At 53.6% G+C, this 230686-nt stretch carries 195 protein-coding genes and 3 pseudogenes (2 of these 198 cut by a window edge); 115 read left to right on the top strand and 83 right to left on the bottom strand.

What is annotated here, in order from left to right:
- The 29 genes from ACEPPP_RS06540 to ACEPPP_RS06400 form a co-directional block, all read left to right on the top strand.
- Window positions 1–441, top strand: the 3' portion of a protein-coding gene (locus ACEPPP_RS06540; protein ID WP_374090233.1) for an outer membrane beta-barrel protein. 858 nt of this gene lie to the left of the window's left edge; 441 of the gene's 1299 nt are visible here — the last part of the coding sequence; its start codon lies off the left edge, out of view; it ends in the stop codon at window positions 439–441.
- 103 nt (window positions 442–544) lie between these two features.
- Window positions 545–1006, top strand: a complete 462-nt coding sequence (locus tag ACEPPP_RS06535; protein ID WP_374090232.1) for a polysaccharide biosynthesis/export family protein — start codon at window positions 545–547, stop codon at window positions 1004–1006.
- A gap of 59 nt (window positions 1007–1065) precedes the next feature.
- On the top strand, window positions 1066–3288 hold the full coding sequence (locus tag ACEPPP_RS06530; RefSeq protein WP_374090231.1) for a GumC family protein: 2223 nt from the start codon (window positions 1066–1068) through the stop codon (window positions 3286–3288).
- Window positions 3289–3599: 311 nt separating this feature from the next.
- A complete protein-coding gene (locus ACEPPP_RS06525) occupies window positions 3600–4022 on the top strand; it encodes a nucleotidyltransferase family protein (protein WP_374090230.1) in 423 nt (140 codons plus the stop codon).
- Window positions 4023–4059: 37 nt separating this feature from the next.
- Window positions 4060–4170 (top strand): hypothetical protein, encoded by a 111-nt coding sequence (locus tag ACEPPP_RS06520; RefSeq protein WP_374090229.1) that lies wholly within the window; start codon window positions 4060–4062, stop codon window positions 4168–4170.
- Between the two features lie 328 nt (window positions 4171–4498).
- Window positions 4499–5212 (top strand): tyrosine-protein phosphatase, encoded by a 714-nt coding sequence (locus ACEPPP_RS06515; RefSeq protein ID WP_374090228.1) that lies wholly within the window; start codon window positions 4499–4501, stop codon window positions 5210–5212.
- On the top strand, window positions 5209–5943 hold the full coding sequence (locus tag ACEPPP_RS06510) for a hypothetical protein (protein WP_374090227.1): 735 nt from the start codon (window positions 5209–5211) through the stop codon (window positions 5941–5943). The genes ACEPPP_RS06515 and ACEPPP_RS06510 overlap by 4 nt, the downstream gene beginning before the upstream one ends.
- Before the next feature lie 235 nt (window positions 5944–6178).
- Complete coding sequence (gene wecB, locus ACEPPP_RS06505) at window positions 6179–7303, top strand: non-hydrolyzing UDP-N-acetylglucosamine 2-epimerase (RefSeq protein WP_374090226.1); 1125 nt, start codon at window positions 6179–6181, stop codon at window positions 7301–7303.
- 47 nt (window positions 7304–7350) lie between these two features.
- Window positions 7351–8595: a UDP-N-acetyl-D-mannosamine dehydrogenase gene (gene wecC, locus ACEPPP_RS06500; protein ID WP_374090225.1), complete on the top strand. Its 1245-nt coding sequence runs from the start codon at window positions 7351–7353 to the stop codon at window positions 8593–8595.
- A 204-nt stretch (window positions 8596–8799) separates the two neighbouring features.
- Entirely contained in the window at window positions 8800–10005 is a 1206-nt protein-coding gene (vioA, locus tag ACEPPP_RS06495) for a dTDP-4-amino-4,6-dideoxy-D-glucose aminotransferase VioA (RefSeq protein ID WP_374090224.1), read from the top strand.
- Window positions 10005–10589, top strand: coding sequence for a hypothetical protein (locus tag ACEPPP_RS06490; protein ID WP_374090223.1), 585 nt, complete (start codon window positions 10005–10007; stop codon window positions 10587–10589). The genes vioA and ACEPPP_RS06490 overlap by 1 nt, the downstream gene beginning before the upstream one ends.
- A 3-nt stretch (window positions 10590–10592) precedes the next feature.
- Window positions 10593–11780 (top strand): TDP-N-acetylfucosamine:lipid II N-acetylfucosaminyltransferase, encoded by a 1188-nt coding sequence (locus ACEPPP_RS06485; RefSeq protein WP_374090222.1) that lies wholly within the window; start codon window positions 10593–10595, stop codon window positions 11778–11780.
- A 302-nt stretch (window positions 11781–12082) separates the two neighbouring features.
- Window positions 12083–13579 carry an MOP flippase family protein gene (locus ACEPPP_RS06480; RefSeq protein WP_374090221.1) on the top strand — a complete coding sequence of 499 codons (1497 nt, stop codon included), beginning with the start codon at window positions 12083–12085 and terminating at the stop codon, window positions 13577–13579.
- Between the two features lie 2 nt (window positions 13580–13581).
- Entirely contained in the window at window positions 13582–15321 is a 1740-nt protein-coding gene (locus tag ACEPPP_RS06475) for a hypothetical protein (RefSeq protein ID WP_374090220.1), read from the top strand.
- A 211-nt stretch (window positions 15322–15532) separates the two neighbouring features.
- A complete protein-coding gene (locus ACEPPP_RS06470; RefSeq protein ID WP_374090219.1) occupies window positions 15533–15868 on the top strand; it encodes a helix-turn-helix domain-containing protein in 336 nt (111 codons plus the stop codon).
- Window positions 15796–16389, top strand: a complete 594-nt coding sequence (locus ACEPPP_RS06465; RefSeq protein ID WP_374090901.1) for an IS630 family transposase — start codon at window positions 15796–15798, stop codon at window positions 16387–16389. The genes ACEPPP_RS06470 and ACEPPP_RS06465 overlap by 73 nt, the downstream gene beginning before the upstream one ends.
- 728 nt (window positions 16390–17117) lie before the next feature.
- Window positions 17118–18383: a hypothetical protein gene (locus ACEPPP_RS06460; protein WP_374090218.1), complete on the top strand. Its 1266-nt coding sequence runs from the start codon at window positions 17118–17120 to the stop codon at window positions 18381–18383.
- A gap of 27 nt (window positions 18384–18410) precedes the next feature.
- Window positions 18411–19574, top strand: a complete 1164-nt coding sequence (locus ACEPPP_RS06455; RefSeq protein ID WP_374090217.1) for a glycosyltransferase — start codon at window positions 18411–18413, stop codon at window positions 19572–19574.
- A 50-nt stretch (window positions 19575–19624) separates the two neighbouring features.
- Window positions 19625–21235, top strand: coding sequence for a hypothetical protein (locus ACEPPP_RS06450; protein WP_374090216.1), 1611 nt, complete (start codon window positions 19625–19627; stop codon window positions 21233–21235).
- A 37-nt stretch (window positions 21236–21272) separates the two neighbouring features.
- Window positions 21273–22481: a glycosyltransferase family 4 protein gene (locus ACEPPP_RS06445; RefSeq protein WP_374090215.1), complete on the top strand. Its 1209-nt coding sequence runs from the start codon at window positions 21273–21275 to the stop codon at window positions 22479–22481.
- Window position 22482: 1 nt separating this feature from the next.
- The gene (locus ACEPPP_RS06440; RefSeq protein ID WP_374090214.1) at window positions 22483–23637 is read left to right on the top strand and encodes a radical SAM protein; all 1155 of its coding nucleotides are present in this window, start codon (window positions 22483–22485) and stop codon (window positions 23635–23637) included.
- A 13-nt stretch (window positions 23638–23650) separates the two neighbouring features.
- The gene (locus ACEPPP_RS06435) at window positions 23651–24775 is read left to right on the top strand and encodes a glycosyltransferase family 4 protein (protein ID WP_374090213.1); all 1125 of its coding nucleotides are present in this window, start codon (window positions 23651–23653) and stop codon (window positions 24773–24775) included.
- A 211-nt stretch (window positions 24776–24986) separates the two neighbouring features.
- Window positions 24987–26054 (top strand): dTDP-glucose 4,6-dehydratase, encoded by a 1068-nt coding sequence (rfbB, locus tag ACEPPP_RS06430; RefSeq protein ID WP_374090212.1) that lies wholly within the window; start codon window positions 24987–24989, stop codon window positions 26052–26054.
- Window positions 26051–26923: a glucose-1-phosphate thymidylyltransferase RfbA gene (gene rfbA / locus ACEPPP_RS06425; protein WP_374090900.1), complete on the top strand. Its 873-nt coding sequence runs from the start codon at window positions 26051–26053 to the stop codon at window positions 26921–26923. Before rfbB ends, rfbA begins: the two co-directional genes overlap by 4 nt.
- Window positions 26924–26980: 57 nt before the next feature.
- Window positions 26981–27211 (top strand): hypothetical protein, encoded by a 231-nt coding sequence (locus ACEPPP_RS06420; RefSeq protein WP_374090211.1) that lies wholly within the window; start codon window positions 26981–26983, stop codon window positions 27209–27211.
- Between the two features lie 2 nt (window positions 27212–27213).
- Entirely contained in the window at window positions 27214–27762 is a 549-nt protein-coding gene (gene rfbC / locus ACEPPP_RS06415) for a dTDP-4-dehydrorhamnose 3,5-epimerase (RefSeq protein ID WP_374090210.1), read from the top strand.
- Window positions 27759–28682, top strand: coding sequence for a dTDP-4-dehydrorhamnose reductase (rfbD, locus tag ACEPPP_RS06410; protein WP_374090209.1), 924 nt, complete (start codon window positions 27759–27761; stop codon window positions 28680–28682). The genes rfbC and rfbD overlap by 4 nt, the downstream gene beginning before the upstream one ends.
- A 257-nt stretch (window positions 28683–28939) precedes the next feature.
- A complete protein-coding gene (gene galE / locus ACEPPP_RS06405; RefSeq protein WP_374090208.1) occupies window positions 28940–29965 on the top strand; it encodes a UDP-glucose 4-epimerase GalE in 1026 nt (341 codons plus the stop codon).
- 164 nt (window positions 29966–30129) lie between these two features.
- Window positions 30130–30603 (top strand): VanZ family protein, encoded by a 474-nt coding sequence (locus tag ACEPPP_RS06400; RefSeq protein ID WP_374090207.1) that lies wholly within the window; start codon window positions 30130–30132, stop codon window positions 30601–30603.
- A 139-nt stretch (window positions 30604–30742) separates the two neighbouring features.
- Here ACEPPP_RS06400 and ACEPPP_RS06395 read toward each other — a convergent pair whose 3' ends face one another.
- Both ACEPPP_RS06395 and ACEPPP_RS06390 read right to left on the bottom strand, forming a co-directional pair.
- Window positions 30743–31831, bottom strand: coding sequence for a hypothetical protein (locus ACEPPP_RS06395; protein WP_374090206.1), 1089 nt, complete (start codon window positions 31829–31831; stop codon window positions 30743–30745).
- A 560-nt stretch (window positions 31832–32391) separates the two neighbouring features.
- Window positions 32392–34494, bottom strand: a complete 2103-nt coding sequence (locus ACEPPP_RS06390) for a V-type H(+)-translocating pyrophosphatase (protein ID WP_374090899.1) — start codon at window positions 34492–34494, stop codon at window positions 32392–32394.
- Between the two features lie 380 nt (window positions 34495–34874).
- On the opposite strand from ACEPPP_RS06390, the gene ACEPPP_RS06385 reads away from it, so the two are divergent.
- Window positions 34875–35615 carry a PEP-CTERM/exosortase system-associated acyltransferase gene (locus tag ACEPPP_RS06385; RefSeq protein ID WP_374090205.1) on the top strand — a complete coding sequence of 247 codons (741 nt, stop codon included), beginning with the start codon at window positions 34875–34877 and terminating at the stop codon, window positions 35613–35615.
- 72 nt (window positions 35616–35687) lie between these two features.
- Complete coding sequence (locus ACEPPP_RS06380; protein WP_374090204.1) at window positions 35688–38489, top strand: EAL domain-containing protein; 2802 nt, start codon at window positions 35688–35690, stop codon at window positions 38487–38489.
- 34 nt (window positions 38490–38523) lie between these two features.
- Here the strand turns inward: ACEPPP_RS06380 and ACEPPP_RS06375 are convergent, their stop codons facing one another.
- The 3 genes from ACEPPP_RS06375 to ACEPPP_RS06365 form a co-directional block, all read right to left on the bottom strand.
- On the bottom strand, window positions 38524–39729 hold the full coding sequence (locus tag ACEPPP_RS06375; RefSeq protein WP_374090203.1) for a hypothetical protein: 1206 nt from the start codon (window positions 39727–39729) through the stop codon (window positions 38524–38526).
- 13 nt (window positions 39730–39742) lie between these two features.
- Entirely contained in the window at window positions 39743–40123 is a 381-nt protein-coding gene (locus tag ACEPPP_RS06370; protein ID WP_374090202.1) for a substrate-binding domain-containing protein, read from the bottom strand.
- Window positions 40124–40568: 445 nt separating this feature from the next.
- Window positions 40569–41864, bottom strand: coding sequence for an O-antigen ligase family protein (locus ACEPPP_RS06365; protein ID WP_374090201.1), 1296 nt, complete (start codon window positions 41862–41864; stop codon window positions 40569–40571).
- Window positions 41865–42380: 516 nt separating this feature from the next.
- On the opposite strand from ACEPPP_RS06365, the gene ACEPPP_RS06360 reads away from it, so the two are divergent.
- Window positions 42381–44441: a sulfatase-like hydrolase/transferase gene (locus ACEPPP_RS06360; protein WP_374090200.1), complete on the top strand. Its 2061-nt coding sequence runs from the start codon at window positions 42381–42383 to the stop codon at window positions 44439–44441.
- Window positions 44442–44460: 19 nt separating this feature from the next.
- Here ACEPPP_RS06360 and ACEPPP_RS06355 read toward each other — a convergent pair whose 3' ends face one another.
- On the bottom strand, window positions 44461–45960 hold the full coding sequence (locus ACEPPP_RS06355; protein WP_374090199.1) for a hypothetical protein: 1500 nt from the start codon (window positions 45958–45960) through the stop codon (window positions 44461–44463).
- A gap of 364 nt (window positions 45961–46324) precedes the next feature.
- On the opposite strand from ACEPPP_RS06355, the gene ACEPPP_RS06350 reads away from it, so the two are divergent.
- Entirely contained in the window at window positions 46325–46807 is a 483-nt protein-coding gene (locus ACEPPP_RS06350) for a pilin (RefSeq protein WP_374090198.1), read from the top strand.
- Window positions 46808–47184: 377 nt separating this feature from the next.
- Window positions 47185–47436, top strand: a complete 252-nt coding sequence (locus ACEPPP_RS06345) for an AbrB/MazE/SpoVT family DNA-binding domain-containing protein (protein WP_374090197.1) — start codon at window positions 47185–47187, stop codon at window positions 47434–47436.
- A gap of 27 nt (window positions 47437–47463) precedes the next feature.
- Here the strand turns inward: ACEPPP_RS06345 and ACEPPP_RS06340 are convergent, their stop codons facing one another.
- The 13 genes from ACEPPP_RS06340 to ACEPPP_RS06280 all read right to left on the bottom strand — a co-directional run bounded on the left by ACEPPP_RS06340 (window position 47464) and on the right by ACEPPP_RS06280 (window position 58160).
- Window positions 47464–48039, bottom strand: a complete 576-nt coding sequence (locus ACEPPP_RS06340) for a Uma2 family endonuclease (RefSeq protein ID WP_374090196.1) — start codon at window positions 48037–48039, stop codon at window positions 47464–47466.
- A 37-nt stretch (window positions 48040–48076) separates the two neighbouring features.
- Window positions 48077–48463, bottom strand: coding sequence for a VOC family protein (locus tag ACEPPP_RS06335; RefSeq protein WP_374090195.1), 387 nt, complete (start codon window positions 48461–48463; stop codon window positions 48077–48079).
- A 128-nt stretch (window positions 48464–48591) separates the two neighbouring features.
- A complete protein-coding gene (locus ACEPPP_RS06330; protein WP_374090194.1) occupies window positions 48592–48822 on the bottom strand; it encodes a DUF4926 domain-containing protein in 231 nt (76 codons plus the stop codon).
- Window positions 48823–48824: 2 nt separating this feature from the next.
- A complete protein-coding gene (locus tag ACEPPP_RS06325) occupies window positions 48825–49160 on the bottom strand; it encodes a DUF6883 domain-containing protein (RefSeq protein ID WP_374090193.1) in 336 nt (111 codons plus the stop codon).
- A gap of 47 nt (window positions 49161–49207) precedes the next feature.
- On the bottom strand, window positions 49208–50389 hold the full coding sequence (locus ACEPPP_RS06320) for an O-succinylhomoserine sulfhydrylase (protein ID WP_374090192.1): 1182 nt from the start codon (window positions 50387–50389) through the stop codon (window positions 49208–49210).
- 3 nt (window positions 50390–50392) lie between these two features.
- Window positions 50393–51901 carry an amidophosphoribosyltransferase gene (gene purF / locus ACEPPP_RS06315; RefSeq protein WP_374090191.1) on the bottom strand — a complete coding sequence of 503 codons (1509 nt, stop codon included), beginning with the start codon at window positions 51899–51901 and terminating at the stop codon, window positions 50393–50395.
- A 27-nt stretch (window positions 51902–51928) separates the two neighbouring features.
- On the bottom strand, window positions 51929–52441 hold the full coding sequence (locus ACEPPP_RS06310; RefSeq protein ID WP_374090190.1) for a CvpA family protein: 513 nt from the start codon (window positions 52439–52441) through the stop codon (window positions 51929–51931).
- Between the two features lie 17 nt (window positions 52442–52458).
- Window positions 52459–53241 (bottom strand): SPOR domain-containing protein, encoded by a 783-nt coding sequence (locus tag ACEPPP_RS06305; protein WP_374090189.1) that lies wholly within the window; start codon window positions 53239–53241, stop codon window positions 52459–52461.
- Between the two features lie 4 nt (window positions 53242–53245).
- Window positions 53246–54520, bottom strand: coding sequence for a bifunctional tetrahydrofolate synthase/dihydrofolate synthase (gene folC / locus ACEPPP_RS06300; RefSeq protein ID WP_374090188.1), 1275 nt, complete (start codon window positions 54518–54520; stop codon window positions 53246–53248).
- Window positions 54521–54541: 21 nt separating this feature from the next.
- The gene (accD, locus tag ACEPPP_RS06295) at window positions 54542–55495 is read right to left on the bottom strand and encodes an acetyl-CoA carboxylase, carboxyltransferase subunit beta (RefSeq protein WP_374090187.1); all 954 of its coding nucleotides are present in this window, start codon (window positions 55493–55495) and stop codon (window positions 54542–54544) included.
- Window positions 55496–55529: 34 nt separating this feature from the next.
- Entirely contained in the window at window positions 55530–56333 is an 804-nt protein-coding gene (gene trpA / locus ACEPPP_RS06290; RefSeq protein ID WP_374090186.1) for a tryptophan synthase subunit alpha, read from the bottom strand.
- Window positions 56330–57532, bottom strand: coding sequence for a tryptophan synthase subunit beta (gene trpB / locus ACEPPP_RS06285; protein WP_374090185.1), 1203 nt, complete (start codon window positions 57530–57532; stop codon window positions 56330–56332). The genes trpA and trpB overlap by 4 nt, the downstream gene beginning before the upstream one ends.
- Entirely contained in the window at window positions 57522–58160 is a 639-nt protein-coding gene (locus ACEPPP_RS06280; protein ID WP_374090184.1) for a phosphoribosylanthranilate isomerase, read from the bottom strand. Before ACEPPP_RS06280 ends, trpB begins: the two co-directional genes overlap by 11 nt.
- Before the next feature lie 283 nt (window positions 58161–58443).
- Here ACEPPP_RS06280 and ACEPPP_RS06275 point away from each other — a divergent pair, with 283 nt between their 5' ends.
- Together ACEPPP_RS06275 and ACEPPP_RS06270 are read left to right on the top strand one after the other, a co-directional pair.
- The gene (locus ACEPPP_RS06275; RefSeq protein WP_374090183.1) at window positions 58444–59373 is read left to right on the top strand and encodes a Gfo/Idh/MocA family oxidoreductase; all 930 of its coding nucleotides are present in this window, start codon (window positions 58444–58446) and stop codon (window positions 59371–59373) included.
- A gap of 28 nt (window positions 59374–59401) precedes the next feature.
- Entirely contained in the window at window positions 59402–60499 is a 1098-nt protein-coding gene (locus tag ACEPPP_RS06270; protein WP_374090182.1) for a DegT/DnrJ/EryC1/StrS family aminotransferase, read from the top strand.
- Window positions 60500–60551: 52 nt separating this feature from the next.
- Here the strand turns inward: ACEPPP_RS06270 and ACEPPP_RS06265 are convergent, their stop codons facing one another.
- Both ACEPPP_RS06265 and ACEPPP_RS06260 read right to left on the bottom strand, forming a co-directional pair.
- Window positions 60552–61073 carry an NUDIX domain-containing protein gene (locus ACEPPP_RS06265; protein WP_374090181.1) on the bottom strand — a complete coding sequence of 174 codons (522 nt, stop codon included), beginning with the start codon at window positions 61071–61073 and terminating at the stop codon, window positions 60552–60554.
- A 189-nt stretch (window positions 61074–61262) separates the two neighbouring features.
- Window positions 61263–61847: a beta-class carbonic anhydrase gene (locus tag ACEPPP_RS06260; protein ID WP_374090180.1), complete on the bottom strand. Its 585-nt coding sequence runs from the start codon at window positions 61845–61847 to the stop codon at window positions 61263–61265.
- Between the two features lie 190 nt (window positions 61848–62037).
- On the opposite strand from ACEPPP_RS06260, the gene ACEPPP_RS06255 reads away from it, so the two are divergent.
- The 5 genes from ACEPPP_RS06255 to ACEPPP_RS06235 all read left to right on the top strand — a co-directional run bounded on the left by ACEPPP_RS06255 (window position 62038) and on the right by ACEPPP_RS06235 (window position 66387).
- Window positions 62038–62952 (top strand): LysR family transcriptional regulator, encoded by a 915-nt coding sequence (locus ACEPPP_RS06255; protein ID WP_374090179.1) that lies wholly within the window; start codon window positions 62038–62040, stop codon window positions 62950–62952.
- A 49-nt stretch (window positions 62953–63001) separates the two neighbouring features.
- The gene (locus tag ACEPPP_RS06250; protein ID WP_374090178.1) at window positions 63002–63607 is read left to right on the top strand and encodes a TetR/AcrR family transcriptional regulator; all 606 of its coding nucleotides are present in this window, start codon (window positions 63002–63004) and stop codon (window positions 63605–63607) included.
- 110 nt (window positions 63608–63717) lie between these two features.
- On the top strand, window positions 63718–64896 hold the full coding sequence (locus ACEPPP_RS06245) for a cytochrome-c peroxidase (RefSeq protein ID WP_374090177.1): 1179 nt from the start codon (window positions 63718–63720) through the stop codon (window positions 64894–64896).
- A complete protein-coding gene (locus ACEPPP_RS06240) occupies window positions 64883–65959 on the top strand; it encodes a metallophosphoesterase (protein ID WP_374090176.1) in 1077 nt (358 codons plus the stop codon). The genes ACEPPP_RS06245 and ACEPPP_RS06240 overlap by 14 nt, the downstream gene beginning before the upstream one ends.
- Window positions 65960–65979: 20 nt before the next feature.
- Entirely contained in the window at window positions 65980–66387 is a 408-nt protein-coding gene (locus tag ACEPPP_RS06235; protein ID WP_374090175.1) for a cytochrome C, read from the top strand.
- A gap of 627 nt (window positions 66388–67014) precedes the next feature.
- Here the strand turns inward: ACEPPP_RS06235 and ACEPPP_RS06230 are convergent.
- From ACEPPP_RS06230 to ACEPPP_RS06215, 4 genes are all read right to left on the bottom strand, one after another.
- A complete protein-coding gene (locus ACEPPP_RS06230) occupies window positions 67015–67893 on the bottom strand; it encodes a GyrI-like domain-containing protein (RefSeq protein WP_374090174.1) in 879 nt (292 codons plus the stop codon).
- A 57-nt stretch (window positions 67894–67950) separates the two neighbouring features.
- Window positions 67951–68433: a VOC family protein gene (locus ACEPPP_RS06225; RefSeq protein ID WP_374090173.1), complete on the bottom strand. Its 483-nt coding sequence runs from the start codon at window positions 68431–68433 to the stop codon at window positions 67951–67953.
- 311 nt (window positions 68434–68744) lie between these two features.
- Window positions 68745–71468: a cation-transporting P-type ATPase gene (locus tag ACEPPP_RS06220; RefSeq protein ID WP_374090172.1), complete on the bottom strand. Its 2724-nt coding sequence runs from the start codon at window positions 71466–71468 to the stop codon at window positions 68745–68747.
- Window positions 71469–71477: 9 nt separating this feature from the next.
- Window positions 71478–72068 carry a DUF502 domain-containing protein gene (locus ACEPPP_RS06215; protein WP_374090171.1) on the bottom strand — a complete coding sequence of 197 codons (591 nt, stop codon included), beginning with the start codon at window positions 72066–72068 and terminating at the stop codon, window positions 71478–71480.
- A gap of 463 nt (window positions 72069–72531) precedes the next feature.
- On the opposite strand from ACEPPP_RS06215, the gene ACEPPP_RS06210 reads away from it, so the two are divergent.
- From ACEPPP_RS06210 to ACEPPP_RS06175, 8 genes and pseudogenes are all read left to right on the top strand, one after another.
- Entirely contained in the window at window positions 72532–73359 is an 828-nt protein-coding gene (locus ACEPPP_RS06210; protein ID WP_374090170.1) for a winged helix-turn-helix domain-containing protein, read from the top strand.
- A 256-nt stretch (window positions 73360–73615) separates the two neighbouring features.
- Window positions 73616–74755 (top strand): hypothetical protein, encoded by a 1140-nt coding sequence (locus ACEPPP_RS06205; RefSeq protein WP_374090169.1) that lies wholly within the window; start codon window positions 73616–73618, stop codon window positions 74753–74755.
- Window positions 74756–74863: 108 nt separating this feature from the next.
- Entirely contained in the window at window positions 74864–75226 is a 363-nt protein-coding gene (locus ACEPPP_RS06200; protein ID WP_374090168.1) for a hypothetical protein, read from the top strand.
- 24 nt (window positions 75227–75250) lie between these two features.
- Complete coding sequence (locus tag ACEPPP_RS06195) at window positions 75251–75943, top strand: C39 family peptidase (protein ID WP_374090167.1); 693 nt, start codon at window positions 75251–75253, stop codon at window positions 75941–75943.
- A 17-nt stretch (window positions 75944–75960) separates the two neighbouring features.
- On the top strand, window positions 75961–76449 hold the full coding sequence (locus tag ACEPPP_RS06190) for a hypothetical protein (protein WP_374090166.1): 489 nt from the start codon (window positions 75961–75963) through the stop codon (window positions 76447–76449).
- A 306-nt stretch (window positions 76450–76755) separates the two neighbouring features.
- Window positions 76756–78069, top strand: a complete 1314-nt coding sequence (locus ACEPPP_RS06185) for a transporter (protein ID WP_374090165.1) — start codon at window positions 76756–76758, stop codon at window positions 78067–78069.
- Window positions 78070–78200: 131 nt separating this feature from the next.
- Window positions 78201–79315, top strand: a pseudogene (locus ACEPPP_RS06180) (IS110 family transposase).
- Window positions 79316–79646: 331 nt separating this feature from the next.
- Window positions 79647–80987, top strand: a complete 1341-nt coding sequence (locus ACEPPP_RS06175; protein WP_374090164.1) for an MFS transporter — start codon at window positions 79647–79649, stop codon at window positions 80985–80987.
- Here the strand turns inward: ACEPPP_RS06175 and lplT are convergent.
- The gene (gene lplT / locus ACEPPP_RS06170; protein ID WP_374090163.1) at window positions 80971–82149 is read right to left on the bottom strand and encodes a lysophospholipid transporter LplT; all 1179 of its coding nucleotides are present in this window, start codon (window positions 82147–82149) and stop codon (window positions 80971–80973) included. The genes ACEPPP_RS06175 and lplT overlap by 17 nt on opposite strands.
- Window positions 82150–82464: 315 nt before the next feature.
- On the opposite strand from lplT, the gene ACEPPP_RS06165 reads away from it, so the two are divergent.
- Together ACEPPP_RS06165 and ACEPPP_RS06160 are read left to right on the top strand one after the other, a co-directional pair.
- Window positions 82465–82665, top strand: coding sequence for a hypothetical protein (locus tag ACEPPP_RS06165; RefSeq protein ID WP_374090162.1), 201 nt, complete (start codon window positions 82465–82467; stop codon window positions 82663–82665).
- Between the two features lie 84 nt (window positions 82666–82749).
- Complete coding sequence (locus ACEPPP_RS06160) at window positions 82750–83586, top strand: carbonic anhydrase (protein WP_374090161.1); 837 nt, start codon at window positions 82750–82752, stop codon at window positions 83584–83586.
- Window positions 83587–83775: 189 nt separating this feature from the next.
- On the opposite strand, the gene ACEPPP_RS06155 is transcribed toward ACEPPP_RS06160, so the two are convergent.
- A complete protein-coding gene (locus ACEPPP_RS06155; RefSeq protein ID WP_374090160.1) occupies window positions 83776–85947 on the bottom strand; it encodes an AMP-binding protein in 2172 nt (723 codons plus the stop codon).
- A gap of 289 nt (window positions 85948–86236) precedes the next feature.
- On the opposite strand from ACEPPP_RS06155, the gene ACEPPP_RS06150 reads away from it, so the two are divergent.
- Window positions 86237–88132 (top strand): transketolase C-terminal domain-containing protein, encoded by a 1896-nt coding sequence (locus tag ACEPPP_RS06150; RefSeq protein WP_374090159.1) that lies wholly within the window; start codon window positions 86237–86239, stop codon window positions 88130–88132.
- Window positions 88133–88594: 462 nt separating this feature from the next.
- On the opposite strand, the gene ACEPPP_RS06145 is transcribed toward ACEPPP_RS06150, so the two are convergent.
- Complete coding sequence (locus ACEPPP_RS06145; protein WP_374090158.1) at window positions 88595–88765, bottom strand: hypothetical protein; 171 nt, start codon at window positions 88763–88765, stop codon at window positions 88595–88597.
- Window positions 88766–89963: 1198 nt separating this feature from the next.
- Here ACEPPP_RS06145 and ltrA (ACEPPP_RS06140) point away from each other — a divergent pair.
- From ltrA (ACEPPP_RS06140) to ACEPPP_RS06125, 4 genes are all read left to right on the top strand, one after another.
- Window positions 89964–91445 (top strand): group II intron reverse transcriptase/maturase, encoded by a 1482-nt coding sequence (ltrA, locus tag ACEPPP_RS06140; RefSeq protein WP_374089592.1) that lies wholly within the window; start codon window positions 89964–89966, stop codon window positions 91443–91445.
- A gap of 833 nt (window positions 91446–92278) precedes the next feature.
- Window positions 92279–97120 carry an RHS repeat-associated core domain-containing protein gene (locus tag ACEPPP_RS06135; RefSeq protein ID WP_374090157.1) on the top strand — a complete coding sequence of 1614 codons (4842 nt, stop codon included), beginning with the start codon at window positions 92279–92281 and terminating at the stop codon, window positions 97118–97120.
- On the top strand, window positions 97117–97872 hold the full coding sequence (locus ACEPPP_RS06130) for a DUF4262 domain-containing protein (RefSeq protein ID WP_374090156.1): 756 nt from the start codon (window positions 97117–97119) through the stop codon (window positions 97870–97872). Before ACEPPP_RS06135 ends, ACEPPP_RS06130 begins: the two co-directional genes overlap by 4 nt.
- A gap of 399 nt (window positions 97873–98271) precedes the next feature.
- Window positions 98272–98715: a hypothetical protein gene (locus ACEPPP_RS06125; RefSeq protein WP_374090155.1), complete on the top strand. Its 444-nt coding sequence runs from the start codon at window positions 98272–98274 to the stop codon at window positions 98713–98715.
- A gap of 421 nt (window positions 98716–99136) precedes the next feature.
- Here the strand turns inward: ACEPPP_RS06125 and ACEPPP_RS06120 are convergent, their stop codons facing one another.
- The 3 genes from ACEPPP_RS06120 to ACEPPP_RS06110 form a co-directional block, all read right to left on the bottom strand.
- On the bottom strand, window positions 99137–99394 hold the full coding sequence (locus ACEPPP_RS06120) for a hypothetical protein (RefSeq protein ID WP_374090154.1): 258 nt from the start codon (window positions 99392–99394) through the stop codon (window positions 99137–99139).
- Window positions 99395–99593: 199 nt separating this feature from the next.
- Window positions 99594–100760, bottom strand: a complete 1167-nt coding sequence (locus tag ACEPPP_RS06115) for a YncE family protein (protein ID WP_374090153.1) — start codon at window positions 100758–100760, stop codon at window positions 99594–99596.
- 347 nt (window positions 100761–101107) lie between these two features.
- Complete coding sequence (locus ACEPPP_RS06110) at window positions 101108–101704, bottom strand: TetR family transcriptional regulator C-terminal domain-containing protein (protein WP_374090152.1); 597 nt, start codon at window positions 101702–101704, stop codon at window positions 101108–101110.
- A 226-nt stretch (window positions 101705–101930) separates the two neighbouring features.
- Between ACEPPP_RS06110 and ACEPPP_RS06105 the strand changes: the two genes are divergently transcribed.
- From ACEPPP_RS06105 to ACEPPP_RS06085, 5 genes are all read left to right on the top strand, one after another.
- A complete protein-coding gene (locus tag ACEPPP_RS06105) occupies window positions 101931–102512 on the top strand; it encodes a recombinase family protein (RefSeq protein WP_374090151.1) in 582 nt (193 codons plus the stop codon).
- Complete coding sequence (locus ACEPPP_RS06100; RefSeq protein WP_374090150.1) at window positions 102506–102781, top strand: WGR domain-containing protein; 276 nt, start codon at window positions 102506–102508, stop codon at window positions 102779–102781. The genes ACEPPP_RS06105 and ACEPPP_RS06100 overlap by 7 nt, the downstream gene beginning before the upstream one ends.
- Window positions 102782–102821: 40 nt before the next feature.
- Window positions 102822–103907, top strand: a complete 1086-nt coding sequence (locus tag ACEPPP_RS06095; RefSeq protein WP_374090149.1) for a YhcG family protein — start codon at window positions 102822–102824, stop codon at window positions 103905–103907.
- A gap of 302 nt (window positions 103908–104209) precedes the next feature.
- Window positions 104210–106402 carry a Piwi domain-containing protein gene (locus ACEPPP_RS06090; RefSeq protein ID WP_374090148.1) on the top strand — a complete coding sequence of 731 codons (2193 nt, stop codon included), beginning with the start codon at window positions 104210–104212 and terminating at the stop codon, window positions 106400–106402.
- The gene (locus tag ACEPPP_RS06085; protein WP_374090147.1) at window positions 106327–107562 is read left to right on the top strand and encodes a hypothetical protein; all 1236 of its coding nucleotides are present in this window, start codon (window positions 106327–106329) and stop codon (window positions 107560–107562) included. The genes ACEPPP_RS06090 and ACEPPP_RS06085 overlap by 76 nt, the downstream gene beginning before the upstream one ends.
- 245 nt (window positions 107563–107807) lie before the next feature.
- Here the strand turns inward: ACEPPP_RS06085 and ACEPPP_RS06080 are convergent, their stop codons facing one another.
- From ACEPPP_RS06080 to ACEPPP_RS06060, 5 genes are all read right to left on the bottom strand, one after another.
- Window positions 107808–108410 (bottom strand): cold shock domain-containing protein, encoded by a 603-nt coding sequence (locus ACEPPP_RS06080; protein WP_374090146.1) that lies wholly within the window; start codon window positions 108408–108410, stop codon window positions 107808–107810.
- Window positions 108411–108853: 443 nt separating this feature from the next.
- Window positions 108854–109972, bottom strand: a complete 1119-nt coding sequence (locus tag ACEPPP_RS06075) for an IS4 family transposase (protein WP_374090145.1) — start codon at window positions 109970–109972, stop codon at window positions 108854–108856.
- Window positions 109973–110059: 87 nt separating this feature from the next.
- A complete protein-coding gene (locus ACEPPP_RS06070; protein ID WP_374090144.1) occupies window positions 110060–110218 on the bottom strand; it encodes a tyrosine-type recombinase/integrase in 159 nt (52 codons plus the stop codon).
- Between the two features lie 143 nt (window positions 110219–110361).
- Window positions 110362–110826, bottom strand: a complete 465-nt coding sequence (locus ACEPPP_RS06065) for a tyrosine-type recombinase/integrase (protein ID WP_374090143.1) — start codon at window positions 110824–110826, stop codon at window positions 110362–110364.
- Window positions 110804–111445: a phage integrase N-terminal SAM-like domain-containing protein gene (locus tag ACEPPP_RS06060; protein ID WP_374090142.1), complete on the bottom strand. Its 642-nt coding sequence runs from the start codon at window positions 111443–111445 to the stop codon at window positions 110804–110806. Before ACEPPP_RS06060 ends, ACEPPP_RS06065 begins: the two co-directional genes overlap by 23 nt.
- Window positions 111446–112573: 1128 nt before the next feature.
- Here ACEPPP_RS06060 and ACEPPP_RS06055 point away from each other — a divergent pair.
- Entirely contained in the window at window positions 112574–114283 is a 1710-nt protein-coding gene (locus tag ACEPPP_RS06055) for a lipase family alpha/beta hydrolase (protein ID WP_374090141.1), read from the top strand.
- Window positions 114284–114601: 318 nt separating this feature from the next.
- Here ACEPPP_RS06055 and ACEPPP_RS06050 read toward each other — a convergent pair whose 3' ends face one another.
- The 3 genes from ACEPPP_RS06050 to ACEPPP_RS06040 all read right to left on the bottom strand — a co-directional run bounded on the left by ACEPPP_RS06050 (window position 114602) and on the right by ACEPPP_RS06040 (window position 115965).
- On the bottom strand, window positions 114602–115027 hold the full coding sequence (locus tag ACEPPP_RS06050) for a DUF6763 family protein (RefSeq protein ID WP_374090140.1): 426 nt from the start codon (window positions 115025–115027) through the stop codon (window positions 114602–114604).
- Window positions 115028–115405: 378 nt separating this feature from the next.
- Window positions 115406–115645 carry a type II toxin-antitoxin system RelE/ParE family toxin gene (locus tag ACEPPP_RS06045; RefSeq protein ID WP_374090898.1) on the bottom strand — a complete coding sequence of 80 codons (240 nt, stop codon included), beginning with the start codon at window positions 115643–115645 and terminating at the stop codon, window positions 115406–115408.
- A gap of 38 nt (window positions 115646–115683) precedes the next feature.
- Window positions 115684–115965: a type II toxin-antitoxin system ParD family antitoxin gene (locus ACEPPP_RS06040; RefSeq protein WP_374090139.1), complete on the bottom strand. Its 282-nt coding sequence runs from the start codon at window positions 115963–115965 to the stop codon at window positions 115684–115686.
- Window positions 115966–116190: 225 nt separating this feature from the next.
- Here ACEPPP_RS06040 and ACEPPP_RS06035 point away from each other — a divergent pair, with 225 nt between their 5' ends.
- The gene (locus tag ACEPPP_RS06035; RefSeq protein ID WP_374090138.1) at window positions 116191–117033 is read left to right on the top strand and encodes a restriction endonuclease; all 843 of its coding nucleotides are present in this window, start codon (window positions 116191–116193) and stop codon (window positions 117031–117033) included.
- 170 nt (window positions 117034–117203) lie between these two features.
- On the opposite strand, the gene ACEPPP_RS06030 is transcribed toward ACEPPP_RS06035, so the two are convergent.
- Both ACEPPP_RS06030 and ACEPPP_RS06025 read right to left on the bottom strand, forming a co-directional pair.
- Window positions 117204–118067 (bottom strand): ImmA/IrrE family metallo-endopeptidase, encoded by an 864-nt coding sequence (locus ACEPPP_RS06030; protein WP_374090137.1) that lies wholly within the window; start codon window positions 118065–118067, stop codon window positions 117204–117206.
- Window positions 118067–118384 (bottom strand): helix-turn-helix domain-containing protein, encoded by a 318-nt coding sequence (locus ACEPPP_RS06025; RefSeq protein ID WP_374090136.1) that lies wholly within the window; start codon window positions 118382–118384, stop codon window positions 118067–118069. The genes ACEPPP_RS06030 and ACEPPP_RS06025 overlap by 1 nt, the downstream gene beginning before the upstream one ends.
- Before the next feature lie 237 nt (window positions 118385–118621).
- Between ACEPPP_RS06025 and ACEPPP_RS06020 the strand changes: the two genes are divergently transcribed.
- The 4 genes from ACEPPP_RS06020 to ltrA (ACEPPP_RS06005) all read left to right on the top strand — a co-directional run bounded on the left by ACEPPP_RS06020 (window position 118622) and on the right by ltrA (ACEPPP_RS06005) (window position 122948).
- Window positions 118622–118873 (top strand): multiubiquitin domain-containing protein, encoded by a 252-nt coding sequence (locus ACEPPP_RS06020; protein WP_374090135.1) that lies wholly within the window; start codon window positions 118622–118624, stop codon window positions 118871–118873.
- Window positions 118848–120041 (top strand): ThiF family adenylyltransferase, encoded by a 1194-nt coding sequence (locus tag ACEPPP_RS06015; RefSeq protein ID WP_374090134.1) that lies wholly within the window; start codon window positions 118848–118850, stop codon window positions 120039–120041. Before ACEPPP_RS06020 ends, ACEPPP_RS06015 begins: the two co-directional genes overlap by 26 nt.
- Entirely contained in the window at window positions 120031–120429 is a 399-nt protein-coding gene (locus ACEPPP_RS06010; RefSeq protein ID WP_374090133.1) for a DUF6527 family protein, read from the top strand. The genes ACEPPP_RS06015 and ACEPPP_RS06010 overlap by 11 nt, the downstream gene beginning before the upstream one ends.
- A gap of 1037 nt (window positions 120430–121466) precedes the next feature.
- Complete coding sequence (ltrA, locus tag ACEPPP_RS06005; protein WP_374089592.1) at window positions 121467–122948, top strand: group II intron reverse transcriptase/maturase; 1482 nt, start codon at window positions 121467–121469, stop codon at window positions 122946–122948.
- Between the two features lie 688 nt (window positions 122949–123636).
- Here the strand turns inward: ltrA (ACEPPP_RS06005) and ACEPPP_RS06000 are convergent.
- The 8 genes from ACEPPP_RS06000 to ACEPPP_RS05965 form a co-directional block, all read right to left on the bottom strand.
- Entirely contained in the window at window positions 123637–123993 is a 357-nt protein-coding gene (locus ACEPPP_RS06000) for a hypothetical protein (RefSeq protein ID WP_374090132.1), read from the bottom strand.
- Between the two features lie 148 nt (window positions 123994–124141).
- Window positions 124142–124642, bottom strand: coding sequence for a hypothetical protein (locus tag ACEPPP_RS05995; RefSeq protein ID WP_374090131.1), 501 nt, complete (start codon window positions 124640–124642; stop codon window positions 124142–124144).
- A 130-nt stretch (window positions 124643–124772) separates the two neighbouring features.
- On the bottom strand, window positions 124773–125153 hold the full coding sequence (locus ACEPPP_RS05990) for a VOC family protein (RefSeq protein ID WP_374090130.1): 381 nt from the start codon (window positions 125151–125153) through the stop codon (window positions 124773–124775).
- A gap of 646 nt (window positions 125154–125799) precedes the next feature.
- Entirely contained in the window at window positions 125800–126564 is a 765-nt protein-coding gene (locus ACEPPP_RS05985) for a GIY-YIG nuclease family protein (RefSeq protein WP_374090129.1), read from the bottom strand.
- Entirely contained in the window at window positions 126561–127745 is a 1185-nt protein-coding gene (locus ACEPPP_RS05980) for a DNA cytosine methyltransferase (RefSeq protein ID WP_374090128.1), read from the bottom strand. The genes ACEPPP_RS05985 and ACEPPP_RS05980 overlap by 4 nt, the downstream gene beginning before the upstream one ends.
- 3 nt (window positions 127746–127748) lie before the next feature.
- The gene (locus ACEPPP_RS05975) at window positions 127749–128174 is read right to left on the bottom strand and encodes a very short patch repair endonuclease (protein ID WP_374090127.1); all 426 of its coding nucleotides are present in this window, start codon (window positions 128172–128174) and stop codon (window positions 127749–127751) included.
- 6 nt (window positions 128175–128180) lie between these two features.
- Window positions 128181–128858, bottom strand: coding sequence for an SOS response-associated peptidase (locus ACEPPP_RS05970; protein WP_374090126.1), 678 nt, complete (start codon window positions 128856–128858; stop codon window positions 128181–128183).
- Window positions 128859–128928: 70 nt separating this feature from the next.
- Entirely contained in the window at window positions 128929–129123 is a 195-nt protein-coding gene (locus tag ACEPPP_RS05965; RefSeq protein ID WP_374090125.1) for a hypothetical protein, read from the bottom strand.
- Window positions 129124–129408: 285 nt separating this feature from the next.
- On the opposite strand from ACEPPP_RS05965, the gene ACEPPP_RS05960 reads away from it, so the two are divergent.
- Together ACEPPP_RS05960 and ACEPPP_RS05955 are read left to right on the top strand one after the other, a co-directional pair.
- Window positions 129409–129822, top strand: a complete 414-nt coding sequence (locus ACEPPP_RS05960) for a LexA family protein (RefSeq protein ID WP_374090897.1) — start codon at window positions 129409–129411, stop codon at window positions 129820–129822.
- A pseudogene (locus ACEPPP_RS05955) lies at window positions 129822–129988 on the top strand (DNA polymerase V subunit UmuC); the annotation flags it as partial. The gene ACEPPP_RS05960 and the pseudogene ACEPPP_RS05955, both read left to right, overlap by 1 nt.
- 49 nt (window positions 129989–130037) lie before the next feature.
- Here the strand turns inward: ACEPPP_RS05955 and ACEPPP_RS05950 are convergent.
- From ACEPPP_RS05950 to ACEPPP_RS05935, 4 genes are all read right to left on the bottom strand, one after another.
- Complete coding sequence (locus tag ACEPPP_RS05950; RefSeq protein WP_374090124.1) at window positions 130038–132977, bottom strand: UvrD-helicase domain-containing protein; 2940 nt, start codon at window positions 132975–132977, stop codon at window positions 130038–130040.
- A gap of 95 nt (window positions 132978–133072) precedes the next feature.
- Window positions 133073–133252 (bottom strand): ATP-binding domain-containing protein, encoded by a 180-nt coding sequence (locus ACEPPP_RS05945; RefSeq protein WP_374090123.1) that lies wholly within the window; start codon window positions 133250–133252, stop codon window positions 133073–133075.
- A 745-nt stretch (window positions 133253–133997) separates the two neighbouring features.
- Window positions 133998–134960, bottom strand: coding sequence for a tyrosine-type recombinase/integrase (locus ACEPPP_RS05940; RefSeq protein ID WP_374090122.1), 963 nt, complete (start codon window positions 134958–134960; stop codon window positions 133998–134000).
- A 370-nt stretch (window positions 134961–135330) separates the two neighbouring features.
- The gene (locus ACEPPP_RS05935; RefSeq protein ID WP_374090121.1) at window positions 135331–136203 is read right to left on the bottom strand and encodes a LysR family transcriptional regulator; all 873 of its coding nucleotides are present in this window, start codon (window positions 136201–136203) and stop codon (window positions 135331–135333) included.
- Between the two features lie 123 nt (window positions 136204–136326).
- Here ACEPPP_RS05935 and ACEPPP_RS05930 point away from each other — a divergent pair, with 123 nt between their 5' ends.
- Together ACEPPP_RS05930 and ACEPPP_RS05925 are read left to right on the top strand one after the other, a co-directional pair.
- Entirely contained in the window at window positions 136327–136653 is a 327-nt protein-coding gene (locus ACEPPP_RS05930) for an EthD family reductase (RefSeq protein ID WP_374090120.1), read from the top strand.
- Between the two features lie 59 nt (window positions 136654–136712).
- A complete protein-coding gene (locus ACEPPP_RS05925; RefSeq protein WP_374090119.1) occupies window positions 136713–136934 on the top strand; it encodes a hypothetical protein in 222 nt (73 codons plus the stop codon).
- A 72-nt stretch (window positions 136935–137006) separates the two neighbouring features.
- On the opposite strand, the gene ACEPPP_RS05920 is transcribed toward ACEPPP_RS05925, so the two are convergent.
- The gene (locus ACEPPP_RS05920; protein ID WP_374090118.1) at window positions 137007–137213 is read right to left on the bottom strand and encodes a hypothetical protein; all 207 of its coding nucleotides are present in this window, start codon (window positions 137211–137213) and stop codon (window positions 137007–137009) included.
- A gap of 42 nt (window positions 137214–137255) precedes the next feature.
- On the opposite strand from ACEPPP_RS05920, the gene ACEPPP_RS05915 reads away from it, so the two are divergent.
- The 6 genes from ACEPPP_RS05915 to ACEPPP_RS05890 all read left to right on the top strand — a co-directional run bounded on the left by ACEPPP_RS05915 (window position 137256) and on the right by ACEPPP_RS05890 (window position 143182).
- Window positions 137256–138365, top strand: coding sequence for a PHB depolymerase family esterase (locus ACEPPP_RS05915; protein WP_374090117.1), 1110 nt, complete (start codon window positions 137256–137258; stop codon window positions 138363–138365).
- A gap of 391 nt (window positions 138366–138756) precedes the next feature.
- Window positions 138757–140232 carry a Mu transposase C-terminal domain-containing protein gene (locus tag ACEPPP_RS05910; protein ID WP_374090116.1) on the top strand — a complete coding sequence of 492 codons (1476 nt, stop codon included), beginning with the start codon at window positions 138757–138759 and terminating at the stop codon, window positions 140230–140232.
- On the top strand, window positions 140225–141163 hold the full coding sequence (locus ACEPPP_RS05905) for an AAA family ATPase (RefSeq protein WP_374090115.1): 939 nt from the start codon (window positions 140225–140227) through the stop codon (window positions 141161–141163). Before ACEPPP_RS05910 ends, ACEPPP_RS05905 begins: the two co-directional genes overlap by 8 nt.
- Before the next feature lie 155 nt (window positions 141164–141318).
- A complete protein-coding gene (locus ACEPPP_RS05900; protein WP_374090114.1) occupies window positions 141319–141882 on the top strand; it encodes a recombinase family protein in 564 nt (187 codons plus the stop codon).
- 298 nt (window positions 141883–142180) lie between these two features.
- Window positions 142181–142558: a hypothetical protein gene (locus ACEPPP_RS05895; protein WP_374090113.1), complete on the top strand. Its 378-nt coding sequence runs from the start codon at window positions 142181–142183 to the stop codon at window positions 142556–142558.
- A gap of 90 nt (window positions 142559–142648) precedes the next feature.
- Entirely contained in the window at window positions 142649–143182 is a 534-nt protein-coding gene (locus ACEPPP_RS05890; protein ID WP_374090112.1) for a hypothetical protein, read from the top strand.
- Window positions 143183–143624: 442 nt separating this feature from the next.
- Here ACEPPP_RS05890 and ACEPPP_RS05885 read toward each other — a convergent pair whose 3' ends face one another.
- A complete protein-coding gene (locus ACEPPP_RS05885; protein WP_374090111.1) occupies window positions 143625–143819 on the bottom strand; it encodes a hypothetical protein in 195 nt (64 codons plus the stop codon).
- A gap of 252 nt (window positions 143820–144071) precedes the next feature.
- The gene (locus ACEPPP_RS05880) at window positions 144072–144392 is read right to left on the bottom strand and encodes an ATP-binding domain-containing protein (RefSeq protein WP_374090110.1); all 321 of its coding nucleotides are present in this window, start codon (window positions 144390–144392) and stop codon (window positions 144072–144074) included.
- A gap of 148 nt (window positions 144393–144540) precedes the next feature.
- Between ACEPPP_RS05880 and ACEPPP_RS05875 the strand changes: the two genes are divergently transcribed.
- A complete protein-coding gene (locus ACEPPP_RS05875) occupies window positions 144541–145014 on the top strand; it encodes a PepSY-like domain-containing protein (protein WP_374090109.1) in 474 nt (157 codons plus the stop codon).
- A 182-nt stretch (window positions 145015–145196) separates the two neighbouring features.
- Here the strand turns inward: ACEPPP_RS05875 and ACEPPP_RS05870 are convergent, their stop codons facing one another.
- Complete coding sequence (locus tag ACEPPP_RS05870; RefSeq protein ID WP_374090108.1) at window positions 145197–145580, bottom strand: pyridoxamine 5'-phosphate oxidase family protein; 384 nt, start codon at window positions 145578–145580, stop codon at window positions 145197–145199.
- 303 nt (window positions 145581–145883) lie between these two features.
- On the opposite strand from ACEPPP_RS05870, the gene ACEPPP_RS05865 reads away from it, so the two are divergent.
- Both ACEPPP_RS05865 and ACEPPP_RS05860 read left to right on the top strand, forming a co-directional pair.
- Complete coding sequence (locus ACEPPP_RS05865) at window positions 145884–146174, top strand: type II toxin-antitoxin system RelE/ParE family toxin (protein WP_374090107.1); 291 nt, start codon at window positions 145884–145886, stop codon at window positions 146172–146174.
- A gap of 9 nt (window positions 146175–146183) precedes the next feature.
- Window positions 146184–146477 carry an addiction module antidote protein gene (locus ACEPPP_RS05860; RefSeq protein WP_374090106.1) on the top strand — a complete coding sequence of 98 codons (294 nt, stop codon included), beginning with the start codon at window positions 146184–146186 and terminating at the stop codon, window positions 146475–146477.
- A gap of 301 nt (window positions 146478–146778) precedes the next feature.
- On the opposite strand, the gene ACEPPP_RS05855 is transcribed toward ACEPPP_RS05860, so the two are convergent.
- Window positions 146779–147549 carry a hypothetical protein gene (locus ACEPPP_RS05855; protein WP_374090105.1) on the bottom strand — a complete coding sequence of 257 codons (771 nt, stop codon included), beginning with the start codon at window positions 147547–147549 and terminating at the stop codon, window positions 146779–146781.
- A gap of 318 nt (window positions 147550–147867) precedes the next feature.
- The gene (locus tag ACEPPP_RS05850; protein WP_374090104.1) at window positions 147868–148464 is read right to left on the bottom strand and encodes a recombinase family protein; all 597 of its coding nucleotides are present in this window, start codon (window positions 148462–148464) and stop codon (window positions 147868–147870) included.
- A 152-nt stretch (window positions 148465–148616) separates the two neighbouring features.
- Between ACEPPP_RS05850 and ACEPPP_RS05845 the strand changes: the two genes are divergently transcribed.
- The gene (locus tag ACEPPP_RS05845) at window positions 148617–151694 is read left to right on the top strand and encodes a Tn3 family transposase (protein ID WP_374090103.1); all 3078 of its coding nucleotides are present in this window, start codon (window positions 148617–148619) and stop codon (window positions 151692–151694) included.
- Window positions 151695–151698: 4 nt separating this feature from the next.
- On the opposite strand, the gene ACEPPP_RS05840 is transcribed toward ACEPPP_RS05845, so the two are convergent.
- Together ACEPPP_RS05840 and ACEPPP_RS05835 are read right to left on the bottom strand one after the other, a co-directional pair.
- On the bottom strand, window positions 151699–152364 hold the full coding sequence (locus ACEPPP_RS05840; RefSeq protein WP_374090102.1) for a hypothetical protein: 666 nt from the start codon (window positions 152362–152364) through the stop codon (window positions 151699–151701).
- A gap of 245 nt (window positions 152365–152609) precedes the next feature.
- Window positions 152610–154472 carry an SMP-30/gluconolactonase/LRE family protein gene (locus tag ACEPPP_RS05835; protein WP_374090101.1) on the bottom strand — a complete coding sequence of 621 codons (1863 nt, stop codon included), beginning with the start codon at window positions 154470–154472 and terminating at the stop codon, window positions 152610–152612.
- A 529-nt stretch (window positions 154473–155001) separates the two neighbouring features.
- On the opposite strand from ACEPPP_RS05835, the gene ACEPPP_RS05830 reads away from it, so the two are divergent.
- Window positions 155002–155979 carry a FecR domain-containing protein gene (locus tag ACEPPP_RS05830; RefSeq protein WP_374090100.1) on the top strand — a complete coding sequence of 326 codons (978 nt, stop codon included), beginning with the start codon at window positions 155002–155004 and terminating at the stop codon, window positions 155977–155979.
- A gap of 305 nt (window positions 155980–156284) precedes the next feature.
- On the opposite strand, the gene ACEPPP_RS05825 is transcribed toward ACEPPP_RS05830, so the two are convergent.
- Entirely contained in the window at window positions 156285–156875 is a 591-nt protein-coding gene (locus tag ACEPPP_RS05825) for a transposase (RefSeq protein ID WP_374090099.1), read from the bottom strand.
- 313 nt (window positions 156876–157188) lie between these two features.
- On the opposite strand from ACEPPP_RS05825, the pseudogene ACEPPP_RS05820 reads away from it, so the two are divergent.
- A pseudogene (locus ACEPPP_RS05820) lies at window positions 157189–157467 on the top strand (PepSY domain-containing protein); the annotation flags it as partial.
- Here ACEPPP_RS05820 and ACEPPP_RS05815 read toward each other — a convergent pair.
- Both ACEPPP_RS05815 and ACEPPP_RS05810 read right to left on the bottom strand, forming a co-directional pair.
- Window positions 157456–158778, bottom strand: coding sequence for a PepSY-associated TM helix domain-containing protein (locus tag ACEPPP_RS05815; protein WP_374090098.1), 1323 nt, complete (start codon window positions 158776–158778; stop codon window positions 157456–157458). The pseudogene ACEPPP_RS05820 and the gene ACEPPP_RS05815 sit on opposite strands and share 12 nt — an antisense overlap.
- A 189-nt stretch (window positions 158779–158967) precedes the next feature.
- Window positions 158968–159921 (bottom strand): FecR domain-containing protein, encoded by a 954-nt coding sequence (locus ACEPPP_RS05810; RefSeq protein ID WP_374090097.1) that lies wholly within the window; start codon window positions 159919–159921, stop codon window positions 158968–158970.
- Between the two features lie 65 nt (window positions 159922–159986).
- Here ACEPPP_RS05810 and ACEPPP_RS05805 point away from each other — a divergent pair, with 65 nt between their 5' ends.
- On the top strand, window positions 159987–160289 hold the full coding sequence (locus ACEPPP_RS05805) for a hypothetical protein (RefSeq protein WP_374090096.1): 303 nt from the start codon (window positions 159987–159989) through the stop codon (window positions 160287–160289).
- Here ACEPPP_RS05805 and ACEPPP_RS05800 read toward each other — a convergent pair whose 3' ends face one another.
- Window positions 160290–162821 (bottom strand): TonB-dependent siderophore receptor, encoded by a 2532-nt coding sequence (locus tag ACEPPP_RS05800; RefSeq protein ID WP_374090095.1) that lies wholly within the window; start codon window positions 162819–162821, stop codon window positions 160290–160292.
- A gap of 498 nt (window positions 162822–163319) precedes the next feature.
- On the opposite strand from ACEPPP_RS05800, the gene ACEPPP_RS05795 reads away from it, so the two are divergent.
- Together ACEPPP_RS05795 and ACEPPP_RS05790 are read left to right on the top strand one after the other, a co-directional pair.
- The gene (locus ACEPPP_RS05795; protein ID WP_374090094.1) at window positions 163320–163877 is read left to right on the top strand and encodes an RNA polymerase sigma factor; all 558 of its coding nucleotides are present in this window, start codon (window positions 163320–163322) and stop codon (window positions 163875–163877) included.
- The gene (locus tag ACEPPP_RS05790; RefSeq protein WP_374090093.1) at window positions 163855–164820 is read left to right on the top strand and encodes a FecR domain-containing protein; all 966 of its coding nucleotides are present in this window, start codon (window positions 163855–163857) and stop codon (window positions 164818–164820) included. The genes ACEPPP_RS05795 and ACEPPP_RS05790 overlap by 23 nt, the downstream gene beginning before the upstream one ends.
- 210 nt (window positions 164821–165030) lie before the next feature.
- Here ACEPPP_RS05790 and ACEPPP_RS05785 read toward each other — a convergent pair whose 3' ends face one another.
- Both ACEPPP_RS05785 and ACEPPP_RS05780 read right to left on the bottom strand, forming a co-directional pair.
- Window positions 165031–167445: a TonB-dependent siderophore receptor gene (locus ACEPPP_RS05785; protein ID WP_374090092.1), complete on the bottom strand. Its 2415-nt coding sequence runs from the start codon at window positions 167443–167445 to the stop codon at window positions 165031–165033.
- An 88-nt stretch (window positions 167446–167533) separates the two neighbouring features.
- Window positions 167534–168505 carry a FecR domain-containing protein gene (locus ACEPPP_RS05780; protein WP_374090091.1) on the bottom strand — a complete coding sequence of 324 codons (972 nt, stop codon included), beginning with the start codon at window positions 168503–168505 and terminating at the stop codon, window positions 167534–167536.
- Window positions 168506–168976: 471 nt separating this feature from the next.
- Between ACEPPP_RS05780 and ACEPPP_RS05775 the strand changes: the two genes are divergently transcribed.
- The 6 genes from ACEPPP_RS05775 (at window position 168977) to ACEPPP_RS05750 (ending at window position 177537) form a co-directional block, all read left to right on the top strand.
- Window positions 168977–169489 carry an RNA polymerase sigma factor gene (locus tag ACEPPP_RS05775; RefSeq protein WP_374090090.1) on the top strand — a complete coding sequence of 171 codons (513 nt, stop codon included), beginning with the start codon at window positions 168977–168979 and terminating at the stop codon, window positions 169487–169489.
- Window positions 169490–169597: 108 nt separating this feature from the next.
- Window positions 169598–170590 carry a FecR domain-containing protein gene (locus ACEPPP_RS05770; RefSeq protein ID WP_374090089.1) on the top strand — a complete coding sequence of 331 codons (993 nt, stop codon included), beginning with the start codon at window positions 169598–169600 and terminating at the stop codon, window positions 170588–170590.
- A gap of 86 nt (window positions 170591–170676) precedes the next feature.
- Entirely contained in the window at window positions 170677–173085 is a 2409-nt protein-coding gene (locus tag ACEPPP_RS05765; protein WP_374090088.1) for a TonB-dependent siderophore receptor, read from the top strand.
- Window positions 173086–173386: 301 nt separating this feature from the next.
- Window positions 173387–173902, top strand: coding sequence for an RNA polymerase sigma factor (locus ACEPPP_RS05760; protein ID WP_374090087.1), 516 nt, complete (start codon window positions 173387–173389; stop codon window positions 173900–173902).
- 50 nt (window positions 173903–173952) lie between these two features.
- Window positions 173953–174933: a FecR domain-containing protein gene (locus ACEPPP_RS05755; protein WP_374090086.1), complete on the top strand. Its 981-nt coding sequence runs from the start codon at window positions 173953–173955 to the stop codon at window positions 174931–174933.
- A gap of 120 nt (window positions 174934–175053) precedes the next feature.
- Entirely contained in the window at window positions 175054–177537 is a 2484-nt protein-coding gene (locus tag ACEPPP_RS05750) for a TonB-dependent siderophore receptor (RefSeq protein ID WP_374090085.1), read from the top strand.
- A gap of 501 nt (window positions 177538–178038) precedes the next feature.
- Here ACEPPP_RS05750 and ACEPPP_RS05745 read toward each other — a convergent pair.
- The 7 genes from ACEPPP_RS05745 to ACEPPP_RS05715 all read right to left on the bottom strand — a co-directional run bounded on the left by ACEPPP_RS05745 (window position 178039) and on the right by ACEPPP_RS05715 (window position 182955).
- Window positions 178039–178518 (bottom strand): DUF1348 family protein, encoded by a 480-nt coding sequence (locus ACEPPP_RS05745; protein ID WP_374090084.1) that lies wholly within the window; start codon window positions 178516–178518, stop codon window positions 178039–178041.
- Between the two features lie 183 nt (window positions 178519–178701).
- Window positions 178702–179112 (bottom strand): ExbD/TolR family protein, encoded by a 411-nt coding sequence (locus tag ACEPPP_RS05740; protein ID WP_374090083.1) that lies wholly within the window; start codon window positions 179110–179112, stop codon window positions 178702–178704.
- A 6-nt stretch (window positions 179113–179118) separates the two neighbouring features.
- Window positions 179119–179781, bottom strand: a complete 663-nt coding sequence (locus ACEPPP_RS05735) for a MotA/TolQ/ExbB proton channel family protein (RefSeq protein ID WP_374090082.1) — start codon at window positions 179779–179781, stop codon at window positions 179119–179121.
- Window positions 179782–179796: 15 nt separating this feature from the next.
- Window positions 179797–180591, bottom strand: a complete 795-nt coding sequence (locus ACEPPP_RS05730) for an energy transducer TonB (RefSeq protein ID WP_374090081.1) — start codon at window positions 180589–180591, stop codon at window positions 179797–179799.
- A gap of 246 nt (window positions 180592–180837) precedes the next feature.
- Complete coding sequence (locus ACEPPP_RS05725) at window positions 180838–181191, bottom strand: hypothetical protein (protein ID WP_374090080.1); 354 nt, start codon at window positions 181189–181191, stop codon at window positions 180838–180840.
- Between the two features lie 62 nt (window positions 181192–181253).
- Window positions 181254–182561, bottom strand: a complete 1308-nt coding sequence (locus ACEPPP_RS05720) for an efflux transporter outer membrane subunit (protein WP_374090079.1) — start codon at window positions 182559–182561, stop codon at window positions 181254–181256.
- 148 nt (window positions 182562–182709) lie between these two features.
- Window positions 182710–182955 (bottom strand): hypothetical protein, encoded by a 246-nt coding sequence (locus tag ACEPPP_RS05715; protein ID WP_374090078.1) that lies wholly within the window; start codon window positions 182953–182955, stop codon window positions 182710–182712.
- A gap of 484 nt (window positions 182956–183439) precedes the next feature.
- On the opposite strand from ACEPPP_RS05715, the gene ACEPPP_RS05710 reads away from it, so the two are divergent.
- Window positions 183440–184033: a DedA family protein gene (locus tag ACEPPP_RS05710; RefSeq protein WP_374090077.1), complete on the top strand. Its 594-nt coding sequence runs from the start codon at window positions 183440–183442 to the stop codon at window positions 184031–184033.
- A gap of 91 nt (window positions 184034–184124) precedes the next feature.
- Here the strand turns inward: ACEPPP_RS05710 and ACEPPP_RS05705 are convergent, their stop codons facing one another.
- On the bottom strand, window positions 184125–185732 hold the full coding sequence (locus ACEPPP_RS05705; RefSeq protein WP_374090076.1) for a DNRLRE domain-containing protein: 1608 nt from the start codon (window positions 185730–185732) through the stop codon (window positions 184125–184127).
- Window positions 185733–186172: 440 nt separating this feature from the next.
- Between ACEPPP_RS05705 and ACEPPP_RS05700 the strand changes: the two genes are divergently transcribed.
- From ACEPPP_RS05700 to ACEPPP_RS05690, 3 genes are read left to right on the top strand one after another with little or no spacing between them, the layout of a single operon-like run.
- Window positions 186173–187063: a phosphoribosylaminoimidazolesuccinocarboxamide synthase gene (locus ACEPPP_RS05700; protein ID WP_374090075.1), complete on the top strand. Its 891-nt coding sequence runs from the start codon at window positions 186173–186175 to the stop codon at window positions 187061–187063.
- Window positions 187064–187075: 12 nt separating this feature from the next.
- The gene (locus ACEPPP_RS05695) at window positions 187076–187840 is read left to right on the top strand and encodes an exodeoxyribonuclease III (RefSeq protein WP_374090074.1); all 765 of its coding nucleotides are present in this window, start codon (window positions 187076–187078) and stop codon (window positions 187838–187840) included.
- A 23-nt stretch (window positions 187841–187863) separates the two neighbouring features.
- A complete protein-coding gene (locus ACEPPP_RS05690; protein ID WP_374090896.1) occupies window positions 187864–188460 on the top strand; it encodes a uracil-DNA glycosylase family protein in 597 nt (198 codons plus the stop codon).
- A 24-nt stretch (window positions 188461–188484) separates the two neighbouring features.
- Here the strand turns inward: ACEPPP_RS05690 and ACEPPP_RS05685 are convergent, their stop codons facing one another.
- Together ACEPPP_RS05685 and radC are read right to left on the bottom strand one after the other, a co-directional pair.
- On the bottom strand, window positions 188485–191076 hold the full coding sequence (locus ACEPPP_RS05685) for a TonB-dependent receptor domain-containing protein (protein WP_374090073.1): 2592 nt from the start codon (window positions 191074–191076) through the stop codon (window positions 188485–188487).
- A 117-nt stretch (window positions 191077–191193) separates the two neighbouring features.
- The gene (gene radC / locus ACEPPP_RS05680) at window positions 191194–191868 is read right to left on the bottom strand and encodes a DNA repair protein RadC (RefSeq protein WP_374090072.1); all 675 of its coding nucleotides are present in this window, start codon (window positions 191866–191868) and stop codon (window positions 191194–191196) included.
- A gap of 103 nt (window positions 191869–191971) precedes the next feature.
- Between radC and coaBC the strand changes: the two genes are divergently transcribed.
- Window positions 191972–193177: a bifunctional phosphopantothenoylcysteine decarboxylase/phosphopantothenate--cysteine ligase CoaBC gene (coaBC, locus tag ACEPPP_RS05675; protein ID WP_374090071.1), complete on the top strand. Its 1206-nt coding sequence runs from the start codon at window positions 191972–191974 to the stop codon at window positions 193175–193177.
- A 31-nt stretch (window positions 193178–193208) separates the two neighbouring features.
- On the opposite strand, the gene ACEPPP_RS05670 is transcribed toward coaBC, so the two are convergent.
- The gene (locus ACEPPP_RS05670) at window positions 193209–194093 is read right to left on the bottom strand and encodes a diguanylate cyclase domain-containing protein (protein WP_374090070.1); all 885 of its coding nucleotides are present in this window, start codon (window positions 194091–194093) and stop codon (window positions 193209–193211) included.
- Window positions 194094–194346: 253 nt separating this feature from the next.
- On the opposite strand from ACEPPP_RS05670, the gene ACEPPP_RS05665 reads away from it, so the two are divergent.
- The 14 genes from ACEPPP_RS05665 (at window position 194347) to ACEPPP_RS05600 (ending at window position 215494) form a co-directional block, all read left to right on the top strand.
- Window positions 194347–195918 carry a Re/Si-specific NAD(P)(+) transhydrogenase subunit alpha gene (locus ACEPPP_RS05665; protein ID WP_374090069.1) on the top strand — a complete coding sequence of 524 codons (1572 nt, stop codon included), beginning with the start codon at window positions 194347–194349 and terminating at the stop codon, window positions 195916–195918.
- A 15-nt stretch (window positions 195919–195933) separates the two neighbouring features.
- Window positions 195934–197325 carry a Re/Si-specific NAD(P)(+) transhydrogenase subunit beta gene (pntB, locus tag ACEPPP_RS05660; protein WP_374090068.1) on the top strand — a complete coding sequence of 464 codons (1392 nt, stop codon included), beginning with the start codon at window positions 195934–195936 and terminating at the stop codon, window positions 197323–197325.
- Window positions 197326–197500: 175 nt separating this feature from the next.
- The gene (locus ACEPPP_RS05655; protein ID WP_374090067.1) at window positions 197501–198091 is read left to right on the top strand and encodes a hypothetical protein; all 591 of its coding nucleotides are present in this window, start codon (window positions 197501–197503) and stop codon (window positions 198089–198091) included.
- A gap of 15 nt (window positions 198092–198106) precedes the next feature.
- On the top strand, window positions 198107–198400 hold the full coding sequence (locus tag ACEPPP_RS05650; RefSeq protein ID WP_374090066.1) for a PAAR domain-containing protein: 294 nt from the start codon (window positions 198107–198109) through the stop codon (window positions 198398–198400).
- Between the two features lie 100 nt (window positions 198401–198500).
- The gene (locus ACEPPP_RS05645) at window positions 198501–200510 is read left to right on the top strand and encodes a type VI secretion system Vgr family protein (RefSeq protein WP_374090065.1); all 2010 of its coding nucleotides are present in this window, start codon (window positions 198501–198503) and stop codon (window positions 200508–200510) included.
- A 68-nt stretch (window positions 200511–200578) separates the two neighbouring features.
- Window positions 200579–201070 (top strand): type VI secretion system lipoprotein TssJ, encoded by a 492-nt coding sequence (tssJ, locus tag ACEPPP_RS05640; protein WP_374090064.1) that lies wholly within the window; start codon window positions 200579–200581, stop codon window positions 201068–201070.
- 161 nt (window positions 201071–201231) lie between these two features.
- Complete coding sequence (gene tagH, locus ACEPPP_RS05635) at window positions 201232–202785, top strand: type VI secretion system-associated FHA domain protein TagH (RefSeq protein ID WP_374090063.1); 1554 nt, start codon at window positions 201232–201234, stop codon at window positions 202783–202785.
- A 34-nt stretch (window positions 202786–202819) separates the two neighbouring features.
- On the top strand, window positions 202820–204157 hold the full coding sequence (tssK, locus tag ACEPPP_RS05630) for a type VI secretion system baseplate subunit TssK (RefSeq protein WP_374090062.1): 1338 nt from the start codon (window positions 202820–202822) through the stop codon (window positions 204155–204157).
- A gap of 5 nt (window positions 204158–204162) precedes the next feature.
- Window positions 204163–205479: a type IVB secretion system protein IcmH/DotU gene (icmH, locus tag ACEPPP_RS05625; protein WP_374090061.1), complete on the top strand. Its 1317-nt coding sequence runs from the start codon at window positions 204163–204165 to the stop codon at window positions 205477–205479.
- Window positions 205480–205487: 8 nt separating this feature from the next.
- Window positions 205488–209033, top strand: a complete 3546-nt coding sequence (gene tssM, locus ACEPPP_RS05620; RefSeq protein WP_374090060.1) for a type VI secretion system membrane subunit TssM — start codon at window positions 205488–205490, stop codon at window positions 209031–209033.
- Window positions 209030–210649, top strand: a complete 1620-nt coding sequence (tagF, locus tag ACEPPP_RS05615) for a type VI secretion system-associated protein TagF (protein ID WP_374090059.1) — start codon at window positions 209030–209032, stop codon at window positions 210647–210649. Before tssM ends, tagF begins: the two co-directional genes overlap by 4 nt.
- Window positions 210650–211109: 460 nt before the next feature.
- The gene (locus ACEPPP_RS05610; protein ID WP_374090058.1) at window positions 211110–212198 is read left to right on the top strand and encodes an autotransporter outer membrane beta-barrel domain-containing protein; all 1089 of its coding nucleotides are present in this window, start codon (window positions 211110–211112) and stop codon (window positions 212196–212198) included.
- An 89-nt stretch (window positions 212199–212287) separates the two neighbouring features.
- Entirely contained in the window at window positions 212288–213718 is a 1431-nt protein-coding gene (locus ACEPPP_RS05605; RefSeq protein ID WP_374090057.1) for a type VI secretion system contractile sheath domain-containing protein, read from the top strand.
- A gap of 108 nt (window positions 213719–213826) precedes the next feature.
- The gene (locus tag ACEPPP_RS05600) at window positions 213827–215494 is read left to right on the top strand and encodes an FHA domain-containing protein (protein WP_374090056.1); all 1668 of its coding nucleotides are present in this window, start codon (window positions 213827–213829) and stop codon (window positions 215492–215494) included.
- Window positions 215495–215564: 70 nt separating this feature from the next.
- On the opposite strand, the gene ACEPPP_RS05595 is transcribed toward ACEPPP_RS05600, so the two are convergent.
- The 3 genes from ACEPPP_RS05595 to ACEPPP_RS05585 are packed head-to-tail and all read right to left on the bottom strand — an operon-like array spanning window position 215565 to window position 220379.
- Window positions 215565–216374 carry an alpha/beta fold hydrolase gene (locus ACEPPP_RS05595; protein WP_374090055.1) on the bottom strand — a complete coding sequence of 270 codons (810 nt, stop codon included), beginning with the start codon at window positions 216372–216374 and terminating at the stop codon, window positions 215565–215567.
- Between the two features lie 13 nt (window positions 216375–216387).
- Window positions 216388–217983 carry a protein kinase gene (locus ACEPPP_RS05590; protein WP_374090054.1) on the bottom strand — a complete coding sequence of 532 codons (1596 nt, stop codon included), beginning with the start codon at window positions 217981–217983 and terminating at the stop codon, window positions 216388–216390.
- Between the two features lie 17 nt (window positions 217984–218000).
- Window positions 218001–220379, bottom strand: a complete 2379-nt coding sequence (locus ACEPPP_RS05585) for a caspase family protein (RefSeq protein WP_374090053.1) — start codon at window positions 220377–220379, stop codon at window positions 218001–218003.
- A gap of 398 nt (window positions 220380–220777) precedes the next feature.
- On the opposite strand from ACEPPP_RS05585, the gene ACEPPP_RS05580 reads away from it, so the two are divergent.
- A complete protein-coding gene (locus tag ACEPPP_RS05580) occupies window positions 220778–222682 on the top strand; it encodes a DCC1-like thiol-disulfide oxidoreductase family protein (protein WP_374090052.1) in 1905 nt (634 codons plus the stop codon).
- Window positions 222683–223351: 669 nt separating this feature from the next.
- Here ACEPPP_RS05580 and ACEPPP_RS05575 read toward each other — a convergent pair.
- Together ACEPPP_RS05575 and ACEPPP_RS05570 are read right to left on the bottom strand one after the other, a co-directional pair.
- On the bottom strand, window positions 223352–225817 hold the full coding sequence (locus ACEPPP_RS05575; RefSeq protein WP_374090051.1) for a heavy metal translocating P-type ATPase: 2466 nt from the start codon (window positions 225815–225817) through the stop codon (window positions 223352–223354).
- 166 nt (window positions 225818–225983) lie between these two features.
- Window positions 225984–226346 carry a hypothetical protein gene (locus ACEPPP_RS05570; protein WP_374090050.1) on the bottom strand — a complete coding sequence of 121 codons (363 nt, stop codon included), beginning with the start codon at window positions 226344–226346 and terminating at the stop codon, window positions 225984–225986.
- Window positions 226347–226645: 299 nt separating this feature from the next.
- On the opposite strand from ACEPPP_RS05570, the gene ACEPPP_RS05565 reads away from it, so the two are divergent.
- The 3 genes from ACEPPP_RS05565 to ACEPPP_RS05555 all read left to right on the top strand — a co-directional run.
- Window positions 226646–227944, top strand: coding sequence for a sulfite exporter TauE/SafE family protein (locus tag ACEPPP_RS05565; RefSeq protein ID WP_374090049.1), 1299 nt, complete (start codon window positions 226646–226648; stop codon window positions 227942–227944).
- A 309-nt stretch (window positions 227945–228253) separates the two neighbouring features.
- On the top strand, window positions 228254–230161 hold the full coding sequence (locus tag ACEPPP_RS05560; protein WP_374090048.1) for a putative Ig domain-containing protein: 1908 nt from the start codon (window positions 228254–228256) through the stop codon (window positions 230159–230161).
- Between the two features lie 508 nt (window positions 230162–230669).
- Window positions 230670–230686, top strand: the 5' end (the start) of a protein-coding gene (locus ACEPPP_RS05555) for a hypothetical protein (protein WP_374090047.1). The gene runs 280 nt beyond the window's last position; 17 of the gene's 297 nt are visible here — the first part of the coding sequence; its start codon is at window positions 230670–230672; the stop codon falls past the right edge of the window.

The following is a 230686-nucleotide window of genomic DNA, read 5'->3' as shown; positions in this document are numbered from 1 at the left end:
GACAACTCAAAATCCGAGAAATATGACGATGTGACATGGGATCTTTCCGCCAGTTGGTCTCCTTTGACTTATTCGCGTTTGAACTTGAGCATCGCTCGCGACGTGAGCCCATCGGTTGCGAGTGACAACTTGCGTGCATCGGATCGCTATCGGGTGGACTGGACGCACGACTGGACTCCGCGCGTAAAGACCCAACTGTTCGGTTCGCGCGAAAACGCGGACAACCTGGGGATCAAACGGCAGGATGATTATACGTCTTTTGGCGTCGACTTGAACTATGGCCTTCGGCGCTGGCTGGGCATCGGCATCAATTACAGCTACAGGAGCCTAAAGTCGGAGGACGCGAGGTACGATTTTAATCAAAATGTGGTGATGCTTTATATCACCGGCAACCCGCGCATTTCCGACGACGCCAGAACCCCTTGGACTTCATGGTATTGAAGCGACAAAAACATTCATGAACAAAATTTTATTTTTATATTTTGCGTTACTCCTATCGGCTGTCGCGAATGCGGCTGAGGAGACGCCTGTTGAAAACGGATTAATGTCCAACTACGAGCTGGGCGCGGGCGACAAAATCGTGATTACGGTGTTTCGCGAGCCCGATCTGACCTTGGAGGCCAAGTTGACCGACGCCGGCACCATCATCTTCCCTTTTCTGGGTGAAATGAACGTGAAGGGCTTAACGGTGGGCAAACTCAAGGACAAAATCACGCAAGGCCTCAGCGGACGCTATCTGAAAGATCCGCATGTCAACGTGTCGGTTCTGGAGTATCGCGAGTTTTTCGTAAACGGCGAAGTCAATAAACCGGGGGCGTTTCCCTATATGCCGGGGCTGACCGTGCAAAAAGCCATCTCGATAGCCGGCGGTTTTACCGAGCGCGCTTCGCAATCCAGCGTTCAGCTCGAACGGGAAAAAGACGTGAAACGCCAGGGCATCGAAGTCGAGTTGGATGCGCCTATCGCTCCGGGCGACATCGTGATCGTCGAGGAGAGCTTTTTCTGATGAATGATTTAAAACTGAGAGCGACAGCGCGCACCGCCATGCCTGAGCAAAGCTTGAGAATGGATAGATTCTCGCAGGATGAAGATTTTCTTGAAGAAGACAGCATAGATCTGCGCCATTATTGGAACGTCGTGCGTCAATACCAATGGCGGATAGTGCTGTTGGCTTTGGTGGCGACGGTACTGGCGGGGCTTTTCGTTTTTACGATGAAGCCGGTCTATCGGTCCTCCGCAACGCTGCTGGTGGAGAGCAAGCAGGCCAGTTTGCTTTCGATCGAAGACGTTTATTCGATGGATACGAGCCGTGCCGAATATTTTCAAACCCAGTTTGAAATTATCAAATCCCCCGATTTGGCGCGCAAAGTCATCCAACGCATGAAACTTGCCATCCATCCCGAATTCAACGAGGAGAAGCCGGAAGACGAGAGTCCGCCGTTTTGGCAGGAATGGCTGGCGATGCTGCCTGCCCTGGCTCCGGGCAAACCGGATAGCGCCGAGGCCGATGAGGCGTTAAAGGCCGAGGAGCAGTTGCTTAAGGAGTTTCTTGAACGGCTGACCGTGAAACCGCGCCCAAAAACGCAGTTGGTCGACGTCAGCTTCGACGCCAAGGACCCGAAGCTGGCGCGCGATGTGGTGAATACGCTCGGCGAGGCTTTCATCGAAAGCGGCCTGGAAGCGCGCATGGAGGCGACACGCAAATCCGCGGAATGGCTTTCCGACCGTTTGCAAACGTTAAAGGACAAACTGACCGAATCCGAAAACCGCTTGCAGGCCTATCTGGCCAAGGAGCATCTGGTCGATTTGGAGGGCGTGCTGACGTTGAGCGCCAAGGAAATAGAAAAAAATACCGAAACCCTCGCTACTGTGCGCCAGGCGCGTATCGAAGCGGAGAGCACCTATAACAAAATCAAGGCGGGCAATCGGATCGATCAAATTCCCGAAGTCCTGCAGGATCGGGTGATCCAGGATCTAAAGAACAAGGAAGCCGAACTGGCCGGCAAGGAATCGGATTTCGCCGAACGCTATGGGCCGGAACACCCGGCGATGGTGGCCGTTCGCTCCGAGCACGAGGCCATTCGCGCGCTGCTCGAAAAACAACTGGCGAGTATCGTATCCAGCATCAAGAGCCGTTATGAAATCACCAGGGCCAATGAGCAAGCGATTCTCTCCAGCATAGAAAACAACAAGGCGCAGGTGCAGAAAATTGGCAGCAAGCAAGGCCGCTTGAGCGAATTGCAGCGCGAAGTGGACTCCAACAAGAAGCTGTACGAGACCTTTATCGACCGTTTCAAGGAAGCGAATGAAGCCGCCGAACTCGGCTCGGCCAATATCCGTTTTATCGATAAGGCCAGCATTCCGATCGATCCGGTCAAGCCCAAGAAGAAGCTGATTGTGGCATTGACCTTTGTGGGGATGCTGTTTCTGGGCGTGCTGATCGCCCTCCTGCTGGACTTTCTGGATTCGACCTTCAAATCGCCGGACGATATCGAAAGAAAACTTGGCCAGCCGTTCCTCGGCGCGATTCCGTTGCTCGACCGCCTGCGCAACAAACCGGAAGAATTGGGGCAAATAGTTGTGCATGAACCGCGCGGTGTGTTTGCCGAAGCCGTGCGCACGGTAAGGACGGGGTTGGTGTTGTCCGCGTTGGATAGCCCGCATAACATCTGGATGATCACATCATCATTTCCGGGGGAAGGTAAGTCCACGCTGTCGATGAATTTGGCTCAATCGCTTGCGCAACTGGATAATGGCGACAAACGGGTCTTGCTGATTGAAGCCGATTTGCGCAAACCGCAGTTGGCAAAGCGCTTTCAACTGCCTCCCAGAGCGCCAGGTCTTACGCATGCGTTGGCGCTCCATGCCAAGCTGGATGAGTGCTTACACTCCGTGCCGGGATTGGCGTTGGATGTGTTGCCGGCCGGTATGCCGCCGCCTAATCCCCTGGAGCTCTTGGCTTCCAGGTCGTTTGCCGAATTATTGGATGAACTGGAAAAACGCTACAGCCTGATTCTGATCGACTCGCCGCCGGTACATGCGGTCAGCGATGCGCAATGGCTGGCGCAACACGTGCGCTCGGTCATCTATGCGATCAAAGCCGATTCGACATCGATAAAGGCGGTAAAGGACGGACTCAGAACGCTCGAACGGTTTGGCGCGCCGTTGGCGGGTGTCGTGCTGACCCAAATGGATGTCGAAAAGAGCAAGCGTTATGGACGCGGCGAATACAGCGGTTATTACTATTACCAAACGGCGTATGGCGCCGATGAGACCGGCACCTCTTGATGCTGCAGTTTTGATGGTTGGTTAGCACCCTCTCCCGGAGGGAGAAGGGCATACCTTTATACACAACTTCGTCATTCCGGCAGGGATTGCCGGAATCCAGGCTACAGGGACGTATCGGACTTGCCATCCCTGGCCCTGGATACCCGCTTCCCGGCGGGTATGACGACACTGGTGTATAACGATGAGCGCGATTGCCCTTGTATTGAAGCTGCGGATACGATGTTAATGTCATATAGGGCATGGATAATAATGATTTCCCTGCATGGAAAATGTAGAATCCGACTGAAACACCATATCGTCATTAAGATAACATGAATAATAAGTTGCGTCAGGCATCGCAGAGCTTGGAGCTCAAGCAAGCCCTCCAGGCCGTCCTTGCCAAACAGGAGGGGGTTAGGCTAGCCATTTTGTTCGGTTCGTTGGCGTCCGGCACTGCACGCGCAGAGAGTGATCTTGACGTGGCGGTGGATGCGGGGCACCCGCTCGACGCCGCCGAAAAAATGCAGTTGATCGGCGATTTGGCGGCAGCCACCGGCCGACCTATCGACTTGGTGGATCTGCAGTTCGTCGGTGAGCCGCTTCTGGGGCAGATTCTTCGGCACGGCAAAAGGCTTATCGGTAACGATACCCGTTACGGTGATCTGATCCGCAAACATCTTTTCGAGCAAGCAGATTTTATGCCTTATCGCAACCGAATCCTGGCCGATAGGAGAAAAGCTTGGATCGGGAAGTAATCGAACAAAAACTGGAATCCTTTTTCGGAATATTGCCGTGCATAACTATGAGGCCATCGATTGGATTATCGTGCATGCGATTGCTAGCCAGCACCTCGATGATTTCACGGAATTCGCTAAAGTCATTGCCGCCGAACTCGAGAAGTGAACTTCTCATAGGCCAATTGTAAAAAGGGAAGCGATGCCCTTCCCCCTTTGAAAAAGGGGGGCTAAGGCATACCGTTATACACAATTGTCGTCATACCCGCCGGGAAGCGGGTATTCAGGGCCATGGATGGTAAGTTCGACACGTCCCTGTAGCCTGGATTCCGGCAATCCATGCCGGAATGACGGACTTGTGTATAAGGGTATGGGACTAAGGGGGATTTTATAAAGATTTTCTACCCTAACTTGATAGCAGTAAAGCCGGAGTTTGGAAGCGAGAAAAATAACATGTACCCGATAAATTTATCCACCGGACAATTAAAACCTAACCCATGATCGATCTGCACTGCCACATGTTACCCGGCATCGACGACGGCCCCAAAACCATGGAGCAATCGCTGGAGATGGCGCGTTTTGCGGTTGAACAAGGAACAAGCCGCTGTGTGCTCACCCCGCATATCCAACCGGGGTGTTACGACAACGACATAGATAATATTCGGGGAACATTCGAAGCATTCCAGGAACAATTGGCGACCGAGAATATCCCGTTGCAGGTCGGCATGGCGGCCGAAGTCAGGGTGTGCGCCGAGTTGCCTAACATGATTAATCAAGGAAAAATTCCTTTTCTCGGCCGTTGGCAGGGCATGCGGCTGATATTGTTGGAGTTCCCACACGACCAGATCCCGATCGGCGCGGACAAACTGATCGACTGGCTGATCGGGCGCGATATACTTCCGGTCATTGCCCATCCGGAGCGCAACCAGAGCGTTATGCGCCAGCCGGAAAAAATCGCCCCCTTTGTCAATAAAGGCTGTCTGCTGCAAATCACCGCGGATTCGGTGACCGGATTGTTCGGCGAAATCCCGCAAAAAGTGGCGCATTTTTTCATCCGCAATGACATGGCCACCTTGATTGCGACCGATGCCCATAATATGCATAGGCGCCGGCCAACCCTGAAAGCCGCATATGGTATGTTATTGCCTATCATCGGCGCTGATAAGGTACATGCTCTGTTCAGTGGAAATGCCGAGGCGATGTTGTCATGACCCTTGCCCGCCATTTCGGCTCGATGCCTGCGTTACAGGCCCTTTTGTACCTGCCTGCGATTCTGGCATTGCTCATCCTGGCCAATATCGCCCTGCGCTGGTCTTTGGCGGACGTATACGCAACACAAGTTAGCCATCACCTGGACGCCGGGAAAAAAAATGCGTCCAACCAAAACGCAAAACAGTGGCGTCAGGCCCGTCAGCACCTGGAACGGACTCTGGAGTTGCGCCCCGCTTATGCGCGATACTTCGAGTTGGCGGAAGCTTTTTACCAGAGGTTGGATTCCTTGGAGTTTCGCAGAAATCCCCTTATCCAGGAGCTAGCTTGGCATGATAATGCGCTTGAAGCCCTAAACTATGCCCGCCGCGGCTTGCGCTTAACGCCTTCCTGGCCTTATCTCTGGAATAAATTGGTGATTAGCAAGGTTTTATTAAAACAATTCGATAATGAGCTGACAGGCGGTATGGAACGGGCTGTGTATTTGGCGCCTTGGGAGCAGTCTATTCAATACGGCGTGGCAATACTGGGCTTGAATTTATGGCCAAGCTTGCAGGATACGGCTCGTTTGCAGGTATTGCAGGCCATCGAACAAACATTGGCGATGGATCAAATAAACCACCGCAAGGTTTATGATGCAAAAAAAGTGTTGTCCCATGCCAATTTTTCTCAAGCCTGTGAAAAAAATAGCATGAGTATGACACAAAGCCAATTACATAGTTATTGTCCTTAATTTTTGGCGGTTATCTTTGGGCTCATACCTTTATACACAACTTCGTCATTCCGGCAGGGATTGCCGGAATCCAGGCTACATGGACGTATCGGGCTTGCCTTCCCTGGCCCTGGATACCCGCTTCCCGGCGGGTATGACGGTATTTGTGTATAAGGGCATGCTTTGAGCTAACCAGCAACCTTATTTTATGCCTTTTATTAGATAGGCCCAGTAATCAACAAGAAAAACAATCGACATGGCAATAAATAAAATTCTCACGGTATTTGGTACCAGGCCGGAAGCCATCAAAATGGCTCCGCTAGTAAAGGCGCTGGAAAAAGAGTCATGGGATAGTCGGGTATGTGTGACGGCCCAGCATCGGGAAATGCTGGACCAAGTGCTTGATTTATTCGAAATCACTCCGGAATACGATCTGAACATCATGAAGCCGGGGCAGGACCTTTATGATGTCACAACAGGCATTCTGAATAACATCAAAACGGTCCTACGGGATTTCAAACCGGATATTGTGCTGGTTCATGGCGATACCACGACAACGTTTGCTACCACGTTAGGGGCCTTCTATGAACAGATCCCGGTCGGGCACGTAGAAGCGGGGTTAAGAACGGGTAATCTTTATTCGCCTTGGCCTGAGGAAGCCAACCGAAAATTAACCGGAGCACTAGCCGCCATTCATTTCACACCGACGGAGCTTTCTCGTCATAATCTTATTAGCGAAGGCATAAAGCCCGAAGTCGTACAGATAACCGGAAATACCGTAATCGATGCACTGCAATGGGTTGTGGCCAAATTGGAGCAGTCGGAAAGCGAATCGGCGAAGCTGGCAAAACACTTCCCGTTTCTAAACTCGGAACGGAGGATAATTCTGGTGACGGGCCACCGGCGGGAATCTTTCGGTAGCGGTTTTGAAAATATCTGCAAAGCGCTCAAAATGGTCGCTTTAAAATATCCTGATTGTCAGATCATTTACCCAGTTCACCTTAATCCCAATGTACGCGAACCCGTCAATCGCTTACTCACCGGTACTGAAAATATCTATTTGATAGAACCGTTGGACTATTTGCCTTTTGTTTATTTGATGAACCAGGCTTATTTAATTCTGACAGACTCCGGAGGAATTCAGGAAGAAGCACCTTCTTTGGGTAAGCCGGTTTTGGTTATGCGCAATACCACGGAAAGGCCGGAGGCGGTAAAAGCAGGGACGGTAAAATTGGTTGGCACCGATATAGACACCATCGTTGCGGAAATTGATGACCTTATGCAAAACGATACAAGCTATCAAACTATGTCAAAAGCGATGAACCCATACGGCGATGGCCTAGCCTGCAAAAGAATTGTAGAAGCTCTCAGTAATTTCTAAAAACGGAACAGCAATAAACTTCACCAACGTAAACCAGGAAAGGCCAAATGATAATGCATTTCAAAACAATATCTGTTGTAGGATTAGGTTATATCGGCTTACCCACGGCCGCGATTATTGCTTCGCGTGGAATCGATGTTATTGGTGTGGACATAAGTCAGCACGCAGTCGATACGATCAACCAAGGGAAAGTACACATTGTAGAACCTGACCTCGATATTGTTGTAAGAAGCGCCGTCCAAACAGGAAAGCTGAGAGCAACCACTACGCCGGAAGCTGCCGACGCTTTTATTATCGCTGTTCCGACTCCATTCGGTGAAAATCATCAACCTGACCTCTCCTATATCGAAGCAGCAGCGAAAGCTATCGCACCGGTATTGGAAAAAGGCAATCTGGTCATACTTGAGTCAACCTCTCCCGTAGGAGCCACCGAAAAACTCACCGCATGGCTGGCGTCTGCCCGACCTGATCTCACCTTTCCGTTGAACGGCTCTGAAGATACCGATATTAGCGTAGCTTATTGCCCGGAGCGTGTTCTCCCCGGCTATGTACTTCAAGAACTGGTATCAAATGATCGTGTTGTCGGTGGACTCACTGAAAAATGCGCTCAAAAAGCGGTATCCCTCTATAAAGTTTTCGTAAAGGGCGATTGTTTGACTACCAATGCCAAAACGGCGGAAATGGCAAAACTGGTGGAAAATTCATTCCGGGATGTCAATATCGCTTTCGCCAACGAGCTTTCAATCATTTGCGACACGCTGAAAATCAACGTATGGGAGCTTATAACGTTGGCCAACCGTCATCCGCGCGTTAATATCTTAAGACCGGGCCCCGGTGTAGGCGGCCACTGTATCGCGGTGGACCCTTGGTTTATCGTCAGTTCGGATCCGGAGAACGCAAGACTGATCAAAACCGCCCGTGAAGTCAATGACGGTAAACCTCATTACGTAGTCGATAAAGTCATCAAAGCGGCCAACCGCTTTAAAGCTCCGATTGTTGCATGTCTGGGTTTAGCGTTTAAAGCGGATATTGATGACCTACGGGAAAGTCCGGCTGTCGAGATTGTTGAAATGTTGGCTGAAAAAAACGTAGGCCAATTGCTGGTGGTTGAGCCTAACGTGGATGAGCTGCCTGCCTCTTTAAAAGGCAAGGCAAACAAAGTCGAATTGCAAGACGCTTTGTCTCATGCGGACATCGTTTTGTTGTTGGTGGATCATAAGGAATTCAAACAGATAGCAACTGAAAGAATGCTTGGCTTCGTAACGATAGACACTAGAGGTATCTGGGAGTAATTAAAAGTCTCTAGTAATAGAAGATCGTGTTTAGAAAGATGCTCTGTAAACCAATATTATCCAGCCTATCATTGTTGTTTGCGTTTGGGGGAATGAGGTTTATCTGTTGATAATTTACATAGTCAAACTCGATCGCTCTGCCTATTACGACGTGATGCTTACCATTTAGAGAAATTAGCCAAACACAACTTAATGGAAACTACAATGAATGCCCCTAATAAAAGTATTAATGAAAATATAGCTTCGTCTTTAATAGAAGAAGACAAGTTAGTTGTTGATATCAGTGAGTTGCAGGACAGGTGTGCGAGCAATAATATCTTTGTTACGCAACCTTATCTTCCACCATTAGAGGAATTCTTTCCATATCTGGAAAAAATTTGGGACAATAAAATCCTCACTAATGGAGGGCCTTATCATCAGCAATTGGAAAAGGCTCTATGCGAATACCTGGGTGTCGAACACCTAGCCTTGTTTACGAATGGAACCATCGCCCTTGTCACAGCGTTGCAGGCGCTGCGCATTACTGGTGAAGTAATTACTACCCCATATTCTTTTGTGGCAACGGCGCATTCTCTATTATGGAACGGCATCAAACCTGTGTTTGTGGATATTGATCCCAACACCCTCAATCTTGACCCCGCAAAAATTGAGGCCGCCATAACACCGCAAACGACCGCTATTTTACCGGTTCACTGTTATGGACACCCCTGTGATGTGAAAGCGATTCAGAAAATTGCAGACATTTACAATCTTAAAGTGATTTACGATGCCGCTCACGCCTTTGGCGTACAAACCGAAAGTGGTAGTGTGCTCAAATATGGAGATCTGTCGGTACTCAGCTTTCATGCTACCAAGGTATTTAATACCTTCGAAGGGGGAGCCATTGTATGTCCGGATGCCAAGACCAAACAACGCATTGACCATTTAAAGAACTTTGGTTTTGTGGATGAATTAACGGTAGTGGCGCCCGGCATTAATGGCAAAATGAGTGAGCTGAATGCGGCTTTCGGCCTGTTGCAACTGCAACATATCGATCATGCCGTTGCGCGGCGTAAGGAAATCGACTCGATTTACCGAGAAAAACTGAAGAATGTGAAGGGAATTCGCTGCTTGCAGGATGCAGGCGAGAAAGTGCAGAACTATTCTTATTTTCCAATTTTGGTAGAGAAAGATTTTCCAATCAGTCGCGAAGAGCTATACCAAAAGTTTAAGGATAAAAATATCTTTGCCCGACGTTATTTCTACCCGCTGATATCAGATTTTCCAATGTATAGGGGTATGCCTTCAGCGCATAAAGAAAACCTTTCGGTAGCCACAAATGCGGCATCCAAAGTATTGTGTCTGCCAATTTATCCTGCGCTTACACCGGATGAACAGCAACGCATTATTGAAGTAATTGCTCATAACTGATGGCTATATTGAGTCGTGCAAAAATAGAAAGCATGGGCTTCGCCTCGGTAGGTGAAAATGTCATGCTTTCCGATAAAGCATCATTTTATAACTGCGCAAAGATCTCGCTGGGTAGCAATGTGAGGATTGACGACTTTTGTGTTCTTTCTGCGGGTAATGGCGGCATCACGATAGGAAACTATATTCATATTGCAGTATTTTCTTCACTGATTGGTGCGGGGAAAATTACCCTATCGGATTATTGCAATATCTCTTCGCGTGTTTCTATTTATTCCAGTAGCGACGATTACACGGGGTCAACCATGACAAATCCTATGGTGCCTGCACAGTATACAGGTGTGAAGCATGACGATGTATTTATAGGAAAGCACGTAATTGTTGGAAGCGGAAGCGTTATCTTGCCAGGAGTGATAATAGCGGATGGTGCGGCTGTGGGTGCTCTTAGTTTGATTCAGAAAGACTGTAAAGCTTTTGGTACTTATGCTGGAATTCCCGCGAAATTCATTAAAGAACGCAAACGCAATTTACTTGAGCTGGAAAAAGCATTCCTTGCGAATTTAAATAATGATGCAGAGGATGATTAGCTCGTGAAAATTCTTCACCTGGTAAATGATGAAAAATTTATTTCGTTTATTGCAAATGCATTTGATGCTTGTGATGGAATAACCAATTTATTTCTGGTAATTGTACCTGATGGCTCAATCGGTCTCAGGTACATAGCTAATTTGAAAGACATGCGTGTAGTTGATGAAAGCTACATTAAGTCAGGGGCAGTAATAAAGGATCTGAAATGGTGCGATGGTTTGGTGGTGCATTACCTGGATGGAATAAAGGCCAGAGCAGTTCTGCGAGCTAAAGAGCATTCGCCAGTTGTGTGGAGTGGTTGGGGGGCAGATTATTATGATTGGCTGCCGATAAGCGGGAGCAATTTCTTGGGAGAAGAAACATCATCGCTGCAAGCGTTGCTTGATCAGGAATCGACTCTCTCTATGTATGGTTTAACGAAGCGACTAAAGGAGGTAGTGAAAAAGCAGGTTCACCCTTTAATCCTTTATCCGTGGCTTAGAAAATCGTTACGACGAATAGATTATTTTTCCGCACCAGTACCCGAGGATTTTCATCTTCTTAAATCTCACCTTAAGGGAAAATTTCCTGCGGAGTATGTGCAATTGAACTACGGCAGTGTTGAACATACCTTTGCGCTCGGAAGTAATTCACAAAATGCTAATAATATTCTTATAGGCAATTCGGCATCGGCGACAAATAACCACCTTGAAATATTTCAACTGCTTTCGCGAATAGATTTGGAAGGCAGAGAGGTGATAGTGCCTCTCAGCTACGGTAATGCCGCATATAGGGATGCCGTTATCATGCATGGACAGAATATTTTAGGACAACATTTTCATCCAATTGTAGATTTTATGCCGTTAGATCGATACAACGAACTTATTGCAAACTGTTCAGTGGTAATAATGGGGCATCGCAGGCAACAGGCGGTAGGTAATACGGCCACTATGCTATATAAAGGGGCAAAGGTATATCTTGATGAGGCCAGCACCGTGTATCAGTTTTTCAAAGCTCGCGGTGCATGCATATACAGTCTGCGAGACCTGGAAATCGGCGATAAAACTATGTTTTCACAATTGGCCGATGACCAGAAACAAAAGAATCGTGAAATTCTTGAGTCGTTTTGGGGGCATGAAGTGGTATTAGACAACGTGCGCAAATTAATTGAAATGCTGAAGGATCACGGAGTGAGTAAGAAATATGCATGAGTTAAATATGTGGGGCACGATGGTTTTCGCCGCAAGAATCAGGTGGAATACACCGTAACTGCCCGCAAGCTATGAGCCGTAGGAAACAAAACTTTTCAGGTTTAGGCCTGGCTTTTTTGCAACTGCTAGAAGACTCGATTTTTGCGTGCAAGCCGACTCCGCCTTACTTTGGATTAATGAGTTAGTATTGTAGTTTGTATTGATCCAGAAAATCATTATGCAATGACAGCATCAGTCAATTTCCAGGCTATTTGTATTTTTTAAACCCTTAGAAAGCAATTAATGCTATTTTCACGCGAGCCATGAGTTTAAAAGCCAATGCCATACACGGCGTCAAATGGACGGCACTATCGGTGTTTATTTCAACACTAGCACAAGTGTTACAAATGACAGTTATGGCGCATTACCTTACACCTTCAGATTTTGGGCTGATGGCAATAACCATGATTGTAATTGGTTTCAGTCAAGCCTTTATGGATATGGGAATAAGTAGTGCAATTATTCACAAACAAGAAATTACGCATATACAACTTTCTAGCCTTTATTGGTTAAATGTCGCATCAGGAATAGTTTTATATGGGGTTATAATTGTGGCGGCACCAATTATGGCGCAAATATATCATGAACCAAAACTAATAGAGCTTATAATATTGATGGGGTTTAGTTTTGTGGTTGTTGCTGTTGGGAATCAGTACAGGATTATCTATCAAAAAGATTTGAGATTTAATTTAATAGCAAAAATAGAAATCATATCCGTCACTACATCAACGGCCCTTGCAATTTGCTTGGCTGTTATGAATTATGGTGTTTATGCCTTGGTATGGGGGGCGTTGTTAAATGCTGCCCTGTCAACTGTTATTTTATTAATAACTGGATTAAAAAAATATCGTCCAAAATTCATTTATAACCATAATGAAATATCAAGCTTCTATAGTTTTGGGTTATTTCAGATGGGGGAAAAAAGCATAAACTACCTAAGTGCTAACGTTGATAAGATATTTATAGGTCATTTTCTCGGTATGGAAGCGTTAGGGTTTTATAATCTTGCATGGCAACTCATTATATTTCCACTATCTAAAATTAATCCACTTGTAAATCGCGTTGCATTTCCCATTTATGCAAAAATACAAGACGATATTTTTAAACTTGGATATTTTTATACGTTTTCATTGAAGTCATTATCGTTGCTGATTATTCCATTGTCGATATTCCTGTTTTTTTACTCTGATCAAGTAGTATATATGATATATGGGCCTAATTGGAAAACAACGGCGGATATTGTAAAGATATTAACATTTGTTGGGTTATTAAAAGCACTTAGTAATCCTGCTGGTTCGATAATATTAGCTCTTGGTAGAGCGGATGTGGGTTTTTGGTGGAATCTATTCTGGGCGATTTTTGTTTCGACTGTATTGTTTGTGGTATTATTTATTTATAGTGACATAATGAAAACAACTTATTCGTTATTAGCTTCATCGTTGGTTGCATTTATTGTTTTTAATAAAATTATAGCTGTTATTTCTAAAATACAATACAAAGCAATATATCAGTATTTTGTAAAAACAATTTGTGTGGCATTGGCTATAGGATATGTCTCTGTCAAATTGATTTATTCTAGTTATTCATTGTCCCTTATTGGTGGTGTTCACATGAAGTTGGGCGCCTTTTTTAAAGCAGATACAATAGATAATGCGGTTGTTTTAATATTTGCTTCTGTATTCTGCGCATTAATGCATGTAATGTATGTTTCAAAATTCGAAGCAGAGTTGATAACAGCAGTTAAAAACAAAGGTGGATAAACATGCCAGGATTTATTATTGCGCCCTTGCAAGATAGCTTAAATTTAAGTCAAGAAGAAAGAAAAGATCTGATCGTAAAACGTATAAATACAAATGAACTTTGTATTGAACAAAGAACAGTAAATAAATTTTTAAATGATAAGCCATTTTTTGAAACTAATGAATACTGTGCGATCTTGGATGGTGTGATTTTAAACTCAGAGTATTTAAATGCCAAGTATCATCAAAAAAGCTTTCAAGATACATTGATCTCGATGTATGAAGATAATGGAGAGTGTTTTTTTGATGAATTTCGTGGAAGTTTTTCTGGTTTTTTTTATGACAAGAAAAAAGAGATAAAAATAATATTTACAGATCACATAGGCAGTAAGCAGGTTTTTTATTCAAAATTTTCTGAAAAATACATTATTGCTTCAGATATAAATTACATTGTAGGCTTTTATAAAAACGCGAATATTCACTATTCGCTGAATAGGAATGCTGCATATTTTTTATTAACTTATGGGTTTATGATAGAAGATCATACACTGGTTAATGAAATAAAAAAGCTAAAGGCAGGACATTGCATAAAAATCACACAAAGCACTTTCGAAATAAAAAAATATTACAATTTATGTAATGATCCGAGTTATTCAAAAAGCGAGCAAGAAATAGTTGATCATATTGATGGTCTTTTTAGACAGGCTGTTCAAAGGGCCTTTGAAAAAGATAGAGAATATGGCTATAAACATCTTGTAGGATTGAGCGGTGGATTAGACTCTAGAATGACGACATGGGTAGCAAACGATATGGGTTATAACGAAAAAATCGTTAACTACACCTTCTCTCAATCAGATTATCTTGATGAAACTACACCGAAAAAAATTGCCTCAGATCTAAAACATGAATGGATATTTAAATCTCTTGATAATGGTCTTTTTTTAAAAGATATCGATGACACAACTCGGATATCTAGTGGAGGAGCTTTATATTATGGATTGGCTCACGGTAAGAGTTGTTTAGACTTGATTGCCAAACGTCAATTTGGAATAGTTCATACAGGGCAGCTTGGCGATGTAGTTTTAGGAACTTTTTATAGTACATTAGATAAAAGTAAACCATTTGATGTAAGTGATGGTGCTTACTCAATGGTATTAAAAGATAAGCTAGATAGGTCTATGTTTTCAGAAGACTATCAAAATGAAGAAATATTCAAGTTCTATACACGAGGATTTGCAGGTGCAAACCAAGGTTTATTAGTGGCACAAGAATTTTCAGAGACGTATTCTCCATTTTATGATATTGACTTCATGGAATATTGTTTGTCTATACCTGTTGAATTAAGAGCTAATCATTATATCTATAAAAAATGGATTATTGATAAATATCCGCATGCAGCTAGCTATGTTTGGGAAAAAACGGGTGCACGAATCACTGACAAAAGCCTTAATATTTTAGGGAGAAGAATACCCGTATCAAAGTTGCCAAAAAAGATATTAGATTTTACACTTAAGAAATTAGGAATGGCTCAGACTTACTTAAGTTCAAGATCACACATGAATCCGCTTGAATATTATTACGCTACTAATAATGATTTAAAAATATTCTTGCAAAGATATTTTTATGAAAATGTAAAATTATTAAAGCATGATAAAGAGTTGTTTGATGATTGTAACAAATTATTTGAAAACCAAACGATAATTGAAAAAATCCAGGTTATTACCTTGCTTAGTGCTATGAAAAGATATTTTTCGACTGTTTAGATTTTAAAGCTCTTAACAAAAAATCGTCTGGTGTTTAGAATGTAAGGCTTTATGAAGCCAGCCAATGAAGGAAATGCGAGTTGTCCGCGTTGAACTGACCGACACCGATCGTGAGTTGCTCCAAATCATCGTCAAAAAAGGCAGCGACTGACGCGAACGAGAACGCGCCCAAGCGATTTTGTTGCTCGCTGAAGGGCATACGACGTTCGAAGTGGCTGAAAAGCAAAGGGTATTGCCGGAGACGATCCGGGAACGGCGGCGCAAATGGTTCAAAGCCGGTTTCGCCAGCCTACCCGACCAACCGCGCAGCGGAGCACCGAGCAAGTTGAGTGATGAACACCGGGTGCGGTTAAAGGCGTGGATCGAGGCCGAACCGTTAACCTGTCGGTTCTTGGTCGATCGTCTGGAAACCGAATGCGGCATTCGCCTCAGCGCCAATACCTTGCGTAACGAGTTGAAACGCATGGGGTATGTCTGGAAACGGACGCGCTACAGTTTAAAAAAAAGCGCGACCCCGAGCGCTTCGCACAAGCCCAGCGTGACATAGCCGAGCTTATCGTCCAGGCGAAGGCTGGTGCGATCGAACTGGCTTACGTCGACGAAGCCGGGTTTGCGCCGCAACCGCCTAACCGTTCCGCCTGGGCGAAAAAGGGCGAAAACCATGTCGTTCAGGCGAAACGGGGGCGACGACTGAATGTGATGGGGGCCATGCTGTCATCGGGAAAACTGGTGATGGCAAAACTGTGGCAGAGCATCAATGGGTTGTGGTTTTTTGCCTTCTTGATGGCCATGCTGGATAAGGTCAGCAAGCCTTTGGTGGTGATCCTGGACAATGCGTCCATCCACACCGCCAAAAAACTGAAGCCTTACTGGGACTTATTGGAAGAAAAAGGCATGCGCTTTTATTTCCTGCCGCCTTACAGCCCCGAATTGAACCGGATTGAATTGCTTTGGCACAAGATGAAATACGAATGGCTTAAATTCAAACTGTATACGCCGGATGAACTGGAACGGGCCATCGACGAAATTGGGGAAGGGTTCGGCAATTTATACAGGCTAACTTTTTGAGAGGCGCTTAATTAGTCAGAATGATATTAGCTATAAAGTTAAGGGTTTAATGGCTTTTTTGTATAAAACGTCAAGATCGTGCAATGTTTGAAGATAAACATCCTTATATCGTAGGCAATAGCGAAAGGTTCACCTGGACATCGATGTAGAAACCCTCGGATTTCGCGCCATTGAGTGACATCCAATCGTGTTGGGGATGCCTGGGTTCCACCTGAATAGTTGGCCAAGAATCCAAACGATAAGGGCGTCGCACGAGTGAGTGGGGATGGCGCTTATGACACAAAGCCTGTTATTCAACAAGTTCTGATCTCGGCGCTGATGCCGTCATTCCAGTCCGAAAGAGTCGTAAATTAGGAAAAGAAAATACGACTGGTACTCAAGCCAGAAATGAAACTTTGCACGCTATTCAACGGTTGGTGCGAGCAGTTTGGAAAAAACTTGGAGCGCAGTTATCACCGCTGCAGTCTGGTGGAAACCAAAACGCGTTGCTTCAAACTGCTGGGTGAGGGGGGGGCATGGCACGTCACTTTAACAGCCAAGTAGCCGAGTTGCAGATTCGCACCTGTATTTTTATCGGTTTACCCGATTGAGTGCGACGGTGACGATTGCTATACCCTAAATACACTTGAAATTGGGTAAGGGAAAATTTAACCGGACTTTGATTTATACAGCAGGGTCCTTTGAATGCCAGCTAAGTTACTATTAAGTGATTAATAAGCTAGATAAAAATGATTTATAAGAAATTTTATATTTGTTTTATTTTTATATATTTACTGCTTTACCCAGTTTTGGTAAATGTCTTTGATATATGGTTTGGGGTTTCGGCTAATAAAGTATTGGCTGTCTGTCTATTGTTTTTTTTATTTATTAATGTTAAAAAATTGAGAAAAAAATTCTTTAGGGATTTTGTTTTTTTGTTTTTTTTGTATCTTTTTATGCATGAAGTCGTAGTATTGCTAACGGCTAATTCTTCACTTTCAATATTGCTGAGTAATTGCACGACTTTTCTAATTTTTTTGTGTATTACTTTATTTTCCGGATATATTTTAACTACAGATTATCCTTATATTATTAAAATAATAAGGTTTTGTTGTGTTGTAATATGGTTGTCAATTTTTATTGAAATGCTTGGATACGGAGATATTTTTTTGTTTCATTACGAAGTGAAACTCAGAGAGGGATTGGGTTTTTATCAAATGCACGGGTTATACCCTATTGCCAATGCGCTTTCAAATGAGTTGTTAAATTTAAATATTTTGTTGTATATATTGTCGCCTCCGAATTATTTTTTAAAGGCTAATAATGTATTAATTATTGTTACTCAGGTTAGAGCTGCTATCGTATCAATGATTGGTATATTGTTAATTAGATCTTCTTACAAGAAGAATGTAGTCGTCATGTTCTGTTTAGCTTTGTTTGTTTTGAGTTGTTATCCATATATCAAAGATAATGGGCTTTTTCAGAATACATTATATGAGTTGGGTGTAGATAAATCATACTATGTGGAAGATACTTATAGGCACCATTATTTAAATGGAGCATTAAATGCTCTTGCTGATTATCCATTTTTTGGCGTAGGTTTAGATCGTTTGTCTCTATCTTCTCATTGGGAAAAAGATGCTTTTTATTTTCATTATCTATACAATTTGCCAACGCAAATTCCGGGTACATACAATACAGCAGAATTAAGCACTTCTGATAGTGGTCTTACTTTAATCGGTGAAATGGGGGGGGTGGGAATCGTAATGATATGTGTGTTATATTTTAACTTTATCTATCTAAGCATTAAGCTTAATTGCAAAAAATATTTGTATGTGGTTATTCAGCATTTTGTTTACATGTATAGTGCGCCAAGTTGGTTGTTTAATGTATTCTTTTCGTTTCCATTTTGGTTTTTGTATGGGATCTTGATTTTTAAAAAATACAATAATTTAGCCTTTTTGCATAAGAAATCAAAATTAAGCAAGAATTATTGGTTAGCAAATCAGCATTAACTGCGTCTTTAGCTCTTATATACAAATATGAATGATGAATTTAAGGTGTTAATGGTCTCCAGTCGAGGCCCGGAGGATACGGTATTTGAAAGCCAAGTACTCGATATTATTAAAGCGTGGGAAAAGTATGGGGATGTATCATTACTTTATCGTAGTCGAAGTGAGAAAAAAGTAAAGGTTGATAATATAAATATCCAACAGATAAGTCATTTTGCGCCAGAATTTGGTGAGTTTCCACTTTCAGTTGAACGATATTTAAATAAACAATGGTCATTAACAAGTGGTTATGATCTTATTCATTGTCGTGGCGCTGTAAGCGCATGGCAGGTGCTTCAAAGCTTGAATCAGAAACAAAGAAAAACAGTTAAAATTGTGTATGATTGTCGCGGTATTGTTGTTGAAGAGATGGAAGGTATGTGGAATTCTTCCTGGAAAAGAAAGTTGCTTCCTTTTAAGATGCGAGCAATGCGTGATATTGAATCATTTGTTGTTAAAGAGGTAGATATTTTAACAACTGTGTCTGATGGGCTTTCTGATTACTTAGAACACCATTATGGACGTAGAGCCGACCTAATTATCCGACCTATTGTAAATGCAGAAAAATTTTATTATTCTCAGGCTGACAGGGATGCCATTCGCGCAAAGCTAAATATACCTAATGACGGCGTATTATTTATATTTGTGGGCGGGGGGGCTTATTGGCAAAATTTGGATTTTTTGCAAAATTGGTGGGCGTCATGCAAACGATCTAATTTTACATTGCTCATTTTATCACACACGCCTGAAGCTTACACACAATGGGTAAATGAAATATCCGTAGATAATATTGGTAAAATAATTATTAACTCGGTATCTCATCATGAAGTTTCCTCATATATGAGTGCGGCTGATTATGGGGTTTTATTTCGTGATGATAGTTTGGTTAATAAAGTAGCTTCACCAGTAAAACTAAGTGAATATCTTTGTACCGGATTACAGGTTCTAACAAATTTATCTATATATGGAAAGATACAGCCTGATGATATACGCGTAATTGATTTGTTGAATCCAGATATTGGAGAAAACTATCCTCTTCGCGACTCATCCACTAGAGAAACTCGTTCTGTGATTAATTTAAGCAGATTTTCTGCAAATACTGCCGTCAAGGACGTTTTTACTTTTATGAAAAATTGCAGAGATCTATGTGAGTAAAGTATAGTTAAGTGTTTGTATGATATTTATGGCAATAAATAGAGTTTGAGATGAGTTACAGAAAAAAACGTGTGTTTTTTTTCATTGCTTGTTTTTTTTGTGTTAGCTATTCTTACTCGGACACTGGGTGTAAAAAATCTATTGCGATAGTGAAAGATAATGCGGTAAGTATATACATTGATAGTAGTCATATTGTTAGAGAATTAGAGCCTACTTTTTTTGGGTTTAGTCTTGATTTGATTGCGTTTCAAAAGGATTTTTGGGACAAAGAGCATCAGCGGGTAATGCCTGAATTAATTGATTGGCTAAGAGCTTTTCCTTTTGCTGTTTATAGATTCCCAGGGGGGGCTCTTTCCAATAGCTTCAATTGGGAAAAGTCAATTGGTCCATTAAGCCAACGTTCTCCTCAAAAACTTGTCACTTGGCAGAAAGCTTTTCCTATTCAGTTTGGGTTTGACGAATACATGGAATTTGTACGCGCGGTAAATGGTAATGCATGGATAACGCTTAATATTTATGGAAATCTAGAAAATGAAGTAAACCCTTTTGAACTCAGTTTGACGAGTAGGCGATGGGTCGAATATGCAAAACATAAATATCCCATGCAACCTGTTTTAAGGTGGGAGTTAGGTAATGAGTTATATCAAGCGCAGAATTCTACTGAGAACAGTCAATCTCCTCTTGAATTTATTAAAGATAAGATTTTAGATGATAGGTCTGGCTGGTCCCCACAAAAATATGTTAACTCTGCCATTATAAATATCAATGAAATATCAAAATCTTTTGGTGATATTCCATTTGTAGCATTGTTGCAAGACTTTAAGAGAGATCCGTTCTACATGTATTTGACGTTAGCAGAATATAATTTAGCCGTTATAAATAAATTATCTCCGTTCATGTCGGAATTTGTCTTGCATCCATATTTTGATTCTGTTGGAAACATTTACGAAGATACAGTGCAGCATCGGTTGGATTATATTTGTGATAATGTTGCCAAAATTAAGCAATACACTATTCGTAATTATCCAGGACTTTGGTTAACAGAGGTCGCAAAATGGCCACGTAAAGATAAAGGGCAAGAATGGAATATGGGATGGTGGAGAGCAAGTAGTTTAGAAGCTGGAGTTAGTGTGGCTGACATGATTATTGGTGCATCTCAAATCCCAGAAGTGAATGGTGCTTTTGTGCATACGCTAGCATCCAATACAGGCCCTTGGGCAATGTTTCATTCTGATAAAAATGGACATATTTATCCTTCAATAATTTATTGGACATTACGGCTATTACGTGAACATTCACAAAAATATTTATTGTCCACAAGAACTATTAGTACAAATTTGTCAGAGTATGCGGGTGGGTACGATGTTCGCGCAGCTTCCTTTACTAACGAGTCTCATACAAAATATAGTCTTTGGACTATTAATCGTTCACATCAGTCGCAACATGTTTACTTTGTAATAGAAGGACACGGTGGGGAATTGCTAAAAGGTACGCAAACATATTTGAGTAATCAAGATATCAACGCAATTAATCGAGAAAAGAAGGATAATGTTATTCCTATAACACGACAAATTGCGATTCAACTCGACCAACAAGGGAAAGGTGTGATTGATCTTCCATTGAACAGCGTAGATGTTTTTGATTTTTCTTTAGTCAAGTAAGGAATAAGTTAATGTTAGGTAGAATATGAAGATATTGGTGGCAAATAAATTCTTTTTCCTCAATGGCGGATCAGAAACAGTTTTTTTTCAGGAGCGTGATTTTTTGGTCGATTCTGGAGTAAGCGTCGTTGATTTTTCCATGCAAGACGAAAGAAATCGTCATAGCGCCTATTCCAATTATTTTGTTTCTTCTCGGCAATATAAACAAGGCGCCAGCCTTGTACAAAAAATTGAGTCTGCCAGCAGTTTAATCCATTCGCCTGAAGCTGTTAAACATATTTCGGCCTTGATCGATGCCGAACGTCCAGATATTGTCCATTGTCACAATATCTATCATCAACTTACTCCGTCCATAATTGGTGCTGCCAAAAAATTTGGAGTTCCAATTGTGCTGACGCTGCATGACTATAAGCCAGTGTGTCCGGCCTATGTCAGATTGCATGATGAAAAGATGTGTTCTGCTTGTCTTGATGGAGATTTTTCCAATGTAATCAAGTATCGATGTGCTGATGGTTCTTTGGGTAAAAGCGCTTTGCTGTATGCAGAAGCAGTCGTACAAAAACTTCTGGGTAATTACGAAAAGCTGGATGCAGTGATTGCCCCAAGCCAATTTATGGCCGAGTCGGTTGCGAGTCGGTTCAGTCCTGAAAAAGTGAAAGTCATTTATAACGGTATCGATATCGATAAAGTTAGGGCATCGGCCGAAGATGACGGTTATGTCTTATACCTTGGTCGTCTGAGCCAAGAAAAGGGGATCGCTACGCTGTTAGAGGCGTATCGACGAAACGATATTCGTCTTCCTCTCAAAATCTGCGGCACTGGGCCATTGCTGGATCAACTGTTGATGGATGTACCGCCAAATGTTGAACTTCTCGGCTATCAAACGGGCGAGGCACTGAAATCCATCATCAGCAAAGCATCGTTGGTCAGCGTACCATCTGAGTGGTATGAAAACTGTCCCATGTCGGTATTGGAGGCGATGGCTTATGGCAAGCCGGTGGTGGCCTCGCAAGTCGGAGGAATCCCCGAACTGGTAGCCGACGGTATATCCGGGTTGTTGCATGAGCCAGGCAATGCTGATGCATTGTCGGCTTGTATTGATAAACTCGCCGATGACGTTGAATTAAGGAAGATGATGGGACGCAATGCACGCCAGCGGGTGGAAGACAGTTTTTCATTGGCACAACATAACGCTGCCTTATTGGCAGTATATCGCGATTTAACGAACGATTTTAAGGGGAGATAAAATGACCAAACAGACTATGCCCACCGATGTTTCCATCATCACCACTTATCGCTGCCAAATGCGCTGCAAAATGTGCGATATATGGGAAAACCCTACTGATAAAAAACGGGAGATTACTGCTAAGGATTTAGAAATTCTGCCTAACTTTAAGTTTGTAAATATTACCGGTGGCGAGCCATTTGTGCGCCGCGACTTGGAAGATATTGTTGAGGTTATGTTTAAAAAATCTCAACGCATCGTTATTTCAACTTCGGGTTGGCATACCGATCGTATTATCCGCATGGCAGAGAGATTTCCTAATATTGGTATCCGGGTCAGTATCGAAGGACTTTCTCAAAAAAATGATGACTTGCGCGGCAGGGAAGGTACTTTCGATAAGGCATTGCGGTTATTGCTGTCCTTGAAAGAAATGGGTATCAAAGATATTGGGTATGGCTGTACCGTTTCCAATCACAATTCTGAAGATATGCTTTCGTTGTATAAATTATCTCGGGAGTTAGGAATGGAGTTCGCCACAGCGGCTTTCCATAATTCTTATTACTTTCATAAGGACGACAATGAAATTACTAATCAGGAAGAGGTTATTGGTAATTTTCACAAATTGATTGAAGAGTTGCTGAAGGAGAATTCACCTAAAAGTTGGTACCGTGCATTTTTTAATTTAGGTCTAATAAACTATATTCGGGGTGGCAAAAGAATGCTTCCTTGTGAAGCAGGGTCTGCTAATTTCTTTATCGAGCCTTATGGCGATGTTTATCCTTGCAATGGCTTGGAAGAACGTTATTGGAAAGAATCAATGGGCAATATTCGTGATTTTTCCACATTCGAAGACTTATGGTTTAGCGAGCAAGCCGAGAAGGTGCGTGGCTTGGTTCGTACCTGTCCAAAAAATTGTTGGATGGTTGGTACTGCGGCACCGGTAATGAAAAAATATATTCAGCATCCAACAAAGTGGGTAGCTAAAAATAAAGTTAAGTCATTACTTGGAAAGCCTATTTGTGTCGATTACGTTCCACACTACGATGTCGGACAAGATCCGCTACAAGGTGATTTACGCGGCGGCACAGTGACTGAGCAAGTGGTTACTTTCAAACGACGTGAGCCAGAAGTCATTTTGTCAGAAGAAGAGTTAGCGGATATGCTGCGAGCTGATTGAAAGGATTCTTGATATGGCGCGTCCGTTAAAAATCATGATGCTCGGCTTGCGCGGATTTCCTGGCGTTCAGGGGGGGGTCGAAACGCATGCTGAACGTCTATGCCCACTGTTGGTTGATGCTGGATGTGATGTAACGGTGCTGGTGCGCGCTCCTTATCAGCCTGCTGAAGTCGGACCGATATGGAAGGGGGTTAAATTTATACCGTTGTGGGCCCCAAAGTCTAAACGGCTGGAGGCTATTATTCATAGCTTTTTAGGGGTGTTATATGCAGCTATCAAACGGCCTGATATTCTCCATATTCAAGCTATCGGACCAGCTGTTATGACGCCACTGGCAAGACTGCTTGGCTTGCGGGTAGTCGTGACTCACCACGGTCCTGATTATGATCGGGAAAAATGGGGCAGGTTTGCTCGCGTTGTGTTGCAAGTGGGTGAGCGCTGGGGAATGCGTTATTCAAATGAACGTATTGTCATATCCAAAGTTATCGCAGACATTGTTCATTCAAAGCATCGAAAGAAATCTGTACTGATTCCTAATGGAGTGGTGCTGCCACAATTGCCGAATTCGACTGAGACGTTAGAAAAGTTCGGACTGCACCCCGGACGATATATTTTGATGGTTAGCCGGCTCGTCCCCGAAAAACGGCATTTCGATCTAATAGAGGCTTTTACAAAACTTCAGCCTGGAGAATGGAAACTAGTTTTTGTTGGAGGAAGTGACCATCCGGATAGTTATATGCAAGCTTTGTTGTTAAAGATCAACAAAACTCCAAATGCTATATTTACCGGCTTTCAGTCGGGCAAAGCTTTGCAAGAGTTGTATGGGCATGCTGGATTATTCGTTTTGCCTTCCTCCCATGAGGGTCTGCCCATTGCCATGCTGGAAGCGTTAAGTTATGGGTTGCCGGTGGTTGCCAGTGATATACCTGCTAATTTAGAAATTGGTCTTGAGAAAAAACATTATTTTCCGCTCGGTGATGCTGATGCATTGTCAAATCAATTGCAATTTTTTATTGATAATGATTGGGCGGCATACGATAAAAATGCTGCTAGAACGTTTGTAGACAAGCGCTATAACTGGCAGGGGATAGCTAGACAAACAATAGATGTTTTTAAGACCATTTGCTCTGATGCTTAAAATGTTAAAAAACTTCGTTTGCTTGGGGCTGCCAATAGCAGTTCAGGATTCTTTTCGTTTTTAACTTTGCCGGACGGCGCATGTTGCCCCGTCCACAAAGTTTCCAAACTTTAGGTTATCGGCAGCCCAAGAACTGTGGGGGCGGGATTGCAAATTCCATCCCGCTTGAGGGGCTAAACGATTACATATTAATAACGTGAGAGTTTATTAGATGAAAACTATTCTTATCACCGGTGGCGCCGGCTTTATCGGCTCCGCCGTCGTTCGTCAATTCATCGCCGATACCGATTGCCACATAGTCAATGTCGACAAGCTGACCTACGCGGGCAATCTGCAATCGCTCGCTTCGGTGTCGGATAATCCGCGTTACCGCTTCGAGCAGGTGGACATCTGCGATGCGGCCGAAGTCGCTCGGGTGTTCCGCGAGCATCAACCGTCTGCCGTGATGCACTTGGCGGCGGAATCGCATGTGGACCGCTCCATTTCCGGTCCTGCCGACTTCATCCAGACCAACATCGTCGGCACCTATACCTTGCTGGAGGCTGCGCGCGAATACTGGCGCGGTTTGGACGCTGAGCGCAAGGCTGCATTCCGCTTCCACCACATCTCCACCGATGAGGTGTACGGCAGTTTGGGCGAGAACGGCTTCTTTACCGAGGAGACGGCATATGAGCCCAACTCCCCGTATTCCGCCAGCAAGGCCTCTTCCGACCATCTTGTGCGCGCCTGGCATCATACCTATGGCCTGCCGGTCGTCACCACCAATTGCTCGAATAACTACGGGCCGTACCATTTTCCGGAAAAGCTGATCCCGCTGGTGATCTTGAATGCGGTCAATGGCAAATCTTTGCCGATCTACGGCAAGGGAGACAACATCCGCGATTGGCTCTACGTAGACGACCATGCGCGTGCCTTGCGTCTAGTATTGGAACGCGGCGAGCCGGGCGAAACCTATAACATCGGTGGTTGGAACGAGAAGACCAATCTGGAGGTGGTGCAATCGATCTGCGCCATTCTGGATGAACTGCACCCGCAAGGCGCGCCGCACAGCCAGCTGATTACCTTCGTGCAGGATCGTCCGGGGCACGATCGCCGTTACGCGATCGATGCGACCAAGATTGCGCAAGATCTGGGCTGGAAACCGCAAGAGACCTTCGAGTCCGGCCTGCGCAAGACCGTCGAATGGTATTTGCAGAACACCGATTGGGTGCAAAACGTGACCAGCGGCGAGTATCAAAACTGGGTGCAAAAGAATTACGCGAACAGGAGTATGGCATGAAAGGCATTATTTTGGCGGGAGGTTCGGGGACGCGGCTTTATCCTGTGACTCAGGCGGTTTCGAAGCAGCTGCTGCCGGTGTATGACAAGCCGATGATTTATTACCCGCTGTCCATTTTTATGCTGGCTGGGATACGTGAGATTTTGGTTATCTCTACACCGCAGGACACGCCGCGCTTTGAGCAACTGTTGGGCGACGGTAAACAGTGGGGTATCGAATTGAGTTACGCGGTGCAGCCTTCGCCGGACGGGCTCGCGCAGTCATTCATTATTGGCGAGGAGTTCATCGGAGATGATCCCTGCGCCCTGGTGTTGGGCGATAATATTTTTTATGGGCATGGGATGGAGGCGCTGCTGCATGCCGCCGCAACCAAGCAAGAGGGCGGTACCGTGTTCGCCTATCATGTACAAGATCCGGAACGCTATGGCGTGGTTGAGTTCGATGAACAAGGTAAAGCGGTGAGCCTGGAAGAGAAGCCTGTTCATCCTAAGTCCAACTATGCGGTAACGGGACTGTATTTTTACGATAACAAGGTGGTAGATATCGCCAAATCGATCAAGCCTTCGGCTCGCGGCGAGCTTGAGATCACCACGGTCAATCAGATTTATCTGGAACAGGGTAATCTGGACGTGCAGGTGATGAGACGTGGCTATGCGTGGTTGGACACCGGCACGCATGAGTCTTTGTTGGATGCTTCGCTGTTTATTGAAACCCTGGAAAAACGCCAAGGATTGAAGATCGCCTGCCTGGAGGAAATCGCTTTTTCCAGAGGTTATATTTCTGCCGAGCAGTTGAAAGAATTGATCGTGCCTTTGGCCAAGAATGGCTACGGGCAATATCTGCAACGTCTGTTGACGGAAAGAGGCTGATTATGAACATCGTACCAACGAATTTATCTGGAACAGGGTAATTTGGACGTGCAGGTGATGAGACGTGGCTATGCCTGGTTGAACACCGGCACACATGAATCTTTGCTGGATGCCTCGCTGTTTATTGAAACCCTGGCAAAACGGCAAGGGTTGAAGATCGCCAGCCTGGAGGAAATCGCTTTTTCCAGAGGTTATATTTCTGCCGAGCAGTTGAAAGAATTGGTCGCGCCGCTGTCCAAGAACGGCTATGGGCAATATTTGCAACGCGTGTTGACGGAAAGAGGCTGATTATGAACATCGTACCGACGGACATCCCCGATTTGCTGATCGTGGAGCCCAAAATCTTTGGCGATGAGCGCGGATTTTTTTTCGAGAGCTTCAATGCCAGACGTTTCTCCGAGTTGACGGGCGTCGATCTTACATTCGTGCAGGACAATCACTCGAAATCCGCGCGCCATGTATTGCGCGGGCTGCATTACCAGATACGGCAGCCACAAGGCAAGCTGGTGCGCGCGGTGGTGGGCGAGGTGCTGGATGTGACGGTGGATATTCGCAAACCTTCGCCGACTTTCGGGAAGTGGTTCGGTGTCATTTTAAGCGCGGAGAACAAGCGCATGATGTGGATACCGCCCGGCTTTGCGCATGGCTTCGTGGTGCTCAGCGAAACCGCTGAGGTCCTTTATAAAACCACGGATTATTGGGCGCCGGAACACGAGCGTTCGATTTTGTGGAATGACCCGGCACTGGCGATAGACTGGCAATTGCACGGTGCAACGCCATTGCTGTCGGCCAAAGACCAGGCAGGTCAATTGCTCAAGGATGCCGAGGTTTTCGAGTGAAGGTAAAGGGCGGCATCAGGAAAATTCTGGTCACCGGCAAGTCGGGCCAGGTGGGATGGGAGTTACGGCGCAGTTTGTCCACGCTGGGGCAGGTGACAGCCGTTGGTTCCAATGAGCTGGATTTGGCCTATGCGGATGCGATACGTGGTTTCATCCGTCAGTTGAAGCCCGACATCATCGTCAATCCTGCCGCTTATACGGCGGTGGACAAGGCCGAGTCGGAAGCCGATTTGGCGATGGCGGTGAATGCGATAGCCCCCGGTGTTCTTGCCGAGGAGGCAAGGCGTTTGGGGGCATTGCTGGTGCATTACTCGACCGATTACGTCTTCGACGGCAGCAAGCGCGAACCCTACGTTGAGGATGACCAGCCCAATCCGATCAATGTCTACGGCGCAAGCAAACTGGCGGGAGAGCAGGCGATACGCAACGCTGGAGCAAATCATCTGATTTTGCGGACGAGCTGGGTCTACGGGGCGCGCGGAAAGAATTTCTTGCTGACCATGCAGCGGTTAGGAAGGGAGCGTGACGAACTCGGCGTCGTGAATGATCAAACCGGGGCGCCGACCTGGAGCCGGGCGATAGCCGAATGTACGGCCCAGATGCTGGCACAGCTTTATGTTCCAGGTGGCAGTGCCGATTTGCCGGCCAGGCTAAGCGGCACCTATCACCTGACCGCTCAGGAGCAGACGACCTGGTACGGATTTGTTAACGAAGCGGTGGCTTGCGGTTTGCTGGCCGGCCGGGATAAGCCGCCCGTTATCAAGCCGATTAACACGGCCGAATATCCTACCCCGGCCGCTCGCCCGATGTATTCCGTGATGTCCAATGCCAAACTTTTCGACACCTTCGGCATCCAGCTGCCTTGCTGGCAGCAGAGTTTATCGATGGTTTTGGAGGAGCTTAGGTCTGACTGCCATTAAGTTAAGGGCAAAACTCCCTCTCCCACCGGGAGAGGGTCGGGGTGAGGGGAATGAAATAAGGAAAATACTTTATTTTATCCTCTCGGCAATAGCTCCTGCATTGCTCTACCTCCCGCATCCTTGCAGTCTGTCATCCTAGCCTTCTCCTTTATGCCCTGTGGGTGCGGCGGGAGAAGAAACCGGCAATCCTTAACTTAATGGCCGTGGAGCTTAGGTCTAAGCGCTGAATTTAGCAATTTACTCAAATAAATGTTCGAATGATGACAACACATATCAATACCATTCTGGTCACCGGCGGCGCGGGTTATATCGGATCGCATACCTGCGTTGAACTGCTCGATGCGGGTTATAAAGTGGTGGTGTTCGATAATTTTTCTAATAGCCATCCGGAATCCCTGCGTCGCGTCGAGCAAATTACCGGTAAATCCGTCATTACCTGCCAAGCCGATATCCGCGATAAAAGCGCACTAACGGCCTGTATCGAGGAGCATGCTTGTCAGGCCGTAATTCACTTTGCGGGTCTGAAAGCCGTGGGTGAGTCGGTCGAAAAGCCGCTTCACTATTATGACAATAACGTGGCGGGCACGCTTTGCCTTTTACAGGCCATGCAACAAACCGGCGTAAAAAACATCGTCTTTAGCTCTTCGGCTACGGTGTACGGCGAACCGCAATTCCTGCCTTTTACGGAAAAGCATCCGCTTTCCACCACCAACCCCTATGGCCAAACGAAACTGGTGATAGAAGAGATGCTGCGCGATCTTTATCGCTCGGATGCTTCTTGGGGTATTGGCATCCTGCGCTATTTCAACCCGGTGGGGGCTCACGCAAGCGGGTTGATTGGCGAAGACCCTCAGGGGATACCGAATAATCTGATGCCGTTTGTCGCGCAGGTCGCCGTGGGAAGGCGGGAGAAATTGAATGTCTGGGGCGGGGATTATCCTACCCCTGACGGCACCGGAGTCCGTGACTACATTCATGTGGTCGACCTTGCCGTGGGTCACTTGCGGGCGCTGGAGCGTCTTGCTGAGCCGCAGTGTTTTACGGTCAACCTCGGCACGGGCAGAGGATACAGCGTGCTCGATGTCGTCAAGGCTTTCGAGAAAGCGAGCGGCCGGACGATTCCCTATGTGATCGGGCCGCGTCGTCCGGGCGATGTGGATGCCTTTTATTCCGATCCCACATTGGCCGCGGAATTATTGGGTTGGAAGGCCGAGCGCGGAATCGAAACCATGTGTGAAGATCATTGGCGCTGGCAGGCTAATAATCCCGATGGCTATAGATAAATCCGAACCGATTGCTTTTTTATCGTGAAAATCAATAGGCAAGTGGTGGGAGCGACGCCCACGTCGCGATTAAAGTCTCAAGTCGCGGCGTGGGCGTCGCTCCCACAGACGAGTTTTCACCGGTTTGGGGCTAAAGTATTCGGAAACTCTGCGGACGGGGCAGCATGCCCCAGCAGGCGAGAATATTTGGGCAAAGCAATATGACTACGTATAAGAAATTTACCTGTTCGCGCATGTTCAGCTTGAGTTTCGCGCTTTGCCTAATGGCGATTTTATTCATGGCGGAATTGCAAGGCGTAACGGCGCATCGCGTCGCAGCGCCATGGGATAAACTGGTGCATGCTTCCGTGTACGGTTTTTTGAGCGGGTTGTTGTGGTGTGGGTTGGTGACTCGCCAGAAATTTTGGCGGCTGTTGGTTTTGATGGCCATTCTTGGCATGGCGCATGAATGGTTGCAGCTTTATCTGCCGGGGCGCACGTCAAGCGTCTGGGATTGGTTGGCCGATGTGAGTGGAAGCTTGACCGTTATGCTTTATTGGCGCTGGCAAAACGAAAGAAAGACGACCTCGAAGGCCGTTATTCGCGATAACTTGGTGCGGGGGCGAGGCGGTTCAACATGCACCATCCGGCTGCCTTGATATACACGCGGTACGGGATTTGCCATTCCGTCCCCATCGATTTTGGGGTCGGGGCTGCCGCTAGACTAAAGTTTGCGGAAACCCTCCGGACGGGGCAACTTGCCCCGCCCGGAGGGTGGGTTAAGCGGTTATTGACGGCTCAAGATTGGCTGACTGGAATGATGTCATCGATTTTGTCTTTTATGGCCTCGATGATTTCCAGAACTTTGTCCAGCGCATGCTGTTGGTTTTGCGATGCGGTCGTGACCGCATTTTGGGCATTGGTCAGGGCGCTATTGGCTTGTTGAGCGGTTGTCTTGGCCTGAGCCAGTTGTTCTTGTTGTTTTGGCGTCAGGGGGCCGCTGCCTTCTAATTTGTCGACCGCCGCTTGTGCCTTGGCCGCTTGTTCGGCCGCTTTTACCGAATTTCTGTCGGCCTCCGCTTTAGCTTTTGCTTTATCCGCCGCGTCATCCGCGTTATTCTTGAGCGTAGTTGCCTTGTTCGTCAGATCGCCTAAAATGACCGCGTCAGTTTCGGCAGCGGCTGTTTTGGTGGCTGCGGTTTGGGCAGTATTATTTTTGGTTTGCGTTGCTTGGGCAAGTTTTGCGTCAGCGGCGGCTTTATCCGCCGCAGTCGAATTGGGGTTGTTGTATACCTTATCTTTTGCCTCTTGGGCCTTTTCTTCCGCTTTAGCGGCTTGCTCGGCGGATTTTTGCGCGACCTCGGCGATGCGAATCTTTGCATCGATGTTTTTTAACGCCGCAAGGTTCTCCGCTTTCTGCTTGCTCACCGTCGCTAAATTCGCGGCGGTCTTCTCCTTCGAGGAGGCAGTATCCGCCGCGTATTTCTGAGCCGCACCCAATACGGTCGATGCGGCTTTCGCCTTTGCGGCCGCCTCAGCTATTAATTTTTGTTGCTTAGCCGTCGGATTGGGATACTTGAGTTTCAGACTCTCGAGGTTGGCATAGGCTTTCGCATTATTGCTTTCGGCCTTTGCCGCGGCGGCGGCCGCTTTCGCTGCGGCGGCGGCGGCCTCGCTAGCCGTCTTTTTGGCGGCGGCCTCGGCCTGCTTGCTTGATTGCGCGACAGTATTCGCTTGCTGGCGCAGCTCTTTGGGCGACGCTGTCGTCAGATCTGACGGCGACGCCGAGCCGGTGGTCGCTACCGGCACAGGTTTTGCGGCGGCTGCATTGGCAAGGGGCGATGCCATGGCTATCGTCATGGCAAGGAGTAAGGTACGTGTTTTCATAGTCGTGTCCAGGAAAGTGAAAGGCGGTATTGAGAGTCTATCAAAAAAAGGGTAACGCAAATGTTCCAAATTTCATTGCCTGATCATAGCAACGTTTTATGAATATTTGGGCGAATAGGGCCTGCGAATGCCGTATCAGTCGTCGATGCTGAAATGCCGGATCTGTCGCTTATGGCTATTTTCTTTATAGTTGATCCGTTATCAAGTCGATTTGCGGCCCGACTAACAACCTGTCTTTTAATTGGAAAAGCCGAAAAATTTGTATCTGAAATGGATGAGAAGGCGCGCAGTGTATCTTTTCGGTTTTTCGGCAATACCTTTGAGAAACGGGTCTAATTTCCATGCTTAAAATACGGAGCTAAATAGATAGTAATGCTTTTACCTTAAAGCAGTATTAATTGTATCGAGAGAGGGTGAATTTTTTTATTGTCTCCTTCCGCCGGACGGGGCATGTTGCCCCGTCCGCAAGGTTTCTCGCAGGCTTCGAGACGGCGGCATCGGCAAAACGTTCGGGCCGGGGGGGCAATCCCCGGCCCGCCCAGCGCTCCGCAGAGAACCGATTAAAAACTCAGCCAACCCGAACCGAACGATGTCGCAAACACCAGGCTAACTATCGTCATCAGCTTGATCAGGATGTTCAAGGATGGGCCGCTGGTGTCCTTGAACGGGTCGCCGACCGTGTCGCCGACGACCGCGGCTTTGTGCGCATCCGAGCCCTTGCCGCCGTATTGTCCGGTTTCGATCCATTTTTTCGCGTTGTCCCAGGCGCCGCCCGCGTTCGCCATCATCACCGCGAGCAGGAAGCCGGAACTCATCGTGCCGATCAGGAAACCGGCCAGGGCTTCCTTGCCGAGCACATGGCCGATCACGATCGGCACGACGACCGCCAGGGCGCCCGGCAGGATCATTTCACGCAATGCGCCTTCGGTGCTGATGCCGACGCAGGACTTGTAATCGGGTTGCGCGGTGCCTTCCATCAAGCCCGGAATCTCATGGAACTGGCGGCGCACTTCCATCACGATCGCATGCGCGGCCTTGCCGACCGCCATCATCGTCAGGGCCGAAAACAGATACGGCATCATCGCGCCGATCAGAATGCCGGGCAGCATGGTCGGACCGAGAATGTTCAAGGTCTCGATTTTCGCGGCGCTGACATAGGCGGCCAGCAGCGCCAGCGCGGTCAATACCGCCGAGCCGATCGCGAAGCCTTTACCGGTCGCGGCGGTGGTGTTGCCGAGGCTGTCGAGCGCATCGGTGCGGTGGCGGACTTCGCCCGGCAAATGGGCCATTTCGGCGATGCCGCCGGCGTTGTCCGCGACCGGGCCGTAAGCGTCGGTCGCCAGCGTGACGCCCAAGGTGCTGAGCATGCCGACGCCGGACAGCGCGACCGCATACAGGCCCGCCGCCATCGTGCCGTCGGCCTTGAAGCCGAGCCAGATGCTGAGCAGGATCGCGGCCGCGGTGATCAATACCGGCAGCAGGGTGCTCAGCATGCCGACCGCCATGCCCTGGATGATCGTGGTCGCGGGGCCGGTCTGGGTCGCATGCGCGATCGCGAGAGTCGGTTTGTCGGTGTAGGAGGTGAAATATTCGGTCGCGTAGGCGATGCCGTTGCCGGCGATCAGGCCGACCAGGATCACCAGCCAGTAATTGAGGCTGACGCCGGAAACCAGGACGGCCAACAGGCTGAGCGCCAGGACCGCGGCCGAGGCGCCCCAGACCGAGCGGCGCAGCGCCGTCAACAAATCCTCCAGCGTCGCCCGTTCGTCGATCTTCGCGACGAAGCGGCGCAGGTGATGGCTGTAGCGAATCCACAGGGAGTAGCCGGGGTAAATCTTGGTGGTGGCTTCGGTTGGGTCCTTCTCTTCGCCGGTCACCATGTAGATCCCGAACAGGCTGGACAACACGCCGACCGCCGCGACCAGGAACGGCAGGCCGATGAAGGCGGCTGCTTTCTCGGTGCCGAGCGTCGCGCCCAGGGTGGCGGCCGCGATGATCGAGCCGCTGTAGCTTTCGAACAAGTCCGCGCCCATGCCGGCGACGTCGCCGACATTGTCGCCGACGTTGTCGGCAATCACCGCCGGGTTGCGCGGGTCGTCCTCGGGAATGCCTTTTTCGACCTTGCCGACCAGGTCCGCGCCGACATCGGCCGCCTTGGTGTAGATGCCGCCGCCGACGCGCGCGAACAGGGCGATGCTGCTGGCGCCGAAACCGAAGCCGGTCACGTAGGTCAGTTGGTTCGGATCGCCGTTGAAGATCAAATACAGCACCGTCATGCCGATCAGGCTGAAGCTGACCACCGACATGCCCATGACCGCGCCGCTGCCGAAGGCGACGCGGAGGCCTTCATGCAGTCCTCGGCTGGCCGCGGCGGCGGTTCTGACGTTCGCGCGCACGGCCACATACATGCCGAGATAACCCGCGCCCGCGGAGGCGATGGCGCCGACGACGAAACACAGCGCGGTCTGCCATTGCAGAAAAGTTGAAATGACCGACGCCACGATCGCGACGAAAACGGCCAGGACCCGGTATTCCCGGTTAAGAAAAGCCGAAGCCCCTTGTTGAATGGCTTCCGCGATCGCTTGCATGGCGGCATTGCCGCGGTCGTAGCCAAGAATGATTTTAAATTGCCAAAGGACGTAAGCGACGCCCAGAAGCCCCATCAGTAACGCGATAATGATCGATAGCGATGCGGTTAACACCGTTCCTCCTATTTTTAGTTATAGTTATTTAAATAGCTCGGTAACGGCCGGTGCGTTCTTTCCGGAATGAACGGAAAAAGCGCCCGGAAAGCCTGTTGTTTCGGATCGCTATGCTTAAAAAGTCCCTCCAAAACCCTTCATGCATAAAAACCCGCAGGCAAATCTTGCTACGATTCTGCCGCAGCCGGCCTTGTGAACCCAGCGTCTCGTCATGATCGGCGAAGCGAAGGGTTGACAATTACACAAGCCGGGGAGTAGGTTACTGAAAAGTTCAGATAACCACAATCAAAAATTGACCGCTGCGATTTCCTTGCAAAAACTATTTGATCGAGGAGAATGTAATGCCTTGCGATGTAAGTCTTCTATCGCATTATCAGAAATATTTTCGCATGCTCAAGGCGGCCTGTCCTGAATTGCAGAAAGTTGCTTTCCATATCCGCTACCGTGTTTATTTTGAAGAACAAAACATGATTGCCGCCGATACGCTCGGCGAGCATCTGGAGACCGATTTATGGGATCCCTGTTCGATACATTCGTTACTGTATCATAAGCCGAGTAGTCAACCCATCGGCAATGTCAGACTGGTTCCGCGGGATGTCAGTCCGACGAAGACGTTGCCGGTCGAAGAACATTACCCCAAGCCGTTCAACTTCAGCCGGGCGCCGGTCAAAGACATCAGAAGCGGCAAAACGGACGAGGTGTCCAGAATGTTGATTTTGTCTTCATTTCGGCGCCGCAAGGGCGATTTGAATTATGCGGCCGAAAACGATTCGTCGGACGGCGGCAAGGACGACAATCGTTTTCCGATCAATTATTTGCCGGTCTGCATGATCTTTGCGGCCGCCATTTTGATGCTTGAAGAACGGCTCGATTATGGCGTAGGATTGATGGAGCCGCGTTTGGCCCGCTTGCTGGCGCGGTTTGGTGTCGGGCTGCACCAGATCGGCGAACCGATGGATTATTTTGGCCAAAGGGCGCCTTATTTGATATTTCCTCAGCCTATCTATAAGGATCTGAGCCCTGATTACCGAGCGCTTTACGATTCGATCCGGTCCGAATTGCTTGGCGAATCGTCCTCTTAAACCGCAATGATTTCCGGTTTTTCTATGCGTAAAGAGCCGCAACGTTTTTTAAGCCTGGTATGGCAGTCTATTTTGTCCGTTAGCTTCGCCACCTGTCTGGGATCGGGGGCGATCATGTTGATGGGGCAATATAGCCTGAATAAAAACTACCAGCAGGAAAGAACCCGTCTGCATGATGTCTATTCGCATGCCTTTCATGGCGTTTTGGAGCAAATCAAGAGAGACCGCATCGACATCAGTTGGCTGATTCCGGGCCTGCTGGAATCCTCGATGTCACCCGATAAAGCGCTCGCGGCGATCAAAAAAATCATCGACACGAATTGGTCGCAAATCGAACTCGAATCGCAGATCATTTCGGTCTTCCTGTTTAACAAAGACACGCAACTTGTCGGGCATTGGGGCGAGGCCAGGGTACAAAAACAGTTCGACGACTGGCTAAGCCTGGTCGCCAAATACGAAATCTCCTACGACTATATTTTGTGCGAGGCGCGTTGCGTTCATTACCGCGCCACACCGTTTTTGTATAACGGCCATTTTTTGGGCATCTTCATCTTTGGCGTCGACTTGGCCGATGCGGTCTTGAAATTGAAAAACGTGATCGGTCTGGATGCGGCCATTTTGACCCGGCATGCGCGGATCGATAAGCCTGGCATTCTGCGGCTGGAGCCGTGGTCGATGAATGTGATTGCGCTGACCGAGTATCAAAAAAACTCGGCCTTGCTGAAAGAATTCAGCCGCCTGCATCCTGAAGGGTTGGCGCAAGGATCGCTGATCTTCGAAGCCGGCGGCAAGACTTACGACCTGATTTCGCTGCCGGTTGAAGGCAGCAGCGAAGCCTCCATGCTGATCATCGAAGACATCAGCGCCTCGTTGCGCAGCGTCGAGCAGGCGACCTCCCTGTACGCGCTGAGCGGTTTGTTGAGCCTGTTATTGTCCGGCGGCGTCTTGCTGTTTTTGTTGATCGGGCCGACGCGCCGGCTCCGTAGCCTGGTCAACGTGTTTCCTTTGATCGCGAAAAAACACTATCATGCCGTCGCCCGACAGATCCGGCCGCTAAAACACGCTTGGGTCAAGGACGAGATCGATGTGCTGGAAGGCGCGGCGCATGTGCTGATCGGCACCTTGCAGGAACTCGATGACCAGGTCAATCAGCGCACGCAAGCCCTGTCGGATCAGGCCAAGGAACTGCTGATCGAGAAAAACTTTATCGACAACATGCTGAATACCGCGCAGGTGATCATTCTGACTACCGATAATACGGGAAAGATCCGCACGGTCAATAAGTTTACCGAGCAATTGATCGGTTATTCGGCGGCACAACTGGTCGGCAAACCCTTCTCCGAACTGTTCTTTAGCGCCGAGACTGCCGAATTGATACTCGCATCGAACGGCATTTTTGAACGCACGCGGAGCAAAAATTTGCAGTTCGAGTGTCCGATGGTGGCGCGGGATGGCTCCGAACTCTATCTTTCCTGGTATTTATCGCCGCTGTTCATTGCGGAACTCGATGCGGAATCCGGGCATGAAATCCTGGTGGTGGGGCTTGATCTGACCGAGCGCAAAAAATCGGAAAACCGCCTGACCTGGTTGGCCGAACACGATCCCCTGACCGGTCTCTACAATCGGCGCAAATTCGAAAAGGAGCTTGAACGCGCGATCAGTCTGGCGCTTCGCCAGGGCCACACCTCCGCGATCGTGTTCTTCGATATCGATCAATTCAAATACATCAACGACAGCAGCGGCCATCAGGTCGGCGATGAACTGTTGATCAAGGTGGCCGAGAAACTGCGGCATATCACCCGGAAAGCGGATATTATCGCGCGTTTTGGCGGCGACGAGTTTATCATCCTGGCTTCCAATGTCGGGCAACAACAGGCCGAGGAACTGGCGCAGAAGTTATGCGGCGAAATGGCGACGGTAGTGGTCGATAGCGGCGGCGAACTGCATCGCGCCTCGGTCAGCGCGGGGGTATTGATATTTCCGAAGGCCGATTGCAGCGCACAGGATCTGCTCGCGTCGGCGGACATTGCGATGTACCGGGCGAAGGAAGAGGGGCGAGGAGGCTGGCGGCTGGCCAGCCATGACGACATCGAACGCAAAGCCATCAAGAGCCGGGTGACCTGGAAAGGCAAGATCGAAAAGGCCCTCGAGGAAGACCGCTTCGTGCTGTATTATCAACCGATCATGCGGATTGCCGACCGGACGATCACGCATTACGAATGTTTGCTCAGAATGGTCGGGGAAGATGGGGAGATAAGCCCGCCGGCAAAGTTTATCGAGGTCGCCGAACTTACCGGGCTGATTTATCAAATCGATCTGCGTGTGATCGAGTTGGCGTTCAGGAAGCAGGTCGAACTCTTGCAAGAAGGCCTCGATGTCAAACTGTCGATCAATCTGTCGGCCGAAATGCTGTCCAATTCCGATGCCTTCGTGGTGATCAACCGGCTTTTGCAGCGATACGGCCTCGAAGCGAAACATTTCATCTTCGAGGTCACCGAAACGCAGGCGATGACCCGGTTGCAGGCGGCCCACGATTTGATCCTGCAAATCGAAAGCATCGGCGGCAGTTTCGCGTTGGACGATTTCGGCGTCGGATTTTCGTCGATGAGTTATCTGAAACAGTTGCCGGTCAATTATTTGAAGATTGACGGTTCCTTCGTTAAAAATATCCTGCAGAGCCGCGAGGACAGGCTTTTCGTGCACGCCATCAACGGCGTCGGCCATGGCATGGGCATCAAGACGATCGCCGAATTTGTCGAAAACCGGGATATTCTGGAGGTGCTGGCCGGCATCGGCGTTGATTATGCGCAGGGCTACGGCATCGGCATGGCCATGCCGCATCCCGAGTTTCATCAGCAAAATAGCGTTGGCTGATTCCTTCGGTTACCTAAACGTGCATTCACAGCGATCAGAAATGATACGAAAGCATGAAGGCGTACATATCCCAGTTCCGGGTTTCGTCTTGCGGGTTTTCCAGCCTCGATAACCAACCCGTGCCGTTGACGTGATGGTATTCGGTGCTCAGCATCAACGAGGGCAGAATTTCATAGCGCAAGCCGAATGTCCAGTCTCGGGCATAGCGCGAAAATGAGGGCCCCAGTTGTGGCGGGTAGCGATAGCCGTATTGATCGTCAAGATCCCAGACCAACTCATCGTAGCGCACGAAGCCTTCGAGTTTGTCGGTAAAATGGTATGCGCCCTGGATGTAATAGCTCTGGCCGGTAAAGGCGACATCATGGGCATTGAGATAATCCAGTCGGGTGCGGCGCAGCGCATATTCCGCGGTCAAGGACCACTTTTCCGCGTTGTATTGCGCCGATAAAATCAATGGGTTGAAATGAAACGAGCCCTGATTCCGTGGGTGTGAGGAAGAATTAAAATCGCTCAGCACATCGGCATAAGTTACCGCAAAACGAACCCGGCTGCCGGGTGATTCATATCCCAATCGCGCGACCCATGAGGTATCGCCTCCCACCTCGCCCTTATCGCCTCTTAAAACCGTGTTCATGAAATCCGGTCCATCGGTGCGCGGAATGACCAGGCCGAAATTGAACGAAAAGTCACCAAAATCGGTGCGATGTTCGCCATACAGATAGCCTCCGTCGGCGGATATCGCCAGATCTCTATTGCGATCAAAATAAATCGATTGCGGCAACAAGATGCTTGGCCGGGTCGCCGCGACATCGCGGGTTTCATTGTAAAAACCCAAGGGCGTCAGCACTCGGCCGGCCCGGATCGCCAGCAACGAGGATTCGGTGGACAACACATTGTAGTTGGCCAGGCCGTAATCGATGCGTAAACCGGCTTCATCGGTTTGTCCTGCATCGCGCCAGACCACCTGCATCGCCAGCTGCAAATCGGGGAGCACGCTCCAGGAGCCGTTGACCCCCAGTTCCCTGAAATCGGTCGACAGCGAATCGTCGGAATGGCCGAAAAAATGGTTATCGCTGGTATGAATGAAGCCTTGTGACAGAAAACCGTGCACCTGCATCGACTCGGGCAGCCATTTGCCGAGCTTCAAGTCTTGCGCCGGGCTGGGAGCGCTGAACGCGAAAGCGGAGACGCAGCATCCTATCAACAGATCATGCTTGGAGTGTGTGGGCAAATAGCGCATGCAGGCTGATCCCTTATTCGATGTCCAATATTTTGACGTTTGCCGTCAAATCCTTGCCGCTTAAATAGCCGATCGCGCCGGGCGTTTCGCTGATGCGTTTCGCCATCTCTTCTTGCGTAGCGATCGCTAACGGCGCCTGGCCTGTGCCGCTGAAAACCAGTCGGTTCCAGCCATTGCGGATCTGTTGAGGAAAAACGAGCAATTTCTGTTTACAAAACGTTTTATGTAAAGGGTCTTCGTCCTGCAATACATAAACCGTGATCGGCGATTCGTCGTTCCAGTGCCGTAAACGCATATTGAAGATAGCATTCAATCCGGTTCGGCTGATATTTCTCTGCGGATTGGCTGAGTTGACTACGACATAAATGCCGTCAGGATTGATTTTATTTAGCAAAGGGGCGGGATGCGCACTGTCTAGCCAAAGACACAGCAAAACGGCAAGGGCGGCCTGATTTCTTGTAATTTTTAAAAGGGGAACCTGATTTTTCAATTCGATTTCCTCAACTCTTTTCTTTACAAGAATAGAGAGCTGTAAGTCTAACGGAAAGACGTTGTATTTTTCAATTTGAAAAATATTAACGGGCCGAAAAAAAATTTACGCTAAAGGAAATTGACGGGAAGAACCAACAGAAATGCTATGCTGCGAGTGTTTGGGCCGAAGCTGAACCGGCAATGCTTGCGGAGTTACGTCCAAAATGCCTGCCGGCGGACTCGATCCTGCTTGCAGAATATTTGCAAAGTGAATTAACCGGCGTTGTCAAGCACGAAGCGGTCTACGGTTATGATTATGCCAGAATGGGAGAGAGTTTACAACCTAGGTGCAGATGTTTGGAGGGTTTTCACTTTTGCAAATTATCATGCTTGTTTTTCGGGCGATCGGGGCAGAGCCAAAAAGCATAGGCCATCGCTAAATAAAATGAGGGTTGTGGGTGATAATAGGTGCCGTCAACTAATGAATGTATTGTCAGTGCGACAATAATGGCGCCGGCCGCTAATGCGGATTGATTGAGATTGGTATCGCGGTTGACAATATGGAGTTTAACGCCTTGCCAAAATCCCGTGACTAGAAGGTAGAGGAATAGCACTGAACCAATCAGCCCCCATTCTGTAAGAAATTGAAGAAAGACGTTGTGAGGTTGGTAGCCAAAGATACGGTTTGGCATATAGTAATAACCCTGCGGACCTAGCCCGAATATCGGGTGGTCCTTTAGGGATTCCCAAGTGCTCAGCCAGATTTTGATTCTTCCGGTGCTTAGATCGTTAATGTTATCCGCTGTCGAAACTGAATGATAAATTCTTATTGCACCGCTCCAATCCAGATTAGGTAGTAATTCGCTAACGAACAATCCTAAAATTGGCGAAGCCCCAAGGGCACAGAAAGATAAATTTTTGTTAATGCTTTTAATCCTTACAATCATCCAGATATAAAGCATTACGCCGATCGCGGACATGATTGCGGCACGACCTCCGAGCCATAACACGAATGACCATAGCATCGTGAGAGCTATAAATTGTAACGCTGCCTCATAGCGGCTAGCTTTCTTGAATATGAAGAGCGCTATTAACACGCTTAGGCCTGCTGTTGCTTGATATCCAGTGTGCCTAAGATGAGAATTGAATGGTGGTTCATGCCACCATTTAAGGCTAAGGGATCCCAGACTTAAATGGCTGGAAAAGTCAAGCCATTCATAAAAAAATGCGCCGACTATGAGGAGCGTGCTTAAAGGAGCTGCAAAGAGGAAGCGTTCTATTTTTGCACCACTTCTGTAGATGAAATTCCAGAAAAAAAGGAAAGTCAACACATGTGTAAGCGTTTGGACATATCGTTCCAACACAAAAGGTTTTTCAAGGAGATTGAGCGGTGAGTGGATCAGTGAAAAGGTAATGCACAAGAACCAGAGCGCCATCACAATGGCTGTTCTCTTATGCTCGTAAATTATTTTTGAAAAGGGGAGAGGGGTAAACAAACAGAGGGTTATGAATGCCAGCTCCGTGCGAAATACCGCATCGGCATTGGCTAATGAAGATCCTGAGGTAACGAATACGATGCCAACGATGAGGAGGAAAATGGCATGAGCTAACCAATTGTTTATTTTATTGCTTATAGTAAACATTGGCTCTTCCTGGGTAAGCATTAGGATTGTCTCCTGAATCCGAATTATTTATGCGTTTTTATTTGATCGGAAGCGATGATGAAACTCCTGCACTGTTGTAAAAGGTGCATGAGTCTCAAGGGGAGGACACAAGACGGTCAAGGTTAATCAAGCCATCACCATTTCGATCTAATCCAGTGGTTTGCCTCAGGCCAAAGAATGGAAACAGTATAGCTAAAATTTGATTTTTTTTGATTGCTGCTATGGGGTTGGAGCCATGAGCGGCGCCAAATCCGTGACCCAAAAAACTAAATGTTTGCTAAGCTTTTCGAGAGAATGCAGCGCCGGTCGGGCAGGTATTCACGATAAGTGAGGCTGTCCCTACGCCCATGTTCTTATACACAAGTCAGTCATTCCGGCAGAATTGCCGGAATCCAGGACTGCAAGGATGCACCCTTGCCCGCTTCCTGGCGGGTATGACGGCATTTGTGTATAACGCATGCCCGATACCCGCTTGCATAAATCATTTGAATCTACCAACGAATTGCGAGGCTTATCATGTCAAATTATTCATTCGAATCCTGTAAAACAGGAGAGAGTGATGGCCGTCATGCAGATTTAACGTTGTCGTTGATTATTGCCACCCTGCCGATTGTCTTGAAAATTCAAGCATCCTTGTTCAGTGATGGCCTATCCGCCAAAGTGTTGCCGTCGATTCTAGGTTCAATTGCCGATACACCCCGTTTAATGCTGGCGTTGTTGGTATTTTTGTTGACGATACTGGGGTGCCATTTATTGGTTGGTTATTTAGCATGGCGTATATGGCGGCCTTTTGCTGAAAGTTTGGATTGTCCGGTTAGCCGGCGTCGCTTACTGGCCGTGTTGTTTTTCGCCACATTGCAAGCCGCAATTTTAGGGTTGAACAATCTGTTTTTTCCTCATACAGACCTTCAGGTTGCAATGCCTAAAATGTTGGTTGCTATGGGCGGATGCAGTTTTTTTGGAGTTTTGCTTGGGCATGGTAAACGCCGCATCGGTATGTTTCAATCTAGTCATTGGCGACCTGGCCACGTGGCGCTAATGCTGGCTTCATTGCTTCTGGGCGGATTTTTGGTTCATTCAGATGCCGGACGGTCCGAAATCGCTCACCGCGATCAACCCGATGTCATTATCATCGGCCTGGATAGCTTCAGGCCTGATCATCTGCAGCAACCCGGCGATATCGCATCGATTACTCCGAATTTGGACAAGTTTTTACGCGGCGCTTATCGCTTTGAACGCGCATATACGCCGATGGCGCGCACTTATCCAGCCTGGATGAGCATTCTTACCGGCCGCTATCCAATCGAGCATGGCGCGCGGGAAAATTTACTCGATCCCAAATATTTGCACGACCGCGAACGCAGCCTGCCATTTTTGCTGAAGAACAAAAGTTACATCACCGCCTATTCAATCGATGAAACCCGTTTCTCCAATATTGACCATCAATACGGCTTTGACTTGACCGTAACGCCTGAGATCGGGGCGGCAGACTTTGTGCTTGCAACGGGATCTGATCTTCCGCTGATTAATTTCATTAATCTTACTCCTAAACTGCATGCGGCCTTGTTTCCGTATCAATTTATCAACCGCGCGGTGCATAAAACCTACGAGCCCGACAATTTCGATGAGCAACTCGATCATTTGATAAATACCGTCGATTCCGGGCATCCGCTGTTTTTGGTCACCCATTTCGAATTGCCCCATTGGCCGTATGATTGGCGTGGCAGTGATAATTTTACCGCGCCGGAAAATCAACGTTTAGCAACTTTATCCCCTCCTGACTACCAAAAAGCGGTACACCGTGCTGATATTCAGTTTGGAGCCTTGTTGCAATCTTTGCGACGTAATGGTCGTTTGAACAATGCAGTTGTTGCCGTGTTATCTGATCATGGTGAAGGATTTACCAACTTTGCTCCAGTCTGGAAGCCTGAGAAAAATGGCAAGTCATTAGTGCTCCCTCCTTTTGATCTACATGGCGGGAATGTGCTGGATGAAGCGCAAACCCGTGTATTGTTGGCCTTTAAGCGATTCGGAGGCAACGCCTCGTTGCAGGGCCAAAGCCGGCGTTTGACATCGCTCGTCGATGTTGCCCCTACCTTATTGAGTCTTGCAGGGATTGATAAACAGGAACTCAATGCGACAGGCTGCGATTTGTTTGCCGCTGATGAAGATCGCCCGGAATGCAGTCAGGAGAGGGTTGTGTTTACCGAGAGTGGTTTTAATCCACCGTCCCTGGCTGAAGGCAATGGACTTGACCCAAACAAAGTTGCCGAGGAAGCCTATGCTTATTACGACGTGAATCCCGATACCCGATTAACCCTTAAAGGGGAGTTTTTGCGGCAATTATTCGACGACAAACAGCGCGCGGCCATTTCGGATCATGGCATCGTTGTCAGCATGTCTTTCAATGGCCAAAAGCAATTACTGTATGGTGATTTGATACATCACACTTACCGCAATGCTGATGTCGGAGGCTCAACCGCAAAGGAAAATAGTCTGCTGAAAAGGCTTTGCTCCCGATACGCGGCCGATAATTCGGATTTAAACTCTTTTTGCCTGCAACAGGGGAATGTGTAGAAAAAATCCAATAGGATTATCAACAAAAACTCACCTGATAACGCGTAAAATGCGCGCTTAATTCAAGAAACTTCTCGACCTTCAACGAAGCGGCGATAATCCCTCGGGCAATGGCCAATACCGTCGTATTTCCATGCCGGCAATCGGGCGGCAAAAACAGCTCGGCGCGCTCGTCCTCGGAGCGCATGACGATGAAGCCCTGATTTTTTCCAATTTCGACAGGGTAAACCCCTCCCTCGATTCTTTCCAGCAGCAGATTTCTGAGCCTGGTGTGGCTGTCCACCCGGATGTGCCGGATCACCGCGAAACAGGGCGGCTGGCCTTCTTGCGCGATAATCGCCGGTTCATCCTGTGAACATGCTCGACTGGCGATATTGGCGACACAAAATGCGGGCTCTTCGGTATCGAAAATCGTCAATTGCCTGGCCGCGACATCGTTCACGCCGGCCAGGACTTTCGAGGACAGCGATGCCATCGTGTTTTTGATTTCCAGCGGCACCAACTCCAAATGGGATGCCTTCTGCCGGCTTGGGGTGATGCCGCTGAGCTCCATGACCCGGTAGCGGCTGATCAGAATATTCAAGAATCTTGCGGCCTGGACGCCGCCGATGATCAGATCGCATTTCTTGGCATGCAAGGGATCGATGGACCGCCGGATTTCGTAATAGGCGGTCAATCGGTTTAACAGGCCCGGATAAGCCGCGAATTTTGCCTGCTTGTCCGGATGGCTTTCAAAAAAATCGATCAATCCGCCGTTATCGAGCGACAACAGCCGTGGCGGGGCATTGTCCGGAGCGGCGCGGTCGGGAGGAAGGAGGGTGTCGGGCTGCCAGCGGCACAGGGAGAAATCGGCGGTTGCGGGACCGAGCCGGACGCAAGCGGCCAATTCGGCGGTAGCGGCAAAAATATCGGCAATATCGGATGCGCGATAGTGATAAGGATGGCAGCCGTGAAACAGCAGCGCATGCTTGACGGCCCCGTCAATAGTGGGTTGAGGCATCAACCCTGAAACGCGGTCGTCGACGGCGAGCGTCAACCAGTTTTGGGTTTCCGCCAACAGATATAATTCGGCGAATTTTTTCCAGACGCCTAAGTCCTGGGCTTCATGGAACAGGGTGCTGCGTTTGTTCACCAAGCTCAAAAGTTGCAGGGCTCGGTAGGCGCAAACGACCTTTTGCGTATCGGGCAAACTGGCATGCTTGGCCAGTTTTGCAAAAGCAAAACCCAGTTTTTTAGGCAGTTGCAGCGCCGCCGTCATCCATTTTCCGGCTTTATCGGGCGCATAATCCGCCCTTTCGGCATGCTGCTCCAGCAGTTTCGACAGCAGCAAAACGCTTTCGGTGAGCCTATCTAATATCAAGAAAAGGGTGTTTTTCTCGATCGGGGCGTTCGCCAATGCGCTGAGTACGCCATTGAGCGAATTGATGCGTTCCGTAAGAAAAAGCCGATCGAGAGCAAGCAGCCAGTCGCTGACAGAGTCGGAGGTGAGTTCGAAAGGCAAAGCTTGGGATTCTTGCATAAGATAACGCGGCGTGATGGAGTTAACGGGTTCGGCAATACAGCCTATAGCCTCCAGGTCGCAGCGAGGCATCTAAGCCAATCGTAATGGAACAAGCATAGCACAGCCAAAAAACGCCGGCTGACAAAAAACGTCACAAAGCGACGCCAATTTTTGTCACTGTTCTGGCTTGTCGTTTCGCCAGACCTTGTTGGCGGCAGCGCGAAAATACATGTGTCAAAAAACTGGGATATGCAACTTATTGTTTACGAACAATAATTATGTTGTCGACATAGGATTGGAGCCGGTTGGGAAGACTTTGGCATGCAATCTGCTTGATCCTGATTGTCTTGTGACAACAACCCCACCCAAAGAGGAAATGGCTATGAAAAATATGACTGTGCAAAAACAACAACAACAAGGCTTTACCTTGATCGAATTAATGATCGTGGTCGCGATCATCGGCATCTTGGCCGCGGTCGCGATCCCGGCTTATCAAAACTATACGATCCGCGCCAAGATCGGCAACGCGCTTTCGGCCGTGGATAGCGTAAAAACCGCGGTGGCGACTTGCTTGCAAGAGGCGGGCGGTGTCCTGGGTTCCTGCGATACTCTGGGTGAAGTCGGCATTACTACATTTACGGCAACCAAGGAGGTTACTGGCGCCACCATAACAACTGGCACTGCCGCAATCGTTGCAACCTTGGGTACCGGCATTGGTACTAACATTGATACTAAGACTATCACTTTTACCCCGACAGTAGGAGAAACCGCGGTCACCTGGAAAAATACAACAAATATTAGTAATTCTGGTTCAGCTGCAGAAAAAGCAGCTTATGCAGCGATAGTAAAGAATAACGCCTCCTAATATCATTTAAAACCGTAGTGTAGCGGAACCAGGGAAACCGAGGCCGCTGAAGCCAAAACCAAAACCACCCAATCTTTCACCGGCTTGGGTGGTTTTTTATTGCCTGTGAATTTTCTTTCGCCGGGCGGGGTACTCGCCGGACGGAGCATGTTGCCCCGTCCGTAGGGTTTCCGCAAGCTTTAGGACACCGACAGCCCCAAAACGGTAGGGACGGGATTGCAAATCCCGTCCCGCTTGAAGGCCATTGTAATAAATGCACGCTCAACTTGCCGGACTGGGAATGTTACCTATAAGGTCTGGTCACGGCGTTATGTAAATTAGGATCATAAATGATACGATATGACATATGTTGGAAAAAATAACATATGGGTGGAATCATGTCATCAATCACAGCTCAAGTCACCGCAGGGGGGGGGCGCATAGTCATCCCAGCTGAAATCCGCCGGAAAATGAATATCCATTGCGGCGATCAGGTGATATTGTCCTATCATGACGGTGAACTGCATATCGCAACAAGAAAGCAACGGCTGCAACAGGCCAAGGCAATTGTTAAGGCTTATGCCGGAGAAATTTCTTTAGCTGAACAGTTGGCGGCTGAGCGTAGGGCGGAAATTATTCAGCTTCGCTAAATTTCCTTCACCCCAATCCCCAATGCTTCAAGGCAGCATAAACAAGACTTCTTCGTATAACCCTTGTAAAGGGTATTCCAAATCGAGAGCAGGAATTCGGATAATTTCATCCGCATTTTCATAACCATGCAATAACCATTCGTCATTGTTCGTGCGATTGAAACAATCCACCGACATTTTTTGGCTATCGATCAGCCAGTAGGTTTGCAGGCTTTCGAGTTGCCGGTAAGCGCTGAACTTTTGGCCGCGGTCGAAGGCTTCGGTCGAGGGCGAGAGCACTTCGGCGATGAAGACGGGATGTTGTTTGAAAAGGGTGCTGTCCCGGTCCTTGGCATCGCAGGTGACCAACACGTCCGGGTAGAAAAACGCATTGGCTTTTTCGACGTTGACCTTCATATCCGAAATATAGGCGCGGCAGGGCGTGCCTTTTAGCGATTGTTTGAGCAGGGCGAATAAGTTACCGGCAATCGTGACATGCGCATCGCTCGCGCCGACCATCGCCCAGACTTCGCCGTTCAGATATTCATGCTTGTACTCGGCCGACGCTTCGCCCTGCATATAGTCATCGACAGTGATCGTGAGTTTTTCTGCGGCTGATACCATGGCGGTTACTCCGAATAGAGCTTCAGAACGAACGGACTTATACCGTCTGCTCGATGATTTCGATCGCGTTGCCGTCCGGATCGCGGCAAAACAGCGCCCTGCGTCCCGAGATGCTGAGCGTGTAATGAACTCGATTGCTTTCCAGCGATTCGAGCACCGGATTCAGCGAAGCGACCGTCAGCGCGACATGGCGGTCGCGGCCGCCGTGTTCTGGGCGCCCTGTGGTCGGGTCGGGATTGTCGAGTTCGAGCAAGTGGATTTGCTGCACCCCGGATTCGCCGACTTGCAACCAGGCGCCCGGAAACGGCAGCGGAGGCCGTTCGAGTTGCTTGAGTCCGAGCACGTTACGATAGAACACCAATGACTTTTCGGTGTTCGAAACAATCAGGCTGGAATGATGCAGGTTCAAAAATTGGATTGGCATGAGGGAATGGGGAGAATAAACGGAGATGCCAAGAATTATACTTTTCCGGCGGGGATTTATAAACTGGCATATATCGTGCGGCAGACTCGGGAGAACGTTGCGCTTTTCTCTCCATTTCGCGTATGGGGTCAAGCCGCATTCAACGGTCGTACCGCGAGCATATCGTGATAATTGATAGAGCGAACGTCGGCTATTTTCAGGGTGACTAAGGCTTGCGTTTTTCCTGTAGCCGATACAAATTCCACCTCCACTCCGTCGGGTTCGTACAACGCAACGACAGCTCCTATGTCTCCCGGCTGTAAGCCAGAATTTGGCAGTTCTTTTACCAAGACGACAGTGTCCAACAATTTAAGGGTCATTTTCACTTTTCTCCCGGATAGGCTGTAATGTAACGAGGGATGTTTTCATTTTTGAGAACGATCCAAGCCGTAACGAATTCCACAGTTCGTAGAGAAGGACTTACGATTTGACCTCTCACTTCGAATTTTTGTCCATATTCGGTGAGTTCGCCTGTTTTTGCATCGTTTTCAAGCAGTGAACGAATATCCGCCTCCATGCGCTGCCAATTTTCTGCAGTGTAGCCCAGTGATTGAAAAAATGCGGCTTTGAATTTTCCCACCGGATGCGAGGATGGTAGCACATAATCCTGCAACTTTTCCGGTGGTATTATCGCCTGATCCTTATTGGGCAATTTCACTCTTGCTTGTTTAATCGTGTATTGGGATCAAACGAGAGGATTGCGAGTTATAAACCCCGGGCAATATCTTTCTTAATATCTTCGATATTTTCGAGCCCCACCGAAACCCTGACCAAACCGTCCTTGATGCCCGCGGCGGCGCGCGCTTCGGGCGTCAGGCGGCCGTGCGTGGTGGTCGCAGGATGCGTGATCGTGGTCTTCACGTCGCCAAGATTCGCAGTGATCGAGATCATTTCGGTCGCGTCGATCAGTTTCCAGGCGTGATCCTTGCCGCCGGTCAGTTCGAAGCTGACGATCGCGCCGAAGTGGCTTTGCTGTTTTTTCGCCAGCGCGTGCTGAGGATGCGACGACAGGCCGGGATGGTGCACCTTCGCGACGCCGGGTTGCCGCTCCAGCCATTCGGCGAGCGCCAACGCGTTGTCGCAATGCGCCTGCATGCGGACCGCGAGCGTTTCGAGGCCGGACAGGAAGGTCCAGGCGTTGAACGGGCTCATCGTCGCGCCGCCGGTACGGAGGTATGGATAGATCGATTTTTCGATGATCTCGTTATTCGCGACGACCGCGCCGCCGACGCAGCGGCCGTGCCCGTCCAGGTATTTGGTCGCCGAATGCACGACGATGTCCGCACCGAGGGTCAAGGGTTTTTGCAGGGCAGGGGTGCAGAAGCAGTTATCGACGACCAGGAGGCAGTCGTGCCGGTGCGCGATCTCTGCCAATGCGGCGATGTCGGCGATCTCGGTCAACGGGTTCGACGGCGTTTCGAGGAACAAGAAGCGCGTGTTCGGTTTGATCGCGGCTTCCCAGGCGGCTAGATCGGTCAGGTCGACGAAATCGGTCGCGACGCCGAACTTGCCGAAATAATTCTGGAACAACAGCACCGTATTGCCGAACACGCCGCGGGAGCAGACCACATGATCGCCGGCCTTCAAGAGCCCCATGCCGACCGCCATGATCGCGGCCATGCCGGAAGCGAACGCGAGGCAGCGTTCGCCTTTTTCCATCAGGGCCAGGCGTTCCTGAAACGCGGTCACGGTCGGATTGGTGAAGCGCGAATACACGTTGCCGGGCAACTGGCCGGTAAAACGCAATGAGGCTTCCTCGGCGCTATTGAATACGTAACTCGAAGTCGGGAAAATCGCGATGCTGTGCTCGCCTTCGTGCGTGCGGCGGTGGCCGGCGCGGATGGCCTGGGTTTCGAGGGCGTAATCGTTCCAGTCGGTTTCTTTCATGGCTTATTCGCAATTCTGCATTTCGATGATGAAATTCTCGGCGTTGCGCTTGCTTTGCGCGTGGTCGTTGCGCAGGCCTTCGATGTGATCGAGATAGGCGTCGTCGATATCGCCGGTGATGTATTCCTTGCTGAAGCAGGAGGTATCGAAATGCTTGATCGCGGGATTGCCTTTGCGCACCGCGTCGATCAAATCCTGCAAATCCTGATAGATGATACGGTCCGCGCCGATCGCCTTGCCGACTTCTTCCTCGGACAGGTTGTGCGCGATCAGTTCGTGCGCCGCCGGCATGTCGATGCCGTAGACGTTCGGATAGCGGACCGGCGGCGCGGCGGAGGCGAAATAGACTTTTTTCGCGCCGGCGTCGCGGGCCATCTGGATGATCTGTTCGGAGGTCGTGCCGCGCACGACCGAATCGTCGACCAGCAATACGTTCTTGCCTTCGAATTCGAGGCCGATCGCGTTCAGTTTCTGCCTGACCGATTTTTCGCGCATTTTCTGGCCGGGCATGATGAAGGTGCGGCCGATATAGCGGTTCTTGATGAAGCCTTCGCGGAATTTGACGCCGAGCTTGTTGGCCATTTGCAGCGCGGCGGTGCGGCTGGTGTCCGGAATCGGAATCACGACGTCGATGTCGTGGTCGGGCCATTCGCGCTGGATTTTTTCGGCCAGTTTCTCGCCCATTCGGAGGCGAGCCTTGTAGACCGAAATGTCGTCGATGATCGAGTCGGGACGCGCGAAATAGACGTATTCGAAGATGCAGGGGCAATGATCGACCGTGTCGGAACATTGCCGGGTATGCAATTCGCCGGATTCCTCGATGAAGACCGCCTCCCCGGGTTCGATGTCGCGGATCAGCTCGAAGCCGAGCACGTCGAGTGCGACGCTCTCGGAGGCGATCATGAACTCGGAGCCTTTGTCGGATTTGCGCTCGCCGTACACGATCGGGCGGATGCCGTGCGGGTCGCGGAAGCCCAGGATGCCGACGCCGGTGATCATGATCACGACCGCGTAGGCGCCCCGGCAGCGGCGATGTACGCCACGCACCGCTTCGAACACGTCGTCGACGCTCAAGTCCAGCTTGCCGAGGCTTTGCAGTTCGTGCGCGAACACGTTCAGCAGCACTTCCGAATCCGAGTCGGTGTTGATATGGCGCTGATCCTCGACGAACAGGGCCTGTTTGAGTTCATCGGTATTGGTCAGGTTGCCGTTGTGGGCCAAGGTCAGGCCGAACGGCGAGTTCACATAGAAAGGCTGCGCTTCGGCCGAGCTGGTGCAGCCGGCGGTCGGATAACGCACATGCGCGATGCCCATGTTGCCTCTCAGTTTCAACATTTGCGCATTGGTGAAGACGTCGCGCGCCAGGCCGTTCTCCTTACGCAAATGCAGGCGTCCGTTTTCACAGGTCACGATCCCGGCGGCATCCTGTCCCCGATGTTGCAAAACCGTGAGCGCATCGAACAACTCCTGGTTGACGTATTGATGGGAAACAATTGCTGCAATACCACACATGTTGATAAATCCAAGCCTTATAAAAAATTAAGAGTAACGAAGAAAGCCGGCGAAGCCGGACGGATAACGGGTTTTGAGCCAAGTGGCGGCGTGCTGAAAATGCGGCAGAAATTTGGATTCCTGCCACCAGCTATCCCTGGGCAACGGCGTGAGGCCGGCAAAAAGCACCAGAATATTCACGAACATCAGGCCGCGCAGCAAAGCTACCGGCATGCCGGCGAAATGGCCCCATAGAGAAGGATACGTGCGCTTTATCTTGAAGTTGTGAATAAAAAAAATCAGCATACTGACCGTCAGCGTCAGCACGAACAATATGCCGAAGGCGATGGCGATTTGCGCCTTCGGATTCGTGATCGGCGAATTCATCACGCGGGTAAAATCGTCAGCGAAATACCAGGCGACCGCGCTCGCGAGCAGCCAGCAGGCCAGCGCGCGCATCTCCAGCGCGACGCCGCGCAACAGGCCGATCAAAAGGAAAAATGCCAGTAAAACCACAATCGCATAATCTATCCAGAGCATGTGAGCAAAAAACTGTGTCATGTTCTGGATCATTGCCATCACTCGGCCAGGATGATCGTTTTGATATTTTGTTGATTCAGACGATTCCTTATGTCGAGCGCACGTTGTTTGTCCAGTTCGGGGCCGATCTTCAGGCGGTACATGGTACCTTGGCCGGTGGACAAGGTTTCCAGCGTGGCGGGAAATCCGAGTTTACGCAGTTTATCCCGTTGCAACGCCGCATTTTCCTTTTTGGTGAAGCTGCCGGCCTGGATAGTCCAGCGCTCGAATTTCGCCGAGCCTTTGGGCGCAGGCTTGGCGGCTGGCGCCTCTATCGGTTTCGCGGGCACGGGCTTCACCACTGGAGTCGGCGCGGTTTGCTCGGAAACCGGAGCGATGGTTTTCGGCAGGACCGCTTTGGCTGGCGAGCTTTTCTTCGGTGCCGGCGGCGCTTGTTCCGTGACCGGTTCCGGTGCGGACGGGACGATTTCGGCCTCTTCCTCCGGGATCGCTTCGGCATCGGCGCTGGGCTCCACGTCGGCGGGCGGTTCGTAATCGGCAGGCGCGTTTTCTTGCAGGCCGGGCTCGATCTTTTCAATAGCGCCGGCGTTCAAATCCGTTGCCGGCGGATTGCCGGCCGCGTTTTCGACGCTCGCGGCATCGGTGGGCAATTTGCTTTCGGCAGCCGTAGGCGGGGTGGCCGGCACTTCCGGAATCGTCATTTCGCTGACCGCCTGGCCGCTGGTGTCGACCGGGTCGTCGAACAACATCGGAATAAAAATGGCGGCGAGTGCCGTGACGACAGCTGCCCCGATCAATCGTTGTTTCAGTTCTTGATCCATTTCGTCATTCACCTTTATCTAGCGCGGAGAGGCAATCGGATACCAAAAAAAATGAGCCAAAGACCAGCAGCAGATCGCCTTCTTGCAACCGGCTTTTTGCGTCGGCAAATGCCTCGGTAAAATTTTGAAAGCCGAAATGCGCATCGTGGATGCCGCATTGTTCGAAAATAGCGCGCATTTGCGTCTCGTTGGTCGCCCTGGGATTCGTCAGCGGCGCGAAAAACCAGTCATAAACCAAGGGATGCATCAGTTCGAGCACGCTTTTGATGTCCTTGTCCTTCATCATCGAAAACAGCGCACGGATGCGCTGGTGTTGACAATGTTCCCGCAGATACTCGACCAGGGTTTTTACGGCCTCGGGATTATGCCCCACATCCAACAGGAGAGGGATTTTACCATCAATCAATTGAAATCGGCCGGCCAGTTTTACATTTTCGAGGCCCTGGCGGATCGCCTCGATGTCGACCGGCAAGTCCTCCGACAATTGTTTGACCGCCAGGATCGCCGAAGATGCATTCCGGTATTGATGCTCGCCTTTCAGGGCCGGCGGCGGCAGATTCTCGAGGCGCTGGTTGCCGCAATGCCAATCCCAGCCGTCCTCGGTTTTTCGATAGCCGAAGTCATGGTTGATGCAAAACAGTCTAGCATTTTTGTCGTTGGCGCATCGGATCAGCGAGGCCGGCGGTTTGGGATCGCCGATGATCGCCGGCGATCCGCTGCGGAAAATGCCGGCTTTTTCGGCGCCGATTTCCTCGCGGGTCTGGCCGAGCCAATCGACATGGTCGATGCCGATGCTGCTGATCAAGGCCACATCCGGATCGACGATATTGACCGCGTCGAGCCGACCGCCCATGCCGACTTCCAGGATCTGAATGTCGACAGAACTCTGCGCGAAAATATCGAGCGCGGCCAGCGTGCTGAATTCAAAATAGCTGAGCGAGATGTCCTGGCGAGCCGCCTCGATGCGGGCGAACGCCTCGCAGATCAGCTCGTCGGCGGCCGGGACGCCGTCGATCTTGATACGTTCATTGTAGTGCAGGATATGCGGCGAGGTGTAAGCGCCGACCCGGTAGCCCTGCGCCCGGTAAATCGTTTCGAGATAGGCGACGCAGGAGCCTTTGCCGTTGGTGCCGGCCACGGTAATCGTGACCGGTTTCCGGTAGCCGGGAGCGAGCGCGGCAAAAACGCGCGCGACGCGTTCCAGGCCCAGGTCGATTGCTAAAGGATGCAGGCCTTCTTGCCAGGCCAGCCATTCTTTTAGCGTATGGAAACGCGGCATCAAGGATAGGGCCGTAATCGATTACTCGTCTTCTGCTACGATTTGGCTTTCACCGGCCGCGTCATCGACGCTTTCCGGTTCGGGCTCATGGAGATATTCCAGGCGCGCCAAGGGTTCGATCTTGACCGGCGCCAACATGCCGAGGATGTTGGCGATTTTGTCGCGGATGTCGCGGCGGTCGATGATCATGTCGACCGCGCCGTGTTCCTGCAAGAACTCGCTGCGCTGAAAGCCTTCCGGCAGTTTTTCGCGCACGGTCTGCTCGATCACGCGGGGACCGGCAAAACCGATCAGCGCGTTCGGTTCGGCCGCGTTGATGTCGCCGAGCATCGCAAGACTCGCCGAGACGCCGCCCATGGTCGGGTCGGTCATGAAAGAAATGTAGGGGATGCCCGCCTCGGACAATTTGGTCAATGCGGCGCTGGTTTTCGCCATCTGGAACAGCGAAAACAGCGATTCCTGCATCCTTGCGCCGCCGCTCGCGGTAAACACGATGAAAGGGCAGCCGAGTTCAAGACTCTTGTTGACGCCGCGCATGAAGCGCTCGCCGACGACCGAGCCCATCGAGCCGCCCATGAAGCTGAAATCAAACGCGGCCGCAACGATGTCGGCCCCCTTCAACTTGCCTCTCATCACGACCAGGGCGTCGCTTTCCTTCGTTTGTTTCTGCGCCTGAACGATGCGGTCCTTGTATTTTTTGCTGTCGCGGAATTTCAAAGGGTCGGTCGGCTTGACGCCCTTGCCGATTTCCTCGCGGCCTTCCTCGTCCAGAAAAATGTCCAGCCGGGTGCGGGCCGAAATGCGCATGTGGTGCTCGCATTTAGGGCACACATGCAGATTTCTTTCCAGTTCCAGATTGTAAAGAATCGCATTGCAGCTGGGGCATTTGTTCCACAAGCCTTCAGGCACGGCTCCTTTTTTATTGGAGTTTTCCGTTCTGATAGTTGACGGAACCAGTTTCTGAAACCAACTCATTCGTTATCTGCCTCGTAGTTGCGTCGTTATCTTTTTAATTATCCATCGCCTGGCGCATCGCGGCCAGCAATTCGACGATTTCTGTTTTTGCGCGCTCCGGATCGCCCAGATTCGCTTCGATTTTACTGATCAGCGCGCTGCCGATCACCACGCCGTCGCCGATGCCGGCGACCGTTTTCGCGGTTTCCGCATCCTTCACGCCGAAGCCGATGCCGACCGGCAGGCTTGCATTCGCGCGGATTTCCTTCAGTTTCTGCTCGACGTCGGCGATATTCAGGTGGCCCGCGCCGGTGACGCCTTTCAGCGAGACATAGTAAAGGTAGCCGGAGCCGATTTCGCCCATTTTTTTGATCCGCTCGGCGCTGCTGTTCGGCGCCAGCAAAAAGATCGTATCGATGTTGCGCGCCTTCAGTTCGGCCGCGCAGGCCTCGCCTTCCTCGGGCGGCAGGTCGACGGTCAGGACGCCGTCGATATCGGCTCTCTGTGCCGCATTCGCGAAGCCTTCATAGCCCATCGCTTCGATAGGATTCAAATAGCCCATCACGACCAGGGGCGTTTTCGTATCGGTGCGCCGAAACTCCATCGCGATCTCCAGGGTGCGGCGGAGGCTCATCTTGTGCTCGAGCGCGCGCTCGCTGGCGCGCTGGATCACCGGGCCGTCGGCCATCGGATCGGAAAACGGCACACCCAGTTCGATGATGTCGGCGCCGGCCTTGACCATCGCGTGCATCATCGGCACCGTGAAATTGGGGCTCGGATCGCCCGCGGTAATGAACGGGATCAGCGCCTTGCGGCCGTTTTGGGACAGTTCTTCAAATTTGGCGGCTAATCGGCTCACAGTAAAATTCCCTCGCGTTTGGCCATCGTTTGCATATCTTTGTCGCCGCGGCCGGACAGATTGACAATGATGATCTGGTCTTTGTTCATCGTCGGTGCCAGTTTCATCGTATAAGCCATCGCGTGGCTCGATTCGAGCGCCGGAATGATGCCTTCCATCCGGGTCAGCGCATAGAAGCCTTCGAGCGCTTCATCGTCGGTGATGCTGACATAATTTGCGCGGCCGGTGTCTTTCAGCCAGGCGTGCTCGGGGCCGACGCCCGGATAGTCGAGTCCCGCCGAGATCGAATGGGTTTCGATGATTTCGCCGTCGTCATCGGCCATCAAATAGGTGCGGTTGCCGTGCAGCACGCCCGGGCGTCCGGCCGACAAGGGGGCCGAATGGCGTCCGGTTTCGATGCCGTCGCCGGCCGCTTCGACGCCGTACATCTTGACCGCTTCGTCATCGATGAACGGATAAAACAGGCCGATCGCGTTCGAGCCGCCGCCGACGCAGGCGACCAGCGCATCGGGCAGGCGCCCTGTCATGTCCTGGCATTGCTGCTTCGCTTCGCGGCCGATAATGGCCTGGAAGTCGCGGACCATCGCCGGGTACGGGTGCGGTCCCGCGACCGTGCCGATGATGTAAAAAGTATTGTCGACGTTGGTGACCCAGTCGCGCAGCGCTTCGTTCAGCGCGTCTTTCAGCGTTTTCGAACCGGATTCGACCGCGACGACTTTCGCGCCCAAAAGCTTCATCCGGTACACGTTCAGCGACTGGCGCGCGACATCGACCGCGCCCATGTAAACGACGCATTCGAGGCCGAGGCGGGCGGCGACGGTCGCGGTCGCGACGCCGTGCTGGCCGGCGCCGGTTTCGGCGATGATCCGGGTCTTGCCCATGCGTTTGGCGAGCAGGGCCTGGCCGACCGTGTTGTTGATCTTGTGCGAGCCGGTGTGGTTCAGGTCTTCGCGTTTCAGATAAATCTGCGCGCCGCCGAGTTCGCGGCTCCAGCGCTCGGCATGATACAGCGGCGACGGCCGGCCGACATAATGCTGCAAATCGTCATCCAGTTCGGCCAGGAATTCCGGGTCCTGCATATAGCGATGATAAGCTTCATTGAGTTCCTGGATCGGCAGGATCAGCGTTTCCGCGACGAAGGTTCCGCCGTAAGGGCCGAAATGGCCCCGAGCATCGGGCATATTGTATTTATCTGTCATAATTTGTTCTGTCACCCTGATTAACTTCTGTCAAAAATGCCGCCATTCTGGCCGCATCCTTGACACCTTTGGCCGCTTCCACCCCGCTGCTGACGTCCAGCGCATAAGGTTTGACCGTCCGTACCGCGTCGCAGGCGTTCTCCGGATTCAAGCCGCCCGCCAAAATGATCGGCAAGGCGCACTGTTCGGGAATCCTGTTCCAATCGAAAAGGCTGCCGGTGCCGCCTTTCGCATCCGGATGCCAGGCATCCAGAAGCAAGCCCGCCGCATCGTGATAGTGCCCCGCCAGTTCCGCAATATGGGTCTCGGGCCGGACCCTGACCGCCTTGATATAGCGTTTGTTGTAAATCCGGCAGGCCTCCGCCGGTTCGTCGCCGTGAAACTGCAGGCAATCGATCGGCACTTTCTGCAAAATCTCGCGTATCCTGGCTTCCTCTTCGTCGACGAACAGCGCGACGACCGTGGTAAACGCGGGCAGGGCGGCGGTGATCCGTAGTGCCTGGTCGATGTCGATATTTCTGGGGCTTGGCGGATAAAACACCAAGCCGATCGCATCGGCCCCGAGCCTCGCGGCCTGTACCGCATCCTCGGCACGAGTAAAACCGCAAATTTTAACGCGAGTTCGCATAAAGTGATATGGGAATTTATGAAAAAAACCAAGCCCTATAGGATAACATAAATCGATTGGCCGGCCGGACTCGATTATTGGGCGGTTTGGGGATCGGTTGATTTTTCGCGGCGCGCCGAAAACGCACCGGCTTGGCGGTCAGGCTTGCGGAAGCCGGCTTCGATTGCGCATTGCGAGATTGCGTCATTTGCTTAAATCAACGCATCCTTTACAATGGACGGTTTGTTGCGTCGGCAAAAAGGCGGGTTGAGCCGATGCCGACGCGGATAGCCGGAAAAAACAGATGAAAAAATTAAAATGCGCGGTGATCGGCACGGGTTATCTCGGCAAGTTTCACGCGGAAAAATACGCCTCGCTGCCGGATGCGGAACTGGTCGCGGTCGTCGACATCGATGCAGCGGCCGCCCGCAACATCGCCGAAAAACACGGCGCGAAGGCGTTGACCGATTACCGGGAGCTTTTGGGTCAGGTCGATGCGGTCAGCGTGGTCGTGCCGACGACCTTGCATCATCGGGTAGCCAAGGATTTTCTCTTGGCCGGCGCGCATGTGCTGGTCGAGAAGCCGATCACGGTCTCGCTCGATGAGGCCGACGAACTGATCGCGATCGCAAAAGAGAAAAACCGGATCTTGCAGGTCGGCCACCTCGAGCGCTTCAACCCGGCCGTGCTCGGCCTCGACCGGGAAGAAAAGCCGCTGTTCATCGAATCGCACCGCCTGGCGCCGTTCAATCCGCGCGCGAACGACGTCAGCGTCGTGCTCGATCTGATGATTCACGATATCGACATCATCCTGGCGCTGGTCGATTCGGAAGTCGAGCGGATCGATGCGAGCGGCACCGCCGTTCTGACCCAGGGCACCGACATCGCGAACGCCCGTTTGCAGTTCAAGAACGGCTGCGTCGCGAACGTGACCGCGAGCCGGATCAGCATGAAGCTGGAACGCAAGATGCGGATGTTCCGGCCGTCCTCCTACGTGTCGGTCGATTTCCAGAACCGCGTCTTGACCAAGCATCGCACCGGCGACAAGGAGATGTTCCCCGGCATCCCGGAGATCGTGACCGAAGAATCGGTGTTCGCGACCAGCGATGCCTTGCTCGAAGAAATCAGACATTTTATCGCCTGCATCCAAAGCGGCGAAAAACCGCTGGTGCCGGGAGAAGCGGGGAGAAGGGCGCTCGCGACCGCGATCAAGATTACCGAATTGCTGAATTAACAATAGATAGACTCAAGGCTTGAAAAAAATGATACCAATGGTAAACCTGAAGGCGCAGTACGCCGAAATCAAGGATGAAGTCGAGCGCGGCCTCGCCGAAACGATCGCGAACTGCTCGTTCATCCTGGGCCCGAACGTGCAGGCCTTCGAACGGGAATGCGCCGATTATCTGGGCGTCAAACATGCGATCGCCGTCGCCTCCGGCACCGATGCGCTGCATCTGGCGCTGATCGCCGAAGGCATCGGCCCCGGCGATGAAGTGATCACGACCGCGTTCACCTTCATCGCGACCGCCGAGGCGATCTGCTATGTCGGCGCGAAGCCGGTGTTTGTCGACATCGACCCCAAGACCTTCAACATCTCGCCGGAGGCGATCGAGCAGGCGATCACGCCGAAGACCCGCGCGGTGATGCCGGTGCATCTGTTCGGCCAGCCGGCCGATATGGCGCGGATCGCCGACATCTGCAAGCGGCACAATCTGAAACTGATCGAGGATTGCTGCCAGTCGTTCGGCGCCTCGATCAACGGCAAGCAGACCGGCGCGATCGGCGATGCGGGCGCTTACAGCTTCTTTCCGAGCAAAAACCTCGGCGCCTACGGCGACGGCGGCCTGGTCGTGACCCACTCCGATGCGGCCGCCGAAACACTGAAGATGCTGCACAATCACGGCTCGAAGGTCCGCTATTATCACGACATCATCGGCTACAACAGCCGTCTCGACGAAATGCAGGCGGTGATTCTGCGCGCCAAGCTGAAGCGCATCGACCGCTACAACCAGGCGCGCCGCCGCGCCGCGCATCTGTACTCCGAACTGATGGCCGATCTGCCGTTGGCGACGCCTTTCGAGGACGGGGTCGGCGAGCATGTGTACCATCAATATACCTTGCTATGCGATCGCCGCGACGAGGTGATGAAGGCCTTGCAGGAAAACCAGATCGGCTGCGCGGTGTATTATCCGGTGCCGCTGCATCGGCAAAACGTGTTCAAGGAAGCCTGCGCCGGCGTCAGTCTGCCGGTGACCGAACAGGTCGCGGCGAACTGTCTGTCTTTGCCGATCTGTTCGGAATTGGACGAGGAAACGATCAGAACGATCGTGGCGGTGATTCGCGGCGCCTTGCTGGGCTGATCGGCCGGGCGGGCGGCGCCTTGCCGCCCGCTAGCGCGGCAGGATAGGGGCGTCAAGCGCTGCTCGCCGTGCCCCAGTGCCGCCAAAGCAGCTTGAAGGTCGGCGTCAGCTCTAAGTCATCGGCCTGCACGCGGGCGTCGATCTCGCCGGGCGTAAACCAGCCGCCGGCGTCGATCTCGTCCGCGGCCAGTACAAACGGGCCGTTATGCGTGATCCGATAGACCTGGACGAACTCCATGCCGTTTTCAAGGGTTGGCGGAAGCTTGAACATCGGCGCGATTGGGTTGCCGTGCTCGACGCCGAGTTCTTCGCGCAGCTCACGCAGCGCGCTGGCATCATAATCTTCGTGCGCATCGACGTGCCCTGCGGCCGAGGTATCCCAGAGTCCCGGATTCAGGTCCTTGCTCATCGAGCGCTTTTGCAGGAACAGGCGGCCGGATTCGTCGAATACCAGGATATGCACCGCACGGTGCATGAGTCCGGTGGCATGCACGATGTGCCGGGCGCAGGTGTCGACGACGTTGTCGTCTTGATCGACGACCGCGAGCAGCTCTTGATGCGGGAGTGGTTTCATGATCTTTGCCTGCGTGGCATGCGTCTCTGATAAGCCATGATGACGGACGCTCGGCGCCATCTGACGGCTTTGACCAGCCTCATCATAGCGACAGGACGAGATTAAGGCAACAGAGCAAGGGCTGCATCGAGAGCGGGTAAATGCCTCCGCCCGCCTGACAGCGGGCGGGACCGATGACGCTGATGCGCCTTAACTGGCCTTGCCGGCTTCAGTAGCGGCTGGCACTTCGATCAAGCGTCCTGATTTGCAGTCGTAGATATAACCGTAAACAGGAATCTCGCGAGGCACCAAAGGATGGGTCTTGATCCGGACAACGTCTTCCAGAACGCTTTGCTCCTGATCTTTAATGGTCAGCCAGCTGATGTGCTTGGCCTCGTGCGAGCCAGGACCTTCGCCGGTGTCGTACCATAAGCCTTGTTCGTTCAGGGATGCGGTTTTCAAGCTGCTGGCCAACAGGTCGCGCATGATCTCATCGGAAAATAGCTCCATGCCGCAGTTGGTATGATGGATCACGAACCATTCGCGGGTGCCGAGCAGTTTATAGGAGATGACCAGGGAGCGGATCGCATCGTCGCTGGCGCGGCCGCCGGCATTGCGGATCACGTGCGCGTCGCCTTCGGACAGGCCCGCATATTTGGCAGGATCGAGGCGCGCGTCCATGCAGGTCAGTATCGCGAAATGCCGGCCGGGAGGCAAGGGCAGGTCGCCTTTGTCGCCGAAATTATTGACATAATCTTGGTTGGCGGCCAAGACTTCATTCAGAATTTTGCTCATGGGTGCCTCTTATCGTTATTATTGAAAACCGGTCGATATAAAAAAACCGCTTGGTCTTGTCTCTTTCGATGCACAGGGCCAAGCGGCTTCTTCTAACTATCTCCGCTGCGCAATATACCCGACTAAACCCAGACTTTAAATAGCGTTAAAAATTTATAAAATATAAATTTATAGTTTATAGTTGGCGGCCATGGACAAATTGAACAACATGCGGGTATTTTGCCGCATCGTCGAACTCGGCACTTTCGCGGCGGTCGCGCGCGAGATGAATCTGTCCGCGATGATGATCAGCAAATACATGGCGCAACTGGAGGAGTCGCTCGGCGTCGCCTTGCTGAACCGGACGACGCGCCAGATCAGCCTGACCGAGGCCGGAGAGATTTACTATCACCGCGGCAAGCAGTTGCTCGACGATTTTTTGGAGCTGGACGAATCGACTTCGCAGCTCGGCAGAAACGTGCGCGGAGTGTTGAAGGTCAGCGCGCCGATCGACTTCGGCGGCTTGTTCATGGTGCCGGCGATCGAGGCCTATCAGCGCGAATACCCGGACGTCAAAATTTTGATGACCCTGCGTAACAGTCATGTGAACCTCGGCGAGGGCAATTTCGATCTGTCGATCCTGGTCACCGACACCCTGGACCTCGGCGTGGTGGCCCGAAAAATCGCCGAGACGCGTCTGTGCGTTTATGCGTCGCCGGAGTATATCGCCGCGCACGGCAAACCGCAACGCATCGAGGAACTCAGCGAACACCGCTGCCTGCATTACATGGATACGCCGCACCGCGATTACTGGATTTTCCGCGCCGGCAACGACGAGATCAAGATCAAAACTCACTGGCATTTCGCCTCGAACAACGGCCGCGCCCTGTGCCAGGCCGCGGCCTTGGGCATGGGCATTACCCAGGCGCCGGAGTTTTCGGTCGCGAATTATCTGGCGGAAGGCAAACTGGTCGAAGTGTTGCAGGAGTTTCGGATTCCGTCGCTGGCGATCTATGCGACCTATTTGCAGCGGCGCTTTTTGCCGGCCAAACTGACCACGTTCGTCGATTTTATGGTCCGATATTTCGCGGAAAACGCTCCGTCCGGCGTGGACCGGGCGGCTTGAAACTCTCCTGATGCTGTCGCCGAGTCTTTAATCAACAACCTAAAACACAATGGCAAGAAGAAGCCAACATACACTCCCTGAAATCAAGGCCATGGTGCTTCAGGCCGCCGAAACGCTGGTCGCCGAGGAAGGCAGCAAGGCGCTGACGATGCGCAATGTCGCGTTCGAAATCGGCTATACGGTCGGTAGCATCTACATGGTGTTCGAGAACATGAACGATCTGGTGCTGCAATTGAATGCCCGCACGCTCGATGCGCTGGTCGAACGGTTCGACAGCATGCCGCCCCAAGAGCCGGCCGAGGCGATCGAAGCGATCGCGGAGATTTATCTGAACTTTGCCGGCCGCCACTTCAATTGCTGGAGCCTGATCTTCGAGCATCGCCAGCCGGAGGGCGGGGAACTGCCGGATTGGTATCGAGAAAAAATCGAACGCGCGTTTTCGCGTTTCGAGGCGGAATTCCAGCGGCTGGCCGCGGACCGCAGCGAGGCACAGGCCAAACAGGCCGCGCGGGCGTTATGGGGCGGCATCCACGGCATCTGCATGCTGTCGCTGACCGGCAAGTTCGCGGCCGTCGGCGCGGACGACATGAATGCGAGCGTGAAACTGCTGGTCCGGCACTTCCTCGACAGCTGGCGGCATCAGGGCAGAAGGTAGTTTCTCCAAGCCCGCCGATGGAACTCATCGTTTTGCTGAAGGGGGAGAACGTTGCGGCACTTTGCCGGTCTATTATCCCATCTGTATGAAGCAAACCGATGGAGGCTCCGATGCGTTTACTCTCCGTGCTGATGCTCAGCATCACCGCGTTGTTGGCGCAGGCGCAAACGGCGCCCGGCGCCGCCGAGGTGAGTCCCGCGGCCGCCAATCCGCTGCGCGGCCTGCCGCCGGTTCCTATTCCGGCCGACAATCCGCAGACGCCGGCGAAGATTGCGCTCGGCGACAAGCTTTTCCATGACGCGCGTTTCTCGATCGACGGCACGGTCAGTTGCGCGACCTGTCACAGCGAAAAACACGCGTTCACCGACGGCAAACAATTTTCGACCGGCCATCATGGTCTGACCGGCACGCGTAACGCGCCGACCGTGGTCAATGCGGCGTTTTACACCTCGCAGTTCTGGGACGGCCGCGAGCCCGATCTGGAAGGCCAGTCCAAGCAGCCGCCCGTCAATCCGGTCGAAGGCGGTCTGGCCAACCATGAGCCGATCCTGCAAATCGTGCGCACCGATCCGGACTACAAAAAAGCGTTTACGGAAGTGTTCGGCGTCACTGACGCGAAGTTGACGATGGACCATGTCGCGAGGGCGATCGCGAGTTTCGAACGCTCGATCGTGTCCGGCAACTCGCCCTTCGACCGTTATTACTTCCAAGGCGACAAGAGCGCGTTGAACGCGGCGCAACAGCGCGGCTTCCAGCTCTTCATAGGCCAGGGCCGCTGCGTCTCCTGTCATACGATCGAAAACGATCACGCGCTGTTCACCGACAGCAAGTTCCATAACATCGGCATCGGCATCAATGCGATTCAGGACGATGTGCCGCGTCTGGCCGGCGCCTTTCTGGAAGCGAAGGCGAAGGGCGGCGATGTCGACCGGATCGTGCTGACCGACAAGAAGTCCTCCGAGCTCGGCCGTTTCGCGGTGACCGACAAGATCACCGCGATCGGCGCGTTCAAGACGCCGACCCTACGCAACATCGACCTGACCGCGCCTTACATGCACGACGGCAGCCTCAAAACGCTGAAAGAGGTGGTGATTCATTACAATAACGGCGGCGTGACGCCGGCCGGCGCGAAGGTCAACGATTTTCTGAGCGGCGGCATTCGGCCCTTGAATCTGACCGAGGCGCAGATAGACGATCTGGTCGAATTTCTGAAAGCGCTGACCAGCCCGCAGTTTGCTCAAGCCGTCACAGCCGCAGCCCCACGGGAGACAGGACATGAATCACATTAATCGCAGCCGCCGCCATTTTCTGCAAACCTCCGGCGCCCTGGCGCTCGGCAGCACCCTGCCGATCAGCCTGGTCGAACTGGCCTTTGCCGATGCACAGCAGAACTTCACGTTCGCCTATATTTCGGATGCGCACATTCAGCAGATCAAGGGCAGCCGTTTCGTCCGGAACTGGGACCGCGGCCTGATCCGCGCGGTCGCCGAAACCAATCTGTTGAATCCAAAGCCGGATTTCGTGATGTTCGGCGGCGATCTCGCGCAATTGGGCTCCGTGCCGGAACTCGATCACGGCGCCGAGATCCTATCGGCGCTGAAATATAAAACCCGCCATGTGATGGGCGAGCACGACTATTACCTGGACCTCGGCGCCTACTGGGAAAAACTGTTCGGGCCGCAGTATTACAGTTTCGACCACAAGGGCGTGCATTTCATCGTGCTGAACAGCATACGCACCTACGACGACTGGACCTACAAACGCTGGCCGACGGCCGAGCAACGCATGCTCGAAATGGCCGGGCTCGACAATCCGAACAGCTCGCCGTTCATGGTCGGCGACGAGCAGCGCCAATGGCTGAAAAAGGATCTGGACAAGATTCCGAAGACGACGCCGATCGTGGTGTTTTCGCATTCGCCGCTGCAAAAGATCTACAAGGGCTGGAATTTCTGGACCGAGGACGCGGAGCAGATTCAGGCGCTGTTGAAGCCTTTCAACAAGGTGTCGGTGATCTACGGCCACGTACATCAGATCCAGTACAACCAGATCGGCAATATCAGTTTTAACTCGGTGATGGCGACCGCCTGGCCGTGGCCGTATCCGCAGTCCTATGCGCAAGCCGAACAATACCTGCCGAAACTGACCGTGCCGATGAACCGCTCCGACCCGTTCTTCGAACGCGATGCGACCGGCTGGCAGTTCATCAATGTCGCCAATGGTCACGTCGATCTCAATTACCTGCTGCCCGAAAACACCGATCGCAGCGTGGGTTTCGACAAGGCCGCCAAAAAACCGGTCGATGCAGAATACCAGTCCGAAGGCGCGCGGATTCCGCCGCAAAGCCATTTTTGATCCGCCTTGGAGAATAGGGTATGAAAAGCTTGCACGCAAAAAAATTGGCTTTGGGGCTGGCGGCGTCGATGGCCGCTGCTTCGGTTCAGGCCGACGAATTTACCAAGGACGACCTGGAGCGCTGGCAAGGGCAATTCATGGAGGTCGTGAAACAGGGCAGGGAACTGTGGACCAGCCCGACCCTGGGTACGAACGGCGTCGCCTGCGCGCAGTGCCATCCGAACGCGGCGAACACGCATCCCGAAACCTATCCGAAATTCCAGAAGCAGATCGGCAAGGTGATTCCGCTGTGGGAGATGATCAACTGGTGCCTGCGTAATCCTCTGGAAGGCCAGCCGCTTGCCGCCGATGATCCGAAAATGGTTGCGTTGCAGGCCTATGTGACCTATGAACGGCGCGGCGTGAAGCTGGAGCCTGGCAAGCATTGAGAAAAATAAATGAGACTTCGCGGATTGGTTTAGTGGTCAAAATACTTGTGAGTGGCATTTACGCGTAGGGCGGATTAGACGCGCAAACCCCGCAAGCGCCAAGTCTAAGAATGACTTTCCGCGCGTCGTAATCCGCCGTATGAATGAACACCGCGCACATACGGCGGATTACGACGCACCCCTAGATCAAACAAAACCGAAATATTCTCTGGTTGCGCGTATAATCCGCCCTACGGACTAACATACCTGATCCTGCTGCTGTAGGGTGCGCACCGCGCACCATTTAATGAATCTGGTGGAATATTTGACCCATTTTCAGCAGTTAGGCCACCAATCTATTCCGATTGCTAAGGTTTTTAGCGTGAGTTGGCATCAAAAAGGGGCGCAATGCGCCCCTACCTGGCTATGATGCCTAGGCTCGTTCATGTCGCATTCGGCGTCTTGAGATCCGGTAAATCGTTCGATCCTGTTCTTCATGACGCTTGACTCGAATAACAGTATCTACGGTCCTTGCGCTTGTCGATGGTATTCGTCGATATTGCCGGTCGGCAAAAACAGTAAAAAACCATCGATATAAGCCATGATGGTTTCTCATGAAATGTAGGGTTGTCATGGTTTGGGTTGTATTTATTCGGCCAAGGGTAGGCAAATTTCGACGCCGCCGAGTCCCGTGGCCGGGTCGAATGCTTCGGTGTAGCGCTCGAACCAGGGCTGCGGGGCGATATGAAGCCCGCAGTCCGGTACCCAATGTGTCCAGATCGTGTCTAGTGTTTGTTTGATCGAACCGACGTGTTGGCTATGGGTCAGCACGGCATATCGCCCTGCCGCCAATTGCAGATGCTCGAAGCCGGCGGGTAATTGCGCGGTATCGTCGACCTCGACGCCGACCAGGTAATCGAAACTGCATCCTTCGCCGGGGTTCCAGCAAACGCCATAAGCGGTCTTGCTTATTTGGCCCGGAATATGGCCTAAATGCGGCGCAATGCGCTGCCAATGCAGCGGAATATTGCCGAGCGTTTCCAGAGAAAAGCGTGCGTTTAACCCGGCTATCACGCGTTTTTCCATATTTTCAAAGCGGACGGTGCCAAGTCCCAGGGCCATGGCCCGAATGCCTGCTTCCTGTTCGCGCAGTGCCGGGGTGAAGGCGTCGCCGAAATCGTCGGCTTCGAACAACGGGCGGATTTCGATCTCGGACTCTTCCGGCATCGGATTCGGGCAGCGTTTGACCCAGTCGATCGCCTCTTCCATCGACTTGACCTGCCACAGCCAATAACCCGCGACCAGTTCCTTGGTTTCGATGAACGGCCCGTCGATGACCGTGCGCTGCCGGCCGGAAAAACGGACGCGGACGCCTTTCGAGCTGGGCTGGAGTCCTTCACCCGCCAGTAGGATGCCGGCTTTGACCAGCTCTTCGTTGAATTGGCCCATCGCTGTCAACAATGCCTCGCTCGGCATTTCGCCGGCTTCGGAACTTGGACTGGCTTTGACCATGACCATGACTTTCATAGGCTGTGTCTCCTGATTGCAAAGTAGCTTGTGTTGATGGTTTGATCCTGCGGTGAATTATTTTTGGAAACAGGCTTCTTCGGCAGCGCGCGCGGCTTCGACCAGCTCCTCTTTCGTCATCTGATGTTGATGTGTCGCGATCGACCAGCGGTGCCCGAACGGATCCTCGATGATCCCGTAGCGGTCGCCCCAGAACATGTCCGCAACCGGCATGATCACGGTGGCGCCGGCATTCACGGCCTGGCTGAACAACGCATCCACGTCCGGAACCGCCAGATGGATGGTAACCGGCGTGCCTTTCAGGGATTTGGGTCCGAGCATGCCTTGTTCCGGACATTCGTCCACCAGCATCACGGCTGCGCCGTTGAGGCTCAAACAGGCGTGCATCAGCTTGCCGTTCGCGGCGGGAAGCCGGATCATTTCGGTTGCTCCGAAAGCTTTGATATAGAAATCGATGGCGGCGGCCGCGCCGGCGCAGACCAGGTGAGGGATAACGCCGGGCATGCACGCTGAATTTGCGGGATTTTCTGGGTTGTTCATAGGTGATTCCTCGATACAAAGTTTCTCAAGTGTGCCGCAACCGTTTTCGATGTGCTGCGGCGGCTCGTTCAAATAGCTTTACCGTGAAAACCGATAGATGAATGGTGGGAGCGACGCCTACGTCGCGATTAAAGCTTCAAGTCGCGACGTGAGCGTCGCTCCCACAGACGAGTTTATTCTTTTCGGGGTGATGAGAGCTTCCTCATGTGTGTTAAGTTGTTACTGGCGGTATCGGCCGACCGGCATGTTTTGGGTCCGACGGTTATATGATAGTTTCCCTGCCCTAGATTCAAGAGTGGCTAAACGTCATTTCAGCCGTTCGATTTATGATCCGTGAATAAGCGGATAAAAAACTTTTCGATCTCGACCAGAAAGAAAACGCTGGACGCGACCGCGATCATCAGACCCCAGGTCGGCAGGTCGAGATCGACCGAACCGAACAGGGCCTGCATCGGAGGCCAATAGGTATAAGCCAGCTGGAAACCCGTCAGCACAAAGACGGCGAACCAGATGGTGCCGTTTCCGAACAGGCCGCGCGGGCTCAGAACCGACTGATACAGGTAGCGGCTGTTGAAAACATAGAACATTTCAAACAGCACCAGCGTATTGACCGCTATCGTCCGCGCCTCGGCCACCGAAGCGCCGAGGCCGTGCTGATGCAAAAACAGCCCGAAGGTGCCGGTCACCAGGATCAGCGAGACGAACAGAATCCGCCACCCCAAAAATCCCGACAGCAGCGGCTCATGGGGATCTCTCGGTTTACGCCGCATGATCCTTCTCTCGGTCGGCTCGAAGGCCAGGGTCAGCGACAGCGTGACGGCGGTGATCATGTTGACCCAGAGTATCTGCACCGGGGTAATCGGCAGGACTTTGCCGGTCATGATCGCCGCGGCGATCGTCAACGCCTCGCCGCCGCTGGTCGGCAGGATGAAGATGATCGATTTTTTCAGGTTTTCGTAGATGCTGCGTCCTTCCTCGACCGCGTGCACGATCGAGGCGAAATTGTCGTCGGCCAGCACCATTTCGCTGGCCTCTTTTGCGACCTCGGTGCCATTCTTGCCCATCGCCACCCCGACATCGGCGCGTTTGAGTGCCGGCGCATCGTTGACGCCGTCGCCGGTCATCGCGACCACCTGATCGTCCGCCTGCAGCGCGCTGACCAGGCGCAGTTTGTTTTCGGGACTGGTGCGGGCAAACACGTCGACATCGCGAATCGCAACCTTCAGTTCGTCGTCGCTTAGAAGATCGATGGCGGCGCCGCTGAGCACCGAACCGTTGCCGATATGCAGCTGGGCGGCGATTGCAGAGGCCGTCGCCGCATGATCGCCGGTAATCATTTTGACCCGAATTCCGGCCTTCTGGCACTTCCGGACCGAATCGATCGCTTCCGGGCGCGGCGGGTCGATCATGCCGACCACGCCGAGCAGGGTCAGGCCGTTCTCGACATCGGCAAACTCGATTTGGCTTCGGGTCAGAGGTTCGGTCTTGAACGCGATCGCCAGCAAGCGTTGACCGCGGCCTGCGATCTCGTCCATCACCCGGTGCCAGTGCGCGCCCCGAATCGGCTCATCCTCGCCATGGTGGCGCTCCTGGCTGCACATCGCCAGTATCCGCTCCGGTGCGCCTTTGACGAACATGAAGGCGTGGCCGAGATGGTCGTGGTGCAAGGTCGCCATATAACGGTGTTCCGCTTCGAACGGAATGCTGTCGGTACGCGGCATTTCCTGGTTCAACAAGTCCGGATCGAGCCCGGCCTTGAGCGCGAGCGTAATCAGTGCGCCTTCGGTCGGGTCTCCGTGCAGATGCCAGGCGCCGTTCGCCTGCTCGATCCGCGCATTGTTGCAGAGCGCGGCCGCGCGCAGCAGTTCCCGCAGCTCGGGATAATCGTTGATGCTTGCACTCAGCCCTGCCAGTTTAAAATCGCCGTGCGGGTCGTAACCGGCCCCTTCGACGGTGAATTCGTCGCTGTTCACGCAAACCGATTCCACGGTCATTTCATTGCAGGTCAAGGTGCCGGTCTTGTCGGAACAGATCACGGTCACCGAGCCCAGCGTTTCGACCGCGGGCAGGCGGCGAATGATCGCGTTGCGCGCGGCCATGCGCTGCACGCCGATCGCCAGCGTAATCGTCACGATCGCCGGCAGACCTTCGGGGATCGCGGCCACCGCAATGCCGACAGCCGACATGAACAGGTCTTGCAGCGACGAATGCCCGATAAACCAGCCGTAGCCAAAGGCGGCCAACGCCAGGACCAGAATCGCGGCGGTCAGCCAGCGGCTGAAACCGGCAATCTGCTTTAAGAGCGGCGTGGTCAATTGCGGCACTGTGCGCAAAAGCGAGCTGATTCGGCCGATCTCTGTGTCGTCGCCGGTCGCGACGACAATACCGTGCGCGGTGCCGTAAGTGATCAGAGCGCTCGAATAGGCCATGCTGAAGCGGTCGCCCAGCGCGGCATGATCTTCGGATGGCGTCGCATTTTTTTCGACAGCGACCGATTCGCCGGTCAGCATCGACTCGTCGGCGCGCAAATTTTTGACTTGCAGCAGACGCAAATCGGCAGGCACCTTGTCGCCGCTTTCGAGGCTGACGATGTCCCCCGGCACCAGTTCTTCCGCGGGAATCTTGAGATGCCTGCCGTCGCGCAATACCATCGCCTCGTAGGTCAGCATATTGCGGATCGCATTGAGCGCATGTTCCGCCTTGCCTTCCTGAATGAATCCGATCAGCGCATTGATCAGGACCACGCCGAGGATCACCGCGCTGTCCACCCAATGTTCGATTGCCGCGGTAATGCCGGCCGAAGCCAGCAGGACATAGATCAGCACATTATGAAACTGCAGCAAAAAACGCTTCAGGGGGCCAGTACTTGCTGCCGGCGTCAACCGATTATAGCCGTGCTGCTTCAGTCGCCGCCGGGCTTCCTGTGCGGCGAGTCCTGTCGCGCCGCTGTTCAGCACCTGGAACACGGCATCGGTCGAAAGCGCGTGCCACGAAGCCGCGTCTGGCTTTGCCGAAGATTTTTTACCGATCGTCAAAAGTCAAACCTATTTATACAAAGTTTCTACGTCTTCCGGTGTCGCATAGTCTACGCCGACGCTGATCACGAAGCTCGAGACCTCCTCGATATTCATCTGCGACTGCTTCACCTTGGATTTGTGTACCATCACCGTGAAGCCGGATGTCGGGTTCGGGGACGTGGGGATATAGAGGATGTAACAATCGCCAATGCGGTTGGTGACATAGGCAGGAACCCACATGCCGTCCTTCGGATATTCCACATAGACCACTTCGCGCAGTTGCGATTCTTCCGAGGGCAGGAACATGCGCAATAACTTTCGGGTTACCCGGTAAATACTGCTGATGAACGGAATCCGCTGGATCAGGGCTTCCAGATAATAGAGCAGATGCGCTTTGTCCTGTTTCAGCTGTTTGCCGAAATAGGCCAACAGTGCAATCGCGGCGGCAAACAAGGCGACGGTGACCAAGGGGTTTTCGTATGTGCCGTGCACGAGCAATACAAAATTCTTCAAAACACGTTGAACATAAACAATGATTTGAAAGATCAGTACGATCGGTACGAAACCGACTATGCCTATCAGCACATAATCGACGATGGCTTTCAGTTTTGTTGTCATGGTCGTTTCTCTCTCGCTATTACTGATGGATGAAAAGTGGCTGCGTCGGCCATTTAAATGCATTCTTGAAGCTCGATTGCGACTCCTAGAATAATACAGGAGCTTCTACATGCCTATCTTTCTTCGAACTTTCTGAGTGGAGTTAACCAAAATGTTTAGCATTAGTAAGGTCATATCTGCTCGTCTTATAAGTGTTTATACGTATTATGTTTTCACCGCTCATGGTGTATAAGAGATCTCGATAAAGTTTATCCAATAGGTTAGTGGCCAGTTTTATGCAGGGGACGCCTCGATAGAATGTCAAGTTTCCATGATTTACCATAGATGCGGAGAATTTCCGTTCCGTCCTTACCCGCGCTTCCAGACACACGCCTTCGATCTCTATCCAGCATCGGCTGATTTATAAAAAATCACTTACAGTAAGTCGCATTGTTTAAATTATTTTAAATAACAAGGAAGCAATATGCAGGAAATAAGAAAAATCATGAATTTTTATGATGATCAATATTTTTTATTTATGCTAAGAGGTTACTGTTACTCAAATAATATTCGTATGACAGAGGCGTCATTAGATAGAGAGGGTATCAATGAAATTGCTGAATGTAATCCTGATTTAATCTTTATTCCGCTGGATTGGATAAACGCTACTGGGGATATGGGGAATGAGACAGATTTATTAAAGCGAGTCTGCAAAAGCAGGGATATAAAAATATGTGGCCTGAATGGACAAGCATGCGATAGGGACTCGGAAGAGACACCGACATGGATCGATAGGGTCATAAATAACCCCTTGGATATTGCCGAGATAGACACGTTTATTAAAAACTCCGTCTTATGTGGCTGTTGTTTTACCGAAAGAAGAATAAATTCAGAAAGGCGCACATCTCCCGATAGAAGATTGAATGCTAGATTCAGTCGTAATCGTTACGATAGCAATAAAGTCATAGACGTCCTGGATCTTGCCTATACGCATCATGCAGCAGGCAATATGGAATTGGCCGAGCTCCATATTGATACCCGTAATAAAATTTTATTTGTAAAGGGATATAAAATTGATTTAACTCCGAAGGAGTTCGATCTGATTGCATACTTGGCAACGGATCTTGATCGCGTTTTTTCTCCTGAAGAAATTATTAAATACCTTTGGCCTAACAATGATAGAGCCACAAAATCGGATCTTTATCAATACATTCACTTGTTAAGAAAAAAAATTGAAAATATCCATGATAACCAGCAACTGATTTTGACAGTAAAAGGATTTGGGTACAGGCTGAATATTTCAAAGAATTAATCAGGGTATTCATTATCTTATATGCTCCTATCCCGCCATACAAAGTCCATGGGCATAACGAAAAAGCACACTTTCATGAATGTTTTTAATTGAATTTTAAGATTGGCTCTATGGAATTTTGAGATGCAATTGAATGATACTAGCCGCCGGTAACAGCCAGCCTGATCCGCTTTCAATTATGGAGGGGTGGCGTGTGCCAGTCATCGTCGGATAGAACATCCGATGGGATTTTACACTTTATTCTGGAGTAATAGCTATGAAACAATTTAAGCAAAAAATCTTGGCTGCAAGTATTCTTCTGGCTTTGGGTACTGTTTCCAGCGCTTGGGCTAATCCTACTACTACAAACACACAAAGCGACGGCAACACATCGACTAACAGTGTCGATGCGTCCGCCGGTTACGGTACGGGTAATGCTGGAGCGAGTGAAGGCGCTACCTCTACTATAGGCGATGTTACCTCAACAAAAGATAGCAATAACCCTTGGACTGATAACAGTAATGGTCTCCAAGGTTCTCCGACGGCTAGCCAAAATGGAACGGCAAACAATGGCAGTGGGTCTGCAACTTCTGCCAATACAGACACCAGCCATAGTAATAACACTGACAACAGTGATGGTTTGAATGGCATTGCGGCGGCTAGCGAAAATGGAACGTCAAACAATGGCAGTGGGTCGGCTACTTCTACCAATTCGGACTCCAGCTATAGCAACAATAGTCTAGATGGAGCAAATGGCCAATCGACGGCATCTAGTGGAGGTACCTCAAACAATGGCAGTGGTTCGGCAACTGCTACCCACGACAGCAATAACACTGATAACAGTGATGGTTACGCTGGCATTGCGGCAGCTAGCGAAAATGGAACGTCAAACAATGGTAGTGGGTCGGCAACTTCTAACAATACACTTCAAGACTCACACGCATCAGGAACTGGTTCAGCTTCTACCAATAATGGAAACCCTGTTGCGCAAACTTCAGATACGTACGGATACGGCAATGCGGCAACCAACAATGGAGACGCTACGGCACACAGCTCATCAGCGTCGGCAGCCGGTTCAGCGGCAACCAATATTGGCGATGCTTCCGCGCAATATGTCGAAGCGTACCAAGATGGCTACGGTAATGCACAGGCAATTAACGGCGATGCCACCAGTAACTACAAAGTCAACAATCAACTTCTGGAAGGTACTGTCACGGGTATCCCTGCTAGTGACACAACCGGAGGACTGCAATTGGCAGCCATACCTGTGGGGGATAACACGATGACCAGCTCGGTCGTCGGCAACGCGGGTGTGACCCAAGTCTTCCAAAATTCGGGCACCGGTTTGGCGCAACAATCTGTCTTGGTTGACGGTACGGTAAATGTTACCCAAGGCACGGCAACGGTTGGTCAGTAACCTTAATGTTTATTAATGGTTTGAATTAATAAATTTTCGGCGGGCCGGTGAATGAGTCATTCGTTCACCGGCTATTGACTGACAGCGATCAATGATGAGGAGAACGTGATGGGAACGATATTAAAAAGCGCCTTGTTGACGTTACTTGTAATGATAATGAAGACACCGCCGGCAACAGCCGATACCGTTCAATATGAGGAGAGGCTAGTCCTTTTTGCCACGGCCGATAAAGCGCTGCCGGAGGAACTGGATAATGCAAGGGGGCGTGAAGGAGTGGATATGACGTTGCTGAATATCCAGGATCTTCAAGCCACGATCAACGGCAATGCCAACCACAATGTAAACGGTTTCAACATGATCGATAATAACTCATTTACCCATGTCAGCGGCATTGCCAGCGTCATTCAAAACAGCGGCAACAATGTGATCATCCAGGATTCCACTATTGTGAGTGTAACAGTCAATCCTTAATGCTGCCAGGCGGGATGAAACAACATGAAACGATCGATTGCAAATTACCTGCTGCTTGCGTTACCCGCTTTTTCCTGCAATGCCGGGTCTATCAATGTGAACGGCATTGCCGGCGGCGGTAACTATGAGGTAGCGATGAGCACTTTTTTGGAGATGCGCTTCAAGACGGTATATAAGCAACAGTTCGATTTCAGTTGTGGTTCGGCCGCGTTGGCAAGCCTGCTCACGTTTCACTATGACGATCCTGTTACCGAGCAAGGCGTGTTTGTCGATATGTATAAGAATGGCGATCAGCAGAAAATTCAAAAACTGGGCTTTTCGTTACTGGATATCAAACTTTATCTGGAAAGGCGGGGCTATCGCGCCGACGGCTTCAAAATCAATCTGGATCAACTGGTTACCGCCCATGTTCCGGCGCTGACCATCATCAATAAGAACGGTTACATGCATTTCGTCATTATCAAAGGCATCGATGAGCGGGATGTTTTGGTGGGAGATCCCGCGGTGGGCGTCAAAGCCATTCCCCGCGACGAGTTCGAAGACATGTGGCAGAACCGTATTTTATTTTTGATCCATGACAAACTGGATGTGGCGTCGGGTCATTTTCAAGATAAGAAAGAGTGGGCGCTGCGAGTCAAGGCGCCGTTAGAGTCTGTCGTTGACCGAAGCAGCCTGAGCCAATTCAATTTGCTGCAACCTAATATCAGGGATTTTTGAGGTAAGGGGGATTTGAGATGAACGAAAATAAATCTATCGTCCGCCCTGAATTGATCAGGGCGGTTTGCCGGATGATGGTCTGGGGCCTTGCCGGTGGCGTGGCTAGTCAAGTGTTAGCGGATGCCATGCCGAATCATGCAGACCACCCGTTTGCTCACTGGGAACGCGCTTCCGACAGCGAACTGGATCAGTTGAGAGGCGGGTTTGTGCTGCCGAACGGCGTCACGATCGATTTTAGCCTGGAAAGGATCATCTCGTTGAATGGCGCGGTGGTTTCTTCGTCTTTTTTCGAATTGCCGGGCAATGTGGCATTGATTCAGAATGGCAACATCATTCAAAATCCGGGCTTGAGCATGTCAGGACTGGGTACCGTTATCCAGAACAACCTGGATAATCAAACGATCAGTGCGCTGACTCAACTTAATTTAACGGTGAGCCACATTAGGGATATGAATTTAAATAACGGTGGCGCTCTTGTTAATAATTTTGTCCTGCCTGGCATGTAAGGTGAATGGGAGCTTTGTATGGTCATCTATCTAGCGCCATAACGCTTTCGTATCGGCAAGAGCCCGTCGATGGGTGCACTGAAAGTCTATGCCTTTAACCCGCCTATCGGCTCCAAATGCCTGTATCGCATCGTCTTTTTCTCTAGAAAATTTCGGCATCAATAGGCTTCTATTGCAAAAAAAATGGGCTTGATGTAGGATAATAGCTTAAAATAATCTTAATGAAATTGACGCCATAAAATTCAAATACGTGCGGAATGGTGGTTGATTTAATTTTTATTTTTTAACATAAAATGGAATAAAAGTATGAAGATTAAATTTGTAAGCAGTAATTTTCTTCTACGAAGATCTATCAAGGAAGTTATTTTTTATCTGCTGCTTTTTTTTGTGAACAGGGGCTATGCGGAAACGGGGGCGAAAAATGACGACTTGGCGCAATACAAAAAACTGATTGCCGAGCAGCAGAAGGAATTTGTAAGACAGCGGCAGATTATTGCCGAACAAGGCAAACAGCTGGAGCAAATGAAAATGCGGTTGGATGCTTTGGCGACACAGTCCGCACAAAATCAGCCCCCTGCAAAGCAAGCAGCAAATGGGCCTCAAATCGTTGCGGCAAGAAATGCCAATGCACCGCCATCATTGTCTGATAAGCTTCCCTCACGGCCTGTGGGCCAGCCGCCACCGGAAAGCCAAAAACGTCGGCCGCCCGAAATTCCCAGAGTCAGTCAAACGGTCGGCGGCGTCTTGACCAGAAAAAACAATCTGGTTGTTGAGCCGTCACTGTTTTATAGCTACTACGATAATAACCGGGTATTCCTCGATGCCTATACGTTTCTTCCGGCTATTGCCATTGGCCTGATCGATGTCCGTCAGATTAAACAGCATACCCTGATGGGTTTTCTGGGCTTTCGCTATGGTCTTACGGACCGTTGGGAACTAGAATTCAGAGCGCCTTATGTCTACCGCACGCAAGAACAACGCGCACGGCCATTGTTGGAACAAGCCGCCATTGATAAAGCGTTTAACACGGACGGAAGCGATATTGGCGATCTTCAATTTGCCTCCCGCTATCAGCTTAACAGCGGGTCCGATGGCTTGCCGATTTTTATCGCCAACTTGCTTGCGACGGCGCCCACTGGAAAAAGCCCATTCGACATTCCATTGGTACAAGCCGTCGGAATTCCGGGTTTTTCATTTCCAGCGGAAATGCCGACAGGCGCCGGGTACTTCAGCGTTCAACCCAGCATTACCGCGCTCTATCCGACGGATCCGGCGGTGTTTTACGGAAATATAAGTTATAACTACAACGCCGAAACCAGTACCAATGCCGGTAAATTCGATCCGGGGGATACCATAGGGTTAAGCTTTGGTTTGGGATTTGGCATCAATGAGCGATCGTCATTCAGTCTAGGCTACCAGCACAGGCATGTCTTTGACTCCAAACTGGGTGGAAACACCATTACAGGCAGTACCCTTGATATCGGACAACTCCTGGTCGGTTACTCCTACAAATACTCCAAAAAGTCCACGCACAACTTATCTTTATCGATAGGCACTACGAATGATGCGCCAGACGTGAGTATGGAATACAGGATGCCATTCACCTTCGATTTGAATTAACGGTCGACGGCGTAGGCCCCGTCCCTTCACGCTTAGACATCATGTATTGACCTACCACACCTCAAGCGCACGGGTTAAGCTTGGGGTTTCATAAAACCATCGGCTCAGAGCCGAAATTGAGGGGGTAGGTCATGAAGAAGTTTAACAAATATGTAGGATTGGATGTACACAAGGAAACGATCGCGGTAGCGGTGGCGGAAGCCGAAGGGGGTGAAGTTCGTTATCACGGCGAGATAGCCAACACGCCGGCCGCGCTAGACAAACTGATCAAGCAGCTCAGAAAAGGCGATGCGGCGCTATCGTTTTGCTACGAAGCGGGGCCTTGTGGTTACGGCATCCATCGGCAATTGACGGAGCAAGGTTGGGATTGCCAAGTGGTGGCGCCGTCGCTGATACCGAAGAAGGCCGGCGACCGGGTCAAAACCGACCGCCGCGATAGTTTGATGCTGGCCCGGTTGCATCGAGCCGGCGAGTTGACGGCGGTGTGGGTGCCGGATACAGCCCAGGAAGCGTTGCGTGATTTGACGCGGGCCCGGGAAGACCTAAAGCATCTGCAACGGCAAGCCAAACAGCGTTTGCTGGCGTTTCTGCTGCGGCACGGCCAGCGCTATGCTGGCCAAAGCCGCTGGACGCAAGCGCATTATCGCTGGCTGGAAACGGTGAAACTGGCGCATCCGGTACAGCAGATCGTGTTTCAGGAATACATCGATACGGTCAAGACCCTGAACAAACGGGTCGATACGCTTGACCAACAGATCGCCAGCACGGCAGCCGAATCGGTATTCTGGCCGGTGATTCAGGGCTTGATGGCCTTGCGCGGGGTGAATCTGTTGACCGCGACCACCCTCGTGGCCGAAATCGGCGACTTGAAGCGTTTCGCCAGCGCGCCACAACTGATGGCGTATTTGGGCGTGGTGCCGAGCGAATATTCCAGCGGCGGCAGCAAATCGCGCGGCGGCATCACCAAGACCGGCAATGGTCATGTGCGGCGGGTGCTGGTGGAAGCGGCCTGGTGTTATCGCTTCCCGGCCCGCAAGACGGCGGTCTTGCAGCGCCGGCCGAGAAAGCCTCGGACGCGGTGCAAGATATCGCCTGGAAAGCGCAAACCCGCTTGTGTGGGCGTTACCGGCTGTTGGCGGCGCGGGGTAAGTTGAAGGTGCAGGTCTGTACCGCTATCGCCCGTGAGCTGGCAGGGTTTATCTGGGCGATTGGGCAAACGCTAGCGCCGGCAACGGCCCGCGCGTAAGGAGTACTCGCCATGATGCAGTGTGTCGGTAGCAGAAGGGGCAACGGTGGGAGAATCCTCGGTAATCCTAGGAGGCGCCCGGCAACGGGATGACCCTCGAACTTAGAGCGAGGCAGCTCCCCGACGAATCGGTTGTCATGCGGTAACCAACCCGCGCATATCAGACTGATCAACCGTCGGCAAACCGCCCGTTCTGCTACCCACACACTGGATGATGCATTTGAAAAATTGTTTTTAGATATTGACAGGTCAATACATATCAGGATTTCAAAGTTGAGGCCTCAAGGTGGATAATATCCCTGATAATGCTTTTTATTCAGGAATCATCCACATGCACGAACAATTTGCAGACCAAGATAATCACGCAATCGGCCGTGCCGGGCGCAGGGAATTGATCGCCTGGGCTTTCTACGATTTTGCGAATTCGGGCTACGTGACTGTCGTGCAGACGACGATTTTCAGCACCTATTTTGTCGCCGTGGTCGCGGGCGGCGCAGCGGGTGTCTCGCCGGGATTGGCGACTTTGCTCTGGTCGCTGTCGGTCGGTTTCGCGAATTTTATCGTGATGCTCAGCGCTCCACTGGTCGGGGCGCTTGCGGATGTAAAGGCCTGCAAGAAACGCTTGTTGCTGTTGTCATCGATTGGCTGTATTTTGATGACCGCGTTATTGGCCCTGGTCGGTCCCGGCGATTACCCCCTTGGCATGGTGCTGGTGATGCTGTCGTCGGTGATGTTTGCGTATGGCGAAAATCTGGTCGCGGCGTTTTTGCCGGAACTGGTGCCCGAAGAAAAGATGGGGCGGTTGTCGGGTTATGGCTGGGGGCTCGGCTATGTTGGCGGGCTTTTGACTCTGCTGTTCTGTCTCGGTTACATTACCTTGGCGAAGCATCAAGGCATCAGCGAAGCCGAGGCGGTGCCGGGCACGTTGTTGATTACAGCTTTCATTTTTGCGCTGGCCGCCATGCCGACGTTTCTCTGGCTGCAGGAGCGCGCCGTACCATCATCTGTCCCTTTGGGCTGGGCCTTGTTTGGGGCAAGTTTCGGCCGATTGCGGCATACCTTGGCGGAAGCCCGGCGCTTTCGCGATCTGAACTGGTTTTTGATCACCATGGCGGTTTATCAGTCCGGCGTCAGCGCGGTAATCGTGCTGGCGGCGATTTATGCGCAGCAAGTGATGGGTTTCGATACGCAAGCGTTGATCGTGTTGGTGATGGTGATCAATGTGACTGCCGCGGTCGGCGCGCTGCTTTGCGGGCAATTGCAGGACCGGATCGGTTCGGCCCCGACCTTGGCGATCACTCTGGTGATCTGGATTGGCGCGTTGATTGGCGCTTATTTTGCCGAGGCGCGCGAGGATATGTGGATCGTCGGCAATGTGATAGGGATTGCGATGGGTTCGAGTCAGGCGGTTGGCCGCGCCTTGGTCAGCAAGTTTTCACCGGTCGATAGAGCCGGTGAGTTTCTGGGGTTGTGGGGACTGGTCAACCGGCTTTCGGTGATCGTCGGGCCGTTGAGTTACGGCCTGATCAATTACTGGAGCGGCGGCAATCACCGCCTGTCGCTGTTGTCGACGCTGGCCTTTTTTGTGCTTGGTTTATTGCTGCTGTTCAAGGTCGACGAAGAGCGGGGCAGGGCGGCGGCCAACCATCCTTTGACTAACGACGTTTGTTGAACGGGTTCATTGTGTTGTCGGGCAGATGCCACGATACCAGGAAGGAGGCCACGAACACCAGGCCGCCCAGCACCAGGATCGCGATCACCGGATCGGCATTTTGCGAGGCGGCAACGGTATAGCCGCCGACCGCGAGCAGCATCGTCAGATTCTGGAAGAATCCCTGCAAGGCGACCGCCGCGCCGCTGCCGATGCTGAGCTGGCCGAGCTCCTGGAGCGCCGCATTGACCGGCACGATGAACATGCCGCCCATCATGCCGACAAAAAATAGTGTGCCACGCGCCGGCCACAGGCTGTCGGTGAAGCCGAGCCCGATGATGAACAGCCCCATCAGATAAGCCGGCAGACGCGCGCGGCGCAAATGTTCGAGCGGAATCATGCGCGGCACCAGCGCCGATCCTGCGATAATGCCGACTGCGAGAAACAGCGTCAGTTCGGCGATTTCGGTCGCATTGTTCAGCGCCAGCACGATCGGCGCCCAGGCCACGATCAACACGCGCAGGGTTGCCGCGGTGGCCCAGAACAGGGATGCGCCGAGCATCGAAAAACGCGAACGCGGCGTCGTAAAGAACTGGCCCATTTGCCGGCCGAATTCGAGGATTTTCGAGCCGGTGGCAGGATGGTTGGCCGCCTGGGCCGGCAGCAGCAGCGTGACCAAAGCCGAAACGATGAATAACACGATCGTGCTGGCCAAGGCCAGATCGGTCGAATGATCGGCCACCTTCGCGCCGATCTGCATGCCCATCAAGATCGCGAGGATCGTCGAACCCTCGATCAGGCTGTTCGCCTTGACCAGAAACTGATGCCCGGCGAGCTCGGGCAGGATGCCGTATTTGGCCGGTCCGTAGATCGACGCGCCGACGCCGACGATGCAATAGGCCAACAACGGCTCGACATGCAGGAACAACAAGCCGGCGCCCACGGCCTTGATCAGGTTCGCCACAATCAATACCCTGGACTTCGCATAATGATCGGCAAAGCCGCCAACCCAGGGCGCCAGTACGACGAAGGCGACCAGGAACGAGCTTTGCAGGGCCGGCACGTACCAGCTCGCCGGATCATTGGCCTGCATCACGATCGCGATCACGGTAAACAAAATCGCGTTGTCGGCGAAGGCGGAGAGAAATTGCGCGATCAATAATGGATAGATTTGTTTGTTCATCAGGGGGGGGGCGTGTTAAAAAGCGTTAATCCTAAAACGTTCGGGAGCGGCCAATGACCACCACGTTCTTGTTAATAGCTTCCAGTTTTTAGGGTGAAATAAACCGGTGACGGTGGAAAAAAACCGTTAGTATCAGTAGGTATCATGACATTATTCCTTGGGATTTATTATAAATTATTGTAAATGAAAAGCTTTTATAATCGGGCGTAAATTTTGCCTATACACCAACGCGGCCCACACGCAACTTGTTGCCATGAGCCGTCATTGATTTATTCGTACCTCAATCGACTCATCTAACAAATCTAGGGAAATACCATGATCACCCAAAAACTGCTTTTCGTTCTCGGCATCAGTTTCAGTGTGGCTTGTCTGGCGGCCGAACCTCAGCCCACCCCGTCAACCAACAGTAGTCAAACGGCTTCGCCAGCACCGGCAACTGAAACGAAACCCAGCACACAACAAAATCCTGATAAAAAGCCTAGTGCGGCGGACTATTGCAGAGAGCACACCTGCTAAGCCCTATATTTTTAATATTGCGCTCGTCGCCCTAAAGGCTTCCGCGCGAGTTTAAATAAACCAGATCAGAGCGAAGGATTTTGGATGAAAGCCAAATTGATTTTATCAGCGATGACCATGGCGGCCGTTGTGACTGCCAATGTCGCATTTGCCGCTCCTCATTGGAGCCATGATGAACAGGATGCCTCCGAAGGGTGGGGGGGTGTTGAAGATGTAACGACACCTCCTTTGTCGCCGCCTTTGAATTTTCCTTATGCGGAATGTGCCATCGGTCAGCATCAATCACCTGTTGATCTTAAATATCAAGTGAATGCAAAAAAATACGACAAACTGGGTGTTCGTTATCCGGACGACACCCCGGATTTTTTTAATAGCGGTCATGCCGTGCAGGCCAATACATCAGAGGGCTATCAAGGTCGATTGGCGATAGGGGATGATGTATATCCACTGGTTCAGTTTCATTTCCATGCACCGGCCGAGCATGTGATTGGTCAGCAAACTTTCTCTGCGGAGCTGCATTTTGTGCACGTGCGCGATGATGGTCGAATAGCGGTATTAGGCGTTCTTCTCGAAGAAGGCGCTGCGAATCCCGACATTCAAACCATTCTTGATAACGTGCCGGCCGAGGAAGGGACTAAAAATACTGCTAAACAGAAAGTCATCAGGCTGAAATCGCTTTTACCCCGTGACCTCAAACATTTTTATACCTATGCCGGTTCATTGACTACTCCGCCATGCAGTGAAGGGGTTAGCTGGTTTGTGTTGGCTAAACCAATAAGCCTGTCAACCGAGCAGCTAGCCAAGCTGAAAGACTTTTTCCATGAATTATATGATGGTTCTCATGATGGCTACGCGCATGGAAACGCTCGCTATGTTCAAGCTTTAAATGGTCGTGTCATTAGCGGTAAAGTCTCAAATTGATGCATGCAGGAATCGCAAGATTCCGTTGATGCTTCCTCTGGACCATTGCTGATTGTCATCATCAGAGGCGTTGCTCGATTGTCGAAGGACGTTTTTCAAGATTTGTCATGGCCCCGGCGCAGCGCATGGCGACGCCGAGGTCCATGATCTTTCTGTTTACGGATTCACCCGCAGCCGGATTTTCCGGAATCAGGCATGTTCAGCTTTTAGCACTTGGCCGGCAGCGAGTTCGGTTGCCGCAATGTAATTGGTCTTGCCGGTTGCCAGTACTGGCACCGCCTCCACCTCGATGACCTTCCTCGGCAGGCTGATCTGCGCCACACCGACCGCCGATTTGGCCAGGTCATGCAGGGTTGCGCCCTTGTGCGTGGTCAACAGGATCACCTGCTCGCCTTTTTTCGGGTCGGGCAGGCTGACCGCGGCATGGTGGCCTTCCGGCCAGGCTTCGATCGCGAGTTGTTCGACCGCGGTCAACGACACCATTTCGCCGCTGACTTTCGCGAAGCGCTTGCTGCGGCCCTTGATCGTGATATAGCCTTCGTCGTCGACAGAGACGATGTCGCCGGTATCGTACCAGCCCTTGCCGTATTTCGATTCGGGCGGCACCAGTTTGCCGGGGTTCGCCGCGAGCAGGTAGCCCTTCATGATGTTCGGGCCGCTGACATGCAGCTGGCCGCCTTCATGGATGCCAGGGATCGGCTCCAACTGATATTTCATGCTCGGCATGAAGCGGCCGACGCTGCCGGCCTTAAAGCACATCGGCGTGTTGACCGAGGTGATAGGTGTCGTTTCGGTCGCGCCGTAGCCTTCGAGAATACGGATGCCGAATTTTTCGGCCCACAGCGCGCGGGTGTTTTCCTGCAGTTTTTCGGCGCCGGCGATCACATAGCGCATCCGGTAAAAGTCATAGGGGTTGGCTTTCTTGCCGTAGGCGGCCAAGAAGGTGTTGGTGCCGAACATAATCGTCGCCTTGATCTCGTAGGCGATTTCGGGGATCACCGCGTAATGCAGCGGGGTCGGATAAAAGAACACCTGCATGCCGTTCAGCACCGGCAGCATCGAGCCGACCGTGAAGCCGAAAGAATGGAACATCGGCAGGAAGTTCAGCACGACATCCTGAGAATTGAAGCTGATCACCGCTTCGAGTTGTTTCAGGTTGCCTAGGATGTTCGCATGCGACAATACCACGCCCTTCGGCGTGCCTTCGGAGCCGGAGGTAAACAGCACGACAGCCGTGCTATCGGGATCGATGTGAACGGATTTGTACCAGAGGCCGGTGGTATGGCTCTGCACCAGAGCCTTCAGTTTGTCGATCGCGCGCATCTGCTTGGCCAGGTCTTCCAGGTAAACCAGATTGACATGTTCGGAAAGATGCGCGGCTTCCTCCTGTAATTTGCCTTTTTCGATGAATTGGCGCGAGGTCAGCACCGTTTTGACCAAGGCAATTTTGCAGGCCGATACCATGTTGGCTGAACCGGTCGAAAAGTTCAGCATCGCGGGGATGCGTTGATGTAATTGCAGGCCGAGCACCGCGCAGAGCGTATTCGTCGAGTTCGGCAGCATCACGCCGACGTGCTCGCCGGCTTGCGCAATTGCGGTGAAACTATTGCCTAGCGCAATCGTGCGGGTGATCAGGGTGTTGTAGCTGATCGGTTTGCGCACCAGATCATCCGCGATCGGAAATTTGCCGCCGTGAATCCGGCGCGCATTCAGCAGCGCGGAAAAGATCGTCTGCCGGTAATGGCTGGTCGCGAACATCATTTCGGTCATGATGTCGGCCAATACATGGCCGCAATAGCGCCGGCGCTCCTTGCCTTTCAGATGCTCGGGCGCCTGAATCCGGGTCGGCGGCAGGATCTGAATCCGGATTTTCGGAAACCAGCGCAGACGCACCACGTTTTGCAGCCGTGAAAAATGCGTATATTGAGCCCCTTCGATCCGAATCGGCAGCACGGCCGCCTGCGATTTGTCCGCGACCATGCCGGTGCCGTCGTAAATCTTCATCAAGGCGCCGGTGACAGTAATGCGGCCTTCCGGGAAGATCACCGTCTTGGTGTCATGCTGCAGATGATGGGTCAGATCCTTCAATGACAAGGGGTGCGTCGGGTCCATCCGAAACACTTTCGAGAGGCCGAGAAACGGCTTTAGCCACCAGCGTTCCGAGATGTGGGTATTGATCGCGAAAGTGATGTCGTCCGGCAAGAAAATCCACAGCAGCATCGGGTCGAGAAACGAGGTGTGATTGGCGACGATCAGCGCCCGTTTGCCGGCGGCATGGTAATTTTCGATGCCGTGGATTTCGACCCGGAACAGCACTTTAACAATCAGTTTTACCGTAAAACGCAATAGTTGTTTCAGCATAGCAATCCTCCTCATTTCATCTTATCAAACTATCAAAGTCATCGTAATGAAGATTAATATAGTGCATAATTAAACGATGTTCAATTAATGTGGGAGTTTCGACGTCAAGCCTAATGTTGTGCCGTTGTGGTGCTGTAGTGATGCATGCCAGCCATTCGCGCCAGTTTGCAGCAAAATTAAGCGGCGGCGCGGTTTTTTTAGGTTAAAATAGCCCGAGGCACACCCAAAGCAAAGGATATGCGCTAAAGCGACACAATAACAAAAACATAAAACACTTGGAGAATACAACATGGCACAATTCCCGATCGATCTGGGCGCCTATAGCCGCATCTCGCTGGATGCCGGCAGCCCGACCTTGTCGCCGGAGCAAAAAGCGGCTCTCAAAGCGAACATTCAGCTTTGCCGCGATGCGATCGTCTTCTTTACCGCAACCGGCGCTGCGCGCGGCGTGGGCGGTCATACCGGCGGTCCGTACGACACCGTTCCGGAAGTCATGATCATGGACGCGCTGTTCCGCGGTTCCGATGACTTCGTTCCGATCTTTTTCGACGAGGCCGGTCACCGGGTCGGCACGCAATACCTGATGGCGGCATTGAACGGCGACCTGCCGGCCGAAAAATTGATGCTGTACCGCGAAGCGCACTCGCATCTTCCGGGCCACCCAGAGTTGGGCTTCACCCCCGGCGTCAAATTCAGCTCCGGCCGTCTGGGCCACATGTGGCCGTATGTGAACGGCGTGGCGATGGCGAATCCCGGCAAGACGGTCTTCTGTCTGGGTTCCGACGGCTCGCAGCAGGAAGGCGACGACGCCGAAGCGGCACGTCTTGCGGTGGCGCAAGGGCTTAACGTCAAACTGCTGATCGACGACAACGACGTCACGATCGCCGGTCATCCGTCGCATTATCTGAAAGGCTGCTCGACCGCGCAAACCCTGCGCGGCCATGGCGTGACCGTATTGGAGGGCAACGGCGAAGATATCGACGATCTGTATGCGCGCATCGTTAAGGCGATCAACACCGAAGGCCCGGTCGCGGTGATCAACCACCGTCCGATGTGCCCCGGCATTCCGGGCCTCGAAGGTTCGAACCACGGCCACGACGTGATCTCGGTCAAACTGGCGGTCGAATACCTCGAAGCGCGCGGCTATCAAGCGGCGGCCGACCATTTGAAGAACGCGAAGCCGGCCAAGCAGGACTACACCTTCAAGGGTTCCAGCGACAAATGGGATGCGAACCGTAACGTGTTCGGCGATGCCTGCGTCGCGGTATTGGGTAAGATGAGCGAAGCCGAACGCGTCGAAAAAGTGCGCGTGATCGACAGCGACCTTGAAGGCTCCTGCGGTTTGATCAAAATCCACAACGCTTTTCCTGAAATTTTCATTTCCTCCGGCATCATGGAGCGCGGCAACTTCTCCGCGGCGGCCGGCTTCGGGATGGAAAAGGGCAAGCAGGGCATCTTCGGCACCTTCAGCGCGTTTTTGGAAATGAACATTTCCGAAATCACGATGGCGCGTCTGAATCACTCGAACGTACTGAGCCATTATTCGCATTCCGGCATCGACGACATGGCGGACAACACCTGCCATTTCGGTCTGAACAACATGTTCGCGGACAACGGTCTGGACGATGCTTATGCGACCAACCTGTATTTCCCGGCCGATCCGAACCAGATGCGCGCCTGCGTCGAAAGCGTTTTCCACGATGAGGGATTGCGCTTCATCTTCTCGACCCGTTCGAAAGTGCCTTTGATCCTGGACGAAAACGGCAACGAGCGTTTCGGCGGCGATTACAAGTTCGTCTCCGGCAAGGACGAAGTGATTCGCGAAGGCACCCAAGGCTATATCGTCAGCTTCGGCGAAGCCTTGTACCGCGCGTTGGATGCGGTCGAGCGCCTGAAGGAAGAGGGCATCGACGTCGGCCTGATCAACAAGCCGACCTTGAACAAGATCGACGAAGACATGCTGGCCAAGGTGGGTAAGTCGCCGCTGGTCTTGGTCGTCGAATCCTTCAACCGTAAGACCGGCCTCGGCAGCCGTTACGGCTCCTGGCTGCTCGAACGCGGCTTCACGCCGAAATTCGCGCACGTCGGCACCCACAAGGAAGGATGCGGCGGTTTGTGGGAACAATTCCCGCACCAAGGCCTCGACCCGGTCGGCATCATCGCGAAAATCAAATCAATGCGCTAAGCCGCTTTGATCTACAAAAAAGGGCGTATAGGTTCTTTATAGTAATAAGCATGTAATTTTGTTGAAAATTGCAAAAAACCTCGCTTCGGCGAGGTTTTTGTTTTTACATACTGTGTAATTTTGTGTGTAATTTTAAAAATCGAAGATATGCCAATTTTTGACCCTACCGGGCGTTAAACTATTTCCAGCCAATCATTCATATTGTTGTTCTAAACAAGTTTATAAAATTTACAACACGCCGGTCACAGGAAAAGTTGGATACCTGATTAAAATTGCATATTCCACCCCAAGCCAGCTACCCATTCCGATTGAAAACAGCCACCTGTTCCGATTGATTGTCGACCACCGATTTCAATCGCAAGACCGCCACCAATTCCGATACGATTACACCATTAATTGGTCGAGTAGCCCAAAGGAATCACACCTTCAGGCTCTCACGCAACGGTACGTGAATCTCTCGATTCATACCGCTCCTATCGTCCAGCCATTCCAGCGAAGGTGATTTGCCAATGCACGAATAAGCTTGGATTTTGCAGCGCTAGCCGTTTGATCCATGCTCGTGCCCGTGTTTGGCTCCCCTTCAACCGTTTGTATTTCCTCCTTGGAAATACTAAATGACTTCGCTTTATCCAACGAAATCCTCCTAATTTTATAGTTGTTTCATCTTATAAAGCTGAACGATGCAGCCCCTTGGCTCCGGTTCCATTACAGAACCTTCATCGCTACTACAGGCTGCTCCGCCCCTGTGTCTTGCATTGGTACTCTGACTCTCATGGGGCCTCCACTTGAGCTTCTCCCTTCGCATCAAGACGACAGGTTCTCACGTTCCGTATCAAAGCCTGAATCAAGTTCACGCCATCTCTATGCCGGTCGCCGCTCAGGCAATAAACAGGTTACCCCCGAACTTGTCCTGGAGTGCCGTTAGTCTCCAGTTTTGACGACATCTTACGCTTTCGACACCTCAATAATGGTTCGCTTACGCTCGTCTCCATGATTCGTACCTGACGCAGTCTTGCTGCGCCTTTTCCTTGACGCTCACCACAACGGCTCTTTACCGATGCGACTCAAGGTGGTTTGGAACCTGCGCCTGTACGCCGATTCCGAGGGACCTACCCTCATCTTTGATACAGCATTGCGCCCAAGGCTTTCGCCTTGGCGCATTCGTGACACACTAACAGCTCGCGTTTGAAAATGGTCTGGCTCGCATTTAACGCGATTTTGGGCTCAAAATAACTGCAAATTTGCGACACGAGGTCGCTTGGAGAAGTTGTTTCCACAAGGCTGTTGGAAACCACCCGTGTCACCGGGTGAATCTAGGGGCATGAATAAAGAGCTGCCTTGACAACGTAACGAAGCATGACGGTAGTCATGTGGGGTACCAATCGCGAGAGATGTACCCTCCTGGTAACCACAAACCAGGTGAGTGCTAGATAGCTGGTACGGTGAAGATATCTGAACCTGTAATAAAGATCGTTATTAATGACAAGCGGAAGTGGTTTATACGCTTGACCAAAAGGTATTGGAAGCGGGCAGAACGATTATTTGCTGCGTTCTCGTGACCCACACGCTTCCCGGTCGACAGCAGGCACCTAACCCGGCGTACTTCCCAAGGGAAACGTGGAAACCCCGTATCGCTCCCGGCCTTGGCCGGGACAGCGTGCCGTGAGGTACGCCTAGGGCGGTGCGGGTTTGGGATGTCGGAAGAAGCGAAAGCCGTGCTGTAATGGCACGGATACGGGTTTAAACGTTACCCGGTACGAAAGTGCGCCCACGTCCGACGGGTCTTTTATTGCAAGAGAAGAGGTAGAACCGACCCTATGAGGAAAAGCAAATGATGACGGCAGCGATGCCTGTTGGTGCATCCTCAGCCGCATTATCATGGGATGCCATCGACTGGCAGGCTGTGGCAATGCAGGTGAGACGGCTGCAGCTGCGTATTGCAAAGGCAACCCGAGAGCAGCGCTGGGGTAAAGTGAAAGCTTTACAATGGCTGCTCACCCATTCGTTAGCGGCAAAGCTGTTAGCCGTCAAACGGATTGGGCAAAACCGCGGCCGGAACACGGCCGGTATCGATGGCGTCACCTGGAAGACGCCGCAACAGAAATTGCAGGCGGCTTTGGCGTTAAGGCGCAGAGGCTATCAGGCTCAGCCTTTGCGGCGCATTTATATCCCCAAGAAAAACGGCAAGCAACGGCCGTTGAGTATCCCCACGATGAGCGACCGGGCCATGCAAGCCCTGTATTTGCTGGCTCTGGAGCCGGTGGCGGAAATGACAGGGAATCGCAACGCCTACGGTTTCCGGCCGAAAAGGTCGACAGCCGATGCGATCAGTCAATGTTTTAACGCCCTGGCACGCAAACAATCACCGCAATGGATACTCGAGGGCGATATCAAAGCCTGCTTCGATCAAATCAGTCATGACTGGCTGAAAGCCAACATTCCGATGGATAAAACCATCCTGGAGAAATGGCTGGACGCCGGTTATGTGGAAGAGCGAGAGATGTTTCCTACGCTGGCTGGAACGCCACAGGGAGGGATAGCCTCGCCAACGCTGGCTAATATGACGTTAGCCGGTCTGGAACAAGTCGCTATCAAGGCAGCACCGCGTCATCACAAAATCAATGTGGTGATTTATGCGGATGACTTCGTGATTACCGGGTCTTCGAAAGAAGTGCTCGAGATGCAAGTCAAGCCAGCCGTGGAAGCCTTTCTATTGGAGCGCGGGTTAACGCTCTCGCCGGAGAAAACGCAGATCACGCACATCAGTGAGGGATTTGATTTTCTCGGGTTTAATATTCGCAAATACCAAGGCAAATTGCTGACCAAGCCTGCGAAGCAATCGATTCAGTCCTTGTTAGCGGATATAAGAGCCATTATCAAAACTAACCCCACGGTAAAGACGGAACACCTGATTCGGCTTTTAAACCCGAAACTGAGAGGGTGGGCCAACTACTACCGCCATGGCGTAGCCAAAAAGAGCTTTTCCAGGATTGATCACCAGCTTTTTCTGATGTTAATCGCTTGGATCAACCGGAGACATCCGAACAAATCGGCCCGCTGGAAACGGAATCGCTATTTCCGCCGCCAAGGGCTGCAAAATTGGCTGTTTTCAACACGGATTCAGGATAAGCAAGGAGCATCCATACCGCTGGACTTGTTCAGTGCCGCCTCGGTGGCGATTGTTCGGCATATCAAGATCAAAGCTGACGCATCGCCCTATGATCCCGCCTATGACGACTATTTTGCCCAGCGTAAAGCATCACGCCGGGTAAATCCGTTCATGTGGTCTGGAATGGTAGCACAAGCAGAATAGCTTCAGTACGGTAATCAGGTTGCCGGGTCGTTAACTCGGCTTTTATAAAGGCTTGAGCGGTGTGACGGGAAACTGTCACGCACCGTTCTTAGGGGAGGACAAGGCAGTAATGCCTTGTCCTTACCCGGCGAAAATCCGGCCAGGCTCACATTATTTGCAACTGAGCTTGCATTTATCCGCATGGGCTTGCAATCGATTTCTTTGGGCTCACATTATCTGCAACTACTCCTGTCCTGCAATAGACATTAAATGAGGTGGCCCCAGAATCAGAAAAATATCGTACGCAAAGCTAGCTTACAAGCACGATGCCCTATTCGATTTAGCGGTGTCCAGTTAAAGCACGCCTCAATTTGGCGTCAGGTTGGATTGATGTCCTTCCCGACACCTTGCGCCTTTGGTGTACGATCTTTTCCGCTTCTGTCACAACTCATTTTTGAACGAGTGGCTCAAATTCGCTCCACAATGTTATGGAAACAAGATACGAAAGCAGGCAAGCATTTCCTCTAGTTAGTATAAACACAGCCCTTAAGTTAAATAAAACTGTCTAACATATTTTCTATGCCATAATAAATTCAAAGAGAATTCGGATAAAGCCATACATGCCGTGAGATAGATACGTAAAGTCGCGGCTTTCTATTCTATAGAAGCAAATACAGGCGGTCGCCCACCGTAGCCGCGGGAGTGCCGCGGTGAGGGTTCTTTAAATGGCTAGGCCACCGCAATAGGCGGCGTAGCTTGCGCTCCATCACAACAAAACCTGGGGAACGGTAATGAATCTAGCGCAGTATCGTCAAAAAAATAGGGGATGGACACACTTTTCGGCTTTCGGTTTTATGGGTTTTCTCCTGGTGCAGATCGGGATGGCAGCGATCTTCGCCGCCAGTTTAACTCCTACTGTTCATGCGGCCGCCAAGTCCTTGACAGACGATGTCCCTGCGCAACTGGCACGGCTGAACGCCACGCAATTTGCCGAACCGTTGCTGACCACCGCCCCCACCGACCCCGTCGAAGATGCGGCGTTGCTCATGGCCATTCAACGCTACCAGAACCGTCATACCGACGACGATTACCACGCCTTAACCGATTTTCTGGCGGCCTATCCAAAATCAGGTTGGCAAGTCGCCTTGTTGACCAATTTAGGCTTGTCCTATTACCAAAGCGGGCGCTTTTCGCTGGCGATCGATGCCTGGGAGAAAGCCTGGCAGCTCGGTAAAGACGTCAGCGAGCCGCATGCAAAAATTCTGGTCGACCGCGCGCTTGGGGAGTTGATGCGCATGCATGCCCGCGTCGGTCATGCCGAGCGGCTCAAAGCGTTGTTTGCCGAGATGGGCGACAGAAAGGTATCGGGATCTGCAACCGAAGCGGTTACCGGCGCGCGGGAAGGACTTTGGATCATGCAAAACGATCCAGGTATTGCCTACCTCTGCGGCCCGATGGCGTTAAAAAACTTGCTGCTTTCGCAAGGCGCCAAGCTTAGCCAAGTCCAATTTTTAGAACAGTACCGGTCCGGCCAGCACGGCGTCAGCCTAGCCGAGGTCGGGCGCCTGGCCAAACAAGCCAAAATACCCGCTACGCTGATCAAGCGCGAACCCGGGCAGGCGATTCCGGTGCCGTCGATCGTCCATTGGAAAGTCAGCCATTACGCCGCCATTCTTGGCGAAAGCCAGGGGCGCTACCACATCCAGGACCCGATCTTCGGCCAGGATTTATGGGTGACCCGCGCCGCGCTCGATGAGGAAGCCAGCGGCTATTTTCTGGTGCCCTCCAAACGCTTGAATGCCGGTTGGCGGAAAATTCAGGTGGCCGAAGCCGACCACCTTTACGGCATGGGTTACACCGCCAGTATCAAGCCACTCCCCCCCAACGCCACTTCGGCCCAAAGCTGTAAGTCCAATAAAGGCATGTGCGTCTACAATTTTGCCGAAATGGAGGTTAGCCTGCGTCTCAACGACACACCGGTCGGTTATGAACCGCCTAAAGGCCCGGCCGTTTTCACGACACTGACGTATAACCAACGGGACGCTGGTCAGCCGGCCACTTTTAGTTATTTCAATATCAGCCAGAAATGGACGCTGAACTGGTTGAGCTTCATTCAGGATAATCCCAGTGCGCCAGGCGCCGCTGTTTCCCGCTATGGGTCTGGCGGGGGGACAGTTGACTATTCCGGCTATAATAGCAGTACCGGTCAATTTACCCCCGAAACCAAAGACCAATCGGTCTTGGTGCTGACGTCTTCGAATCCGGTCCGCTACGAGCGGCGCCTGCTCGACGGCAGCGTCGAAGTATACGCCCAATCGAACGGTTCCACCTCCACAACCCGGCTGGTGTTCCTGACGCAGTTGATCGACCCGTTCGGCAACGCGGTGACGCTCAATTACGACGGCCAGCTACGTTTAACCTCGGTCATCGACGTCACTGGGCGCAATACGACCTTCACGTATGGGCTCAGCGATCAACCTTTGCTGATTACACAAATCACAGACCCGTTCGGACGCAGCGCGACGTTGATTTACGACAGCAGTGGTCGCCTGGCGAGCATCACCGATGTGCTGGGACTCACATCGAGCTTCCAGTACGACAGCGCCTCGTTGATCAACAGCATGACCACGGCTTACGGCACCACCACCTTTGCTTATGGCGGTGACGGCACCTCTCGTTATTTACAGGCCACCGATCCGTTGGGCTATACGGAGCGTTTGGAATTCCAACAGGGTGTTTCCACCATTCCATTCTCCGATCCGCCGGCGACGGTTCCGCAGGGTATCATCGCGCCCTTCAATCAATACCTGAACGGCCGCAACACCTATTATTGGGATAAAACAGCCTACCAACGTGCCGCTGGCAATTACACCCAAGCGCGCATCAAGCATTGGACGCATTGGATGCTGAACACCAGCGTCACCAGCGAACCGGTCGAAAGCATTAAATATCCGCTGGAAAACCGCATCTGGTTCAATTATCCGGGGCAGCCGAGCTGTTGCTTGGGCACGGCGATTTCCGGCACTTACGATCAACCCACCCGTCAAGGCCGGGTCTTGGATGACGGCACCACGCAATTGCTGCAAAAAAGTTATAACAGCTTGGGGAAACCGACCCATTTTATCGATGCCTTGGGTCGCGACACGCAGATCACCTACGCCGACAACCAGATCGATCCGATTCAAATCGCGCAGTTGACGGCGGTCAACACCTACACGCCGGGAGCTCAATACACCTACAACAACCAGCATTTGCCGCTCAGCTACACCGACGCAGCCGGGCAAACGACGTCTTACAGCTACAACAGCGCCGGCCAGCTGACGCAAGTGACCGATGCGCTCAATCACGTCACGACTTTGGCTTACGACCCGCTCGGCTACCTGACCACCGTCACCAACGCCGACGGCAAAACGCAAGCGAGCTTCACCTACGATGCCTACGGACGCGTTGCTACCCGCACGGACTCAGAAGGTTACACGCTCGCTTACAACTATGACAATTTCGACCGCCTTACCCAAACCACCTACCCCGACGGTACCACGCGAATCGCTGCTTGGGACAAGCTCGATCTGGCCTCGGTAACCGATCGCCTGGGCCGCACGACTCAATACGCCCATGATGCGGTGCGCAATCTGATTGCCGAAACCGATCCTTTGGGTCATGTCATCCAATACGGCTATTTCCCAAATCAACTCCCGCAAAGCCTCACCGATGGCAACGGCAACATAACCAGCTGGATGCGCGACATTCAAGGCCGGGTGACCGGCAAGCAATTCGCCGACGGCAGCCAGTGGACCTATGCCTATGAAGCGACCACCAGCCGTTTGAAATCGGTCACCGACGCGCTCGGCCAAACGAAAACCTACGCTTACGCCAACGACGATCGTCCGGCCGGCCTGAGCTACACGAGTACCGTCAGCGCCACGCCCAATGTCGGCTTCAGCTACGACCCGTGGTTCCCGCGCATTGTGCAAATGACCGACGGCACCGGCACGACGCAATACCAGTATCAACCGCCCGGACAGCTGGGCGCCCTCCAATTGAGTTCGATCGACGGGCCGTACGCCAACGATACGGTCGGCTACCAATATGACGCATTGGGCCGTATGGCGGCGCGCAGCGTCGACAGCAGCAGCGAAACCTTCAGCTATGACGCGCTGAGCCGAATCATCGGTCATATCAGTCCGCTCGGCAACTTTACCCGGACTTATCTGGGTGAAACCGGGCAACTGACGATGCAGCAGCTCCTCCTCGCGGCGAATACGGGAAACTGCGAGGAAAAAGATGACAATCCGCACAAAAAACCTGGAAAACATGGAAAACCTGGAAAAGGCCACGAAAACGACGATGGAACGAGCTGCACAGGCGTGATCAAAACGCAATGGCAATACGACACCAATTTGCATGACCGCCGCCTGCTCGCGGTTCTGAATAGCGGCAATACGCGCAGCTTTGGCTATGTCACCACGCCGGAAAACCTGATCAGCCAGATCAACGAAAGCGCTACCGGCCAAACGTCATGGCCGGTTAAGTCGTGGAACTACAGTTACGATGACGACAACCGTCTGGAATTTGCCGGGGCCTCGAACGGCACGCAATACAGCTATGGTTATGATCCCGCCGACAATCTCACCGCGCTCACCACGCCGTCGTCGACGCCGACGAACTTTACCGTCAATGATCTCAACCAAATTATCACCGCCAACACCCAGGCCTATAGCTATGACGCCAACGGCAACGTTACCGACGACGGCGTGCGTACCTATCTCTGGGACGCCGAAAACCGGCTATTGCAGGTCAACCTGAAGACACAGCCTGGCGTCAGCTATCAATTCCGCTATGACGGCCTTGGCCGGCGCGTGGCGATTATCACCACCAATGGCACGACGACCGAGACCCGCTACCTGTGGTGCGGCGAGAAGTTATGCCAAAGCCGGACCGCAATCGACACGGTCAGCCGCCACTATTATCCGGAAGGGGAATTCAGTCCGCCCACCGGCACCGGTTTGTATTACAGTCCGGACCATTTGGGCTCGGTGCGCGACGTGCTGAATATCCAAACCGGCGCCGTAGTCGCCAGCTACGACTACGACACCTACGGCCAGCCGATTCAAAGCGCGGGGACCACGGCGACCGATTTACGCTATGCCGGTCTGTTCAATCTGCAAGCGGCGGGGCTTTACTTGGCCAACTATCGGGCTTATGATCCCGAGACAGGACGATGGTTGTCCAGAGACCCGATTGGAGAAGACGGCGGAGTTAATCTTTACGCCTATGTCAATGGCAATCCGGTTAATCTGACCGATCCGAGAGGTCTTTTCGCTCAAGTTCTAATTCCCGTACTGCCAGCAATAGGGCAAGCAATTATCGATGCCGCTACGATTGGGCTTGGTGGTGCAATGATCGCTGACTCATTAACAAGCGATGATGAATTACAGCAAGAAATCCCCAAACCACCTACCGGTAAAGGAACGGCTTCTCCCGATGAGCGTGATCCTGTAAGGCTATTCCCCAAAGACGATAAACAAGAATGTTTAGATGAAAACGGAGGAACATGCGATATATGTGGAGATGACTTGGATATTGATGATGCAGTAGGTCATCATATAAAAAGATGGGCAGATGGGGGAAGAACAACTAAGGACAATTTAGCTATAACATGTAAACCATGCCATAAGAAACTTCATACAAGATGACTACCAACACCAATCAAGAAATGAGGCTGCTAATAGAAAAAAATATAAGTCAGCATGGCCATCACATATCTCTTGTGACGGGGGGCGATGCTACGCCAAGGTTTGCCTATACAATTGGACTTTTTCCAAATGTTGGCGCTGAGCTTGTTTTTGCAGGGGCATCATTTTATTCAACCCAGAGTTTACATATTGTGATTAATAAAGTTGCAGATGTTTTAAGTTCAGGCGTTGATTGGCAAGGAATTGTAATTGACATTGGTGCATTAGGATGTTTTTCATTACAAGGAGTCCACAGGTCATGGACTAACATGCTGTTATTAGGTGCCTTAGATTATTACAACTCCGAAATTGTTGGCCTACAAATTGTTCCAGATAAAGTGCACACCACTATTGATGTCCCCAACCTTTCCCTGGCTTTTAACCCGGTATCTGAACCAGTTTGGGGATGGTTATCTGAGCCTTGGGAGTTTTTAGTACCAGAAAACTCAATCGCTATTACAAATCTCCTAGCCCTTCAAGGAAAAAAAATAACAGAAGTAATGCGCTGGGAAGAGGGGGAATGGGAACTGTTTGCAGGGTATGGGCCAGATGTCTCACGAGAAGATTTTCGTAAAATCCCTCTCGGAACTTTACTTGCTGTTGATAAATCGCTTCATGCAATAACTAAATTGGATGTAGGCAAAGGATTGTGGCGAAGAGACGGTGAGACTGAATGGCACATTTGGGAGTCGCGTAAGAAGGAAAAAAAATAGGGCCGTAGATGCGGTGAGGTGCGAACCGCTGGTGGTTTTGGATTGTGGCTTGATGCGGTTCCGAACGCGCGACAGGGTATGTACCCCGTCGCAACGTTTCACGGTGGCTGAATAAAATCTCCGATTATTGTGACATTGGCAAAAAAGCTGCAATTACGATGACGACGACCGATTAAAATTTGCCAGCGCGTCGAGCGGCACGCAATACCGCTATGCCTATGATCCCGCCGACAATCTCACCACGCTCACCACGCCGTCGTCGACGACGGCGACGAACTTTACAGTCAATGATCTCAACCAAATTATCACCGCCAATACCCTGGCCTATAGTTATGATGCCAACGGCAACGTTACTGACGACGGTGTAAGAACTTATCTCTGGGATGCCGAAACCGGCTGTTGCAAGTCAATCTCAAGACCCAGCCGGGCGTCAGCAATCAGTTTCGCTATGATGGCATGGGCCGGCGCACGGCCATCATCGCCACCAACGGCACGACGACCAAGACCGGTTATCTGTGGCACTGCGATAAGTTATGCCAGAGCCGAACCGCAACCGACACGGTCAGCCGCCGCTATTATCCGGAAGGGGAATTCAGTCCGCCCAACGGTACCGGTTTGTATTACAGTCAGGATCATCTGGGCTCGGTGCGCGACGTGCTGAACATCCAAACCGGCTTGGAGGTGGTCGCCCAGCTACGACACCTATGGCTAGCCTATTCAAAGCGCCGGGACGATGGCGACTGCATTGCCTTGGGTTCTTTCTGTGTTGAATTTTCTCATTTATTGTGCCACCTGTCTTGTTTCGGAACTTTTCGCGGGCGCGAAAAATATCGTTTCTTTTGAGTATACCCATATGAGACGCCGCCATTGATACAAATATCGTGTATCAATAGGGTTAAATTTAGGTTTTGAGGCATTCCAGATTGAAAGCCTAGACCTTAATGAGACGAAATCAGGCTCATCCGACATTTGCAATTAATGTGGATCCATGACAATGGAATTCAAGCAGGCGCCGATAAATGCAAGCTCATTTGCAGATAATTTGAGCCCAGCGGCTATTTCAGTTGCAGTTAATTCGAGCCCCAAATGGCGTTAAATGCGAGCCCGACCGGTTTCAAACGCGAGCCGTTACACCTATTAGGACAGGATAGGCTTTTACGCCGCTATCTGGTACGGATCGCCCACGCCTTGTCCTTGTATTGTATTCATGTTGTCTTGCAGCCGTTCCGCGCTCGTCCGCTCGCGCTCCCTCGTTCCTCGCTTGTCACTCAGGAAAGAGGCGTTCAGCAACTTCTATTGCTTCATCCAGTGTGTCAAAAACCCCGTAATTTGTCGGGCGATCCCATGCCCCGCCATCGAGGCGGCGCACGTTGTACCTCGTTTCAGTTGAGGAACATTCGTCGGAAAGGATGAAAGGAATACGCCACCAGGTAAGCATTTCTTTTTGGCTGCGTTCTTCGTTCGGAGTACAAAAGAAATCGGGCGGCAAATCTGGGTTAATCGAGATTTTAGTTTTTATCATGTGAATCGTTATTGTCGTGTTAACTGTAGCGGAAACGCTGGAGGCCGCGCCGTTCGCGGCTGGACGATCTTTTCGTAATATACCAAACCGAGTAGGGTATCCACGTTCACAAGCACAGCTTAGCGTACAGTACTTTCCTAATTCTGCCCGGGCTTCTTTTCCGTAGGGGGATTTCGGGACGTTACTTTTGGGCGAATCCTTAATGCGCATCATCCGTATGCCATGCCGGCAACATGTAGATATCATGGGGCTTTAAACCCATCTTTTTCAGCGTATCGATAGTGGTTTTCTTGGCCATTTTTTGTAAATCGATCACGGTAATCGAGCCATCGTCCATTTCGGGAAGATTTAAAAAATTGTTCTGCACAAACGCATATTGTTCATCGGGCGAAAAGACGACATGATGAGAGCCAGCGGCGGTTGGGATTGATTTCAACAGCACAGGTTTTGCTATTGATTGGCCGCTGATGTCAAAAATATTCAAAGCGCCTGGCTTTGCGGTGGTGACGTATAACCGATCGTGTGCCCGATTAAAGTAAATTTCTAAAGGAACGCCTTGCTTGATTTCCGAAAAATCATAAATAGGCTGAAAATCGAACGTATCACTATTGGCCTGCCATGTCGCCCGCCATAATTTGCCTTCGAACAAGGTATTTATATAAGCCAACGGTGGATTCGCATGCGGCACGAATACCGCTTCTACCGGAGCAGACCCTGAAGGGCTGAGTTGGTCGGACAATTTATGCGTAGAAAGCACCTTACCGCTCGTCGCTTCGATTACGGTGACGGTTTCACCGGGATCTTTCAGGTCGGACGGACGCACGGTGCTGGTAACGATTAGCCGATTGATGTCTTCTTGCAGCCCAATGCCGTGCGGGTACCGAATAAAGGTGTCCTGGCCATTGGCGGCAATGACCTGTCTGACTTTATCAGTCTGCGCATCGCCGACAATCACATTGCTCGATCCCATACAGGTGAGAAACCAGGTTTTTTGGTCTGCGGTGAACGCCATGTCTTCGCCGACCTGGCATTCAGGCACATCCAGTAATTTAATGGTGTACGGAATACGCTTCATGTCGATCACGCGCAAGGCACCATTGCCCAAGGCGGTGATATAGGCCTTGCTTAAATTCTTGTTGTAAAAGAAATGATGGGAAACCGTATCCGGCGGTAGAGGCAGATCGGTTAAGATTTTGCCGAATTGCGGCGAATCAGGATCTACATCAAGGATCGCAATGCCTTCCCGGCGCGGCGTGCTGCCGGATTTGCTGTCGTAGTTCACCATGGCCAATATTTCGGCATGGGCCATCGTTGAAGTAAGCAGCAACAGGCTGCACAGGGTCTTTACGATTGTTTTCTGGATCATTGTCATGGCTCGAATTGAATATCGAAATTTTAAAAATGCTCATTTGCAAACGGTTACAAACTCGCTATTTAACTCACTTAAACTTCCGCTGTTGCCGGTCGATGCCGATTTTCATCTGCGAAATTCGATTGCTCGAATCCCAGCTTTCTCAGTACTTCTTTTGACCGTCGCTTGGCCTGGGGCAATAGAGACGCCATAGGCTTCAAGAAAGCCCAAGTCATTTGGGAAATCTCTATCATTTCTGGGCGGCTAAAGCATCCTCGTTAAAAATGCCCGTCGATCCTGTCATTAGACATAGTCATTTCCTCCTGAAATGGCGAAGAGTGGGGCGCTGCTTGTTTTTAAGATCATGCTTTAAACAAGCCTCCCAATAATTCGTCATAGCACTGTTTTAAAGGCACGGTGGAGTGTTCGATTTTCATGCGCAACAATGCCCCTTGCCAGGCATTTATCCAAAGATCTGCCATTTCCCGTGCGGATTTATCGGCGCGAATTGAACCTTCCCTTTGAGCGCAACTTAAAGCGAGTTCCCAAGCATCACGATAACAGTCTAACGCGGTTTTCAAGGCCATTCGGCAGACACCGCTGGTGTCACCGATCTCACCCATTAAATTTCCTAATAAACAGCCTCCCTTGAATTCGATGGCTTCCAGTTCCCTCATGGTTTCTTGGACATAACGCTCCATGGCCCCAAGAGCATTGCCTTCGGATTGTTCCAGATAACTTTGCAACCGTTCCACATAGATCGCTATGTAGTGGGTGATTGACGCCGCTGCAAAGTCTTCTTTACTGCCAAAATAGCTGTAAAAAGAGCCTTTAGGAATTTGCACGGCATCAAGAATCTCTTTTAGCCCCGTCCCATGAAAGCCCTGGACCATGAGCAAGGAGACGCCTTTATTGAGTAAGTTTTCACGCTTGGTTTGTTTTTGAGTGATCTTTTGCATGCGCACAATATACGACCGGTCGTCTATAATGTCAAAATAAATTAGACCGGTCGTCTTTTTTATTCAGGCCGTTTATCCCCGTTTTTAAGAGATAGGGATCGACGTTTAATCCTCAAAGTGACCTCTTGGAAAACGCTAACTTTCTGTTATCCCTCCAATTCTTATAACTATGTCTTGAAACTTGTCTCTGAATAACTCATACTGCGGATGAGTTTTCGGAGGCTTTATGCTCGTCGGTTATGCCCGTGTTTCCACGCAAGACCAAAATCCCGCGCTGCAGCTGGACGCGCTCCAGGCGGCCGTCTGTGAAAAGGTGTTTGTCGAGAAAGCTTCCGGTGCGCAGCGAGATCGGCCGGAGCTATCAGCAGCGCTGGAGTATCTCAGGGCAGGGGACAGCCTGGTAGTCTGGAAACTGGACCGTTTGGCCCGTTCCCTGAAGCAATTGATCGAAACGGTAGAGCTATTGGAAAGCCGGAGTATTGGGCTCCGATCGCTGACCGAAGCGATCGATACCACGACCGCCGGCGGGAAATTGGTGTTTCATGTGTTCGGCGCCTTGGCGGAGTTTGAACGTTCGATTATCCGCGAGCGCACAAAAGCCGGCCTGGAGGCTGCCCGTGCCCGGGGTAAAAAAGGCGGACGTCCGCCGGCCTTAGTTGCCAAGGATCTCGTGGCCGCCAAAGCGATGCTGTCCGATCCGGACATTACGATGGAAGAAGTGGCCAAACGTCTTCGTGTAGCCCCTTCTACGCTATACCGCCATCTGCCGGGAGGCAGAGGAGCCATTCATGAGACCGAATCATGCTGACCCCGGTCGCCTATCTCGAAGCCAAGGATGCCAGCCGGAATATTCACCGCGCCTATTCAATTGCCTATGGGCAGGACCTCTTCGGCAACTGGATCGTCGAAACCACGTATGGACGGATTGGAGGAAAAGGGAGAACGATTGTAACAGTAGTCGACAATGAGGACGAGGCGCTTAACTATGTGCAAAAAGCGCTTAAACGCCGGCAATCGGCTCCAAAACGCATCGGCGTGGCCTATAAGATCCGTACCCTACGGGATTCAGATCAATGACCGAGCCCTCTAGGCGCTGCACAGGCAGGATTCCAAGACCATGACCTCCTCAAACACCTCTCCAGCAATTACCCAGGAATTGGCTCCGCTTTTTAGCGAGATCGCCGCCATTGTCCAGCAATCCAGGCAGCAGGTGCAGCTGGCCGTGAACAGCGCGATGGTACAGTGTTACTGGCACATCGGCCGGCTCATTGTCGAACATGAGCAGCAGGGGCAAGCCCGCGCGGCCTATGGCAAACATCAACTGCAAACACTCTCCGAACAATTGACGACGGAATTCGGCAAGGGTTTTGATACCAGCAATCTGCGCAATATGCGCAGCTTTTTCCTCTGCTTTCCAAAATGGGACGCAGTGAGTCACAAATTAAGCTGGACGCATTATAGAAAGCTGATTCGCATTGAAAACCCCAATGCCAGGGATTGGTATCAACAGGAAGCGATCGAACAGCACTGGAGTGCCCGAGCGCTGGAACGGCAAATCGACAAACTCTACTACGAACGCCTGCTGTCCAGTCGCGACAAAGCAGCGGTTCAGGCCGAAGCGGAGCAAAAAATCGCCGAGGCGGAACCACCGGCGTTATCGGCCAAGGATTATCTCCGCGATCCTTATATCCTCGACTTCCTGAACCAGCCCAGCCAGCGGCTTTTGGAATCCGATCTGGAACAGGGTTTGCTCGACAACCTGCAGGCCTTCTTGCTGGAACTGGGTAAAGGCTTCGCGTTTGTGGCCCGGCAGCAGCGTATTCGGACCGAAGACCAGGATTTTTACATTGACCTGGTGTTTTATCACTTCAAACTGAAATGCTTTTTGTTGATCGACTTGAAACTGGGCAAGCTGACTCATCAGGACGTCGGTCAGATGGACAGCTATGTACGCATTTACGACCAACAGCAACGGGCGGCTAACGATAATCCCACGATCGGCCTGATTCTGTGCAGCCAGAAAAGCGAAGCGGTCGTGAAATATTCGGTGCTGACCGACAGTGAACAGCTGTTTGCGGCCAAATATTTGCCTTATCTACCGAGCGAAGCAGAGCTGAAACGTGAACTGGAACTGGAACGGCTTAAAGTGCAAGCGCAATTGCTGAGTAAAAAAGATGAGGCAAAACAAGGCCATCTGGAATAGTTCAGAAAGAGTATCTTGATAAAAGGGAAGAGGCACCGGCCAAAGGCTACGCGACGTCAAACAGGAAAAAGGATATGAGCTCAAAAATCCATAGTCCGAAAAATCAGCCATTAGTAATGGATAGATTTTATTGGCGTTGACGGGCAAAAGTCGACCCATTGCGGTCTATCGTCCAATCTGATTCAATGGTGTCGATTTGATCCTTAGCAGCCATTGTTGCTAATCACAGATGATATACAGAAACCATTTAATTACTAGACGCCCCAAGAACCGCGCGTATTGACTGAAGAAAGGATCGAATTTTGCCAGTTTTCCTGAACGTATTCCCGCTAAAAATCCCCGAAGTAGAGCTTGAAGCTCGCCAAGTCCCCTATGACAAGGAGACGCTGGACGGCTTTCGCGAGAAGCACGGATCGACGCACTCATTCCGCCGGCAGGGCGACAACATTCTGATCTTCTCGGGGGACGGCACGTTCCCCACATCTGGCACACCGCACACAATCGCGCTCAAGGATAACTTCGGCATCTTCTGCTCGCTGGTCAAGGACGGACTGACACGGCATCTTGCTGGACTGGGCCGCAACCCGTCCGGCTTCAATCCCATCGAGCTGGTGAGCGCCAAGCCGGAAGACAATCTTCTGGTCCCGATTCTTGGAGATGCGTACCCGTTTAAGGTCTGCGCTAAATACTCAATCGACACCCGCACTGTTCAAGGTCATCCATGCCTCGTCATTGATTGCACAACGCGCCGGGTAATCAAAGAGAACGGCTTATTCTTCCTTAACGCCGGCTTCGATCTTGTGGGCCGCTACGTCGTTACCGAGCAGGACGACGGATACAAAAAGCTTCTGGGATCAGTGAGCGCCAGTAAGGGTGAAACGCTCTATGTCACGCGGCCTGACGGGCAGGCCGTGCAGGTCGATGCGAAAGACGTTTATCTTGAGGCTAGCCGGACGAATTTCGATGACTACATTCTGTATACTCACGGCGCGAAGAAGGATGCAATCGTCGAACGCATCCGGCAATCCGTTTCCATATTCAATGGCGGCGAGAACAAGAAGGCCCGAATTGATACGCTTAAGAAGTACATACAGTCGAAGACCATTCCGCTAATCGACGGAAGGCGCATCGAGATCGAGGATTCACCAGACATCCAGAAGGTCTGCGGACAGATGCAGAAGCCGGTGTTTATCTTCAACGACAACGGTGAGAAGGATTGGGCCGAGAAGGGCCTGACTCAGTACGGCCCCTATACGAAGCGTACCTTCGACAGGAATGATCCGTCGATCTGCGTGATCTGCTCCCAGCACGACAAGGGGCGCGTCGAGCAGTTCGTCCGAAAGCTCATGAAAGGCATTTCGAACAGCAAGTATTTCAGCAGCGGCCTTGAAGGAAAGTTCACGCTCGGAACCAGCCACGTCGAAGTGTTCGCGACGGCCATCGACAGCGTGGACGCATACAAGAATGCCATCCAGGCCGCGATCCGGAAGAAGGCGGATGACGGCGGGCGCTGGGACTTGGCACTCGTTCAGGTCCGACAGTCCTTCAAGAAGCTCCAGGTCACGGAGAATCCGTACTATCTCGGCAAGAGCCTTTTCTTCCTGCATCAGGTTCCGGTGCAAGATTTCACGATAGAGCTTCTTGCGCAGTCCGATTATTCGCTCGGGTACTCGCTCAACAATATGGCGTTGGCCTGCTACGCGAAGATGGGCGGCGTCCCTTGGCTTCTCAAATCCTCGCCGACTCTCTCGCACGAACTCGTGATTGGCATCGGCAGCGCGAATATCGGGCAGGAGCGCGGTGCCGACAATCAGCGGATTATGGGCATCACCACCGTCTTCTCCGGAGACGGCAGCTACATTGTCTCGAATACCTCGAAGGCGGTCGTGCCGGAAGCCTACTGCGAAGCGTTGACCGCTGTGCTCGGAGAGACGATAGAAAAGATTCAGAAGCGGATGAACTGGCAGAAAGGCGACACGATCCGCCTGATCTTTCATGCGCAGGTTAAGAAGTTCAACAAGGAAGAGATCGAAGCCGTCCGCGCCGTGATCGACAAGTACCGTGAATATCAGATCGAGTTCGCCTTCCTGAAAATCTCGGAGGATCATGGCCTGCATATGTTCGACTGCGCGACGGCCGGCGTACAGAAGGGACGGTTGGCTCCACTGCGCGGAAGGACGTTCAAGCTTTCCAAGCACGAAATGCTTGTCTACCTGATCGGCCAGCGCGAATTGCGGCAAGACACAGACGGACATCCGCGCGGCGTGATCCTTGATGTTCACAAGGACTCGACCTTCAAGGACATCACGTATCTGAGCGTCCAGCTTTACAGCTTCGCTTCGCATTCCTGGCGCAGCTACTTCCCCAATCCGATGCCGGTGACTATCAGCTATTCCGATCTAATCGCCCGGAATCTCGGATGGCTGAACCAGCTTCCGGGCTGGAACGACTCGGTGATGATCGGGAAGATCGGGCAATCCCAATGGTTCCTGTAGAAAAGGAAAACGCGTACCAGTTGCGCGAGTATCTGCACCGCAAGATGAGCGAGCGCGCACACGCCGACCCTTTCAAATCCTCCTTTCTGCATTTTCTGGGATTGTCGAAGGACGGAACACCGTCCTTCGATTTTGCGACGATCTCCTTGTATCAGCGGTGCGCAATTGCGGGCCTCGGCGTTCTGGACGAAGCAGTTTCGAGTTTGGATGTCTCTCGCCTGCTCGGCCAGGCCGCCAAGATCGACTCCACGCCGCGCCCGTGGGTCTCCGACATGTTCGGCGTCATGGCTGTGAAATGGCTGACGGAGCAGATGAACGACGCACGCATCGCCCAGGAGTTCGAGAACTGGATTTCAGGGTTTCTAGCTCAGCAGATCAGCGGTGACCATCTCAATCTCTTCGAGAAAGATATAGCTGCGTATGTCCGCAGCAGCGACTCCGCCGTCTATACCAGTGCTTGCGTGCCGCTCTTTTTTCACTATCGGAAGATACAGCGAATCGACGATCATCAGATTCGCCTTTCCCTGGTCAGCCGCTTCATGGCTGAGTTCCGGGCGCAGGCGCAAGAAGACGCTTCGACGGCGCTGTTGAGCCTGATGGTTTACGTCTTCGATCAGGTCAATCAGGACGTGGCCGTGGTGCCGCCAAAAGGCTGGAGCCTCGACGACCTCCTGGGATTTCTGGAGCATATCACCGTCGGTCTCAAGCGGTGGACATGGGAAGACGCGGGGCGCACGCGAGGTGCGGATCCTGTCAAGTGGCAGATAGAAAACGAATACCACGTCCAGAACATTCTCTATGTCCTACTCGCGCCGATCTTCAACGACATCGCGGACGAAGTGAACCTACAGCCCGTCGGGCAGAAGAATCCACGCATTGATCTCTACCTGCCGTCGCTGCATACGATCATCGAGGTCAAATACCGGAAAGACGTGAAGAAGTCCTTCCCGACGCTCATTGGCGAGATCGCCGAAGATGCGTCTCTCTATCGCGCCGACACGAAATACAAGGATGCGCAGATCGTCAGCTTCCTGTGGGATTGCACGCGTTCGACGCAGGAGCACGCGAAGTTCAAGGAAGGCGTCTTGAAGATTAACGGGATCAACGGATGTGTCGTGGTCAGCGCGCCATCGACAATGAATGAACGGTCACCAAGTTAGAAAACTGAAGGTAAAATGAACTACACCTGCGCCTAATTAGAGGAAAATGTTTGCGGAATGAGCAACATCGCGAGAGGGACGTCTAACAACAGCATGCAGCGGACGGCGCATTGTTCAGCCGCTGATGTTTAGTGTTATACGAGCAATTTCTGGCATTAACCGGCCATTCAAAAATCCACGCCGATAGACAACTTTTGGCCGATCTTCTCCTAATGATTTCCTTTTTCACACCGCCAGATAAAGCTTCAAAACTGATTTTCGCAAGGTATCCCATCCCTATCGCCATCCATCTTCGTGCCGGGGCAGTTATCCAAGTAGAATTCGGCTTCTTCCAGAGAGGTCATCTGTGAACAATAGACTTTGCCTTGGCATTGGAAGTGTGGTTCGGCTATCTCCGGTTCCACTACTGATTGGGCCGTTGATTTGTCGACAATCTGAGCATGGCGATGTCCATACGTGTCGTAAGCGTAAACCCCGGTACCGATCAGCAACACAAACAGGAACGGCAGGCTGCTCCATCGCTTTTGTGACCGAACGATCCTCTGCTTCGGTTCTTGATGTCGCCTACCATATGGGGAGGGTCCTGATGGCGATGGACGTTTTCTTGCTAAAGGCTCTAAAGTTAGCTGTTTAGGTACCCCTTCGATACTGGCATGGATGGCGCGGAGTTTGCCGCTGGCATCGGTTTCTGTCTGATAATAGAGAGTATCACCCACCACAGGAGGACGACTCATCCCTTGCAAGGCGGATATATGGATAAAGATGTCGTTGCCGCCGGTGTTGGGTTGGATGAAGCCGAAACCTTTGTCGTCGATCCATCGAACCAGTTTGCCAGTTTCTGTTTGCATAAGGGGCCGTTGCCGAGGTTGGTATAGATCCGTAAGTATAGGCGGTATCGACTGGATGAAAAGCTCCGTCAAGAATCGACTCGAATGCTCATTTTTTGGTCAACTTAAGCCTGCGTCCCGAAAACCAGGATTTTTCGGACAGCTTGCAGACTCCATAAAACGAAGGAACCCTTACGGTTACCCTTGCTGACACTGGGCTCTTCTGAATGCCGACGTTCCGGAATGACTGTTTACATGCACCACGAATCGCTGCTGCCGACCCAAACCAGCCTCATGTTTCATAACATTATATGTCGGTTGAAGGTTGTATTTCAGTCATTCGAATTCATCAACTAAAAATCCAACGGACTTTGGGCTTGCTTGATCGTTCTGCTTTGTACTGTGTGGGTATAAATCATCGTGGTTCTCTGTACACGACAAAAAATTTATCCAGGGGCTCTTATTCATGTTTTGAGAGCTATTATTTCGGGATTCTGTCCGTCAACCACAATCATGCCGGGCGGACATAAAAACAACACCAACAGCCTGAACTTGTCCGCAATTTTTTGGAAGCCATGCAAAAGGCTATCTGTCAGATAATCCAGCCCATAGCGAAACAAACTCTGCTCCGGTCGCCCATGCTTTTTCATTTTTAAGGGCCTGACCTGATGTTTCCATTCCCCCGTCTTATGCGCCCAACAAAAAGCAATCGCCAATAACGCCATCACCTTTTTGATCCGAAAATAGCGGGTCATGCGCATCTCCTCCAGATGAAAGCCCCGGCCTTTCAGGCATTGGAACAGATTCTCGATTTCCCAGCGCAAGCCGTAGATTTCCAGAGGTTGCGAGAAACGTTGGTTGCCCGCCAGAATCAACAGTTCGCCACTATCCAGCTTCATGCCGCTGAGATATACCCACTGCTCACCAATGCGGCGCCTTTTTCTCAGCAAGCGGCTTTTGCCCACTTCCAGGTCTGCGAACAACGAACGGACAGGACGTTCATGGCCTTGATGAGCCGTCAGCAGCTGGTTTTCCTTCATCCGGATCAGATAAGGAATGCCCTGATCGCTTAACCATTGCCACCATTGATCGCCAATAAATTCTCGGTCTCCCAGGATGCCAAAAATACCCTGCCGACCAAAGCGAGCGATAAATCGTTGCAGCAAGGCGATGCGCTCACGCTGGTTGGAGTTGCCTTGTTTGTTCAGCACCAACCAATATACTGGAATCGCCGTGCCTTTGTAGACGACGCCCAGCGTCAGAATATTGAGGTTCTTTTTACCCCATTTCCAGTTCGTTCGATCCAGCGTCAGATAGTATGACTTGCTATAAAAATCAAACAGCTGCATGATCAAACGCGCAATCGCATCATAGTCAAAGACGACTTCCTGAAAAAAGCGTTGTAACCGGCGATAGCGTGATTTCTGGCCAGCCTGGCTGGCAAAGGCCAAGGCCAGTTGCGTCAGGTTCATGCGTTTCAGTCGCACTAGGGCTAATAGCATCCCGGCAAAACAATCCAATCGGCACTTGCCCCAGCCTAAATGTCCTTTTAGAATCACTCTCAGTCCATCGCTCAATTCCATTTCACCTCCTGTTTGGTCGCAAGAGAGTGAAACCGATTAGCGATGGACTTTCAAGTCCCTTATTTGCCCCCTATGTAAATCAGAGCGTTAGGAATTTTTGTCGTGTACAGAGATCGTGGTTCTTAAATCGCTATGCCCCAACAGTTCCTGAATCGTGCGGATATCGTAGTTGGCCTGTAACAAATGACTGGCAAAGGAATGCCGAAACGAATGCGCCGAAAGAAACGCGTTTGGTAATCTTGGCATGGTTAACCGCTTGTTTGATCGCTTTTTGCACCACCGATTCAAGAATATGGTAGCGTTTATATTCCTGTGATTCCCGCAGAAAAGTCAATGAATGAGCAGGGAAAAACCACTGCCAGATAAATTCTTTGGCCGCATTTTTATATTTACGCTCTAATTTGGTCTGGCAGAAACGTACCGGCGTATTTCGCTCTCATATCGGCCTCATAAACTTCCGAAACTTTCCGTAATTGCTGTTTTAATGCCGGAGCAAGCGTTTGCGGTATTGGCACCGTCCGATCCTTTTTCCCCTTGCCGTCGTGAACGGTCAAAATACCCGCATCAATGTTGAAACAATGAACCCGAAGATTCAGACATTCAAAAAGTCGTAAACCGCAGCCGTATAACAACTTGGCAATAAGGTCCACCGGTTCGTCGAGATGCTCAAAAATCAACTCGATTTCTTCACGGGATAGTACTACCGGAATGTAAGGGCGTCGTTTTGCTCTGGCGACGCCTTTGATTTCATCGAACTCTTTTTTAAGCACGTGTTTGTATAGAAACAACAGCGCATTAAACGCCTGATTCTGGCTTGAGGCAGACACCTGTTTAACCACGGCGAGATGGCTCAAAAAATCGACCACATCTTGTTGCGTGAGTGCTTGGATGGTCCTTGCTTTTTGTGAAAGTCTGAAAATGGCGCGTCCAACTTCGGTATGACTTCAAGGTTTTCGGCGAATAGTGGCGGATTTTTATTTCGCTATTGAGCGTGTTATAGACAAACACCCAACTGCTGCCGGTTTTGGGGGCGGAATGCGCAGTTTGATTGATTTCATCCAATGTTGGTGCGTTGCCTTGATTGGCTGGAATTAACGGCTTGGCTCCGGTTTTTGCTGTCCCGCTCGGCGTAATCGTCAAAGGCGCAAATTGATAACGAACTGAAATTCCTGCTGAATCCGCCGTCAATTGTGAGGTTTCGCTTGAAGCAACCCCATTGTATTTCATGCGATAAAACAGCGTAATCGAATGCCTTGCTTGTTTTTGCTGGTGTTCAGATTGCCGTTTCTCCACCAGTTTATGTAAAAACCAGGGCAAGCTTTCCGAAGAATAAGGATCGTACTGATATTTTTTGCAAAAATCCCAATAAAAACGCAACCATTTTAGATATGAAGCTCTGGCTTCATCGGGAAACGATTTTCCAGTCAGTAAATCGTTAAATTTTTGTGATAGATCTTGGGGTAGAGTGAGCATGGAGATATACCGGTCTGTTTATCATGCCTAAGATGTAGGTTAAACCGTTTAGAAAATCTAATATTGAAGCTCATTCTTGACAGCAATGTAAAAAAAGACGTATGTTAGCCATACCTAGATAATAACTTGTTGGGCCGCGGAGTCGCCAGCATCATCACAAATTTGGGGGGATCGCGATGAGAGTCGTCATCAATAGCTTATTAGCATCGGTCGTTGGTCTTATCAGCTGCCCCGCTGCGGGCAGTGAATACTATCTTGAAGGCATAAAACACGAATCCTGGAGCTGTTCGATTCCAGATCCAATAGAAGGTCGGCTATCAATAGATGGGGAGCAGTTTTTCTATAAGTCTTGGAGTGGATGGAAGAAGTACGAACCAACCCGGGGAACAATTGATACTACTGATTCCAAATGTTTCTTATTTTCGCCAGAACGGCTTGGGATCAGGGGGTGTGGAGTTGTTAATCGCGATGCACGAACAATCCAGTTCAGCGATCCGGATTATTGTGGGCAGGTAACGACATGGAGGGAGTGTGTAGCATCTTTTGGTGGACCCGAACCTTGTGAATGAGCCCCAAAAGAAAGCGTATGACGTTGCTATTGACGTGACTAAACAACTGCTTACGTTGGCCTCAGGAACACTCATCTTTTCCGCGACGCTAATACGGGATCAGGGCGATGCGAGCGGGAGAGTGTTAATAATTGGATCGTATTTGGCCTTATTCATATCGATCCTATCTGGAGTGCGGATCCTTTACGTGATAACAGCAGTACTGTCTTCCATAAGTAGCACGAATGATGACGCCGTCCCAAAGGTTGTAGCTGTCCCCGGGGTGCGTCGAGCTGCTTTTTGGCAGCACTGTCTTTTCGCCGTGGGGTTGGTATTACTAGGCGTTTTCGGCGTCGCTCAACTCTCCACGCATAGCCAGGCCCAACATTCGGTTCCAGCGGATGTCCCTGCTTCCGCTGGCTTCGCCGCTCCAGCAGGGCGCCGCTAAACTGGAGCGTTAATTATAATCATGGCCTTGCTCACCAAGGGGGCATCAAATCTTGGTTTAATTCTAGACAAAGTAATGTTTCGGCGTGTTTTAGCGTGTTTAAAATCCTAATCAACAAGTAAAGTTCTTACGATGAATAAACATCATCCATATCATCCTATCATTTACATCCGTGGTTTTGCCGCTACGCATGACGAGATTGAAGAAACAGTTGCCGACCCTTATATGGGATTCAACCTCGGTTCGACTAAAACACGCCAAGTATGGGACGGAAAGATGCGCAAGTTTTTCTTTGAATCGCCTCTCGTGCGGCTCAAGGATGAAATCGTGTGGGTCACGACTAATAAGGGTAACGAAAAAAGTAATTGGCGCTACGATGATGTTTATGTAGACGGCGACGATCTCACGGCACCGGATCCTGAGGATCAGACAAAGCCACTGCGTCCAGATATTGCACTGCCGTATCAATCAATTGTTATCTTTCGCTATTACGACGCGGCCTCGGAAGTCTTTGGCACTGGGGATACTCCTCCAATTGAACATTTCGCACAAGGCCTTAGCGATCTGATTCTGAGACTGCGGGAGCTCGTCTGTCGAAAGGGCGTTCATCCGATCACTGGAGAACCGCTCGATAACGAGGTTGCTTTAGATGATTTCCGCGTCTATCTCATTGCTCACTCCATGGGTGGTCTCGTCTGTCGCGCGTTCCTCCAGAATCCCGATCTCGGTAGCAACGTTGCACGCAAAGCAGTGGACAAGGTCTTTACCTATGCGACTCCGCACAACGGCATCGATCTGCGTATTGTCCGCAATGTGCCCGGATGGGCGACCTTCGGAGACGTGAACAATTTCAATAGGAAGCGCATGGCGGCTTATCTTGCGGTTCCGCAAGATACCAAGGCAACCGCGGATGATATCGACGTTTCCGTGGTCACTAATTTTCCGCCTGACCGCATCTTCAATCTCGTCGGCACCAATCCATCCGATTACATCGTCATGCGCGGCATTTCGGCATGGGCGGCAGGAGAGGTTAGCGACGGCCTCGTACGCATTGAAAATGCAACAACACATGGCCCTGACCCAAATGACAAGGATCGGGATATTCGCTCACCTCGCGCGTTTACTTACAGAAGTCATTCGGGTCACTATGGTATTGTGAATTCCGAAGAGGGCTACCAAAACCTCACTCGCTTCTTCTTTGGATCCTTGCGGGTAGACGGATTTCTCGATATCGACAACGTGAGCCTTCCCGATAAGATCCAACAGGGGCTAGATAGCGGTCGTAAGATCCGTGCCTCCTACCAGTTTGAAATAGTTGTAAGTATGCGGGGCCAACAATGGCAGATGCATCGCCGAACCGTGCGGGAAAATTCCGCGATTCACCGCACATTCGACGAATTGTTTCCGGATCAGCAGCAGGGCCGCAAACCTGACAGGAACCGGAGTCCCCATCTTTTCTCCGTTTTTCTCGATCCACGCAAAAGCACGAAAGAGCATCTACCCCTCGAGAAGCGTTCTGTTGCTTTTGCCTTCGACTTGGCCGTACTTGTGCCGGACTATCAAGTGGACGGCATCTTATGGCTTGACCGCCACTACGAGGGTGGCTATATCTATCGTGAGCTAATTCTCGTGGAAGCTACCCCTGATGCAAAGGCGCCTGGCGGTTGGAAGATCAATTATGGTTACCAGAGTCGGACGCCCAACTTTGCCAGAACAAAAGCCGACACGCAGCCTCTGGACGGTGGCGGTATCACCTTCGATATTAAAGTAATTCAGGCGAAGCGCCCCGGCATCAATGCCACATTGCGCATTGAAGCCCGACCGTGGAACTCGTGGAAGTGATGTGGCATCCCGCGATCGGTCGATTTTGTTTCGATCCGGTTCTGGTGCTGGTCTCGAACGTGCGAGGTGTCAGTTCTCACATTCCACATGGCCTAACTTGTCATTCCAGCCGATCGCTTTCCGCTTCGCTCCAAGCGTCGGCTGAATTCTCCGTTGAGCGAGCAATTTGTGACCTACAGCAGTCGCTGGTAAATGTAGAGCGACCGGCAGAAATTGGCCGAACTTGCTCTGTCAGAATTGAAGGAGCAAAACCGAAATATTACTTGCCTTTACTTGATCGAGCGGTTATGTTTATTGCACCCTTAGGCGTGGTTGATCTTATTCCTCCTCCGACTCTTCCGGCGGCTTTTCCGCAGCCGGCTCTTCCTCCAACGGCTCTTCCGCCGGATAACCTTCGTCCCAGTCGTCGCCTTCTTCTGACGGCACATCTACAGGGCGATCCTCGGGTTTGACGATCTCTTCCAAGGGCTCGGTCCATTCGGTAACGGCGGTGTCGGTGACTTCGGTGCCGGTGAGGTCGTCCATTTCCCCGACATCGAATGGGCCGCTCCAATTCTCGGGTTCTTCGATGAACTCGACGGGGAGTCGGAACCAAGCATCGAGGTCAATCTCTTCGACATCACCGTCGTAGTGCTGTAGCTCGACCGTGCCGGCGTCTTCGTCTACGGCAACGACTTGGAAGGCTTGGCCCTTGTCCAGGTGTTGATACCAATTCCCTACGATGGGATCAGCTTCGTTTTTCATGGTGCTCTCCTTTTTATTTGGCAGCAAAGTGTGCCTCGCCTGAGCGGCGAGTTTTTCAGTCAGAATCAGGATAATCTCGGTTTGCACGAGGCTGGAGCCAGGTCTTGCAATCAAGCGTCTTTGGCTAAACCTCATTGCCAGTGACTGCTTTGAAGTAGGAAAAACTGACGGGTTTATATAATCTTGGACAGCAGCTTTAAGCAAGAATATGCAAAGAATCGACTATTGTCCGAAAAATTTGGATTTATCGGACAATTGTTTGCCTCCATAAAATCAAAGGTTTGCGTGTCCGGTAAAGCTGTCCAAAAATGACCGCATGAAAATAGGCTATGCGCGTGTCTCGACCGGCGGTAAGCGTCAGTCTGAAAATCAACTGTTTTAGATGTATCGCGTTATATCCATTCGCTCATGCAAAATACGGGAGACATAAACGGCGTTGTCTTTGACCCGATAAACGATGATATGACGACTCGCTGGAAAGAGGCGGTGCGCGGCCGAAAGTTCGGGCCGGACATGGCCGATTTGGGGATATTGCTGAATGGCCAAAAGCGCCTTATCGAGAATAGCCCGATAGGCGTAAGTCTGCGTCTCGCCCCAGGTGTCGAGGGTGTATTGCAGGATGTCGGTAAAGTCTTCCTCTGCCTGAGGCGAGAGAATTAACGTGCAACATCGGGATTTACTTTCTTGCCTTGACGGGAGTTGGCAAAAGCTTTAGCGGTAATGGTTTCAAGTCGCTCCGGCGTGTACGGAATCCCTTCGCCGCGTTCCAGCTGGTCGTCGCCGACTTGCACGGCCGCACGAAGCGCCGTCAGCTTTTCATCCTCTTCCCGCATCCGGCGAATGGCGTCGCGGACAACCTCGGAGGCGTTGCTGTAAAAACCGGTGCCGACCTTGCTTTGAAGGTATTGCTCCATTTCGGCCGATAAGTTGATATGCATGGTGAACCTCAGATTATATACATGGCATGTATATAAAACATACATGATAAGTAGAGCCTTTGACAAGGGCTTTCTCGATTTGTCCCTTTGACCAAAACCACGCTTTAGCGGCCTCTGCCTAGGGCAGGGGAGCCATGGGGAAGTCAAGCCAACGATAATGCCGGTCACAGCCTGCAAAAACATAAACTATATTTAAGCCATGGATAGCAAACTCAATCAGTTATTATGGCGAGAAAAAGTAGCGCATTTGAGGATTTAATCGAACTGGCGGCCTTATTGCCGTGGTGGTTGTCGTTGATAATGGCGGCAGTTTTTTACGCGGTGCTTCACCACTTCGCCAGCGTCCCTGTGCCCGTCATCACCGATACGAAGCAGCTCGGTTCGATGATGACTGGCCAGATGATCAAAACCTTCGCCACCTTTGGCCAATACCTCGTGCCGCTGGCCTTTGGGCTTGGGGCGCTTGTATCGGTCATCAAGCGGAAAAAACGCGCCAATCTCTTTCAGTCGGTTGCCAAGCAATCCGGAAAAAGCGCGCTGAACAACATCACCTGGCGTGAATTCGAGATGCTGGTGGGCGAGTGGTTTCGTCGGCAAGACTATATGGTCACCGAAACCGGCGGAGTGGCCGATGGAGGCGTGGATCTGATCTTAACGAAAGCTGGCGAAACCTACCTGGTTCAATGCAAGCACTGGAAAGCCTACAAAGTCGGCGTGAATATCGTGCGCGAACTCCTGGGCGTGATGGTGAGCAAGGGCGCGGCCGGCGGCTATCTCGTGACCTCCGGCGTCTTCACAAATGAGGCAAGGCGTTTCGCGGAGGACAGCCATATCGAATTGATCGATGGGTCAAAATTATCCCACTTGTTGGCAGAAGCCCGCACCGCGCAGTCAGCGAAGCCTGTTGGCCACCCGATTGCCCAAACGCAGCCGCAAGCCTTCCCCCCATGTCCTAAATGCGGCTCCGCGATGGTAAGACGCAAAGCCACGAAAGGGGCGCATGCCGGCAACTCCTTCTGGGGTTGTTCGCGTTTTCCAAGTTGCCGGAGTACGCTCCCATTCAATTGACGATCATGAGAAGGGGTGGAAAGAAGGCGCTTACCCGCCTTTCCCCTCCGGGGTTTCGCGGGCCTCGAAAGGCAAAAGCCGGCAGCCAAGGCCATCAGATTGAGGCTCATGTGGTAGCCCTTGCCGTTTTTTGGTCGGCCAGAGCATCCCTGCCAGATACCTATGTCTATTCAACGCTCAGAAGGGGGCCAAACCTCTATCGATTTTGGCAAAATCAGTAGAGTCAATGTGCAATCGAACTGGTCCATGTTGAGCTTCATCTCTCTAAGTGCAATTCCTTTTTCAGCATACGGAAACCAGGATATTACGGGTACTTCTTTACCCTCCCTCTCAATGTGAATCGAATCGTCCGAAGCTATTGTTCCTTGTGGGATTTCTATTACGTTAGTTTTCGTGCGAAAGAAGGCACCTGCTTTCAATGCTGGTTCACTAGACCATGCCCAGTCGATAAACCCACTCTTGGACATGATCAGAACAGCCTTTTCCTCAGTAAACTTGAGCCACTTTAATACTGCGGCCGTTAAGGACACTCCATACCGCTCCGCGCAATCACCTAACACGTTTAGATCCACATCACAGTTTATCTGCCTGCGAAAGTCATCCATCGGCATTAACAGATACGAGGCAAAATCATCTGCTTGAGTCTCAAGGTTTGCTTCATCACCGGGCCAACTTAATACGTCAGAATCACCGCATTGAAAGCTGTCTCTCAAGGTCCGATGTAATACGTAATGTCCAAGCTCATGGGCTTGGGTAAACCTGATGCGGCCAGGTGATGCCATTGTGTCGTTATAGAGGAGAAGCCACTCGTTGCGGCTGCCGTTGGTAAAAAGTGCTCCTTCGAACCCCTTGATATTTGCCGCCTGTACCCTGCTGATAGGGTCGGACCATCCAAATATGTTTGCCGCCTCCAACGCGACTTGGGTGACGTCTAGAGGGAAGCGATCCGTTCCATGGATCCCGCTTACTGCCTCGACAACTTTGACTATTCTGTTCGCGGCTCGGGGTGGTGTCCAAATTTCGGCGTGGGACATTATTTCTTGAATGTTTCTAGTATCTTGCGAAGTTGCTCTTTCGCGTCCGCGTCGAGCTTCTGATAGTTACGGAAAAATGCCTCATCTAAGTGACGTTCTTCTGGGGCTCGAACGTCCTCTTCTATAAAGTATGATACTGCAACGCCTAGCGCATCTGCTAAAGCAGTTAGTTTTTCGGCAGAAGGACTCTGTGACTCCCTGTTCTCCAGCTCCCACAAGTAACTTTTACTTAGACCTGCTTGCTCTGCCAAAGCCTCTAAAGTCAATTTCTTCTGCTTTCTAAGCTCGTGCAGTTTTTCGCCAAGGCGTGTCGCCATTGTGATTGCCCCTCCAAATAATTGTAATTATGGCAATAAGAATAACATTAGATTATGGCAGCTTAAAAAAAGTTCGTCATTCCGAACTTTTTTGTTGACTTATCAGGAAAGAGGTGTAGCATATCCAAAAAGTTCGATATGCCGAACTTTTTATAGTTTTATATCGAATCGTGAAATTTCACGAAGCGACCTTATACCGACCCAAAGCAGTACCGCTTATTTATCAAGGATACTTACATGACGCAAGAGCACAAAACTGTAACGATCGTGGTGGAAGGTACACCACATGAATGGCCTAAAGGCGAAATTTCCTACGCGGAAGTTGTCACCCTTGAGGTGCCAGATTACGCGCAGCATCCAGAAATTACCTACTCGGTTAGATATAAAGCGGGTCATGGCAACAAGCCGGAAGGCATTCTGACTCCAGGGGCCACTGTAAAGGTAAAAGAAGGAATGATTTTTTATGTTTCAGAAACTGGTCAATCATAACGACGATATTCGCCGCCTGGTTGAAAAGGGGTACGCAGTCGCTTTCGACAGCAATTATCTTGTAGTTCGGGATATCCCTTACTTGGGTAAGGAAGGGGATCTCCGGAACGGAGCATTTGTCACTAAACTGGTGTTTATTGACCAAAACCGCGTTGCCCAGGAAGATCACCAGGTCTTTTTCGCCGGCGAACATCCCTGTCAACTTGATGGAACGCCTATTGCAAATTTGGGAGGAGGGCCAACCCCATTGGCCCTCGGCGAAAAATGTGCGGACGTGGTGGTCGAGCGATCGTTCTCGAACAAGCCCAAGGTGGAAGGTAAGTTTTCGGATTTTTTCGCGAAGATAGAAAGCTATACTGGCATCATTTCAGGCCCAGCCATTGAACGATATGGAGTAACACCTTATACCTTCCGGGTTGATAGCAATATACACGATAACAACGTGTTCAAATTCCAGGATACGCTCACAAGTCGCGCGGAAATTACTGACCTGGCGGGTAAGTTTGAAAACGAAGTGGTCGCGGTATTCGGGTTGGGAGGAACAGGAGCCTATCTCTTGGATTTTCTGGTCAAAACGCCGGTACGCGAGATTCGAGCATTTGATCTGGACGGTTATCATGTTCACAATGCCTTTCGGTCCCCTGGAAAACTGGACCCGGGCGAGCTAGGGAAATCCAAGGCCGAAGTTTATCAATCGCGATATGAGAACTTCCGTAACGGCCTTCGAATTATGCCTGAATATGTGGACGCCACGAGTTCCGAGGCCATAGATGGTGTTACCTTCGCGTTCGTATGTGTTGATAAAGGTTCGTCCAGGGCAGGGATATTCGAGTTACTTATCGACAAGGGCATTCCTTTTATTGATGTCGGCATGGGGCTTAGCCGAAAGCAATGCACCTTAACGGGAATGGTGCGAACGACGTACTATCCATCTGATAGTGGGGCGGAGATGCGGGACCGGCAGCTGGCGGAACTCAACGACGGTCCGGAAGGGCTTTATCGAACAAATATTCAGATCGCGGAATTGAACGCATTGAATGCAAGTTTGGCAATCATTCGGTATAAGCAGCTGCGTGGTTTCTACTTTGAAGAGATTTCAAATCTCCATCTCCTATTTGGGATTGACGATCTAAAGATTGCTGGGGAATCCAATTTCAATGAAGATTAAGCTGCAAAAAGTTCATTACATGCCACAGCAATTGGAGCCAGGAATTTTGTATGTCTCATACGAATTTGGCACGGCCGCTCATCTATGCGCTTGTGGATGTGGCGCAAAGATTCGAACCCCTCTCGGTCCGACTGAGTGGTCGATTGAAGAGACAAGCGAGGGACCGAGTCTTTGGCCATCCGTAGGCAATTGGCAGCAGGCTTGCAAGTCGCACTACGTAATTAGCCGTGGAGAAATTCTATGGGCGGACAGATGGAGCGATAAACGGATCGCTGCCGGGCGAAAGCAGGAGCAAATGCTTAGGGAGGAATATTACAAAGCGATGTATGCCAGCAAGGAAGGGGTTCTTGCAAAACTTTTACGTTGGGTAATGCGCTTTTTCTCGTAACTAATCCCCACACGGAAGAAAAGTTTTCATTTATCTATTACTATTTTTTATTCGAGGAAGCCAATATGGCAATGATTGTTGAAATTCGCGAATGCCTGGAGCTGTAGGTTACCCGTCCGGTTTGCCAAATAAATAGTCATTCGGTTAGGCCTATTTGACCAGTTGTTTTGGATCGGTTTTTGTCAGTTGATTGAGAAAAATTCCGCCACTCGCTTATGTTATCGCAAAAGCGAATCAGGTAAGCAGCTAACCCGGTTTTCCGTTCCATTGCGCCTCAACCCCCTATCTCAGTTAGCTCATTCGCTAGGACCGTCGTGACTACGGCGTGGCCAGCAGTTTGGATTTCTGAGATTCTTTCGCCCTTGCGTGTACTATCTGTAACGGCTCGCGTTTGAAACCGGTCGGGCTCGCATTTAACGCCATTTGGGGCTCGAATTAACTGCAACTTTGCGACACGAGGTCGCTTGGAGAAGTTGTTTCCACAAGGCTGTTGGAAACCACCCGTGTCACCGGGTGAATCTAGGGGCATGAATAAAGAGCTGCCTTGACAACGTAACGAAGCATGACGGTAGTCATGTGGGGTACCAATCGCGAGAGATGTACCCTCCTGGTAACCACAAACCAGGTGAGTGCTAGATAGCTGGTACGGTGAAGATATCTGAACCTGTAATAAAGATCGTTATTAATGACAAGCGGAAGTGGTTTATACGCTTGACCAAAAGGTATTGGAAGCGGGCAGAACGATTATTTGCTGCGTTCTCGTGACCCACACGCTTCCCGGTCGACAGCAGGCACCTAACCCGGCGTACTTCCCAAGGGAAACGTGGAAACCCCGTATCGCTCCCGGCCTTGGCCGGGACAGCGTGCCGTGAGGTACGCCTAGGGCGGTGCGGGTTTGGGATGTCGGAAGAAGCGAAAGCCGTGCTGTAATGGCACGGATACGGGTTTAAACGTTACCCGGTACGAAAGTGCGCCCACGTCCGACGGGTCTTTTATTGCAAGAGAAGAGGTAGAACCGACCCTATGAGGAAAAGCAAATGATGACGGCAGCGATGCCTGTTGGTGCATCCTCAGCCGCATTATCATGGGATGCCATCGACTGGCAGGCTGTGGCAATGCAGGTGAGACGGCTGCAGCTGCGTATTGCAAAGGCAACCCGAGAGCAGCGCTGGGGTAAAGTGAAAGCTTTACAATGGCTGCTCACCCATTCGTTAGCGGCAAAGCTGTTAGCCGTCAAACGGATTGGGCAAAACCGCGGCCGGAACACGGCCGGTATCGATGGCGTCACCTGGAAGACGCCGCAACAGAAATTGCAGGCGGCTTTGGCGTTAAGGCGCAGAGGCTATCAGGCTCAGCCTTTGCGGCGCATTTATATCCCCAAGAAAAACGGCAAGCAACGGCCGTTGAGTATCCCCACGATGAGCGACCGGGCCATGCAAGCCCTGTATTTGCTGGCTCTGGAGCCGGTGGCGGAAATGACAGGGAATCGCAACGCCTACGGTTTCCGGCCGAAAAGGTCGACAGCCGATGCGATCAGTCAATGTTTTAACGCCCTGGCACGCAAACAATCACCGCAATGGATACTCGAGGGCGATATCAAAGCCTGCTTCGATCAAATCAGTCATGACTGGCTGAAAGCCAACATTCCGATGGATAAAACCATCCTGGAGAAATGGCTGGACGCCGGTTATGTGGAAGAGCGAGAGATGTTTCCTACGCTGGCTGGAACGCCACAGGGAGGGATAGCCTCGCCAACGCTGGCTAATATGACGTTAGCCGGTCTGGAACAAGTCGCTATCAAGGCAGCACCGCGTCATCACAAAATCAATGTGGTGATTTATGCGGATGACTTCGTGATTACCGGGTCTTCGAAAGAAGTGCTCGAGATGCAAGTCAAGCCAGCCGTGGAAGCCTTTCTATTGGAGCGCGGGTTAACGCTCTCGCCGGAGAAAACGCAGATCACGCACATCAGTGAGGGATTTGATTTTCTCGGGTTTAATATTCGCAAATACCAAGGCAAATTGCTGACCAAGCCTGCGAAGCAATCGATTCAGTCCTTGTTAGCGGATATAAGAGCCATTATCAAAACTAACCCCACGGTAAAGACGGAACACCTGATTCGGCTTTTAAACCCGAAACTGAGAGGGTGGGCCAACTACTACCGCCATGGCGTAGCCAAAAAGAGCTTTTCCAGGATTGATCACCAGCTTTTTCTGATGTTAATCGCTTGGATCAACCGGAGACATCCGAACAAATCGGCCCGCTGGAAACGGAATCGCTATTTCCGCCGCCAAGGGCTGCAAAATTGGCTGTTTTCAACACGGATTCAGGATAAGCAAGGAGCATCCATACCGCTGGACTTGTTCAGTGCCGCCTCGGTGGCGATTGTTCGGCATATCAAGATCAAAGCTGACGCATCGCCCTATGATCCCGCCTATGACGACTATTTTGCCCAGCGTAAAGCATCACGCCGGGTAAATCCGTTCATGTGGTCTGGAATGGTAGCACAAGCAGAATAGCTTCAGTACGGTAATCAGGTTGCCGGGTCGTTAACTCGGCTTTTATAAAGGCTTGAGCGGTGTGACGGGAAACTGTCACGCACCGTTCTTAGGGGAGGACAAGGCAGTAATGCCTTGTCCTTACCCGGCGAAATAGCCGCTGGGCTCAGATTATCTGCAAATGAGCTTGCATTTATCGGCGCCTGCTTGAATTCCATTGTCATGGATCCACATTAATTGCAAATGTCGGATGAGCCTGATTTCGTCTCATTAAGGTCTAGGCTTTCAATCTGGAATGCCTCAAAACCTAAATTTAACCCTATTGATACACGATATTTGTATCAATGGCGGCGTCTCATATGGGTAGACCTAAATGGGACGCTGACAGCAGTCGGCAATAACTTGCCGATTAAAGAGAAAAAATAAACGGCTGGTCACTCTCCTAAAGCTGCCTGTTGTAACGCTCGGGTTTAGGTGCGGCGGCGCTCCTGCCGATGTCGGCAGGAGCGCGTTGTTATGCGGCAATTCATTCGCCGCTGTTCCTTTCCTTCTCAAGGACTTTAAGACGTTTGTCGTATTCTTTTAGAGCACCGTTAGTAAAGGTGCCAAGCAGTCCAACAAAAAGAATAAGTGTTGAAACTAACGTTCTACATGAGCGGCTGCGGCAGGCAGGCGCAGCCTGCCGGAAGCTGTCCGCTCGATAGAGGGGTTAGGGGGCGGCATAGAAAGGGCGCGCAATTCGTATGACTTCTTCGCGCTGCGATGACGTAAGAAAGAGTATGTCCATATACATGTCGCGGCCGGCAAGGCTACGGAACTCCGATTGCACAGCTTCAACAATGGGCAGAGGCGTTGCGTCAGGTGCCAACAGACACAGCACGACGCTTCTCTCTGAGCCTCCGTAGCCTGCCAGTACAAGGTATGCCTCTCGGACGCCCTTGTGTGCACCGAGTACCCGCACAAATGCTGCCTTGACATGTTTCTCAAACTCGCCATCTTGCTCGGCGAGGAACTCTACTTGAGGCTTTGAGATTTTGGAGAACGACTGGGGTGCCTGCTGCGCCATGACGAGAGCGGAATGAGTTGCGAGTATCAGTGCAGCTACGACGCCGTTGATCTTCAGATGAGCCCCCTAACGTAAAGCTAACCGGGCGCGGCCCGGAAAGCTGAATAAACAAAACCGCATTATAACCGCGCTCCGGTTGAGCGTAATGTTAGGTGTTGTTTCTCTTTGCAAGGGCATTCTCGATTTCGCTCAATGCATTGTATTCCTTCTTTTCGATATCAGCGCTGATCAATTCAAAGTCCTCCGGCACTGGAGTTTTAGCGTTCGGAAACTGCTGCCACTCATGAAGAGCTTTGTTATAGAGGGCTTGCTTGACGCAATAGCGAACCGCCTTTTCATGTTTTTCGTCCTGAAAGTTGTTTGCCATAGCATCTTCGCGACGCCAGCAGGCGGCAAGCAACCAGTGATGATAAGCAAACTCGTATTGGGCGGTTGCATGATACTGCCAAGCGTGCCGCTCAAGCCCGTGGTATTCAGTGTTGTTCTTGGCGGGTATTCGTGAATCGATGACATCTGGACGGTGTGAGGCCCAAGGGTATTCATTGCGCATGCAGGGAAATAACGACGTAATACCTCCCGCGCCCGCGAAGTGTAGCTTCAAAAATTGATCGACAAGTGCGTCGTAATCAGGTTTCCATTCAAATTGCATAGCAGTAACCCACGATACCTAACGTAAAGCTAAGGGGCGTGCCGTTCACGGACGGTGAACGAAGCCCCAAAGCTTGATAAATTACAAACCTACAAAACCCACGGAACGGCACGTCCCTTTGAGCGCCATGTTATGTGACGTTTTTCTGTTCAAGGTCTTGACCAAACATAATTCGGTGCCCGTCAGGAGTTTCAATGCAAAATTCCCTCACTCCCCACGGCTGATCGGCAATATCTTGCACGATCTTCACACCGTGTTCTTTGTATTCTGAGTGTAAACCGTCTATGTCTTCCATGTATGCGTAAGCAAACCACGAATGGTTTCCAATTTTCGAGGCTGGTACTTCATTTGGGCAATGTCCAAGCATTACCTTAAAGTTGTCTCTCGAAAGGAAAAACCAACCTTCGACTTCGAAGTCGAGTTTGAACCCAAGTTTCTCTCGGTAGAACTCCGCTGATTTTTTGTAGTCGTTGACGGCTAACACGCAGCGGACTTGATTTAGTTTCGGCACACGTCTTCCCCGTTGTTCGTCACATAACGTTAAGTAGACACCTATTTAGGTGTATATTAATTTACGATTATCGGCGTATAACGCCACTCTGACAATCTGTTAACATGAATGCTACGGTATTTTATTATTGATATCAACCTCCTACTGCTAAAGAAAAATACCCTTCCTGAACAAGGGGCCGCACATTGATATTGAACAGACATTCAATGAGTAAGCCGTGAAAGACCGAAAAGGGTCGTTTTTTACCGTTAATGAGAGAGTGACCATCTGAACTTGAGCGGTTGTAGCCTGCTTTCATTTGCAGATAAAGTGAGCCTGGGAAAAATTGAATGCGAGCTCTGAGCCGGACTGTATTTTCATTTTCACTTAATTTGAGCCGAAATAGGCGATAAATGCGAGCCCGGCCATTTTCAAATGCAAGCCGTTATAACTATCAATCCGCAGGGTGTGCTCCCATGCGCGGTTTCCGGTGCCCTTGCCAATGTAGAAAGGCTGTGCGGGTGAAGTGCGAGGATCCTTTAGCGCATAGATATAGTATGGATTCACAATGTTTTGTTATGTAGGATCAGGTCTCAGATGATCTGATTTTTTGCCAATGGAGATAGTGCGAGCTTCAAATTTTTAATTGAATTGACCGTTAAATCCATTACAACGATCTCGCGATGATCGTTCCATGTATATAGTCACGCTTCTCTTTATAGAGAATTACGCGGCTTGGAAGCGCCGTGGCCTGCCAGCCCGCCGGTAGTTGGCTCACGATGGTCTCGATGATTAACCGTGTTGTTTTGGCTTTTGGTAATCGATCAATGGGAGTATCAGTCAGATCTAGATGCGGTTTTCGGCTACGTTTTCCCGCAGTCTCGAAACGGAAAGTATAGGGCAATGCCTCCTTAAGCGCCTTCAGGGCATCCGCCGCCGACGTCGGCGCGGAAAGATTTAATTCAATTTCTCTGTCGATATCTACCGGAAACAGCTCATCGAATCCTTCTGCTTTAAGAGTAGTCGTGTCTCGCTCGCGGCCTGGATCGTTTGAACCAAAGCCACTGTTGTTCCATGATACGATGTTCTCAGCGCCGTAATGCTTGATAAGCTGTGTTTCCAAATCAATCGCGGTGAAAACGAACACCCGCACCGCCTTGAAGGTTACGTCCATGGGATCAAGATTGTGGCGGTGTTGGATAGTCCATGCATGACGATCAAGCCGCTTTTTCAGTCCCGCCTCGGCATCTGTCTTGCCGATGTAAACCAGCGAGTCTTTATGCAAGAGCTGGTAGACCCCTTGTTCCTCTGGAATGCTTGCCACGTTCCAGATGGATAATGCGGATGAATCCATTTCGTCGAATAGCTTTACGAGATTGATAAGCAAGGCACTGGGAAGATCAAACTCGAATTCCTCATATCCCTTTGTCATGCCATGCCCGCGGTCGTCACGTTAGCCAAGGCGAGATGCGCTTTCACGCTGCCGGCGATAATCGCCGCCAGCTGGACCGGCACAGCATTGCCAAGCTGCCGCATGGTTTCCGTCCAGGAGCCATGAAACAAGAAGTCGTCCGGAAAAGTTTGAAGTCTCGCGCTCTCGCGCACCGTGAAATATCGGACAGAGCCGTCCGGCCGCAAAAGCATGTTTTCACCACCGGGGACTCCATGATCGCCAGCCTTTAGGGTTTTTGCCGGTTCATCCAAGGGGCTTCCGGTGTGTCCTGGATAGCTACGCGCACCGGGTTGAAACCGATGGTTATGGAATTTCGCGGCGGCATGCGGCTTTGTTTCGGGATCGGGCAAATCCGAAATAGCATCACGCACCGTGCGCCACGATTCAAGCGGTGGTTTTTCATTAAGGGACATCCCGCGGATTTTCCCCTTTCCGCCCTCTGGACGTTGACGTTTGGAAACCTTGTGTATATCCCAATACTCTTCCGTTCGCCATTGCGACCATAAAAGGGCGTCTTGACTATGTGTTTCCTCTGGGAAAGCCCACTCAATGCCAAGATCGGCGCGAAATCCAACGATAAAAACACGTTCGCGACGTTGTGGAATGCCATAATTCGCGGCGTTCAACAGACGCATGACAAGGTTATAGTGTAATCCGTCGTGTTTCCCTTGCGTGTGGTAACGCTCAAGCCTGGCAAGATGTTTTTCCCATTCCTCGCTGCGGCGCTCCACCATTTCAGGATAGGTAAGACGCAGGCGGATATATTCCAGATAACTAGCAAAGCTCGCCCGTGTCAGACCCTTGACGTTCTCGAAAACAAAAGCCTTTGGCTGCAATTCACGAACAGCGCGGATAGCCTGGGGAAACATATCGCGGTCATCGAGATATCCGCGGTGTTTGCCTCCAAGGGAGAATGGCTGGCATGGAGGGCCACCAGAAACGAGATCAATTTCGCCATGAATTCCGCGGAAATCGAAATTCCGCACATCGCCCTCGGTTAGAGGCCAATCCACGAGGGGTTTTAAGCCTGTCGCTTGGTTCTCGCGTATGGTATCGCAGCAATAGTGATTCCATTCTATGATCGCGGCGGGACTAAAACCCGCGCGGCTCACGCCGATACCCAAGCCGCCCGCGCCGGCGAAAAGTTCAACTGCACGCATTTCCTATTTGTTCTCCTCTTCTAGGAACGATTTTATTTTTTTCGCAAGACTTTGAGTGTCTTTAAGTTCGCATTCCCAAACAATCATGAAGCGCCAGTTAAGCGCTAAAATAGCCGCCTCGTTTTCTCCATCACGTCGACGATTACCTTCCAGTTTCGGTTGCCAAAAGTCTAACCGCGATTTTGGTAGCCGCGCAAGTTTGCACATGGGGTCTGGATGGCAGTGCCAAAAACATCCATGAACAAATAATACTTTTCTATATCGTGGAAATACGAGATCAGGGCAACCGGGAAGGTCGCGTCGATGAAGTCGATAGCGGTAACCCATGCCATGCACAAGGCGGCGAACAATCATTTCGGGCTTAGTGTCCTTCCCGCGAATACGTCCCATGCGTTCGCTTCGCTGCTCTGGGGTAAGGGTGTCAGCCATGTTCCATTATATTTTATTTGTTTGCTTCAAGCACTCCTCCGAATCATTCCTTGGACTATTGATCATCATGCTAACCCGCCAAGCCTCCATGTCTTCAGCCGAGTACGGCTTCAGCAGCCCCTGAAGGCCTGCCGCATCTTTGGTTTCCGCTTCGAGCCAGGTATCCCAGTCGCCAGGCGCCAAAATAACCGGCATCCGGTCATGAATCGGCTGCATCAATTCGTTCCCGTCCGTTACGATAATCGAACAGCTCTCCAAATCCTCGCCTTCCGGGCTTCGCCACCGCTCCCATAACCCGGCAAACGCCATCGGCTCGCGGTCCCGCAGCACGATAAACCAGGGCTGTTTGGTTTTAGAGCCTGGAACAACCTGCCACTCGTAAAACCCGTCCGCCGGAATCAGGCAGCGCCGATACCGGAACGCATTGCGGAACGCGGGCTTGCTCGCCACGGTCTCCGCTCTCGCGTTGATCGTGTGGTAGCCGATGTCCATGTCCTTCGCCCAATGCGGGATTAGCCCCCACCGTGCCAACGCGAATCGCCTCTTGCCGCTTTCCTCGCGCACGATCGGAATGCTCTGCGTCGGCGCTACGTTGTAGCGCGGGCACAGCTCCGGCAGCGCGTCGGCCTCGAAGCGCTTGATCAAAGAAAACGAGTCGCTATACAGCGCGAAGCGTCCGCACATCAGAAATGACTTGTGTTGTTTGAGCTAGGAACCCGAACACACTCAATGGCGGTTCAGGCTGATTGCCCATTCAAGCAAGCGCGATCACGCCCGCCGCGTCATCGGACTCGCCTGACTCCAAAGCCTCCATGTTCGGATACAGAACCACGGACTCATCGGTAATGCCGAGAACCCTGCCGTCCGACAGCTCGACAATATCGACGGTTATGCCCCCGCCGGAGTCCCAAGAAGAAACTGAGCGAATGTATTCGGTGCCAAGCTCCATAAATCCTCCTATTCGTAAATTTGCCGCTAATGCTGGCTATTGACCAGCCATCAATTCTTGATTATTGTACACTAATCAATATGCAAGATAAACATCATCATGCCAGAAACAACCCAAAATAACCACGGCGGCAAGCGGCCCGGCGCCGGCCGCAAAAAAGGCTCGTCCGCCTACGGCGAAAGCACGCAAGCCATTCGCGTGCCGGAAAGCCTGCTGCCCAACGTCAAGGCCCTGCTCGAAGCCAGAAAGCGGCGATTCGAGCCGTTCTCCGGTAGTTCTGCGGCGATCCTCTTTCCCACCAGAACGCCCGCCTCGGTTGCCTTGCCGCTGTTCACCGGCAAAGTGGCGGCCGGCTTCCCGTCGCCGGCGGACGATTACGTCGAGAAATCGCTCGATCTGAACGAGCTGTTGGTGCAAAAGCCGGCGGCCACGTTCTTCGTGCGCGCCCAGGGCGAGTCGATGCTCGGCGCGGGCATTCACCCGAACGACATTCTGGTCGTGGACCGCTCGATCGAGCCGGTATCGGGCAAGATCGTCATTTGCGCCTTGAACGGCGAACTGACCGTCAAGCGCCTGGAACGCGACGGCGAGCAATGGAAGCTGAAAGCCGAGAATCCCGCCTATGCCGATATCGCCATTCACGAAGAGTTGGAAATGGTGATCTGGGGCGTGGTGACCAATGTCGTCCATTCCGTGTAATGCCGCCGCTCCTCGCCTTGGTCGACTGCAACAACGTCTACGTGAGTTGCGAGCGCGTGTTCCGTCTCGATCTGATCGGCAAGCCGGTGGTGGCGGTGCTCAGCAATAATGACGGCGCATCGTCGCCCGCAGCCAGGAAGTGAAGGATTTAGGCATCAAAAGGGGGTGGGTGTTCATCCTCGCGTTTCCTTGTCTATCGTAGCAATGCTCGTTAATCAGGTGCTGTAATCTTTATAGGTGAGGCTGCTGTATTTGGCAGCTTTCAAGTCGATGAATTGTTCTGTGTGGTTGCATGAGAACTCGGCGCCTTTCCGGTAATGCGAGCATCCCCAGAACTGGCCGTAAGGCCCTTTTCTCAAGGACATCTTACCGCCGCATTCTGGGCAAACCGGCTCGACGTAATCGCAGCGCTTATTCTCGCAACCCCGGAATCGGCCCTTTTCGCGCAAACCGCCGCCGCACCATTGGCAGGCCGATTCGGTATGAGTGCATAGAGGATATTGACTGCATCCGAAAAAGCTGCCGTGCTGGCTGTCCCTGGGCACCATGTAGCCGGTCCCGCATGCGCGGCAGGGAATGTCGGCGATCTTATCCTGAAAGCCCTCGCCTATAAATTCGTCGACGCGAATATCGTAGCGTCGATCGATCAGCTCCCGGACGAAAACGGATGCTTTATCAGCGTCGCAAACCAGATAGACATGATGCCGGGCTCGGGTCAGAGCCACATAGAACAAGCGTCGCTCTTCGGCATGGGCGAAGGCTTCCGCTGGCGGTAACAGCAATTCCAAGACAGGATGAGTCGATTTTTCCGATGGAAAGCCGTTCTTGCCTTTTTCCAGACCCAACACAACGACATAATCGGCTTCCTTACCTTTCGAGGCATGCACCGACATGAATTGCAGCTTCAGATTGGGATATTGTCGCTTCCACTGGCCCAAATCCGGTTTCCTGAAGTTAAACCGTGCCAGTATCAACACGCTGGCATTTTCCGATACTTTGCCGTTGATCGTCGATAACGCCGCATGCAAACCGACCTGATCGCTGTTCGTCTTGATCAGCGAGACGGCCGCTTGCTCGATGACCGCATGGCTGCGGATCTGTTTGGCGATTTGCGTCGGGTTTTGCATGACAAACCGCGACGCCACGTCCCCGATTTTGTTATTGAAACGAAAAGTCAGGTCCAGAATGCTGATGGCAGTATCGCCGAAGTGCGCCTCGAATTCCTTGGTGATCGAGACATCACTGCCGGTGAATCGGTAAATCGATTGCCAATCGTCGCCGACGCAAAACAAGCCGCTGCCGGGGTTTTGGTCTCGCAACCCCTTGATCAGGCGCGCACGGTTCGACGATATGTCCTGGAACTCGTCCACCAGAATATAGCTGTACGGCGACCGGTATTGACCGGCTTCCACGTATTCGATCGCCCGGCCGATCATGTCGTCAAAGTCGATCGTTCCGGTTTCGCGTAAATGCTGCTGGTAGGCCTCATAAACCGGTTCGAACAGCAACGCCGCCGCGCGCATCCGGTCGCGATCTTTGTGCTGTTGCCCCAAAGAAACCAGGCGCTTGATGTCGAGGCCTGCGGCTTTGAACAGCCCGAGCATTTGGGCCAGCAATTGGCTGAACTGCGACACCTGCCCGAACTGATTCAGTTGCCGCAGCAGTTCATTGTTGGGTAATGGCTGAAACGCTACGCCCGCTTGCTTTAGTTGCTGCTCGAGCGATTGAGTCAATACGCCTTGCTGCTTTTGGTAACTGTAGGTTTCGATCAGACGGGTTTGATATTTTTGATGCAAAGCCCGTTTCCATGCCATTCCGGCCAGATAGCTTTGCTGATCGATGAAAGGCGGCGTTTGATTATGTTCATTGACAGCGAAATGCTCGATATAAATGCCGTAATCGGGCAAGTAGAAATCCGGCTGATACACGCGGTAATCCGGCCCCGCGGTGTTCACCTGGTAATTGGCCTCGTACTGATACGCGATGCCTTGCCGATACAGCAAATTGGCAATCTCGCACTCTTCATAGCTTTTCACCAGCTCGCCCTGTAGCGTGCGGATGTCGTTTTCCAGAATGTAATTGTTGTACTCGCCCAGGCTTTTGAACTCGAAAGTGCTTCGGTACGGGAAGCTGTAATAGAGGAAATAGCCGATCAGGCGCGACTTGTATTGCTCGTCCTGCATCAAGCGCTGGACTTGCTGGTCGACGAACCTGGCCCGCAAATGCTCGTCTTCGGCCATTTTGTCGATAGCGGGTGCCTCTCCTTCGACTTGGGCGATGATGTGCTTGCCGAGACTGTGAAAGGTTTTCACGGTCAGCGTCTCGATGCCTAGCTTCGAACGAATGCGCTCGTCCATTTCCTCGGCGGCCTTGCGCGCGAACGCCAGCATCAAGATTTGTTCCGGCTTGGCGTGCCCCGATTTGATCAAATAGCCGGCCCGCCCGACCATTGTGCTGGTCTTGCCGGTGCCGGCACCGGCCAGTACCAGATTGTGCTGTTCATCGATCACGCAGGCCCGGCGCTGGTTGGTCGTCAGCGGGTTGCTTTCGACACCGTCGAAAAAGACATTGAATGCCTCTATTTGACGCGCGACATAGGATTCGTTCAGACGCTCGATCGCGTCGTAGCCGTCACTCAACAGCGGCCGGATAAATTGCAGTTCCCGGACCGCATCTGCCGGCAAAAATCGCTGTATATCCTTGCGCTGTATCCCTTTGGCCAAGTTTCCGTAGGCCTGCAGCCATTGCCTTGCTACCGCTTTACGGATATAGCGATTTCCAAAAAACAAAACACGCGCTTGCCTGGAAGCGGCTTGTATCTCCGGAACCATGCGCTGGAAAAACTCTGATAGGTAACGCCTGGCTGTTTGGTCCAAGCCGGCTTGCAAATACTGGGACTGCTTTTTACCGATCCCGCCAATGCGGATAATTTCGCCGTTTTCGAGATGAAACGCCAAAACGTCCCAGAAAATGCCAGGCTCTAAAGCAACGCCTTTGCCAATGGACAGATACGATATTTGTTGCTGCGTCTTGCCGTTATTCAGCAGAACGCCATCGTCCACAGAGGAGATAGAATCATAATTGGAATGGGCTGCGAAAAAAGCGGCCAGCCAGCCGATGCGGTAATTTAACAGGTATGTTGATGCTCTCTTCAAGGACAGACCCTTTGCTCGTCTTTGCCTTTATCGGCTGTAGTCCCTGAGTATAGCAAGTTTCAAAACATCCCTTCCAACACGCCAGGCGCCGCTCCTCACCTCAGCCGCGCAACCAAATTCGTCAGCCGCTTCTGCGATCGCTGTATCCTGGCCGCCATGCCCAAGGCCTTCGGCTGCGAGACGATCACCACCAGCTTCTTCCCGCGCGTCACGCCGGTATAGAGCAGGTGCCGCTCCAAGAGCATGTAATGCTGCATGGCCAGCGGAATCACCACGACCGCTTTTCAACATGAGACAATTGGGTTCATTCTGTCTCTTGTTCAAACGCTTTGAAAAGAAAAGCCCGCAATCCTGTTACACACTAAACGCTACTTACTTAAAGGGGTCAACTCACGAAACGGAAAAAATAGTACGCCAAGGTCGTAAGGTGTCAGGTTGAAGCCTTAGATCAGGCACGAAGAGCGTCAGGAAATGCAGAAACCAACCCTACTCTGATGCGTTTTTGCCGATATGTCTGACGCCTGGTTGAAGTGTACTTCAACCGGACAAAGCCAGACAGAGCAAGGTATCCAATCTCGCAGGCACATCTTAGCGTACGATATTTTCCTAATTCTGCGGCCAGCCCATTTACAGATAAGACAGCACATACAATAAAAAAACCCAAGCCAGCAATGGCCTGGGCTTTTTTGTTTTGTACGGCTCGGCCCGGATAGGAGGGTCCGTCCGTATGGCTAATCGTCCGTGGTTGTATTCCATGATTTACGCTCACCCATTAGGCATGGGGGGCCACGCACCGATCAAATCGTTGCACGAGGCCGAAGCCTTTACGCCTTTCAACGCCTATCTCGCTGTTTTACCCGGAGGCCGTGCCACCTAACGCTTTAAGGTAATTCCGGGTCGCTCAAAAGTTTGGTCAAAATAACCTCCTTTTTCTCATAGAGCCCAAACATAATAGAGTTTGAAGTAAGAATTTCAATAGCTCAAGCTTGTTCTTTTTGGCTCCTGTTGACCTATCACACGTCAATAATTCACCTTGAACGTCGGACTGTCCTCCGGCCGGGTCTTGCGGTGATCGTAAATCCGTGTCGTAGCGATATTGGCGTGGCCGAGCCATTCCTGCACCTTCGCGATGTCGGCCTGGTGGTCGAGCGCATTGGTCGCCGCAGTGGCCCGGAGTGAGTGCGCGCCGATCGTAAAGCCCAATTCGGTCGAATACGCGCGCACGAGCTTATAAATGCCGTCGGGCGTAATGGCCTTCGATCCGGTTTTCGTGTTGTTGCTGAGCGGCCGAAACAGCGCACCGGCTTCCTCGCTGCCGTGTCCGGCCAGCTCCAGATAGTCATGAATGAGGCCGCCGGCGGCCGGATGTAACGGCACGTAGCGGGTCTTGCCGCCTTTGCCGGATACCTTCAGGTGCGGCACGCCGCGCCGTTGATGCGTGAAGTCTTTCACGGTCAGCTTGCACAGTTCCTCGCGCCGCAGCGCGTGATAGAGCAGGGTGGCCAGGATCGCCTTGTCCCTGAGGGTGCGCAGCGTCGCCCCCGACGGCGCGTCAAGCAATTTGCGTGCCTGGTGGTCGCCCAGCGCCGGGGTGCGGCCTTCGAGACTGTCATTCTTGGGGCGCTTGACGCCCTTGACTGGATTATGGGTGACGGCGTTTTTCTCGCACAGGTAATCGAACAGCGACGCCAACGCAGAAAGCCGATGCCGAATCGTGCTGCCGTTGCGTTCGCGCCGCACCAGGTCGTCCCGCCAGGCGATCACGTGCGCCCGGGTCACCACGCGAAATTCATCCGCTTGCTGGATGCCGGTAAATTGCATGAAATCCTTGATCGCGTTTTCGTAGGCGCGCCGGGTCGCCTTGTTGGTCAGGTTGGCGAACCATTCGACTTCGGGCGGCACATCAGACAGACGCAAAAATGCTTCGGCGGTCAGCAGCCGGTTTTGGGTGATCGTTTGGATCGGATTTTTAGGCTCGTTCATGGGGTCATCTTACTCTTGATAAAATCGGTTATCAATAGTTAAAGACGGGGAAGGGGACGGTCCTGATGTGTAATTTTCTAAATTATTTGGCGTAGATTTTTTGGAATTATTTGGCGCATCAGGACCGTCCCCTTCCCCTGTAATTTTCTAAATTATTTGGCGTAGAGATTTAGGAATTATTTGGCGCATCAGTGTAATGTTTTACATGAGTTAGCGTAGATTTTTTGGCATTATGTGGCGTATCAGGATTCGATCTGCTTGCCTGGGATGTCGCGATAGAAAAGACCTCTATCGGCTGTCGGAGGCGGAGCATTAGAGTTCTGGAAAGCTGTCGCCAAACTTTGACTGGAGACCGAGTTCAAGAAATCAGTTAAAGATAGGATAAGCTTGCAAGCAACGCCTTAATGTCGGCTTTTTTGCGGCTTTGCGGCAAGCAGATGGCATAAATCTGGCGGCTGATTTCAGGATTGGCTAAATAGCGGCACTGCACGTCTTGAGCGTTCAAAGGCAAGGTATACTCCGGCATCAAGGCGACGCCAAGGTCGGCGCGGATCAGGTTGATGATCCAGTCTTCGCTGTTGCTTCGATAAGAAGCGTAGAGGTTGATCTCATGATCCTGGCAGACTGCCTTGAGTTTTTCCCTTAATTCGCAGTTGAGCCGATCCAGATACGCTTCCGCTTGTATGTCTTTCAATTCGATCCGGGACAGGCGATTAAAACGGTGGCTGCTGTGAAAAGCCACGACGTAGCGTTCCGTATACAGCAGCGTTGACTCAAACGGCGGTGCCAAGAGTTGAGTCGGGGCGCTGATCACCAAATCCAGCAAATCCGCTTCCAGTTGCTTCAGCAAATCGGCCTCCATGCCGATAATCAGTTCAAATTCGATATGGGGAAATTCTTGTCGGTAATGGGCAAAGACAGGACCTAACCGTTGGGCGCCGACGGTTTCCATCATGCCTATCCGCAGCGGAACACTGTTCAACCGGGTAAAGCGGATCGCCTCGGCCTTGGTGGCCAAGGTTTCTTTGTATATTTTCCGTAAATTAGGCTCGACCATACGGCCGAGCGGCGTCAATAAACACCCTGAACGGTCCCGGGTGAACAATTCACCGCCTAATTCATCTTCCAGCTTTTTGATGGCCTGGGTCAACGACGGCTGCGAAATATAGCTGAATTGGGCGGCGCGGGTAAAACTGCCGTGGTCGCAGACCGCCAAGAAATAACGGATTTGGTGCAGTTCCATAAGCCTCGCTCAGATCAGTATAGCTAAAACCTATTCTTTCATAGAAAGTTTGTATTATACAAGCCTTGTATTTCTAACCTATTATGGCCGCCATCATAAACAAATGCTATGAAAGGAGAAGCGATGAACGCTGCAAAATTAATAGTCATGTATCCCACACCTGCCGATGTGACCGTGTTCGAACGCCGCTACGCTGAGGAACATGTGCCGATGGCGGTCGAAAAACTGGCCGGAAAAATCCGTTTTGACGCCAACTTGATTACCTCGGCACCGGGACGGGAGCAGGCGCCTTATCACCGGATCGCGGAAGTGTATTTTCCCTCCATGAAGGCGCTGGAAGACTGCCTGAGTTCACCCGGAGGCCAGGAAACGGCAGCGCATGCGATCGAAATCTCGAGCGGGGGTCCTCCTTTATTCCTGATTGCGGAAGTCGAAACCTTCATTTTTTAAGCGGACTACCGCGAATGGTTCCCAGGATTCTTATGTCTTACCTGCCTTCAAGTCCGGAGATGGCCACACTGGCCGATTTACTGGCCCAATATCCCCGAAGCGGCATCCTGTGGTGGAAGCTGTTGGAAAACGTCAAGGCGAGTTTTTCGCCGCAAGACAGTGGGATGGGTGAACTTCTGGTCACCTACATCTCGGAACTCAACCAGTCGGCGTTCTGCTATCAGACGCATCAGCGTTCAGCCATGCCATTAGGGGGTGAAGCGGTCGTCTTCGGCCCATAAAAGCCGACATTGACGGGGCGAATGGGGAGGCGAAATTAAAGCCGATCCTGCATTTGGTAAAAAAAACTGACATTAACCCCGCAACGGATTTCTCAGGCGGATGTTAAGGCCATTTTTGAGGCAGGGTGGGACGAACGCCGCTTTCTTGACGTAATTGGCCTGTGCGCGGTCGTCAACGGCATGAATCGGCTGGCCATAGGGATTGGCATCGATAAAACCATAGCCGACTCGACCCCGCTGTTGCCGGTGACCGGGCCGGTACGGGTCGGCCTTCTTCATTAATTGTTTCGTTTGACTACGGTCAACCGACGAGGTAAACCGATGAGCACACTCCTCCTGTTCTTTTTTAGAGTATTGATTATTTCGGCGCCCGTGGTTTTGTTGGTGGGTTTGTTCAAACCCGAATGGCTTAGGTGGCGCGGCAAACAGCCGGACCCCCTGATGACTTTCGTGTTGGCTGCAGGTCTGTTCATGGCAGGCTTTACCGGCGCGAGCAAAACCTATTTTTCCGTCGACGAAGGGGCTGTGGAAGCGGCCAAGGAAGACGTGATCCCGGCGGCAGCAGACTATACCGATCGCCTCTCTGCGGCAGGCTGTCAACCTGGCTCGAAACCGGGCTCGGCCGGTGCCAGCGACGAGGAAAAAACGGATGACGGCATTCGTTTTTCAGTCAGGACACCCACCAATTATAAAGATACCGTCGCCCATCCTTTACTGGTGGTGTATGCGCCGGCCGGCAGGGATCGGGAAGAAGCCGAAGAATTTACCCATTTGACCTGGGAAGCCACGGCAGCAGGTTTTATCATCGCGTATGCGGATCACCGCAGGTTATCGCCTGAAGAGGCGGTGCGTCTGGCCCAAATACCCAAAGCGGTTGCAGCAAAATGGTGCATCGACAGCAAGAGGGTTTTTCTGACCGGACACTCCGACGGCGGCACAACCACGATGGCTATCGCCTTTTTCAACGGCACCAAGCATATACCCGCCGCCATCGCGCCCAGCGCGGTGGGCATTCGTGGGGATGATCTGACAGACCGCAATTGCGTGAAGCCCATACCGGTCATGATGATGCACAGTCGCCGCGACAAGCTGTTCCCGAATTATGGGAAAGAGGCGATTGAATGGTGGGCGAACTGCAATCAATGCACCACCAAAAAGTACAACCTGGAGGACCGTAAATCCTTATCCGGCAAGCCCATGCGCTGGGAAAGCTATTACCGGCACGAACTTGAACAAAAAGCCAAAGATCTGAAAATCGGCCAACCTTTACCCCATACCGCCCCCGTCCAAGGCGTAGAAGGTTGCGTGGCTTACAGCGGTTGTAAAAATGGCGTGCAAACCTGGTATTGCGAAGGCAGCGGCCCGCATCCCGAATGGCCAGGAAGAAACAAAGCGATGATCGAGTTTTTCAAAGCCGTGAAAACTGACTAGACGAAATCAACTCCTTCACTTTTATCGGGATTTCTTCGATTGATGCTTTTAGAATGAGCAGACGGATAACATTTTATATCGGTCTTCGTTAAGATCAGAGGGGTGTAAGGTTATGAAAGACGTTAAAAAAATATTACTGGTGCTGGGTTTGCTGTTTTTATTGATTCAATTGATTACAGCGTTCTTAGTTGGAACCAAAGGCGTGACAGTCCAGATGTAACAAAATTAGGGATGTTACTCATTTACGAAGGAATCCTTACGGTCCCCCTCTCATGCGCCAAATAATGTAGAAGATTACAGATCTGCTGTAATTTTCTACATGAGTTGGCGTATCTTTGTTTTGAATTATTTGGCGTATACTGCCCATCTGTAGCAAGCGGACAGGATATCGATGAGCGAACTGTCTACCTTATCAGAAGCGGATCGTCAAAAAGCGTTGGCGCGGTTTCGTATACTTGAGCCGCACCTGACGGCCGGCGTTCCGCTGACACTTGTGGCCCGCAACGCGGGCATTCCCTACCGGACGGCTCAACGCTGGGTGGCTCTCTATCAACGCTTTGGACTGGCTGCGTTGGCACGAAAAGGGCGCACGGATCGCGGTACCCGGCGTTCCCTCTCGCCCCAGATGCATAAAGTTGTGGAGGGCTTAGCGCTCCAGAAGCCGCCGCTTCCTATCGCCACGCTTTATCGTCAGGTCTATCGCCTTGCCGTACAGCAGAATGAGGAGCCTCCCAGTTACGCGGTCGTCTATGCTATCGTTCGCCAACTTCCCGCGGATCTGGTCATGCTGGCCCATGAGGGCTCAAAGGCCTATGCCGACGCCTTTGAACTCGTCCATCGCCGCGAAGCCGAACGGCCTAATGCCATCTGGCAAGCCGACCACACGCCACTCGACATTTTGATCCGGCGCGAGAAGGGAAAGGCCGCCAAGCCGTGGTTGACCGTGATCATTGACGATTACAGTCGAGCCATCGCGGGTTACTTCCTCTATTTCGAAGCGCCCTCGGCGATCCAAACGGCGCTTGCGCTGCACCAAGCGATCTGGCGTAAAGAGGATGCGAAATGGCATGTGTGCGGCATTCCCGACATACTCTATACCGACAACGGCAGCGATTTCACTTCGCACCATCTGGCGCAAGTCGCGGCGGACATCAAGATGCAGCTTGTTTTCTCGACGCCCGGCAAACCCCGCGGCAGAGGTCGCATCGAACGCTTTTTCGGGGTGATCAATTCGATGTTTTTGTCCGGCCTTCCCGGCTACACGCCGGAAGGCGGCGGTGTCTGCGGTCAGCCGACGCTGACGCTGCCGGAGTTGGATGCGCGGCTGAGGGACTTTATTCTGGGCAACTACCATCTCCGGAAGCACAGCGAAACGGGTATTGCCCCTCAAGCGCGCTGGGAACAGGAGGGCTTCTTGCCCCGCCTGCCCGATTCACTGGAACAACTGGATCTTCTGTTGCTGACGGTCGCCAAAGCACGCAAGGTGCATCCCGACGGCATTCATTTCCAAGGGTTGCGCTATATCGACACGACCCTCGCCGCCTTCGTGGGCGAATCGATGATGCTGCGCTATGATCCGCGGGACGTGGCCGAGGTGCGTATCTTCCATCAGGGGCGTTTCCTGTGCCGGGCCATTTGTCCCGAGCTGGCCGGCGAAACCATCCCGTTGCGCGAGGTCGTGCGGGCGCGGAATCAGCGCCGCCATGAATTGCGCACGCTGTTGCAGGACCGCAAGAAAACGGTTGACACTTTGCTGGAACTGAAGCAAGGCAGCAGCCACAGTGTGCCTTCGGCAAACACCGAGTGCCCGCCTTCTGACGGCGAAGCGCGCGAACAGCCCGCCCTGCGCCGCTACCTTAATGAATGACCCGGCGCATTTCGTTGAGACTTTGGAATATCGGCGCTTCGCCGAGTTCTGCGAAGCCTGCCGCCGTTACCGTTATGTGGGTTTGTGTTATGGGGCTCCCGGTGTCGGTAAGACACTCTCGGCACGCCATTACGCTCGGTGGGACACGATCCGAGACGTGAATATTTATACCATTCCGGACGAAGAACTAAAGACCCTCCTCGCTACAGGCCAACCCGATACGCTTCTTTATACCGTATCGGTGACCAGTACCCCCAAGAGTATCGAGGCGGATCTCGCGCAGGCACGCAATCATCTCTTCCAGATTGTCCGTGAACCGATCCTTCGAGAGCATAAGGCAATGCTGGACCAACAGCGGGACCGCTATGAGGAAGCCAGGGACGCGTATTTTGCAGATGGAGACTGGTTTAACCTGTTCGGTGAGCAGAAGCCGCCGCCAGAGGCGCCGGCTTACGACGAGCAGGCTCGACTCTGCGTGCAACGCGAAAAAGCCATTGCTGATCCGACCACTCTGGTGCTGGTCGACGAAGCCGATCGACTTAAGATGGCGGGTTTAGAAACCCTTCGCGATAGCTTCGACCGCAGCCAAATCGGACTGATCCTCATCGGTATGCCAGGGATAGAGAAACGCCTGGCACGTTATCCGCAATTCTATTCCCGCATCGGTTTTGTTCACGAGTTCCGTCCACTCAGTGCGACGGAGGTGCGTCGCCTTCTGGCCGCGTCGTGGACACCGCCCGGCGTTCGTCTTCCGCCGTTGGATGAGGAGACGACAGCCGCCATCGTGCGGATGACGGGCGGCAACTTCCGTCTGCTCGGCCGACTCCTGGCACAGACTGAGCGCATCGTGATGATCAACGAACTGCCGCAGGTAACCCGTCAGGCGGTGGAAGCGGCCCGAGAGAGTCTCGTGATCGGGCATACCGGATAGCGTACCAAAAACGTTCTTTTATGGAACACTGGCAAGCCTGGGCTGAAACAAGACGAAAATCGGCCTGATTTTAGCCGCTTTCTGTTCCACAATCCGTACCTCTATCAATATTCCGAAACATTCGACAAAGCATTGACTTATGGTACACTTGTGCGATGAAAATTGGTTATGCACGGGTCAGCAGCGATGACCAGAACCTTGATCTGCAGCGAGATGCCCTCCGGCTGGCGGGATGCGAGCGCGTGTACGAAGAAAAGGAATCCGGCGGCAAAGTGGACCGGCCGGAACTGCTTCGCCTATTCGAAGCGTTGCGTCCTGGCGATACCCTTGTGGTTTGGCGGTTGGATCGACTTGGCCGCTCGCTCAAACACCTGATTGAAACGGTTGAGCAGCTCGAGGCCCTGGGCGTTGGATTTCAGAGCGTCACCGAAGCCGTTGATACGACCACGAGCGGAGGAAAGTTGGTCTTCCATATCTTCGCGGCCCTGGCGGAGTTTGAGCGCACCCTGATCCGGGAGCGCACACGCGCAGGCCTCAAGGCCGCCCGAGCGCGCGGGAGGCATGGCGGACGGCCGAGGTTGCTCAGTGAAGATAAACGGCGTATGGCTCAGGCATTGCGGGACGACCCCAGCCAGAGCGTTGCGGCGATCTGTAAGACGCTGGGCATTGCCCGAACCACCTTCTATCGCTACACCCGAGGCAAGAAAGTCGAACCCTGAGGCTTTCTTGGGTGACCATAAGGATTCGTGAGAAATGGGCATTAGCAGATAAACGCATGTGACGACAATTCTATGAGCCGGGTTGCTTACGTTACGGGTCGAGGATTCGCAAACTACCCATTGCGGTCTATCGCTCCATCTGATTCAATGACAGTAATTTGATCATTACCGGCCATTATTACTTGTCACCGATGATAGACGGAGAGGAAAATCATTTGCTGATCAATAGATTATCGTGTGGAAGATCATTTCCAGGCAGATATACGGTTAACTATCTAGTTCCTTGTTGTGCACCGGAATGAAGCTCCTCCCTTCTCAAACAAATCAAAAAGCTCTCACAGCATTTGGCGAGGAAGCGTGTGCGATGCTCCAACGCCACGATTACTCTGGATTGGCAAATCGGTTTGGCTATGCTCTTGCATATGATCGTGAGCCCGCAGTAGCTCTCGAAGTCGATTTTTTAAAGGCTGCGGCATCGCCGCATAAAGTAATACCTGACGAGCCTCAATCAATTGCGGTTAAGTATTTCAAGCCGAACAGTACTGGATTGTTTGCGGTAGTGGAGTGTATTGTGCCTATTGCCGAAGGAACTGCTGTTCTTTTCGAACTCATCGTCAGCGGGAAGGGAGAAGAGAAACACATTGCGATTGAGGATATCAGTGGTGTCACCGCATAGGCCAAACAAAGCATTTCAGCGGACCGACAAAAGCTTCGCTTTTTGCCGCCCGCTGAATTCAAACGTTGGGTGTAATGGCACAGACATACCATGATCGTCTTATGGCTATTGGCGTTACTTGGCATCGTGAGCAGTGTGGCTCTGTTGCTCGCCGCGCTTATACGCCTGACGCGTTTCGAACGCGGGCCCTTTGCCGTGCCCGCGCTGCACCTTGAGCGCCAGTTGCTGTGGCTTGCCCTGATTGCAGCGCTCTTGGGTAGCCTAGGGCTGTTCGTCCTTCCCGCTTATACCAGTATCAGCTGTTCTGCATCCATTTCAGTGTCAGGTAACGCATCGGGGGACACGCCTCTGCTTTCACCCTGCACCGCCTCCGAGTCGTCGGCCACCTTCGTGCAAGTTAATGGTCCACAGGTAATACCGCTATTCACCATTCCAGTAGTGTTCGCGCTCGTTCCGCTAGGCTGTATGCGCCTTCGAGTTCGTGCGGTGGTGTTCGCAATTTGCGCATTCGTGCTGGCAGGCCAAGCCGCTATTGGCATGTCCGGCTATGGCCTCGCATTCGCGCCAAGTAGCGTGTTTCTGGTGGCGGCTGGGTTTGTTGGCATTTTTCGGCGCAGCGCCTAACCGATGCTTCCGCCCGACGGCCCCTTCACTCCGCTTCGGGACTGCGGATGAAGCTGCGCGTTATGACTGGCGGCTTTACGAGATTGACGCACCATTCATTTAAACTCTTTCATCGCCCGCTTTTGGCCGATCTCCAGCGTTCAAAATATGGCTGAGCTTGTTAGTCGGAATGCCGGGCTGTTTTGATCGGAATGAACACCAAGGAACAAAATTTTCTGGGGTTCCGGCTTACACCCCTCAACGTACAATTTTTCGCTTTCTGTGTCTGGCCCATATGCGCCAAATAATGCCAAAAAATCTACGCCAAATAATGTAGAAGATTACATCCTGATGCGCCAAATAATTCCAAAAAATCTACGCCAAATAATTTAGAAAATTACAGTCCTGATGTGTAATTTTCTAAGCAAGCCTCAAAACCGTCATAAATCGCCGTTACTCCGCATCAGTTCGTCAATCTTCTCCCGACGACGCCCTTGGGCTCGTAGCCAATGCCAAAGGTCAATAGGTACGTCGATAGGGCAAGTCCGACGCGTTTCGCGTTGCGCTCAATCTGCTGTTTCTCTTCTGGGAGGCAATATACTTTGATCCGCGGACTGTTTTTTCCAGGTAATAGGCTTTGCTTTTTCCATAGGTTCAATCGCTTTTAATTCCGGCGGCAGCCGGTGCCTCGCAGAGCAGGATTCCCGTTGAGCAACCCATGCGAATAAGGGAAGTGAAGTAGGACAACCGGCGCGCAGGTGGGCCTACTTCACACATCCTGCCCGTCTTTCGACGTTGCGTTCTATGTGTATGCGGATTTGTAATCCGATAGTATTTCCCTGGAAACTACTGGGAAAATGGAAAAACAGTGGAGCACTGAAATTTAACGAGTTTTCCGCCAGAACCAAAACTACACGGCTATTCCCCCCGACATAATTTCTGACCGCAGTCGCGCAACCAAATTCGTCAGCCGCTTCTGCGACCTTTGCGTCCTCACCGCCATACCCAGGGCCTTCGGCTGTGTGACGATGACGACTAGCTTTTTCCCCCGCGTCACGCCGGTGTAAAGCAGGTTCCGCTCCAACAGCATGTAATGCTGCATGGCCAGCGGAATCACCACGACCGGGTATTCCGAGCCCTGGCTTTTGTGAATGCTAGTCGCGTAGGCCAAGCTGATCTCGTCCAGCTCGTTGAATTCGTACTCGACCAGCCGGCCGTCATGCTGGCTCATGGGCGACTGGCAATCGAAGTTGCACGATTATAGTGCTTGCCACGCAAGTTGGAAGGAGTTTAGGGCGTTAGCATTGCTTATGCGCCGGTTGAACACGAACAACAAATGCCAGTCAAATTATCCTCACAATACAAATGAGGGAGTATTTATGAAGAACCAACACATGATAACCGTTGTTTTCGCTGCTTTTTTGACGATATTGAACCAAGCGAACGCAGGCGAAAAAGAGCTGAGAAAAAACGAAGTGCCTAAAGCCGTGCTCAATGCCTTTGAAAAATCATACCCTAATGCCAAGGACGTGGAATTCGAAGAAGAAATGTTCGAAGGCAAAGCATCCTATGAGGTGGAGTACAAAGACAACGGTAAGGAATACGAAGTCATGTATAGCGCTGATGGCATGCTGTTACAGAAAGAAGAGGAAATCGACGTTAGTGCGCTGCCCGAAGCGGTTACCAACGCCATCAAGAAAGAGCATCCCAAAGCCAAAATCGAGGAAGCTGAAAAATTGATGAAAGCCGATGGGACTCTCACTGGCTATGAAGTAAATATCAAAACGGGAGAAGATAAATTCGAATTAGAAGTGGATGCTGCCGGTAAAATCTTGAAAACCGAGAAGGACTGAAGCATACCCATTTGCAACACAGCCCCAATTGGCCATAGAAGCTCGAATTACCTTCAAAACAATCTTCCGACGCCCCCGGCACGCCATCAGCCGGGGACTTGCCCGCCAGAGACAATTCCACCGCCCTATCCCCCGGCCTAAGCCAAAACTGCACCACGATTCCGACCAGGAATAATCTTACTTCAGCCGAGCAAGGGGATGCAGTCCGAGCCGCACCCGCGCGCCGCGGAGGCCGTCGATGTGCCGGGGCGATGCAGCACGCCGCGCGTCGGCGTGATGCTGATTCGCGCATCGGAACCGCTGCCGATCAGGTACCCATCGCCGTCGATAATCAGGCTGTAGCCCCCGGCCTCGATCGGCGGCCACAGCAGGCTGAGCAACGGACGAGCGGCGACGTTGGCAGCGCTGCGCGTGCCGGCGTTCGTTAAAATGCGATCTCCCAGCCATTCGATCGACACGACCACCGCATGGGGCCGGCCGTCGCCGCCCTGAGTCAACAGATAAGGGTGGTTGCCGAACCGCGCGCTTTCCGCGCGCAGCTGATCAATAGGAAGCGCCTCGCTCATACGAATACCTCGATCATTTACTTTGAAAGCCTGGAACACCAGACATTATCAATGTTTCAGAGCCTGCTTTTAGTGCGTTCGGCATAAATATTGTCATGGCTATTTTTGCCCATCCCCTCGAAAAGGTAAAAATTAGCAATATCTAATAGGCCGGTATGCACATGGCTTTATTTTCCACCATGTTATCTGGCACATAATCCACTCGCACTATTACCCATTTCAACACGAGCCCTTACGTTTGCCCGAGTGCGCAAGCGCCCGTCAGTCTATTGACAAACGTAGCCGATAGGCTACAATTAAAGCATGGTCGATATAAAGAAAACCGATGTTTATGCCAGATGGCTGGACAATCTTCGTGACATTCGTGCTCGTGCACGAGTTTTGGCCAGGGTCGAACGTCTGGCCTCCGGCAATCCGGGTGACGTGAAGTCAGTAGGCGAAGGTGTATCGGAAATGCGCATCGACTATGGTCCCGGTTATCGGGTGTATTTCACGCGACGCGGCAACGAAATCGTCATTTTGTTGGCCGGTGGCGATAAAAGCACACAGGATGCTGATATTAAAACCGCTCAAGAACTTGCCCGTAATGTGTAGGATAACGCAATGACAAAAACTATTATCAGTCGCTACGATGTAACGGAGCACTTGAGAACCACCGAAGAAATGGCGGCCTATCTGGATGCCTGCATTGAGGAGGCCGACGGCGATGCGGCCTTTATAGCCAAGGCACTTGGCGATATTGCCCGTGCACGAGGTATGTCGCAGATTGCCCGAGAGACAGGGCTTTCCCGCGAAAGCCTGTATCGATCCCTGGACGGCGAGCACATTCCCAGTTTCGATACGATCCTCAAGGTAACGAAGGCATTAGGCATTCATCTGCATGCAGATCCGGCCTGATCTTGGGATTGAAATCCAACGTGACGAAAACGTACGTTAGCAGCTAATATAATTCGCTTACGGGCTTTCTTGAGCAGACTGATGCACAACCCCCGGCCATTTGCCGTCGATCGCGCTTTTAAAGCTACTGGCTGCTGAAAGCTCTATACCAGCCATTCAAAGTGAGGATATGCTTTCGTCTTGGCTTAACGGGCCTGTGTACCATATCAATGCAATTGACGGCAGTAGCCTACAAATCTCCGCATCTTAACGCGTTTTTCCCTATAGGCTCACAATGCCATGGACGTGGTTCAGTAAAGGCTTAGAGGATTTTTGCCGCATGCTCACGACATAGAGTAATTTGCGTACCAAGGATCTTCCACCCTGAATAAAAGCGGGAGTCATGTGGATCACTTGGGCGCACATCGATAGAGCCAACAATGCTAATGCGTTTACTTGCTTCCTTGAAGCGGACAGTCTGATACCAGCTAATCTCTTGTTCATTTTTCCAATTTCCATGTGACTTAATCAGCCACTTTCTCAGCTCAAAGAACTCCAGTGACGGCGGCTCAGCTTCTAAGTAGTCAAGGCTTGCAACTAGATTCATGCCATACTCAGGGTTGGTATTGTCTGCTCTTAACACAAGTGCTGCCGTGTAACGACCGTCGTCGAGAAGAATTGATAAGCAATCCCCAGCCTTGAAAGGAGCCTTTCTGACAATAAGTCGCGGCAGTGGCGAAGGTTTTGGCTTGGGTTTAGCAATTTTATTGAAGAACTTGGTAAGCACTTCCTTTCTTTTTGCCAGAGCTTTGGAATCATCGCTCCAGCGCCCAAGACCATTTCCCAACTGTAAATCTTTGCGAACTCTTGCAAGGATACGATCTTCGAGAATTCCGTAAGTCCATTGTACATGGGCCAGCGCGAGCCATAATAAAGGAGCATCATCTTCGTCATTTTCAAGTTCTGAGAAATGTGAAAACGCAGAATTAGTCGCAATGGCAACGGATTCACCAGTCTTGATGCGATCCTTGACGAATCCAACAATGTCCGAAACGGTATCATCTTGTAGTATTCCAACACCCCAAGCACTCATCTTTATGCCTTATTCAGTTAAGTTGTCGATTATGTTCATAGACTCCTAACGTTGGAAGTAACAACCGGTGATGGAGCGTAGCGGTAGGAATTCAAAAGCGCAGAATTGAGCCGTAAGAAATTTACTAGGTCTGTATTGCATCAACATGCTCCATTGATTAACGACTGGTAAAGGCCGGATTGCTGTCGTTCATAAAAATAGCATATCCAGCAGATTTGGATCGGGTGTTGCCCGCCAGACTGATCCATATAAAGTCATTGGCGCCTTATCTTGGGCGCTAACTCGGTTTTTCGTTTGAATCAACAGCTCAATGCAATTTTACGTTTTACCAGAACCATTGCGTTTTTCTGCGACGTAGGAGAAGAATTTTCGTCTCCCAACGCCGGCAATCTCACAAACTTCGGCGGCGGTTTTGTCCGAGTTTTCGTATAGGATTCTGGCATTTTCCAATTTTGCAGGGTCAGTTTTAGGCCTTCCACCCGTTTTGCCACGCGCCTTAGCGGATGAACGACCTGCTGCCGCCCGCTCAGAGCGTAGCTCCCTCTCCATTTGGTGAATAGCTCCCATCATCGACAAGAAACAACGGCCAGTAGCCGTGGTGGTATCGATATTTTCCCGCAATGACACTAAATTAATTTGCCGCTGTTCCAGCACCTTTGCCGTTGTCAGTAAATCCATCAAAGAGCGCGTCATTCGGCTTAATTCGCTGACGACCAAGGTATCGCCTGGGCGAGCATATTCTAAAAGCTGATCCCAGCCGGGACGATCCATGTGCGAGCCGGTCATCTTGTCGGAAAATATTTTGCCGCACCCCGCTTTTTGCAGCGCATCAATTTGAGAATCCAGATTTTGGCCGATACTGCTGACTCGGGCATAGCCGATTCGATGAAATGGCATAGTCGTATTGGTTTGCATGGTGCAAAAAGTTAACACATAGCAGAGTTAAATGCATTATGATTTTGGCAAAGGTTTCTGCACTCAAAATTAAAGGAATTGAAATTGGAAAGGATGGGTAAACGTAGAGTGCAAAAAGTGTACTTTCTGCACTCGCAGAAAAGCGGTGCCGAATGAACGTCAATTCGCGTCGCCTGTCTATCCTGACGAAAAGTGAAATCGATGATCTTTACGGGTTGCCTCGTTTCAGCGACGACGACCGCTGTCTCTTCTTCGATTTAAGTGCAGTTGAACAGAAAGCCGTCGACGCCGTTCATACCCGCTCGTCGGCAGTCCATTTAATACTTCAAATCGGTTATTTCAAGGCCAAGCAACAGTTCTTTGTTTACGGGCCGGAGGCCGTGCTCGACGATCTACACTATATTCTCCAGCGGTATTTCCCCGATCAGGCATTAGATAAAATCAAAACGATTTCCAAGCCGACCCGGCTCGAACAGCAGCAGATCATCCTCCAGTTATTCGACTATCGCCTATGTGACAGTGCGGCCAAGGCAGCACTGGAACAGAAAGCGCAGCGCGTCGCCATGCTGTCGACACAGCCGATTTACATCCTACGCGAAACCTTACAATATCTTACGAACCAACGCCTAGTTGCTCCAGGTTACACCTATCTACAGGACATGGTGAGCCGAGTTGTGACTGGCGAACGTCGGCGGATTACGGGCTTACTGGAAAAAGCCATGACGCCGGATGTCGATAAGCAACTCGAAGCCTTGCTTGAGTCTGAGGAAGGCATGTACCGCATCAGCTTACTCAAGCACGAGCCTAAGGATTTCAGTTACCGCGAGTTACGCCAGGAGGTTGACCGCCGCAAATTTTTCCAGCCGCTGTATGAATTCGGGCAAAGCTTTCTGGGTACGGCCGGCCTGTCCAATGAAAGTGTAAAATACTACGCATCATTGGTTCCGTTCTACTCCGTCTATAAGCTGCGGCGCATGGCGGAACCCACAACACGCCTGTATTTGCTGTGTTTCGCCTTTCATCGTTTTCGGCAAATCAACGATAATTTGATCGATGCCCTGATATATCTCATTGGCCAATACGAGAAACAAGCTAAACTTGCCGCCGATGAGGCCATGCAGCAAGCAATCATCGAGGCCGGCGCGAATCTACAGGCGGCAGGCCAAGTTCTGGAATTGTTCATCGACGCTTCAATCCCTGATGAAACACCGTTTGCGGCCATCAAGCAAAAGGCTTTCGACCTGCTCAACATCGAGAGCTTTCCAGTCGTATCCGATTTTATGCGCAACATCGAATTCGATAAAACCGCTTTTGAATGGTCGTATTACGGCACGCTACGACACAAATTCAAGCTCAATTTACGGCATTTGTTCTGTAACCTCGATTTCGTTTGCCTGGTGTCGGATGAGCCACTGCTGGAAGCCATTTTATTTCTACAGGAGCTGCTGCGCCAGGGCAAGACGCCACGACAGGTGAACCCGGCCAACTTCCCGACCGGAATCATCGCAAAGAATTTGCAGCGGTTTTTGTATACCAGGGCGGAAAAGCAAAAAAAGAAATCCCTAGAGGTTGACCGCTATGAGTTCCTGGTATACCGCGAGCTACGGAAGGCGCTTGAAGCCTGTGACGTATTTGTTCGGGATAGTAACGAATTTCGCAGCTTTGATGACGACCTGATCAACGCCGAGCGCTGGAATAAGGATAAAGATGCGATATTGCAAGAAATCGGCGCACCGATTCTGTTGACACCAATCCAGGATACGTTAGCCGCGCTCAAGCGGGAACTGGAAGCCAAGTACAAATCAGCGAACCAGCGCATTGAAAGCGGCGACAATAAACATATCAAAATTACCGGTATCGGGGAAAATCGTCGCTGGACGTTGGTTTATCCTTCCGTGGAAGAACCAACCAACAGTCCGTTCTATGGTCAATTGCCAAGTATCGGAGTGGTCGACCTGCTTTGGTTTGTCGCTGAAAGAACAGGATTCTTGAAATCATTTGCCCACGTTTTGGAACGCTACATTAAACAAGATGCCGATCCGAAACTGATCCTGGCCTGTATCGTTGCCATGGGTACCAATATGGGCTTATGGAAAATGGCAGAAGTCTCAGGACTTAGTCATTCTGCGTTGCTGACCACGGCGCGCAATTTCCTGCGGGCTGAAACGCTACATGCAGCGAATGACGCCATTTCCAACGCTACGGCTGCGTTACCTGTTTTCCAAGCGTACGACATCCACCATCAGAAGCATTCTAGCAGTGATGGCCAGCGCATTGCCACTCAGATCGACACGATCAACGCCCGACACTCCAGCAAGTATTTCGCTCTAAAGAAAGGCGTAAGCTCCATTACCTTGGCCATGAATCATGTCCCGATTAATGCCAAGATTATCGGTACGCACGAACACGAATCACATTTCGTGTTCGACATCCTGCACAACAATACAACGGAGATCAAGCCGGAAAGGCATTCGACGGACACGCATGGCACCAATCAAGTGAATTTCTTTATCTTGCGCGTCTTCGGCTACCAATTTTCGCCACGTTATCGTGACCTGCATAAAAAGATTGATAGCCTGGTTGGATTCCAGCACCCAAGCCGTTATGGTGATGTGCTGATTAAACCATCACGTAAGGCCTTTGATACCTTAATATGCAAGGAGTGGCAGAATATCCAGCGCATTCTGGCTTCCCTTGCACAAAAAGATGTGACTCAAGCAACCATCGTGCGTAAGCTCGCCAGTTATAAGCGGCAGAATCAGACCAAGAAGGCACTATGGGAACTGGACAATATCTGTCGGTCACTTCATATTCTTGATTTCATCGATGACCCGATACTCAGGCAGCGCATTCAAAAGGCACTTAATCGCGGCGAGGCTTATCACCGTATGCGACGAGCGATTTCTTATGTCAATTCCGGTAAATTCCGGGTAAAAACCGAATCGGAGCAGCAAATCTGGAACGAGTGTTCCCGGCTTATTGCCAACGCCATCATCCACTACAACACGCTAATCTTGTCTCGTGTGTATGAGCAAAAGCTGGCCGCCGGCGACCGGGATGCTATCGAGATCATCAAGGGTACGTCGCCCGTCGCCTGGCAAAATGTGAATCTGATCGGTAAGTTTGAATTTACAGAAGAGAACGCGAAGGTTGACATCGATGCGTTGGCTGCACGATATAACGACCCAGATTTCTGGCGTAAGTCTGTGGAAGGAAATAGCGACCTTTAATATATCAGCCATTGCTAATTTTTACCATTTCGAGGGGATGGGCAAAAATAGCCTCTATGAAAAATCGCTCGAACTGAGTGCCGGGGAAGGAGGTCGCATCATCGTCTGTCTTAGCCAGCGGTGTACGGCCTTTGATACTTCTAGCACGTTTAACGGTTGTGCTGATCGATTTATCTTTAATGTGACCTAGAAAGTCATAGTGTTTTCTGCGCCACCATGCAGCATAAGCCAGACGTTCCTCGTGTGGCGTGGCTTTTCTTAATGGGTTCAGCTGGGCTCCAGACTGTTTATCGGCAAGCCAATCACTGAACAGCGTGAGTCGATTAATATGGACTTTGACCGTGTTGATTGATGCGGGCACCCAGTACAGACCAGATGGATCAATGCCATTATCACCTGCTGTGCCACTATAAAGTCTGCGAACAAAGGCTTTGAACATCGATTCAGGGTCATCAAAGGAATCAGCGTTTGCATCCATATATTCAAGCAACATAGCTATAGACTGAATCACTTTATTTATGGATGATTTCGAAGCACCATTCAGATGGAGCTCAAGCAAGTAATCAGTAATTGATGAGATCGGTCCCTGCTTTGTAAGCAGAATAGGAATTTCTGTAGCAACTCCACTGTTATCCTCGACAATTTTTGCTCTAACCTTGGTCGATATCATCCCTTGTCCTTACATACGTTACACAGATTATACTATTGGTATTATAGCGTATTAGATACAAAAAAAGACCTCCCTAAGGAGGTCTTTATCAAAAATTACACACTTATAAGCGCTATATATAACTTTAGGCGCCCTTTTTTTTTGCCGTATTGATTCGGCGCGGTCAGCTTCGCGGAACAGAAGTCGGCGATGATCACCGAGTTTTAAGGGCTGATCTGCTGACCTCAGGCCCAACTCACGTTGATCTAGTTGCCGGATGCGGCCCTTCTGGCGGTGAAACCGGTGAATTCGGATAGAGGTTGATAAGTATATATCTTGATGCGGTCATTATTGCCGTCCGCGACATAGATGTTGCCCAAAGCATCGGCCGCAATGCCGGCATCGGCACCCAATGCAGATGAGTCAAACTGTTCGTCGTCATCTATCCTTATTCCCCATGCGCCGAGGAAGTGGCCATCGTTGTCGAATTTCTGGATACGGTTGTTATAACTTTCCACGACGAAGATGTTGCCTGACGCATCGATCGCGATGCTGGATGGCACTGTAAATTTCCCCTTGGTGCGTCCCAAGGCGCCCCATTTGGCCAGAAAAGTGCCATTGCTGTCGAACTTTTGGATACGGTGATTATAGGTATCGGCGACATAGATGTTGCTGTCCGCATCGGTTGCGATGCCGGCGGGATAGGCAAACTGTCCCTCGGCTTTCCCGTAATCCCCCCATTGGTTCAGGAGGTTGCCGTCACCGTCGAATTTCTGGATGCGGTTATTACCGGTATCGGCGACATAGACGTTGCCTGCCGTGTCGGCTGCAATATCCGCGGGCATGCTAAACTGACCATCGCCGTTCCCTTCGGTACCCCATTTGGCCAGGAAGTTGCCGTTGCTGTCGAATTTCTGGATGCGGTGATTATAGGTATCGGCGACATAGACGTTGCCGACCGCATCGGTCGCGAGGCCGGCGGGCTCTTGAAAATTCCCGTTTTCGATCCCCTGTGATCCCCATTTGGCCAGGAAGTTGCCGTCGCTGCCGAATTTCTGGATGCGGTGATGATAAGTATCCGCGACATAGATGTTGCCGTCCGCATCGGTGGCTATGTCATGAGGATAGTTGAATTGCCCGTCGGCGGTTGCGCTGATTCCCCATTGGCTCATGAGGTTGCCGTTGCTGTCGAATTTCTGAATTCGGCCATACCAGGGCGCTGCAACATAGACATTGCCGTCCGCATCGGTTGCGATGCCGGCGGTGCCCTTAAACGGTTCACCGTCATCTCCTTCTATTTTCCAGGTGTCCAGGAAGGTGCCGTTGCTGTCGAATTTCTGGATACGGTCATTCCAGGCATCTGCGACATAGACATTGCCGGCCGCATCGGTCGCTAGACTAGTGGTCGTATTGCCAAACTGCCCGTTAGCGGTCCCATAGGATCCCCAAGTGCCCAGGAACTGGAAGTTGCCGTCGTATTTGATGATGCGTTGATTGCCGGTATCGGCGACATAGACGTTGCCGGCCGCATCGGTTGCGATGTCGGCTGGACTCCTAAACGGCCCGTCGGCATTTTCCTCTTTGCCCAGGAATTTGCCGTTGCTGTCGAATTTCTGGATGCGATGGTTTTCCGTATCGGCGACATAGACGTTGCCCGCGGCATCGGTTGCGATGCCGGATGGGGTATTAAACTTCCCCTTCGCTTTCCCCTTCGATCCCCATTTACCCAAGAATTGGCCGTTGCTGTCGAATTTCTGGATGCGGTGATTATAAGTATCCGCGACATAGACGTTGCCGGCCGTATCGGTTGCGATGCCGGCAGGCCCCCGAAACTGCCCTTTGGCGGTCCCGTATGATCCCCATTTGCTCAGGAAATGGCCGTCGCTGTCGAATTTCTTGATGCTGTTATCATTGCTATCAACGACATAGGCATTTCCGACCGGATCAGTCGCTATGCTTTGGGGATATTTTAGAACCTCGCCCTCATTGCCCCAGGAGGCAACAAATACCGGAGGAATTTCCGCTTGGACGGCAGGCATTGAAAACAGCGCGGAGGCAAAGATCGATAACAGGGCCCAGATCTTTAGCGTCTGCCGCCGAGGCGGATAAAGCGTGTAATGGTTGCTCATTGTGATGTTAATTCTGATGAAATCGTTCTTAAAAATTTTTGGGAAATCGATGTATCGGTTAAATGCGAACTCGGCTGCACAAAACCATAAAATCAAGGTAAAACGTAATCGTCGGCACTTGAGATGCCGGCAATATAATAATGAAGCCGTATGACATTATTTCAGGCATAAATCATGCCGACTTTCGAGGTTGTTTTGGCAAGCGATTTTGTCTTGCAAAAACAAGTTCGTACACATTGACTTTGTTTGCGGCATCTAGGGGGAAGCTGGAGAAACCTAGAAAAATCATTACTATGTCATATAACGTATCTGCACTGCGTCAAATGACGCAGTTTTCGCATTTTCCAAACCGCTTGAATGCTGTTTGCACATCTTGAAGGTTCTGCCGAAATATGCCTTCCGATGCCCCGGCGTGGATCAACAGCAGGTATGCGTGCCCGCTCTTTACCTTTTTTATGAGCGCTGGTGATATTTTCGCCGCCGTAGGCGTCATAGTCTTATTCAGATCGAATCATCGCCGCCGAACGCCATGAACCCAGACAAAAAGACGCCGCAAGAGCAGGCCAATTATTGGCTGGTATTGTTGAGCTCGCCCTTCGCCAGCTCCGAACAACGGCTAGCATTCGAGGCATGGCTTGCCGAAAATCCGGACAACCAGGCAGAATGGGACAAGGCGCGGGCATTCTGGAAAAAATTCGATATGTTGAGCGACGAGCAAGTCGCCTTGCTCGACAAACGCCTGTCCAGCGCGGGTAGACGGCGTGATCTGAAGTCTAAAAGGAGCCTTCGGGGGTTTTTCAATCCGTGGTCTGTGCCGGCATTTGCCTGCTTGTTGTTGCTTGTGTGGGTCGGCATCGCGGCCTGGCCGGTCTGGTTTGCCGATTACCGAACCGCGGTCGGCGAGCAGCGTTCCGTGCAATTAAGCGACGGCTCGACCGTGTTGATGAATACCGATACCGCGTTGTCGGTCGATTTTACCGCGACGCAGCGCACGGTTACCCTGCATGGCGGCGAGGCCTATTTCAAGGTCGCTAAGGATGCCGAGCGCCCGTTTGATGTGGAGACCGATGACGGTCGGGTGCGGGCGCTCGGCACCGCTTTCGAAGTCAGGCAGCTCGGCCGGGAGATGGCGGTCACCGTTTACGAGCATGCGGTGCGGGTCGTCTTCAGCCAGGGAACGACGATCGAAGCCTTGCGGGAAGGCGAACTCGTCGCGGTGAATGAGGGTAGGGTCTCGAAGGTCGTTGCGGTCAATCGGAAGCAAACGCAGGCATGGCGCGATCACCGTCTGGTTTTCCGCGATTTGCCGTTAGTGCAGGTCGTCGCCGAGCTGAACCGCTACCGGCCCGGAAGCATCGTGATCGTGAATGCAAGGCTGAAGCAACACCGGGTCACCGGCGTCTTCGACACCCGCGAGCCGGACAAGGCTTTGGCGGTGATCGAAAACACGCTGAAACTGGCCGTCTACCGCTTGCCCGGCAGTCTGGTTTTGCTGGCGGCGCGCTAATCCTGCCCTCTTCGAAATATTTTTGCGTTGACGGGTGTGTGGTTTCGGCGCGGAATCGTCTTATAAGGCATCCATCACTTCAGCAAACGGAGACTCCCCGCATGAACAGCAGCCTTTCCGGGTTATCGCTCATCCCCCGCTCTGACAAACAACAGAATATCTGTAAGATCGGCATCGTCTTTTTCACCGGGAGTGGGAACGCGATGCAGCCAATCATAATAGGCGCTTCGCGATACCTACCTGTAGGAACCGACACATCGAGCCCACCGCAAATTCCGTTGCATGCTGTTTGATCCAGGCATACTTCACCGTTGTTCCTTGGCAAAGTACGCGGCCGCCTTCCTAAGAAACACTCTGAACTTCGTGCAATTCAAAGCCAAATTCAGCGGCTCGACGGTGCAGTTGTTTGATGGCGCGCTCGCGGTTTTTTGCTCATATTGAGCGGCTCCTGGATCGCTATAGTTCATACCAAAGCGCATGGTGTTGTAGAACAGCACCGCTATTTTTCGTGCTGTTGCAGTCACTGCCTTCGCCTTGCCGATTCGAGCTGCGAGTCGACGGTAAAAGGCGCCTAGTGCGGTATTGGTTTTACTCACAGTGACGGCTGCTAGCCGTAGGTGGGCAGTCAGGCGGTTATTCGATTTGCGCGAATGGGCCGACAGCACCTTGCCTCCGCTGATTTTGCAGCCCGGTGATAAGGTCAACCAAGAGGTAAAGTGCTTAGCTGTACGCCATTTGCTTAAATCAGTGCCGCATTCTGCGATCAAGCGTAATGCCAGGAACGGCCCAATGCCATGAATCTGCGTTAAGTCGGTACCCACCAATTGATAGAGCGCGGTTCGCACATCAAAGTTAATGGCGTTTGGCTGCTTGGTGCGATGACGGGCTTTGGGCATCGGTTGATCCTTGGGAGTATTTTAAAGGGTGTGTCCGGTTTTTAGTGTAGCCACATCAGTTTGGATACGCGTCGGCTAATCGGCGCGTCTTTTGGCGGCTCCATCTTGAATTCGTCATTCGGATTTGGCATCAAAATGATGCTTCAAATACATACCTGATGAACCATGGCCCGAACTCGTTCAGCAACATCCCCCTGAGTTCCTTGGCTTTGTGCGCTGCTTCCCAACTCTTTCAGCCATAACCGGCACATCGGCTGGTTACGGCAAAGATTTCAGTACTGTTTTCACCGCTCACCCTCCTATGCTGGACGGCGGCAGTTTCATTCACTGGCGTTGCGTCGTGATCGATCAATACTCCGGAGCGATACTCGACGTAGACGATCCGGCCGACCGTTCGGCGACGGCCGGCGAGGTCTTCACGCATTGGCAGTGGCCGCTGCATTCCGGCCGGGCCTTCGGCTGGACCGGGCGCATTCTGGTGTTTCTGAGCGGGCAGGCCTGTCCGCTGCTGTTTGTGACCGGCGTGATCCGCAGGCTGCAGAAACGCCGTGCCAAACGGCATAAGGCGGGACACGGTAAATTAATTTCGTAGTGATTTATTCACGTTCAACAGCCATCGCATCAGCGCCTGCCCTAAGGGCGCGGCCTGCGGCAGCGCTTTGTGTCCCCCGTTGACGGCCAGCCGCCAGAGCATGAGGCTCAGGCGGTAAGCCACGGTCATGGCCTGGTAACCTGCGGCCTTCAATGGGGCAAAATCGACCGGCCGATCCCGAATGACGCCGCGCCGGCATAGCCATCTGAACAGGCCGCTCAGGTACAGGAAAAACAGCGCCTGACCCGCCAGGAACCAGACGAGGCGTCCTGGCGCACCCAAGGCTTCGCCCGAATGCAGCGGCCATATCCAGGTCGCGGCGGTTTGTCCCGCGGAAAACCGGGCCGGGTCGCGCACCTCCTGGATATGGCCGCTCCAGCGGTCCACCCAGACGGCCGTGAAGGGGTGGCGCTGATTGATTTCGCTTTCTTGCCGGAAATGGATTTCATACACGCCGCTGTCGCCGACCGGCGTGGTGATACGGCGCAATTCGGCGTTCGGGAAGGGGGCGCGGGCGATGAATTCGGCGCCCGCCAGGGGGAGGGGATGGTTGTTCGGCACCCCGGTGCTGACGATCGTGCGATTGGTTTCGCCGTGGCCCATGCCGGCCGCGCCGGTCAGTTTTTCCAGGGCTTTCGGATAGCTCAGCAGGAAGCCGGTACTCGCCAGCATCAACAGGGCCAGGGCGCTCAGAAAGCCGGTCATCCGGTGCAGGTCGGTCGCAAAGCGCAGCATGCTGGCGGTGCGACTGACCGTCAGGGCCTTGATGAGGCCCTTGACGCCCGGCCACCACAAAACCAGCCCGCTGCCCGCCGAAAGCATCAGCAACAGCCCCAACAGTCCGACCGTGTTGCGGCCGGACAGGCCGAGATGGAGGTGGCTATGCAAATCCAGCAGCCAGGTGGTGAAGGTCTCGCCCCAGAAGCGGCTGGCGACGACCTCGGCAGTATAGGGGTTGACCGAGACCATCAGCGGCGCATACCACTCGAAATAGGTCTCCCTGGGCTTGTCGAACCAGGCGGTGACCATGCCGTGCGGCGAGTTCGGCATTTCGAGGGTCCAGGCGCCGTGCCGGTCCGGATGCGCCGCGCGCACCGCCGCGATGATCTTGTCGAGGGATTGATAGTCTCCGGCGGGTTCGTCGATGACCAACCGGGGATTGAGCAGTTCGTCGATGTCTTCCCGGTAAATGCTGAGGCTGCCGGTCAGGCCCAGCAGGGCGAATAAAAAACCGGCGCCGAGCGCCAGGAAAAGATGCAGTTTGAGCCAGGCGGCCCGGCCGCGCCGGGCCTTGATGATCGGAAAGGTCATGGAAGAAGGGTTCAGGCAAAGCGCGAATTATCCCATGGATCGGTATTTGTTGTTAGGCGGGCAAGGAGGCGGAAGTTTTTTCGGATCGCGTTTTACAATCCCCAGTATGATCGTCATTACCGATAAACCCGGAATTTTCGCGAAGTGGGCGGCGTCTTTATGGGATGGCTATGCGTCTTGTCCTGGGTCTTAATTCCGGTATAAAAACACTAACCGGTTGGTCAGCCGGTATTCGGACAGATCAAGTCTTGTCTTGATCATTTGCAAAGCTTTTTCCGGATTGGTCGTGTCGAATGTCCCGGTTAAGGATAAAGCGTTCAGAGAATGGTCGGTGATCACAATGAGGCCTTTGCGATAGCGGTTAAGCTCCTCGATCGCCTCTTCCAGAGGCTTGTTGCGAAAGACCATGTGTTGTTGACGCCAGGCCGAGGCGGCGTCGATGTCGGCGCGCGGGTTGATGTCGTTCACCGTCTGGCCGAAGCGGATCGAGGCGCCTTCCGGCAAGCGATCGACACGTTCCCCGTTTGCCAAGGTAATGCGCACCGTGTGTTCCAATACGGTCACCGCGACAGCATCCGGCAGCGTTTTGACATTGAAAGCGGTGCCCAAGGAGCGCACCGTGCCGTAGGTGGTAAGCACTTCAAAAGGTCGGGGATTCGGTGCGACCTTAAACCAGGCTTCGCCGCCGTACAAAATCAGTTTTCTGGTAGTGGGGCTGTAGCCGACCGACAACGCCGTGCCGGAGTTGAGCTGAACTTCCGAGCCGTCTGCGAGGATGAGGGTTTTATTCTCGCCGATGTCGGTGCGGAAGTCGGCGAGATGACGATTCAGACCATGGTGCAAAAGGAAGACTGCCAGTATAAAGCAAGCCAAGCATGCCATTGCATTGAAAAGTTTACTGTGGAGCAGAGGCCGGCGACGGTTTGATGCGTCCGTCGGAAAATCCTGTTCGCTCAACCCTTCGATATCACGCCAGTGCCTCAGCACCCGCGCCCAAGCCGATTGATGCGTCTTATCTTCGGCCAGCCAGTGTTCAAACGTGCGGTGCCGTTCGTCGTCCGCTTCGCCGGAGGCCAGCAGTGTCAGCCAATAGATGGCCTGTTCGTTGGCGTCACCTTGCGGCATTACCGGACGCTTGGTCATGACCAACCGCCGCCGTGGTTTGTGGGGGGCTTGGATAAAAGCATGGCGTGTGGGCGTTTGAATTGATGGAAGTCATTATCCTGAAATTTACGTTCGTTGTCAGGCGTCATCTGGGAAATTATATTCTTCCTCCAGGTAACGCTGACAATGCAGCAGGTTTTTTGGATGGATCTGAAGATAGTACCGTAAGACAACCCGGTGAATTTCCGGTAGGAAAGATGTTTGATGTTGTCGGAGGTAATCGATGGTTTGATTGGCGGCCATGCGTTTTCGCGCGTATCGCAACGGACACTCTGAAACTGATGCCGCCCTATTGCAAACGTTGGCGGGACGGGTTGTATAACCCGTCCCGCCTGTTGAATCAATGATTAAAATTCCAGCCGGATCGAGCCCAACACGGTGCGCGGGGCGCCGGGATAATTGCCCTGGACGGTGCTGTTGGTCGCGCTATCGAAATAGTCTTTATTCAACAGGTTGTCGACATTCAGCTGGGTAGTGACTTTGCTTTTGCCCACGTCGACGGTATAGCTGGCCAACAAATTGACGGTCGCATAGCCGGGCAGCTGGAATGAGTTTGCGTTGTCGCCCTGGCGTTGGTCGCGAAGCAGAACGCCTCCGCCGAATTTGAATCCGCGTAAATCGCCATCAAAAAATTCGTAGGTGCTCCATAGGCTGGCAATGTTACGCGGGACGTTGAACAGGCGCTTGCCTTGGTTGCCGGTGCCAATGCCGACCACGTTGAAATTTGCATCGTAGATGACCGACGTGTCCTTGGTGATTTTCGAGTCGATGTAGGAATAGGTGCCGATCAGTTTCCAGCCGGGCAACAACTCGCCGGCCATATCCAATTCCACCCCCTGATTGCGGACCTCGCCAATGGCGTTTTGAAAACCGCTGGCGGCCTTGATAGGGTCGGGGTCGGTAACGGCAATATTTCGTTTGGTGATGTCGAACCAGGCGAGCGTGGCGGTCAGGCGTTTGTCCAGCAGCTCGGTCTTGATCCCTCCCTCCCACTGTTTGGCCGTGGTCGGCGGCAATGCCGCGCCATTGCTATTAAAGCCGTTGGACAGGCCGAAATTCTCCACGTAGTTGCCATAGAGGCTCACTTCGGGTATCGGTTGATACAAGAGGCCAAAGCGTGGTTTTACCGATTCCTGTTGCAGCAGATTATGCGACGATTGGACGAACGGACTGCCGAAATTGAAGTGCAGGTCGCTGGCGCTGCCGTATCTGACCGTATCATAGCGGAAGCCCGCCAAAAGATGCACGTGATAAGGCAGCTCTATCTGATCCTGGGTATAGAACCCGCCCCATTCTTCCGTAAAGCCTGAGGGTCCGAAAAGGTTAGGATGATCGAGCACACTCGGGTCTATGCCGGTATGGACCGGGTTGTAGGCGTCTATGGGCTGGCTGAACGTCCATGCAAAGTCGGTCTGATGCACCTGGTGATAAAAGTCGCCGCCGAGCAGGACATCGTGTTTTATACCCCACGTATTGAATTTGCCGAGAAGGTCCACGGTCGTGTAATAGTTCTCGGCATGGCTTTTGTTGGCATAGGTCAGGCGGTTCACCTGACAACTGACGCCGACCGAACAGGGGCCGAGAAAGCCGCTATAGACCGAGGGCAGCGTATCGGCTTTAGGCAGCAGGACGGCATCGAATCGGTGGCGCAACGTCCAGTTGTCATTAAACGCATGCGACCAGTCAAAGCCCACATTGAAAGTTTCGCTTTCATTCGCGGAGCCCGGTTCGCCCAAATTGCGTCCATGCGGCAGGTTGAGGGGACGGTTGCCGGCCACCGGGAATCCATGATCGAAAGGGGACTTGTCGTGCTGGTATTCCATGTGGAAATTCGCCTGGGTTTTGTCGCTGATGTTCCAGTGGAAGGTCGGCGCGAAAAATACCCGGTCATGGTCCAGAAATTCCCGAAACGAGCCGCTGTTTTCATAGGCCAGGTTGACGCGGTAGAGCAGGGACTTGTCTTCAGTCAAAGGCCCGGTGGCATCCGCCGTGGTGCGGTAAAAATCGTACGAACCGAACTGCTGTTGCAGCGAATAGTAGGGCGTAGCCAAAGGCCGCTTGGTGACGATGTTGACCATGCCTCCCGGCTCCAATCGCCCGTAAAGGATGGAGGCAGGTCCTTTAAGCACTTCAACCCGCTCGACATTGGCCATTTCGCGCGGACCATTGATCACAAAACCGCCGTTGAACCGCCCGCCATCGCGATAATAGTCGAAGGTTTCAAAACCGCGCAGGAAGGTCGCGCTCTGGCCTCCGCCTATCCCGCCGGCGCCGCGGCTGGAATACGTGCCGCTGACGTTTTCCGCCGCCGTTTCCAGACGCACGGCCTGCTGGTCTTGCAGCACCTGCTTGGGCACGACCTGTACCGAAAAGGGCGTTTCCATGATCGGCGTGTCGGTTTTGGTGGCGGTCACCGTGTCGGCGACTTTGTAGTCGGTGTTATAGGGATCATTCGGATCCGCCTCCGCTTCTCCCACCACGGTCATCGGCGCTAACGTGGCTTCCGATCTCGTATCGGGTTTGCCGGACACGGTAATCAGCGCTTTGTCCACCACATCGTACCTCAGGCCGCTCTTGCCCAGCGCGATGGCGAGTGCCTGCCTAGCCGTGTATCGGCCCTTGACCGGCGCGGCGGTGAGCCCCTTGACCGTCGCGTCGGCATAAATCAATTGGGTGTGGGACGCTTGCGCCAGGCGGTCCAGCGTCGCGGCCAGCGGCTGCGCCGGCAGGTCGAAGGAATAAGCGTTGTCGCCGGCTTGGGCATTGCCGGCCAGCAGTGGCGCGAGCAGGACGCCATGCCGCAGCCATGGATAGGGGGCGATTTTGTGCCCTGCGCGTTCGGCATGACTGGCCATCATCTTCGGTAAGCTTTTAACCATCTGTTTTCCCTGGTTGGAATTGTGTCGAGGTTTAACGTGTGTAGTCGTCTTAACCGAGATAACAATCCAAAGCGTCCGAACCGGTCATTTTTTTTGCAATGATTTTTTCAGCGGATTTTCTCGTTGCGAGTTTACCGCATCGCTTCGGATCATCGGCGTGCGGACTGTGTGATTTGACTCACCTCTCTGTGTGATTTGACACACTCCGCGCCGGGCAGTACGCAGAAGCCGCCTCGATAGCCCCTTTGCTCTTGCCGTCTGCCGGCATGGCCAAACCCGTTTGCCAACCGATGCGGTGCATTGGGGGATTAGCCAATACAATCAATTTCTTGAGAAGCCTGAGGCTGGCGCCGGTCGTTGCGCTGGTCAAGAAAACATCCGCTCATTCCCTTCGAATCAAAGCCTCTGGTACAGAAATTGCTGATTGAGGCGGAACCCCTGGACCTTGTTGCGATACGGCCCCACTACAGCGCAAAACCCTCTTCAAAAAACCGAGTCATGTCATCCCAGCCAGCGCTTACCCACGATCAGATTGCCCAGTTGTTTCAGGATCACCGCAAAGCGCTGTCCCGTTTCCTGGTAAACCGGGTTCGCTGCCCCGACACCGCCCAGGATTTATGCCAGGAAACCTATCTGCGCCTGCTGCGCGACAATGCGGTGAAACATGACGAAAACTTGGCCGGCTTGCTTTACCGCGTCGCCGACCGTCTGGCGATCAATTATCTGAAATGGCAGCAACTGCCGAGAAATAGCGGAATCGAGCTCGATGAAGCGATGGTTTGCCCGCAGCATCTTCCGGACGAGCTGGCCGCGTTGCGCCAACAATGCGAAATCCTGCTGGACGCGATCCACACCATGCCGAAAAAAGTCCGGGACGTGTTTTTGCTGCGCAAAATCGACGAATTAAGCTATGCCGACATTGCCCTGAAACTCGGAATCTCGGAGAAAACGGTGCAGAGGCGTTTGGTGACGGCCATGCTGCACTGCCATCGACGCATGGAAAAGCCATCACTTCGAACCGATAATACCTCCGATGAAATCCTCGGCTTCGTATAGCGAAAGGCAGTTAAAACAGGCGATCGAATGGTTTGTGCGCCTGCACGCGGAACCCTGTCCCGCAGAAGACAGGTTGCGCTTTGAAGCCTGGCGGTCAAAACACGAGGGCCACCGCGCCTCTTACGCGGAAGCCGAACGGATCTGGGCCCATATGGACAGCCTCCAGGGGATGGCCGTGCCCGGTTTGGCCGAGGCGCGCGCGGCCAAGCCTGGAAAACCGGCCGCCGTGTATTCGGCGCTGGCGTTGTTACTGTGCACGAGCGCCTTGCTCGGCGGCGCGTGGCTGGAATATAGCGCCGAAACCGTGAGCTATGCGACCCGGATCGGCGAGCACCGCCGCATCGACCTGGCGGACAATTCCCATATCGACCTGAACACCGACAGCCGCGTTACGGTCAGGCTGTCCCTGTTGTGGCGCAACGTGGTGTTGACGCAAGGCGAGGCGCAGTTTGACGTGAGCCACAACCGGCTGCGTCCTTTTACCGTACAGGTGGGCGACTTGCGCATTCGCGATGTCGGCACCCGTTTCAATGTCCGGAAACAGGCGCGAGGCGCGACGGTTTCGGTAGTGGAAGGGGAGGTCGAATTGAACGACGGAAATGCCGTGTCAGGCGAACGCCTCGGCGCTGGCAGCCAGCGCGGTTATACCGAGTCGGCCGGATTAGGCCGGCCGCAAGCCGTGGACGCGGAAAACCTGTCCGCCTGGCTGCGGGGACAACTGGTCTTCAAGCGGACGCCGCTGCGGGACGTCGCGGCCGAATTGGAACGCTATCACCCGGTCCGCTTTGTCTTTGCCGACGCCAAACTCGCGGAGCAAACGCTCAGCGGCACCTTTGACGCGAACGACATCGATCCGTTTCTGCATGCCCTCGAGCACATCCTGCCGGTGCAGGCGAAACGGAGCGGCCGGCAGATTATGTTGCGAAGGCAGTCGAAAAATTAGGCTGGTTCACTGTATCCGCCGGTTTTCATGCTGATCCTCGAAGCGGCAAGGGTGAATTGAAATGTTCAGGTTGGGCAACAGCTTTATCGTTGCCCGGCGCTTGGGCGGCGATCACGTCCCGATTGGAGGATGATCCGAAACCACGATTCGATTGAAGCATTGAAAATGTCGGGCTATGCAAGCGTAAACAGTGTGAGTCAGATTTGCGGGTTAGTAATCCAATCGCAACGAACCGATAAACGAGATAGGCTCGCCCGGCAAGGCCCCAGTACTATCCGATATTCGTGAGCCTCGGTAGTAATCCTTATCCAGCAGATTGTTGACGTTGAGCTGGGTGGTCAACTTCGAGGCGCCGATTTTCCAGTTGTAAGACACCATGGCGTCCAGACGGACAAAGCCGGGTAATTCGTAGGTATTATCATTGTTGCCGACGCGCTGGCCTTGCGCGAACATGCCCGCGCCGATTTTAAAACGCTCGTCCGGATGAAAGGTCAACCATAAACTGCCTGAGTGTTTGGGGACATTGGGTAAACGGTTTCCTTGCTTGGATGGAATCCCCCAAGGCGCAAATCCATCGTCTTTAGTGAATATCGCATCGGTATAAGCATAGGTGCCGACAAGGCTCAAGTAATCGGTGAGATCGCCAGTCACGTCGACTTCCAACCCTTGGCTTCTCGCCTCACCTACCGGAACCCTATAGGCTAAGCCTGGTACACCGGTCAACATGTTTTCTTTGGTTAAATGATAGTAAGCGACATTGGACGACAGGCGGCCATCAAAAAACGCGGTTTTAAATCCAGCCTCAAACTGAGTGCCAAGTTCCGGCTTATTAACCGTTTTAGTAGGTGTTAAGCCGTTATTAGAACCAATGGATTCTACATAATTGCCGAACAAGGACAGCCATTTCCACGGTTGATAGACGATGCCAAAGCGGGGGGGCAATCTATTGTCCTCATGATCGTCGATAGTAATAGGCTCGGAGCAACAACCGGTGCCGTAGTCCAGCATGTCGTAACGCGCACCGATCAAGAAATGCAATTTGTCCCACAGGCTGATTTGGTCTTGCGCGTAAACGCCATACCATTGATCCTTTTCCTGCCACCAGAAATCATAGGGCAAAGCATTGATAGCATTTATATCCAGCATGTGGTTATTGGGATTAAAAATATCCAATGCCGGTATCACCCCATAGGTCCAACGATTGTCATAGGTGCCGGTTTTAAGACTGTAGTAATCGCCCCCTAGCAATAGCTTATGCTGCACCCCAAACGTCTCGAAATCGCCTGAAATATCCAAATTGGTCGCAAAGCTTTGCCTGTCGGTAGGGCCCGTCATCAGAGCCCGATTGATCGTTTGGTTGTCGTCGTGTATGTTGCCTGCCGGGAAAATCGAGTTGAGTTCATGCGTCCATTGATGCCAATTGAATTTATGCTCTATTTTCCAATGGTCATTAAAACGGTGCGAAATAATGGTGGCAATCTGATTGCTATCCATCGAGCTATCTTTAACAGCAGCATCGCCAACATAAAAACTTTTGGGCACCGGCGCCGGTCTCTCGCCGATGGGGGGGATGCCGAAATCTATCACATAATCGTCATGTTGGTGTTCGAACTGCAGCGTCATTTCAGTTTGATCCGAAAGGCGCCAGGTCAACGACGGCGCGACATAAATCCGTTCATTCTCGTTGTAATCGCGGAACGAGTTGTTACTCGAATAGGCAATATTTAAACGGTATAACAATGACTTGTCATCGTTTATCGGGCCAGTCGCATCCGCAGTGGTGCGATATAAATCGTAAGAACCGAACTGTTGTTGCAGTGAATAATACGCTTCATCCCGTGGTTTCTTGGTGACGTAATTAACCAAGCCACCGGGTTGAGTGCGGCCATAAAGCATGGCCGCAGCGCCCTTCAGAACCTCAATCCGTTGCATGCCGGCCGGTTCGAAGTACCCGGTGTATTGTCTGAGGCCGTCACGATAGATATTGGCTCCTAAACTAAAGCCGCGTACGATGAATCCCTGGTATAAATCGCCGAAGTCGAAATTACGCTGTACGCCGCTCACATTTCGAACCACAGCGTCATCGAATAGGACGATTTGCTGGTCGTTCATTACCGCTTTGGGCACGACCTTGATTGACATTGGCGTTTCCATGATCGGGGTATCGGTCTTGGTCGCCGTCGTGGCATTCGGCAGGCTGTAGTCCGGGTTATACGGATCGGTCGAGTCGTAGTCGGCAGTGCTGGTTACCGTCACCGCTTTCAACGTCGTTTCTCCTTGAGACGCCTGCGTTTCCTCGTTACGGCTTTCCGGCGCCGAACCGTTCACCACGACCGCTTTCGGCGAGGTAAAGCGGTAGTTCAGGCCGCTGGCGCCAAGCAGTTTTTGCAAGCCTTGTTCCGCGCTGTAAGCGCCTCTCAGTTTCGGGCTCTTGATGTCGCGGGTCAGGTTGTCGTTGAACAGAATCTTAACCCCGGTGGCTTTGGCGTAGTCCAGCAGGGATTGAGATAAGGATTGGGTCGGAATGTCAAAATGGACCGTTTCTTCTGCCCGGGCCGTGCCGGCGGACAGCGATAAGGCCAGGATTGTGGCCAGTGAAATCGGTAGTTGCGGTGCGTTGTTCATAAACTTCCTTGTGGTTCGCTTCGTCAATAAATAACTGGGCGTCTGATCCCTATGTTAATGACGAAAATGCGGGGGGCGATTTTTCAAATTATTTTTGATTCCGATACAAAAACACCAAGCGGTCGGTCAGTCGGTATTCGGACAGATCCAGGCTTGCCTTGATCATTTGCAGCGCTTCTTCCGGATCGGTCGTGTCGAAGGTTCCGGTTAACGGTAAGGCGTTCAGCGAATGACTGGTGAGCACGATACGGCCTTTGCGATAGCGGTTAAGCTCCTCGACCACGTCTTGCAGCGGCTTGTTGCGAAAGATCATGCGTTGTTGACGCCAGGCCGAGGCGGCATCGAGGTCGGCTTGCGGGGCGATGTCGATTACCTTCTGGCCGAAACGGATCGCGGCGCCTTCCGGCAAACGCTCGACGCCTTCGCCGTTCGCCAGGGTGATGCGCACCGCGTGTTCCAGTACGGTCACGGCGACAGAATCCGGCAGCGTTTTGATATCGAAAGCGGTGCCCAGCGCGCGCACGGAGCCGTAGCCGGTCACTACTTCAAAAGGCCGGGCAGGATTCGGCGCGACCTTGAACCAGGCTTCGCCGCCGTGCAAAACCAGTTTTCGGGTGGACGTGCTGTAGTCGACCGACAAGGCGGTGCCGGAATTGAGCTGCACTTCCGATCCGTCGGGGAGGGTGAGGGGGGAGTGAGTGTCGCCGATGCCGGTACGATAATCGGCGAAAAGATAGGCCAGATCATTGCGCCAGAGAAAAACTGCGAGCACAAGGGAAGCCGCACATGCCAGCGCATAGGAAAAACCGGCGCGGCGCGGAGGCGCTTTACGGACCGGCAGGGGCGCTGTGGCCGGAAAATCCTGTTCGGCCAGGCCTTCGATTTCACGCCAGAGCCGGTGCGCCCGTTCCCAGGCTGTCTGATGCGCCTTGTTCTCGGCCAGCCAGTGTTCAAACGCGCGGCGCTGTTCGTCGTCCGCTTCGCCGGAGGTCAACAGCGTCAGCCAATAGACGGCCTGCTCGTTGACATCGCCAGGCGGCATTACCGGGCGGCCGTTCATGGCCGTCTGCCGCCGTGGACTGTGGGGGGCTTGGAAAAAAGCATGGCGTACGTGCGTCTGGGTTAATGAATGCCATTATCCTGAAATTTGCGTTCGCTGTCAGGCGTCGGCGAAGAAATTTTATGCTTCCTCCAGTTGAGAAGCCGTGTTTGATCGCTGAGTCCAATTGATTCGGTATTATGTCATTTAACACACCGACTGCGTCAAATGACATACTTTGATCCTGGCGTCTTGTCGTTAGGCTACCTCGCCGGCTTTGCCGTCAGCGCCCCTAAAATGTCAGTCATCTGTGGGAGCGACGCCTACGTCGCGATTAAAGCCTCAAGTCGCGACGTAGGCGCCGCTCCCACAACGGAATTTCACGGTTACCGTGATGCTATGCGTAAGCTTATCCGCATTCATTGCAAATGGTATTAATCTTGCATGCTAGGCGAATTCAAATGCTTCCATTACGCAGGATTGCCGTACTTTATGACTCATTCGCGCATCGATTCGATAGCCGATTTTTTTACGCTGTATCAACGGGAACTGCTGAGTTTTGTGCGCCGCCGTGTCGATTGCCCCGACGCCGCCGACGATATTCTGCAGGATACCTATCTGCGTTTTGCCGGCTACCGCAGCGACTCGCCGATCGAGAATCCGCGCGCTTTTCTGTACCGGATCGCCGCCAATCTGTCGGCCGACCATCTGCGCACCCATTACCGGCATCCGTCCGAATCGATCGAGTTGGCCGAGGCCGAGTTGCCGGCCGACAGCCGGCAAGTTCCCGAAACGATCGTCGAACAGCAACAGCAATTGGACAGGCTATACCAGGCGTTGAATGAATTATCGCCGCTGTGCCGGGAAATCTTTATCCTGAGCCGTTTCGACGGGTTGACCCATGCGCAGATCGCGCGGCAATTGAATGTCTCGACCAGCTGGGTCGAAAAAAACATCGTGCAGGCGCTTAGGCATTGCAAGCAGCATTTGCGCGCCGAGACCTAGCCGGCAACGGCCGGAGCCTAATCAACCGGACAACAGGTGTCCGGTTATTGCGCTTTGGCGCGTCTTACTTATAATTCCACCGTTCTTCCTAGCTTGTCCGACATGACCATGACCAAACCCCACCGGGACAGTCCCGCCATCCCGCCGCCGATCGAAGAGCGTGCCTACCAATGGCTGGCAAGGATCACGTCGGGCTCGGCGAGCGCCGAAGACCGTCTGGCCTTGGAGCAGTGGCTGAAGGAAGACGTCTTGCATCGGCAGGCGTACGAGGAAGCGGTCGAATTATGGCGGCAGTTGGGACAATTGGCCGGCCGGCCCTTGCCGCGGTTGGCGGAGCAGGCGGCGCCGGCCATGACCCTGCCGCGTCCGGTTGCGCAGCGTCCCCGCCGCGCTCGGCGCCGGCTGTTGGCGGCTTGCGCGGCGCTGTTATCGGCGCTCGCGGTGATACCGCAACTGCCGTTCTGGCTGGCGGATTACGCGACCGGCAGCGGCGAAATCCGCGCGATCGCGCTCGAAGACGGCAGCACGATGCATCTGAATACCGCCAGCGCGGTCAGCGTCGATTATACGCAGGCAAATCGTTCGGTACGGCTGCTCGCGGGCGAGGCCGAATTCGTCGTGCAAAAAAATCCTGCCCGTCCCTTTGTCGTGACCGCCGGCGATGAGACCGTGCGCGCCTTGGGCACCGCTTTCATCGTGCGCCGCGAGGCGGGAACCGTCACGGTGACCCAGGTCGAGAGTCGCGTCGAAATCACCGCGGCGCAAAGCGATCCCGGCCGCAAGGTGATATTGCATCCCGGCGAGCGCCTACAGCGCCGAAGCGGTCAGCCGCTGCCCGAGGCCTATGCGGTCGATGCCGGCAAAGCCGAAGCCTGGCGGCGCGGCAAGCTGATTTTCGAATCCGCGCCTCTGGACGAAGTGATAGCCGAAATCAACCGCTACCGTCCCGGCGCGGTGCTGCTGATGGGGCGGAAAAATGCCAAGCTGCCGGTCAGCGGGGTGTTCGATCTGAACCGCCTGGATCGGGTGCTGGCCGTGATCGAGCAAACCTTGCCGGTCAAGGCGCTGCGAGTCGGCGGCGGGGTGGTGCTGGTCTATTAACCTATTTTTTCAAAAGCGGTACGGTGTTTTAGGGCGCCGGCGTCTTACTCTCGAAGCAATTATCCATCAGCCATTCGAGAGTGTTAATGAAGAAACAGCACATCAAACACCGCCTGCACGCCGCCACCTGCGGCGTTTTCAGCCTGGGACTGCTCGGCGCGACGCCGATCGTTTATGCCGAGGCCAGCGCCACGGTCAACTTTCAGATCCCCGCCCAAAAACTGATTCCGGCGCTGTCGGCCTTTGCCGAACAAAGCGGCGTGCAGCTGCTGTACAGTTCCGAGATGGCCGAGCCGTTGCGCGCCGCGCCGCTGCACGGCCGCCACAGCGTCGAACAGGGCCTCAGGCATTTGCTGACCGGCACCGGCATCGGCTTCCGTTTTGTCGAGCCTGGCGTGGTGACGCTGGAAAAGCGCGCGGCGCCTGCCGATCCTACGGCCCCTCGCTCCGACGCGGCGACGCTGGCGCCGATGACCGTGACCGGCAGCGCCGAATACGATTCGACCGATCCTTACAATACCGACTATAACCGTCCCAACGCGGTAACCGCGACCAAAACCGATACGCCGTTGATGCAGACGCCGCTGTCGGTAAAAGTCGTTCCGCAGCAGGTCTTAAAAGATCAGCAAGTCATTACCGTCGACCAGGCGCTGCGAAACGTCAGCGGCGTGGTGACTGGGGCAGGCGGCAGCGGCACGTTCTTCATCCGCGGTTTCGGCAACTACAACGTTTATCGGGACGGCTATTTGAACCAAAGCCAATGGGCGCATACCGAAGACCTGGAAAACGTCGAACGGGTGGAGGTGCTGAAAGGCCCCGGTTCCGTTCTCTATGGACGAACCGAGCCGGGCGGGTTGGTCAACTTCGTGACCAAGCAGCCGTTGAATACGCCGTATTACAGCCTGCGCCAGCAATTCGGGTCGTTTGATCACTACCGCACCAGCGTGGATGCGACAGGTCCCTTGACCGACAGCAAAGACCTGGCTTACCGCTTCAATCTGGGGTATCAGTCCAACCACACCTTCCAGGAGTTCGGCGGCGATGAACGCTTGTTCGTCGCGCCCTCCCTGCGCTGGAATATCAGCGATCGAACCACCTCGACCTTCAAGATCGAATACAGCGACATCAAGGAATTGGGGCGCGGCACGGTTCCTCTAATGGGTAATCGCCCGGCCCCCATTCCGCGCTCGCGCAATCTTGGCGATCCGTGGAATATTCAGGAAGACGAATATTTCATGTTGTCGTTGAACACCGTGCACGCATTCAATGAAAATTGGAAGTTGCAGCACCGCTTCAACTTTACCAATCATACGCTGACCATGTCGGGGAAATTCCCCACAGGCGCCCCCGTGCAGCCGAACGGGGATCAGACAAGGTTTTTCTTTGCGCAGAACATCGACGACAACGATTATCAGCACAATTTTTTCAACGCACTGGAACTGAGCGGAAAGTTCGATACCGGCTTTCTGAAGCACAATCTGCTGATAGGCGGGGATTATTACCGTACCGACTACCGGGCCACCTCGGCCGGGTTTACCCCCAAAACTGGCGACACGACCGATATTTATCATCCCATTCATCAGCCCGGACCGCCGGCCATCCTGCCGGGCGATGTGGACCTGGGGGAATGGACGCTGCCGTGGTTCGGGCTGTATGCGCAGGACCAAATCGAACTGCCTTATCATTTGCATGCGCTGGCGGGACTGCGTTACGACAATGCAACCAGTTCCTGGCACGGCTCCTCTTTCCCCGACACCAGCGCGGACAAGGTTTCGCCGCGCGGCGGCCTGGTCTGGCAGCCGATTCCCGAGTTTTCGCTTTACGGCAGCTACACCGAAAACTTCGGCGCATCGAACTTTTATGATTGGTCGACTAAAACGCCGCTGCCGCCGCAAACCGCGCAGCAATGGGAAGTCGGCGCCAAAACCGAACTGTTCGACGGACGCTTCAGCGCAACCCTGGCTTATTTCGATCTGACCAAACAAAATCTGCCGATGTCGGTTGGGCCGGGAATCACCAAGGCGGTCGGCGAGGCCGAGAGTCGCGGCATAGAATTTGATTTGAGCGGCGAAATTCTGCCGGGCTGGAGCATCATCGGCGCCTATGCCTATACGCCGTTCGCCAAAACGATCAAGGATTCGGCCGGTTTCGGAAACAGCGGCAAGCGCCTGAACAATGCGCCGGAACACAGCGGCAGCCTTTGGACCACTTACGAGTTTCAAAAACCGCTGTTGCAAGGCGTCAAAATCGGCGCGGGCATGCAGGCGGTGGGACAACGGGAGATCGGTTATAACGAGACGGCGCAAGCGCCGGGCTATGTCACGATGAACATGATGTTGAGTAAATTCTGGAAGATCGGCGCCTCCCGCGTCACGGCGCAACTGAATATCGACAATCTGACCGATAAAACCTATTTCGGCAGCATCTACAGCTACGGCCCTTCACAATACGGCGCGCCGCGAACCTTCATGGGGGCGATCAGAATAGAATATTGAGTCAATCCATTTCATGCGGATTGGGCAACCGCTTTATCGGTGCCCGATCTACGCGGCTATGTCATTTCACGCGGTTGACTGCGTCATATCACACACTTGCGGGTTCCCGATGACGGCGTTGGGAGCCTGCAGGCTAATTTCGGACCGGGTATCAGCGTAGGTGCAGGCAAACCTTTCGCGTAGTTGACCGTCGGCACAATTCTTGCTGCTAATCGAAACAATCTGGAGGGCGGCTTCCTGCCATTGTCTGCCCAGCCGCCTTAACCTTTCTAGAACTTCGAGTTCCAGCGCATTATTTTCGATGGCCTTGTTTGAGATCGATCTTTTACAGATTTTTCTGGGTTCGCGTCAGGAACTCAAGCGATTTTTCATCAGGCGGGTGCAATGCAGCGAAACCGCGGCGGACCTGGTGCAGGAGGTGTATCTGCGCCTGCCGCTGTTGACGCCGCCGCCGAGCAGCGAGCCGGCGGCGCGCGCCTGGATGTTCAAAGTCGCGGGGAATCTGGCCATCGATCATGCCCGCCGGCAAAAACGGCACGGCGAACTGTTGGCCGAACATTTTGAAGTCGATCGGGACATCGAGGGTTCGCCGACGCCCGATCAGTTCGCGCTCGACCGCGAGCAACTGGGGCAAGTGCAGAACGCGCTGGCGGAGTTGCCGGCGCAATGTGCGGAAGTGCTGTATCTGAGCCGCGTCGAGGGCTTGAGCCATGCCGAAATCGCCGATCAACTGGGGATTTCGAAAAGCTGGGTCGAAAAACAGTTGATGCGCGCCTTGAACCATTGCCGCCGGGCCGTGGACGAAAAGTACGGTTAGACTGCCTACCGTTCGTTATAATCATAATCTCCCCCACCGCCCGTACTCGCATGCCGCATCTTGAATCCCCGCCGGAAACCCGCGAACGTCTGCAACAGGAAGCCGTTGCCTGGCATGCGCGCCTGACTTCCGGCGCGCCGGAGGCGGCCGACCTTGGCGAATTCGAGGCCTGGCGCGGGCAAAGCCCGGCCCACGATCAGGCTTATCGGCGTATCGAAAGTCTCTGGCGGCAGCTGGAACTGCCGCTCAGGGCGGACCGCAAGCGCCGCCGTCTTGACGAAAAATCCTCGCGAACAAAGGCTTGGTTGCGTCGAAGCGGCGCGGGCCTGGCCGCCGCCTGCGCGGTGCTGGCGACCGCGCTGGCTTTTTATCCCGATTACCTCTTCAATAGCTGGGCCGATTACCACACCCGCATCGGCGGGCGGGCGGACGTGCGGCTCGCGGACGGCAGTCTGATTCATCTGAATACCGACACCGCGCTGGATGTCGAGATGAACGGCGGCGAGCGGCGCGTGCATCTGCTGCGCGGCGAAGCCGAGTTCGAGGTCGCGCACGACCGCAGCCGGCCGTTCCGGGTGCAGAGCGGGGACACCGTCACCGAAGCGCTGGGCACGCGCTTCGTCGTTCGCTACGTGCGTTCGGCCGGCGTGATCACGCTGTTGCAGGGCAGGGTGCGCGCCGCCAAACTCGCGCCAAGCGGAGCGTTCGGTGCCGCCGTCGTGCTCGCGCCCGGCGAGAGCGTGACTTTCGACCGTCGGACCCTGAGCGAACCCCAAGCCGCCGACGTCTCGGCCAGCAGCGCTTGGCGGCGAGGTCGGCTGATCATGAACTTCGTGCCGCTGAAACAGGTGATCGCTGAAATCAACCGTTACCGGCGCGGCCAAATCAAATTGCTCGATGCCGATCTCGGCGAGCGCGAGATCAACGCCGCGATCGATCTCGGCAACGTCGACGCCTGGCTGGATGCCTTGCCGGCAACGCTGCCGGTGCATATCCGTCGCGCGGGGCCGTTCGTGATGATCGGTTCCTGAGCGCTTCCCCCTATCGTTGAGGGCCCGACGCCCTGCGACAATTTGCCGCGGCCCTTTATTGTGCGGTTCAATGCCGGCTCAAGCGTAATTGCCTATGTCACCCACAACATAGGACACGACATGCATACTTCTGGAGACCATCCTCTATTCGGCAAACACCGCAAGACCGCCCCTTTGACGCTGTATGTGGGCCTGGCCGTACTGGCCGCGCCGCCGCTTCAGGCCGGAGAGCCGGCGTCCGCGCCTTCCGTAAAGGCCGCCGACAACGGCAAGCGTCATTTCGATATCGGCAAGCAGCCCTTGTATTCGGCATTGAGCAGCCTGGCCGAACAGTCCGGCATTCAGTTCGTCTATGCGCCGGACATGGTCAAGGGCAAGACCTCGCCGGGCGTTGCCGGAGACTATACGACCGCCGAAGCCCTGCGCCGGGTTTTGGAGAATTCAGGGCTTGGCTATCGGTTCGGCGGTGCGAACACGATTACGCTGGAGCGCATCGGCAGTGCGCAGCCGACGCAAAACAATTCGCATCTGGAGACCTTGCCGCCGATGACGGTCAAGGGGCATGCGGAATACGATCCGAACGATCCTTATGGCACCGATTATGCCGTCCCCAATGCCGTTGCCGCCACCAAGACCGACACGCCGATTTTTGATACGCCGGTTTCGGTTCAGGTCGTATCGAAAGCGGTCATCAACGATCAACAAGCGATCGGACTGGACAACGTGCTTAAGAACGTCAGCGGTGTTTCGAAGGGCTGGGGCTTTGGCTCCGGTGTGAGTGAAAACCTTCAAATCCGGGGCTTTATCAACGATTCGATCTACCGCGACGGCGTGTTGACACCGAACAGCATCAATATTTCGCTGGCCAACGTTCAGCGCGTCGAGGTATTGAAAGGGCCTGCCGGCATGCTGTTCGGCCGTACCCAACCCGGCGGCCTGGTCAATGTGATCACAAAACGGCCGCAACAAGAGTCCTACCATTCCCTGCAGCAACAATTCGGCTCTTACGATACCTACCGGACTTTGCTGGATTCGACCGGCGCGATCACCCAGGATGGTGCTTTGTCATACCGGCTCAATTATGAGCATCTGGGCAGCAATTCTTTCCGGGACTTTGCGTTTGATGACCGCGACTTCGTGGCCCCGTCGCTGACCTGGATGATTAGCAAGGATACGCAATTGGATCTGGATTTCATGTATCAAAATCGGAAAACCGTCAGCGATTCCGGTATTCCGTTCGATCTTCAACTCTCCGGTGTCATTCCGGGAAAAATTCCCCGCCATTTCCGAGGGAACGAGCCCACCGATTACAATAACGATCAATTTTATGAAGGCGACGTCACCTTGACGCACCGGATCGACGATGACTGGAAGGTACGCGGCCGCTTTTCGATCATCAGGGACAGCAGTGCAACGGCCCAAACCTTCTCGAACGGCAATACCAATCTTCAGGGTGATTTGGCGCGAGGATTCCTGAAAACCGCCGGCCAATTCGGCAGCGAATACGGCACGGTCGATTTGACCGGGCATTTTTCAACGGGGGATCTGAAGCATACCTTGCTAGCCGGGACAGATTTTTATCACGGCTCCGATGCCGGCGCCAGCAGTCCGTTTAGAGGCAATGTGCCGACCATCAATGTCTTCAATCCGGTGTATGGATTTAGCGATTTTCTGAACGATCCCATCGGCCCGTTCAACAAGACTAAAAACGAATGGTACGGGTTTTATCTGCAGGATCAGGTCGCGCTGTGGAAGCAATGGCAACTGCTGTTCGGCAGCCGTTTCGATCATGCCGAATTCAAGGCGTCCGGCAGCAAGAAACGGGTCGATGAATTCAGTCCGCGGGTCGGATTGTTGTATCATCCGCTGCCCTGGCTCGGCATCTATGCCGATTATGTGAAAACCTTCAATGCGGCCAACCAGGGCACGACAGTCACGGGCGACATTCCCGATCCCGAAAAATCCAGGGAATATGAAGTCGGCTTGAAAGGGGAATGGCTGGACGGCAGGCTGACAGCCAACCTCGCGTTCTTTGAGCTAACGAAAAGAAATATCCAAACCCCTTTGCCCGCGCCGTTCGTTAATAAGGTCGCCATCACCGGGGAACAACGCAGCCGCGGTATCGAGCTGGATTTGCACGGACAATTGACCGACGACTGGAACGTCATCGCGACCTACGCCTACACCGATACCGAAGTGACCAAGGATTCGGCGCCGCTGGACACGGTCATCGGCTCCAGCGGTTCCGGCAACACGGGCAACCGCTTTGCCAATGTGCCTCGGCATGCGGGCAGCGTCTGGACGACTTATGATTTTTCACGCCTGGGCGCGCAGGGTTTCAGCGGCGGAACGGGCGTTTATCTGGCGAGCGATCGCGCCGGCAACATAGACAATAGTTTTGAGATGCCCGGTTACGCGCGGGTCGATGCGATGTTGAAATATCGACATCAAGTCGGACCGTCCAATGTGACCTGGCAATTCAACATAGTAAACCTGCTGGATAAGGAATACATCGCCTCCAGCAACGGCTTCGCCTCATTCATCCACCAGACTCAGCCCGGTGTCCCGCGTACTTTCTTAGGTTTGGTGAAAGTGGAATTTTAATTTGTGAGGCGGACTGGAGGCGCGTCATATAGACGTTTTTTCGCATCAGAAGCTGGTATTAACGATGTGGGTTGCCAGTGGTGCGGGCAACCCATCTCCTGCCGCCATCGAGGATACTCTCCCCTAGAACCGTGTCATTTGACTCATCTGGTGTGTTATTTCACACGGTTTTCGAATTTCCGATGAGATTTTCTATTCACTCATGCCGAGGAAATCGACTTGCGGTCAGTCTTCAATAAACCGGGATAGACATTACAAGGAGCGCGTGCGACTTCTTAATCTCTTGATTCAAGGCAAATAAATCAAGCGCCTCCCTTTGTCCGGGATAATGTCAGGGCACGTTGGTTTTGGATATGGAATTGGAGATCAACACCCGATGAAAATCGGGGTAGCGCTTCTTGATCTTGCCGAGTCACCAAACAGCTGCTGGCGCAACCCTATTATGTGCCGCAACAGCGGTTCGCTTCGACTCCGCTCAGCCAACATTGTCTAAAACATAGCCTACAGCCCGAGGTCGCTGAGTCCCGGATGATCGTCCGGGCGGCGGCCTTGGGGCCAATGAAACTTGCGCTCGGATTCCTGAATCGGCAAGTCGTTGATGCTGGCATAGCGGCGGCGCATCAGGCCGTTCTCGTCGAATTCCCAGTTTTCGTTGCCGTAGGAACGGAACCATTCGCCGTGCTGGTTATGCCATTCGTAGGCAAAGCGGACCGCGATCCGGTTGCCGTCAAACGCCCATAATTCCTTGATCAAGCGGTATTCCCGTTCGGTCTGCCATTTGCGGGTCAGAAACTCGATGATCTGTTCGCGTCCGGCCGGGAATTCGGCACGGTTGCGCCATTGGCTGTCGACGGTATAGGCCAGGGCGACGCGTTCAGGGTCGCGATTGTTCCAGGCGTCTTCCGCCATGCGGACTTTCTGCGCGGCGGTTTCCCGGTTGAACGGAGGGAACGGAGGACGCGGTTGATGGATTATGGTCATTGAAAACTCCTAAGTGATTGATACAAAGATCGACGATATTCTCTCCTCATTCGCCAGAGACAATCAATAGCTTCAAGTCCGGTTATGCGTTCAGGCGACGACAGGGGCTATTCCTGAAGCATACTTGTGCGGCAATCCATCCAATGGAGCATTACCGTTAGCTTTCCAAGGCTTGCCAAGCCCTTACTGTTCCACCGTCACAAACGCCAGCTTGGTAATCCCCGCATGTTGCGCGGCGGCCATTACTTCCGCGACTTTCGAGTAGATGACGCCCTGGTCGGCGTACAGATGCACCGCCGTTTCCGGGTTGTTCTTGAGTTCTTCGGTCAACGCCGCTTCCAGCGCGGGCAGGTCGGCGATAGGTTTTTTGTTCAAGGTGACCAGGCCCTGCGCGTCGATACCGAGCTGCAGCGGCTGGTCTTTGACGTCCGGCGTCGTCTCCGCCGTTTTCGGCAGGTTGACCTTGACCGATTGCGTTAAGAGCGGCGCGGTGACCAATAAAATGATCACCAGCACCAGCATCACGTCGACCAGCGGCGTGACGTTGATTTCGCTGACCGCGTCCTGATCTTCCGATTGGGTATTGAAGGCCATGGCGCGTTATCCTTGTTTGTCGTCGGTGTTGAAGACCAGATGCAGAAAGCTGCCGGCGAAATGGTCCAGCTCCAGGCGGTGGTGTTTGACGCGGCGCAGGAAGAAGTTGTACGCGAGCACCGCCGGCACCGCGACCGCAATGCCGACCGCTGTCGCGATCAAGGCATCGCCGATGGGGCCTGCCACCACGTCGAGGCTGGCCGAGCCGCTTTGGCTGATTTCGTGTAGCGCATGCATGATGCCGAGCACGGTGCCGAACAGGCCGACGAAAGGCGCGGTGCTGCCGATGCTGGCGAGCAGGGTGAGGCCGCTTTCCAGCGCGCGCTGTTCTTCCTGGGTTTGTACTCGCAGCTCCTGGCCGAGCAATTCTTCCGGCGCACCGTGGAATTTGATGGCCTGGCCGGAGGTGGAGCGCAATTCGTTCAGCCAGCCGAAACCGCGCTGGGCGATCCGTGCTTGGGGGCCGCGCGCGGTGAATAGGGGCAGGGATTCGGCACTGTCGATATCGGGCGCGTCCCAAAAGGCGCTGGTGAAGCGCCGGTTATCGATGCCGTTGCGGGCGAACTGCCAGGTTTTGAACACGATCAGCGACCAAGTGGCGATAGAAAAAGCCAGCAAGGCGTAGAGGGTTCCGTCGACGATCACGGTAGGGGGGATGTGGAATGGCATTGATGTCTCCTGCTATCAATTGTTTAAGGTGAAAATAATCGGCACGATCACCGAACTGGCGACCGGGGTGCTGCCGCGCATCGCCGGAATGAATTTCCATTTTTCGACCGCGGCGACCGCCGACTCGTCGAGGATGTCGTGGCCGCTGCTGCGCTGGACCGCGACGCTTTCGCTGAGGCCTTCGGCGGAGACCTGCACCTTCAGCATGACTTTGCCTTCCCAGTGCCGGTTACGCGCCAGGCGCGGATATTCGGGCTTCGGATTGAAGCCGTAATTGGCGCGGAAATTCGCTTCGGTAAAGGTTTCCGCTGGCGGCGCTGTGGTTTTGGTCGGGGGGGACGGCGGCGCGGGCGGCGACGGTGTGGTCTCGGGTTCTGCGGCCTGGGTTTCCGCGGCTTTGGGCAATGCCACCGCATCCTTCGACACGGGTTTGGGCGGCTTGCGCACGTCCGGTTTTTTCTTCGCGACGGGCTTTTTCTTCGGCTTCGGTTTGGTGGGCTCCGGCGGTTTCGGCGGCGCCGGCGGAGCGGCATGGGTTTCCTGTTTCGGCGCGGCGACGAGCGATACTTCCATCATCAGCGGTTTGGCTTGGGCGATCGGCTCGGTCGGCGCGAACAGCCAGAGCAGCACCAATAGATGCAGCAGCAAAACGGTCAGGACGATCTCGCCCAGCAGATAGCCGGGCCGTTTTTCACGGCGCAGCGCAGCGAGCAGCGCCTGCCATGAAGAAAACGGAGGGGTTGAAGCGCCGCCCGGATAAGAAAAATCCGGCGCGCGCTTCCCTCCCTCCTGGAAATTGAAAAAATGCATATATTGTTACCTTATCGTCATGAAGCCGTTTGATTGGCGCGGGGCGATGCAGATGATGGGCAAATGCCCAATCAGGCGATCGGGAATAGGCCGAATTCAACGCGCAAAAAAACGTGCCCTGTTCCCGAGCCGACTCTACCTCCTATAAGACGATTCAGAATAAAAAAACCCCACCCTGCCGAGAAAAAAATGCGGCATTTGCCGCACGCGGTCAAAAGCGGGGTCTCAAATGGCGAAAACTCGGCGTTATTGGCTGTCGAGTTTTTTCTTGGCGGCATTGGCGCCTTTGCCGATCTTTTCGACCGTCGCGCGGTATTCGGCCTGCGCGGCATTGGCGCTATCGGCGATGATGGCGTTGTCCTTGTTGGCTTCGTTGATCAGACATTCATAATAAGTCTTCGCCTGTCGTTGCCAGTCATTGATCTTGGCGACACTTTTGTTGAAGGCTTCGACGTTGCTTTGATCGATGACGGGGGTTTCGGGTTTGTTGCCGCAGCCTGCGGCCGACCATTTGCCGGCCGAGAGCGTGCCGGCGTTTACGTGCGGGGCGCCTGTCAAAGCCGCGGCGGCGGTCAAAATCAGGGTAAGGTTTTTGGTCACGGGTTTTCTCCTGTCTTGTTTCAAGCGATTGAAAAGATCATTTTTATAGCGCCAGACGATGCTTAAAAACCGCCGCCCAAGGCCAAATATAAATCGATGCGGTTGTTCAATAGTTGCCGGCGCGCGGCCAGGTGTGCGCTTTGCGCATTCAGTGTGCTGCGGTAGCTGTCCAGCAGGGTCAGAATCTCGATCAGGCCGTGCTGGTACGAATACACCGCCAGTTTGCGGCTGGCGTCGGTTTGTTTGACCGCTTCCCGCAAGGCGCTTTCCTGTTCGCGCAGGCGGTCTTCGGCGGCCAGCGTTTGTTCGACTTCGCGGAAGGCGTTCAGCGCGGCATTCCGGTAGCCGTTCAGCGCTTCCTCCACGTTGGCCTCTTGCAGCCTGATCTCGCCGCGCAGACGTCCGCCGGTAAAAATCGGCTGCAACATGCCGAGCGCCAGGTTCCAGGCCGCCGCGCGCGGATCGACCAGTTCGGTCAAGGCGGCGCTGCCGGCGCCACCGCTCCCGGTCAGCGTGAAGCGGGGCAATAAGGCCTTGCGGGCACTTTCGAGGCGTTTATCGGCGGCGCACAGGCGGTCGAAGGCTGCATTCAGGTCGGGGCGGCGTTCGAGCAATTCGGAAGGAATGCCGGCTGGCACGGCGGGCGGCAACGGCGGCAGCGTTTCGGCCTTGGCAAAGCGGCCGTCGGGATAGCGTCCCAGCAGGACTTCCAAATCGCGGGTCAGGTTTTGCTCCCGCGTGCGCTGCTCGGCAAGCTGGGCTTCGGCATTCGCCAGATCTGTCAGCGCCAGCCGCAAATCCAGCGCCGGGGTCAGTCCGCGCCGGAAGCGTCCGCGCAAGAGGTCGACCAGCGTGCGGCGGTCGCGCATCGATTGTTCGGCAACCATGACCTGCGCGCGCGCCTCGGCCAATTCGATATAATTCTGCGCGGTGCGCGCCGCCAGCGACAAGCGCGCGGCTTGCGAATCGGCCTTCGCCGCCTCGACGTCCTGTCCCGATGCCAGCTGGGCGGCGCGAATACGGCCCCAGACATCCAGTTCCCAGGAGAGATCGAACAGCGCCGTGAAGGCGCCGGTTTCCGGGTCGCTCGTTCCCGGATCGTCGCGCCGGTAACCGGCAAGCAACGACAGTTGCGGCCAGCGCCCGGCGCCGTCGATGCGCATCCTGGCGCGCGCCGCGTCGATGCGCGCGGCGGTTGCCCGCAAATCGTAATTGTCGGCGATAGCCGTGCGCACCGTCTGCGTCAGCAAAGGATCGGCAAAGGTCTCCAGCCAATGGTCCTGGATGGGTTCCTGTTTTTGCCGTTCGGCGGACCATTGTCCCGGTACTGGCGGCAAGGCGGCCTGCCGCTCGCGCTCGGGTGCGGTCATGCAGCCGGCCAACAGCAAGCAAAAGAGCCCGGCAAGGGCTTGTTTCAAATCGAGAGGCATGCGTTACAGGTCAAAGACTTCCGTTTCTCAAGGATGGGCGGGAGATGCAAAGGGCCGGATTTCGGTTGGGGGCGTCCGCGGCCTTCGATTATCCGCGCTCAAGACAACCTTCCGGTTTTTTGCCAAAGTCGTGCGGCGGCGTGTCATTTACGGCCTGGTTGAGCTGCAATTGCCTCTGCAATTCGGCAATTTGCTGATTGGCCTTTTCCATTTGCAGGTGCAGATCGCCGATGATTTCCTGCAAATATTGAAAGTGAATCTGAAAATAACGGGCCGACGGAAATTTTTGCTCGGGCGGCACCAAATCCTCTGCGCTTGTACTCGATTTGTTCATCCTCATAAAAATACCTGAAATGCGAAATAGGCCGTTGACCGACGATGCGTTGCCCAAAAGCTGCGGCCTTTCGTCGCGGGTCTCTTAGGGGGCTATTACTGTGTAAGACGTTTCAGAATCAAAAAACCCCACCTTGGGCGGAAAAAAATGCCTCGATTCGCTAAGGCGGGGGCAAGGTTTTTTTCTGGAGGCCGATCTTTGTTGCCCTTGTCGAGGGTTGTGACCGTTGCGGATGCTCCGTTCGGAAGGCCTTTTTCAAATCTCCCTCTTGCGTGATCGTATCTGGCGTACTTCGATGAAAGTTACGGCTTGATGCCGATAAAATGGCAGCAATCGGTTGCTTTAAACGAGTTATTCACCTATAGTCTTCGGACGCCGTATCCTGATCATCGCGGAATGGGGAACGGCCCCACTAATCAAAGACTGCGGATGGAATTAACCGTGGCTAATATAAGAGCGGAGTCTCACTGAAACGCAAGCATTGATGGAAGATTTATTTGTAGGTTGGCTTAAGGAATACGGTTACGTTATCCTGTTCATATGGTCGATATTGGAAGGCGAAACCGGCCTGATCATGGCCGGGGTGATGTCGCATACCGGCGACATGTCCTATTGGCTGTCGGTGTTCGTGGCCGGACTCGGCGGCTTTGCCGGGGACCAGCTTTATTTTTATATCGGCCGCTTCAACAAGGGACTGATTCAACGCAAACTGCACAAGCAACGGCGCAAATTCGCGATCGCGCATTTGCTGCTTAAAAAATACGGCTGGCCGATCATTTTCATGCAACGCTATTTATATGGTCTGCGCACGGTCATTCCGATGTCGATCGGCATCACCAAATATTCGGCAAAGCGCTTTGCCTTGATCAACCTGCTGAGCGCCTGGGCGTGGGCGGCGATTACGATAACGCCTGCCTATGTATTTGGCGATGAAATCCTGAAAATCGTCGAATACGCCAAAACGCATTGGTATTTTGCGTTGCCGTTGGCGGCCGCCTTTGTATTCGGCATCAGCCGTTATTTCCATCATCTGGAGCGGCGTTTGCTGCAAAAACGGCGCAACCGATTGCAACGGTAGCCATTCGGCGGTTTCGAAAAAAAACCGCCCGGAAGATTCCGGGCGGTCAACAAGTGGAGGGCGTAATGCGGTGCAAACGCCTCTTAATTGTTTACCCTTGTGGCGCCGCCGCAGCGCAGACGGCGTAAACGGTGTAGCTCACTGGGTTGCTATTGGCATCCAATAACGGTAAAGAAACGCCCGGTAAAATACCTGCTACCGTTCCGGTAATAGCACCGGAGTTTAGGCTGGAACCAGTAATTCCCGTTAGTACATTAATACCCAATAACGAGGTTACTGAAGTTAATAAATTTACGGTCGTATCAACCAGAGTTCCTACAACCGAGGTATCCAGCAAGCCGAACGATCCCTGCCAGCCGATCGGCAAGCCGGTGATCTGGTCCAATACCGGCACGCTGCTCAAAGGCAGCACGTTCGCGATGTTCGGCACGTTAACCCCGCCGCCAACCAAGGTCTGGCCCGCATCGCAGGTCGCGCTGATCAGTTGTCCTGTCACCGGCGCGGCTTGAGTCACTGTTTTAACTACCGTGTTGGCTATCTGGCCTACCGGGCCGGTCGGGCCCAGCGGTCCTGTCGGGCCAGTTAAGCCAGTGAGACCAATCGGACCTGTGGGGCCAAGCAAGCCTTGGAGGCCTTGCGGGCCGATTGGGCCGGTGGGTCCGAGTAAGCCTTGGAGGCCTTGTGGGCCGATCGGGCCGGTGGGGCCAAGCAAACCTTGGAGGCCTTGTGGACCGATCGGACCGGTGGGGCCAAGCAAACCTTGGAGGCCTTGTGGACCGATCGGACCGGTGGGGCCAAGCAAGCCTTGGAGGCCTTGTGGGCCGATCGGGCCGGTGGGGCCAAGCAAGCCTTGGAGACCGATCGGACCGGTGGGGCCAAGCAAGCCTTGGATACCTTGCGGACCGGTGGGGCCTATAGCTCCTGTGAGGCCGATGGAACCTTGAGGGCCGGTAGGCCCTGTCGCTCCAGTCGCCCCGGTTGGGCCGGTTGGGCCTACTGTACCCGCTGAGCCTGCAACACCGGTTGTCGCATACACGATATTCAAGTCCGCGGCATTTCCCGCCGCCTTGCTCTCTTTGCTTTCGAGTTTGACATTCAGCGTGTCCGTGGCGGTGATTACAAATGCGATCTGCGTGTCGTGGTTTTGCTCTATAGCGGTTTTAAGGGCGTCGGTGACATCAAATTCCACCCATTGGTTGAGGCTTGATGTGTTGATTCCGCTGATTTCGCTGATCGCATCGCCAAGATTAAGGTTGGTCGCGCCGTTAATCGTGGTTTCCTGAATGCTCTTCAGTGCGGTTTGGTCAAGATTTACGGTTTTAACTTGCAGCTTACCGACTGATTTTTTTTGGATGCCGGAGACAAAAACTTTCAGTGTGGCTTTGGCGACCATGGCCGGATTCGGCGTCGATTTTTCCAGGTCGAATTTAAGAAAGCCATTGGATTTGCCGGCAACCACCAGAAGCGCATTCTTTTTGCCGAAATTTTTGGTTAAGCCTTTTTGGATGTCGACATAAGAATCAACCAACAGCGTCGTGTCGCCGAACGCGATCGGCGAAACTGCCATCGCGGTCAGCGAGCCGATGACGGCCAGCGATTTGGCGCCCAAACGGTCTTTTCTTTGCTGTATTTTATTTTTTTTCATGAAGATTAAAAATGTATCGGATGTGAGTGAAAAAATATTTAAGAATACAAACATTTAAATCTTACTTTATTCTCAGAGACATGCTGCCGCAGTGGATAAGGCATATCACGGATGAATTGCATTCAAAAATAGTTATATTAAAGCCTAACAATATTTGTTGTTCGATCAGTTGTGATATATGAACTAATCGAAATGAAGCGTAGCACAGCTCTCTGAAATTGTAAGGGAGTGTTGCGTTTGTAAGTGTTTGATATTAAGAATAAATTAAGAATTGATTGGGGGCTGGGAATAGCGGAAATTTGCATCGGAGGAGCAAAAAAATCATGCTTCCGATCGCATGGAGAGAAGGGCCTGCAAACGGGATGAGCTCTGCTAGAGAAATGAAATTTCGATTCTGCCAGAGTAGATAAATGCCGTCGGCTGTCCTTCCACCGATCCCCTGCCGCGCAAAAAAATGCTAAAATGCAGCGCTTTGAATTCTTCGGCGAGGCACCATGAACGCTCCTGCGGCGCTGTACCAATCGGCACTGACTTCCTTAAAACTCCGTGCGCGCGGCAAGGTGCGCGACATTTACGACATCGACGACCGGCACATGCTGATCGTGACGACCGACCGGCTGTCCGCCTTCGACGTGATTCTGCCCGATCCGATTCCGGGCAAGGGGCGCGTGTTGACGCAGATTTCGAACTTCTGGTTTGCGAAAATGAGTCATGTGATTCCTAACCATCTGGTCGACATCCCTCTGGAGCAGATCATTCCGGACCCGGCCGAACGCGCGCAGGTCGAAGGCCGTTCGATCGTCGTGAAGAAGCTGAAGCCGTTGCCGGTCGAGGCGATCGTGCGCGGCTATCTGATCGGTTCCGGCTGGAAGGATTATCAAAAAACCGGCGCGGTCTGCGGCATTCAACTGCCCGAAGGCCTGCAGCAGGCCCAGCAATTGCCCGAGCCGATCTATACGCCATCGACGAAGGCCGAAGTCGGCGATCATGACGAGAACGTGAGCTTTACGAAAACGGTCGAATTGATCGGCGAAGACCTGGCCAATCAGGTGCGGGAAGCCAGCCTCAAACTGTATAAGGAAGCAGCCGCCTACGCGAAGGAGCGCGGCATCATCATCGCCGACACCAAGTTCGAATTCGGTGTCGATCATGACGGCACGCTGTACCTGATCGACGAGATCCTGACGCCGGATTCGTCCCGCTTCTGGCCGGCCGATCAATACCGGGTCGGCATCAGCCCGCCGAGCTTCGACAAGCAATATGTGCGCGACTACCTCGAAACGCTCGACTGGAACAAGACCGCGCCGGGCCCGTCGTTGCCTGCCGAGGTGGCGGAGTATTGCGCGGCCAAGTACAAGGAAGCCGAAGTCCGCCTGACGCAGTAAAGCGAATACCCGATGAAGATCATTTCCTGGAACGTAAACGGCATCCGCGCGGTGCAGGGCAAGGGCTTTGCCGAGACGCTCGCGAAGCTCGACGCGGACTGCATCCTCTTGCAGGAAACCAAGGCGCAGGTCGATCAGATCGAACAGGCGCTGTCAGGCATCGACCATTACCATCTGTATTCTAACTCGGCCGAGCGCAAGGGCTATTCGGGGGTGTCATTGCTTTCTCGGAAGACACCTATCGCGGTCGTCAACGACATCGGCATCGTGGAACACGACCGCGAGGGCCGGGTGCAGGCGGCCGAATTCGAGCAGTTTTATCTGGTCAACGTGTATGTGCCGAATTCGGGTCAGGAACTGGTGCGTCTCGATTACCGGAAGACTTGGGACGCCGAGTTTCTGGCTTACTTACAGAAACTGCAAAGCCGGAAGCCGGTGATCGTCTGCGGCGATTTCAATGTCGCGCACCACGAGATCGACATCGCGCGGCCGAAGCCGAATTACAACAAATCGGCCGGTTACACGCAGGTCGAGATCGACGGTTTCAGCCGCTTCATCGACGCGGGCTTCGTCGATACTTTCCGTCATCAGCATCCGGATACGGTCGCCTACAGCTGGTGGAGTTTCCGCGCCGGCGCCCGCGGCAAGAACATCGGCTGGCGGATCGATTATGTGCTGACCAGCAATCCGCTGATCGACAAGGTCAAACAGGCCTTCATCCTGCCGGATATCCTAGGCTCCGATCATTGCCCGGTCGGCATCGAAATCGATTTGTAATTACGCTTATGCCAGAAAAAGCGATGCGTGCGCATCGGGAAGCGCTCGCGGACTGCAAGAAATGCCCGCTGATGATCGGGCCGGTGGTCAGCGGCAGCCCGGTGTTTTCGCCGATCCTGTTGATCGGTCAGGCGCCCGGCGACAAGGAAGGCGGCTTCGGCAAGCCGTTCGCCTGGACCGCCGGCAAGACCCTGTTCAAATGGTTCGAACGAATCGGGTTGGACGAGGAAACCTTCAGAAGCCGGGTGTACATGGCTGCGGTGTGCCGCTGTTTTCCGGGCAAGAATCCGAAGGGCGGCGATAGGGTGCCGAGTCCTGATGAAATCGGCAATTGCGCGGGCTGGCTGAGGGCCGAGATCGAACTGCTCAAGCCCGCGTTGATCCTGCCGGTCGGCAAACTCGCGATCAGCCAGTTGATCGAAGTCAAAAAGTTGAACGAGGTGATCGGCAAGGTGCATACGGTCAATTTTCATGGCCATCAAGCCGAGGCGATTCCGCTGCCGCATCCGTCCGGCGCATCGACCTGGCACAGGATGGAGCCCGGCATCACCCTGCTCGAATCGGCCTTGTCCCTCTTGGAAGCGCATCCTGCCTGGCGGCAAGTCCGCGAACGGCCTTGAGCAATGCATCACCCGCGCCGGGCGTCAGAAATTCGCGGTAAAACCGAGCCGAAAACCGATCGGCTCGACCGGGTGGAAATGGCTGTCGTCGACGCCCGCGCCGGGCTCTCCGGGTAGCCGGGACGTATAGAAGTAGTCGATTGCGCTGTCTTTTCGATTCAGCAAATTGAAGACCTCCGCCTGAAGCGTCAGGTGTTTGTTGATCTGGTAGCCGAGATTGGCGGACAGCAGAACGGTCTCCTTCGAACGCTCGCTGTTGTTTTCGATCAGTGCCCTGGGACCGAAATAGCGCAGGCGCAAGCCGCCGAAAAAGCCGCGCAGGTCATGCACGGTCGCGCCGGCTGCGATCACCGTTTCGACCGAACCCGGAATGTGTTTGCCGACCGGCAAGCCGCTTCCAGCATTGATCTCGTTGTTACGGAAACGGGCCTTCGAAAAGCTGAAATCCGCGTCGAAGGTCAGCCAGTCTGTCGGCGTGTAATAGTTCGCAAATTCGACGCCGTAACGCCGGCTCGGACGCCCGGCTTCGGTGGTGCCGGCATCGCCGACGAAGACCAGTTCGGAGTCGATGTCCAGCCACCAGAGCGACACCGTGCTTTGCAGGCCGTCAAGCCTGGCCGTGCGGGCGCCGATTTCGGCGCCGTAGGTGCGCACCAGGGGATCGGCGCGCTTGACCGCGTCGCCGCTTTTCGGGTCGATGCGGGTATTGATGCCGCGCGCGTCATTGCTGTGGAAGCCGAGGCCGCCGTTCAAATAAATCTCCGATTTCTCCCAAGGACCCAGCACGATGCCGCCTTTCGGGCTGACCAGCCCGTCCAGGCGATTGCCGGAATTCTCCTGGCGATCGCTGTTCACGTCGAAACGAAAACCGTCGAAACGGACGCCGACATTGCTGCGCAGCCAGGCATTCCATTGCGTCTTGTTCTCGGCATAGGGACTGAGGCTGCTCTGCACGACATGGTCTTCGCGCACGGCGCCGTAGCACCGACGTTTTTCGGTTAAGAGCAGGCCGTTGTCGATCAGGTCATTCCGGAATTGCAGGCCCAGCGTCGTTTCCGCCTCCATGCCGCCGATTTGGTGATAGAGCGTATGCGCGGCTTTCAGGCCGCTCTGCCAGCGCCGGTCCGGCTGCGCGAACTGGTCGCCGCGCACCGGATCGTCCAGGAAATAGGTGAAGTTCGAATACAGGTCGAGCAAGGAGTACACGCCGTAAGCCATCACCCGGGTCGCGTTGTGGTCGGACTGCCGATGCCATTCGGTGGTCAAGCTATAGCGCCGGCTGCGGCCGCCGTCGGTCGGGTCGATCAGGCCGAAACGGTCGAGCCGGCCGGCGTCCACAGTACGCCTCGGGATCTGGTCGGTCGAATTCCAGTCCGCGCCGTAGGCCATCGCGGTCGCGCTCCAGCCCGAATCGCCGTGTTCCCGGCTGTAGCGTAGCACCACGTTGCCCTTTTTGAAATGATTGCCGTTCTGCCAGGGACCGTCGTTGTAATTGCCTTCGACCGCATACAACAGATTGCCGCTGCCGATTTTGACCGAATCGGCGACGAGTCCGCGATAGTAGTCGAAGCTGCCGCCGGTGAATTTCAGGATGCCGGCGGGCAGGGTATCGAAGTAGTGGATATTGGCCGCGCCGGCGCTCGAAAAATCGCCGTTTTCCGCGTAATAGACGCCTTTCTGGTAACCGAGTGTGCGGATCAGCTCAGGGATCAGAAAGCCGGTGTCGGTCCAGCCCTGGCCGTGCGCATGCGACACCATGTTGACCGGGACGCCGTCGATCTGGGTCAGAAAATCGGTGCCGTGGTCGAGATTGAAGCCGCGCAGGAAATATTGATTCGCCTTGCCCTCGCCGCTGTGCTGCGAGACGATCAGGCCCGGCACGGTTTCCAGCACTTCGCCGGGACGGAAGATCGGCCGCAATTTGAGCTGCGCTTGGCCGATATTGCCTTCGGAAGCACTGCCCGCAATGCCGACCTGCGAATCGCTGCGTTCTATCACCTCGACCTCCGGCAGGCGCACGTCTTCCTCTTGTTCGGACGATGCTTCGGCTGAGGCCGCGGCATCCGTCTGGAGCGGGTCCGCATGGGCGCCGCCGAACAGGCAGGCAAAAGCCAAGAGAAACAGGCGCGCCGCGACGATGCCGACGCCGTGCAGCAGCAAAGTCGCCAGCATGAAACCCAAGGCGAACGACAAGAGGCTTGCCGAGGCGGGCATTTCCTGCCCGTGCGCGAAGCCGTGGAAGAAGGCGAAAAAACCGACGATGGTCAGGCTGGTCAGGATCCGAAAGCGTAGCCTCCTGATCACCAGGACCCCGAAGACCGGCACCGACAGCAGGATCATCGTTTCGGCCGCCGGTGCCGCCGCGCCCGCAACCCCGGCCAAGCCGCCGAGGCTCATCACGCCGACGAAGGCCAACGGCAGCAGCCAGACGGCCCGCCCGCGCTGCTGCGCCGCCCACATGCCGACCGCGATCATCGTCAGCAGATGGTCCGAGCCGTGCAGGGGATGGCTAAAGCCATGGTGCCAACCGCTTAAGTCCGGACCCGGCGCGTGGGCATCGGCGGCACAGGGCTGCGCCAGCAAAAAGAACAGGCTCAGCAGTTGTTTTATGAGCATTCTTCGGGTCTGTCGTCGGTGAAGGAAGGCGAAGCCGGACACATGATACGATTTGCCTGAACCTCCTACAATCGAAAATGATGCGGGCTATTCAACGGATAGCCCAGGCAAGGCGCATTAAATCAGGCCATGCTCCGCAAACGAATAGGGCATGCCGTCGCCGATGATGAAATGATCGAGCACCCTAATGTCGAAGAGAGACAAGGCCTGTTTCAACTTGTCGGTGATCTGCCGGTCCGCCTGGCTCGGTTCGGCGATGCCGGAGGGATGGTTGTGCGCGAAGATCACCGCCGCCGCGTTGTGATGCAGCGCTTTTTTCGCGACTTCGCGCGGATACACCGCCGCGCCGTCGATCGTACCCTTGAACAGTTCCTCCAGTTGAATGACCCGGTGCTGGTTGTCCAGAAACAGGCAGGCGAAGACTTCGTAGCTGTATCCGCGCAGCTGCGCGCTCAAATAGGCGCGGGTCGCCTCGGGGCTGGTCAGGGCATTGCCGCGCTGCAGGACTTCCTTGAAATGCCGTCGCGCCATCTCCATCACCGCCTGCATCTGCGCGTATTTGGCGTCGCCGAGGCCGTTCGCCCGGCAAAAGCGCTGGCGGTCCGCATCGAGCAGCGCTTTCAGCGAGCCGAAATCATTCAAAAGCTCGCGCGCCAGATCGACCGCCGATTTGCCGGGGGTGCCGGTGCGCAAAAAGATCGCCAGCAATTCCGCGTCGGTCAGCGCGCCGGAGCCGCGCTGCAATAGTTTTTCCCGAGGGCGGTCTTCCTCGGCCCAGTCTTTGATTCCCATGAGCGATCCTCCCGGTCGGTAAAAAAAAAGACTTAGTCTGGAAGCTAAGCATAGAAGAATTCGCGCATCCTTGCCATAATGCGCCTTTTTGATCCTGTCCGGTATGAACGAAGCGAAACGAATTTTAGTGGGCGTCAGCGGCGGCATTGCCGCTTACAAGGCGGCGGAGCTGGTGCGGTTGCTGCGCAAACAGGGCGCCGAGGTGCGCGTCGCGATGACCGAGGCGGCCGTCCGGTTCGTCACACCGCTGACGTTCCAGGCCTTGTCCGGCAACGCGGTGCATTGCGATCTACTGGATGCCGAAAGCGAAAACGCGATGGATCATATCAGCCTCGCGCGCTGGGCCGATGTGATGCTCATCGCGCCCGCCACGGCCAATCTGATCGCAAAATTGAGTCACGGCCTCGCCGATGATTTATTGACGACGCTGTATCTGGCCGCGACTTGCCCGGTCTATGTCGCGCCGGCGATGAATCAGGCGATGTGGGCGAAGCCGGTGACCCAGGAAAATGTTGCGACCTTGCTGCGGCATGGCGTGCAGTTGATCGGTCCCGCCCAGGGCGAGCAGGCCTGCGGCGAAACCGGTGTCGGGCGCATGTCGGAGCCGCAGGAGATTTGCGCCGCGCTGTTCAAAGAACCCGCCGATCTCTGCCTCAAAGGCCTGCAAGTGCTGATCAGCGCCGGCCCGACGCGGGAACCCCTGGACCCGGTGCGCTACATCACGAACCGCAGCTCGGGCAAAATGGGGTATGCCCTGGCCGAGGCGGCCAGGAATGCGGGCGCGACGGTCACGCTGGTGTCGGGGCCGACGCAGTTGCCGCCGCCGGGGAATATCGAGCTCGTTCGCGTCGAAACGGCGGCCGAAATGTATGCGGCGGTGATCGCCAGGGCGCCAGCCTCGGATATTTACATCGGCGCGGCGGCGGTCGCCGACTACACGCCCACAGTAATGCAGCCGGAAAAAATCAAGAAGCAGGGCGAACACGTGACGCTTGAGCTGCAAAAGACCCGGGACATCCTGGCCGAGGTCGCGGCCTTGAGCCGGCGCCCCTTTACGGTCGGCTTTGCGGCCGAAACGATCGATTTGGAGGCTTATGCCCTGGACAAGCTGGTGCGCAAGAATCTGGACATGATCGCTGCCAATTGGGTCGGACAGACGCAGGGCGGCTTCGACAGCGAACACAATGCGCTGGAGGTCTATTGGAAGGGCGGCAGCCAAACGCTGGCGATGACCGGCAAGAAACGCTTGGCCGAACTGTTGATCGGACTCATTGCCGAAAGACTGAGGGTCAAGGCGCCGGCATCTTGAAAAGGATGCCGGCACAATTCGCTTAATGGACTTACTCGCTGGTTTTCAAAGCCGCCAAGGCGGCGTCGATCAACACATCGATCGTCTGGTATTGACTGTTGTCCGTTGCCGAGCCGATACGGAAGGTCAGCGGCGTTTTAGGCCAGTCGGTCAGGACCGGCTCGACCGAGGCCTGAATCCTTTCTGCGATATGCCGCCCGCCGTTTTCATCGGTATTCGGCAGAATCACCGCGAAAAGGTCGGCGCTATAACAGCAGACAAAATCGGTCGGTCTTGACGGAATGCATTCGATCGCGGCGGCGATCGCCGTGAGCTGCCGGTTTCTGGCTTCGTCTTCCTCCGCCATGCCCGGCCATGAGAGATTGCCGATTTCACAGACCAGCAAGGTCAGAGGATGGCGTTCGCGTTTGGCCAATTTCATTTCCCGGTTCAGGGTTTTCTCAAAGTAACGCCGGTTGGCCAGGCCGGTGATTTCATCAAACATCGACAGCTCAAGCAAAGCCCGGTTCGCGGCGATCAGGTCTTGGTCGGCCGGCGGAGTTTGCCGCGCAAGAGTCATTCTTTCGAGCGCGAGCAATTGCATCAGGATGCGATGACGGCTCAAGGGCTTCGGAAGCAGGGCGTCGGCGCCGGCGAGTATCGCGCCTGCAAACGCTTCATCATCGTTTCCCGAACTCAGCGCCACGATCGGAAGCCATTCGCCCTGATGTTCCATTCTGATCGCTTGGATCGCCTCGACGGCGCGCTCACGACCGAAATCGATATCCATGAAAACGCAATCGACGGGATGAGTGAGCATGAAGGGCAACGCGGCTTCCGCTTTGCCGGCATCGTGAACGACATGACCCAGCGAGGTCAGGCATTGATCCAGAATGAAACGGCAGACTTCACTTTTTTCTATGACCAGAATATCCATCGAGGTGCGAAAATAAAATCGATATACGCAGTCTAGTCGATTTTAAGTTTTAGGTAAGGTCTAGTGCTTGCAATCGGTTTGCGGGGTGGCCGGCATGAAGGGACGGCGAGCCAATCGTTGACGTCAGGGAGTGAATGGCTGCCGTGCCAGATTTTTATTGAAATGCGCCTGTTAATCTTCTATGCTCGTTTGCCGAGGTCGAAACCGAATTAGTCCAGGCTGATCCAGCCCTTCCCAAAATACAGGAGACTCTATGAAGATTGGTGTACCTAAAGAAATTCATCAAGGCGAAAAGCGCGTCGCGCTGACGCCGGAGACCGCCGAACAAATCATGAAGCTGGGTTTTTCGGTCTGTATCGAAAAAGGGGCGGGGCAGGGTGCGAACATCTCCGATGAGGCTTTTAGAGAGGCGGGCGTGGAGGTCGTCGAGGATGCCAAACGCGTATGGCAGGATAGCGATATCGTGATGAAGGTCAGGGCGCCCGAGCGCCACCCTGAATTGGCGATAGACGAAGTCGAGCTGTTGCGCGAAGGCGGTCATCTGATCAGTTTTATCTGGCCCGCGCAAAACGAGGCCTTGATGCAGAAACTGGCCGGCAAACAAGCGACGGTGCTGGCGATGGACAGCGTGCCGAGAATGTCCAGGGCGCAAAAACTCGACGCCTTGAGTTCGATGGCGAATATCGCGGGCTACCGGGCCGTGATCGAAGCGGCGCAGCATTTCGGCCGCTTTTTCACAGGTCAGATTACCGCGGCCGGCAAGATTCCGCCCGCGAAGGTGCTGGTGATCGGCGCCGGTGTGGCGGGACTTGCCGCGATCGGCGCGGCAAAAGGCATGGGCGCGATCGTCCGGGCCTTTGACACGCGGCCGGAAGTGAAAGAACAGATCGAGAGCATGGACGCCGAATTTCTGATGCTCGATTTCAAGGAAGAAGGCTCCGGCACCGGCGGTTATGCGAAAACGATGTCGAAGGAATTCATCGAGGCCGAAATGGCCTTGTTCGCGCGCCAGGCGATGGAGGTCGACATCATCATCACGACCGCGCTGATTCCCGGAAAGCCGGCGCCGGAGCTGATCACGAAGGGAATGGTTGAGTCGATGAAGCCGGGCAGCGTGATCGTCGATCTGGCCGCCGAGCAGGGCGGCAACTGCGCGCTGACCGAGAAGGACAAGGTGGTGGTCAAGCACGGCGTCACGATCATCGGCTATACCAATCTGCCGAGCCGGCTCGCGAATCAGTCCAGCCAACTGTATGCGACCAATTTACGGCATCTGTTGACCGAACTGAGCCCGGAAAAGAACGGCGAGATCAACGTGAACATGGAGGACGAGGTGATCCGCGGCGCGACCGTGATCAAGGAAGGCAAGATCACCTGGCCGCCGCCACCGCCGAAATTATCGGCGGCGCCCGCGCCGCAGACCGAAGCGCCGGCCAACCCGGGCGTGGCGGAAAAGGCCAAGCCCAATAACCGCTTGATTCCTGCGGCGGTCAGGCCGTTTATTCCCTTGGTGATCGGCGCTCTCGCGCTGTACGGGCTCGGCTCGGTCGCGCCGGTCTCGTTCATGTCGCATTTCACCGTGTTCGTCCTGGCCTGCTTCGTCGGCTATCAGGTGATCTGGAATGTGACGCCGTCGCTGCATACGCCGCTGATGAGCGTGACCAATGCGATCAGCGGCATCATCGTGATCGGCGCCCTGGTGCAGGTTTCCGCTCCGGCGATCATGATCAGCGTTCTGGCGGGGCTTGCGATCCTGATCGCCTCGATCAACATCGCGGGCGGTTTCTTGGTGACCCGGCGCATGCTCGAAATGTTCAGAAAATAAGCATAAGGAAAAAACATGTCACAAAGTTTAGTCACGATGTCTTACATCGCCGCGACGGTGCTGTTCATTTTGAGTTTGAGCGGCCTCAGCAATCAGGAAACCGCGCGGCGCGGCAACTACTACGGCATGCTCGGCATGGCGATCGCGATCGCCGCGACCGTGCTGAGCGGCTCGGTCACCGCGTATTCGATCCTGATCGCCGCCTTGCTGCTCGGCGGCGCGATCGGCTTCAAGGCCGCGAAAACGGTCGAGATGACGCAAATGCCCGAACTGGTCGCGATCATGCACAGTCTGGTCGGGATGGCGGCAGTGTTGGTCGGCTACGCGAATTTCATGGATGAAGGCGGCACCTTGTCCGGCGTCGAAAAAACGATCCACGAAGTCGAGATCTATGTCGGTATTTTGATCGGCGCGGTGACCTTTTCCGGCTCGGTGATCGCATTCGGCAAGCTGAGCGGACGCATCAACGGCAAACCGCTGTTGCTACCGGGCCGCCACTGGCTGAACCTGGGCCTGCTGGTCCTGGTGATCTATTTCGGCTATCTGTTTTTGCAGCAGGCCGAAAGCGGCGGCGGCAGCGTTCCTCTGCTGGTCATGACCGCGATTTCGCTCGCGTTCGGCATCCATATGGTGATGGCGATCGGAGGCGCGGACATGCCGGTCGTGGTGTCGATGTTGAACAGTTATTCCGGATGGGCCGCGGCCGCGACCGGCTTCATGCTGAGCAATGACCTGTTGATCGTGACCGGCGCCCTGGTCGGCAGCAGCGGCGCGATCCTGAGCTATATCATGTGCCGGGCGATGAACCGCAATTTCATCAGCGTGATCGCGGGCGGTTTCGGCACCGGCACCGGCGGCGAGGCGGCGGTCGTCGAAGGCGACGTGCAGCCGATCGATGCGGAAGAAACCGCGCAGCAATTGCTCGCCGCGAAAAACATCATGATCATTCCGGGCTACGGCATGGCGGTCGCGCAGGCGCAGCACACGGTCAACGAAATCACCAAACTGCTCAGGGACAAAGGCAAAAAAGTCCGTTTCGGCATCCATCCGGTCGCGGGCCGCATGCCCGGCCACATGAACGTGCTGCTGGCCGAGGCGAAGGTGCCGTATGACATCGTCTACGAAATGGACGAAATCAACGAGGACTTTCCGAACGTCGACCTGACGATGGTGATCGGCGCGAACGACATCGTCAATCCGTCCGCGCTGGACGATCCGAACAGCCCGATCGCCGGCATGCCGGTGCTGGAATGCTGGAAAGGCGGCATGACGATCGCGATGAAGCGCAGCATGGCGTCCGGTTATGCGGGCGTCGGCAATCCGCTGTTCGTGCTCGACAATACGCGGATGCTGTTCGGCGACGCGAACGACAGATTGCAGGCGGTGTTGAAGGCGTTGCGCAGTTGATGAATGCTTCGATCGGCGCCTGCGCGAAAGCGCGATCTTGTCGTGGTTTGCCGATGGATTCTATGTTAAAGTCCGCCCATTCGTTTCCCTGCCGCATTGACGGGCGGCAGGGAAGATCGAGCGGGCGAAGCGCGATTTCTCCGGGTTTGAAAAGTCAGAGGGTAACGAAAAGCAGATGGCCGGTTTTGATGCATTAAAGAAGGTCGCTGTGGCGAAAGCGGCGGCGGTTTGTCGGGATATTGAACTCGATCCCGAGGCGGTCAAGTGTCTCGAATCCGATCCTGCGCCGGTGGAATATTTGAATGCCTTGCTGGAACGTCAGCTGTATCCCGATGCGGTGCGCTTTCTGGCGCGCGCCCTGCCCAAGCGCGAGGCGACCTGGTGGGCGTGTATTTGTACGCGCGGCATGATCACCCAGGACACGCCGCCGGCATCCCTCAAGGCGCTCGAAGCCGCGGAACAGTGGGTATACAAACCCATCGAAGCCAATCGCCGTTCGGCGGAAGCGGCGGCGCAGGCCACCGCGTTTGACGGTCCGGCGGCATGGGCGGCGATGGCGGCGTTTTGGGGTGACGGCAGCATGGCACCCGAAAACTCCCCGCCGATCACCGCGCCGGAAAATCTGACGGCCAAGGCGGTCGCGGGGGCGGTGATGCTGGCGGCGGTATTGAGTGAACCGGAAAGAGCGCAGGAAAAATACCGCTATTTTCTGGAGCAGGGCGTCGATATCGCCAATGGCGGCAACGGCCGTCCCTGGCAAGGCTGAACAGGAGCGTAAACGATGGGTCAACCCGCGGCGCGCATCAGCGATATGCATGTCTGTCCGATGTGTAACGGCCCCGTACCGCATGTCGGCGGTCCGATCCTACCGCCGGGCGCGGTGACCACATTGATAGGCGGCTTGCCTGCGGCAAGGATGGGCGATATGGCGGTTTGCGTGGGGCCTCCGGATGTCATCATGAAGGCTTCTACGACGGTATTGATCGGCGGAATGCCCGCCGCCCGCATGGGGGATTCGACCGCGCATGGCGGCGTGATTGTATTGGGTTGTTTTACCGTTTTGATCGGCGGCTAGAAGCGGTGGTTCAGCGAATCCTGTAAAGTATGCGGTTGCCGTTTTTATGCGGCCGCCAGTCTGCCGGAAAAATTAAGTTCGAATTGATCAGGAATTGTTTATGCCCATTTCTCAAGTTGGCCGTAGTGCTTCGGTTAAGACGCCCTTGGGCGACAATGACTTATTTCTGTGGCGGGTGTCCGGAAGCGAGCAACTCAGTCACTTATTCGAGTATGAACTGGATCTGCTCAGCGAAAAAAATAATATTGACTTGAAACAATTGCTGGGCAAGAACATGACCGTCACTTTACATTTGCTGGAAGGCGGGCAGCGTTTTCTGCATGGCATGGTGACACGGGCCAGCCGCAGCGGCATGATGGGGCGTTTTTATCATTACCGGGCGACGCTAAAACCCAAGGCCTGGTTATTAACCCGGCGCAGCAATTGCCGGATCATGCCGACCGGAAAGTCCGTGCCGGACATCGTCAAACTGATCCTCAATGAGCACGGGGTTTCGGATGTCGACATGCAGCTTTTCGGCACCTATTCGCCGCGCGAATATTGCGTGCAATACCGCGAAACCGATTTTAACTTCATCAGCCGGCTGCTGGAAGATGAAGGCATTTATTACTATTTCGATCATAGCCATTCTGCCCATACCCTGGTGCTGTGCGATTCGGTCGCGGCGCAAAAAAAGGCACCGGTCAATGCGAACATTCCTTATTTTCAACCGGCGAATCAAAATCGCCGCAAGGAAGGGCACCTCTATGAATGGAATGTAAGCCAGGAAATCCAGTCGGGCAAATACGAATTGGACGACTACGATTTCGAGGCGCCCAATACCGATCTGACGGCGAAGTCGTCCAAACCCGGAGCGCATACGGAAAGCGGCAAAGAAGTTTACGATTATCCGGGCGGCTATAAACAGAAGTCCGACGGCGAGCAGTACAGCAAGGTGCGCATGGAGGAATTGCGCAGCCAATTCGAGCAAATCTCCGCGCGCGGAAACGCCCGGCAACTGGCGGCAGGTATGAAGTTTACGCTGGCCGATTTTCCGGTGGCGGAGCAAAACCGCGAATACGCGATCGTGTCTTCGAGCCTGCAGCTGCAGAACAATGGCTATGAGTCGGATGGAATTACCGATTGCGAGGAGGAATACCAGTGCGCCTTCCGGGTGCTTCCTGCCTCGGCGGAAAACCAGTTCAGGCCGCCTCGGCTGACGCCTATGCCGATCGTTCAGGGGGTGCAGACCGCGATCGTGGTCGGCAAGTCCGGCGAAGAAATTTGGACAGACAAATATGGACGGGTCAAGGTCCAGTTCCATTGGGATCGACTCGGCAAGAAAGATGAAAACAGTTCGTGCTGGGTGCGCGTCGCGCAGGTCTGGGCCGGTAAAGCATGGGGAGCGATGCACATCCCGCGCGTCGGTCAGGAAGTGATCGTCGATTTTTTGGAAGGCAATCCGGACCGGCCGATCATAACCGGAAGGGTCTATAACGCCGAGCAAATGCCGCCCTATGCGCTTCCGGACAACCAAACCCAGAGCGGCATCAAATCCCGCAGCAGTAAGGGGGCGGGCGCGGATAATTTCAACGAAATCCGCTTCGAGGACAAGAAGGGCGAGGAAGAGCTTTACATCCATGCCGAGAAAGACTGCACCCGGATCGTCGAGAACAATGACGTGCAAAAGGTCGGCTTCGACAAGAAGGATCAGGGCAATCAGACGATAGACATTTACAACGACCGGACGGTGACTCTGGATCAGGGCCATGACAGCCTGACGGTAAAGACCGGCAATCGTACGGTCAGCGTCGATACCGGCAATCACGAACTGACGGTAAAAACAGGCGATCGATCCGCCAGCATCGATACGGGCAATGACAGTGTCAATGTCAAAACCGGCAACCGCACGGTAAAGGTTGATCTCGGCAGCATCGCAGAAGAGGCGATGCAGTCGATCGAGCTGAAGGTCGGATCAAACAGCGTCAAGATCGATCAGAGCGGCGTGACGATCAAAGGCCTGAATATCACGATCGAGGGAACGCTGCAAACCGATGTGAAGGGTTTGCAAACGTCAGTCAATGGAAGCGCGATGCTGACAGTGAAGGGCGGCCTCGTGATGATCAATTGAGTCTTGTGACAGGTTGACACGGATAAAATGCAGCGCTTTTTAGAATGGATGAAATGGGAGATGAATGAATGATACGAGCCGGTTTTGTATCGATGGGTGTGCTCGCGTTATTGCAGGCCTGTAGCAGTCCGCCGCCGGCGCCTCCGGTGGCCGCGCCCGAACCGCCGACAATCGTGAATCTGAAAATCAGCAGCGCCGCGAATGTGAATGCGGATGCGAGCGGCGCCGGAGCGCCGGTGATGCTGCGGATTTATCAATTGCGGGAAACCAGCAGTTTCAATGCCGCCGACTTTTTTTCGCTGTTCGATAAGGATCAGGCGACATTGTCCGCCGAAATGGCGCGTAAGCAGGAGTTGTTGATCAAGCCGAACGATCAGCAGACGGTATCGCTGCAGCTCGATCCCGACATAAAGACCCTAGGGGTCTTTGCCGCGTTCAGGCAACTGGATACCGCGCAATGGCGCGCCACGCTGCCGGTTGCGGCCCATCAAACGCAGGCGGTGGAGATCAAATTGCAGGGCAATGAAGTGCGCGTCGAAGCGGTTAAAAAAGAGCCGTAGGGAAATGGGCTTGTTGAAAATGTTGCAATGTTTGTATCATAGGCATTTTTAACGGTTGCCCCTTCTTCCCGATCAATGACCCGGCTCGCTATCCTCAACACTTCAATTGATTCATCGGCGGCTTTGCTTTCGCCGCGGTCCCTTCAGCGGCGGGTGCGGTTATGATCTTGATCATCAAAGCGGTCAGTTACAAGGGCATGCCGCTGGCCGAGGAGATCAGCGCGCGTTTCGAAGCGCAGGGCGGATCGATCGGCCGTTCGCCGGATAACCGTTTGGCGTTGCCGGACCCGGAAAAATATATCTCCCGTCGGCATGCCGAGATTCACTACGAAGGCGGGCAGTATTTCATTCAGGACAGCAGCGCCGCCGGCACCTACCTGGAACCGCAAGGCCAGTTGCTGCAGCAAAGCCGGGCGCTTTTGACGGACGGCGACAGGCTGCGCATCGGTGAATACGAATTGCAGGTCTTGATCGGCGAGTCCGCGCCGGCGATTTCCGAGCCTTTTGCCGCGCAGCCGGTTCGCCAGTTGGATTTCGCCGAGAGCGGGCCTCTGGATGGCCCGTTTGCGGCCCCGCAAAAGCCGGCGCCGGCGGCCGATCAGCAGAAAAGTTTCATCGAACAGCCCGACTCCTCCATATTTCATCAAAGTTTTACGCCGCCGGCAGCGCAGCCTGCGGCGTCCGTTAAGGGAGGTGCAGCGGATGACCTGGACTTCGGCGATTTGCTGTCGACCCTGGATAATCTGTCCAGTCCTCTTGCCGCGCCGATTGCCGGTGCTCCGCCGACGGCGAGCCCGTCGCTGCCGCTTGATTTCCCCGAGTTGCCGGCCGATTTTTTTGCCGAAGAGAGCCAGACGGCAGCCGATTCGGCGGCGGTAGCCGCCGCGCCGCACGCGGAGGCGGAATTGCCGTTTTCCCCTTTCTCCGAGCCCGTGGAGTTGAAGGCAGAAACGCCTCCCTCGCCGGTAAGCGCTTGCGATGCGGCCGGCCCTGTCCGCCAGATCGACATGGCTGCACAAGTCACGCCGGAGACCGTCGCCATCAAGCCGGAGATTCCAGCGGCGCCTGCGCCCATTTCCGAAGCGGCTCCGGTTGAGACGCCCCGGCGCCCGCCCGAGCCGCAGCAAAGCGTTCCTTCGGACAGCGAATTGATTCGCGCGTTTCTAGCCGGCGCTGGCATCGACGACCCGCATTTCCTCCCCCCCGAACAGTGGCCGGCTCTGCTGCGCACGTCGGGCGAACTGCTGCGCAGCATGGTGGATGGCTTGATGTGCGTGCTCCGCGCCCGCGCGGAATTGAAGAGCCAGTTTCGCGTTTCGGTGACCACGATGCGTTCGGTCGACAATAATCCGCTGAAATTCACCCCGAATGTCGATGACGCGATCCGGCTGATCCTGGCGCCGACGCATCCCGGCTTTCTGAGCCCGAAAGAAGCGGTGCGCGAAGGCTTCGGCGACATCATGAATCATCAGATGGCGATGACCGCCGGCATCCAGGCCGCGTTGGCGGACGTTTTGCGCGGCTTCGATCCCGAATCGATCGAAAAAACGCAAGGCGAAGGCCTGCTCTTTCAGAAAAAAGCCAAATGCTGGGAACAGTATACGATCCAGTATCCGAAGCTGAAGGCCGCCGCCCAGGAGGATTTCTTCGGCGATGCCTTCGGCGATGCCTATGAGCAGCAGATGCAATTGCTGAGCCGCTCGTCAAAACGCTAACCTTATCACCGCATTCCTGCCGGGAACCAAAAATATGTCTGAAAACAATAGGGTAGTCTGGTCCGAGGGCATGTTTCTTCGGCCCCAGCATTTCCAGCAGCACGACCGCTATTTCGAAAGCCTGCTGCATGGCTTGTCGCTCGGCGTGCATGCCTATGCCTGGGGTTTTGCGAGCCTCAAACTCGACCAGGGCTGTCTGGCGATCGGCAAGGTCGGGCTCGGCGAATGCAAAGGGGTCTTTCCGGACGGCACGCCGTTCGATTTGCCGCAAGACGACGAATTGCCGATGCCGCTGGACGTGCCGGAGAACGAAAAGGCCAGCATCGTCTATCTGGCGTTGCCGCTACGCCGCCCGGATACGACCGAGGTCGACAGCGAGTCCTTTCCCGACAACATGGCGCGTTATCGCCTGACCGAGCGTCAGGTCCGCGACCATAACAGCGGCTCGGACGGCCGTTACGAGGTACAGATCGGCGCGCTGAAGCCGCGCCTGATGTGCGAAAGCCAGGAGCGTTCGGGTTATGTGTGCCTGGGCATCGCGAGGATCGTCGAGGTGCGCGCCGATAAAACGGTGATCCTCGACAAGCAGTATATTCCGCCCGCCGTGCACTGCGCCGCGGCAGGACTTTTGGGCGGCTTTGCCGGGGAATTGCAAGGCCTCCTGCATACCCGCGGCGAAGCGTTGGCCGGCAGGGTGGCCGGCAGCAGCCAGGGCGGCGTCGCCGAAATCGCCGATTTCATGCTGCTGCAGCTGATCAACCGTTACGAGCCGCTGCTCGCGCACCTGGCCAATGCCCAGGTGCTGCATCCGGAAGATTTTTTCCGGCTGTGCCTGCAAATGGCCGGCGAACTGGCGACCTTTTACCGGCCGAACAAACGGCCGATCGCCTTCCCCGACTACAAGCACGACGACCTGAAAGCCACTTTCATGCCGTTGATCGACGAACTGCGCAGCCTGTTGAGCATGGTGCTGGAACAGAACGCGGTGCAGTTGCCGCTCGCGGAAGCCCGGCCGGGCGTGTATGTCGCGAAACGGCCGGAGTTGACGCTGTTGGAAGGGGCGATCTTCGTGCTCGCGGCGAAGGCTCAGGTGTCTTCGGAACTGATACGCAGCCATTTCCCGCCGCAGGTCAAAATCGGACCGGTCGAGGATATTCAATTGCTGGTGCGTTCGGCATTGCCCGGCATCGCGATCCAGGCCTTGCCGGTCGCACCGCGGCAGATTCCTTACCATGCCGGTTATTCGTATTTCGAGCTGAACAAGCAAAGCGAATTATGGGCGAAGATGGCGGCTTCCGGCGGCTTCGCGATCCATATCGGCGGCAGTTTTCCGGAACTGGAACTTGAGTTTTGGGCAATTAGAAAAGGTTGAACGGCATGAATCCAAACGATCCTTCAGGACCCTTCGATGACGGCGACCGCACCATCATCCGGCCGATGCCGGGCGGAAGGCGGCCCGCGGCCGCGCCGCCGGCAGCGGAAACTCAGCCGGCCGTTCCACCTCCGTCTCCGGCCTACCGGCCGGTAACTTCGGCCGAGCTGCCCGCCGCCGAATTCAAGGAAAATCCGATTGTCGCGGCCGCCTTGCCTTTGATTTCGCTGGCCGGGCGGCTCAGGCAAACCGCGATGTATCCGGCGGTCGATGCGCTACGCCAGCGCGCGACCAGCGAAGTGACCCTGTTCGAAAACCGCCTCTTGCAAGCCGGCTTCGGCGCCGATCAGACCCGCATGGCCAGTTACGTGCTCTGCAGCTTTCTGGATGAGGCGATCCTGAATACGCCCTGGGGATCGCAGAGCAACTGGGGGCATCAGAGCCTGTTGATCTCGTTTCACCGCGAAGCCTGGGGCGGCGAGAAGTTTTTCGACATCGTCGCGGCGTTGGTCAAACAGCCGGCGCAAAACCTGGCGCTGATCGAACTGGCCTATCTTTTCATCAGCCTCGGTTTTGAAGGCAAATACCGGGTGCTGACCAATGGCGCGAACGAGTTAGAAAAATACCGCGCCGAGCTGTATCAATTGATCCAGCGCGTGAAAGGCGACGGCGAACGCGAACTGTCGCCGCGCTGGCGCGGGCTGAAGGATGTGCGCAACGCGCTGGTGCGCTATGTGCCGCTCTGGGTGGTCGGCGCGGTGCTCGGCGTGTTGTTGGTCCTGGTCTACATCGGTTTCGTGCTGGCGCTGAATGCCCGTTCGGACCAGGATTACAAGGAACTGTTCGCGCTCGCCAAACAGCCGGTCGAGATCGCGCGCGCGGCGCCGGTCGTGAAGCCCGCCGACCCGGATCGGAAGGAGCGCTTCAAACGGGTGCTGGCGGCCGAAATCGCGAAGAACATGGTCGAGGTGGTCGACGACAGGCTGCTTCGGATCCGCAATTCCTTCGCCTCCGGCAGCGACCAGCTGAAGCCCGAGTTCATGCCGATGCTGAAAAAAATCGCCGACGAGTTCGCGGTGGGCAAGGACAATGTGCTGGTCACCGGCCATACCGACGACAAGCCGATCGTCTCGGCGCGGTTTCCGTCGAATTGGCATTTGTCGACCTCGCGGGCGAAAAAGGTCAGCGAAATGTTGAACGATCTGGCGACGCAGAGCGGCAAGATCCGCTTTGAAGGCCGGGCCGAGGGCGAACCGTTGGCGCCCAACGACACGCCGGAACACCGGGCGATCAATCGCCGCGTCGATTTACAGATTCAGTGAGAGCACAGATGGGAAAGCTCAAGGCATTTTTTACGAATAAGTGGGTGATTCAGTTTTTGGGTTTGGCGGCGCTGAGCTGCCTGATCTGGCTGGCGGGGCCGCTGATCGCGATCGCCGGCAGCGTGCCGCTGGAATCGGTGCTCGCCAGAACCCTGGTGATTGTCGCCTTGTTCGTGATCTGGATCATTTATCGGCTGGTCATGCAGCTGCGCGCCGGCAGCGCCGAAAAACAATTGGTCGAGCAATTGGTGGCGGCCGATGCGGACCCTGTCGCGAACGCCTCGGCCGACGAGGTCGACACGCTGAGCAAGGGCTTTGAAGAAGCCTTCGCGGTATTGAAACAATCGCGCAAGGACGGCAAGTCCGGCGGCCAGTTCGTCTATCAGCTGCCCTGGTACGCGATCATCGGCGCGCCGGGTTCGGGCAAGACCACCGCGCTGGTCAATTCCGGCCTGCATTTCCCGTTGGCCGAAAAGCTCGGCAAACACGCGATCAAGGGCGTCAGCGGGACGCGCAATTGCGACTGGTGGTTTGCCGATAATGCGGTGTTTCTGGATACCGCCGGCCGCTATACGACGCAGGAAAGCCACGAGGCGGTCGATGCGGCCGGCTGGGCGGGCTTTCTGGGGCTGATCAAAAAATACCGCCCGCGCCGGCCGTTGAACGGGGTGATCGTGGCGACCAGCCTGTCGGATTTGCTGCAACAGTCCGAGCAGGAGCGCCTCTTGCACGCGAAGGCCGTGCGCTCCCGGATTCACGAGCTGTATCAGCATCTCGGCGTGCGCCTGCCGGTCTATATGATGTTCACGAAGGCCGACCTGGTGGCCGGCTTCAACGATTTCTTCGCCGACCTGACCCAGGAACAGCGCGCGCAGGTCTGGGGAGAGACCTTCGCCGCCGACACCCTGAGCGGCGAGCCGGATTTGCCGGGCCGTTTCGGGGATGCCTATGAGGAATTGCTCCAGCGTTTGCAGAACCGGACGATCGGGCGCATTCAGGACGAACGCGACGTGCGGCGGCGCGCCAGCATCCTGGATTTTCCGCAGCAGATGGCGCTGGCGAAACCCGCGATGATCGACTACCTGCAGGCGACTTTCGCTGCGAACCGTTACGAACAGCCGGTGCTCCTACGCGGCGTTTACTTCACCAGCGGCACCCAGGAAGGCACGCCGATCGACAGGATGCTCGGCATCCTGGCCGGGGCCTTCCACCTGGACCGGCAGGCGGCGCCGATGTACAGCGGACAGGGCAAGAGCTACTTCCTGACGCGTTTGTTGCAGGACGTGCTGTTCCCGGAAGCGGAACTGGCGGGCACCGATCCGAAGCTCGAAAAACGCACGCGCTGGTTGCAGCTCGGCGCCTATATCGGCGCGGGGCTCCTCTTTCTGGCCGTGATCTCGCTGTGGACGGTCAGTTATTTCAATAACCGCTCCGCGCTCGAAAAGGTCGAGGAACAGATCGCCCAGTACCGCTCGCTGAAGCTGAACGCGAGCGACAGCCAGGATAATTTCCGGGTGCTCTTGCCGCGCCTGAACATTCTGCTGGGAGTCGCGGATGTCTACAAGGACGGCGGCCCGATGCTGGGATTCGGTCTGTCGCAGGGCGACAAGATCGAGGCGGCCGCCCATCATACCTATGACGCGATGCTGCGCGAGTATTTCCTGCCGGCGATCATGCAGCGCCTGAAGGAAAGGATGCAGGGGGCGGAGGGCAACAAGCTCGACGTGCTGTACCAGTTGTTGAAGGTCTATCTGATGTTCAACCAGACCGAGCGGCTGGTGCCGGAGACCGCGATGACCTGGATTCGCGCGGACTGGGACCAGCGCTATGCCGGCGATCCGGAGGCCGTCGCGCAACTGGTCCGCCATCTGGGCAATCTGCTCAAGCTGGAACTCGACCCGGCGCCGATCGACGACGCCTTCGTGAACGCGGTGCGCGGAAAACTGACGCAGGTGCCGTTGATCGGACAGATCTACTCCCGCTTCAAGTCCGAAGCGGTGACCGAACAGGGGCACGATTTTGAGTTGGGCAAGGCTCTGGGCGCGGACGGCGCGCGCGTGTTCGCGTTGGCGGACGGCAAGGATTTTGCGTCCTACACGATCTCGGCGGTGTTCACCGGCTACGGTTACAAGGAGCTGTTTTTGACCCAAAGCCGCGATTTCGTGAAGGATGCGGTCGAGCAGAACTGGGTGCTGGGTAGCCAGACCACGCTCGATGTCGCGGAAGTCGAAAAGCTGCATGCCGAGCTGAAGAAGCTCTATATCAACGAATACAAGACCGTGTGGTCGGACCTGTTGGCCAAGCTGAAATTGCAGCCCGCGTTGACGACTAGCCAGACCGCGCAAATGCTCGACATCCTGTCCCGCCCCGACGGCCCCTTGCGCAAATTGCTGGACGGCATCGATCAGAACACCTCGTTCAGCCGGCTCAGTAAGGAGGCCAGCGACTCGATCGCGAAGGCGGTCGGCAATGCGCTGAAGTCGCCGGACGCGAAGACCTCGCAACTGCTCGCGATGGCCAAGAACGCGGCCGGCCTCGACAGCGGGCCAGATCCTGCGATCGCGGCGGAAGTGCAGTTCGAGCCCTTGAGCACGCTGGTGCGCGGCGGGCCGGACAAACCGGTCGCGTTGGACCCGGTCCTGCAACAATTGAAGAGTCTGCGCGATTATTTTTTGCAATTGAGCAGCGCGAACACCGGCGGACAGGCCCTGCAGAATCAGGCGAATCTGTTCAGCGGCGCGGGCGCGGATGTGTTGAAACAGGCGCAACTCGAATTCGCCCGCTTGCCGGAGCCGCTGCAAGGCTGGCTGCAAATCGTCGTGAACAGCGGCGGCCAGAAACTGTCCTCGGCTGCTAAAGGGCAGTTGAGCGAGATGGTCAAGACCGGGGTCGCTGCGCCTTGCAAGATGGCCTTGACCGGCCGCTACCCGTTCAATACCGGCACGAATCAGGATGTCCTGCTGGCCGATTTCGCGAAGATCTTCGCGCCGTCCGGCCTGATGGACCAGTTTTTCCAGACCCATCTGAAGCCCTTCGTCGATACCAGCAAGCCGGTGTGGACCGAGATGGCGGCCGAAAAGCCACTGGGTCTGTCACAGGAGTCGATTCGGCGCTTTCAGCTGGCCGCCAAGATACGCGACGCCTTTTTCGCGGCAGGCGCCGCGCCGCAGGTGCAATTCGAATTGAAACCGCAGGCGCTGGACCCGAAGGTCGGCACCTTCCGCCTACAGGTCGAAGGCCAGGAAGCGGTCTACCGGCACGGCCCGGAACAGGCGGTCAGCCTGAAATGGCCGGGGCCGACCCCGAGCCAGGGCGTCAGGATCGTGTTTGAAACCCTCGACGGGCGCCAGGTCAGCCGCAGCAAGGAAGGCACCTGGGCCTTTTTTCGCCTGCTCGACGAAGCCACGATCGAGCCGACCTCCGCGCCGGAAAAATTCAATCTGACCTTTCAACTGGAAGGCATGAGCGCGCGCTATGAACTGCGCGCGGCCAGCGTGATGAATCCGTTCAATCTCAGGGAGCTGCAAGGTTTCCGCTGTCCGGAAGGCCTGTGAGTCATCCCGAATCCGCGCCGGGTTTTTACGGCAAGATTCCGAGCCACGGCGACTTTCTGTCCCGGCGTTTGCCGAGGCAGTTCATCGAACCCTGGGATCAATGGCTGCAGGCCGGTTTGCTGGCGAGCCGCGAGCAATTGGGACAGGCCTGGCTCGAGACTTTCCTGTACAGCCCGATCTGGCAGTTCGCCCTGGCGCCAGGCCAATGCGGCCCTGATGCCTGGGCCGGGGTGATGATGCCGAGCGTCGACCGGGTCGGGCGTTATTTTCCGTTGACGCTGGCCGCGAAAGTGACCCATTGGCCGTTGAACGCTTTGTTCGAAGCCGATTGCGGCTGGTTCGATGCGCTGTCGGATCTGGCGCTGTGTTCGCTGGACTACGATTTCGACTTGGACAGCTTCGATGCCCGGCTCGAACGCCTGCGCCTCGGCGACTTCGTCTCGGCGCGCCCGCTTCGCTACGGCAGGGAAGGCATCGACACCGCGCCGGGTCGGCAGGCGTTTCTTTTCCGGCTCGACAGTGCTTTGGATACGCCGCAGGCTTTGCGTCAGATCGGCGGCCAGTTCGGCAGCCGTTTTCTGGAGCGGTGCAGTTACTGGCGCTCAACCGCGTTTGAAGATGCAAAAACGGCCTTGCTGCTCAGCGAGGGGATGCCGCCGGTCGATGCCTTCGCCGGCTTTCTGAACGGCGTGTGGCCGAAGCGCCAATGGCAGTTTTCGGACGTGCGGTTGAGCGAAGGTATTCCAGGCACGGACGGCATGGCTGCGCAACACCGCATCGAGGTTCAAGCCTTTGCAAACGGGCAAAACACGGCTCCCCTGGCGCGGGACGACGATGAGATCACGGTGGGCCGCGAGCAACGCGAGCGCCTGGCGAGTTCGGGCCAGGACTGGGTCATCGAAAGCGCCGGCCTCAGCGTGGTCGGGATGCGGCGCAGGATCAACGAGGATGCGATTCTGGACCGGCGCGATGCCGGCCTGTGGGCGGTCGCGGACGGCATGGGCGGGCACAGCGCGGGCGATGTCGCAAGCCAGGCCCTGGTCGGCGCGCTGGCGAACATTCCCCGCATCGATGATCTTGAGCGCTACCGCGAGCAAGTCGAAGCGAGCCTGCAAGCGGTCAACCGCGACCTGCTGCAGCTGGCCGACAGCCGGGGCAACGGCCAGATCATCGGCAGCACGATCGTGGTACTGCTGATTGCGGGCCACCGTTTCCGCTACCTGTGGGCCGGAGACAGCCGCTTGTATCGTTACCGGCAAGGGCGTATCGAGCAGCTGACCCAGGATCATTCCTTATCGTCCGCATTGCCGGAGATGGGCTTCGACGCCTCCGGGACTGCGTCCGCACCCGTCCATGAAAACGTGATTACGCGCGCGGTCGGCGCGGATGAGGTGTTGGAGATCGACTGCGGCGAAGGCGAGATCGCCGATCGGGACCTGTTTGTGTTATGCAGCGACGGCCTGATCAAGGAACTGACGGATGCCGACATCGCCTCTTTTTGCAGCCAAGGCTCTCCCGGCGACATCGTGCAAAATCTGGTGCGCGAAGCGGAAAGCCGGGGCGGCAGGGACAATATCTCGGTCGTCGTGGTAACCGCCGCGCACGAAAAACTTTGAAAAGTTCTTTAATAAAGAGTTTAATGTATATGAATTTAAATAGCTTTATGTTTTGAGTAAAGCTTGGGGCCGCTACGAAAAGCCGTGTATCTTGTCACCGATTTTGCAAAAGATGACGGGAAAATAGTACAGGATAACGCCGGTTTTCCGCGGTTAAACAAATATCCCGAAAGAAGGAGCGCGACTTACCATGATGTCATTTAACAAGATTAAGCATTCACGCCTTATATCAAAAACCATTGCCGTATCCAAATTGAACGGCCCCTCCGTTGTTTATGGAACGTTGACGGCCGGATTGTTGGCCATGATCAGTTACGAGGCTTTTGCATTGCAAAACCCGTGCAGTAACATTGGATTTTCAAATACCGCGACATCGGCGCAACAGGATCTTGTCAGCACTTGTAGTGCTGTAAACTTTGGCGGGCCAGGCGAGTCCACCAATAATAACGCAGTCGAACAATTGACTCCTCTTCAGGCGCTTGCGCCATCGACGCTGGCGATTTCTGTTGCGAATCAGCAGTTTCGCAACGTCAAGAATCGGCTGATGCTGCTGCGCCGAGGCGCAGGGGGCGGCTTCGACGTCAGCGGTTTGAACGGCAGCGCCCTGCCTTCCGGGCTGGCCTTCGGTGGGCCGGGACAGGCGTCCGGCGGCGCCGGCGGCGACAAGGACAGCTCTTTTGACAAGCTCGGCGTATTCGTGAACGGCAACTTCGGCGTCGGCGACAAGGACCGCACGGATCGGGAACTGGGTTTCGAATACGACAGCCAAGGGGTCACGGCGGGCGTCGATTACCGCTTCACCGATGATTTCGTATTCGGCGGAACCTTTGGCTATAACGCGGTCAAATCCGACTTCGATGCAACGCGAGGAAACCTGAACCTGGACGGTTACAGCTATTCGCTCTATAGCACTTACTACAAAGAGGATTTTTACGTCGACGGTATCTTTTCGGGCGGCTGGAACGATTACGATATGCGGAGAAATATCAATTTTTCAGGATTTGGCGGCCCGATCAATCAAACCGCCAAAGGCGCCACCCAAGGCAACGATTTCTCATTCAATATCTCCAGCGGCTACGATTTTCATAATCAGGGTTTGACCTACGGACCGTATGGCCGGGTCAGCTATCAAAACGTGCAAATCGATGGTTTTCAGGAAAATGCAAGCAATCCCGGCGCTCCGGGTTTCGGCAGCCTGGCGACGGTCGGCAAGCAAAATGCCGACTCCCTGCAAACCGCATTGGGGGGGCAGCTGTCCTACGCGCTGAGCATGCCGTTCGGCGTCTTGATGCCGACCGCCAGGGCCGAATGGATACACGAGTTTCATGACGGCAGCCGGCCGGTCAACTGGCAATTCAGCAACGACCCCGCGCAGAGTGTCTTCACCGTCGTCAGCGACAATCCGGACCGCAACTATGCGAACCTGGGCGCGGGAATGTCGGCGACATTCACCCATGGCGTCTCCGCATTTCTGTTTTATGAGGCGATGGTGGGTCGTCAAAGCTTGGCCGAGCATACGATCAACCTGGGCGTGCGCGGCGAATTTTAGGCGGGATGATGTCCGCAACCACGCGCTTGTCCTTTGCGTTTGCCCGGCCGGGAGCGGATTTCAATACCCGAAAATCAGCAGGCGAGCCGATGCGCATCCTTATCCTCGGCGATTTCGGCGGTCAAGGCGCTGACCGGAAAAAGCTTGAAGAGCGTTCCATCCTGCGCGTGGACATCGACAATTTCGCTGCGGTGATGGCGCGTATCGCCCCCCGGCTGCGTCTGCGGCTCGATGCCGAAGTGGACTTGACGTTTCGGCAGCTCGAAGACTTCCACCCCGACGCCTTGTTCCAAAACTTGGAATTCTTTCGGGGGCTGGCGCGGATCAAGGAACGCCTCTACGATGCCGCGACGTTTCCGCAGGCGGCCGAGGAGCTTCGCAGCCTGGTGCAGGTCGCTCACGAGGAACCGAGGCCCGATGCGGAACGGACAATAGACGAAGACGATCAGGCGACCTTTGAACGCTTGCTCGGCGGGAGTTCCGATCGCCCTGAAGCCTTGCCCGAGGCCAGGGCAAAATCGGTTGTCGAAAACACCCTCGAACGAATAGTCGCCCAGTATATCGTTCCCGACGCGCCGCCCTTCCGGGACGTTTATCTGAAGGCGGTCGACGAAGCGTTGAGCGCGAAAATGCGGGGGCTCCTGCACCACCCCGAGTTCCAGGCGCTCGAAGCCGCCTGGAGGGCGCTGTGGTCCCTGGTTTCGAACCTGGAGACCGGCGAAAGTTTATCGCTGCACGTGCTGGATGTCGGCAAGGAACAATTGTTTGACGCGGTGAGCGCCGCCGGTGAAAACCTGAGCGGCTCCGGCTTGTACCGCCTGCTGGTGGAGCAACATACCGGCGGCTTCGGCGGCGAGCCGTGGTCGCTGGTGATCGGCAACTTCAGTTTCGGCAACAGCCCGGAAGATGTCGCCTTGCTGGCGGCCTGCGGGCTGTTGGCGGCCCAGGCCGGCGGGCCTTTTATCGCGGCGGCCGATCCCATGCTTCTGGGATGCAACACGCTGGCCGAGTCGTCCGATCCGCAGGATTGGGCCGGAATGACACAGGCAGCGGCAAAACGCTGGGCGGCGCTCAGGCAGAGCCCTGCGGCGCCGTGGCTCGGCCTGGCGCTGCCGCGGATTTTGCTGCGTTTGCCGTATGGACGCGATGCCGATCCTATCGAGTCGTTCGCGTTCGAGGAAGCCGGGCCGCCGTTCGCGCACGCGGCTTTTTTATGGGGCAATCCGGCTTTTTATTGCGCGCTGCTGCTCGGGCGTTCCTATCTCGAAAACGGCGATTCGATGCAGCCCGGCGATCATTTGCAAATCGACGACTTGCCGGCGTATATTCTTAAGCAGGACGGCGATGCCCGGCTTTTGCCGTGCGCGGAGGTGTGTTTGAACGACCGGGCGATGGATGAATTGCTGGGGCTCGGGATCATGCCGTTTCTGAGCCACCGCAGCGCCAACATCGCGCGTTTGGCAAGGTTTCAGGCGCTCGCCGATCCGCCATTCGCCTTGCGCGGTTTTTGGAACGCTTGAGTTAACCCATGTCATTTTGACAGCGCAAGATAGCCAATCATGCTTGTGATGCCGCCATTTCCTCCGCACGCTTTATGCAGCCTCCCTTAAACCCATCCGGCACATCCGATGCAGGACGATAAAACCGTTTTCAAGCCGCCCGTTCCGCCGCCGGACTCGGACCGGACCGTGATAGCCCGACCCGGCTTGCAGGTCTTTGTCGAGGACGCTTCCGGAAAAACGCAGAAAGACTATTTTTTTACCCAGGGATTCACCGCCGGGCGCGCGCAGGACAATCGGGTGGTCCTGGACAGCGCCGTGATCAGCCGCCATCATCTCGAAGTCAAACGGGAAGCGGGCGAGTGGTGGCTTATCGATCTGAACAGCGCGAACGGCGTATTCATCGACGGCCGACGGGTCGAGTCAAAATCCCGCTTGACGCTGCCGGTTCGGGTGCAATTGGGCAATCCCGGCATTTTTCTGCGCCTTCAGGCGACAGGACAGGAGGCGGGCAAGGCGCCGCAACCGAGTGAAGATCCCGCGCCGGCGCCGCCTTCCGACGCTACGCCGAGCGGGCAGGCGGCGGATAGGCGCCACTTGTCGATGGATGCGGTCAGGGAGCGGCTGATGTCGGCGGAAGAAGCCGAGGACGCCGGCGACTATACGCGGATGGTGCGCACCCTGATTCGCGAGGATCGGGTCGTCCACAGCAAGAAATACAACAAATGGATTTCGGTGCTGGCCGCTCTGTTTTTGGTGGCGGCCGGCGTGGTGACCTATCAGAGGATCGCCTTGTCGAACGCGCGCACGCTCGCGCTCGACTTGTTTTATGACATCAAGACGCTGGAGGTCAGCCTCTCGCGCGCCGAGTTGACGATAGAAACCAGCGCCAAGGTGCTCGAACAAACGATCAATACCCTCGCTCAGCAAAAATTGCAGGCCGATCAGAGTCAGATCAAGGCAGAGCAGGAGAAGATCGCCGCGGAAAGCCGTAGGCTGGCGCAGGAACGCAAACGCCTCTTAGGCATGAAGGCCAAATACCAGGAATACGTGCAGGAGGCCGAATCGTTGCGCATCCGTTTTCCGACCGCGGCGCGCTATGAAGAAGAGTTGATTACGAAGGTCGCGCGGGAATTCGGCGAGAGCGAACTGGAGTTGCCCGAAGATTTTGTCGATGAAGTCAGGCGTTATATCAAATACTGGCAGTCATCCTCGCGAATGCCGCAGGCGATGGCGACGCTCGAAAACAACGCCTATGCGCCGACGATCCTGGCCGCGTTGGACAAGGAAGGTTTGCCTTTGCACTTGATCTATTTGCCGCTGCAGGAAAGCAATTACGATGCGGCGGCGGTCGGCCCAGAGACCCGTTTCGGCATCGCGAAGGGCGCCTGGCAGCTGTTGGCTTCGACCGGCGAGGATTTCGGGCTGAAATCCGGTCCGTTGGCGGCGACGCGGGACTATGACGCCGAGGATCAGCGCTTCGATTTCAATCAGGCGACCCGCGCCGGCGCCAAATATTTGAAACTGATCTACAGCACCGAGGCGCAGGCTTCCGGCCTCTTGGTGATCGCGAGTTACAATTACGGGCAAAACCGGGTCAGGGAAATGATCAAGAAAATGCCCGACAATCCGCGCGACAAGAATTTCTGGAAATTCATCCAGCAATACCAGATTCCGAAAGAAACCTACGATTACGTCTTCTACATCTTCTCGGCCGCGGTGATCGGGGAGGACCCGAAGCATTTCGGTTTCAAGTTCAGCCCGCCGCTGCTGTCGGCAGCGGCGAAGCCGGGTTAGGCCCACTCATGGGCTTCGATCGTATCGAGTATTGAAGCCTCATACAAGGGTGCGCATCGCGCACCTTTTTTTATCGACGGTCTTTGAGCATTTCGAGTATCGAAGGCCAATGCCGCTCCCAGCAGCAGTCATGATCGGCGTCGGGCATCACGATCAATCGTGCCGATGGCTGCCGCCGCACGGCCGGAAGGATCAAGTCCGGCGGAATGTTCGTGTCCTTGGCGCCGGCCAGGTGCAGTTGAAAAATTTGGCCGGAGAGGGGAGGATGCTTGGCCGGATTCTCCGATCCGGTTAAAGGCGAATAGCGATGCCGTGCCGTCCAGGCGTCGGGGTCCAGGTTGCCGGCAACGGTCACGATGGCGCTGATGCCTTCCAGGCGCTCGGCGAGCAGCATCGCCAAGGCGCCGCCGCCGCTGAAGCCGATCAATACCGTTCTTTGGGGATGCAGGGCCTTCCGGATTTCCCCGAGTGCGGCGCTCATCGTCTCGATCACGGTTTTCGAATAACGCCCGCTGGTCCAGAGCTCGGCCGTGCAGGGCGGCTTGGCGCCGAAGCCATGATAGCAGGGGCGGCCGAGGTAAACCGAGGCGCTCGGGTCCTCTGCGGTCAATCGGAGCACGAGGGGGTTGCGCGGGGTCGGATTGGCCGCAATCTGCCGATGGTGAATCCACGGCGAGCCGTCGCCGTCCAGATAGACGTGCAGTTCGCCGTTTTGAATGGGTGCCCGGTTGCGATAAACGACGTGTTTAAAGTCCATGCCTTTGACGACGGTCCGGCCCAGACTTAGGCGCTCGGCCTCGAGGTCCAGGCGGATTTCGGGAGCGGCGCATCCGGCCGCGAGCAGCGGCAAACAGCAAAGCCATGCAAGGCGCCGGATCATGCCTTGGGACGCGTTAATTCTGGCCTTGCACTTCCAGGATCTGTTTTTTCAACGCCAAAAGACCGTCATGTTTCGGCACCGCTTCCAGTCCTTCTTCGATCTTGATCAGGCTTTCGGCGATATTGTTTTGTTCGAATAATTCTTCCGCCTGTTGCTCGCAGAGGTTGGCGATCTTTTCGAGTCCGGCCTTGGCGGGCTTGTTATAGGGGTCGATTTCGAGCACCTGGCGGTAGGCCCACAATGCATTGCTGCCGGAAGGCGCGGTGATGAAGCCGACGTCATAGTGAATCTGCGCGAGTTCCAACAGGTCTTTGACCTTGAGTTCCTGTTCCGGCGTCAGCGCGATCACCTTGTCGGCCAGGGGATCGACATTGTAATAGAGATAGACGTAAGCGCCCGCCGCGCTGAGCAGCGCCAGCGCGGTGATGCCGGATAAAATCCAGGGAAGCTTCGCGCGCGGCTCGAATTCATTGATGAATTGATTGACCGAAGGCGTGCGCTGCTCTTTCTTGAAGGCGAGCGCATGCTGCAGCGCGTTCCATTGCCGCCGCTTCAAGCCCGGAATCGCCGGCGCCTGTAGATTGACTTCGCAGGCTTTCGGCGCGGCAATCTTGCCGAACGGATGCTTGCCGGTCAACAGTTCGTAGGCCACACAGCCCAGCGCGTAAATGTCGTCGCGCGGGTCGGGCGGCTGATTTTCGAACATTTCGAGGCTCGCGTATTCGGGCGTCAGCGCGCCGAGATCGCGGGCGTTGAACACGGTCTTGTCATGGCCAACGTCGGTGCGGGCCGCCGCGCAGGCGATGCCGAAGTCGAGCACCTTGACGTCGCCGCCGGCCGTGATGAAGGCGTTGCCGGGTTTGAAGTCCGAATGGATGATGTTGCGCTTGTGCGCATAAGCCAGGGCGAGCGCCAGGCCCTTGATGATCGGCCAGGCTTTCTTGAAAGGCAGGCCGCTCGGCGCGTGTTCGCGAATGTATTGCCGGAGCGACTGGCCGTCCAGAATTTCCATCACCATGAATACATTGCTGCCGTCCCGGTCGAAGTCGTAGACGGTGACGATGTTCGGGTGCGCCAGTTGCTGGGTTTTCTTGGTTTCTCTTTGCAGCGCGATGAAGAGCTCGGGGTCTTCGCGGAATTCTTCGTTCAGCACCTTGATCGCGACGTCCGGCGCTTCGTCGAGCGCTTCCTCCCGGCGCAGGTCGGTCGCCCGGAACACGGTACCCATGCCGCCGCAGCCGAGCACTTCCTTGATCACGAAACGGTCCTTGATCACCGAGCCGACGGTCAGCGGGGCGGAGGACGATTCCGTGCCGAAGCCCAGGGTTCTGGCGGTGCGTGCGGTGGCTGTGGGGGCCGGCGCTTGGGCGGTCGGACTGACGATCGTTTCGGCGTCCTGGCTTGCGGCGCAGGTCTCGGCCGGCGGCGGGGCGCTCGGCTTGACGGCGGTCACGATCGTGGCGTCGGTCTCCGCTGCCGGAGGATAAGGGCGCGCGGCAGGGCCTGCTTCCGGGCTTGGGGCAGCCGGCTCCGGATGCAGTAGATTGGCCGGTCTCGGCGCAATCCGGGTCGCGTCATCGGCATTATCGTCGGCGGTTTTATCGATCATAAGTGCTTGGGAGTGGGTTAGCCTTTCGGCACGAAAAAGAACGGGCTGCCTTCATGGCCGGCATGCTGCAAGGCGGAATATTCCGGCGATTGCTGAAAACCGACCATCGATGCGGATTTTTTGACCCGTCCCGAAACGATGCGGAACAGCTCGTAATCGACCATCATGCCTTTGTTCGATTTCAGTGCGCCCAGCAGCGCCTTGGCGAAGACCGAGTGATTGCCGCCGCCGGAATCGAGCACCGGTTCCTCGCCGCCGGACGTCATCACCGTGCGCGCCTTGCGGTTCATCATGAACTTGAGCCATTTTTCGCGCTTGTCCTCCGGCATGTCCTTCGGCAGACGCACGATCGCGCCCTGCGTCATCGCGCCCGAATAGCAGGAGTCGGCGATCACCAGGATATGCTTGGCCGGGATCACATTCAGATATTTGGTCACATTGAAGCTGGACAGCCAGTTCGCGGTGTTGTTCGGTTCGGCGTCGGTCGGCAGCCAGTAGGCGCTTGCGTCGCTCTTGTCGATTTCGCCGTGGCCGGCGTAATAGATCAGCAAATTGTCCTGGTCGGTCAGGCTCTGGCGCAGGTCGTTGAACGCGGTCATGATCTGATGCCGGTTCGCGTTGATCAACAGTTTGGTCTTGAAGCCGTAGCGCGAGCGCAAGACTTCGTCCACCGCCTTGGCGTCATTCGCCGAGGTATTCAGGGTCGGCATGTTCGCATAGTTATTGTTGCCGATGATCAGCGCATAATATTTGCCGAAATTGATCGACGGGTAGTTGCTTGAAACCGCGGTTTCGGCCCCTTCGTCGAAGGTTTGCGCCGCAGCCTGGGTCGGGGCGAGCAGATTGAAGCTGATCAGGCTGCGCCGGTTTTGCTTGTCGGTCGCGACGATCTTGATCGCGGTCGAAGCCGAATCGATCGGGATGTCGGATTTGAAGACGCCGTCTTTGTCGGGCTGAACCGCCTGTTGATTGATCTTCAGGCTTTTGAGGTCGGCCGGCGAAGAAATCTTGCCGACGATCGCCTTGATCTTGGTTGCCGAACGCAGGCGGAAGCTCGGCGCGTTGCCCCGGGTCAGCTTGACCGGGGGGTCGAGAATTTCGATGCTCGGACCCGCTTGCGCGAGCGTCGTCGGCTCGGACAAATTGCGCTTTTCAGCCGCGATCGCGGTCTTCAGTTCCTTGATTTGTCCGCCCTGCGCGAGCAAGTGGCTCTTGGACTCCGACAATTTAGTGCGCAGCGTCTCAACGGCCAATTTTTCCTGCGTACTGCTTGCCTGTTTGGCCTTTTCCTCGATCGTGTTGACCTCCATGTTGATCTGCGCGGCATTGGCCTGATATTCGGTCTCGAGCGCTTTCAGGCGCGCTTCCATTTCGGCCAGTTTATCTTCGGAAGCCTGGGCTTGCGGTTCCTCGACGGCCTCGGCGGCTTCTTCCGCGACGGTGGCAGGCTTCGGCTCCTGGCGCGCAATCTTTTGCGTTTTCGGCCGGCTCTTGATTTGTCTCTCTTCGGCCTTCAACTGTTTTTCGAGTTGGGATACCTGCTGTTGCTGGTTTTTTAAAGTCGACTTCTTGGTTTCGACTTCCTGCTGCAACGATTGAATCAGCTCATCGTTGCGGTTGGCCTTGCCTTTTTCCTGCTGCAAGCGCTGGCGTGTTGCATCCAGTTGGCTTGCTATCGTCTGCGATTGCTGCTTTTGTTCGCTCAATTGCTGGCGGGTCGCGTCCAGCTGCGTGCGCAAAGTTTCCGCTTCCTCCTTGTAGCCTTGCGACTCCTCGCGCAGTTGCGTCAGCTGCTGCTGATAATTGGCCTCGATCACGGTCGAGAATTGCAGATCGGAGCCGGCCAGTCCCGATGCCTTGCGGTACCAGTTCAATGCGGTTGCCTTGTCCTGTTTGACGCCGAGGCCCTTCTCATAAAGGTAACCCAGGTTGATCTGCGCCTGCGAATTGCCTTTCTCGGCGGCCTTCAGGTACCATTCGGCGGCCAGCTTCGGATCGGCCATGCCGCCGAGCCCTTTTTCATAGATTTCGCCGACCTTGACCTGCGCTTCCGGATCGCCCTGCTGCGCCTGCGGCAGCCATATCTTCAAGGAAGATGCCGCATTCGCGCGGTCATAGGCGACATATTCGCCGCCGCGCGTTTCGCAGTCGCCGGCGGTGGTCTGTATCGGCCGCCGCGCGGTCAGGTACATCGCCTGCGCGCCGAGTTTCCTAACCTGGCCCGGCAACAGGCAGTCGACCACGAACAGCTTGTCGGTATCCTTGGGGTCGTAGCCCGCCGTCGCTTTCGCATCGTTCAGTTCCGAAACGCTGGTGGCCGCGCAGCCGACCAGCACCATCAGCGACGAGATCAGGCAAAAATTACGGATTTTCGCGGGCTTGGCAAATGATTTCATGGGTCTTGTTCCCGGTTAAATTTAGGAGCGTTGATGGCTTAGCCCACCTAACCGAGCATGTTAAACGTGCGATTCCGGAACGGCAAGTGAGCAATAAATTTATTTTGATTATACGGCGTAATGGATCGTAACAGCATGTTTGCTGCAGCCGCCAAGCGAAAAATGAGAACCCGCGCAGGAAATGCCGCGCGCGATGCGACGGCTTGCACGGGGCGCCTCTGCTCAATCGCACAATCCGGTGACTTTTATCATGAAAAAATTTGATGGTCCAGGGGGGCGGGCAAAAAGTCAAAGGAGCCGAAAGCAGGGTTTGAATAACCATTCTTTTTATAGGGGCTTGATGTTTTGTCCAAATCTTGGCATTGTAGCGGCCCGTTTCGATCAATCCTGACATCCGCATGTTTCAATCTCTTCTTTCGCTGATTCATCGCCTGCACGCAAAGCAGGTTCCTGCGACCGGCATCGGCCTGTTCCGGTTTTTTTACGGCTTGGTCACGCTGCAGGAAGTGCTGTATTTAATTTATTTCAATCATCTGATTTTCGACCCGATACCCTATATCGATGTCGAATTTCCGACGATCCCGTTCTTTCTGGGGCTGTGGGCCTTGGTCGCGTTTTTCGTCGTGATCGGCTACCGCTACCGGTTTTCGCTGCTGGCGAACTATGTGTTCTGGATCGTGTTCGTCAATTTCACGCCGATGCAGCGTGACTTCGATGGCGGTTTCGACATGTTCATGACCGGCGCCAATTTCTTCCTGCTGTTCATGCCGGGCGACCGCGCGTTTGCGATCGACGCGCTGCGCCGCAAGCTCAGCACGCCGTTCCGGCAATACCGCAGTTATCCGAAGCCGATGGTTTCGGCGCTGGCTTACACTCTGCCGGTCGCGATCTGCCTCGGTTTTCTGTATTTCGATTCGGCGATCCATAAACTGTTTGCCGAGCATTGGCGCAACGGCCTGGGTTCCTGGCTGCCTTCGACGCAGCCTTATTATGTGTCCGCGCTGGACATGTCGTTTTTGCTGAACCAGGAGGCGCTGGTCAAGACGATCGGCTATACGATCCTGGTTTTCCAGTTTACGTTTTTGTTCTTCTTCAACCGGAGCCGCTTGCGCCCGGTTTATCTGCTGATCGGCATCGGCCTGCACCTCGGCATCACGCTGTCGTTGAACATTTACCCGTTCGGGATGGGCATGCTGATCTTTTATACGCTGCTGGTGCCGTTCAGTTGGTGGCGCAGGATCGGCCGGATCGTGACGGACGGAGAGCCTCTGTTGACCGTGTTTTATGATCAGCTTTGCCCGCTCTGTAACCGGACCGTGCTGACCCTGAATCATTTCGACATTTTCCGTTGCATCGACTTCAAAGGCGCGCAGGACCATGCGGGACAGTACCCGGCGCTAAGCGCGTTGAGCCAGGAGGTGCTGTTGACCGACCTGTATGCGCTGGACCGGGAAAACCGGCTCTACGCCGGGCTGGACACCTATATCCAGATTCTGATCAAGATGCGTTATCTCAGTCCTCTGGGCTTGCTGCTGAAAATGCCGGGCATCTATCATCTGGCCGCGAAAAAATACCGGCAAATCGCCGACAATCGCGCGCGCGTGGCTTGTACCGCCGACTGCGTCAGCACGGAGCCTTTGCCGGATCTGACGTATTACCATCGCGTATTCGAGTTGTATGCCCAGCAAAAGCCGAAAGCCTTTGCGCGCAAGCTGGCGAAAATCCTGGTCGCGATCATCCTGCTGCAATTGAACAGCACGATTCATTACGGCATTCTGTACCGCTTCAAGTTGAACAAACCCGAGAGTCCGGCGTTGGCGGCCGTGATCAAGAGCAGCAACGAGCTGATCTCGGTGTCGCAGCTTTTTCTCGGCATCGCACCGCATGCGCTGTATCTGCATGACCATTTTGCCGGCTATGACCGGATCATCGGCATTACCTATACCGATACGGAAGGCCGCGAGCAATGGCTGCCGTTCGTGAACGAGCAGGGCAGGCTGCTGGCGCCTAACTGGGGGCGCGTGCATTCGATGTGGGCGAACATCGCGGTCACGCCGACAATCAACGAGACGCGGCTGAAGAAATTCATCATGAAAGTGACCGCGTTTTGGGGGCAAAAAATCGGTTTGCGGCTCGATCAGACGGTCTTCCATCTGAAGCTCAAAAAAATCGAATCGCCGACAGAGTGGGTCGATGACCAGCTGCATAAGAATTTCGCCTCGCCGTGGCAGGAGATCGGCACCGCGATATGGCGGGATGGATCAATCAGTATAGAATTGCCAAGCAACATCAACGAGCTGTAATGCGGCTAGCGCCAAGGCCTATTTTTTATTGCCTGATCGCCGATGGCATGGTATAAATTAGCGGTGCTTTTATGGGCGCACACATAAAAATAATTTAAACGTTTTTGGAGGATATTATGAAAAAAGTTCTTTCAGTTTTCGCTCTGGCTCTGATGATTGTTGGCCTGACTGGTTGCTTGGACCCGCAAGACGGTGAAAAGCAAAGACCAAGCTCTGCGTCTAGCGTTGCTCTCTAATTATTGAGCGAACGGTCGGTTTGTTTTATTGCATCAAATAGTAAGTCGTGATATAAAATGCGCGTGCTCACAAGAGCACTCCACTATAAAAATAATTTAACCCCTTTTGGAGGATATTATTATGAAGAAAGTTTTAGCACTTCTGGCTCTGACTCTGACTATCGTTGGTTTGACTGGCTGCTTGGATCCGCAAGACGGCGAAAAGCAAAGACCAAGCTCTTCAACTTCAGTAGGCTTGTAATAAATATCAGCTCAGTAGTTTTGTAATAAAACTGACCGGATATACCAAAAAACCCAGCTCAACGGCTGGGTTTTTTGCGTTTGGGGGAAAGGAAAAATGCTCCAGCTGATTGAGCAAAGCGCCGTCCTGAGCCCGTCGAAGGGTCGAAGCGAGTTGTTGGCTTCGGCTCCCTTCAGCCAGAGATAACTGTTTCTATCCTCTCTGTTGCAGCCGCAACGAATTCAACACCACCGAAATCGAACTGAACGCCATCGTCGCCGAGGCGATCATCGGGTTCAGCTTGCCGAGCGCGGCCAGCGGAATCGCGACGGTATTGTAGCCGAGCGCCCAGAACAGGTTCTGTTTGATGACGCGCAGGGTGTCGCCGCTCAACTCCATCGCTTCGGCAACCTTGCCGATATCCCCGCTGACCAGAATCAGGTCCGCCGTTTCGATCGCGACATCGGTGCCGGTGCCGATCGCGAAGCTGACGTCGGCGGCGGCGATCGCGGGCGCGTCGTTGATGCCGTCGCCGATCATGCCGACCTTCGCGCCCTGGCTTTGCAATTCGCGGACGATCTCGAGCTTGCGTTCCGGCCGGGCATGGGCGATCACTTTTTCTATGCCGACCTGACGGGCGATATAGCGGGCGGTCTGCTCGGTGTCGCCGGTGACCATCATCGGCTCGATGCCGAGTTTGCGCAGCCGCTCGATCGCTTCTCCGGCATTTTCGCGCGGCCGGTCGGCGATGCCGAACAGCGCGGCGGCGCTGCCGTCCACGCCGAGATAAACGGGAGTCTTGCCCTGCCCGGAGAGTGTGGCTTCCTGCACTGTCCAGTCGCTCAGATCGATGCCCGATTCTTCGAGCCAGCGGCGGTTGCCGAGCATCACCTTGCTGCCGTCGATCAGGCCATGGACGCCGTGCCCCGGAATGCTCGCGAATTCATTCACCTGTAGGGACGTAACCTGACGGGCATGCGCGTAAGCGACGATCGTTTTGGCGAGGAAATGTTCGGAGCCCGATTCCGCGGCGGCTGCGAGGGCGAGAATCCTGTCTTCGGATAAGCCGGGAGTCGCGATGAAGTCGGTGACCTCCGGCTTGCCTTCGGTGATCGTGCCGGTCTTGTCGAACACGATCGTGGTCAGTTTCGATGCCAACTCCAGGCTTTCGCCGTTCCTTATATAGATGCCGCGCCGCGCCGATTCGCCGGTGCCGACCATGATCGCCATCGGCGTCGCGAGTCCGAGCGAGCAGGGGCAGGCAATCAGCATGACCGCGACCGCATTGCTGAAGGCGGCCGGAAAACGGGCGCCGAGCGTCATCCAGGACAGAAAGGTCAGCGTCGATGCCGCCATCACCGACGGTACGAAGACGGCCGAAATGCGGTCGACCGATTTCTGGATCGGCAATTTCGACGACTGCGCCTGATCGACCATATGAATGATGTTGGCGAGCACGGTGTCGGGTCCGACCGCATTGACCTCGATTTTGAGCAAGCCGTTGCCGTTGATGCAGCCGCCCACGATCGCATCGCCGGCCTGTTTGACGATCGGCAGGCTTTCGCCGGTAACCATCGACTCGTCTACGTTCGAGAAGCCTTCGATCACGGTGCCGTCGGTCGGAATGCGCTCGCCGGGACGCACCAGCAGGATGTCGCCGACCCGAACCTCGGCCAGCGGGACCATCCTTTCGACGTCGTCCTTCAGCAGCGTCGCGTTTTGCGGTTGCAGATTGACCAGCGCACGGATCGCCTCATGCGCCTTGCCTTTGGCTTTTTCTTCCAGATAGCGGCCCAGCAGCACGAAGGTCAGAATGCCGGTCGCGGAGTCGAAATACAGGTCGGAGCGCCCCTTCAGCAAGGACGCCACGCTATAGCCGTAAGCCGAGCCGACGCCGACCGCGATCAGGGTGTCCATGTTGGTCGCGCCTTGTTTGGCGAGTTTGTACGCCTTGCTGAAGAAGGGCCGACCGGCCCACAGCACGATCGGCATCGCCAGGAGATGCTGCGACCAGTGCCAGAATCGCGATGCCGGCGCCAGCATGCCGATCGCCATCACCGGCAGGCTCAGCGCCCCGGCCAGGATCGCGCGGCGGCGGGCGGTTTGCAGGTGCTTTTTCTCGCGTTCGACCAGCAGTTTGCGCTGTGCGAGCGAGTCGAAGGACTGGGCGCGGTAGCCCATCCGGTTGATCAGGCCGCACACGGCGTCCTGACTGATATGGCCGGTCACCGCGGCGGTTTCGCTGGCGAAATTGACATTGGCCGAGGCAATGCGCGGGTCGCGGCCGAGCAGCATTTCGATCAGCAGCGCGCAGGAGGCGCAGGTCATGCCGTCCACGTTCAGGTGGTGTTCGAGCGGCTTGCCGGTCTCGGCGGGCGCAGGGTCCGACGCGGTTTCGTACAGCGCGAGGGGCTTTTTTTTGCCGAGATTGCCGAGCAGCGTATCCAGCAGCGTCAGCAAACGGGGCTTCGGCAGTTTTTCGGGATCGAAATGGATCGCCACCGAGGCGATCTCGGGAACGGTTTTGACCTTGACGATGCCGTCGCGCTTTTGCAGCAGAATTTCGAGGATATAGGCGCGTTCGACATCCCTCCGCAGCACCGGGGCGATCACGCGAATCCGCCGCTTGAGCTGATGAACGACTTTGCCGTGAGCGAGTTTTTCGTGGGGTGTAAGCATCTGTTGGGTGTCCATCATTGTCGTTTGTCGATGCGGCGCTTCGCGTCTCCTCTCGTTCCCGCGCGCCGCGTGGGAATGCCGTCACGACGCGCTTGCGTCGCGAAACGGGACGCCGGCGCGTCCACCCCTGGATTCCCACGTGGCACCTGGGAACCAGAAAAAGTGCTTAGTGCAAACTCTTCGGAGTCTCCGGTTCTTCCGGGGTTTCTTCGATCAGGTTTTGCAAGTGATCCTTTTGCCGCAACACGAAATCCCGGCTTTCTTCGAGTGTTGTGCGGGATGCCGAGACGATCTCCCTGCGGTATTTGTGTACGAAATAACCGGCAACGACACCCAGACCGAACATGATGACCGGCTTTCGGGTCGCCGCGACGACGATGCCGCGGCCGGCATGAATGATTGTCGATACCACGATGCTGGTTGTCAGGCCTCTGGCGATCATGTCGGCCTGCCGCGTCGGGTTTGTGGCAGTGTCCGATTTTGATTTGGCGATGTTGTTTTTCTCGCTTTGGGTTAAGTGATTCATCATATTCCTCAAAAATGACAAGGGATTAGTTAAAGCATTTCGAACTGAGATGTCAATAGCTATGCAATTTCCTTACCAATTCGCTGCTGTGGCGTATCGGTTCGGGGTGTCGGCGTTGCCGGTAAACTCCGGTAACAGTGCGTCATCTCATCGTGCTGAAAATGCAGAGTCAGCATGCAAATTCCAAGTCGTGTGACGGCGATTCGGCGCAAACGTTCCATTGCGCCGGTATCAAAAGGTATGCTGAAATAGGCTTTATGCCTGACTCTTCATAATCACTGATCAATAACGGGATATAGCCGGTGACCATCAAACCCAACGCCGATTCAAGCCAAACCGTTTCAAGACCGGGCCGCTTCGGCAAAGCCCTGAAAAGAATCGCCGCCGTCACGCTGGCGCTGCTGGGCATCGGGTTCATCCTCTGGCTCGACAGCTGGTTCATGGACCATGCCGAGATGCCGAAGCTCGGCCGCGACATCGGCTATGGCTTGCTGATGCTGATCGGGTTTTTGACCAGCTTCCATTGCGTCGGCATGTGCGGTCCGTTGATTCTGGGCTATACCGCAAAAACCGCCGCCAAGGGGCATAAATCCTACGGCACGCACCTCTTGTACGGGATCGGCAAGACGCTGTCCTACACCACGATCGGGGCGCTGTTCGGCGCCTTCGGCGCGATCGTGGCGTTTACGCCGTTCACGCAGGGCGTGGTCGGCGTTGCGGCGGGTGTTTTTCTGATCCTGTTCGGCCTGCACATGCTCGAAGTGTTTCCGGCCTTGAGCCATTTTCAGATCAAGCCGCCGGCGTTTTTGATGCGTTTCGTCGGCAAGGAATACCGTAAGCACAGCAATCCGTTCGTGATTGGCCTGTTGAACGGGCTGATGATCATTTGCGGGCCGTTGCAGGCGATGTATGTGATGGCCGCCGGTACCGGCAGTTGGTCGGAAGGCGCGACGATTCTGTTTTTTTTCGGCATCGGCACCTTGCCGTTGCTGATGGGCTTCGGCTTCCTGACCAGCCTGTTGTCGGCGAATCTGACGCCGAAAATAGTGAGGGCGTCGGGGGTGATCGTGATCATGCTGGGCGCGATCATGCTGAACCGGGGCCTTGCGGTCACCGGCACCGGGATCGATTTCAACACGCTGGTCGCGCGCGCGGCGCAGAAGCTGGCGCCGGTCGCCTCCGAAACCCAGGTTTCCGCGACCGAACAGACGATCACGATGGACGTGCTGAGCACCGGTTTTTCGCCGAACCGTTTTACGCTGCGCAAGGGCATTCCGGTCAAATGGGTGATCAACGGGGAAGAGCTGAACGAATGCAACAAGGAGATCATCGTGCCTCAATACGATCTGAAGATCAAACTCAAACCGGGCAAACAGGTGATCGAATTCACGCCGCCGGAAGCCGGCGTGGTGCCCTGGAGCTGCTGGATGGGCATGATGCCGGGGACCTTCATCGTCGTGGAGGCGACGCCCGCGCCGAAACCGCATGCTACGGCAGGCGCCGAGCCGGAAACGCCGACAGCGGCATCCGAATATGAACGTCTGATTCAGGAGTTCAAACGTTTGTGGCGCCGATTGCTGGGGTATTTTGAGAATCGGTAGCCGCTGTCAATTGGCGTTATTCAGAGAAAGCTGTCGGTCAAAATCGTTAATCCCTTATTAATAGCGGTATTGAAGCGATTGGGCGCGCGGCTTTCGCTTTTTAAGCTTCGATTTATATTCCTTTGCTAGGCTGGGCGCTGATGATTTTTGCCGAAAAATGAACCTATATGCATCAGGTCGGCATATACGGGAGCCATGAGTTGCAGACACACTGGTGGCACAAGGCATTGAACTCGCAAAGGCGCGGTGGTTAATCTGATCCGGCATAACCACCCTAACGTTATCAAATCCAATCACGATAGGTGAAAAATGAAGAGACGATATTTGTCATTGGCTATGGTGGCGATGGCTTGGTTCGGCCATTCCGCGACGGCTTCCACGGCTTATGGCGACCTGAATAATTTTGATGTGGTCAACGACACGAATCAGCCTGGCCACGGTTTTGAAATAGAATTGGACGGCGTTCATAGCCAGGATATCACCTATACCTATGATTGGAATCATTACGGGGCGCCCGTGATTCGGGAGGATGTGGACCCCAGCGGGAATCCGCGGGTGTTTGTGCGTTATGAAAGTAAAAAGGATGCGAGTGGCGCATTCCTGGCATATACCGCTGTCCCCGCCGCGCCTTTGGCGCCGACGGACGGTCACATGTGCACCAATCCTGCGGTTAACGAAGGCTGCGAGCATTTCGGCGTGGGTTACTACGGAGTTCCTACCGCGGTTCGCTATAACTGGCTTATCGAGGACCCGGCAAACCCCGGATCGTTAATTCACGGTCCGGCAGTGAATGTCGCCACGCCGAGTTGGGTTTATAATCCGCCGGCCAACGGCCAACCCGCGCAGGTCGTCGCCGCGATTCAGGCGCCGCCACCGCCAGCCCCGGAAGTCGCGCCTCCGGTTCCGCCACAGTTTGGCGAGGCCGTTTGGGCCAAAGAAATCAAAACGTCGTCAAAAAACAACCAGGCTGTTGCGCTGAAGGATCTGGTTTCCGATGATCCGAATGCTCCCGATGACAAAAACTGGCTGAACGATAAGCCCGGCGATGGCATCGATGTGATGCCCGAGGTCGAAATGGAGTGGCGGATGATGCAAACCGAGTTCGCCAAACTGAATGATCCTAAAAAACCGGGCGGCGCGAACGGCCAATTGGTCGCGGCAGCCGAAGATTTCCCGGAGGGCGACGAAGTGGTGACCCGGCGTTACGAGTTTTATAAATATGCCGGGAGCGATGCAACCTTCGATGTCGAATCCGGAGAAGCCATGTGCGACAAGGTCGGCGCCGATGGCCTGCATGGCGACGGCATCGTAAACGTCACCCGTAACGATCCTGCACGTCCGGGCGAAGTGACCAGCGTGCCTGTCGATTGCTCCTTGGAAATCGTGGTGGGCGACTATATCGGCGCGCAAATGGCCGGATTTGATGCCGAAGCGGGCTTAGGCGTCATCGACAATCTTCAGGAGGGTGAAATCAATCAGCCTTACCCACAGCGGACTGTTGTGGTGGGCGGCAATTCGCCTTACAGTATCGATGTGACTGCCGGCGCATTGCCAGCGGGCATGACATTCGAACAGGATGCCAACGGCAAGCACACCGGCGTGTTGCAGGGAACGCCGACGGCGGCGGGCAGCTTTGCATTCAGCATAGCCGTGACCGACGCGGCCAATGCGGCGGTCAACAAGGCTTTTGTGCTGAATGTGATCGATCCGAATCATGCCAATCCGCAAAGCTATTCGCTGACGGTCGCCAAACAAGGCAGTGGCTCCGGTTCCGTGTCGGGCAATGGCATCGATTGCGGTCAGACCTGCGCCATTGATCTGCCGGCCGGTACCGCGGTTTCGCTTTCCGCAACGGCGGATACCGGCAGTGTGTTTGACGGTTGGAGCGGCGCCTGCACGGGAACAGACACTTGTAACGTGACCATGGACAGCGCCAAAACCGTGACCGCGAGTTTTGCTGTCGCGCCTAAGGCCTACACGCTGTCGGTCACGGTGAGCGGTGCCGGCCGAGTAGTCAGCAAACCTGGCGGAGTCAGTTGCCGCAAAGGAACCTGCAGCAAGTCCTTCAAGACCGGTAAAACCGTAACCCTGACCGCCAAGCCGTCCAGAAAGCATGCGTTTAAGAACTGGTCCGGCAGTGTTTGCGAAGGTTCGACTTCGACGAAATGCAGTGTGCCGGTGACCCAGAATCAAAGCGTTACCGCCGTGTTTAACTGACAGCCGTCAAACAGACGCCTCTTGTCTTTCAAGAGGCGTTTTTTTTGCTTGTTGTCGGGTGTCACGCTGATAAAAAAATAATCTCCCGATACGGTTTTACCGATTATGAGGCTGCTCACGAACGGCATCGATTGCGGTCAAAAAAGGCTGATCGGGCTTAGTCTGAGGGGGCAACTTAGGTTTTGCGTTATCTATGTTGTGTCAAATCACACACTTTTTATGTGTTAAAAGACAATGTTTAATTAATATCTCCGCCTGAATGGCGCTGCTGCCAGAGAATATCAATGACTTATTAAGATTGGCATAAATCATGCCGCCTATTTGTCAGGAACTCAATCATTTGTGTATGACAAAGTCATGATATTCATTTTTACAAACCTCATGGAAATTATGGATAATGAACTCCTAATATGGGGATGGCCGGCCGACAGGATGGTATCAAGAGTCGCATTCCGTGATTTTCCGAAGTAAAAAGAACTTTGACCTCAGCCGCCGTGATCATTCAGCCATGCGCAATTCCACGCT

This window comes from Methylomicrobium lacus, assembly GCF_041897535.1.
Taxonomy (GTDB): Bacteria; Pseudomonadota; Gammaproteobacteria; order Methylococcales; family Methylomonadaceae; genus Methylomicrobium; species Methylomicrobium lacus_A.
This window is presented reverse-complemented; position numbering and strand designations above follow the sequence as displayed.

What these genes read in the sequence shown, in the direction of transcription:
- ACEPPP_RS06025 (WP_374090136.1), bottom strand. Translation starts at nt 118,384, where the DNA reads ATGGCGACACGCCTTGGCGAAAAACTGCACGAGCTTAGAAAGCAGAAG.
- ACEPPP_RS05825 (WP_374090099.1), bottom strand. Translation starts at nt 156,875, where the DNA reads ATGCCCAAAGCCCGTCATCGCACCAAGCAGCCAAACGCCATTAACTTT.
- ACEPPP_RS05810 (WP_374090097.1), bottom strand. Translation starts at nt 159,921, where the DNA reads ATGACCAAGCGTCCGGTAATGCCGCAAGGTGACGCCAACGAACAGGCC.
- ACEPPP_RS05995 (WP_374090131.1), bottom strand. Translation starts at nt 124,642, where the DNA reads ATGCAATTTGAATGGAAACCTGATTACGACGCACTTGTCGATCAATTT.
- ACEPPP_RS06165 (WP_374090162.1), top strand. Translation starts at nt 82,465, where the DNA reads ATGATCACCCAAAAACTGCTTTTCGTTCTCGGCATCAGTTTCAGTGTG.
- ACEPPP_RS06195 (WP_374090167.1), top strand. Translation starts at nt 75,251, where the DNA reads ATGAAACGATCGATTGCAAATTACCTGCTGCTTGCGTTACCCGCTTTT.
- ACEPPP_RS05975 (WP_374090127.1), bottom strand. Translation starts at nt 128,174, where the DNA reads ATGGCTGACACCCTTACCCCAGAGCAGCGAAGCGAACGCATGGGACGT.
- ACEPPP_RS05595 (WP_374090055.1), bottom strand. Translation starts at nt 216,374, where the DNA reads ATGATCCGGCGCCTTGCATGGCTTTGCTGTTTGCCGCTGCTCGCGGCC.
- ACEPPP_RS06075 (WP_374090145.1), bottom strand. Translation starts at nt 109,972, where the DNA reads ATGGAATTGAGCGATGGACTGAGAGTGATTCTAAAAGGACATTTAGGC.
- rfbA (WP_374090900.1), top strand. Translation starts at nt 26,051, where the DNA reads ATGAAAGGCATTATTTTGGCGGGAGGTTCGGGGACGCGGCTTTATCCT.
- ACEPPP_RS05575 (WP_374090051.1), bottom strand. Translation starts at nt 225,817, where the DNA reads ATGCTTACACCCCACGAAAAACTCGCTCACGGCAAAGTCGTTCATCAG.
- ACEPPP_RS06335 (WP_374090195.1), bottom strand. Translation starts at nt 48,463, where the DNA reads ATGCCAATCCAATTTTTGAACCTGCATCATTCCAGCCTGATTGTTTCG.
- ACEPPP_RS06420 (WP_374090211.1), top strand. Translation starts at nt 26,981, where the DNA reads ATGAGACGTGGCTATGCCTGGTTGAACACCGGCACACATGAATCTTTG.
- ACEPPP_RS06010 (WP_374090133.1), top strand. Translation starts at nt 120,031, where the DNA reads ATGAAGATTAAGCTGCAAAAAGTTCATTACATGCCACAGCAATTGGAG.
- ACEPPP_RS05965 (WP_374090125.1), bottom strand. Translation starts at nt 129,123, where the DNA reads ATGGAGCTTGGCACCGAATACATTCGCTCAGTTTCTTCTTGGGACTCC.
- ACEPPP_RS05875 (WP_374090109.1), top strand. Translation starts at nt 144,541, where the DNA reads ATGAAGAACCAACACATGATAACCGTTGTTTTCGCTGCTTTTTTGACG.
- ACEPPP_RS06535 (WP_374090232.1), top strand. Translation starts at nt 545, where the DNA reads ATGTCCAACTACGAGCTGGGCGCGGGCGACAAAATCGTGATTACGGTG.
- trpB (WP_374090185.1), bottom strand. Translation starts at nt 57,532, where the DNA reads ATGACAGATAAATACAATATGCCCGATGCTCGGGGCCATTTCGGCCCT.
- ACEPPP_RS05855 (WP_374090105.1), bottom strand. Translation starts at nt 147,549, where the DNA reads ATGAGTGCTTGGGGTGTTGGAATACTACAAGATGATACCGTTTCGGAC.
- ACEPPP_RS06160 (WP_374090161.1), top strand. Translation starts at nt 82,750, where the DNA reads ATGAAAGCCAAATTGATTTTATCAGCGATGACCATGGCGGCCGTTGTG.
- ACEPPP_RS05860 (WP_374090106.1), top strand. Translation starts at nt 146,184, where the DNA reads ATGACAAAAACTATTATCAGTCGCTACGATGTAACGGAGCACTTGAGA.
- ACEPPP_RS05770 (WP_374090089.1), top strand. Translation starts at nt 169,598, where the DNA reads ATGACCAAACCCCACCGGGACAGTCCCGCCATCCCGCCGCCGATCGAA.
- ACEPPP_RS05600 (WP_374090056.1), top strand. Translation starts at nt 213,827, where the DNA reads ATGCAGGACGATAAAACCGTTTTCAAGCCGCCCGTTCCGCCGCCGGAC.
- ACEPPP_RS05835 (WP_374090101.1), bottom strand. Translation starts at nt 154,472, where the DNA reads ATGAGCAACCATTACACGCTTTATCCGCCTCGGCGGCAGACGCTAAAG.
- ACEPPP_RS05605 (WP_374090057.1), top strand. Translation starts at nt 212,288, where the DNA reads ATGCGCATCCTTATCCTCGGCGATTTCGGCGGTCAAGGCGCTGACCGG.
- ACEPPP_RS05700 (WP_374090075.1), top strand. Translation starts at nt 186,173, where the DNA reads ATGAACGCTCCTGCGGCGCTGTACCAATCGGCACTGACTTCCTTAAAA.
- ACEPPP_RS06450 (WP_374090216.1), top strand. Translation starts at nt 19,625, where the DNA reads ATGAGTTACAGAAAAAAACGTGTGTTTTTTTTCATTGCTTGTTTTTTT.
- ACEPPP_RS06100 (WP_374090150.1), top strand. Translation starts at nt 102,506, where the DNA reads ATGCTGACCCCGGTCGCCTATCTCGAAGCCAAGGATGCCAGCCGGAAT.
- ACEPPP_RS06455 (WP_374090217.1), top strand. Translation starts at nt 18,411, where the DNA reads ATGAATGATGAATTTAAGGTGTTAATGGTCTCCAGTCGAGGCCCGGAG.
- ACEPPP_RS06085 (WP_374090147.1), top strand. Translation starts at nt 106,327, where the DNA reads ATGGCTGAACCAGCTTCCGGGCTGGAACGACTCGGTGATGATCGGGAA.
- radC (WP_374090072.1), bottom strand. Translation starts at nt 191,868, where the DNA reads ATGGGAATCAAAGACTGGGCCGAGGAAGACCGCCCTCGGGAAAAACTA.
- ACEPPP_RS05765 (WP_374090088.1), top strand. Translation starts at nt 170,677, where the DNA reads ATGAAGAAACAGCACATCAAACACCGCCTGCACGCCGCCACCTGCGGC.
- ACEPPP_RS06240 (WP_374090176.1), top strand. Translation starts at nt 64,883, where the DNA reads ATGAATCACATTAATCGCAGCCGCCGCCATTTTCTGCAAACCTCCGGC.
- ACEPPP_RS06060 (WP_374090142.1), bottom strand. Translation starts at nt 111,445, where the DNA reads ATGCTCACTCTACCCCAAGATCTATCACAAAAATTTAACGATTTACTG.
- ltrA (WP_374089592.1), top strand. Translation starts at nt 89,964, where the DNA reads ATGATGACGGCAGCGATGCCTGTTGGTGCATCCTCAGCCGCATTATCA.
- ACEPPP_RS05985 (WP_374090129.1), bottom strand. Translation starts at nt 126,564, where the DNA reads ATGACAAAGGGATATGAGGAATTCGAGTTTGATCTTCCCAGTGCCTTG.
- ACEPPP_RS05870 (WP_374090108.1), bottom strand. Translation starts at nt 145,580, where the DNA reads ATGAGCGAGGCGCTTCCTATTGATCAGCTGCGCGCGGAAAGCGCGCGG.
- purF (WP_374090191.1), bottom strand. Translation starts at nt 51,901, where the DNA reads ATGTGTGGTATTGCAGCAATTGTTTCCCATCAATACGTCAACCAGGAG.
- ACEPPP_RS06270 (WP_374090182.1), top strand. Translation starts at nt 59,402, where the DNA reads ATGATACCAATGGTAAACCTGAAGGCGCAGTACGCCGAAATCAAGGAT.
- ACEPPP_RS05655 (WP_374090067.1), top strand. Translation starts at nt 197,501, where the DNA reads ATGGCCGGTTTTGATGCATTAAAGAAGGTCGCTGTGGCGAAAGCGGCG.
- ACEPPP_RS05905 (WP_374090115.1), top strand. Translation starts at nt 140,225, where the DNA reads ATGAATGACCCGGCGCATTTCGTTGAGACTTTGGAATATCGGCGCTTC.
- ACEPPP_RS06310 (WP_374090190.1), bottom strand. Translation starts at nt 52,441, where the DNA reads ATGACACAGTTTTTTGCTCACATGCTCTGGATAGATTATGCGATTGTG.
- ACEPPP_RS06355 (WP_374090199.1), bottom strand. Translation starts at nt 45,960, where the DNA reads ATGCAAGAATCCCAAGCTTTGCCTTTCGAACTCACCTCCGACTCTGTC.
- rfbB (WP_374090212.1), top strand. Translation starts at nt 24,987, where the DNA reads ATGAAAACTATTCTTATCACCGGTGGCGCCGGCTTTATCGGCTCCGCC.
- ACEPPP_RS06480 (WP_374090221.1), top strand. Translation starts at nt 12,083, where the DNA reads ATGAGTTTAAAAGCCAATGCCATACACGGCGTCAAATGGACGGCACTA.
- tssM (WP_374090060.1), top strand. Translation starts at nt 205,488, where the DNA reads ATGGGAAAGCTCAAGGCATTTTTTACGAATAAGTGGGTGATTCAGTTT.
- ACEPPP_RS05850 (WP_374090104.1), bottom strand. Translation starts at nt 148,464, where the DNA reads ATGCAAACCAATACGACTATGCCATTTCATCGAATCGGCTATGCCCGA.
- folC (WP_374090188.1), bottom strand. Translation starts at nt 54,520, where the DNA reads ATGCCGCGTTTCCATACGCTAAAAGAATGGCTGGCCTGGCAAGAAGGC.
- ACEPPP_RS06435 (WP_374090213.1), top strand. Translation starts at nt 23,651, where the DNA reads ATGGCGCGTCCGTTAAAAATCATGATGCTCGGCTTGCGCGGATTTCCT.
- ACEPPP_RS06255 (WP_374090179.1), top strand. Translation starts at nt 62,038, where the DNA reads ATGGACAAATTGAACAACATGCGGGTATTTTGCCGCATCGTCGAACTC.
- ACEPPP_RS05895 (WP_374090113.1), top strand. Translation starts at nt 142,181, where the DNA reads ATGAAGCTCCTCCCTTCTCAAACAAATCAAAAAGCTCTCACAGCATTT.
- ACEPPP_RS06155 (WP_374090160.1), bottom strand. Translation starts at nt 85,947, where the DNA reads ATGCTGAAACAACTATTGCGTTTTACGGTAAAACTGATTGTTAAAGTG.
- ACEPPP_RS05775 (WP_374090090.1), top strand. Translation starts at nt 168,977, where the DNA reads ATGACTCATTCGCGCATCGATTCGATAGCCGATTTTTTTACGCTGTAT.
- ACEPPP_RS06225 (WP_374090173.1), bottom strand. Translation starts at nt 68,433, where the DNA reads ATGAACAACCCAGAAAATCCCGCAAATTCAGCGTGCATGCCCGGCGTT.
- ACEPPP_RS05650 (WP_374090066.1), top strand. Translation starts at nt 198,107, where the DNA reads ATGGGTCAACCCGCGGCGCGCATCAGCGATATGCATGTCTGTCCGATG.
- ACEPPP_RS05570 (WP_374090050.1), bottom strand. Translation starts at nt 226,346, where the DNA reads ATGATGAATCACTTAACCCAAAGCGAGAAAAACAACATCGCCAAATCA.
- ACEPPP_RS06235 (WP_374090175.1), top strand. Translation starts at nt 65,980, where the DNA reads ATGAAAAGCTTGCACGCAAAAAAATTGGCTTTGGGGCTGGCGGCGTCG.
- ACEPPP_RS06260 (WP_374090180.1), bottom strand. Translation starts at nt 61,847, where the DNA reads ATGAGCAAAATTCTGAATGAAGTCTTGGCCGCCAACCAAGATTATGTC.
- ACEPPP_RS06120 (WP_374090154.1), bottom strand. Translation starts at nt 99,394, where the DNA reads ATGATAAAAACTAAAATCTCGATTAACCCAGATTTGCCGCCCGATTTC.
- ACEPPP_RS06360 (WP_374090200.1), top strand. Translation starts at nt 42,381, where the DNA reads ATGTCAAATTATTCATTCGAATCCTGTAAAACAGGAGAGAGTGATGGC.
- ACEPPP_RS05880 (WP_374090110.1), bottom strand. Translation starts at nt 144,392, where the DNA reads ATGAGCCAGCATGACGGCCGGCTGGTCGAGTACGAATTCAACGAGCTG.
- ACEPPP_RS06525 (WP_374090230.1), top strand. Translation starts at nt 3,600, where the DNA reads ATGAATAATAAGTTGCGTCAGGCATCGCAGAGCTTGGAGCTCAAGCAA.
- ACEPPP_RS05805 (WP_374090096.1), top strand. Translation starts at nt 159,987, where the DNA reads ATGGAAGTCATTATCCTGAAATTTACGTTCGTTGTCAGGCGTCATCTG.
- ACEPPP_RS05900 (WP_374090114.1), top strand. Translation starts at nt 141,319, where the DNA reads ATGAAAATTGGTTATGCACGGGTCAGCAGCGATGACCAGAACCTTGAT.
- ACEPPP_RS05715 (WP_374090078.1), bottom strand. Translation starts at nt 182,955, where the DNA reads ATGAACAAATCGAGTACAAGCGCAGAGGATTTGGTGCCGCCCGAGCAA.
- ACEPPP_RS05935 (WP_374090121.1), bottom strand. Translation starts at nt 136,203, where the DNA reads ATGGAACTGCACCAAATCCGTTATTTCTTGGCGGTCTGCGACCACGGC.
- ACEPPP_RS05925 (WP_374090119.1), top strand. Translation starts at nt 136,713, where the DNA reads ATGGCCACACTGGCCGATTTACTGGCCCAATATCCCCGAAGCGGCATC.
- ACEPPP_RS06070 (WP_374090144.1), bottom strand. Translation starts at nt 110,218, where the DNA reads ATGCCAAGATTACCAAACGCGTTTCTTTCGGCGCATTCGTTTCGGCAT.
- ACEPPP_RS06305 (WP_374090189.1), bottom strand. Translation starts at nt 53,241, where the DNA reads ATGGATCAAGAACTGAAACAACGATTGATCGGGGCAGCTGTCGTCACG.
- pntB (WP_374090068.1), top strand. Translation starts at nt 195,934, where the DNA reads ATGTCACAAAGTTTAGTCACGATGTCTTACATCGCCGCGACGGTGCTG.
- ACEPPP_RS06210 (WP_374090170.1), top strand. Translation starts at nt 72,532, where the DNA reads ATGCAGGAAATAAGAAAAATCATGAATTTTTATGATGATCAATATTTT.
- tssJ (WP_374090064.1), top strand. Translation starts at nt 200,579, where the DNA reads ATGATACGAGCCGGTTTTGTATCGATGGGTGTGCTCGCGTTATTGCAG.
- ACEPPP_RS05840 (WP_374090102.1), bottom strand. Translation starts at nt 152,364, where the DNA reads ATGATATCGACCAAGGTTAGAGCAAAAATTGTCGAGGATAACAGTGGA.
- ACEPPP_RS05845 (WP_374090103.1), top strand. Translation starts at nt 148,617, where the DNA reads ATGAACGTCAATTCGCGTCGCCTGTCTATCCTGACGAAAAGTGAAATC.
- wecC (WP_374090225.1), top strand. Translation starts at nt 7,351, where the DNA reads ATGATAATGCATTTCAAAACAATATCTGTTGTAGGATTAGGTTATATC.
- ACEPPP_RS05695 (WP_374090074.1), top strand. Translation starts at nt 187,076, where the DNA reads ATGAAGATCATTTCCTGGAACGTAAACGGCATCCGCGCGGTGCAGGGC.
- ACEPPP_RS06185 (WP_374090165.1), top strand. Translation starts at nt 76,756, where the DNA reads ATGAAGATTAAATTTGTAAGCAGTAATTTTCTTCTACGAAGATCTATC.
- ACEPPP_RS06035 (WP_374090138.1), top strand. Translation starts at nt 116,191, where the DNA reads ATGGCGAGAAAAAGTAGCGCATTTGAGGATTTAATCGAACTGGCGGCC.
- ACEPPP_RS05815 (WP_374090098.1), bottom strand. Translation starts at nt 158,778, where the DNA reads ATGACCTTTCCGATCATCAAGGCCCGGCGCGGCCGGGCCGCCTGGCTC.
- ACEPPP_RS06345 (WP_374090197.1), top strand. Translation starts at nt 47,185, where the DNA reads ATGTCATCAATCACAGCTCAAGTCACCGCAGGGGGGGGGCGCATAGTC.
- ACEPPP_RS06020 (WP_374090135.1), top strand. Translation starts at nt 118,622, where the DNA reads ATGACGCAAGAGCACAAAACTGTAACGATCGTGGTGGAAGGTACACCA.
- ACEPPP_RS06265 (WP_374090181.1), bottom strand. Translation starts at nt 61,073, where the DNA reads ATGAAACCACTCCCGCATCAAGAGCTGCTCGCGGTCGTCGATCAAGAC.
- ACEPPP_RS05590 (WP_374090054.1), bottom strand. Translation starts at nt 217,983, where the DNA reads ATGATCGATAAAACCGCCGACGATAATGCCGATGACGCGACCCGGATT.
- ACEPPP_RS05980 (WP_374090128.1), bottom strand. Translation starts at nt 127,745, where the DNA reads ATGCGTGCAGTTGAACTTTTCGCCGGCGCGGGCGGCTTGGGTATCGGC.
- ACEPPP_RS05690 (WP_374090896.1), top strand. Translation starts at nt 187,864, where the DNA reads ATGCGTGCGCATCGGGAAGCGCTCGCGGACTGCAAGAAATGCCCGCTG.
- ACEPPP_RS06400 (WP_374090207.1), top strand. Translation starts at nt 30,130, where the DNA reads ATGCCCCAGCAGGCGAGAATATTTGGGCAAAGCAATATGACTACGTAT.
- ACEPPP_RS06080 (WP_374090146.1), bottom strand. Translation starts at nt 108,410, where the DNA reads ATGCAAACAGAAACTGGCAAACTGGTTCGATGGATCGACGACAAAGGT.
- ACEPPP_RS06110 (WP_374090152.1), bottom strand. Translation starts at nt 101,704, where the DNA reads ATGCAAAAGATCACTCAAAAACAAACCAAGCGTGAAAACTTACTCAAT.
- ACEPPP_RS05910 (WP_374090116.1), top strand. Translation starts at nt 138,757, where the DNA reads ATGAGCGAACTGTCTACCTTATCAGAAGCGGATCGTCAAAAAGCGTTG.
- ACEPPP_RS06205 (WP_374090169.1), top strand. Translation starts at nt 73,616, where the DNA reads ATGAAACAATTTAAGCAAAAAATCTTGGCTGCAAGTATTCTTCTGGCT.
- ACEPPP_RS05585 (WP_374090053.1), bottom strand. Translation starts at nt 220,379, where the DNA reads ATGAAATCATTTGCCAAGCCCGCGAAAATCCGTAATTTTTGCCTGATC.
- ACEPPP_RS05920 (WP_374090118.1), bottom strand. Translation starts at nt 137,213, where the DNA reads ATGAAGAAGGCCGACCCGTACCGGCCCGGTCACCGGCAACAGCGGGGT.
- ACEPPP_RS05705 (WP_374090076.1), bottom strand. Translation starts at nt 185,732, where the DNA reads ATGTTTGTATTCTTAAATATTTTTTCACTCACATCCGATACATTTTTA.
- ACEPPP_RS06150 (WP_374090159.1), top strand. Translation starts at nt 86,237, where the DNA reads ATGGCACAATTCCCGATCGATCTGGGCGCCTATAGCCGCATCTCGCTG.
- ACEPPP_RS06230 (WP_374090174.1), bottom strand. Translation starts at nt 67,893, where the DNA reads ATGAAAGTCATGGTCATGGTCAAAGCCAGTCCAAGTTCCGAAGCCGGC.
- ACEPPP_RS06115 (WP_374090153.1), bottom strand. Translation starts at nt 100,760, where the DNA reads ATGATCCAGAAAACAATCGTAAAGACCCTGTGCAGCCTGTTGCTGCTT.
- tssK (WP_374090062.1), top strand. Translation starts at nt 202,820, where the DNA reads ATGTCTGAAAACAATAGGGTAGTCTGGTCCGAGGGCATGTTTCTTCGG.
- ACEPPP_RS06330 (WP_374090194.1), bottom strand. Translation starts at nt 48,822, where the DNA reads ATGACCCTTAAATTGTTGGACACTGTCGTCTTGGTAAAAGAACTGCCA.
- ACEPPP_RS05580 (WP_374090052.1), top strand. Translation starts at nt 220,778, where the DNA reads ATGTTTCAATCTCTTCTTTCGCTGATTCATCGCCTGCACGCAAAGCAG.
- ACEPPP_RS05735 (WP_374090082.1), bottom strand. Translation starts at nt 179,781, where the DNA reads ATGCCATTCCACATCCCCCCTACCGTGATCGTCGACGGAACCCTCTAC.
- ACEPPP_RS05800 (WP_374090095.1), bottom strand. Translation starts at nt 162,821, where the DNA reads ATGGTTAAAAGCTTACCGAAGATGATGGCCAGTCATGCCGAACGCGCA.
- ACEPPP_RS05750 (WP_374090085.1), top strand. Translation starts at nt 175,054, where the DNA reads ATGCATACTTCTGGAGACCATCCTCTATTCGGCAAACACCGCAAGACC.
- ACEPPP_RS06340 (WP_374090196.1), bottom strand. Translation starts at nt 48,039, where the DNA reads ATGGTATCAGCCGCAGAAAAACTCACGATCACTGTCGATGACTATATG.
- ACEPPP_RS06390 (WP_374090899.1), bottom strand. Translation starts at nt 34,494, where the DNA reads ATGGGGCTTCTGGGCGTCGCTTACGTCCTTTGGCAATTTAAAATCATT.
- icmH (WP_374090061.1), top strand. Translation starts at nt 204,163, where the DNA reads ATGAATCCAAACGATCCTTCAGGACCCTTCGATGACGGCGACCGCACC.
- ACEPPP_RS05685 (WP_374090073.1), bottom strand. Translation starts at nt 191,076, where the DNA reads ATGCTCATAAAACAACTGCTGAGCCTGTTCTTTTTGCTGGCGCAGCCC.
- ACEPPP_RS06510 (WP_374090227.1), top strand. Translation starts at nt 5,209, where the DNA reads ATGACCCTTGCCCGCCATTTCGGCTCGATGCCTGCGTTACAGGCCCTT.
- ACEPPP_RS06015 (WP_374090134.1), top strand. Translation starts at nt 118,848, where the DNA reads ATGTTTCAGAAACTGGTCAATCATAACGACGATATTCGCCGCCTGGTT.
- ACEPPP_RS06460 (WP_374090218.1), top strand. Translation starts at nt 17,118, where the DNA reads ATGATTTATAAGAAATTTTATATTTGTTTTATTTTTATATATTTACTG.
- ACEPPP_RS06395 (WP_374090206.1), bottom strand. Translation starts at nt 31,831, where the DNA reads ATGAAAACACGTACCTTACTCCTTGCCATGACGATAGCCATGGCATCG.
- ACEPPP_RS06375 (WP_374090203.1), bottom strand. Translation starts at nt 39,729, where the DNA reads ATGCGCTATTTGCCCACACACTCCAAGCATGATCTGTTGATAGGATGC.
- ACEPPP_RS06350 (WP_374090198.1), top strand. Translation starts at nt 46,325, where the DNA reads ATGAAAAATATGACTGTGCAAAAACAACAACAACAAGGCTTTACCTTG.
- ACEPPP_RS06095 (WP_374090149.1), top strand. Translation starts at nt 102,822, where the DNA reads ATGACCTCCTCAAACACCTCTCCAGCAATTACCCAGGAATTGGCTCCG.
- ACEPPP_RS06175 (WP_374090164.1), top strand. Translation starts at nt 79,647, where the DNA reads ATGCACGAACAATTTGCAGACCAAGATAATCACGCAATCGGCCGTGCC.
- coaBC (WP_374090071.1), top strand. Translation starts at nt 191,972, where the DNA reads ATGAACGAAGCGAAACGAATTTTAGTGGGCGTCAGCGGCGGCATTGCC.
- ACEPPP_RS06055 (WP_374090141.1), top strand. Translation starts at nt 112,574, where the DNA reads ATGAATAAACATCATCCATATCATCCTATCATTTACATCCGTGGTTTT.
- ACEPPP_RS05790 (WP_374090093.1), top strand. Translation starts at nt 163,855, where the DNA reads ATGAAATCCTCGGCTTCGTATAGCGAAAGGCAGTTAAAACAGGCGATC.
- ACEPPP_RS06040 (WP_374090139.1), bottom strand. Translation starts at nt 115,965, where the DNA reads ATGCATATCAACTTATCGGCCGAAATGGAGCAATACCTTCAAAGCAAG.
- galE (WP_374090208.1), top strand. Translation starts at nt 28,940, where the DNA reads ATGATGACAACACATATCAATACCATTCTGGTCACCGGCGGCGCGGGT.
- ACEPPP_RS06190 (WP_374090166.1), top strand. Translation starts at nt 75,961, where the DNA reads ATGAACGAAAATAAATCTATCGTCCGCCCTGAATTGATCAGGGCGGTT.
- ACEPPP_RS06215 (WP_374090171.1), bottom strand. Translation starts at nt 72,068, where the DNA reads ATGACAACAAAACTGAAAGCCATCGTCGATTATGTGCTGATAGGCATA.
- ACEPPP_RS06440 (WP_374090214.1), top strand. Translation starts at nt 22,483, where the DNA reads ATGACCAAACAGACTATGCCCACCGATGTTTCCATCATCACCACTTAT.
- ACEPPP_RS05785 (WP_374090092.1), bottom strand. Translation starts at nt 167,445, where the DNA reads ATGAACAACGCACCGCAACTACCGATTTCACTGGCCACAATCCTGGCC.
- vioA (WP_374090224.1), top strand. Translation starts at nt 8,800, where the DNA reads ATGAATGCCCCTAATAAAAGTATTAATGAAAATATAGCTTCGTCTTTA.
- ACEPPP_RS05665 (WP_374090069.1), top strand. Translation starts at nt 194,347, where the DNA reads ATGAAGATTGGTGTACCTAAAGAAATTCATCAAGGCGAAAAGCGCGTC.
- ACEPPP_RS06280 (WP_374090184.1), bottom strand. Translation starts at nt 58,160, where the DNA reads ATGCGAACTCGCGTTAAAATTTGCGGTTTTACTCGTGCCGAGGATGCG.
- ACEPPP_RS05745 (WP_374090084.1), bottom strand. Translation starts at nt 178,518, where the DNA reads ATGACCATAATCCATCAACCGCGTCCTCCGTTCCCTCCGTTCAACCGG.
- tagH (WP_374090063.1), top strand. Translation starts at nt 201,232, where the DNA reads ATGATCTTGATCATCAAAGCGGTCAGTTACAAGGGCATGCCGCTGGCC.
- ACEPPP_RS06000 (WP_374090132.1), bottom strand. Translation starts at nt 123,993, where the DNA reads ATGGCGCAGCAGGCACCCCAGTCGTTCTCCAAAATCTCAAAGCCTCAA.
- ACEPPP_RS06105 (WP_374090151.1), top strand. Translation starts at nt 101,931, where the DNA reads ATGCTCGTCGGTTATGCCCGTGTTTCCACGCAAGACCAAAATCCCGCG.
- ACEPPP_RS06250 (WP_374090178.1), top strand. Translation starts at nt 63,002, where the DNA reads ATGGCAAGAAGAAGCCAACATACACTCCCTGAAATCAAGGCCATGGTG.
- ACEPPP_RS05780 (WP_374090091.1), bottom strand. Translation starts at nt 168,505, where the DNA reads ATGAACGGCCGCCCGGTAATGCCGCCTGGCGATGTCAACGAGCAGGCC.
- ACEPPP_RS05670 (WP_374090070.1), bottom strand. Translation starts at nt 194,093, where the DNA reads ATGGATATTCTGGTCATAGAAAAAAGTGAAGTCTGCCGTTTCATTCTG.
- ACEPPP_RS06530 (WP_374090231.1), top strand. Translation starts at nt 1,066, where the DNA reads ATGGATAGATTCTCGCAGGATGAAGATTTTCTTGAAGAAGACAGCATA.
- ACEPPP_RS05940 (WP_374090122.1), bottom strand. Translation starts at nt 134,960, where the DNA reads ATGAACGAGCCTAAAAATCCGATCCAAACGATCACCCAAAACCGGCTG.
- ACEPPP_RS05740 (WP_374090083.1), bottom strand. Translation starts at nt 179,112, where the DNA reads ATGGCCTTCAATACCCAATCGGAAGATCAGGACGCGGTCAGCGAAATC.
- ACEPPP_RS06385 (WP_374090205.1), top strand. Translation starts at nt 34,875, where the DNA reads ATGCCTTGCGATGTAAGTCTTCTATCGCATTATCAGAAATATTTTCGC.
- ACEPPP_RS05795 (WP_374090094.1), top strand. Translation starts at nt 163,320, where the DNA reads ATGTCATCCCAGCCAGCGCTTACCCACGATCAGATTGCCCAGTTGTTT.
- ltrA (WP_374089592.1), top strand. Translation starts at nt 121,467, where the DNA reads ATGATGACGGCAGCGATGCCTGTTGGTGCATCCTCAGCCGCATTATCA.
- ACEPPP_RS06365 (WP_374090201.1), bottom strand. Translation starts at nt 41,864, where the DNA reads ATGCTTACCCAGGAAGAGCCAATGTTTACTATAAGCAATAAAATAAAC.
- ACEPPP_RS05645 (WP_374090065.1), top strand. Translation starts at nt 198,501, where the DNA reads ATGCCCATTTCTCAAGTTGGCCGTAGTGCTTCGGTTAAGACGCCCTTG.
- ACEPPP_RS06475 (WP_374090220.1), top strand. Translation starts at nt 13,582, where the DNA reads ATGCCAGGATTTATTATTGCGCCCTTGCAAGATAGCTTAAATTTAAGT.
- ACEPPP_RS05755 (WP_374090086.1), top strand. Translation starts at nt 173,953, where the DNA reads ATGCCGCATCTTGAATCCCCGCCGGAAACCCGCGAACGTCTGCAACAG.
- ACEPPP_RS06135 (WP_374090157.1), top strand. Translation starts at nt 92,279, where the DNA reads ATGGGTTTTCTCCTGGTGCAGATCGGGATGGCAGCGATCTTCGCCGCC.
- ACEPPP_RS05930 (WP_374090120.1), top strand. Translation starts at nt 136,327, where the DNA reads ATGAACGCTGCAAAATTAATAGTCATGTATCCCACACCTGCCGATGTG.
- ACEPPP_RS05830 (WP_374090100.1), top strand. Translation starts at nt 155,002, where the DNA reads ATGAACCCAGACAAAAAGACGCCGCAAGAGCAGGCCAATTATTGGCTG.
- ACEPPP_RS05865 (WP_374090107.1), top strand. Translation starts at nt 145,884, where the DNA reads ATGGTCGATATAAAGAAAACCGATGTTTATGCCAGATGGCTGGACAAT.
- lplT (WP_374090163.1), bottom strand. Translation starts at nt 82,149, where the DNA reads ATGAACAAACAAATCTATCCATTATTGATCGCGCAATTTCTCTCCGCC.
- rfbC (WP_374090210.1), top strand. Translation starts at nt 27,214, where the DNA reads ATGAACATCGTACCGACGGACATCCCCGATTTGCTGATCGTGGAGCCC.
- ACEPPP_RS06245 (WP_374090177.1), top strand. Translation starts at nt 63,718, where the DNA reads ATGCGTTTACTCTCCGTGCTGATGCTCAGCATCACCGCGTTGTTGGCG.
- ACEPPP_RS05720 (WP_374090079.1), bottom strand. Translation starts at nt 182,561, where the DNA reads ATGACCGCACCCGAGCGCGAGCGGCAGGCCGCCTTGCCGCCAGTACCG.
- ACEPPP_RS06200 (WP_374090168.1), top strand. Translation starts at nt 74,864, where the DNA reads ATGGGAACGATATTAAAAAGCGCCTTGTTGACGTTACTTGTAATGATA.
- ACEPPP_RS06320 (WP_374090192.1), bottom strand. Translation starts at nt 50,389, where the DNA reads ATGAAAGAAACCGACTGGAACGATTACGCCCTCGAAACCCAGGCCATC.
- ACEPPP_RS05560 (WP_374090048.1), top strand. Translation starts at nt 228,254, where the DNA reads ATGAAGAGACGATATTTGTCATTGGCTATGGTGGCGATGGCTTGGTTC.
- ACEPPP_RS06050 (WP_374090140.1), bottom strand. Translation starts at nt 115,027, where the DNA reads ATGAAAAACGAAGCTGATCCCATCGTAGGGAATTGGTATCAACACCTG.
- ACEPPP_RS05890 (WP_374090112.1), top strand. Translation starts at nt 142,649, where the DNA reads ATGATCGTCTTATGGCTATTGGCGTTACTTGGCATCGTGAGCAGTGTG.
- ACEPPP_RS06130 (WP_374090156.1), top strand. Translation starts at nt 97,117, where the DNA reads ATGACTACCAACACCAATCAAGAAATGAGGCTGCTAATAGAAAAAAAT.
- wecB (WP_374090226.1), top strand. Translation starts at nt 6,179, where the DNA reads ATGGCAATAAATAAAATTCTCACGGTATTTGGTACCAGGCCGGAAGCC.
- ACEPPP_RS05970 (WP_374090126.1), bottom strand. Translation starts at nt 128,858, where the DNA reads ATGTGCGGACGCTTCGCGCTGTATAGCGACTCGTTTTCTTTGATCAAG.
- ACEPPP_RS05760 (WP_374090087.1), top strand. Translation starts at nt 173,387, where the DNA reads ATGGCCTTGTTTGAGATCGATCTTTTACAGATTTTTCTGGGTTCGCGT.
- ACEPPP_RS05915 (WP_374090117.1), top strand. Translation starts at nt 137,256, where the DNA reads ATGAGCACACTCCTCCTGTTCTTTTTTAGAGTATTGATTATTTCGGCG.
- ACEPPP_RS06275 (WP_374090183.1), top strand. Translation starts at nt 58,444, where the DNA reads ATGAAAAAATTAAAATGCGCGGTGATCGGCACGGGTTATCTCGGCAAG.
- ACEPPP_RS05730 (WP_374090081.1), bottom strand. Translation starts at nt 180,591, where the DNA reads ATGCATTTTTTCAATTTCCAGGAGGGAGGGAAGCGCGCGCCGGATTTT.
- accD (WP_374090187.1), bottom strand. Translation starts at nt 55,495, where the DNA reads ATGAGTTGGTTTCAGAAACTGGTTCCGTCAACTATCAGAACGGAAAAC.
- ACEPPP_RS06490 (WP_374090223.1), top strand. Translation starts at nt 10,005, where the DNA reads ATGGCTATATTGAGTCGTGCAAAAATAGAAAGCATGGGCTTCGCCTCG.
- ACEPPP_RS06030 (WP_374090137.1), bottom strand. Translation starts at nt 118,067, where the DNA reads ATGTCCCACGCCGAAATTTGGACACCACCCCGAGCCGCGAACAGAATA.
- ACEPPP_RS06515 (WP_374090228.1), top strand. Translation starts at nt 4,499, where the DNA reads ATGATCGATCTGCACTGCCACATGTTACCCGGCATCGACGACGGCCCC.
- ACEPPP_RS05710 (WP_374090077.1), top strand. Translation starts at nt 183,440, where the DNA reads ATGGAAGATTTATTTGTAGGTTGGCTTAAGGAATACGGTTACGTTATC.